The organism is Mycobacterium seoulense, assembly GCF_010731595.1.
In the GTDB taxonomy this organism is placed as follows: Bacteria; Actinomycetota; Actinomycetes; order Mycobacteriales; family Mycobacteriaceae; genus Mycobacterium; species Mycobacterium seoulense.
The window spans coordinates 5,085,172-5,310,970 of sequence record NZ_AP022582.1; the positions used below are offsets into that span (position 1 = coordinate 5,085,172).

At 68.9% G+C, this 225,799-nt stretch carries 226 protein-coding genes, 3 tRNA genes and 5 pseudogenes (2 of these 234 running past the window's edge); 162 read left to right on the forward strand and 72 right to left on the reverse strand.

The annotated features are described in order from the left end of the window. Positions 1-440, forward strand: partial view of an alpha/beta fold hydrolase gene (locus G6N37_RS23635; RefSeq protein ID WP_163683792.1) — the final stretch only. 445 nt of this gene lie to the left of the window's left edge; the window shows 440 of its 885 coding nt (coding positions 446-885); the start codon falls outside the window, past its left edge; the stop codon is at positions 438-440. A 34-nt stretch (positions 441-474) separates the two neighbouring features. Next, positions 475-1,842, forward strand: coding sequence for a cytochrome P450 (locus G6N37_RS23640; protein WP_163683793.1), 1,368 nt, complete (start codon positions 475-477; stop codon positions 1,840-1,842). On the opposite strand, the gene G6N37_RS23645 is transcribed toward G6N37_RS23640, so the two are convergent. Continuing rightward, positions 1,843-3,096, reverse strand: a complete 1,254-nt coding sequence (locus tag G6N37_RS23645) for a cytochrome P450 (RefSeq protein WP_163683794.1) — start codon at positions 3,094-3,096, stop codon at positions 1,843-1,845. 98 nt (positions 3,097-3,194) lie between these two features. On the opposite strand from G6N37_RS23645, the gene G6N37_RS23650 reads away from it, so the two are divergent. After that, complete coding sequence (locus G6N37_RS23650; protein WP_163683795.1) at positions 3,195-3,602, forward strand: hypothetical protein; 408 nt, start codon at positions 3,195-3,197, stop codon at positions 3,600-3,602. Here G6N37_RS23650 and G6N37_RS23655 read toward each other — a convergent pair. Next, complete coding sequence (locus G6N37_RS23655; protein ID WP_163683796.1) at positions 3,572-5,815, reverse strand: FUSC family protein; 2,244 nt, start codon at positions 5,813-5,815, stop codon at positions 3,572-3,574. The genes G6N37_RS23650 and G6N37_RS23655 overlap by 31 nt on opposite strands. Positions 5,816-5,928: 113 nt before the next feature. On the opposite strand from G6N37_RS23655, the gene galT reads away from it, so the two are divergent. The 4 genes from galT to G6N37_RS23675 all read left to right on the forward strand — a co-directional run bounded on the left by galT (position 5,929) and on the right by G6N37_RS23675 (position 9,708). Beyond that, positions 5,929-7,008: a galactose-1-phosphate uridylyltransferase gene (gene galT, locus G6N37_RS23660; protein ID WP_163683797.1), complete on the forward strand. Its 1,080-nt coding sequence runs from the start codon at positions 5,929-5,931 to the stop codon at positions 7,006-7,008. Further along, positions 7,005-8,093, forward strand: coding sequence for a galactokinase (locus G6N37_RS23665; protein ID WP_163683798.1), 1,089 nt, complete (start codon positions 7,005-7,007; stop codon positions 8,091-8,093). Before galT ends, G6N37_RS23665 begins: the two co-directional genes overlap by 4 nt. Further along, positions 8,094-8,852 (forward strand): Mut7-C RNAse domain-containing protein, encoded by a 759-nt coding sequence (locus G6N37_RS23670; protein WP_163683799.1) that lies wholly within the window; start codon positions 8,094-8,096, stop codon positions 8,850-8,852. A gap of 175 nt (positions 8,853-9,027) precedes the next feature. Next, on the forward strand, positions 9,028-9,708 hold the full coding sequence (locus tag G6N37_RS23675; protein WP_163685441.1) for a PAS and ANTAR domain-containing protein: 681 nt from the start codon (positions 9,028-9,030) through the stop codon (positions 9,706-9,708). A 6-nt stretch (positions 9,709-9,714) separates the two neighbouring features. Here G6N37_RS23675 and G6N37_RS23680 read toward each other — a convergent pair whose 3' ends face one another. Both G6N37_RS23680 and G6N37_RS23685 read right to left on the reverse strand, forming a co-directional pair. Then, positions 9,715-10,200: a hypothetical protein gene (locus G6N37_RS23680; protein ID WP_163683800.1), complete on the reverse strand. Its 486-nt coding sequence runs from the start codon at positions 10,198-10,200 to the stop codon at positions 9,715-9,717. Between the two features lie 49 nt (positions 10,201-10,249). Next, the gene (locus G6N37_RS23685) at positions 10,250-10,921 is read right to left on the reverse strand and encodes an LpqN/LpqT family lipoprotein (protein WP_163683801.1); all 672 of its coding nucleotides are present in this window, start codon (positions 10,919-10,921) and stop codon (positions 10,250-10,252) included. Between the two features lie 191 nt (positions 10,922-11,112). Between G6N37_RS23685 and G6N37_RS23690 the strand changes: the two genes are divergently transcribed. Continuing rightward, on the forward strand, positions 11,113-13,743 hold the full coding sequence (locus G6N37_RS23690; RefSeq protein WP_163683802.1) for a GH92 family glycosyl hydrolase: 2,631 nt from the start codon (positions 11,113-11,115) through the stop codon (positions 13,741-13,743). 14 nt (positions 13,744-13,757) lie between these two features. Here G6N37_RS23690 and G6N37_RS23695 read toward each other — a convergent pair whose 3' ends face one another. Further along, positions 13,758-16,133, reverse strand: coding sequence for a lysylphosphatidylglycerol synthase transmembrane domain-containing protein (locus tag G6N37_RS23695; protein WP_163683803.1), 2,376 nt, complete (start codon positions 16,131-16,133; stop codon positions 13,758-13,760). Between the two features lie 157 nt (positions 16,134-16,290). On the opposite strand from G6N37_RS23695, the gene G6N37_RS23700 reads away from it, so the two are divergent. Continuing rightward, the gene (locus tag G6N37_RS23700) at positions 16,291-17,238 is read left to right on the forward strand and encodes a class I SAM-dependent methyltransferase (RefSeq protein ID WP_163683804.1); all 948 of its coding nucleotides are present in this window, start codon (positions 16,291-16,293) and stop codon (positions 17,236-17,238) included. Here the strand turns inward: G6N37_RS23700 and G6N37_RS23705 are convergent. Continuing rightward, complete coding sequence (locus tag G6N37_RS23705; RefSeq protein WP_163683805.1) at positions 17,235-17,957, reverse strand: TVP38/TMEM64 family protein; 723 nt, start codon at positions 17,955-17,957, stop codon at positions 17,235-17,237. The two genes, G6N37_RS23700 and G6N37_RS23705, sit on opposite strands and share 4 nt — an antisense overlap. Before the next feature lie 110 nt (positions 17,958-18,067). On the opposite strand from G6N37_RS23705, the gene G6N37_RS23710 reads away from it, so the two are divergent. Both G6N37_RS23710 and G6N37_RS23715 read left to right on the forward strand, forming a co-directional pair. Next, positions 18,068-19,186 carry a DUF2235 domain-containing protein gene (locus tag G6N37_RS23710; RefSeq protein ID WP_163683806.1) on the forward strand — a complete coding sequence of 373 codons (1,119 nt, stop codon included), beginning with the start codon at positions 18,068-18,070 and terminating at the stop codon, positions 19,184-19,186. Between the two features lie 13 nt (positions 19,187-19,199). Continuing rightward, complete coding sequence (locus tag G6N37_RS23715) at positions 19,200-19,760, forward strand: phospholipase D-like domain-containing protein (RefSeq protein ID WP_163683807.1); 561 nt, start codon at positions 19,200-19,202, stop codon at positions 19,758-19,760. Positions 19,761-19,773: 13 nt separating this feature from the next. On the opposite strand, the gene recD is transcribed toward G6N37_RS23715, so the two are convergent. The 3 genes from recD to recC are packed head-to-tail and all read right to left on the reverse strand — an operon-like array spanning position 19,774 to position 28,093. Further along, complete coding sequence (recD, locus tag G6N37_RS23720; RefSeq protein WP_163683808.1) at positions 19,774-21,525, reverse strand: exodeoxyribonuclease V subunit alpha; 1,752 nt, start codon at positions 21,523-21,525, stop codon at positions 19,774-19,776. Beyond that, positions 21,522-24,803 (reverse strand): UvrD-helicase domain-containing protein, encoded by a 3,282-nt coding sequence (locus G6N37_RS23725; RefSeq protein WP_163683809.1) that lies wholly within the window; start codon positions 24,801-24,803, stop codon positions 21,522-21,524. Before G6N37_RS23725 ends, recD begins: the two co-directional genes overlap by 4 nt. Beyond that, positions 24,803-28,093, reverse strand: coding sequence for an exodeoxyribonuclease V subunit gamma (gene recC / locus G6N37_RS23730; RefSeq protein WP_163683810.1), 3,291 nt, complete (start codon positions 28,091-28,093; stop codon positions 24,803-24,805). Before recC ends, G6N37_RS23725 begins: the two co-directional genes overlap by 1 nt. Before the next feature lie 94 nt (positions 28,094-28,187). On the opposite strand from recC, the gene G6N37_RS23735 reads away from it, so the two are divergent. Then, positions 28,188-29,021 carry a lysophospholipid acyltransferase family protein gene (locus tag G6N37_RS23735; protein ID WP_163683811.1) on the forward strand — a complete coding sequence of 278 codons (834 nt, stop codon included), beginning with the start codon at positions 28,188-28,190 and terminating at the stop codon, positions 29,019-29,021. Next, a complete protein-coding gene (locus tag G6N37_RS23740; protein WP_163683812.1) occupies positions 29,021-29,455 on the forward strand; it encodes an SRPBCC family protein in 435 nt (144 codons plus the stop codon). Before G6N37_RS23735 ends, G6N37_RS23740 begins: the two co-directional genes overlap by 1 nt. A 23-nt stretch (positions 29,456-29,478) precedes the next feature. Here G6N37_RS23740 and G6N37_RS23745 read toward each other — a convergent pair whose 3' ends face one another. Beyond that, the gene (locus G6N37_RS23745) at positions 29,479-30,345 is read right to left on the reverse strand and encodes a cyclopropane mycolic acid synthase family methyltransferase (protein WP_163683813.1); all 867 of its coding nucleotides are present in this window, start codon (positions 30,343-30,345) and stop codon (positions 29,479-29,481) included. A 178-nt stretch (positions 30,346-30,523) separates the two neighbouring features. Between G6N37_RS23745 and G6N37_RS23750 the strand changes: the two genes are divergently transcribed. From G6N37_RS23750 to G6N37_RS23765, 4 genes are all read left to right on the forward strand, one after another. Further along, entirely contained in the window at positions 30,524-31,039 is a 516-nt protein-coding gene (locus G6N37_RS23750) for a nitroreductase family protein (RefSeq protein ID WP_163683814.1), read from the forward strand. A gap of 25 nt (positions 31,040-31,064) precedes the next feature. Then, positions 31,065-31,814 (forward strand): class I SAM-dependent methyltransferase, encoded by a 750-nt coding sequence (locus tag G6N37_RS23755; RefSeq protein ID WP_163683815.1) that lies wholly within the window; start codon positions 31,065-31,067, stop codon positions 31,812-31,814. Between the two features lie 121 nt (positions 31,815-31,935). Continuing rightward, positions 31,936-32,391, forward strand: coding sequence for a cyanase (cynS, locus tag G6N37_RS23760; RefSeq protein WP_163683816.1), 456 nt, complete (start codon positions 31,936-31,938; stop codon positions 32,389-32,391). A gap of 1 nt (position 32,392) precedes the next feature. Further along, positions 32,393-33,403 carry a patatin-like phospholipase family protein gene (locus G6N37_RS23765; RefSeq protein WP_163685443.1) on the forward strand — a complete coding sequence of 337 codons (1,011 nt, stop codon included), beginning with the start codon at positions 32,393-32,395 and terminating at the stop codon, positions 33,401-33,403. Positions 33,404-33,675: 272 nt separating this feature from the next. On the opposite strand, the gene G6N37_RS23770 is transcribed toward G6N37_RS23765, so the two are convergent. The 3 genes from G6N37_RS23770 to G6N37_RS23780 form a co-directional block, all read right to left on the reverse strand. Next, positions 33,676-34,371: a crotonase/enoyl-CoA hydratase family protein gene (locus tag G6N37_RS23770; RefSeq protein WP_163683817.1), complete on the reverse strand. Its 696-nt coding sequence runs from the start codon at positions 34,369-34,371 to the stop codon at positions 33,676-33,678. After that, positions 34,368-35,225: a hypothetical protein gene (locus tag G6N37_RS23775; protein ID WP_163683818.1), complete on the reverse strand. Its 858-nt coding sequence runs from the start codon at positions 35,223-35,225 to the stop codon at positions 34,368-34,370. The genes G6N37_RS23770 and G6N37_RS23775 overlap by 4 nt, the downstream gene beginning before the upstream one ends. 70 nt (positions 35,226-35,295) lie before the next feature. Then, positions 35,296-36,009 (reverse strand): MBL fold metallo-hydrolase, encoded by a 714-nt coding sequence (locus G6N37_RS23780; RefSeq protein ID WP_163683819.1) that lies wholly within the window; start codon positions 36,007-36,009, stop codon positions 35,296-35,298. 110 nt (positions 36,010-36,119) lie between these two features. On the opposite strand from G6N37_RS23780, the gene G6N37_RS23785 reads away from it, so the two are divergent. The 12 genes from G6N37_RS23785 (at position 36,120) to rplA (ending at position 41,074) form a co-directional block, all read left to right on the forward strand. Further along, entirely contained in the window at positions 36,120-36,329 is a 210-nt protein-coding gene (locus G6N37_RS23785) for a type II toxin-antitoxin system VapB family antitoxin (protein WP_163683820.1), read from the forward strand. 76 nt (positions 36,330-36,405) lie between these two features. Next, positions 36,406-36,478: transfer RNA gene (locus G6N37_RS23790), tRNA-Thr, on the forward strand. 52 nt (positions 36,479-36,530) lie between these two features. After that, positions 36,531-36,604, forward strand: a tRNA-Met gene (locus G6N37_RS23795). Positions 36,605-36,646: 42 nt separating this feature from the next. Continuing rightward, positions 36,647-36,814, forward strand: coding sequence for a 50S ribosomal protein L33 (rpmG, locus tag G6N37_RS23800; protein WP_007167776.1), 168 nt, complete (start codon positions 36,647-36,649; stop codon positions 36,812-36,814). Between the two features lie 75 nt (positions 36,815-36,889). Next, positions 36,890-37,342 (forward strand): (3R)-hydroxyacyl-ACP dehydratase subunit HadA, encoded by a 453-nt coding sequence (hadA, locus tag G6N37_RS23805; RefSeq protein ID WP_276066843.1) that lies wholly within the window; start codon positions 36,890-36,892, stop codon positions 37,340-37,342. Further along, positions 37,329-37,757 carry a (3R)-hydroxyacyl-ACP dehydratase subunit HadB gene (hadB, locus tag G6N37_RS23810; protein ID WP_163683822.1) on the forward strand — a complete coding sequence of 143 codons (429 nt, stop codon included), beginning with the start codon at positions 37,329-37,331 and terminating at the stop codon, positions 37,755-37,757. The genes hadA and hadB overlap by 14 nt, the downstream gene beginning before the upstream one ends. Positions 37,758-37,760: 3 nt before the next feature. Continuing rightward, positions 37,761-38,261 carry a (3R)-hydroxyacyl-ACP dehydratase subunit HadC gene (gene hadC, locus G6N37_RS23815; RefSeq protein WP_163683823.1) on the forward strand — a complete coding sequence of 167 codons (501 nt, stop codon included), beginning with the start codon at positions 37,761-37,763 and terminating at the stop codon, positions 38,259-38,261. A 149-nt stretch (positions 38,262-38,410) separates the two neighbouring features. Next, a tRNA-Trp gene (locus G6N37_RS23820) sits at positions 38,411-38,483 on the forward strand. Positions 38,484-38,576: 93 nt separating this feature from the next. Continuing rightward, positions 38,577-39,032, forward strand: a complete 456-nt coding sequence (gene secE / locus G6N37_RS23825) for a preprotein translocase subunit SecE (RefSeq protein ID WP_163683824.1) — start codon at positions 38,577-38,579, stop codon at positions 39,030-39,032. 26 nt (positions 39,033-39,058) lie between these two features. Then, complete coding sequence (nusG, locus tag G6N37_RS23830; RefSeq protein WP_163683825.1) at positions 39,059-39,820, forward strand: transcription termination/antitermination protein NusG; 762 nt, start codon at positions 39,059-39,061, stop codon at positions 39,818-39,820. Between the two features lie 42 nt (positions 39,821-39,862). Then, positions 39,863-40,291, forward strand: coding sequence for a 50S ribosomal protein L11 (rplK, locus tag G6N37_RS23835; RefSeq protein WP_068087268.1), 429 nt, complete (start codon positions 39,863-39,865; stop codon positions 40,289-40,291). Positions 40,292-40,366: 75 nt separating this feature from the next. Continuing rightward, on the forward strand, positions 40,367-41,074 hold the full coding sequence (rplA, locus tag G6N37_RS23840) for a 50S ribosomal protein L1 (RefSeq protein ID WP_083171616.1): 708 nt from the start codon (positions 40,367-40,369) through the stop codon (positions 41,072-41,074). 12 nt (positions 41,075-41,086) lie between these two features. Here rplA and G6N37_RS23845 read toward each other — a convergent pair whose 3' ends face one another. From G6N37_RS23845 to G6N37_RS23880, 8 genes are all read right to left on the reverse strand, one after another. After that, entirely contained in the window at positions 41,087-42,304 is a 1,218-nt protein-coding gene (locus G6N37_RS23845; RefSeq protein ID WP_163683826.1) for an RNA polymerase sigma factor, read from the reverse strand. 9 nt (positions 42,305-42,313) lie between these two features. Further along, positions 42,314-43,012: a YciI family protein gene (locus tag G6N37_RS23850; protein ID WP_163683827.1), complete on the reverse strand. Its 699-nt coding sequence runs from the start codon at positions 43,010-43,012 to the stop codon at positions 42,314-42,316. A 91-nt stretch (positions 43,013-43,103) separates the two neighbouring features. Further along, on the reverse strand, positions 43,104-44,000 hold the full coding sequence (mmaA4, locus tag G6N37_RS23855) for a hydroxymycolate synthase MmaA4 (RefSeq protein WP_163683828.1): 897 nt from the start codon (positions 43,998-44,000) through the stop codon (positions 43,104-43,106). Positions 44,001-44,084: 84 nt separating this feature from the next. After that, a complete protein-coding gene (locus G6N37_RS23860) occupies positions 44,085-44,966 on the reverse strand; it encodes a cyclopropane mycolic acid synthase family methyltransferase (RefSeq protein WP_163683829.1) in 882 nt (293 codons plus the stop codon). 146 nt (positions 44,967-45,112) lie between these two features. After that, on the reverse strand, positions 45,113-45,973 hold the full coding sequence (locus G6N37_RS23865) for a cyclopropane mycolic acid synthase family methyltransferase (RefSeq protein ID WP_163683830.1): 861 nt from the start codon (positions 45,971-45,973) through the stop codon (positions 45,113-45,115). A gap of 85 nt (positions 45,974-46,058) precedes the next feature. Then, a complete protein-coding gene (locus G6N37_RS23870; protein WP_163683831.1) occupies positions 46,059-46,976 on the reverse strand; it encodes an alpha/beta fold hydrolase in 918 nt (305 codons plus the stop codon). Between the two features lie 8 nt (positions 46,977-46,984). Next, entirely contained in the window at positions 46,985-48,331 is a 1,347-nt protein-coding gene (locus tag G6N37_RS23875; RefSeq protein ID WP_163683832.1) for an ABC1 kinase family protein, read from the reverse strand. Positions 48,332-48,385: 54 nt separating this feature from the next. Next, on the reverse strand, positions 48,386-48,970 hold the full coding sequence (locus G6N37_RS23880; RefSeq protein ID WP_163685444.1) for a DinB family protein: 585 nt from the start codon (positions 48,968-48,970) through the stop codon (positions 48,386-48,388). Between the two features lie 59 nt (positions 48,971-49,029). On the opposite strand from G6N37_RS23880, the gene G6N37_RS23885 reads away from it, so the two are divergent. The 5 genes and pseudogenes from G6N37_RS23885 to rplL all read left to right on the forward strand — a co-directional run bounded on the left by G6N37_RS23885 (position 49,030) and on the right by rplL (position 56,066). Continuing rightward, the gene (locus G6N37_RS23885) at positions 49,030-53,202 is read left to right on the forward strand and encodes a glycoside hydrolase family 38 N-terminal domain-containing protein (RefSeq protein WP_163683833.1); all 4,173 of its coding nucleotides are present in this window, start codon (positions 49,030-49,032) and stop codon (positions 53,200-53,202) included. After that, positions 53,199-53,810, forward strand: a complete 612-nt coding sequence (locus G6N37_RS23890; protein ID WP_163683834.1) for a DUF7158 domain-containing protein — start codon at positions 53,199-53,201, stop codon at positions 53,808-53,810. The genes G6N37_RS23885 and G6N37_RS23890 overlap by 4 nt, the downstream gene beginning before the upstream one ends. A 5-nt stretch (positions 53,811-53,815) precedes the next feature. Then, entirely contained in the window at positions 53,816-54,727 is a 912-nt protein-coding gene (locus tag G6N37_RS23895) for an ROK family protein (protein WP_163683835.1), read from the forward strand. A gap of 278 nt (positions 54,728-55,005) precedes the next feature. Then, positions 55,006-55,536: pseudogene (rplJ, locus tag G6N37_RS23900) on the forward strand (50S ribosomal protein L10); the annotation flags it as partial. 137 nt (positions 55,537-55,673) lie between these two features. Then, the gene (gene rplL, locus G6N37_RS23905; RefSeq protein WP_007167798.1) at positions 55,674-56,066 is read left to right on the forward strand and encodes a 50S ribosomal protein L7/L12; all 393 of its coding nucleotides are present in this window, start codon (positions 55,674-55,676) and stop codon (positions 56,064-56,066) included. A 55-nt stretch (positions 56,067-56,121) separates the two neighbouring features. Here the strand turns inward: rplL and G6N37_RS23910 are convergent, their stop codons facing one another. After that, positions 56,122-56,820, reverse strand: a complete 699-nt coding sequence (locus tag G6N37_RS23910; RefSeq protein ID WP_163683837.1) for a TetR/AcrR family transcriptional regulator — start codon at positions 56,818-56,820, stop codon at positions 56,122-56,124. A 71-nt stretch (positions 56,821-56,891) separates the two neighbouring features. Here G6N37_RS23910 and G6N37_RS23915 point away from each other — a divergent pair, with 71 nt between their 5' ends. From G6N37_RS23915 to G6N37_RS23960, 10 genes are all read left to right on the forward strand, one after another. Continuing rightward, on the forward strand, positions 56,892-58,373 hold the full coding sequence (locus G6N37_RS23915) for a carotenoid oxygenase family protein (protein WP_163683838.1): 1,482 nt from the start codon (positions 56,892-56,894) through the stop codon (positions 58,371-58,373). Positions 58,374-58,542: 169 nt separating this feature from the next. Continuing rightward, complete coding sequence (locus G6N37_RS23920; RefSeq protein WP_046186730.1) at positions 58,543-59,553, forward strand: ABC transporter ATP-binding protein; 1,011 nt, start codon at positions 58,543-58,545, stop codon at positions 59,551-59,553. A gap of 395 nt (positions 59,554-59,948) precedes the next feature. Next, a complete protein-coding gene (rpoB, locus tag G6N37_RS23925; protein ID WP_163683839.1) occupies positions 59,949-63,470 on the forward strand; it encodes a DNA-directed RNA polymerase subunit beta in 3,522 nt (1,173 codons plus the stop codon). A 41-nt stretch (positions 63,471-63,511) separates the two neighbouring features. Then, complete coding sequence (locus G6N37_RS23930; RefSeq protein WP_163683840.1) at positions 63,512-67,462, forward strand: DNA-directed RNA polymerase subunit beta'; 3,951 nt, start codon at positions 63,512-63,514, stop codon at positions 67,460-67,462. Positions 67,463-67,607: 145 nt separating this feature from the next. Beyond that, on the forward strand, positions 67,608-68,363 hold the full coding sequence (locus tag G6N37_RS23935; protein ID WP_163683841.1) for a deoxyribonuclease IV: 756 nt from the start codon (positions 67,608-67,610) through the stop codon (positions 68,361-68,363). A gap of 9 nt (positions 68,364-68,372) precedes the next feature. Then, complete coding sequence (locus G6N37_RS23940) at positions 68,373-69,206, forward strand: extracellular catalytic domain type 1 short-chain-length polyhydroxyalkanoate depolymerase (protein ID WP_163683842.1); 834 nt, start codon at positions 68,373-68,375, stop codon at positions 69,204-69,206. A gap of 54 nt (positions 69,207-69,260) precedes the next feature. After that, positions 69,261-70,889, forward strand: a complete 1,629-nt coding sequence (locus tag G6N37_RS23945; protein ID WP_163683843.1) for an acyl-CoA dehydrogenase family protein — start codon at positions 69,261-69,263, stop codon at positions 70,887-70,889. A gap of 4 nt (positions 70,890-70,893) precedes the next feature. Continuing rightward, on the forward strand, positions 70,894-71,832 hold the full coding sequence (locus G6N37_RS23950) for a crotonase/enoyl-CoA hydratase family protein (protein ID WP_163683844.1): 939 nt from the start codon (positions 70,894-70,896) through the stop codon (positions 71,830-71,832). Positions 71,833-71,834: 2 nt separating this feature from the next. After that, positions 71,835-72,554, forward strand: a complete 720-nt coding sequence (locus G6N37_RS23955) for a PaaX family transcriptional regulator C-terminal domain-containing protein (protein ID WP_163683845.1) — start codon at positions 71,835-71,837, stop codon at positions 72,552-72,554. Next, positions 72,551-73,318, forward strand: a complete 768-nt coding sequence (locus G6N37_RS23960) for a crotonase/enoyl-CoA hydratase family protein (protein WP_163683846.1) — start codon at positions 72,551-72,553, stop codon at positions 73,316-73,318. The genes G6N37_RS23955 and G6N37_RS23960 overlap by 4 nt, the downstream gene beginning before the upstream one ends. A 20-nt stretch (positions 73,319-73,338) precedes the next feature. Here G6N37_RS23960 and G6N37_RS23965 read toward each other — a convergent pair whose 3' ends face one another. The 3 genes from G6N37_RS23965 to G6N37_RS23975 all read right to left on the reverse strand — a co-directional run bounded on the left by G6N37_RS23965 (position 73,339) and on the right by G6N37_RS23975 (position 75,147). Further along, positions 73,339-74,094 carry a DUF732 domain-containing protein gene (locus G6N37_RS23965; protein ID WP_163683847.1) on the reverse strand — a complete coding sequence of 252 codons (756 nt, stop codon included), beginning with the start codon at positions 74,092-74,094 and terminating at the stop codon, positions 73,339-73,341. Between the two features lie 168 nt (positions 74,095-74,262). After that, positions 74,263-74,733, reverse strand: coding sequence for a DUF3060 domain-containing protein (locus G6N37_RS23970; RefSeq protein ID WP_174813884.1), 471 nt, complete (start codon positions 74,731-74,733; stop codon positions 74,263-74,265). A 45-nt stretch (positions 74,734-74,778) separates the two neighbouring features. Further along, entirely contained in the window at positions 74,779-75,147 is a 369-nt protein-coding gene (locus G6N37_RS23975; RefSeq protein WP_163683848.1) for a DUF3060 domain-containing protein, read from the reverse strand. Positions 75,148-75,284: 137 nt separating this feature from the next. Between G6N37_RS23975 and G6N37_RS23980 the strand changes: the two genes are divergently transcribed. The 9 genes from G6N37_RS23980 (at position 75,285) to G6N37_RS24020 (ending at position 84,612) form a co-directional block, all read left to right on the forward strand. Then, the gene (locus G6N37_RS23980; protein ID WP_163683849.1) at positions 75,285-75,929 is read left to right on the forward strand and encodes a TetR/AcrR family transcriptional regulator; all 645 of its coding nucleotides are present in this window, start codon (positions 75,285-75,287) and stop codon (positions 75,927-75,929) included. Between the two features lie 406 nt (positions 75,930-76,335). Then, positions 76,336-76,710: a 30S ribosomal protein S12 gene (gene rpsL / locus G6N37_RS23985; RefSeq protein WP_007167812.1), complete on the forward strand. Its 375-nt coding sequence runs from the start codon at positions 76,336-76,338 to the stop codon at positions 76,708-76,710. Beyond that, positions 76,710-77,180, forward strand: a complete 471-nt coding sequence (gene rpsG, locus G6N37_RS23990) for a 30S ribosomal protein S7 (protein WP_007167813.1) — start codon at positions 76,710-76,712, stop codon at positions 77,178-77,180. Before rpsL ends, rpsG begins: the two co-directional genes overlap by 1 nt. A gap of 81 nt (positions 77,181-77,261) precedes the next feature. After that, positions 77,262-79,367 (forward strand): elongation factor G, encoded by a 2,106-nt coding sequence (gene fusA / locus G6N37_RS23995; protein WP_163683850.1) that lies wholly within the window; start codon positions 77,262-77,264, stop codon positions 79,365-79,367. Positions 79,368-79,533: 166 nt separating this feature from the next. Continuing rightward, positions 79,534-80,724 (forward strand): elongation factor Tu, encoded by a 1,191-nt coding sequence (gene tuf / locus G6N37_RS24000; protein WP_163683851.1) that lies wholly within the window; start codon positions 79,534-79,536, stop codon positions 80,722-80,724. 134 nt (positions 80,725-80,858) lie between these two features. Then, positions 80,859-81,611, forward strand: a complete 753-nt coding sequence (locus G6N37_RS24005; protein ID WP_163683852.1) for a PE family protein — start codon at positions 80,859-80,861, stop codon at positions 81,609-81,611. 89 nt (positions 81,612-81,700) lie between these two features. After that, the gene (locus G6N37_RS24010; RefSeq protein ID WP_163683853.1) at positions 81,701-82,543 is read left to right on the forward strand and encodes an SHOCT domain-containing protein; all 843 of its coding nucleotides are present in this window, start codon (positions 81,701-81,703) and stop codon (positions 82,541-82,543) included. A gap of 49 nt (positions 82,544-82,592) precedes the next feature. Continuing rightward, a complete protein-coding gene (locus G6N37_RS24015) occupies positions 82,593-83,411 on the forward strand; it encodes a mycofactocin-coupled SDR family oxidoreductase (RefSeq protein WP_163683854.1) in 819 nt (272 codons plus the stop codon). Positions 83,412-83,436: 25 nt separating this feature from the next. Continuing rightward, a complete protein-coding gene (locus G6N37_RS24020; RefSeq protein WP_163683855.1) occupies positions 83,437-84,612 on the forward strand; it encodes an NAD(P)/FAD-dependent oxidoreductase in 1,176 nt (391 codons plus the stop codon). A gap of 3 nt (positions 84,613-84,615) precedes the next feature. On the opposite strand, the gene G6N37_RS24025 is transcribed toward G6N37_RS24020, so the two are convergent. Both G6N37_RS24025 and mftR read right to left on the reverse strand, forming a co-directional pair. Then, complete coding sequence (locus G6N37_RS24025; RefSeq protein WP_163683856.1) at positions 84,616-85,662, reverse strand: DUF2332 domain-containing protein; 1,047 nt, start codon at positions 85,660-85,662, stop codon at positions 84,616-84,618. Beyond that, positions 85,659-86,255, reverse strand: a complete 597-nt coding sequence (gene mftR / locus G6N37_RS24030; RefSeq protein WP_163683857.1) for a mycofactocin system transcriptional regulator — start codon at positions 86,253-86,255, stop codon at positions 85,659-85,661. The genes G6N37_RS24025 and mftR overlap by 4 nt, the downstream gene beginning before the upstream one ends. 99 nt (positions 86,256-86,354) lie before the next feature. On the opposite strand from mftR, the gene mftA reads away from it, so the two are divergent. The 7 genes from mftA (at position 86,355) to mftG (ending at position 92,903) form a co-directional block, all read left to right on the forward strand. Further along, complete coding sequence (gene mftA, locus G6N37_RS24035; RefSeq protein ID WP_040621348.1) at positions 86,355-86,444, forward strand: mycofactocin precursor MftA; 90 nt, start codon at positions 86,355-86,357, stop codon at positions 86,442-86,444. Next, the gene (gene mftB, locus G6N37_RS24040) at positions 86,429-86,722 is read left to right on the forward strand and encodes a mycofactocin biosynthesis chaperone MftB (protein WP_142274923.1); all 294 of its coding nucleotides are present in this window, start codon (positions 86,429-86,431) and stop codon (positions 86,720-86,722) included. Before mftA ends, mftB begins: the two co-directional genes overlap by 16 nt. After that, positions 86,719-87,915, forward strand: coding sequence for a mycofactocin radical SAM maturase (mftC, locus tag G6N37_RS24045; RefSeq protein ID WP_163683858.1), 1,197 nt, complete (start codon positions 86,719-86,721; stop codon positions 87,913-87,915). The genes mftB and mftC overlap by 4 nt, the downstream gene beginning before the upstream one ends. A 3-nt stretch (positions 87,916-87,918) precedes the next feature. Next, complete coding sequence (mftD, locus tag G6N37_RS24050) at positions 87,919-89,109, forward strand: pre-mycofactocin synthase MftD (protein WP_163683859.1); 1,191 nt, start codon at positions 87,919-87,921, stop codon at positions 89,107-89,109. A gap of 164 nt (positions 89,110-89,273) precedes the next feature. Beyond that, positions 89,274-90,005 (forward strand): mycofactocin biosynthesis peptidyl-dipeptidase MftE, encoded by a 732-nt coding sequence (mftE, locus tag G6N37_RS24055; RefSeq protein WP_163683860.1) that lies wholly within the window; start codon positions 89,274-89,276, stop codon positions 90,003-90,005. A 20-nt stretch (positions 90,006-90,025) separates the two neighbouring features. After that, positions 90,026-91,444 carry a mycofactocin biosynthesis glycosyltransferase MftF gene (mftF, locus tag G6N37_RS24060; protein ID WP_163685448.1) on the forward strand — a complete coding sequence of 473 codons (1,419 nt, stop codon included), beginning with the start codon at positions 90,026-90,028 and terminating at the stop codon, positions 91,442-91,444. A gap of 22 nt (positions 91,445-91,466) precedes the next feature. After that, positions 91,467-92,903: a mycofactocin dehydrogenase MftG gene (gene mftG / locus G6N37_RS24065; protein ID WP_163683861.1), complete on the forward strand. Its 1,437-nt coding sequence runs from the start codon at positions 91,467-91,469 to the stop codon at positions 92,901-92,903. A gap of 501 nt (positions 92,904-93,404) precedes the next feature. Here mftG and G6N37_RS24070 read toward each other — a convergent pair. Beyond that, a complete protein-coding gene (locus G6N37_RS24070; RefSeq protein ID WP_163683862.1) occupies positions 93,405-95,000 on the reverse strand; it encodes an MFS transporter in 1,596 nt (531 codons plus the stop codon). Positions 95,001-95,098: 98 nt separating this feature from the next. Between G6N37_RS24070 and G6N37_RS24075 the strand changes: the two genes are divergently transcribed. The 15 genes from G6N37_RS24075 (at position 95,099) to G6N37_RS24145 (ending at position 105,714) form a co-directional block, all read left to right on the forward strand. Beyond that, complete coding sequence (locus G6N37_RS24075) at positions 95,099-95,755, forward strand: TetR/AcrR family transcriptional regulator (RefSeq protein WP_163685451.1); 657 nt, start codon at positions 95,099-95,101, stop codon at positions 95,753-95,755. Positions 95,756-96,103: 348 nt separating this feature from the next. After that, positions 96,104-96,409, forward strand: a complete 306-nt coding sequence (rpsJ, locus tag G6N37_RS24080; protein ID WP_003873519.1) for a 30S ribosomal protein S10 — start codon at positions 96,104-96,106, stop codon at positions 96,407-96,409. A 15-nt stretch (positions 96,410-96,424) separates the two neighbouring features. Further along, a complete protein-coding gene (rplC, locus tag G6N37_RS24085) occupies positions 96,425-97,078 on the forward strand; it encodes a 50S ribosomal protein L3 (protein ID WP_163683863.1) in 654 nt (217 codons plus the stop codon). Continuing rightward, entirely contained in the window at positions 97,078-97,731 is a 654-nt protein-coding gene (gene rplD, locus G6N37_RS24090) for a 50S ribosomal protein L4 (RefSeq protein ID WP_163683864.1), read from the forward strand. Before rplC ends, rplD begins: the two co-directional genes overlap by 1 nt. Continuing rightward, positions 97,731-98,033, forward strand: coding sequence for a 50S ribosomal protein L23 (rplW, locus tag G6N37_RS24095; RefSeq protein ID WP_065441075.1), 303 nt, complete (start codon positions 97,731-97,733; stop codon positions 98,031-98,033). The genes rplD and rplW overlap by 1 nt, the downstream gene beginning before the upstream one ends. 29 nt (positions 98,034-98,062) lie before the next feature. Continuing rightward, positions 98,063-98,905: a 50S ribosomal protein L2 gene (rplB, locus tag G6N37_RS24100; protein WP_055401875.1), complete on the forward strand. Its 843-nt coding sequence runs from the start codon at positions 98,063-98,065 to the stop codon at positions 98,903-98,905. Positions 98,906-98,926: 21 nt separating this feature from the next. Beyond that, on the forward strand, positions 98,927-99,208 hold the full coding sequence (gene rpsS / locus G6N37_RS24105) for a 30S ribosomal protein S19 (RefSeq protein ID WP_010908582.1): 282 nt from the start codon (positions 98,927-98,929) through the stop codon (positions 99,206-99,208). Then, complete coding sequence (rplV, locus tag G6N37_RS24110) at positions 99,205-99,771, forward strand: 50S ribosomal protein L22 (protein ID WP_163683865.1); 567 nt, start codon at positions 99,205-99,207, stop codon at positions 99,769-99,771. Before rpsS ends, rplV begins: the two co-directional genes overlap by 4 nt. Further along, positions 99,771-100,610, forward strand: coding sequence for a 30S ribosomal protein S3 (gene rpsC, locus G6N37_RS24115; protein WP_083171572.1), 840 nt, complete (start codon positions 99,771-99,773; stop codon positions 100,608-100,610). The genes rplV and rpsC overlap by 1 nt, the downstream gene beginning before the upstream one ends. Before the next feature lie 3 nt (positions 100,611-100,613). Further along, entirely contained in the window at positions 100,614-101,030 is a 417-nt protein-coding gene (gene rplP / locus G6N37_RS24120; protein ID WP_007167840.1) for a 50S ribosomal protein L16, read from the forward strand. Further along, complete coding sequence (rpmC, locus tag G6N37_RS24125; RefSeq protein WP_066951916.1) at positions 101,030-101,263, forward strand: 50S ribosomal protein L29; 234 nt, start codon at positions 101,030-101,032, stop codon at positions 101,261-101,263. The genes rplP and rpmC overlap by 1 nt, the downstream gene beginning before the upstream one ends. Then, a complete protein-coding gene (gene rpsQ, locus G6N37_RS24130) occupies positions 101,263-101,610 on the forward strand; it encodes a 30S ribosomal protein S17 (RefSeq protein WP_163683866.1) in 348 nt (115 codons plus the stop codon). The genes rpmC and rpsQ overlap by 1 nt, the downstream gene beginning before the upstream one ends. A 115-nt stretch (positions 101,611-101,725) precedes the next feature. After that, the gene (locus tag G6N37_RS24135) at positions 101,726-104,086 is read left to right on the forward strand and encodes an arylsulfatase (protein WP_163683867.1); all 2,361 of its coding nucleotides are present in this window, start codon (positions 101,726-101,728) and stop codon (positions 104,084-104,086) included. Then, a complete protein-coding gene (locus G6N37_RS25970; protein WP_232075173.1) occupies positions 104,061-104,735 on the forward strand; it encodes a hypothetical protein in 675 nt (224 codons plus the stop codon). The genes G6N37_RS24135 and G6N37_RS25970 overlap by 26 nt, the downstream gene beginning before the upstream one ends. A gap of 43 nt (positions 104,736-104,778) precedes the next feature. Beyond that, complete coding sequence (locus G6N37_RS24145; RefSeq protein ID WP_163683868.1) at positions 104,779-105,714, forward strand: DUF4436 domain-containing protein; 936 nt, start codon at positions 104,779-104,781, stop codon at positions 105,712-105,714. Between the two features lie 3 nt (positions 105,715-105,717). Here the strand turns inward: G6N37_RS24145 and pstS are convergent, their stop codons facing one another. Further along, complete coding sequence (gene pstS / locus G6N37_RS24150; protein ID WP_163683869.1) at positions 105,718-106,866, reverse strand: phosphate ABC transporter substrate-binding protein PstS; 1,149 nt, start codon at positions 106,864-106,866, stop codon at positions 105,718-105,720. Positions 106,867-107,120: 254 nt separating this feature from the next. Here pstS and G6N37_RS24155 point away from each other — a divergent pair, with 254 nt between their 5' ends. The 18 genes and pseudogenes from G6N37_RS24155 to rplO all read left to right on the forward strand — a co-directional run bounded on the left by G6N37_RS24155 (position 107,121) and on the right by rplO (position 117,895). Further along, complete coding sequence (locus G6N37_RS24155) at positions 107,121-108,059, forward strand: DUF4436 domain-containing protein (RefSeq protein WP_163683870.1); 939 nt, start codon at positions 107,121-107,123, stop codon at positions 108,057-108,059. 34 nt (positions 108,060-108,093) lie between these two features. Then, entirely contained in the window at positions 108,094-109,008 is a 915-nt protein-coding gene (locus G6N37_RS24160; RefSeq protein ID WP_163683871.1) for a formylglycine-generating enzyme family protein, read from the forward strand. Between the two features lie 132 nt (positions 109,009-109,140). Next, positions 109,141-110,103 carry a DUF4436 domain-containing protein gene (locus tag G6N37_RS24165; protein ID WP_163685454.1) on the forward strand — a complete coding sequence of 321 codons (963 nt, stop codon included), beginning with the start codon at positions 109,141-109,143 and terminating at the stop codon, positions 110,101-110,103. 41 nt (positions 110,104-110,144) lie between these two features. After that, a pseudogene (locus G6N37_RS24170) lies at positions 110,145-111,348 on the forward strand (HNH endonuclease signature motif containing protein); the annotation flags it as partial. Between the two features lie 84 nt (positions 111,349-111,432). Next, positions 111,433-111,909, forward strand: a complete 477-nt coding sequence (locus G6N37_RS24175; RefSeq protein ID WP_163683872.1) for a hypothetical protein — start codon at positions 111,433-111,435, stop codon at positions 111,907-111,909. A 137-nt stretch (positions 111,910-112,046) separates the two neighbouring features. Then, positions 112,047-112,391: pseudogene (locus tag G6N37_RS24180) on the forward strand (hypothetical protein); the annotation flags it as partial. Between the two features lie 202 nt (positions 112,392-112,593). Beyond that, entirely contained in the window at positions 112,594-112,881 is a 288-nt protein-coding gene (locus G6N37_RS24185) for a hypothetical protein (protein WP_163683873.1), read from the forward strand. Between the two features lie 58 nt (positions 112,882-112,939). Continuing rightward, positions 112,940-113,476, forward strand: a complete 537-nt coding sequence (locus G6N37_RS24190; protein WP_163683874.1) for a DinB family protein — start codon at positions 112,940-112,942, stop codon at positions 113,474-113,476. 189 nt (positions 113,477-113,665) lie between these two features. Then, entirely contained in the window at positions 113,666-114,034 is a 369-nt protein-coding gene (rplN, locus tag G6N37_RS24195; protein WP_003403649.1) for a 50S ribosomal protein L14, read from the forward strand. Continuing rightward, the gene (gene rplX, locus G6N37_RS24200; RefSeq protein WP_067273078.1) at positions 114,035-114,352 is read left to right on the forward strand and encodes a 50S ribosomal protein L24; all 318 of its coding nucleotides are present in this window, start codon (positions 114,035-114,037) and stop codon (positions 114,350-114,352) included. It abuts the gene before it with no gap. Further along, on the forward strand, positions 114,352-114,915 hold the full coding sequence (gene rplE / locus G6N37_RS24205) for a 50S ribosomal protein L5 (protein WP_163683875.1): 564 nt from the start codon (positions 114,352-114,354) through the stop codon (positions 114,913-114,915). The genes rplX and rplE overlap by 1 nt, the downstream gene beginning before the upstream one ends. Positions 114,916-114,919: 4 nt before the next feature. Further along, a complete protein-coding gene (locus tag G6N37_RS24210) occupies positions 114,920-115,105 on the forward strand; it encodes a type Z 30S ribosomal protein S14 (RefSeq protein WP_007167851.1) in 186 nt (61 codons plus the stop codon). A 67-nt stretch (positions 115,106-115,172) separates the two neighbouring features. Beyond that, positions 115,173-115,571 carry a 30S ribosomal protein S8 gene (gene rpsH, locus G6N37_RS24215; RefSeq protein ID WP_055401845.1) on the forward strand — a complete coding sequence of 133 codons (399 nt, stop codon included), beginning with the start codon at positions 115,173-115,175 and terminating at the stop codon, positions 115,569-115,571. A gap of 21 nt (positions 115,572-115,592) precedes the next feature. After that, positions 115,593-116,132, forward strand: coding sequence for a 50S ribosomal protein L6 (gene rplF, locus G6N37_RS24220; protein ID WP_163683876.1), 540 nt, complete (start codon positions 115,593-115,595; stop codon positions 116,130-116,132). A 41-nt stretch (positions 116,133-116,173) separates the two neighbouring features. Continuing rightward, positions 116,174-116,542 (forward strand): 50S ribosomal protein L18, encoded by a 369-nt coding sequence (gene rplR / locus G6N37_RS24225; protein ID WP_083174752.1) that lies wholly within the window; start codon positions 116,174-116,176, stop codon positions 116,540-116,542. 38 nt (positions 116,543-116,580) lie between these two features. Next, positions 116,581-117,252 (forward strand): 30S ribosomal protein S5, encoded by a 672-nt coding sequence (gene rpsE, locus G6N37_RS24230; RefSeq protein ID WP_163683877.1) that lies wholly within the window; start codon positions 116,581-116,583, stop codon positions 117,250-117,252. Further along, on the forward strand, positions 117,249-117,458 hold the full coding sequence (gene rpmD / locus G6N37_RS24235; protein ID WP_163683878.1) for a 50S ribosomal protein L30: 210 nt from the start codon (positions 117,249-117,251) through the stop codon (positions 117,456-117,458). The genes rpsE and rpmD overlap by 4 nt, the downstream gene beginning before the upstream one ends. Further along, complete coding sequence (gene rplO / locus G6N37_RS24240) at positions 117,455-117,895, forward strand: 50S ribosomal protein L15 (RefSeq protein ID WP_046185989.1); 441 nt, start codon at positions 117,455-117,457, stop codon at positions 117,893-117,895. The genes rpmD and rplO overlap by 4 nt, the downstream gene beginning before the upstream one ends. Here the strand turns inward: rplO and G6N37_RS24245 are convergent, their stop codons facing one another. Next, a complete protein-coding gene (locus tag G6N37_RS24245; RefSeq protein WP_163683879.1) occupies positions 117,896-118,822 on the reverse strand; it encodes an LLM class flavin-dependent oxidoreductase in 927 nt (308 codons plus the stop codon). It abuts the gene before it with no gap. A 39-nt stretch (positions 118,823-118,861) separates the two neighbouring features. On the opposite strand from G6N37_RS24245, the gene sppA reads away from it, so the two are divergent. After that, positions 118,862-120,634, forward strand: a complete 1,773-nt coding sequence (sppA, locus tag G6N37_RS24250; protein ID WP_163683880.1) for a signal peptide peptidase SppA — start codon at positions 118,862-118,864, stop codon at positions 120,632-120,634. 4 nt (positions 120,635-120,638) lie between these two features. Here sppA and G6N37_RS24255 read toward each other — a convergent pair whose 3' ends face one another. The 4 genes from G6N37_RS24255 to G6N37_RS24270 form a co-directional block, all read right to left on the reverse strand. Continuing rightward, positions 120,639-121,553: a class I SAM-dependent methyltransferase gene (locus tag G6N37_RS24255; protein ID WP_163683882.1), complete on the reverse strand. Its 915-nt coding sequence runs from the start codon at positions 121,551-121,553 to the stop codon at positions 120,639-120,641. A 22-nt stretch (positions 121,554-121,575) separates the two neighbouring features. Further along, positions 121,576-122,490, reverse strand: coding sequence for a class I SAM-dependent methyltransferase (locus tag G6N37_RS24260; protein WP_276066483.1), 915 nt, complete (start codon positions 122,488-122,490; stop codon positions 121,576-121,578). Positions 122,491-122,500: 10 nt separating this feature from the next. Next, positions 122,501-123,451, reverse strand: a complete 951-nt coding sequence (locus G6N37_RS24265) for a class I SAM-dependent methyltransferase (RefSeq protein WP_163683884.1) — start codon at positions 123,449-123,451, stop codon at positions 122,501-122,503. 145 nt (positions 123,452-123,596) lie between these two features. Next, entirely contained in the window at positions 123,597-124,631 is a 1,035-nt protein-coding gene (locus tag G6N37_RS24270; protein WP_163683886.1) for an NAD(P)H-dependent amine dehydrogenase family protein, read from the reverse strand. A gap of 85 nt (positions 124,632-124,716) precedes the next feature. Between G6N37_RS24270 and G6N37_RS24275 the strand changes: the two genes are divergently transcribed. After that, entirely contained in the window at positions 124,717-125,325 is a 609-nt protein-coding gene (locus G6N37_RS24275; RefSeq protein ID WP_163683888.1) for a TetR/AcrR family transcriptional regulator, read from the forward strand. After that, positions 125,322-126,554, forward strand: coding sequence for a cytochrome P450 (locus G6N37_RS24280; RefSeq protein ID WP_163683890.1), 1,233 nt, complete (start codon positions 125,322-125,324; stop codon positions 126,552-126,554). Before G6N37_RS24275 ends, G6N37_RS24280 begins: the two co-directional genes overlap by 4 nt. Here the strand turns inward: G6N37_RS24280 and G6N37_RS24285 are convergent. Continuing rightward, positions 126,551-127,189 carry a class I SAM-dependent methyltransferase gene (locus G6N37_RS24285; protein ID WP_372514711.1) on the reverse strand — a complete coding sequence of 213 codons (639 nt, stop codon included), beginning with the start codon at positions 127,187-127,189 and terminating at the stop codon, positions 126,551-126,553. The genes G6N37_RS24280 and G6N37_RS24285 overlap by 4 nt on opposite strands. Before the next feature lie 75 nt (positions 127,190-127,264). Between G6N37_RS24285 and G6N37_RS24290 the strand changes: the two genes are divergently transcribed. Next, the gene (locus tag G6N37_RS24290; protein ID WP_163683894.1) at positions 127,265-128,140 is read left to right on the forward strand and encodes a helix-turn-helix transcriptional regulator; all 876 of its coding nucleotides are present in this window, start codon (positions 127,265-127,267) and stop codon (positions 128,138-128,140) included. On the opposite strand, the gene G6N37_RS24295 is transcribed toward G6N37_RS24290, so the two are convergent. Continuing rightward, positions 128,055-128,714, reverse strand: coding sequence for a TetR/AcrR family transcriptional regulator (locus tag G6N37_RS24295; protein ID WP_197745718.1), 660 nt, complete (start codon positions 128,712-128,714; stop codon positions 128,055-128,057). The genes G6N37_RS24290 and G6N37_RS24295 overlap by 86 nt on opposite strands. 98 nt (positions 128,715-128,812) lie before the next feature. On the opposite strand from G6N37_RS24295, the gene G6N37_RS24300 reads away from it, so the two are divergent. Beyond that, the gene (locus tag G6N37_RS24300) at positions 128,813-129,661 is read left to right on the forward strand and encodes an SDR family NAD(P)-dependent oxidoreductase (RefSeq protein WP_163683897.1); all 849 of its coding nucleotides are present in this window, start codon (positions 128,813-128,815) and stop codon (positions 129,659-129,661) included. Between the two features lie 3 nt (positions 129,662-129,664). On the opposite strand, the gene G6N37_RS24305 is transcribed toward G6N37_RS24300, so the two are convergent. Genes G6N37_RS24305 through G6N37_RS24315 form a run of 3 tightly spaced genes read right to left on the reverse strand, consistent with a single transcriptional unit; the run spans position 129,665 to position 132,179 of the window. Continuing rightward, positions 129,665-130,549, reverse strand: coding sequence for an MBL fold metallo-hydrolase (locus tag G6N37_RS24305; RefSeq protein ID WP_163683899.1), 885 nt, complete (start codon positions 130,547-130,549; stop codon positions 129,665-129,667). Beyond that, on the reverse strand, positions 130,549-131,202 hold the full coding sequence (locus G6N37_RS24310; RefSeq protein WP_163683901.1) for an L-fuculose-phosphate aldolase: 654 nt from the start codon (positions 131,200-131,202) through the stop codon (positions 130,549-130,551). Before G6N37_RS24310 ends, G6N37_RS24305 begins: the two co-directional genes overlap by 1 nt. Next, complete coding sequence (locus tag G6N37_RS24315; protein ID WP_163683903.1) at positions 131,202-132,179, reverse strand: NAD(P)-dependent oxidoreductase; 978 nt, start codon at positions 132,177-132,179, stop codon at positions 131,202-131,204. The genes G6N37_RS24310 and G6N37_RS24315 overlap by 1 nt, the downstream gene beginning before the upstream one ends. 30 nt (positions 132,180-132,209) lie before the next feature. Between G6N37_RS24315 and G6N37_RS24320 the strand changes: the two genes are divergently transcribed. Further along, positions 132,210-133,580 carry a xylulokinase gene (locus tag G6N37_RS24320; protein WP_163683905.1) on the forward strand — a complete coding sequence of 457 codons (1,371 nt, stop codon included), beginning with the start codon at positions 132,210-132,212 and terminating at the stop codon, positions 133,578-133,580. Next, positions 133,577-134,242, forward strand: a complete 666-nt coding sequence (locus G6N37_RS24325; protein WP_163683908.1) for a GNAT family N-acetyltransferase — start codon at positions 133,577-133,579, stop codon at positions 134,240-134,242. Before G6N37_RS24320 ends, G6N37_RS24325 begins: the two co-directional genes overlap by 4 nt. 41 nt (positions 134,243-134,283) lie before the next feature. Here the strand turns inward: G6N37_RS24325 and G6N37_RS24330 are convergent, their stop codons facing one another. Next, positions 134,284-135,189 carry a class I SAM-dependent methyltransferase gene (locus tag G6N37_RS24330; protein WP_163683910.1) on the reverse strand — a complete coding sequence of 302 codons (906 nt, stop codon included), beginning with the start codon at positions 135,187-135,189 and terminating at the stop codon, positions 134,284-134,286. A gap of 221 nt (positions 135,190-135,410) precedes the next feature. Between G6N37_RS24330 and secY the strand changes: the two genes are divergently transcribed. The 8 genes from secY (at position 135,411) to G6N37_RS24370 (ending at position 141,964) form a co-directional block, all read left to right on the forward strand. Beyond that, on the forward strand, positions 135,411-136,736 hold the full coding sequence (gene secY / locus G6N37_RS24335; protein ID WP_055405236.1) for a preprotein translocase subunit SecY: 1,326 nt from the start codon (positions 135,411-135,413) through the stop codon (positions 136,734-136,736). After that, positions 136,733-137,278: an adenylate kinase gene (locus G6N37_RS24340; RefSeq protein ID WP_163683911.1), complete on the forward strand. Its 546-nt coding sequence runs from the start codon at positions 136,733-136,735 to the stop codon at positions 137,276-137,278. Before secY ends, G6N37_RS24340 begins: the two co-directional genes overlap by 4 nt. Before the next feature lie 2 nt (positions 137,279-137,280). Beyond that, positions 137,281-138,081 carry a type I methionyl aminopeptidase gene (gene map / locus G6N37_RS24345; protein ID WP_163683913.1) on the forward strand — a complete coding sequence of 267 codons (801 nt, stop codon included), beginning with the start codon at positions 137,281-137,283 and terminating at the stop codon, positions 138,079-138,081. 152 nt (positions 138,082-138,233) lie between these two features. Beyond that, positions 138,234-138,779, forward strand: coding sequence for a sigma-70 family RNA polymerase sigma factor (locus G6N37_RS24350; RefSeq protein ID WP_163683915.1), 546 nt, complete (start codon positions 138,234-138,236; stop codon positions 138,777-138,779). Between the two features lie 40 nt (positions 138,780-138,819). After that, the gene (locus G6N37_RS24355; RefSeq protein ID WP_163683917.1) at positions 138,820-139,539 is read left to right on the forward strand and encodes an anti-sigma factor family protein; all 720 of its coding nucleotides are present in this window, start codon (positions 138,820-138,822) and stop codon (positions 139,537-139,539) included. 9 nt (positions 139,540-139,548) lie between these two features. Beyond that, positions 139,549-140,751 carry an FAD-dependent oxidoreductase gene (locus tag G6N37_RS24360; RefSeq protein ID WP_163683918.1) on the forward strand — a complete coding sequence of 401 codons (1,203 nt, stop codon included), beginning with the start codon at positions 139,549-139,551 and terminating at the stop codon, positions 140,749-140,751. After that, a complete protein-coding gene (locus G6N37_RS24365; RefSeq protein ID WP_163683920.1) occupies positions 140,748-141,341 on the forward strand; it encodes a DUF4389 domain-containing protein in 594 nt (197 codons plus the stop codon). Before G6N37_RS24360 ends, G6N37_RS24365 begins: the two co-directional genes overlap by 4 nt. After that, positions 141,338-141,964, forward strand: coding sequence for a class I SAM-dependent methyltransferase (locus G6N37_RS24370; protein ID WP_163683922.1), 627 nt, complete (start codon positions 141,338-141,340; stop codon positions 141,962-141,964). The genes G6N37_RS24365 and G6N37_RS24370 overlap by 4 nt, the downstream gene beginning before the upstream one ends. On the opposite strand, the gene G6N37_RS24375 is transcribed toward G6N37_RS24370, so the two are convergent. Continuing rightward, entirely contained in the window at positions 141,951-144,350 is a 2,400-nt protein-coding gene (locus tag G6N37_RS24375; RefSeq protein ID WP_232075606.1) for an ABC transporter permease, read from the reverse strand. The two genes, G6N37_RS24370 and G6N37_RS24375, sit on opposite strands and share 14 nt — an antisense overlap. A gap of 89 nt (positions 144,351-144,439) precedes the next feature. Next, positions 144,440-145,135 (reverse strand): ABC transporter ATP-binding protein, encoded by a 696-nt coding sequence (locus G6N37_RS24380; protein WP_163685460.1) that lies wholly within the window; start codon positions 145,133-145,135, stop codon positions 144,440-144,442. Between the two features lie 79 nt (positions 145,136-145,214). Between G6N37_RS24380 and G6N37_RS24385 the strand changes: the two genes are divergently transcribed. The 5 genes and pseudogenes from G6N37_RS24385 (at position 145,215) to G6N37_RS24405 (ending at position 150,192) form a co-directional block, all read left to right on the forward strand. Continuing rightward, positions 145,215-146,960 carry a thiamine pyrophosphate-binding protein gene (locus G6N37_RS24385; protein WP_163685461.1) on the forward strand — a complete coding sequence of 582 codons (1,746 nt, stop codon included), beginning with the start codon at positions 145,215-145,217 and terminating at the stop codon, positions 146,958-146,960. Then, positions 146,941-147,588, forward strand: coding sequence for an SRPBCC family protein (locus G6N37_RS24390; RefSeq protein WP_163683927.1), 648 nt, complete (start codon positions 146,941-146,943; stop codon positions 147,586-147,588). The genes G6N37_RS24385 and G6N37_RS24390 overlap by 20 nt, the downstream gene beginning before the upstream one ends. A gap of 4 nt (positions 147,589-147,592) precedes the next feature. Further along, positions 147,593-148,612, forward strand: coding sequence for a 3-oxoacyl-ACP synthase III family protein (locus G6N37_RS24395; protein WP_163683929.1), 1,020 nt, complete (start codon positions 147,593-147,595; stop codon positions 148,610-148,612). Next, positions 148,612-149,788: pseudogene (locus G6N37_RS24400) on the forward strand (pyridoxal phosphate-dependent aminotransferase). Before G6N37_RS24395 ends, G6N37_RS24400 begins: the two are co-directional and overlap by 1 nt. Further along, complete coding sequence (locus tag G6N37_RS24405; protein WP_163683933.1) at positions 149,686-150,192, forward strand: MarR family transcriptional regulator; 507 nt, start codon at positions 149,686-149,688, stop codon at positions 150,190-150,192. Before G6N37_RS24400 ends, G6N37_RS24405 begins: the two are co-directional and overlap by 103 nt. 99 nt (positions 150,193-150,291) lie before the next feature. Here G6N37_RS24405 and mmsB read toward each other — a convergent pair whose 3' ends face one another. From mmsB to G6N37_RS24425, 4 genes are all read right to left on the reverse strand, one after another. Further along, the gene (gene mmsB, locus G6N37_RS24410; protein ID WP_163683935.1) at positions 150,292-151,167 is read right to left on the reverse strand and encodes a 3-hydroxyisobutyrate dehydrogenase; all 876 of its coding nucleotides are present in this window, start codon (positions 151,165-151,167) and stop codon (positions 150,292-150,294) included. 10 nt (positions 151,168-151,177) lie between these two features. After that, entirely contained in the window at positions 151,178-152,338 is a 1,161-nt protein-coding gene (locus G6N37_RS24415; RefSeq protein WP_163683937.1) for an isobutyryl-CoA dehydrogenase, read from the reverse strand. A 6-nt stretch (positions 152,339-152,344) separates the two neighbouring features. Then, on the reverse strand, positions 152,345-153,865 hold the full coding sequence (locus G6N37_RS24420) for a CoA-acylating methylmalonate-semialdehyde dehydrogenase (RefSeq protein WP_163683939.1): 1,521 nt from the start codon (positions 153,863-153,865) through the stop codon (positions 152,345-152,347). Between the two features lie 84 nt (positions 153,866-153,949). Beyond that, positions 153,950-154,828 carry an SDR family oxidoreductase gene (locus G6N37_RS24425; protein WP_163683941.1) on the reverse strand — a complete coding sequence of 293 codons (879 nt, stop codon included), beginning with the start codon at positions 154,826-154,828 and terminating at the stop codon, positions 153,950-153,952. A gap of 85 nt (positions 154,829-154,913) precedes the next feature. Between G6N37_RS24425 and G6N37_RS24430 the strand changes: the two genes are divergently transcribed. Genes G6N37_RS24430 through G6N37_RS24460 form a run of 7 tightly spaced genes read left to right on the forward strand, consistent with a single transcriptional unit; the run spans position 154,914 to position 159,989 of the window. After that, a complete protein-coding gene (locus G6N37_RS24430; protein ID WP_163683943.1) occupies positions 154,914-155,486 on the forward strand; it encodes a TetR/AcrR family transcriptional regulator in 573 nt (190 codons plus the stop codon). A 21-nt stretch (positions 155,487-155,507) separates the two neighbouring features. Then, positions 155,508-156,923: an NAD(P)-binding protein gene (locus G6N37_RS24435; protein ID WP_163683945.1), complete on the forward strand. Its 1,416-nt coding sequence runs from the start codon at positions 155,508-155,510 to the stop codon at positions 156,921-156,923. A gap of 45 nt (positions 156,924-156,968) precedes the next feature. Beyond that, positions 156,969-157,517, forward strand: coding sequence for an RNA polymerase sigma factor (locus tag G6N37_RS24440; protein ID WP_163683947.1), 549 nt, complete (start codon positions 156,969-156,971; stop codon positions 157,515-157,517). Next, on the forward strand, positions 157,514-158,215 hold the full coding sequence (locus tag G6N37_RS24445; RefSeq protein ID WP_163683949.1) for a Rieske (2Fe-2S) protein: 702 nt from the start codon (positions 157,514-157,516) through the stop codon (positions 158,213-158,215). Before G6N37_RS24440 ends, G6N37_RS24445 begins: the two co-directional genes overlap by 4 nt. Before the next feature lie 30 nt (positions 158,216-158,245). Then, positions 158,246-158,638 carry a cupredoxin domain-containing protein gene (locus G6N37_RS24450; protein ID WP_163683951.1) on the forward strand — a complete coding sequence of 131 codons (393 nt, stop codon included), beginning with the start codon at positions 158,246-158,248 and terminating at the stop codon, positions 158,636-158,638. Beyond that, entirely contained in the window at positions 158,635-159,558 is a 924-nt protein-coding gene (locus G6N37_RS24455) for a metallophosphoesterase family protein (protein ID WP_163683953.1), read from the forward strand. The genes G6N37_RS24450 and G6N37_RS24455 overlap by 4 nt, the downstream gene beginning before the upstream one ends. Beyond that, on the forward strand, positions 159,555-159,989 hold the full coding sequence (locus tag G6N37_RS24460; protein WP_232075174.1) for a hypothetical protein: 435 nt from the start codon (positions 159,555-159,557) through the stop codon (positions 159,987-159,989). The genes G6N37_RS24455 and G6N37_RS24460 overlap by 4 nt, the downstream gene beginning before the upstream one ends. On the opposite strand, the gene G6N37_RS24465 is transcribed toward G6N37_RS24460, so the two are convergent. The 9 genes and pseudogenes from G6N37_RS24465 to G6N37_RS24500 form a co-directional block, all read right to left on the reverse strand. Beyond that, positions 159,928-161,010: an acyltransferase family protein gene (locus G6N37_RS24465; protein WP_163683955.1), complete on the reverse strand. Its 1,083-nt coding sequence runs from the start codon at positions 161,008-161,010 to the stop codon at positions 159,928-159,930. The two genes, G6N37_RS24460 and G6N37_RS24465, sit on opposite strands and share 62 nt — an antisense overlap. Before the next feature lie 54 nt (positions 161,011-161,064). Beyond that, positions 161,065-162,225, reverse strand: a complete 1,161-nt coding sequence (locus tag G6N37_RS24470) for an acyltransferase family protein (protein ID WP_163683957.1) — start codon at positions 162,223-162,225, stop codon at positions 161,065-161,067. A gap of 220 nt (positions 162,226-162,445) precedes the next feature. Beyond that, a complete protein-coding gene (rfbC, locus tag G6N37_RS24475) occupies positions 162,446-163,054 on the reverse strand; it encodes a dTDP-4-dehydrorhamnose 3,5-epimerase (protein ID WP_163685463.1) in 609 nt (202 codons plus the stop codon). 1 nt (position 163,055) lies between these two features. Next, positions 163,056-164,051, reverse strand: coding sequence for a dTDP-glucose 4,6-dehydratase (gene rfbB, locus G6N37_RS24480; protein WP_163683959.1), 996 nt, complete (start codon positions 164,049-164,051; stop codon positions 163,056-163,058). Between the two features lie 26 nt (positions 164,052-164,077). Continuing rightward, entirely contained in the window at positions 164,078-164,944 is an 867-nt protein-coding gene (locus G6N37_RS24485; RefSeq protein WP_163683961.1) for an LLM class F420-dependent oxidoreductase, read from the reverse strand. Between the two features lie 24 nt (positions 164,945-164,968). Beyond that, positions 164,969-165,811, reverse strand: a complete 843-nt coding sequence (locus G6N37_RS24490; RefSeq protein ID WP_163683962.1) for an LLM class F420-dependent oxidoreductase — start codon at positions 165,809-165,811, stop codon at positions 164,969-164,971. Between the two features lie 29 nt (positions 165,812-165,840). Then, complete coding sequence (locus tag G6N37_RS26720) at positions 165,841-166,437, reverse strand: sensor histidine kinase (protein ID WP_372514739.1); 597 nt, start codon at positions 166,435-166,437, stop codon at positions 165,841-165,843. 537 nt (positions 166,438-166,974) lie between these two features. Then, a pseudogene (locus G6N37_RS26725) lies at positions 166,975-167,334 on the reverse strand (cyclic nucleotide-binding domain-containing protein); the annotation flags it as partial. After that, on the reverse strand, positions 167,331-169,013 hold the full coding sequence (locus tag G6N37_RS24500; RefSeq protein WP_163683964.1) for an FAD-dependent oxidoreductase: 1,683 nt from the start codon (positions 169,011-169,013) through the stop codon (positions 167,331-167,333). The pseudogene G6N37_RS26725 and the gene G6N37_RS24500, both read right to left, overlap by 4 nt. Positions 169,014-169,287: 274 nt before the next feature. On the opposite strand from G6N37_RS24500, the gene infA reads away from it, so the two are divergent. The 8 genes from infA to truA all read left to right on the forward strand — a co-directional run bounded on the left by infA (position 169,288) and on the right by truA (position 173,986). Next, positions 169,288-169,509 carry a translation initiation factor IF-1 gene (gene infA / locus G6N37_RS24505; RefSeq protein WP_003418601.1) on the forward strand — a complete coding sequence of 74 codons (222 nt, stop codon included), beginning with the start codon at positions 169,288-169,290 and terminating at the stop codon, positions 169,507-169,509. Between the two features lie 42 nt (positions 169,510-169,551). Continuing rightward, on the forward strand, positions 169,552-169,665 hold the full coding sequence (rpmJ, locus tag G6N37_RS24510) for a 50S ribosomal protein L36 (RefSeq protein WP_003879483.1): 114 nt from the start codon (positions 169,552-169,554) through the stop codon (positions 169,663-169,665). 171 nt (positions 169,666-169,836) lie between these two features. After that, on the forward strand, positions 169,837-170,211 hold the full coding sequence (rpsM, locus tag G6N37_RS24515) for a 30S ribosomal protein S13 (protein WP_163683965.1): 375 nt from the start codon (positions 169,837-169,839) through the stop codon (positions 170,209-170,211). 6 nt (positions 170,212-170,217) lie between these two features. Further along, the gene (rpsK, locus tag G6N37_RS24520) at positions 170,218-170,634 is read left to right on the forward strand and encodes a 30S ribosomal protein S11 (RefSeq protein ID WP_067203479.1); all 417 of its coding nucleotides are present in this window, start codon (positions 170,218-170,220) and stop codon (positions 170,632-170,634) included. A gap of 11 nt (positions 170,635-170,645) precedes the next feature. Continuing rightward, entirely contained in the window at positions 170,646-171,251 is a 606-nt protein-coding gene (gene rpsD, locus G6N37_RS24525) for a 30S ribosomal protein S4 (protein WP_163683966.1), read from the forward strand. A gap of 73 nt (positions 171,252-171,324) precedes the next feature. Continuing rightward, a complete protein-coding gene (locus tag G6N37_RS24530) occupies positions 171,325-172,368 on the forward strand; it encodes a DNA-directed RNA polymerase subunit alpha (protein WP_083175653.1) in 1,044 nt (347 codons plus the stop codon). Between the two features lie 117 nt (positions 172,369-172,485). Further along, on the forward strand, positions 172,486-173,148 hold the full coding sequence (gene rplQ, locus G6N37_RS24535) for a 50S ribosomal protein L17 (protein ID WP_163683967.1): 663 nt from the start codon (positions 172,486-172,488) through the stop codon (positions 173,146-173,148). Continuing rightward, positions 173,126-173,986 (forward strand): tRNA pseudouridine(38-40) synthase TruA, encoded by an 861-nt coding sequence (truA, locus tag G6N37_RS24540; protein WP_163685466.1) that lies wholly within the window; start codon positions 173,126-173,128, stop codon positions 173,984-173,986. Before rplQ ends, truA begins: the two co-directional genes overlap by 23 nt. On the opposite strand, the gene G6N37_RS24545 is transcribed toward truA, so the two are convergent. Together G6N37_RS24545 and G6N37_RS24550 are read right to left on the reverse strand one after the other, a co-directional pair. Then, the gene (locus tag G6N37_RS24545; protein ID WP_163685468.1) at positions 173,983-174,603 is read right to left on the reverse strand and encodes a cutinase family protein; all 621 of its coding nucleotides are present in this window, start codon (positions 174,601-174,603) and stop codon (positions 173,983-173,985) included. The two genes, truA and G6N37_RS24545, sit on opposite strands and share 4 nt — an antisense overlap. 57 nt (positions 174,604-174,660) lie before the next feature. Next, on the reverse strand, positions 174,661-175,518 hold the full coding sequence (locus G6N37_RS24550; protein WP_174813886.1) for a cutinase family protein: 858 nt from the start codon (positions 175,516-175,518) through the stop codon (positions 174,661-174,663). Between the two features lie 120 nt (positions 175,519-175,638). Between G6N37_RS24550 and eccB the strand changes: the two genes are divergently transcribed. Beyond that, a complete protein-coding gene (gene eccB / locus G6N37_RS24555; protein WP_269475734.1) occupies positions 175,639-177,015 on the forward strand; it encodes a type VII secretion protein EccB in 1,377 nt (458 codons plus the stop codon). Here the strand turns inward: eccB and mycP are convergent. Together mycP and eccD are read right to left on the reverse strand one after the other, a co-directional pair. After that, positions 176,980-178,281 (reverse strand): type VII secretion-associated serine protease mycosin, encoded by a 1,302-nt coding sequence (gene mycP, locus G6N37_RS24560; protein ID WP_163683969.1) that lies wholly within the window; start codon positions 178,279-178,281, stop codon positions 176,980-176,982. The two genes, eccB and mycP, sit on opposite strands and share 36 nt — an antisense overlap. After that, positions 178,278-179,690, reverse strand: a complete 1,413-nt coding sequence (gene eccD / locus G6N37_RS24565) for a type VII secretion integral membrane protein EccD (protein ID WP_163683971.1) — start codon at positions 179,688-179,690, stop codon at positions 178,278-178,280. The genes mycP and eccD overlap by 4 nt, the downstream gene beginning before the upstream one ends. Before the next feature lie 94 nt (positions 179,691-179,784). Here eccD and eccCa point away from each other — a divergent pair, with 94 nt between their 5' ends. From eccCa to G6N37_RS24610, 9 genes are all read left to right on the forward strand, one after another. Continuing rightward, on the forward strand, positions 179,785-183,474 hold the full coding sequence (eccCa, locus tag G6N37_RS24570) for a type VII secretion protein EccCa (RefSeq protein WP_163683973.1): 3,690 nt from the start codon (positions 179,785-179,787) through the stop codon (positions 183,472-183,474). Then, entirely contained in the window at positions 183,471-184,703 is a 1,233-nt protein-coding gene (locus G6N37_RS24575) for a type VII secretion-associated protein (RefSeq protein ID WP_163683975.1), read from the forward strand. Before eccCa ends, G6N37_RS24575 begins: the two co-directional genes overlap by 4 nt. A 49-nt stretch (positions 184,704-184,752) precedes the next feature. Next, complete coding sequence (locus tag G6N37_RS24580; protein WP_163683977.1) at positions 184,753-185,070, forward strand: WXG100 family type VII secretion target; 318 nt, start codon at positions 184,753-184,755, stop codon at positions 185,068-185,070. A 16-nt stretch (positions 185,071-185,086) separates the two neighbouring features. After that, positions 185,087-185,383 carry a WXG100 family type VII secretion target gene (locus G6N37_RS24585; protein WP_232075179.1) on the forward strand — a complete coding sequence of 99 codons (297 nt, stop codon included), beginning with the start codon at positions 185,087-185,089 and terminating at the stop codon, positions 185,381-185,383. Between the two features lie 222 nt (positions 185,384-185,605). Beyond that, positions 185,606-186,049, forward strand: coding sequence for a 50S ribosomal protein L13 (gene rplM, locus G6N37_RS24590; protein WP_007172542.1), 444 nt, complete (start codon positions 185,606-185,608; stop codon positions 186,047-186,049). Beyond that, positions 186,046-186,543 (forward strand): 30S ribosomal protein S9, encoded by a 498-nt coding sequence (rpsI, locus tag G6N37_RS24595; RefSeq protein WP_163683981.1) that lies wholly within the window; start codon positions 186,046-186,048, stop codon positions 186,541-186,543. Before rplM ends, rpsI begins: the two co-directional genes overlap by 4 nt. A 148-nt stretch (positions 186,544-186,691) precedes the next feature. Further along, on the forward strand, positions 186,692-188,029 hold the full coding sequence (gene glmM / locus G6N37_RS24600) for a phosphoglucosamine mutase (RefSeq protein ID WP_163683983.1): 1,338 nt from the start codon (positions 186,692-186,694) through the stop codon (positions 188,027-188,029). Positions 188,030-188,072: 43 nt separating this feature from the next. Continuing rightward, entirely contained in the window at positions 188,073-188,402 is a 330-nt protein-coding gene (locus tag G6N37_RS24605; RefSeq protein ID WP_163683985.1) for a type VII secretion target, read from the forward strand. Positions 188,403-188,404: 2 nt separating this feature from the next. Then, on the forward strand, positions 188,405-189,775 hold the full coding sequence (locus tag G6N37_RS24610; protein WP_163683987.1) for a hypothetical protein: 1,371 nt from the start codon (positions 188,405-188,407) through the stop codon (positions 189,773-189,775). Positions 189,776-189,779: 4 nt separating this feature from the next. Here the strand turns inward: G6N37_RS24610 and G6N37_RS24615 are convergent, their stop codons facing one another. Genes G6N37_RS24615 through G6N37_RS24630 form a run of 4 tightly spaced genes read right to left on the reverse strand, consistent with a single transcriptional unit; the run spans position 189,780 to position 192,138 of the window. Then, positions 189,780-190,823 (reverse strand): LLM class F420-dependent oxidoreductase, encoded by a 1,044-nt coding sequence (locus G6N37_RS24615; protein WP_163683988.1) that lies wholly within the window; start codon positions 190,821-190,823, stop codon positions 189,780-189,782. A 49-nt stretch (positions 190,824-190,872) separates the two neighbouring features. After that, on the reverse strand, positions 190,873-191,007 hold the full coding sequence (locus G6N37_RS26510; RefSeq protein ID WP_264067033.1) for a hypothetical protein: 135 nt from the start codon (positions 191,005-191,007) through the stop codon (positions 190,873-190,875). A gap of 34 nt (positions 191,008-191,041) precedes the next feature. Then, positions 191,042-191,881, reverse strand: a complete 840-nt coding sequence (locus G6N37_RS24625; protein ID WP_163683990.1) for a dienelactone hydrolase family protein — start codon at positions 191,879-191,881, stop codon at positions 191,042-191,044. A 23-nt stretch (positions 191,882-191,904) separates the two neighbouring features. Next, positions 191,905-192,138 carry an Rv1535 family protein gene (locus G6N37_RS24630; protein WP_163683992.1) on the reverse strand — a complete coding sequence of 78 codons (234 nt, stop codon included), beginning with the start codon at positions 192,136-192,138 and terminating at the stop codon, positions 191,905-191,907. Positions 192,139-192,773: 635 nt separating this feature from the next. Here G6N37_RS24630 and glmS point away from each other — a divergent pair. The 17 genes from glmS (at position 192,774) to G6N37_RS24715 (ending at position 210,298) form a co-directional block, all read left to right on the forward strand. Then, positions 192,774-194,639 (forward strand): glutamine--fructose-6-phosphate transaminase (isomerizing), encoded by a 1,866-nt coding sequence (glmS, locus tag G6N37_RS24635; protein ID WP_163683994.1) that lies wholly within the window; start codon positions 192,774-192,776, stop codon positions 194,637-194,639. Positions 194,640-194,693: 54 nt separating this feature from the next. Beyond that, positions 194,694-195,584 carry a DUF4436 domain-containing protein gene (locus tag G6N37_RS24640; protein WP_163683997.1) on the forward strand — a complete coding sequence of 297 codons (891 nt, stop codon included), beginning with the start codon at positions 194,694-194,696 and terminating at the stop codon, positions 195,582-195,584. 126 nt (positions 195,585-195,710) lie between these two features. After that, a complete protein-coding gene (locus tag G6N37_RS24645) occupies positions 195,711-196,571 on the forward strand; it encodes a DUF4436 domain-containing protein (protein WP_163683999.1) in 861 nt (286 codons plus the stop codon). Positions 196,572-196,662: 91 nt separating this feature from the next. Further along, entirely contained in the window at positions 196,663-197,340 is a 678-nt protein-coding gene (locus G6N37_RS24650; RefSeq protein ID WP_163685475.1) for a rhomboid-like protein, read from the forward strand. Between the two features lie 45 nt (positions 197,341-197,385). Further along, positions 197,386-198,807, forward strand: a complete 1,422-nt coding sequence (locus G6N37_RS24655) for an NAD(P)H-hydrate dehydratase (protein ID WP_163684001.1) — start codon at positions 197,386-197,388, stop codon at positions 198,805-198,807. Positions 198,808-198,822: 15 nt separating this feature from the next. Beyond that, positions 198,823-200,205, forward strand: coding sequence for a glutamate decarboxylase (locus G6N37_RS24660; RefSeq protein WP_163684003.1), 1,383 nt, complete (start codon positions 198,823-198,825; stop codon positions 200,203-200,205). A gap of 279 nt (positions 200,206-200,484) precedes the next feature. Continuing rightward, positions 200,485-201,651: an alanine racemase gene (alr, locus tag G6N37_RS24665; protein ID WP_174813887.1), complete on the forward strand. Its 1,167-nt coding sequence runs from the start codon at positions 200,485-200,487 to the stop codon at positions 201,649-201,651. A 52-nt stretch (positions 201,652-201,703) separates the two neighbouring features. After that, positions 201,704-202,759: an alpha/beta fold hydrolase gene (locus G6N37_RS24670; RefSeq protein ID WP_174813979.1), complete on the forward strand. Its 1,056-nt coding sequence runs from the start codon at positions 201,704-201,706 to the stop codon at positions 202,757-202,759. After that, the gene (gene tsaE, locus G6N37_RS24675; protein ID WP_163684009.1) at positions 202,752-203,222 is read left to right on the forward strand and encodes a tRNA (adenosine(37)-N6)-threonylcarbamoyltransferase complex ATPase subunit type 1 TsaE; all 471 of its coding nucleotides are present in this window, start codon (positions 202,752-202,754) and stop codon (positions 203,220-203,222) included. The genes G6N37_RS24670 and tsaE overlap by 8 nt, the downstream gene beginning before the upstream one ends. Then, positions 203,219-203,842, forward strand: coding sequence for a tRNA (adenosine(37)-N6)-threonylcarbamoyltransferase complex dimerization subunit type 1 TsaB (tsaB, locus tag G6N37_RS24680; protein ID WP_163684012.1), 624 nt, complete (start codon positions 203,219-203,221; stop codon positions 203,840-203,842). The genes tsaE and tsaB overlap by 4 nt, the downstream gene beginning before the upstream one ends. Beyond that, positions 203,839-204,306: a ribosomal protein S18-alanine N-acetyltransferase gene (gene rimI / locus G6N37_RS24685; protein ID WP_163684014.1), complete on the forward strand. Its 468-nt coding sequence runs from the start codon at positions 203,839-203,841 to the stop codon at positions 204,304-204,306. The genes tsaB and rimI overlap by 4 nt, the downstream gene beginning before the upstream one ends. Continuing rightward, positions 204,303-205,325, forward strand: a complete 1,023-nt coding sequence (tsaD, locus tag G6N37_RS24690; RefSeq protein WP_163684016.1) for a tRNA (adenosine(37)-N6)-threonylcarbamoyltransferase complex transferase subunit TsaD — start codon at positions 204,303-204,305, stop codon at positions 205,323-205,325. The genes rimI and tsaD overlap by 4 nt, the downstream gene beginning before the upstream one ends. A gap of 199 nt (positions 205,326-205,524) precedes the next feature. Continuing rightward, a complete protein-coding gene (gene groES, locus G6N37_RS24695) occupies positions 205,525-205,827 on the forward strand; it encodes a co-chaperone GroES (RefSeq protein WP_007167930.1) in 303 nt (100 codons plus the stop codon). Between the two features lie 137 nt (positions 205,828-205,964). Continuing rightward, complete coding sequence (groL, locus tag G6N37_RS24700) at positions 205,965-207,581, forward strand: chaperonin GroEL (protein WP_163684018.1); 1,617 nt, start codon at positions 205,965-205,967, stop codon at positions 207,579-207,581. 163 nt (positions 207,582-207,744) lie between these two features. Then, a complete protein-coding gene (locus G6N37_RS24705; RefSeq protein ID WP_163684020.1) occupies positions 207,745-208,074 on the forward strand; it encodes a hypothetical protein in 330 nt (109 codons plus the stop codon). Between the two features lie 88 nt (positions 208,075-208,162). Further along, positions 208,163-209,095, forward strand: coding sequence for an LLM class F420-dependent oxidoreductase (locus G6N37_RS24710; protein WP_163684022.1), 933 nt, complete (start codon positions 208,163-208,165; stop codon positions 209,093-209,095). A gap of 102 nt (positions 209,096-209,197) precedes the next feature. Next, positions 209,198-210,298, forward strand: a complete 1,101-nt coding sequence (locus tag G6N37_RS24715; protein ID WP_163684024.1) for a ferritin-like domain-containing protein — start codon at positions 209,198-209,200, stop codon at positions 210,296-210,298. Positions 210,299-210,335: 37 nt separating this feature from the next. Here the strand turns inward: G6N37_RS24715 and G6N37_RS24720 are convergent, their stop codons facing one another. From G6N37_RS24720 to G6N37_RS24735, 4 genes are all read right to left on the reverse strand, one after another. Beyond that, positions 210,336-210,989, reverse strand: a complete 654-nt coding sequence (locus G6N37_RS24720; protein WP_163684026.1) for a DUF1345 domain-containing protein — start codon at positions 210,987-210,989, stop codon at positions 210,336-210,338. Positions 210,990-211,034: 45 nt separating this feature from the next. Continuing rightward, on the reverse strand, positions 211,035-211,439 hold the full coding sequence (locus G6N37_RS24725) for a hydrogenase (RefSeq protein ID WP_163684029.1): 405 nt from the start codon (positions 211,437-211,439) through the stop codon (positions 211,035-211,037). Between the two features lie 54 nt (positions 211,440-211,493). Next, entirely contained in the window at positions 211,494-212,258 is a 765-nt protein-coding gene (locus G6N37_RS24730; RefSeq protein ID WP_163684031.1) for a superoxide dismutase family protein, read from the reverse strand. A gap of 113 nt (positions 212,259-212,371) precedes the next feature. Beyond that, complete coding sequence (locus G6N37_RS24735; RefSeq protein WP_163684033.1) at positions 212,372-212,680, reverse strand: WhiB family transcriptional regulator; 309 nt, start codon at positions 212,678-212,680, stop codon at positions 212,372-212,374. 352 nt (positions 212,681-213,032) lie between these two features. Between G6N37_RS24735 and G6N37_RS24740 the strand changes: the two genes are divergently transcribed. From G6N37_RS24740 to G6N37_RS24750, 3 genes are all read left to right on the forward strand, one after another. Then, positions 213,033-213,851, forward strand: coding sequence for a hypothetical protein (locus tag G6N37_RS24740; protein WP_163685477.1), 819 nt, complete (start codon positions 213,033-213,035; stop codon positions 213,849-213,851). Positions 213,852-213,941: 90 nt separating this feature from the next. After that, positions 213,942-214,517, forward strand: coding sequence for a sigma-70 family RNA polymerase sigma factor (locus G6N37_RS24745; RefSeq protein ID WP_066945594.1), 576 nt, complete (start codon positions 213,942-213,944; stop codon positions 214,515-214,517). Continuing rightward, positions 214,504-215,268, forward strand: a complete 765-nt coding sequence (locus tag G6N37_RS24750; RefSeq protein WP_232075180.1) for an anti-sigma-D factor RsdA — start codon at positions 214,504-214,506, stop codon at positions 215,266-215,268. Before G6N37_RS24745 ends, G6N37_RS24750 begins: the two co-directional genes overlap by 14 nt. A gap of 16 nt (positions 215,269-215,284) precedes the next feature. Here the strand turns inward: G6N37_RS24750 and G6N37_RS24755 are convergent, their stop codons facing one another. Beyond that, positions 215,285-215,692 carry a DUF5319 domain-containing protein gene (locus tag G6N37_RS24755; RefSeq protein ID WP_046186907.1) on the reverse strand — a complete coding sequence of 136 codons (408 nt, stop codon included), beginning with the start codon at positions 215,690-215,692 and terminating at the stop codon, positions 215,285-215,287. Between the two features lie 161 nt (positions 215,693-215,853). On the opposite strand from G6N37_RS24755, the gene guaB reads away from it, so the two are divergent. Genes guaB through G6N37_RS24770 form a run of 3 tightly spaced genes read left to right on the forward strand, consistent with a single transcriptional unit; the run spans position 215,854 to position 220,373 of the window. Beyond that, the gene (gene guaB / locus G6N37_RS24760; RefSeq protein WP_163684035.1) at positions 215,854-217,452 is read left to right on the forward strand and encodes an IMP dehydrogenase; all 1,599 of its coding nucleotides are present in this window, start codon (positions 215,854-215,856) and stop codon (positions 217,450-217,452) included. A gap of 7 nt (positions 217,453-217,459) precedes the next feature. Then, positions 217,460-218,587 carry a GuaB3 family IMP dehydrogenase-related protein gene (locus G6N37_RS24765; protein ID WP_163684037.1) on the forward strand — a complete coding sequence of 376 codons (1,128 nt, stop codon included), beginning with the start codon at positions 217,460-217,462 and terminating at the stop codon, positions 218,585-218,587. Between the two features lie 49 nt (positions 218,588-218,636). Beyond that, on the forward strand, positions 218,637-220,373 hold the full coding sequence (locus G6N37_RS24770) for a GMC oxidoreductase (RefSeq protein WP_163684039.1): 1,737 nt from the start codon (positions 218,637-218,639) through the stop codon (positions 220,371-220,373). Here the strand turns inward: G6N37_RS24770 and G6N37_RS24775 are convergent. Further along, positions 220,370-221,272: a TauD/TfdA dioxygenase family protein gene (locus G6N37_RS24775; RefSeq protein WP_163684041.1), complete on the reverse strand. Its 903-nt coding sequence runs from the start codon at positions 221,270-221,272 to the stop codon at positions 220,370-220,372. The two genes, G6N37_RS24770 and G6N37_RS24775, sit on opposite strands and share 4 nt — an antisense overlap. 60 nt (positions 221,273-221,332) lie before the next feature. On the opposite strand from G6N37_RS24775, the gene G6N37_RS24780 reads away from it, so the two are divergent. Beyond that, positions 221,333-221,899 (forward strand): TetR/AcrR family transcriptional regulator, encoded by a 567-nt coding sequence (locus G6N37_RS24780; RefSeq protein ID WP_163684043.1) that lies wholly within the window; start codon positions 221,333-221,335, stop codon positions 221,897-221,899. Positions 221,900-221,902: 3 nt separating this feature from the next. On the opposite strand, the gene G6N37_RS24785 is transcribed toward G6N37_RS24780, so the two are convergent. From G6N37_RS24785 to G6N37_RS24795, 3 genes are all read right to left on the reverse strand, one after another. Continuing rightward, complete coding sequence (locus G6N37_RS24785) at positions 221,903-224,269, reverse strand: glycoside hydrolase family 65 protein (protein ID WP_163684046.1); 2,367 nt, start codon at positions 224,267-224,269, stop codon at positions 221,903-221,905. Next, the gene (locus G6N37_RS24790) at positions 224,266-225,006 is read right to left on the reverse strand and encodes a beta-phosphoglucomutase family hydrolase (protein ID WP_163684048.1); all 741 of its coding nucleotides are present in this window, start codon (positions 225,004-225,006) and stop codon (positions 224,266-224,268) included. Before G6N37_RS24790 ends, G6N37_RS24785 begins: the two co-directional genes overlap by 4 nt. 222 nt (positions 225,007-225,228) lie before the next feature. Continuing rightward, positions 225,229-225,799, reverse strand: the 3' portion of a protein-coding gene (locus G6N37_RS24795; RefSeq protein ID WP_163684051.1) for an alpha/beta fold hydrolase. It continues 323 nt past the right edge of the window; only the last 571 of its 894 coding nucleotides appear in the window; its start codon lies off the right edge, out of view; its stop codon occupies positions 225,229-225,231.

Here is a 225,799-nt window from a genome sequence, read left to right on the forward strand (position 1 = left end):
CCAAGCCCGTGCTGTCGGTCGGCAACAAGCTGAGGTCGTGGTTGAGGGGCGCGGGCATCCACTCGCCGCGCGGGGCCGAGATATGGAGCGCCTACTCGTCGCTGTCGGACGGCGAGACGCGCCAGTCGTTTCTTCGGACGCTGCGATCGGTGGTCGACTACCGCGGGCAGGCCGTCAGCGCGCTCACCAGGCTGCGGCTGCGCGAGGACCTCCCGGTGATGGCGATCTGGGGGGAGCGCGACGGCATCATTCCCGTCGATCACGCGTACGCCGCGCACGAGGCCCGCACCGACGCGAGGCTGGAAATCCTTCCCGACGTCGGCCACTTCGCACAGGTGGAGGCGCCGAACCAGGTGGTGGAGCTGATCGAGGATTTCATCGCGAACAGCGACCGCCACGAAACGGCGACCACCGAGCTGCGCCTGGAATCCGAGGCGTAGCTTCCTCGCGCAAGCCGGTCGTAAGATTGCGGCGATGCGCAAAGCCGCGCGTACGGCGCTTCCGCCGGGGCCCCGGCTGCCCCGGGCGATACAGGCCGCGGTCATGCTGCACCGGGGGTCGCACTTCGTCGCCGCCTGCCGGCGTCGTTACGGGAACGTGTTCACGCTGCGCGTCGCGGGCATGGGCACGCTGGTGTATCTGGCCGACCCGTCCGATATCAAGACGGTGTTCGCCGGCGACCCGCACGTCTTCCATGCCGGCGAAGCGAATTCGATGCTGAGCGGGTTGCTGGGCGACACCTCTCTTCTGGTGATCGACGAAGACGTCCACCGGGATCGACGCCGCCTGATGCTGCCGCCGTTCCATCGCGACGCCGTCGCGCGCCAAGCCGGGCTGATGGCCGAGATCGCCGCGGCGAACATCGCGGGGTGGCCGGTGGGCAGGAGCTTCGCGGCCGCGCCCAAGATGTCGGAGATCACCCTCGAGGTGATCCTGCGCACGGTCATCGGCGCCACCGACCCGGCGCGGCTCGCGGCCCTGCGGGCGATCATGCCGCGGCTGCTCAGCGTGGGCCCGTGGGCGACGCTGGCGCTGGCGAAGCCGGAGCTGCAGCGCTACCTCCCGTGGCGGGGGCTGCGCCGGCGCATGGCCGAAGCCGACCGTTTGCTCTACGCGGAGATCGCCGAGCGCCGCGCGGACCCCCACCTGGCCGAACGCACCGACGTGCTCGCCATGCTGGTCCGCGCCGACGACGGCGGCCGCGCGATGTCCGACCACGAGCTGCGCGATCAGCTGATGACGTTGCTGGTGGCCGGGCACGACACCACCGCGAACGGGTTGTCCTGGGCGCTCGAGCGGTTGACCCGCCACCCCGCCGTGCTGGCCAAGGCCGTCGCCGCAGCCGAGGCCGGCGCCGCGGGTGATCCGGCCGGGGACGAATATCTCGACGCGCTGGTGAAGGAGACGTTGCGGATCCGTCCGGTGGTGTTCGACGTGGGCCGGGTGCTCACCGAACCGGCCGACGTGGCCGGCTACCGGTTGCCCGCCGGGGTGATGGTGGCGCCGGGAATCGGGCTGGTGCACACCAGCGCCTCGGTGTACCCGGATCCGAACCGGTTCGATCCGGACCGCATGCTGGGCGCGACGCTGAGCCCGACGACCTGGTTCCCGTTCGGCGGCGGTAACCGTCGCTGTCTCGGCGCCGGCTTCGCGCTGGTCGAGATGCGGGTGGTGCTGCGCGAGATCCTGCGCCGGGCCGAACTCGAGACCACCGCCGCGGCCGGCGAACGGCAGAAGCTGAAATTCGTTGTGCTGGTGCCGCATCGCGGCGCCCGCATCCGGCTGAGGGCGATCAGGGACGTCCCCGCCGTGGCGGCGGCAACGCGGACGCCGGCCCGGTAGTCACCCGGCCACCGGGGATCGCGCGCCCCGGTAGTCGACCTGCCAGTGCTTGATGCCGTTGATGAACGACGACCGCAGCCGCTCGGGATTCGCCAGCGGAGTCAGGTCGGGCACGTGATCGGCGAGCGCGCTGAACATCAGGTCGATCGTCATGCGCGCCAGGTTCGCGCCGATGCAGTAGTGCGCCCCGGTGCCGCCGAAACCGACATGCGGGTTCGGGCTGCGCAAGACGTCGAAGGCGTACGGGTCGTCGAAGACCTCTTCGTCGAAATTGGCCGAGCGGTAGAACAGCACCACCCGCTGGCCCTCGGCGATCCGGACACCGCCGAGCTCGGTGTCCGTGAGCGCGGTGCGCTGAAACGCCGTGATCGGTGTCGCCCAACGGATTATCTCGTCGGCGGCGGTCTTGGGCCGCTGCGCCCTGAACAGCTCCCACTGCGCCGGGTGTTCGGTGAAGGCCATCATTCCCTGGGTGATGGAGTTGCGGGTCGTCTCGTTTCCGGCGACGGCCAGGGTGACCACGAACATTCCGAATTCATCCTCGGACAGGCGCTGGCCGTCGGCGTCGGCGTGGACCAGCGTCGTGACGATGTCGTCACCAGGGTTCTCGCGCTTGCAGGCCGCCAATTGCATGGCATACCACATCAATTCGCCCGCTGAGGTCAACGAGTCGTTGCCGGCGAACTCCGGGTCGTCGCTGCCGATCATGTTGTTCGTCCAGTCGAACAGCTTGCCGTAGTCCTCCTGCGGAACTCCGAGCAGCCCGCAGATGGCCTGCAGCGGCAACTCGCAGGCCACCTGGCGGACGAAGTCGCCCGAACCGGCGGCCGCGGCTTCGGTCACGATGCGACGCGCCCGCCCGGAAAGTTCGGCGCGCAGCCGCTCCACCGCGCGGGGCGTGAAGGCCCGCGAGACGATTTTGCGCAACCGGCTGTGTTCGGGGTCGTCCATCATGATCATCGACGCCCGGCCCGCCTCAATCTGGCCGGCCGCCAGGTCTTCCCGGTAACGCGGCACGATCGACTTGCTCGCCGAGGAGAAAACGTCGCTGCGCAGCGAGACCTCGCGGACGTCGCGGTGCTTGGTCACCACCCAGTAGCCACCGTCGCCGAAGCCGCCCGCGCCGGGCGGCTGCTCGTTCCACCAGATCGGTGCCGTCGCGCGCAGTTCGGCGAACTCACGCACCGGCAACCGGTGGGCGTAGATGTCGGGATCGGTGAAGTCAAAGCCCGGCGGGAGGTTCGGCGCGGCCATCGGAGTTCTCCTCACGCGTGCTTGTTGGGATCGGTAGCAAAACCCGCGTGTCTTACTGCCAGCACCATAAAGCCGAGCATTGAAGAAGAGAAGCCTCCATGAGAATCACCGCGATGGCCGCCGCCGGCCTGACGGCCGCCATGATCGTGACGGCTTGCCCCGCGCAGGCCGACGCGACGGCGCGGGCCGGGTCCGGCCACGGTTACCGGCTGGAGCCACCCCCCGCGCCCGACGCCGAAGCCGAGGTCGCAGAGCTGCAGCGGCAGGTGAACGAGCTGCACGACAACTGGGACAACCTCACCCCGGCGCAGCGGCAACAACGCCTGACGCAGCTTCAGCAGCAGGCCACCACGGTGTCCAACGACGCGCAAAACCTGCCTCCCGCGCAGCGGCCCGGGGTGGAACTGCGGCTGCTGCAAACCATGGCTGCGCTCTTCGACCTGGTGCGCAAGGCGCAGGGGCCCAATCAGCCGTGCTATTTCCCCGCGTGCCTGCCCGGCCTCTGAAACCCGTGAGACTCGGCGCCGGCGGTTTCGCGCCCGCCGAGGTTGGTGGCCGCGGTCACGACGGCCCGCTCGATCTGGCGGAGCGCGTGCACCGCGGTGAGGAATCGTCGGATGTCGGGCGGCGGTTGGCCCGGTGACCCCCCTTCGCCGTCGCGCTGACGGGCCAGGGTTTCGGCGTTGTCGAGGTCGTCGGCCGCCGAGATGATCGTCGGCCCGCGTCCGGTGCCGATGGCGGCGGCCAGCGCCTCGATGTTGCGCCGCGTCTGGACCGCGGCGGCCGAGAAGGCTTGGCCCGCTTCGACGGCGAGAGCGTGCGACCCCGGGTCCTGGTACTGCTCGCTGCTGCGTGCCAGGCTGCGGCCGTACCGGTCGCACGCGGCGAAGATGCGCAGCGCGCGGCGAATGCTGCGCCGGCCGGCCAGGCCGGCGACGCCCGCCAGCAGTGGCTTGGCGGTGACCCGGAATTGCTGCAGGTCCCGGTCGAGCCGGCGTGCCTGCTCGGACGGGCGCACACCCTCCTCCGGCCCGAACATCGTCGCGGTGGACACGTCGATCAGCGCCGACAGGCTGGCCAGGAATGTCCGGCTGTCCTCACGGATCGCGGTCGTGGTGTGCGTCGGCAGCACGACGACCGCCACGGTGGCCCCGATGACCGCGCCGATCGCGGTCTCTTCGATCCGCAACATCAGCACGCCGAAAGAGAATTGGCCGAGCAGGCCGTACAGCAACGCCAGCATGGTGGTGATCCAGAAGGTCATCAGGCTGTAGGTGACCGTCATGAAATAGAAGGCGCAGAACACGCACACGAAAATCCCGGCGAGCGCGGCGGTCTTGTCGCCGGCCAGCAGCGTGGCCACCAGCACGCCGCAGGGCACGCCCAGCAGGGTGCCGAGCAGGCGTTGCCATCCTTTGGTCAGGGTCTCGCCCCACGAGTTGGTGCCGGCGAAGATGACGAACGCGGCGATCACCGCCCAATACCAGCGGGCCGGAGACACCAGCTCGCCGACGACGATGGCCAGCGCCGCGGCGACGGTGACCTGAAGGGCCTGCCGGGTGGTCGGCAGAAGGCCCTCGTCCTGCGCATGCACGGCGGGCTCGTCGGGGGGCGCGCCGCCGGCGGCCGGCGGCCGCTCGCTGTCCTCGGCCTGCACGGTGTCGCCGTCGGTGACCGCACGGTCGACGATGGCCCGGACGTCCGAAGTCGCTGTGGCGGCGTTGATTATCGCCAGCGCGAGCCGGCGCACGGCGACGCTGCCGGGGTCGTCGCCGGCGGGACCGCACTGCTCGTCCAAGAGCCGCTGCGCTTGGCCGGCGGCCCGCCGGAGGCCGTCGGGCTCGGGAAGGCGGATAGCCCGCGCCAGCCGGGAGAGCGCGTCGACGAGCGCGGCCCGGGTGGGCCCGGGGATGGCGCCCGGCGTCTCGGCGGCCAGCGCGGCGGCCCGCCGGCCGGCCGTGGCCACCCATTCGATCGCCAGTTCGGCGTCCAGCAGCCAGGGGGCCAGTTGTTCGGCGGTGACGCCGGGCCACAGCATGGCGGGGTCGGCCTTGTCCTCGATCTGGCTCTGCACCATCAGGGCGGTCTCGTTGAGCCGAAGGGTGCGCGCCCGCATGCGGCGCCGGCGTCGTTCGTCGAGGCGGCCGGTGCGCACGGCTTCCGCCGTGGTGTCGACGACGATCGCCATTCGCGCCCGCAGCGCCCGGACGGTGGCGCGCAGCACCCGCTCGGGCCGATCGGGCATGACGTAGGCGGTCATCACGAAGGTGCACACGGTGCCCACCGCGACCGCCCCGATCATCCACGGCAGCTCCGAGATGCGCGCTCGCAGGTACAACGTGAAGAAGTAGGACATGAACGCGACCATGCCCAGCGCCCTGCCGCGCGCCCCGAACCGGCGGACGTACGCGGCGGTGAACACGACCACCACGAACACCGCGTCGCTGACCACCTGGTGGGACGCGAGCACCGCGGCGGCCGTGATGCACACCGCGGCGGGCACGGGCAGCAGCGCCATGGTGATCCGCTGCCGGCGCGGGTCGGGCTCGTTGACGGATCGCGCCGCGACCATGGTGATGACGACGCCCAGCAACGCGACGGTCAGCGGCTGGCCCGTCGCCCGGGTCAGGGCGTAGAGGGCCAGCAGCGAACAGCCGAGCGCGGCCGTCGTCCGCGTCGCCATCCGCAGCCGAAGCAAACCGGGATCGGAGCCGATCACCCAGTTGCCGGCTTGTTCGTAGAAAACGGTTATCGCCGCGCCCCCTCGTCGCCCGCCGGACCCATCATGGTTACCCGAACCGCGTCGCGACGGTCAGGCTAGTCTTCGACATCGTGACAGCGCCGACGCGGGCGAAGCTGGCCGACGGCCGTGACCTGCTGTTCTTCGCGCTGCCCGGCCATCGCCCGGCGCCGGTCGAGGATCGCAGGCCGCTGCCGGCGCCCGGCGCGCAACCGACCGAGCTCCGGTTCGACCAGACCACGGGGCAGTGGGTGATCGTCGCGGCGCTGCGCCAAGACCGCACCTACAAGCCGCCCGCCGACCAGTGCCCGCTGTGCCCGGGTCCGACGGGGCTGACCAGCGAGGTGCCCGCCCCCGACTACGACGTCGTCGTCTTCGAGAACCGATTCCCCAGCCTGGCCGGCTCCGGGCCGCCGCTAGCGCCCGCCGGTGACGGTTTCGTGTCCGCCCCGGGGCAGGGCCGCTGCGAGGTGATCTGCTTCTCCAGCGACCACACCGGCTCGTTCGCCGGGCTGGAACCGGCGCACGCCCGGCTGGTCATCGAGGCGTGGCGGCACCGCACCGGCGACCTGATGGCCACGCCGGGGATCGAGCAGGTCTTCTGTTTCGAGAACCGCGGCGAGGAGATCGGGGTGACGCTGACCCACCCGCACGGTCAGATCTACGGCTACCCGTACCTGACGCCGCGCACGGCCGCCATGCTGGACCGGGCGCGGCGGCACCGGACGCGCCACGGCACCAACCTCTTTGGCGACCTACTGGCCGGCGAAGTCGCCGACGGCAGCCGGATCGTCGCGCGCGACGACCTGTTCACCGCATTCGTGCCGTTCGCCGCGCGCTGGCCGGTCGAGGTGCACATCTACCCGAACAGGTTCGTGCGCAACATCACCGAACTCGACGGGGACGAACTGGACGGGTTCGCGCGGGCCTACCTCGACGTGTTGGGGCGGTTTGACCGGATGTATCCCTCACCGCTGCCCTACATTTCGGCGTTGCACCAGTACGCCGACACCGACGCCCAGGCCGACGGCTACTTCCACGTCGAGCTGATGTCGATCCGGCGCAGCGCCACCAAGCTCAAGTACCTGGCGGCCTCCGAGTCGGCGATGGACGCATTCATCAGCGATGTCACGCCCGAGAGCGTGGCGCGGCGCCTCAGGGATCTGGGATGACGGTCCGGTTCGCCGCGCCGGGGCGGATCAACCTGATCGGCGAGCACACCGACTACAACCTGGGCTTCGCGCTGCCCATCGCGCTGCCGCAGCGCACGGTGGTGACGTTCACACCCGACCGCGGCGAGGCGATCACCGTGGTCAGCGACCACGCGGACGGGCCGGTGCGCATCCCGCTGGACACCGCCCCCGGCGGGGTGGCCGGCTGGGCCGCCTACGTCGCCGGGGTGATGTGGGCGCTGCGCCAGGCCGGCCACCCGGTGCCCGGCGGCGCGATGCACGTCGCCAGCGACGTCCCGATGGGGTCGGGCCTGTCCTCGTCGGCCGCGCTGGAGTGCGCGGTCCTGGGCGCGATCGCGGCGGCCGCCGGGGTGCGCGTCGACCCCCGGGAACAGGCGCGGCTCGCCCAGCGCGCCGAGAACGACTATGTCGGCGCCCCAACGGGTTTGCTCGACCAATTGGCCGCACTATTCGGCCGGCCGGCGATTGCGTTGCTGATCGACTTTCGCGATCTCACGGTCGCGCCGGTGGCGTTCGACCCGGACGCCGCCGGTGTCGCGCTGCTGGTGATCGACTCCCGCGCCCGCCACACTCACGCCGGCGGCGAGTATGCCGCGCGCCGCGCGTCGTGCGAGCGGGCGGCCGCGGATCTCGGTGCGTCCTCGCTGCGCGAGGTTCAGGACCGCGGGCCGTCCGCCGTCGCCGCGGTGAGCGACCCGGTCGACGCCCGCAGGGCCCGCCATGTGCTGAGCGAGAACCAGAGAGTGATCGATTGTGTTGTGGCGCTGGAGCATTCGGACTTCGCCGGGGCCGGGCGGATCTTCACCGCCTCGCACGCGTCCATGCGCGACGATTTCGGGATCACGACGGGGCACATCGACCTGATCGCCGACACCGCGGTACGCGCGGGCGCGCTGGGTGCCCGCATGACCGGTGGGGGGTTCGGGGGCTGCGTGATCGCGCTGGTGCCGGCCGATCGCACCGACGCGGTCGGCGAGGCGGTGCGAAGCGCCGTGGCCGCCGCCGGTTTCGAGCCGCCGGTCATCACCCGCACCCGCGCCGCCGCCGGCGCGGGGCCCGGGTGAGTGAACGAGCCGACCGGTCATGTCGAAGTTCGGGTGTACGCCGAGCTCAACGACTTCCTGTCTGCCGAGACGCGCGGGGCGTCGGTGCGCCGCCCGTTCCGGCCCCACCAGACCGTCAAGGACGTCCTGGAGGCGATGGGCATCCCGCACACCGAGGTGGACCTCATCCTGGTCAACGGGTCCCCGCGGGACTTCGCCTACCGACCGGACTTCGGCGACCGCATCGCGGCCTATCCGGTGTTCGAGGCGCTCGACGTCGCGGCGACCGCCCGGCTGCGGCCGATGCCGTTGCGCGATCCGCGGTTCGTCGTCGACGTCAACCTGGGCCGGCTGGCGTGGCTGCTGCGCCTGCTCGGGTTCGACGTGTGGTGGTCGAACGACGCCGACGACAAGACGCTGGCCGATATCAGCGCCGAGGGTCGCCGGATCCTGTTGACCCGCGATCGCGGCCTGTTGAAGCGCCGCGCCGTCACCCGCGGCCTGTTCGTTCGGTCCGGCGATCCCGAGGAGCAGGCGCTCGACGTGCTGCGGCGGCTGGACCTGGGAGAGCGGCTGGCGCCGCTCACCCGCTGTGTGCGCTGCAACGGCACGTTGACCCGGGTCGCCAAGGAGGAGGTGATCGAACAGTTGGAGCCGCTGACGCGCCAGTACTACGACGAGTTCAGCCGGTGCGCGGAATGCGGGCGGGTTTACTGGCCCGGGTCGCATTACGCGAAATTGGTCCGGCTCGTCGGAAGGCTTCGTGACCAGCTCGGATGAATGCTCCGGGGGCCGCCAGGCTCTCGTCGATCCTGGCCGTGACCCGCGGCCGATCTTGTAACGTGACGAATGTGCGCGGAACGACCTGTGTAGTTTGCGGGCCGGGCTTCTCAGCCCGTTCCGCCTCGGTGTACTGCTCGCCGTCGGCGTCGCCGTCATACCCGGAGCGTGCGTGGTGGCGTGGGAACTAGACGGCCAAACGGCAGCGGTCGAGCAGGCCCTCGCCGGCGGTACCCCGCAGGGGGCCGGTTGGTTCCGCTTCTACTTCGAAGACCAACGCTGGGAATGGTCCGACCAGGTGCACCGCATGCACGGCTACGAACCGGGAACGGTGACGCCGACGACCGAGCTGGTCCTGTCCCACAAGCACCCCGCCGACCGCGCCAGGGTGGCCGAGGGCATCGACGACATGATCAAGCGTCGCCGGCCGTTCAGCACCAGGCACCGCATCGTCGACACCCGCGGCAACACCCATGAAGTGGTCGTGGTGGGCGACCAGTTCTGCGACAGCAGCGGCGACGTCATCGGCACCCACGGCTTCTATGTCGACGTCACGTCGGGATCCAGCCGCGAGCGCGAGGAGGAGATCAGCGCGCAGGTGGCCGAGATCGCCGAGCGCCGGGGGTCCATCGACCGAACCAAAGGGATGTTGATGTTGGTCTACGGCGTGGACGAGACGGCGGCGTTCAACCTGCTCAAGTCGCTGTCCCAGGTGCACAACATGAAGCTGGGGCTGCTCGCCGAACAAATCGCGAAAGACTTCGCCGAACTGGGCAAGGAGGCCATCGTGTCGCGGGCGCGGTTCGACCAGCGCCTGCTCACCGCCCACCTGCGGGCATCCGGCCCCGACGGGTAGCGGTCGCTACCCGGCCGGCGTCAGGAGCACCGCTCCCAGGTGCATCCGCTCGACCGCCTCGGCGAACTCCTCGCGCGTCGGTACGCGTTGATCGCGGAATTTCAGTCCGATCATGCGTTGCGCGCGCTGGACGCCGTAGGCCTGCGCGCAGCGCAGGAAGAGGTCGGACACGACGGCGTGATCTGCGATGAGTTCCCCGCGCATCGCGGTGGTCTTGCCGTCGTAAACCACCCGCGCGGGTGCGCCGTCGCGGAAGTTCTGCTTCCAGGGCGCCCCGGTCAGCGCGTAGAGCCGGCCGTCGATCACGTGCGCGCTGACCGGAAGCGTGAACGGCCGGCCCGTTTTTCGCCCGGTGAAGCTCAACACCATCAGCTGCTTGCGGGCGGGTCCGGCGAGCGGGGTGCGAAGCAGGAAACCCATTATCGGGTTGATGACGCGCAGCAGGGCCGACGGTGGGTGCCCGGCGTCGATCGCATATTCCTGCTCTGCCATGCGCTTACCGTAGAGCCAATCGGGCGTGCGGCCTAGCCGTCAGTTCCTCTCAGGGCGTGATGGTGGTCTGGTCGTCGATGATGTTGGTGGCGTCCATCAGCGGGCCCTGGTCGGCCTGCGGGCCCTCGGCGTTGAGCTGGAGCACGTAGACCGCGCCCTGGCTGGGGATCACCACCGTTTTCTGCGCGATGACGCGGGTGGTGCCGTCCTTCAGGTACGTGCCACCGAGCTGCCACGCCTGGAAGCCGCCGAGCGTGGACGCTTTGCCGTCACCGCCCTCGTATCCGGGCAGGTTCTGCACCTCGCCGGGGGCGTACTGGATGATCTTCGCCGGGTCGACGTCGCCGCTGAGCTTGGAGAACAGCGCCGAAATCGTGGGCGCGTCGGCGGGGTTGCTGGGCTGGGTCGACACGATGCCGCCGTACGACGTGCCGGCGTTCTGGTTGAGCTGCCAGCCTGCGGGGACCGGTAGGTCGACGTTGGGGCCGGGATCGCCGTGATGAACGGGTGTCTCGGTGATGTGGTTGTCCTTGACGTAGTCGGCGATGGTGTATTTCGCTTTCGCGGCCGGTGCCGCGCTGGTCGCCGACGACGTCGTGGACGTGGACGTGGACGTGGAGGTGGAGGTCGACGATTGATTGCCGGATTTGTGGTCCTGGCCGCAACCGACGAGCGCCAAAGTCAGCGCCACGGAAATGGTTGCTGCGGTCAAATGTTTCATGAATCCAATCTCCCGAAAATTGGGGCCGGTACCAGCGCCGGCCACGCCGAAATGACAGTAGCCGAATTGGCGCGCAACGTTGCCGATATTTTTTGACTTTTAGGCCGGATCGCGTCGGGTCCGCAAATCGTTATCCAATTCGTTCACCAAAAACAGCCACCCGGTACACCGTTGTCCAGTAAGAGACAGGTATGCGGTTACGCAGGGCCCTCGTCGCGCTCCTTGCGGCGTCGGTCGTCTTCATGGCGTTCGTCGCCGCGGCGCCGCCCATCGCTTACGACGGTGAGCCCGGATTCGTGGCCAACCCGGTCGATCACGTCGCGACGCTGATCGGCACCGGGACGGGCGGCCAGACGGTGGGGGAGATCAACAACTTCCCCGGCGCTGCCGTGCCGTTCGGCATGGTGCAGTACTCGCCGGACACCGTCGGTAACTACGCCGGCTACAACTACGACAACCCGCGCTCCACCGGGTTCAGCATGACCCACGCCTCGGTGGGTTGCGCCGCGTTCGGCGACATCTCAATGTTGCCGACCACCAACGGAATTGGCTCGCAGCCGTGGAAATCCTGGGAACGGATCGCCCATGACGGCACCGAGCGGGGCGTGCCGGGCTACTACGCGGTGCGGTTCCCGGGCACCGGGGTCAAGGCCGAACTCACCGCCACCACGCGCACCGGCGTCGGCCGATTCAGCTACCCGCGCAACGGCAGCCCCGCCCTGCTGCACGTGCGCTCCGGGGCGTCGCTGGCGGGCAACTCCCGCGCGGCCATCCAGATCGGCGAGGACCACACCACGATCACCGGCTGGGCCACCAGCGGCGGATTCTGCGGCAAGAACAACACGTACACGGTCTATTTCGCGATGAAGTTCAGCCAGCCCTTCATTTCCTACGGAGCGTGGGACGGCAATGCGGTGTATCCCGGTGCCCGCAGCGCAAATTCGCCGTACAGCGGCGGGTACGTGGAATTTCCGGCGGGAGCGGTGCTCGAGGTGCGGACCGCGATCTCCTACGTCGGTATCGACGGGGCGCGGGCGAACCTGGCCGCCGAGGGCTCGGCGAGCTTCGACGACGTGAGCCGCACCGCGTCCAGGATGTGGAACGCCGCGCTGTCGCGCATCTCGGTCGCCGGCCGCAACGCCAACGACCTGGAAACCTTCTACACCTCCCTGTATCGGTCGCTCCTGCACCCCAACACCTTCAACGACGCGGACGGGCGTTACACGGGGTTCGACGGTGCCGTGCACACCGTGGCCGCGGGGCACACCCAGTACGCCAACTTCTCCGACTGGGACACCTACCGGTGCCTGGCGGCTTTGCAGGCGCTCCTCTTTCCGGACCGGGCCAGCGACATGGCCCAATCGCTGGTGAACGATGCCGAGCAGAGTGGAGCGCTGCCACGCTGGGCGCTGGCCAACGCCGCGACCGCGGAGATGAGCGGGGACAACGTGGTGCCGCTCATCGTGAACTTCCACGCCTTCAGGGCCGGGGACTTCGACGCCCGAACGGCGCTGCGCTACATGGTGAACGCGGCGACGAAAGGCGGTGTCGGGCTGGGCGGTTACGTCGAGCGACCCGGGATCGACACGTACCAGCAATTCGGCTACGCGCCGTTCTCCTTCGAGTTCCGCACCGACGGCTGGATCGCCGCCGCGTCGATCACGCTCGAGTGGTCGGTCGACGACTTCGCCATTTCGCGGTTCGCCGATTCGCTCGGTGACACGGCGACCGCCACGGAATTCCAGCGCCGGTCGCAGTACTGGCAGAACCTGTTCAACCCGAGCACCCGGTACATCTCGCCCCGAAGCTGGACCAGCTTTTTCCGCGGCGGCCCCGCGTTCGTGGTGTCCCCCTCCGATTTCGGCCAGGTCGGATTCGACGAGGGCAACGCCACGCAATACGTCTGGTGGGTGCCGCACAACGTGGCCGGCCTGGTGACCGCGCTCGGCGGCCGGCAGGCGGTGGCCGCGCGGCTCGACGGCTTCACCAACAAGCTCAACGTCGGTCCCAACGAGCCCTACCTGTGGGCCGGCAACGAACCCGGATTCGGGGTGCCGTGGCTGTACAACTACATCGGTCAGCCGTGGAAGACGCAGCGCACGGTCGACCGGGTGCGCGGCTTGTTCGGCCCGACGGCCGACGGGGAGCCGGGCAACGACGATCTGGGCGCGATGGCCAGCTGGTACGTCTGGGCGGCCCTGGGCCTCTATCCGAGCACGCCGGGAACGTCGATCCTCACCGTGGGTGCACCGCTCTTCGACCGTGCCGTGATCACGCTTCCCGGCGGCAATGCCATCCGCATTTCCGCACCGGGCGCGTCCGGACCGCACCACCTCAAATACATCAGCGGCCTGCGCGTCGACGGCCGGGCCACCGACCACACGTGGTTGCCGGAGTCGTTCGTCCGCACCGGCGGGGAGCTGTCGTTCTCGCTCGCCGCCTACCCGGACCGGGATTGGGGCACAAGCGAATCGTCGGCGCCGCCGTCGTTCGGTGCGGGCAGTTCGGCCGTAACGGTCAACGTCCCCAGCCCGATCGTCACGATCGCTTCGGGTAGCACGGGCACGGTCCGGCTCGACGCCCAACGCATGATCGGCGATGCCGGCGGCTACACCGTCACCGGCACCGCCTCCGACGGCGGTATCAGCGTGGCCAACAAAAAAGGCGAGTTCTCCCCGGACGGGTCGGCGAACATCGACGTCCCCATCACGGTGGCGCGATCGGTGGTCCCGGAGTACTACTTGGCCGAGCTGACCTCTACCGTCGGCCAAAGCTCCCGCACCTCAACGATTCTCGTGGTGGTCCAACCCGCATCCGGGTGAATCCGAGGCGAACCTCAGATCATCTCGTTCTTGGTCAGCCACCGCATCACCGGCCAGCCGACGAACACGGGCAGCCAGCAGGTGAGCACCCGATACAGCAGCACCGCGGGCACGCCGACGGCCGCGGGCACGCCGAAGGCGGCCAGCCCACCGATCAGCGCCGCTTCGACGGCCCCGACGCCCCCGGGCGTCGGGGCGGCCGAGGCCAGCGTTCCGCCGACCATGGTGACGACGGTGACGGTGACGAACGTCGTGCCGCCACCGAAGGCTTCGACGCTGGCCCACAGGGCCAGGGCGGCTCCGAGGGTCGTTCCGGCGCAACCCAATAGGATCAGCGCCAGTCGCCGGGGCTCGCGCGCCAGCTTGACCAGGTCGTTGGTCACCTCGTTGAGCTTCGGGCGCACCTCGGTGGCCAGCCACCGCCGCGACTTGGGCACGAACAACAAGGTGCCGACGATGCCCAGCGCCACGCCCCCGATCAGGTACAGCATCGTGGCGCTCGGCACGAAGTGCGACAGGTGCATCGAGGCGCCCGCGACCACGCTGAAAAAGATCAGCAGCACCAGGTGCACGATCACCTGCACGGCCTGCTGCAGCGCGACCGCCGCGGTGGCACGCATTGCCGACAGGCCACTTTTCTGCAGATACCGGGTGGACAGCGCCAGCCCGCCGACGCCGGCGGGCGTGGTGGTCGCCGCAAAGGTGTTGGCCACCTGGACGAATGACAGCCGCCAATAGTCCACCGTCCCGTCGGTGCAGGCCCACAACGCCGCGGCGGCCCCCAGGTACGTCAGCGCCGACACCGTCAGGCCGACGAGCGCGAACCACCAGTTCGCCGTCCGCAACTGGAAGAAGAACGTGGGCGCGGTGCTGATGAACGGATACGCGACATAGACCAGCGCACCGAACAGCACCAGCTGGACGAGCTGGCCACGGGTGAACCGGGTGATCGTCTGGGTCTTGATCTGATCGGCCCCGGTCTGCCGCTTCACCTCCGCGCGGGCGGCCGAGATGACCGTGCCCGCGTCCGGGATCGACTTCCGAATGGGCCGTGGCACGGCAACTTTCGTCAGCCGGCGCGATGCGCTCAGGATGGTGTCCCTGTCGAAGGCGTCGATGGCGGCGGCCACCGCCGATTTGGGGTCGTACAGCGCCGAGGTGGTCACCAGCAGCTGGGCGATGTCGGACTGGAGTTGGGCTTCGGTGGCGCCGTATTCGGCGCTGTGGAAGCCGCCGAAGAGCACGGCGCCGTCGTCGACGGTGATTTCGTTGCCGCGCAGGTCGCCGTGCGCGATCTGCTGGTCGTTGAGCGTCCGCAGCGATCGCCACACCCGGTCCACCGGCGTCGACTCCGCGCAGCGGGGCAGCGGCAGGCCACGGGGAGGCTTGTGCGAGTAGAGAATCCAGCCGCGATCGAGGGTGGCGACCGCGAGCGTCGAGGTGTTGGCCAGACGCGCCTCCCCGACGGCGATCGTCATCAGCGCGCGATGCTCGACGGCGCGGCGCATGGACGTCACCAGGGGTCCGGTCTCGGTATCGCGCAGCCGCAGCTTGATCCAGAGTTGGCGCAGCGTGCCGCCGCTGCGTTGGTGCGGGCCGTACAGCTCGACCACCGCCGCGCCGTCGGGCTGCTCGCACCCGGCCGAAAGGACGAGCGGGCCGCGGCCCGCCGGCCGGACCACGGTGAGCCGCGAGACGACGAAGCCGCGCCTGGCCATCGCGCGCACGGCCGCCTCCAGCGGCACCTCGAGCGCGGGGGTGCCGACCACCAGGACCACCAGCGAGCCGACGAGCCAGCCGACCGCCAGGCCCAACAGGGCCCGGGCCGGCACGATGGCGCTGACCACCAGATGGATCGGCACGAAGGCCAGCAGCAGCGCCCACCACCAGTGCCGCCACCGCGCGGGCAGCCAGGGACCGGAGACGGTCAGCACCGCCGCCAACATGCCGATCCAGCGCGGGTCGTCGAGGAACTGGCCCAGCACGGTCTGCAGGCGTTCGGAGAGGTCGAAGTGCCAGCGGGGCGCCGAGAACCCGTTGCCGCCCACCGACAGCGGCAGCGCCGCCAGCAGCGCGGCGGCCGCGTACGCCCCCAGCAGTTTCCACTGCCGGCCGACGACCAGGCCGATCAAGATCATGAACGGCAGGGCGAGGATGGCCACGCCGTATGCGAGGTACACCAGGTCGGACTGCCGGGGGGAGAGCACCCCGACGATCTGCGAGATCGACTTCTCCAGTGCCTCCCACTGCGGCCTGGTGATCAGCGAACTGGTGATCACCACCGCCAGGAACGCCGCGCTGGCGGCCAGCCGCAGGATGTCGTTGGTGCGCCGGGTCAGCGGCTGCAGCAAGCTGCCGGAAACGCTGATCTCGCGCCCGTCGACTCGCATGTGGTAACGATCCTTCGGATCCGTTCGGCGCCGCTGCCCAATCTGCTCGCCGGCTCGCCGACAACTTAACGCGCATACCCGGCTGCGTAACAGCTCCCACCCAGCTCGCGCGCGTAGGGTCGGGTAGGTAGGCAAGCTAGCGAATCGGAGGGCGAGCGTGGCGAGAACCGACAACGACAGCTGGGAGATCACCGAGAGCGTGGGGGCGACGGCGCTGGGTGTGGCGTCGGCTCGGGCCGCGGAGACGCGCAGCGAGAACCCGTTGATCCGGGATCCGTTCGCCCAGGTCTTCCTCGACGCCGCCGGCGACGGGGTGTGGAACTGGCACTCCGCGCCGCAGCTGCCGGACGAACTCGTCGAGGCCGAGCCGGAGTTGCCGCTGCAGATGCGGGCGATGGTCGGCTACATGGCCTCGCGGACAGCGTTTTTCGACGAGTTCTTTCTCGCCGCGACGCGGGCGGGGATCCGGCAGGCGGTGATCCTGGCGGCGGGTCTGGACGCGCGGGCGTGGCGGTTGCCGTGGCCCGACGGCACGACGGTCTACGAGTTGGACCAGCCCCGGGTGCTGGACTTCAAATTGTCGACGCTGGCCGAGCACGGGGCGCAGCCCGCGTGTCACCGGATCGCCGTCCCCGTTGATTTGCGCCACGATTGGCCGATGGCGTTGCGGCAGAACGGTTTTGACCCGTCGGCGCCCAGCGCGTGGTCGGCCGAAGGGCTGATGCCGTATCTGCCGGCCACTGCCCAGGAGTTGCTCTTCGATCGCGTGCACCAGCTCGCCGCGCCGGGCAGCAGGGTCGCGGTGGAGGCGCTGGGACCGAAGTTCTGCGACCCCGAGTTCCGCGCGAAGCGCCGTGCGCGGATGGACCGGGTCCGCGCGCTGATGGCGCGGGTGGCCCCGGACCGGGAGGTGCCGAGGACCGACGAGCTGTGGTACTTCGAGGAGCGCGAGGACGTCGGCGACTGGTTCCGCCGCCACGGCTGGAGCGTGACGGTCACCCCGTCCGACGAGCTGATGGCCGGCTACGGCCGGGCGGCGCCCGAAGAGGTCGCCGACGCCGTGCCGGGAAATCTGTTCGTGGCCGCGCAGCGGACTGAGAGTTAGCCGCCCTCCGGTTCCGAAACCTCGCTGCGGCCGGCGCGCCACCTGCGGTACCCGCGCCGCGCGGCGACCGCGCCGACGATGGCGGTCAGGCACCACACCGCGATGGCCGAATAGGCCAACCACGCCGACCGATTCGCGATCGAGGCGCCCAGCGCGGTGTACGCGAACGCCCGCGGCACCGATCCGATGAACGAGCCGACGGCCATCTGCCACAACGGAACTCCGAATGCGCCGAACCCGTAGGAGGCCAGCGCGTCCGATATGCCGGGGACGAAGCGCTGGCCGACCACCGCCCACAGTCCGCGGCGTTCGATCAACGCGTCGATGCGGTCCGCGCGCGCCGGTCCCAGCAGCGCCCGGGCGCTGTTCCGGCCGGCCCGACGGCCGACGAGGCCGGCCACCATCGCGGTGCCCACCGTCGCGCCGAGCGTCACGACCAAACCCAGCAGCGGGCCGAACAACAACCCGCTGCCCGCGGCCAGTATCGAGCCCGGCACGAACACCGCGCCCAGCGCCGCCGACAAGACGACGTAGGTGATCGGCGCCGCGGAACCGGTCGCCGAGACCGTGCGCCGCACATCCTCGACGTCGATGACACGCGCGACGGCCACCAGGTAGAACACCGCGAGCAAGAACGCGGCGAACACCGCGAGCCGCAGGATGTGGCCGCGCCGGGAGGCGGGTTGCGATGTCGGCTCGGGGTCGTCGCTGATATCCATGCTGACCGCGATTCTTCCCCACCGGCCGACGAAACACGTCACGGCCCGTGCGCGGTCGTCGTAGAGTGCCACACATCAGGGCGTTGAATACCTGTGAGAGGCCGTCGTCGATGTCCGCACACCCTGAGCCACCGCCGGGCAAGCGGATCGTTGTCTGCCTAGACGGCACCGCCAACCAGATCGGTGCCGGCAACCTCACCAATGTCGCCAAGCTCTTCGAGATGTTGGAAAAGGACGATCCGACCAGCCAGCTCGCCTACTACGACCCCGGTGTCGGTACGCTGGCGCCGTCGTCGGCGCATTTCCGCTGGGTCCGCACGTTGACGCTGCTGTTCGAGCAGGCTTTCGGCGTGGGCCTGAAAGACAATGTGGCGCAGGCCTACCGCTATGTGATGCAGCATTGGCGCCCCGGCGACGCGCTCTACATCTTTGGTTTCAGCCGCGGCGCCTACACCGCGCGCGCCTTGGCCGGCATGTTGCTGCGGCCGGGATTGATGCGGCCCGGCTCGGAGAACCTGCTGCCTTACGCGGTCGAAAAGTACGCCATCAACCGGGATTTCACCCAGGACGAGTTTGACCGGTGGGCCGAGTTCGCCCGCGCGTTCTGCTGGCGCACCGACGGCGAGCCGCTTTTTTCGACCGTCCGACAGAACAGCCCGAATCAGGTGTGGCGCCACGCGGTGCCGGTGGCGTATCTGGGCCTGTGGGACACGGTGAAGGCGGCCGGCTTCCTCGGGGTAGGCGGCCTGCGGTGGCCCTTCACTCGCTCGCTGCCCAATGTGGCGCGCATCCGCCACGCCGTCTCGATCGACGAACGTCGCCGTCCCTACTGGGAATACCTCGTCGAGCGCCACCCGCAGGGGCTGGAGGAACGCTGGTTTGCCGGGGTCCATGCCGATGTGGGCGGTACGTTCATGCCCGACCACCGGCTCGCCACGATCGCGCTGAAGTGGGTCACCGACGGAATCGTCGGAGACTTGGCGATCGACGCGGCGGCCTACCGGCAGCAGTGCGCGGTGACCGAGGACTTCGCGGACGCGCCGATCCACGACAACGGCAAATTGTGGTACCTCGTCGGTCGCCGGCGCCGGCCGATGGGTCCCGATGCGCTGGTGCATCCGAGCGTGCTGGTGCGCCGTCGCGATAACACCGGGTACTTACCGAATCTGAGCGACGAAGCGCAACGGCTCAGCGCCGAACCCACCGACTGGACGTCTCCCGCGTTGTAAAGGAGTAAACGCCATGGCACTGAGTTCGCTGACCGAGTTGGACCAATTCAAAGCCGCGCCCTTTCCGCCCGGCTACCCCGACGACACGCGAACGTTCTACAGTCCGGTCGACCGGGTGCATGAGGCGCTCAAGGCCTTGTTGACCTCGGCCAACAAGAGCATCGTGGTGGCGATGTACGGCTACGATGACACCGAACTGAACTCGGTGCTGCAGTCGGCGCTGCACGACGAAAAAATGTATGTACAAATGAGTCTCGACTCGACTCAGGCTGCGGGGAAGTCCGAGCACGCCCTGCTGGCCCCGTGGCTCAACGGCAAGATCGGCAACAGTATCGCCATCGGTCACAGCGAGAAGTCGGCGATCATGCACCTGAAGATGGTGATCATCGACGGCGTCGACGTCATCACCGGTTCGACCAACTGGTCCACCGGCGGAGAATCCAAGCAGGACAACCAACTCACCGTGATCCGGGACCCCTATGTGTGCGCGGAGGCTCGTTCGCGGATCGACATCATCCACGACGTCATGCTCAAGCAGATGGCCGCGAAGGCGCAGTCCGGAAGCACACACTAGGGCCGGATCACCCTCACCTGAACGACTGTAACTGCTGGGCCAGTCCGCTTGCTCGGACCGCGCGACGCTCGATGGCCGCCCGCACCGAAGCCTCGGAACCGACCACGCGCACCTTGGTTTTGGCGCGCGTCACCGCCGTGTAGAACAGCTCACGGGTCAGCAGGTGAGAGTCTTGCGGGGGCAGCAGCACGGTGACCTCGTCGGCCTGGCTGCCTTGGCTTTTGTGGATGGTCATCGCATACATCGTCTCGACGTCGGAAAGCCGGCTGGTCGCGAACTCCAGCCGGCCGGCGGCGCCGGCGATCACGGCCCGCAATCCCTCCTGATGGGCGACGACCACACCGGTGTCGCCGTTGTACACCCGCAGCCCGTAGTCGTTGGCGGTGACCAGCAGCGGCCGGCCCGCGTACCACTGGGACCACGCCGGCAGGCCGCTCTCCTCGGTGAGCCATCGATGGACCTGCCGGTTCCACCGCTCGACCCCGAACGGGCCATGGCGGTGCGCGCACAGCAGTCGGTGCCCGTCGAGTTCCCGCAGCGCGACCGCGTCGGCACCCAACACGGCGGCCTCCCGCACGCGAAGCGCGTGGGGGACAAGGATTGCCCGCAGGCGATCGGTCGGCTCCTCGGCGTCCACCCAGTCGATGTGAGCGCCGCCGGACCGCAGCACCGCGATCACCCGGTCGGCGTCACCGATGCGGATCGCGTCGGCGAGCGCACCGATCGACTCGCCGAAACGGTGCGATGACAGCAGGGCGGCGACCCGCCGGTCGCCGCGGGCGGACAGGCCGTCGACCAGATCGGCCAGCACCGCTCCGGCCTCCACCGACGCCAGTTGATCGGGATCGCCGACCAGGATCAGCCGCGCGTCCGTGCGCACCGCCTCGAGCAGCCTCGCCATCATCGTCAACGACACCATCGACGTCTCGTCGACCACGATCACGTCGTGCGGCAACCGGTTGGCCCGGTGGTGCCGGAACCGCACCGAGGTGTCGGGGCGGCTACCCAGCAGCCGGTGCAGTGTCACGGCCTCCAACCCGGCCAGGCGTTCACGGTCGGGGGGGTCGAGCCTGGCGACCTCGGCTGCCACCGCTTCGGTCAGCCGCGCGGCCGCCTTGCCGGTCGGCGCGGCCATCGCGATCCGCAGACCCGCCCCGCCCGACCGGTCCGCCTGGTCGGTCAGCAGCGCGAGCAGGCGGGCGACGGTCGTCGTCTTACCCGTGCCCGGACCGCCGGTGAGCACCGTAACCGCTTGCGACAGCACGATTTGCGCCGCTGCCCGCTGTTCGTCATAACCGGCCGGAAAGAGCCGATCGAGGATGGGCGCCTCGACGGGCGCCCCGGACACCGACAGCGCCAGCAGGTCGGTGCAGACCTGGGTCTCTTCGCGCCAATACCGGTCGAGGTACAGCAGGCGATCCGCGTACAGCCGCAGGACCGGCGGGTCGGCGATCAGCCGGCTCGCACGCACCGACGTCAGCCACGACACCGGCTCCGGCCACGGCAACTCCGGCGCGTCGCAGTCGGCGGCGACGGTGGCCAGGTCGACGCACACCGCGCCGCCGCGCAGCGCACGAACCAGCAGCGCGAGCGCCAGCGCCACCGCTTCGTCGGAATCGCCCGCCAGCGCCGTGATGCGTTGCGCCGCATGCACGTCCGCGGCATCCAGCACACCCGCGATGTTGAATTCGCCGAGCAGGCCACCGGCGGCCAGTGCCAATCGGTGGTCGAATCGATCCGGGGAGGCTTCCTCGACGGTGCTCATGCGGCGCGCGGCCCTCCGTCGAGCAGATCGGACAGGGCGACCGCCAACTCGGCGGGCGGCCCCCAGCTGAACACTCCGCAGGGCTGGCCGCCGGGCGCTGGTGTGGCGGCGCCGCACATGCCGCGCACGAACAGGTACAGCACTCCGCCCAGGTGCCGCTCGGGGTCGTAGCCGGACTGGCGCCAGCGCAGGAAGCGGTGTAGCACAACCAGATACAGCAGCGCCTGCAGCGGATAGTCGGAGTGCAGCATCGCCTCGGTCAGTGTGGGGAAGCTGTAATCGGCCGCGGTGTCACCGAGCATGTTGGTCTTGTAATCGACCACGAGGTAGCGCGGCCCGGGCACCCGCAGCACGGCGTCGATCGAGCCGGACAGGTAGCCCCGCAGCGGCTGGCGGCCCAACCCGTCGGACCTCAGCCGGCCGGCGTAACCGGCCAGGGGATCATCGGGCGGAAGGTATCGGCTCAGCAACTCACCGACGTCGCACAGCCGGATGTCGGTCACTTCGCCACGAAAGTCGCCGCCCGCCAGCGGGATCTCGAAGGCCAACTCGCGCAGTCGATCCGGGAGCGCGATCTGGCGCAAGGTCATGCCGGGCGCCAGGGGACCCAGCGCGGTGTCATGCATGGGGACCAGGGCCGAAGCCAACCCGGCGGGATCGGCGTCCACCGGCCACCAGGCCGAATGCACTCGTACCTGCGCCTCCAATTCGGCCGTCAGGTCGGGGGCCAACGGGTCGGCGTTCTCCAGCACCGCGTGCACCAACGACCCGAACGTCGCGCCCGCCGGCAGATCGGCCATCGGGGAGGGCACGTCCGCACCGGCGGCCGGCGGGATCCCCGCCGGGGTCACCTCGACCTCGTCGTCGCGGGCGCCGGCCTCCGGCTCGCTACCGAGGCCGCGCTCGTCGGCGTCGCGGATCAGTGCCGAGTACGACGTGCGCCGCCAGGCGGTGTCGATGACACGGTGAAAGTGCCGCACGGCCAGGTTGGTTGGCGGTGCCGGCCCGGCAAGGGCGGGGACGCCGGCGACGACGGCCTCCTCGACAACCGGGCCGCCGGCCGCCTCCCAGGCGTCGAAGCGGGCCCGCGCCTCCTCGTCGGAGATCGTCTTCGGCTCGCAGCGGTCGGGCACTTCGGCCTCGCCGATGCGCCGGCCCCGCATCAGCCGCGACAAGCCGCCGTTGGGTTCGTCCCAGGACGGCGCCCACCACGCCACCACCTGCGACTGCGCCCGGGTCAGCGCGACGTAGGTGAGCCGAATGTCGTTGCGTGCCGACTCGGCCCGGCTGAATCTCTCGGTCTCGGCGAGGTCCGGGCTCTCGGGCCCGCCGATGTGCAGGCAGCGCACACCGGCGTCGTCGTGAAACATCGGGATGTCCTCGATGAAGACGTGCCGGTTGAACGCGAACGGCAGGTAGACGATCGGGAACTGCAAACCCTTGGCTCCCCACACCGTCATGACCTGTACCGCGGCCGAGTCGCTGTCGATGCGCCGATTGCGTTCGGGCGGACCGTCGCGCTCGTCGCATTGCCGGCGCAGCCAATCGCGCAGCGCCGGCAGGGTCAGCCGATCCCGGTGCGAAACCTCGTGCAGCAGTTGCGCGATGTGGGCCAGGTCGGTCATCGTGCGCTCGCCGCCCTGCTCCGCGAGCACGCGCCGGCCCATCCCGGCCAACTGCGCCGCCTCGAACACCGCGGCCGGTCCGCGCTCGCGCAACTGTCCGGACCAGTCCCGCAAGGTGGCGGCCACCTCGTCGGTGAGCTCGTCGCCCCCGGCGGCCAGCGCGTCGGCCGTCCTGCCGAAGAACACCGTCGCCGCGGCGGCACGGACCATGCCGCTGCGGTGCGTCTGGTCGAACGCGTTGAGCAGGCACAACCAATCCTCGGCGGCCTGGGAGAGGAACACATCGGCGTCGCCGGTGTAGACGGCGGGAATTCCGGCTTGTATCAGGGCGCTTTGGCACGCCCGGGCGTCCTCGCCGGTCTCCACGATCACCGCCACGTGACCGGGCTCGACCGGGTTACCGCCGAACGTGGCGCCGCCGGCCCGCAGGGCGCCGATGTCGGCGGCCAGGTCGGCGGTGATGTAGCGGCGAAGCTCGGACATCGGAATGGTTTTCGACTGGTCGACCCCGAACACGGAGCGGTTGACCAGGCGCAGCCGAAACGGGGCGTTGCGCGGCGCGCCCGAAAGCCGGTGCCCCGCCAGGCGCGTCTCGACCTTGCCCACCACGATGCCGGGATCGCCCAGCGCCGCGCCGCGCAGCACGGTCTGCAGACGCTCGACCAGTGCGGTGTCGCTGCGCCAATTGACGTCCAGCGTGCGCCGCTCGCCGGCGGTGCGGGCGGCCTCCAGGTAGGTGTAGATGTCGCCGCCGCGGAACCCGTAGATCGCCTGCTTGGGATCGCCGATCAGCACCACGGTGGAGTGGCCGCCGAACGCGCGCCCGATCACCTCCCACTGAATGGGATCGGTGTCCTGGAACTCGTCGACCATGACGATGGGCCAACGCGCCCGCATCCGGTTGGCCGCGTCGGAGTCCCGCGTGCGCAACGCGGCGGCGAGCCTGCGCAGCAGGTCGTCGTAGCCCAGGATGGCGAGCCGGTGCTTGCGGAGCTCCAGCTCGGCGAGCACATCGGTGGCGAACCGGAGCCGCACCGCGGCAACGGAATCCGCGTCAGGCCGCTGCGGCCGCAGCTCCGCGCACGGGTCGCGGACCACCGCACGGGCCAGCGCCAGCGCCGCCGGGTGGGTGAGCGCCGCGTCGTCACGCTCTGACGCGAACCGCGCGAGATAGAGGTCGTCGACGATCTGGGTGACGAGGTCGTCGAGGCTTTCGACCAGCGTCACGCCGGCGTCGGTGTCCCCGGCGACGCCGAGGGATTTCAGCACCATGCTGCAGAACTCGTGGGTGGTGGCGATGGTGGCGGCGTCGAATCCCGCCAGCGCGTCGGTGAGTCTGCCGCAGCGCTCCCCGCGGTCGGCGGCGGTGCCCCGCATCAGGTGGGCCACCAGCTCGTTGGGGGCGCCGGATGCCGGATCGCAGAGCGCGGCAACGGTTTGCGCGATCTGGGTGCGGACGCGCTCGCGCAGTTCCCGGCTGGCGGCGCGGCTGAAGGTGATCAGCAGCATCTCGTCGAGGGTGGCCAGGCCGTCGGCGAGGTAGCGGGTGACCAGGCCCGCGAGCGCGAACGTCTTTCCCGTGCCGGCGCTGGCCTCCAGGACCGTCGTGCGCCCGGGCCCGGGCAGGGGGCCGAGCAAATCGAAGCGTTCCATCAGCGCACCTCCGAGCGAAGCATCGGCAGCCACAGCCGCGCGGCCAGTGCGCCCAGGCGGGAATCTTCCCCGCCGACCTCCTCGCCGAGATGCGGCGCGCCGAGCAAGACGCTCAGCGGCGCCCGTTTGCCCCAGACCTTTTCGTGCGCGGGTTCCGCGTTCTCGCCGTGGAAGTTGTTCTGTGAGTGCCACCGCCAGCCGGCCGCCCGCACCGGGTCCCGGCCGCCGTGGCGGGCCTCGGCCCAGGCGAACGACGTTCGGACCGGCAGCGGCAGCGGCTCCCGGCGGCCCGCGTCGTAGAGGCGGACCAGGTCGCGCAAGGTCTCACCGGGGTCGGGCGGCGGTCCCAGCAGCCGCTGCTCGATGCGGTGGTCGGTTCTGGCGCGCCCGATGCACAGGGCCGCCCAGTCGCGGCCGGGCACGGCGATGCCCAAGGCGAGCAGCGGAATCCAGGACACCATCAGGTGCTTGCCACCCAGCTTGGAGAAGGTGACCGAAACCGTGCGCTCGCCGAAGACCGGCGTCACGGTGCCGGTGAGGCGGCGGCCGCCGCCGAGGTCCACGTCCACGTCGTACGCGTCGGAGTCAACGGCGCGGTGCCCCAACGCCGTTCGCGCCAGATCGGCGGCCTGGTCGCGGATCTCGACGGCCTTGCGCATCCCGAGGCGACCGGGCGGTAGGGTGCCCCGCCGCCATTCGGCGTTGGCGGCGGTGTCCGGGTGCATGCCGTGCAGCATGTCGCGCAGCATGCGATCGCCGACGGTCCATTCCGCCAAATTGTCGATCTGGACCGGCATCTCGTCCTCGAGGTCCTCGACTTCCCAGGGCAGCACGTAGTCCAGGGCGCGGAAGAAGCCCTTCACCGGATCCCGGAAGAAGGTGAGCAAGTCGGCCAGGGCGACGTCGTCGTGGGGTGGCTCGGGAAGCGGGCCGGCGAAGAAGGGGCGGCCGGCGTGCCGGTCGCCGGCCGCGGTCCGGGCGGCCACCAGCGTGGCGGGATCGAAGGTGAACGGCTGGCCCGGTACCAGTGCGCCGGGGGTGACGTTACGAATGTCGAAGGGCTGCAACGGATGACGAACTACCACGCGCTCGCGCACGCGCTCGGACACCGTCTGGTCCAGTGCGTCCAGCAGCTCGGACAGCGGCACGGCCGGCGGGCGCGTGTGGCCGGTGTGTTCGTCATTGCCGGTGTAGGTGATCACCAGCGTCTCGGTCGCCGCGCAGATCGCGTCCAGCAGCAACTGCCGGTCTTCCGAACGGATGTCGCGTTCGCCGGTCATCGGCACCCGGGCCAGCGCGTCGTCGCCGTCGGGGCGGCTGAAGCGGGGGAAGACACCGTCGTCGAGGCCGACCAGGCACACCACCCGGTGGGGAACGGAGCGCATCGGGACCATGGTGCACACGGTCAACGTGCCGGTGCGGAAGTTCGCGCGAGTCGGTCGTCCGGCCAGCCGCCCGGCCAGCAGCGCGCGCACGTCGGGCAGGCGCAGCATTGTCGAGTCGCGGGAACCGGCCTGCTCCAAGGCTTTTGCGAATTCACTACGCAGCTGCCCGGCCTGCCATGCGTCGTCGGCGCCCACCTGCGTGAGCGCGGTGACCCCGGTGGTGAGCGCGTCGATCCATTCGGTCAATGGCCGGGGCCCGGCCAGCGATTCCACCACGGATTGCAGCCGCGCGACGTATTCGGCCAGCCGCCCGGCCAGCTCGACCTTGTTGCTGCCGACGTCGTCGAGCGGTAGCGCGGTGTTCAACCAGGCCTGCGAGTCGTCGGACATCGCGACACCGGTGAGGATGCGGTCGAGCCCGAAACGCCATGTGTTGTGCAGGATGTGGCCCAGCCCGTAGGGCGCGCGCTGTTCCTTGTCGAAGCCCCACCGGATCCCCGATTCCCGCACCCACGCGGTCATCGAGTCGAGGTTGTCGTCGGTGAACGCGAAGCGGGCCCGCACCGGCACGGCCTGCGCGAGGTTCAGCACCTCGGTGGCGGTGGCCCGGCCGCCGGCGAGGTTCAGCAACTGCTCGGCCACGCCGAGGAGCGGGTTGGTCTGGCCGGGGGACCGGTCGGCCAGGCGCACCCGCAGCCGGTGCGCGGGGTGCCCTTCCCCGGCCAGGTCGCCCAAGCCGAAGCCGGCGACAATCAGGGGGGCGTAGGTCTCGATGTCGGGGCACATCACGACGATGTCGCGGGGCTCCAGCGTCGGGTCGTCTTCCAGCAATCCGAGCAGCACCTCGCGCAGCACGTCGATCTGGCGCCCCGCGCCGTGGCAGCTGTGCACCTGCACCGAGCGGTCCCCCGGGGACGGTTTGCGGCCCGTCGGCCTGACCGTATTGGCGGCGATGTCGGACTGCAGCCAGCCCAGCAGGGTATCGGATCGTGTTGCCCCGCCGATGAATTCATCGGTGGCACGGGCGGCCGGCAGCGCCCGCTGCAATTCGCGAAGGTCGCGGCCGAGGGTCTGTAGCAGCGGGTGGCGGGCCGCGCGCCGGCTGTCGTCGTCGCGGCGCCGCAGCACGCCGTGAACGCCGGTCAAGCCCCGCCACAGCTGATCGCTCGGGTGGGGCAGCCACAGGTGCAGGTCGTGGTGCGCTGCCACCGCCTCCAGGAGTTCCACATCGGTGCGCGACAGGCGGGTGTGGCCGAACAGCGACAGCCGCGCGGGCAGGTCACCCGGGCCCGCCCGCAGCCGGGCGATCGTGTCCCGGTGGCGGGCGTGCGGGGGATCGGCCGGGATGATCGCCGCCACCGCCCGCCACAGTTCGGGCTGCCAGGCCAGGTCCGCGTCGAGGTCATCGGGGTCGCCGGTCAGCCAGTCGGCCAGCAGCTGAGGACGCTGGCGTGCGTACGAGGCGAACAACCCGGCCAGCCGGCGCGCGACCGAATACCGCCTGCCGCGGCGCAATTCCGCCTCGGGACCCGTGTCGAAGTGGCCCAAATGCGTTGCCAGCGTTCGGCACCAGGGCTCGTCCAGCGAGCAGTCGATCACCTCCAGCAACGGCCACGTCATGGCGTCCGGCGACCAGGGATCGTTGTCGGCGGTGCCGGTGAGCTCGGCGATCAGGGAGCCGGGACTGCGAAACGCCACCCCCGCGCACACCCCGTCACCGCCTGGGCCGCCCCGGGAGCGGCCGAGCACATGCGACAGCCGCTGACTGAGCCAGCGCTCCACGCCGCGCGCGGGAACCAGCACCAGCTCCTCGGCGAACGGGTCGGTGGGCGGGTTGGCCAGCAGGGCCCCGAGAGCGTCGGCAAGGAGATCGGTGCGTTCGGCACGGTGGAGATGAAGCGCCATTGCGGTGCAACGATAGACCCCCGCACCGACATCGGGCCGCGGCAGGCGACGAAAGTCCCTCCACCCGTCGGCTCCGCTGTGCCAGGCTGAAACCATGGCCGGAGTCGCGGATGCCATCGGGTGGGCGAGTAGGCAGATCGCGGACCGGGTGCCCCAGGCGGACCTGGATCAGCGCGACCCGGACTTCATCCGGGATCAGCTGCCCGCCACCTGGTTGGTGGCGTCGCTGTATTTCCGCGCCGACGTCCGCGGACTCGACCGCATCCCCCCGCACGGACCGGTGCTGCTGGTCGGCAACCACAGCGGCGGCAACGTCCCGCCCGACACCTTCGTCTTCACCCTGGCGTTCTGCTCGTACTTCGGTGTGGAGCGTCCGTTCTATCAGCTCGCGCACAACCTGGTCACCCTCTATCCGCCGCTACGCTGGCTGCGCAAGTTCGGCACCGTGGCGGCCAGTCCCGAAAACGCCCGGCTCGCTTTGGAATCCGGTGCCGCCGTGCTGGTGTATCCGGGTGGCGATTACGAGGTCTTCCGCCCGTCCTGGCAGCGGCACGTCGTCGACTTCGGCGGCCGCAAGGGGTTCGTGCGGCTCGCGCGGGAGACCGGGGTGCCGATCGTGCCGGTGGCCGCCGTCGGCGGCCAGGAGACCGCGTTGTTCCTCGGCCGCGCGCAGTGGCTGGCCAAACTGCTGCTGGTCGACAAGGTGGTCCGGCTCAAGAGCGTGCCCATCTCGCTGGCGCTGCCGTGGGGCCTGAACATCAGCGACCTGCTGGGGCACATCCCGCTGCCCGCCAAGATCGTCGTCGAAGTGCAGGAGCCGGTCGCGGTGGGCGACGACGACCAGGCGGTGTACGACGAGGTGATCGCCAGCCTGCAGGCCGGTGTCGATCGGCTTGCCGCCCAGCGCCGCTTCCCGGTGCTCGGCTGATGCGCGTCGAACGACGGATCGTCGTCAACGCGGATCGCGGCACGGTGTGGACGGTGCTCAGCGACCCGGATCGCTACCCGTCGTTCCTCCCGCACCTGGAGCGCTGGGAGACGCTGACGGAGGGCCCGGCGCGGGTGGGCGCCCGCTACACCGTGTTGTGGAAGATCGGCTCGATCCCGGTGGGCGGCATCGCCGAAGTCGTGGAGTTCGACACGGCGCGGGATCTGGCCTGGATCAACATCACCGGTGTGACGCAGCGCGGCCGGTTCCGGTTGCGCGACGCCGGCCCCGGCCGGACCCGCGTGACGTTCCGGCTCGCCTACAGCTCCGAGGGCGGCCTGCTGGGCCTGATCGCCGACCACGTGGCGACCTTCTGGGTCGGCCGCTCACTCGAGGAGAGCCTGAAAAACCTTGCCCGCCTTGTGGAGTCGTGACCCACGCCGGGTATGCGGCCCGGCTACTTGGCCAGCGTGAACTGGTTGATGTCGATGTAGCCGTCGCGGAATGCGTTGGCGCACCCGGTCAGGTATCTCATGTATCGCTGGTAGACCTCTTCGGACTGGATCGCGACCGCCTCGCTGTGGTGCGCTTCGAGCGCCGCGGCCCAAAGGTCGAGCGTCCGGGCGTAGTGCAGCTGCAGCGACTGCCTGCGGGTCAGGTTGAAGCCCATCTTCGACGCGTGGAACTCCACCATCTCGATCGGCGGCAGCTGGCCGCCGGGGAAGATCTCGCGGGCGATGAAGTCGTTGAAGCTGGTCTGCTCTTCGGTCATCGGCAAGCCGCGTTCGACGATCTGCTCCGGGGTCAGCATGGTGATCGTGTGCAGCAACATCACCCCGTCGTCGGGCAGGACGCGGTAGGCCATCTGGAAGAAATCGTCGTAGCGGTCGTAGCCGAAGTGCTCGAACGCGCCGATGGAGACGATCCGGTCGACGGGCTCGTCGAATTGCTCCCAGCCCTGCAGCAACACCCGCCTGCTATGCGGGGTGGTCATCGCGTCGAACATCTTCTGCACGTGCGCGGCCTGGTGCTTGGACAACGTCAGCCCGATGACGTCCACGTCGTACTTCTCGAGCGCGCGGCGCATGGTGCCGCCCCAACCGCAGCCGACGTCCAGCAGCGTCATCCCGGGCCGCAGGCCGAGCTTTCCGAGCGCCAGGTCCATCTTGCGCAGCTGCGCCTCCTCGAGCGGGATGTCCCGCATGCGGTCGAAGTAGGCGCAGCTGTAGGTCATGGTGGGGTCGAGGAAGAGCCGGAAGAAGTCGTCGGACAGGTCATAGTGCGCCTGGACGTCCTCGAAATGCGGCGTCAGGTTCTCGGTCATACCGGCTACGCGCCTCTCTGATCCGGGGCCATTCAGCTGGTACACGAGGGGGCGGCTCAGCTGGTTCACCGTGGCTTCCCGTAACTGCCGGAATCAAACTTCAGCGCGCATTGCGGGGAATTCCGACGACGATACCCCCGTTTACCCGGGGTCGGCTGGAAAATTAGGAGGGGCACGCATGGAGGCTTGGGACGCGATCCGCGCCCGGCGCAACGTCCGGCAGTACACGCCGGACCCGGTTTCCGAAGACCACCTGAACCGCATCGCCGAGGCCGGGTGGCGCGCCCCGTCGGCGAAAAACCGGCAGCCGTGGGATTTCGTGATCGTCACCGACCGGGCGCAGCTGCAGGCGCTGTCGACCGTGTGGCAGGGCGCCGGCCACATCGCCGCCGCGGCCGCCGCGATCGCGATCGTCGTGCCCGTGCCGCCCGACGAGCGCAGGGTGGTCACCGACAACTACGACGTCGGGCAGGCCACGATGGCGATGATGATCGCGGCCACGGACCTGGGGATCGGGACCGGGCACTCGTCGGTGGGGGACCAGGAGAAGGCGCGGGCCATCCTCGGCGTTCCCGACGACCGGCTGGTGGCCTTCCTGCTGGGCGTCGGGTATCCCGCCGACCGTCCGCTCACCCCGATCCGCACACCGAACCGGCGGCCCTTCTCGGAGGTCGTCCATCACGGTCGTTGGTGACGAAAGCGGTCGTAAGCTCGGCACCGTGCATGACCACCGGGGCGACTACGGAATAGACGGCTCGTTTCACACCGTATCGGCGCGTGGGCAGGCGATCGGCCTCGCCGCGCAGACCGTCGCCCTTCTCGGGTGGGCGGTGTTCGGCTGGGTGCGCGGCAAGCGGCTCACGGCGGCACTCGCGGCAACGTCAGCAGTCGGGATCGCTTCGAGCGCAGCCCTTTACGTGTACGCGACGCGGGTCGGCAAGTTCGTGGTGTGGGACCGGGTGCTGGCCGATCTTGAGCTGCGGGGCGACGAAACGGTGCTCGACCTCGGCTGCGGCCGCGGCGCGGTGTTGCTCGCCGCGGCCACGAGATTGCCGCGGGGTCGCGCGGTCGGCGTCGACCTGTGGCAGGCAGACCAGACCGACAACTCCCCGGAGGCCACCCTGGCCAACGCGGCGCTGGAAGAGGTCAGCGATCGCGTCGAGGTGCACACCGCCGACATGACAGCCCTGCCCTTGGCCGACGACAGCGTCGACGTGATCGTCAGCAACCTGGCCATCCACAACATCCCGACGCGCGCCGGCCGGCGGAAAGCTCTCGACGAAGCGGTTCGGGTGCTGCGCCCGGGCGGGCGGCTGGCCGTCGCTGACCTCTGGGACACCCGTCGGCATGCGGCGCACCTGAGGGAATTGGGTTGGCGAAACGTGCGGCGCCGCAACCTCGGATGGCGCATGTACTACGGCGGTCCGTGGTTTTCCACGCGCCTGGTCACCGCGACGAAGCCGGGGTGAGGGGCGCCGGATTCTGCACGCGTGCGTCAGCGGCGAATTCGATATCGCGGGCGATATCAAGTCGGGGAGCGCCCTATGGTCCCGGCAGCGGCGCGGCGCCGTGCGTGCATGCTTGGGGGCTATGAACAGACACGAGATCACCGAGCAGATCGTCCTGGCTCGCCTGAGGCTGGGCCTGACCTGGCAACAGCTGGCCGACGCCATCGACAGGCCGGTGCTGTGGACCACCTCGGCGCTGCTCGGCCAGCACCCCATTCCCGCCGAGCTGGCGAGGATCCTCGTCGAGCGGCTGCACCTCGACGAGTCGGTGGTGCCCGTGCTGGCGGCGCCGCCCATGCGGGGCGGGCTGCCGACCGCCGTGCCGACCGACCCGACCATCTACCGCTTCTACGAGGCCCTGCAGGTCTACGGCGGCGCCATCAAGGAGTTGATCCACGAGCAGTTCGGCGACGGCATCATGAGCGCGATCAATTTCAGCGTCGACCTGCACAAGAAATCACACCCGTCGGGCGATCGCGTCGTGGTGACTCTGGACGGCAAATTCCTTCCCTATCAATGGGTTTCGGCGGATAGCTGAACTGACGGCCGACGCGAAACCGGTGGACCTGGTGCTTTCGGGCGGGGGCGTGAAGTTCATCGGCCTGGTCGGCGCGGTCACCGCCCTCATGGATGCCGGCTACTCGGCCAACCGCGTGTCGGGCGTCTCGGCGGGATCGGTGGTCGCGGCGATCTCGGCGGCCGCGTCCAGGGGCGAGCAACTGACCAGCGGTCAGCTCAGGGAGCTCGCGCTCTCGGTGCCGTTGCGCAAGTGGCGCGACGCGGGGCCGGTGCCCGTCGTCGGCTCCGCGTGGGGGCTGGTCCGGGACACGTCGATGTACCGCGGCGATTTCGCCCATGACTGGATCCGCAGCGAGCTGAGGAACCTGGGCGTGGTCACGTTCGGTGACCTGGCCCTCGCCGACGACGACCTGCCCCCGGAACGGCGCTACCAGGTCGCGGTCACCGTCGCCGACGTCACCGCGGCGCAGCTGGTGCGACTGCCATGGGATTACCGGCGGCTGTACGGCCTCGACCCCGACGAGCAGCCCGTCGCGGACGCGGTCCGCGCCTCGATGGCGATCCCGTTCTTCTACCCGCCGGTCACGCTGACCGACACCATGGGGCTCACGTCCAACCTGGTCGACGGTGGCGTGCTGTCGAATTTCCCGATCGACTCGCTGGACCGCACCGACGGCAAACCGCCGCGCTGGCCGACGTTCGGCGTCACGGTGATGCCCAAGTTGGCCGAGGGCGTGGATCAGGTGTTCCCCGCGCTGCGCCCGCTGCGCTTCCTCAAACAATCCGCCTTGCTGCAAAGCCTCTTCACCACCATGTTGGTCGGCCACGACCAGGCGCAGCTGAGCTTGCCCTGGGTCAAGTGCCGCACCATCGGGGTGGCGTCCACCGACGTGAGCGTTCTCGACTTCGGCATCCCCAGGGCACGGCTGGAGGAGCTCTGCGACCGGGGCTACGCCGCGGCGCACGACTTCTTGCAGACCTGGGATTGGCCGGCATACCTGAACCGGTTCCGACGATTCGCCACGGACTGAAGTGACGGCGATTCGCGTGCGTGTCACACTGGCGGCGAGGAGGCGAAGGAAACGCGGTGGCGGCCAGCGGCGGCCACCGCGTTCGCCGTTCAGCTCATCAACACCTGCGGTGACAGCTCCTTCAGCATCGCGTTGGCCCAGCGCATCTGGCGCAACGTCTCGGGGCGGCTGCGGGCTTTCCGCAACTGGGCGCGAGGCGTTTTCGTGCGGATGCGGACGTGGTACCGGGCGCCGTTGGCCAAACGTCCCGGCCAGACCGGGGACCGGGCCGTTTACAGGCCGAACTCGGCCTCGATGCCGTCGATCCCGGCCCGAATGGCCTTGAGGGCGTCGGCGCGGGCGCGCAACTTCGTTGCGGCGTGGGCGTGTTGGTGCAGACCGGCGAATTCGCGCGCGGCCTCCTCGGCGCGGCTCACCACCATGTCCGGCAGCACGATCTCATCGACGAAGCCGGCGGCCAGCGCGGTCTCGCCGAAGAACGTCTTGGCCAGCCCGGCGGCTTGCTGGTACGCCGATTGCGTGAGGCGCAGCTTCATGATCTCCAGGGCCGCGTACGGGATGACCATGCCGATCGCCACCTCGTTCGCCTGGATGTTGTAGGCGTGCGCGGCCACCCGGTGGTCACCGGACGACAGCAGGAACGCCCCCATCGCGATCGCGTGGCCGGTGCAGGCCATCACCACCGGCTTGGGATGGGACAACAGCCGGTAGGCCAGCTCGAAGCCGCCGCGCAGCATGTCGATCGCCGGCTGCGCCTCGCCGGAGGTGAGGATCTTCAGGTCGAATCCGCCGCTGAACACCCGCTCGTTCCCGGCGATCACCAGCGCCCCGGCGTTGTCGGCCTCGGCCCGGTCGATCGCCTCGCCCAGGGCCTGCTGCATGGTCGGGCCCAGGGCGTTGACTTTGCCATCGTCCATCCGGATGACGGCGATGGACTCCTTGAGGGTGTAGTGGACCGGGCCGCTCATTGGTTGCTAGCTCCTTGCCGCCCCGCGGGCTGGCTGTGGTGTTTGCCCAGGTCGTCCTCGGCCTCGCCCCAGCGCAGGCTGACATCGGTGGGCGCGTCCAGCTGGCGGGTGCGCCATCTGTCCTGCGTTTCCCGCACCGCGGCGTTGATTCGCTCGATCTCGCTGCGGAACACCTCGGGACGGGTCTCCTTGCTCGCGTAGTGGAAGTAGGTCAGCAGCCCGCGCAGCAGTTCCAGCTTCTGCTTCTCCCGCTTCGCCAGGTCGTGGGTGGTCATCAGCTCGATGCGCTGGACGGGCGGCAAGGAGTCCCAGTCCAGCACGACCTGGGTCTCCAGCGGCACACGCTCGCGCTCCCAGAACCGCCGCCCGTGCGGGTGCGCCGGCCGGTCGTAGTAGTTGATGGTGCCGGTGAAGCGGGACTCGATGCCGCTGCCGATCTCCGCGCGGTCGAGGGCCGAATCCCACACCATGCGCCATTCCTGGCCGGGAGCCAGCACCGGCAACTCGCGGGGGAGGCGCAGTTCGGCGACGTCGGCGTAGCCGTCCGTGGCGTTCTCGTATTCGGCCACCGTCGGCGGATTCATGAACGAGAACGTGATGTCGTAGGCCGCCGTCTTCCCGAAATTCCTGACCACCAGTTCGATCACGTGCCAGTCGGCGGGGTGCGGCTCCATGAACATCGCGACCTGCGGCCGCGTCTGCTCCGCGGCCAGCCGGCGGTTGCGGGCGATCTGCCGGTTGGTGAAGATCAGCGTCACGACGGCGAGCGCGATCGCCGCCCAGGCCGCCCACGCGATCCAGGTGCTGGACCCGACGTTCGTGATCCCGTGCCAGCCGTCCTGGACCCACCCCATGGAATCCACCTTCCGCTTATATCACAGGCCGGTTGCCGGTTAGCCGCGCTCGAGCGATCGCCCGCCCGCCTCAGCCGCCCATGAGCATTCGCCACTGGGCGAGGTCGGCGGCCCGATACACGTAGTTGGAGCGCTTGACTTCCGAGAGCGACGCGCTCGGCTCCGCCGAATACCAGTGGCCGGGAAAAACCGTCGGGTCGCCGGGCAGCGCGGCGAGTTGCCGCAGGCTGCGGTACATCTCGTCGGAGTCGCCGCCGGGAAAGTCGGTGCGGCCGCAGCCCTCCAGGAACAACGTGTCACCGGCCACCAGGCGGCCGTCGAGCAGGAAGCACTGGCTGCCCGGCGTGTGGCCGGGCGTGTGCAGCAACTCGACCTCGATATCGCCGATGCTGACCTTGTCGTGATTCTCATGGGCGGTGAGGTCGCCGAGGCTGATCCCGGTGACTCGCGAAACCCATTGCGCCTCATGGGTGTTGACGTGTACCGGGACGGCGGCCCGCTCCAGCAGTTCGGCCAGGCCCTGCAGCGAGAAGCCCATCATCGATCCGCCCACATGGTCGGGATGATGATGGGTGACCAGCACCCCGGACAGGTGCATGCCGTCGTCCTCGAGCGTGTCGAGCAGCTCGCCGGCGGCATAGGCGGGATCGACCACCACGCAGTCGCCCGTCTCACGGTCGCCGATCAGGTAGGCGAAGTTGCGCATTTGGGTCGCGAACATGTCGCCGGCGGCGAAGTCGCGGCCGGAGAGCAGTTGGCGAAAGTACAGCCGGTCCGTTGACACGTGACCAGACTAGGACCTGCCCGTCCGGGGCCCGCAGCGCCGCCGCGAAGTGCGCCCGGCACCGCGCGCGAGCAGCGATTGGCCGGCTGTCCGGTGGGTATTGTTGGCGCATGAGGAAGAAGGTCGAAATCGAGATCGACGTCGATCTGATCGGCGAGGCGATACGCCGCTTCCATCTGGCCGATGCCCGCGAGGCCGTCAATCTCGCGTTGCGCACCCTGCTGGCCGAAGCCGATGCCGCGGAAGCCGCCGAAGAGTACGACGAGTTCAGCGACCTCAGCGCGTGGCAGCCCCGCCGCGGCGGCGACAGCGTCCGGTAAAGCCCGTGGTTTGGTCCGGTTGCGGGCCAGGTTGTACCCTCTTTTAGGCCCACGGCACTGCCGATTCGGGTGAACGGCCCCCTTAGCTCAGTCGGTAGAGCGTTTCCATGGTAAGGAAAAGGTCAACGGTTCGATTCCGTTAGGGGGCTCGGCGGACGCCGAGCAGGCGTGGCGGCCCGACCCCGAACCGGGGCGGCCAGAGGCGATGTAGCTCAGTCGGTTAGAGCGAACGACTCATAATCGTTAGGTCGCCGGTTCGAGTCCGGCCATCGCTACAACACAACAATGCACTTTGAGAGATTTGAGAGAGAACCGTCATGGCTTCCAGTACCGACGTGCGGCCGAAGATCACCTTGGCATGCGAGGTGTGCAAACACCGCAACTACATCACCAAGAAGAACCGCCGGAACGACCCGGACCGCATGGAGCTGAAGAAGTTCTGCCCGAACTGCGGCAAGCACCAGGCCCATCGCGAGACGCGCTAGCCGCTCCCGGCGAACGTTACTCAGACCGACTAGGTAGATTTCAGAGCCGTGCCGATATCCGAAAGCATCGTCGGGATGCACTACCGCTATCCCGACTATTACGTCGTGGAGCGGGAGAAGATCCGCGAGCACGCCGTGGCCGTTCAGAACGACGATGCCGCATTTCTCGAGGAGAAGGCGGCGGCCGACCTCGGCTATCCCGGGCTGCTGGCCCCGTTGACGTTCATCTGCGTATTCGGCTACATGGCGCAGACGGCGTTTTTCAAGCACGCGAACATCGCCGTCCAGGACGCGCAGGTCGTTCAGGTCGACCAGGTGCTGAAGTTCAAAGCGCCGATCGTCGCCGGGGACAAGCTGTACTGCGACGTCTACGTGGACTCGATGCGGGTGTCGCACGGTACCCAGATCATCGTGACCAAGAACATCATCACCAACGAAGCCGGTGATGTCGTCCAGGAGACCTTCACGACCCTGGCGGGCCGTGCGGGTGAGGATGGAGAAGAGGGATTTTCTGATGCCACTGCGTGAGTTCAGCTCGGTGAAGGTCGGTGACCAGCTTCCCGAGCGGACCTACCCGCTCACCCGACAGGATCTGGTGAATTATGCGGGGGTTTCCGGCGACCTGAACCCCATTCACTGGGACGACGAGATCGCCAAGGTCGTCGGGCTGGACACCGCGATCGCGCACGGCATGCTGACCATGGGTATCGGCGGCGGCTACGTCACCGCGTGGATCGGTGACCCCGGTGCGGTCACCGAGTACAACGTGCGGTTCACCGCGGTGGTGCCGGTTCCCAACGACGGCAAGGGCGCCGAACTCGTCTTCAGCGGCCGGGTCAAGTCCGTCGATCCCGAGACCAAGTCGGTGACGATCGCCCTGACGGCCACCACGGGCGGCAAGAAGATCTTCGGCAGGGCGATCGCGTCCGCAACGCTCGCTTAGCCTATGGCTCTCAAAACAGACATCAGGGGCATGATCTGGCGCTACCCGGACTACTTCGTGGTGGGGCGAGAGCAACTCCGCCAGTTCGCGGCGGCCGTCAAGGACCGGCACCCGGCCCACTACGACGAAGACGCGGCCGCCGCACTCGGCCACAACGCGATCCTGGCGCCGCTGACCTTCGCGACCATCTTCGCCAAGCTGGTCCAGCTGGATTTCTTCCGGCATGTCGACATCGGCATGGAGACCATGGTCATCGTCCAGGTCGACCAGCGGTTCGTGTTCGCCCAGCCGATCAAGGCCGGCGACAAGCTGTGGGCCCGGATGGACATCCTGTCGGTGGACGAGCGCTTCGGTGCCGACATCGTGGTCACCAAGAACATCTGCACCAACGAAGAGGGTGAACTGGTGCTGGAGGCGTACACCACGCTGATGAGCCAGTACGCCGAGCAGGCGGAGAATCTCAAATGGGACCCCGAGTCCGGTCAGGTCGTCAGAACGGCGTAATCGGATTTCCTGCGTATAAGGGGAATCGAGTACACTCGGACGTCGGGGTTTTCCCAGCATCAGCGCGCTTTCCGTGAGTCGAAAGAACGGGGAGCGCGCGTGTCATGTAAGCCCCGGTAGGTAAGCGCAGGTTGGCCTGCCAACCGCGAAGGGGCGTAGCTCAACTGGCAGAGCAGCGGTCTCCAAAACCGCAGGTTGCAGGTTCAAGTCCTGTCGCCCCTGCTGAACACTTCAGGCGTGCCATGGTGGACACTGGAAGAATGGCCCACCACGACGGGACGGCCCACGGATACGAGCAAACTTAAGGAGCATGCGGTGAGCGACGAAGGCGACGCTGCCAACGACGCCGCAAGCGACGGCGCCGACAGGGAGGACGGCCGCGCGAGCGGCGGTCGGACCGCTGTGGTGACCCGGCCGCAGCGCCCCACCGGCAAACGATCCCGGCAGCGAGCGGCCGACGCCGCCGAGGACGCCGACGTAGCGTCGGCGGACGAGGCCGAGGTCGCCAAGAAGGACAAGGCCACCAAGGGCGCCAAAGCCAAGAAGGCCAAGAAACCGAAGAAGCCCGGGGACCGTTCGGCCAACCCGTTCGTGTTCGTCTACAACTACCTCAAGCAGGTGGTTGCGGAGATGCGGAAGGTTATCTGGCCCAACCGCAAGCAGATGCTCACCTACACATCGGTGGTGCTGGCGTTCCTGGCCTTCATGGTGGCGCTGGTCGGCCTCGCGGATTTCGGCCTCACCAAGCTTGTGCTGCTGGTGTTCGGCTGAGCGAGAGATAGAGAGGACTGAAAACCGTGACTACCTACGACGGTGACACGTCCGCGGGTGAAGCGGTCGACGTAGAGGAGCGCACCGAGGCCACCGAGGCCACCGAGGCCATCGAGGCCCCGGAAACCTCGGCGACCGAGGCTCCCGAGGAGTCGGCCGAGGAGGTCGATCCGGCGGCCGCGCTCAAAGCTGAGCTGCGCAGCAAGCCGGGCGACTGGTACGTCATCCACTCCTACGCGGGATACGAGAACAAGGTCAAAGCCAATCTCGAGACGCGCGTGCAAAACCTGGACGTCGGCGACTACATCTTCCAGGTCGAGGTGCCCACCGAAGAGGTCACCGAGATCAAGAACGGCCAGCGCAAGCAGGTCAATCGCAAGGTGCTGCCCGGCTACATCCTGGTGCGCATGGATTTGACCGACGACTCGTGGGCCGCGGTGCGCAACACGCCGGGCGTCACCGGGTTCGTCGGCGCGACGTCGCGACCGTCTGCGCTGACGCTCGACGACGTGGTGAAGTTCCTGCTGCCGCGGGGCGCCGCCAAGAAGGCCGCCAAGGGCGCGGCCACCACCGCCGCCGCCGCCGAGGCCGGCGGGCTGGAGCGCCCGGCCGTCGAGGTCGACTACGAGGTCGGCGAATCGGTGACGGTCATGGACGGGCCGTTCGCCACGCTGCCGGCGACCATCAGCGAGGTCAACGGCGAACAGCAGAAGCTCAAGGTGCTGGTGTCGATCTTCGGTCGCGAGACGCCCGTGGAATTGACGTTCAGCCAAGTCTCCAAGATCTAACCGGGCAATCAAGCCCAGTCCAGGAAGGAACACCAACAACTCATGGCCCCGAAGAAGAAAGTCGCCGGGCTGATCAAGCTGCAGATCGTGGCGGGGCAGGCCAACCCTGCGCCGCCGGTCGGACCCGCGCTCGGCCAGCACGGCGTCAACATCATGGAGTTCTGCAAGGCCTACAACGCCGCCACGGAGAACCAGCGCGGCCAGGTCATCCCGGTGGAGATCACGGTCTACGAGGACCGCAGCTTCACCTTCGCGCTCAAGACGCCGCCCGCCGCCAAGCTGCTGCTCAAGGCCGCCGGCGTGGGCAAGGGCTCGGCCGAGCCGCACAAGACCAAGGTCGCCAAGGTGACCTGGGACCAGGTTCGTGAGATCGCCGAGACGAAGAAGACCGATCTCAACGCCAACGACATCGACGCGGCCGCCAAGATCATCGCCGGCACCGCCCGGTCGATGGGGATCACCGTCGAATAGCTCGACCCCAACCCGTGGGAGGGCCAGCTTCGGCCCGCTGCTTAACCACGACCCAACACCAGATTGGATGAATCAATGAGCAAGAACAGCAAGGCATACCGCGCCGCCGCCGAGAAGGTGGACCGCAACAGCCTGTACAGCCCGCTGGAGGCGGCCAAGCTCGCCAAGGAGACCGCGTCGACCAAGCAGGACGCGACCGTCGAGGTGGCGATCCGCCTCGGCGTCGACCCCCGCAAGGCGGACCAGATGGTCCGCGGCACGGTCAACCTGCCGCACGGCACCGGTAAGACGGCCCGGGTCGCGGTGTTCGCCGTCGGCGACAAAGCCGAGCAGGCGCAGGCCGCGGGCGCCGACATCGTCGGCAGCGACGACCTGATCGAGAAGATCCAGGGCGGTTTCCTGGACTTCGACGCCGCGATCGCCACCCCCGACCAGATGGCGAAGGTGGGCCGCATCGCCCGCGTGCTGGGTCCGCGCGGCTTGATGCCGAACCCCAAGACGGGCACCGTCACCCCGGACGTCGCCAAGGCCGTGGCCGACATCAAGGGCGGCAAGATCAACTTCCGCATCGACAAGCAGGCCAACCTGCACTTCGTGATCGGTAAGGCGTCTTTCGACGAGAAGGCCCTCGCGGAGAACTACGGCGCCGCGCTCGACGAGGTGCTGCGGCTCAAGCCGTCCGCGTCGAAGGGCCGCTATCTGAAGAAGATCACCGTGTCGACGACCACGGGCCCCGGCATCCCGGTCGACCCGTCCGTCACCCGCAACTTCGCCGAGGCCTAGGGAGTCGGCGCGCTAGCCGCCGCACTCGGCGATGCGCCGCCGCAGGAACTCGCGACCCGGCTCGGGACCGTTGGCTTGCAACGCTTTCCGGTACCAGGTGACGGCATCGGCCGGCCTGCCCGCGCGCCGAAGCAGGTCGGCGCGCACCGTCGCGACCAGATTGGAGCGCTCCAGCCGGGGGTCGTGCGCCGCCTCGTCCAGCGCGGCGAGCCCGGCGTCGGGGCCGTCGCGGAAGCCGACCGCGAGGGCGCGGTTGGCGCGCACCACCGGTGAGTCGGTCAGCCGCAACAGCCGGTCGTAGGCCGCGCAGATGGTGACCCAGTCGGTCTGGTCCCAGGACGGCGCCGTCGCATGCACCGCGGCGATCACCGCCTGCGGCAGGTAGGGGCCCGTCGAGCCCTCGGCGCGGCGGAGCCGATCCAGGCCCCTGGCGATGCGGCCGCGGTCCCACCGGCGGCGGTCCTGCTCGTCGAGCGGCACCAACATCCCGGTGTCGTCGACCCGGGTGGTTCGCCGCGAATCGTGCAGCAGCATCAGGGCGGCCAGCGCGTGGGTCTCGGGTTCGTGCGGCATCAGCGCGCACAGCTCGCCGGCGAGCCGGATCCCTTCGTCGCACAGTTCGTCGCGGATCGCCGACGCGCCGGCGGTCGACCAGTACCCCTCGGTGAAGACCGAGTAGACGCAACCCAGCACGTGTGGGGTGCGCTCGGGCAGGAGCTCGGCGGGTGGCACCCGCAGCGGGATATTGGCGTGCCGAACCTTGTTCTTGGCGCGCGTGATTCGCTGGCCGATCGCCGCTTCGGTCTGCAGCAGCGCGCGGGCGATCTCGGCGACGGTCAACCCCGACACCAGCCGCAGGGTGAGCGCCAATTGCGATTGGCGGTCCAGTGCGGGGTGCGCGCAGGTGAACATCATCCGCAGTTCGTCGTCACGAACGGGGGACGGGTCGGTGTGATCGGTGCGCGCCCGGATTTCGTCGATCACGGCCGCCAATTCCTTTCCGGGACGGACGGATTCGCGGCGCAGACGATCGCGCGCGCGGTTGCGGGCGACGGTCACCAGCCATCCGCCGGGATTGTCCGGCACGCCGTCGCGGTCCCAGCTGCGAAGCGCCTCGGCGCAGGCCTCCTGGACGGCGTCCTCGGCGATGGCGAGGTCCCCGGACCACCGCGCGAGCGCGGCGACGGCGGGTCCCCATTCCCTCCGGAAGACGCCGTCCAGGTCGGACATCGCGGAGACCTAGAGTCCCGAGACTCCAGCCAGTTGGCGCACCTGCACGGTCGAGGCGGGAATCATCGACGCCAGCTTGACGGCCTCGTCGCGATCCCCCGCGGCGAGCAGGTAGACGCCCGTGGCGATTTCGGCGCCCTCCACGTATGGCCCGTCGGTGATGAGAACCTCGCCGTCGCGCACCCGCACGGTGGTGGCGGTGGACCTGTCGTGCAATGCGGCGCCGCCGATGATGTGGTCGCCCGCGGCCGCGTGCAGATCTGTGTGCCGCGCCGCCACGGCCTCCCACTCCGGGGTGCCCGGCGTGTGCGCCGAAGCGGGGGGCTCCAGCAGCAGGGCCAGCCAGTCGTTACCGGTCAGCTTGCGCGACGGTTCGATCGAGTGGACCACCGGCCACAGCTCCACGGCGCCGAACTGGGCGGCGGGTACGTCGCGCGCCAACGCCAGCGCCTCGTCCAGGTTTTCCGCCTCGAACACGTAGTAGCCGCAGGCCACCTCGGCGGCCTCGGCGAAGGGGCCGTCGGTCGTGATCGGCGCGTCGGGGCCGCCGCTGATGACCACCGCGGCCGCGGCGGGCGCCAGCGCGTCACCGGCCTTGATAGCCGCGCCGGCTTTGGCATGGAAGCTCTCCCATGCGGCCATGCCGGCCGCCCATTCTTCAGGCGTGCGGTCTTGCTCCTGAGCGATCAACAGGGCGAAATATTGCATGTTCGTCACCTCCGGTAGTGAGCGAAGCCTCCTGCTCCACTCTCTATCTATCCGACGAACGACGCAGCCCTAATCCGACAGCTGGGCGCAACTAGGCGGCGGCGCCCGGCTTGAGGTAGGTCACCAGGCTGACGTCGAGCATCTCGTCGGTGAAGTAGTGCTCGCAGCCGCGCAGATATTTGATGTAGCGGTTGTAGACCTCTTCGGAGGTGACCTCGATGGCCTTGTCCTTGTTGGCCTCCAGGTTGTCGCCCCAGATGTGCAGGGTCTTGATGTAGTGCGGGCGCAGCGAAAGCGGTTCGGGCACAATAAAACCCGCCTTTTCGCCATGGTCGACCATCATCTGTGTGGACGGCAGCCGACCGCCCGGGAAGATCTCGGTGACGATGAACTTGATGAACCGGGCCGTCTCGAAAGTCAGCTTCTTGCCGCGGGCCGCCATCTCGTAGGGGTGGTAGCTCACGCTGCTCTGGACGGTCATCCGGCCGTCCTCGGGCATGATGTCGTAGCACCTCTTGAAGAAGTCGTCGTAGTTCTCGTGCCCGAAGTGCTCGAAGGCTTCGATCGACACGATCCGGTCGACGGGCTCGCTGAAGTCCTCCCAGTTCTGCAGCCTCACCTCACGCGAGCGGTTGGTGTCAATGGCAGCCAACAGCTGCTCGCAGCGGGCGTGCTGGTTCTTGGACAGCGTCAGACCGATGACGTTGACGTCGAACCGCTCGACAGCGCGCTTCATCGTGGTGCCCCAGCCGCAGCCGATGTCGAGCAGGGTCATGCCCGGCTTGAGGTCCAGCTTGTCCAGGTTCAGGTCGATCTTGGCGTACTGCGCCTCTTCCAGCGTCATGTCGTCACGCTCGAAGTAGGCGCAGCTGTAGATCCGTGTCGGATCCTGGAACAGGGCGAAAAAGTCGTCGGAGACGTCGTAGTGCGCCTGAATGTCCTCGGGAGCCGTCCGCGTCTTCGTCGGGCTAGCCGGTTGATCAGCCATTTTCGTCTTGTTCTCCTGGATGAAGGTCACTGCTTATGATCCGCGGACTTGCTCGGCGGGTGTGACGTGCAACGATACCCAACTCTACTTTTCCAGCGTGAATTGGTTGCAGTCGACATAGCCCATGCGGAACACCTTGGCGCAGCCGGTCAGATACTTCATGTAGCGCTCGTAGACCGCTTCGGACTGGATCGCGATGGCCTCGTCCCGATGGGCCTCGAGCGCCCCGGACCAGAAGTCGAGGGTCTTGGCGAAGTCCGACTGCAGCGACTGGACGCGGGACACCGTGAACCCCACCTTCGTCGCGTGCTCCTCGACCGTCTCGATCGTCGGCAGCCGGCCGCCCGGGAAGATGTCGGTGACGATGAACCTCATGAATTTCGCCATCTCCATCGTCAACGGGATGCCGCGTTCCATCACCTGCTTGACGTGCAGGCCGGTGATGGAATGCAGCAGCATCACGCCGTCGCCCGGCAGGGCGTCATAGGTGAACTTGAAGAAATCGTCGTAGCGGTGAAAACCGAAGTGCTCCAACGCTTCGACGACGACGATCCGGTCCACCGGTTCGTCGAACTCGGCCCAGTCGCTCAGCAGCACCCGCCGGGAACGGTCGCTGTCGATCCCGTCGAGTACCTGCTGGCAGTACGCGTGCTGGTTCCTGGACAGCGTCAGGCCGACGACGTTGACGTCGTAGCGCTCAACGGCGCGCTTCAGGCCCGAACCCCAGCCGCAGCCGACGTCGAGCAAGGTCATCCCCGGCTGGAGCCCGAGCTTGTCCAGTGTCAGGTCGAGCTTGGCGAGCTGCGCTTCGTGCAACGTCATGCCCTCGCGGGGGAAATACGCGCAGCTGTAGGTGCGGGTCGGATCCACAAAGAGCGCGAAGAATTCGTTCGACAGGTCGTAATGCGCCCGTACGTCGTCCGAATTGGACCGCGTCCGAACAGCGCCGGCCGGGTTGTCAGGCATATACCCTCCCCACGTGACGTACACCATAGGAGTGCCCATCCGCGGGGGACGCTACTCGCCGGGCATCAAAAACGGTGCATTTGGATGCGCGTGCGGCGGAGATTCTGCCGTTCTACTTTTCCGGCGGCGTACGAGGCGCTGGGTCGCTATTTGGTGAGCGTGTACTGCGCCACGTTGGAGATGCCTTTGCGGAACAGGTCCGAGCAGCCGGTCAGATAGCGCATGAAGCGGTCGTACACCTCTTGGGACTGGATGGCGATTGCGCGTTCGCGATTGGCCTCCAAATTGGCCGCCCACATGTCCAGGGTCCGCGCGTAATGCGGCTGCAGGTATTCGATCTGCTCGACTGAGAAGCCGCTGGTTTTCGCATTGTCGACGATATCGGGTTCGCCGCACATCTGGCCGCCGGGAAAGATTTCCTTGCCCAGGAAGTGGAAGAACCGCAGATCTGACATCGTGATCTGGACGCCGCGCTGCTTCCACTCCGACTGCGGATACGTGAAGATGCTGTGCATCAGCATCCGGCTGTCGGCGGGCAAGGTCTCATAGGCCCAATCCCAGAACGCCGGCCAGCGTTCCTTTTTGAAGGCGTCGAAGGCCTCGAAGCTCATGATTCGATCGACTTGCTCGTCGAACTCTTCCCAGCCCTGCAGCCGGGCCTCGGCCCGGCGCGTCGTCGGGATCCCGGCCAGCCTTGCCTTGGTGCGCGCGTAGTGGTTGCGGCTGAGCGTGATGCCGATGACGTTGACGTCGTATTTCTCCAGCGCCCGGACCACGGCCCCGCCCCAGCCGCACCCGACATCCAGCACCGTCATTCCCGGCTCAAGGTTCAGCTTGTCCAGCGCCAGGTCCAGCTTGGCGAGCTGGGCCTGTTCCAGCGTCATGTCGTCGTTCTTGAAGTAGGCGCAGGTGTACACCATGTTGGGGTCAAGGAACAGCGCGAAGAAGTCGTCTGAAATGTCGTAGGTCGCCTGCGACTCTTCGTAATACGGCTTCAGCTTGGCCATTGGTACACCCACCTCCTTGGACAACCGTACAACCCCGCGAGATGGACTGAGATCGCAGGGGAAGCGTTTCTTCGAGTGGTTTTGCTCAGGCCGCTTTGGCGAAGTTGCTCGTCAGCACACCGATCACGTGGTCCCACAACTGCTGTGGCAGATCATGTCCCATCCCGTCGAATAACACCAGTCGAGCGCCGTCGATGGCCCTGGCCACCGCGCGGCCGCCGAAGGGGCGCATCAGCTTGTCCGCCCGGCCGTGGATCACGACGGTCGGCGCGGCGGTCCGCCGGTTGTAGGGCTTCAGGCTGCCGCTGCCCAGGACGGCGTCGAAGTGCCTGGCGACGCCCCACGGGTAATGGCTGCGCTCGTAGCTTTCGATGGCCTCGGCCCGAAGCTGCGCCTCGGGCGCCAGGTACCGCCTGCTGCCGATGATCTTGCTGACCCGGATCGAATGGTCGACGATCACGTCGCGCGGCGAGCTCGGCGACGGGCCCTTGATGAGCGCCAGCAACTGGCGGGGACCCGGCGGCGGCAGAAACGCCGAATTGTTGCTGGAGAAGATGATCGCCAACGTTCGCGTCCGGTCGCGGAATCGGCCGGCGAAAATCTGGGCGATCATGCCACCCATCGACGCGCCCACGATGTGCGCGTCGCCGATGCCCAGGTGATCCAGCACGGCCGCGGCGTCGTCGGCCATGTCCTCGAGCTTGTACGCCGCTTTGCTCGGCAGGCCCAGCCAGGAGCGCGCCAGCCGGGTCACCAGCGGCTGCCCCGAGCCGCGATGCCGGGTCTTGCTCGACAGGCCGACGTCCCGGTTGTCGTACCGGATCACGCGCAACCCGTGGGCGACCAGCCGCTCGCAGAACGCGGTGCGCCACAGCAGCAGCTGGGCGCCCAGCCCCATGATCAGCAGCACGGGCGGGTCGTCGATGTCGCCCATGTCCTCGTAGTACAGCTTCAGGTCCCCGTCCGGATGAAAGACGGTGGCCTGGCCGGTGCGGACCTCCATCAGAGCGTCTACACCTCCAGGTCGGACTCGTACTCCCGGCTGACCTCGACCATGAAGTTGGCGAAGTAGCCGGTCAGCTGCGGGTCGGACATCATCTGCCACTTGGGCGCCAACAGCTTCATGTACCGCTCGACGTAGAGGAACTGCTTGCCGATCAGCACCAGCTCGCGGGGCAGCTTGACGTCGTAGGCGTCGGCCAGGGCCGACAGCTGCCGCCCGATGTCGGCGTAGGACATGTCGCCCAGCGTCGACATGGTCAGCGGGGTGGCGAAGCGTTCCAGGTCCTTGGCGGCCTGGGCCTCTGGCTTCATGTTGCCGACCGCGCCCATCAGCACCACGATCTTGCCCGCCGCGGCGTGGTCCTTCTTGACCAGCAGCGCGTACACCAGCTCGCGCAGCAGCCAGCGGGTGCGCGGGTCGATGCGGCCCATGATCCCGAAGTCGAAGAACACGATGCGGCCCGCGTCGTCGACGTAGAGGTTGCCGGCGTGCAGGTCGCCGTGGAACAGCCCGTGCCGCAGCCCGCCCTCGAACAGCGAGAACAGCAGGGCCTTCACCAGCTCGGTGCCGTCGAACCCGGCCTTGCGGATGGCGGCCACGTCGTCGATGCGGATGCCCTGCACGCGCTCCATGGTCAGCACCCGATCGCTGGTGAAGTCCCAGAACACCTGCGGCACACGGATGTTGCGGCCCAGCGGGGAGGCGTGCAGGTGCGACACCCAAGCCTCCATCGACTGCGCCTCGAGCCGGAAGTTCAGCTCCTCGGCCAGGTTGTCGGAGAAGTCGGCGACCACGTCTTGCGCGGAGAGCCGGCGGCCGAGCTTGGCCAGTTCGACGGCCTGGGCGAAGCGCTTGAGGATCTGCAGGTCGGCCGCGACGCGGCGGCGGATGCCCGGGCGCTGGATCTTGACGACCACCTCTTCGCCGGTGTGCAGGGTCGCGTAGTGCACCTGCGCGATGGAGGCCGACGCGAACGGCTCCTCCTCCCACTTGGCGAACAGCTCGGTCGGGTCGCCGCCGAGCTCCTCGACGAGGAGCTTGTGCACCTCGTCGTTGTCCGCGGGCGGCACCCGGTCGAGCAGGCCGCGGAATTCGCGGGACAGGGATTCGCCGAACGCGCCGGGGCTGGACGCGACGATCTGGCCGAATTTCACATATGTGGGGCCCAGGTCGGCGAAGGTCTGGGGGAGCTGCTTGATCACCTTCTGCTGCCACGGGCCCCGGCCCGGCAGCTTGCTGACGACGCGAGCGGCGGTGCGGGTGACCTGCCAGCCGGTGACGGCTACCCGGGCCGCTTCGACCGGCAGCGGCACCTTGTCCAGCCTGGCGACCTCTCGGTGCTTGGTGGAACTCATCCCAGCAGTCTGCCAAATCGGCGGAATCAGTCCCAATTCTCTAGCTGGAGCGCTCTAGCTGGAGCGATCCCCGCCTTGCCATGGCTGCACCCAGCCCTGGATCTCCCAGCCCTCCAGCCCCGCGATCAATTCGTACATGGTGGCGCCGTCGATCGTTTCGCGGATGATGTCGGCGTGCCCGGCGTGCCGGGCCAGCTCGTTGATCACATGCAGGATCACCCAGCGCACCGACCAGGCCTGCTGATCCTTGGGAAACCAGGGGATGTCGTGGGGAACCGGCACCGCGGCGTCGAGGTCCGCGGTCTCGGCCAGGCGCAGCGTCGCCGCGTTCTGTTCCCTGAACGCCCGCAGCAGCCCGTCGAGCGTCTCGTCGGGCCGCATCACGTGCTGATCCGCGAATTCGCTCGCGATCTGCTCGAACGGGCGGGTGTCTTTCGGTGGGGCGTCCGGCGCGGCCGCGACCCGTGCCATCCAGCTGCGCTGCATCCCGGTGGCGTGCTTGATGAGCCCTCCGATGGACAGCGCACTGACCGAGGGGGTGGATCGGGCCTGTTCATCGGTGAGGCCGTAGCTGACGGCGAAGTACGCGCTCTGGTGAAACTCCAGGAATTCGCGCAGGGCGCTGCGTTCGTCGGCCACGGGCCGGGCAAGAGCGGGCATTCTCGGATATTAGGCCCTCCGGGCCGTAAAGTGCGGGGATGCAGCTGGTTTCGGCACACTCGACCGAGCTGTTCGTCGGGCCGCCGGACGCGCCGTTGCAGCTCGCCCGCGTCACCGTTTCCGCTGCGGCCGGGCCCACGCCGGTCCGCGTCGAAGGTGAGGGTTTGAGCGGGGCGGCGGTGGCGGGCGCCGGCGAGGAGGTCGTCGAGGTCCCGGTCAGGGTGGACCGCCCGGTCGTCGGACAGCGGCGCGCGGCGCGGGCGCTGGCCGCAGGCGCGGCCGAGCCGTTCGAGTTCGTCGTGGCCGAGCCCGGCTGGACCATGTTCATGGTCAGCCACTTCCACTACGACCCGGTCTGGTGGAACACGCAGGGCGCCTACACCAGCGAGTGGACCGAGGACCCGCCGGGGCGCGCCCGGCAGACGAACGGTTTCGAGCTGGTGCACGCGCACCTGGAAATGGCCCGTCGCGAGCCCGAGTACAAGTTCGTGCTGGCCGAGGTCGACTACCTCAAGCCGTATTGGGACACCCGCCCCGAAGACCGCGCCGACCTGCGCCGGTTCATCGCGCAGGGTCGCGTCGAGGTGATGGGTGGCACGTACAACGAACCCAACACCAACCTCACCAGCCCGGAAACGACCATTCGAAATCTGGTGCACGGCATGGGTTTTCAGCGGGATGTGCTGGGCGCCGACCCGGCAACGGCCTGGCAGCTGGACGTCTTCGGCCACGACCCGCAGTTCCCCGGGCTGGCCGCGGAGGCCGGGCTGACGTCGAGCTCGTGGGCCCGCGGCCCGCACCACCAGTGGGGGCCGGCGCTGGGTGGCGGCGACGTCGAGCGGATGCAGTTCAGCAGCGAGTTCGAATGGATCTCGCCGTCGGGCCGCGGCCTGCTCACCCATTACATGCCCGCGCATTACTCGGCGGGCTGGTGGATGGACTCGGCGACATCGGTGGCCGAAGCCGAGGACGCCACGCTTGAGCTGTTCGAGCAGCTCAAGAAGGTCGCGCTGACGCGCAACGTGCTGCTGCCCGTGGGCACCGACTACACGCCGCCGAACAAGTGGGTCACCGCCATCCACCGCGACTGGGCCGCGCGCTACACGTGGCCACGCTTCGTGTGCGCGCTGCCGCGGGAGTTCTTCGCCGCCGTGCGCGCCGAACTGGCCGAGCGCGGCCGGGCGCCGTCGCCGCAGACCCGCGACATGAACCCGATCTACACGGGCAAGGACGTGTCCTACATCGACACCAAACAGGCCAACCGCGCCGCGGAGAACGCCGTGCTCGAGGCCGAGCGGTTCGCCGTGTTCGCCGGGCTGCTGACCGGCGCCGAATACCCGCAGGCGGCGCTGGCCAAGGCGTGGGTCCAGCTGGCTTACGGGGCGCACCACGACGGGATCACGGGCTCGGAGTCCGACCAGGTCTACCTCGACCTGCTGACCGGCTGGCGCGACGCGTGGGAGCTGGGCCGCGCCACCCGCGACGCCGCCCTGGCGCTGTTGTCCAGCGCGGTCGGCGGTGACGTGATCGTGTGGAACCCGCTGGCGCAGCGGCGCACCGACATCGTCACCGCGCGGCTCGACCCGCCGCTGGGCGCCGGGGCGCGGGTGCTGGACGCGGACGGGTCCGAGCTGCCCGCACACGTCGAGCGCGACGGCCGTTCGGTCTCCTGGCTGGCGCGCGAGGTGCCGTCGCTGGGTTGGCGGGCCTACCGGCTGGTTCCCGACGCCCGGCCGACCGGCTGGGAGCCCGCGCCCGGCTCGGCGATCGCCAACGAGCACTATCGCCTCGAGGTCGACCCGGCGCGCGGCGGGGGAGTCGTATCCCTGGTCCAAGACGGTCGCGAGCTGATCGCCGACGGCCGGGTGGGCAACGAGCTGGCCGTCTACGAGGAATACGCGGCCCACCCGACGCAGGCCGAGGGCCCGTGGCACCTGCTGCCCAAGGGGCCGGTGGTGTGCTCGTCGGGGTCGCCGGCCCGGGCGCGCGCCTACCACGGACCGCTGGGGCAGCGGCTCGTCGTGACCGGGCGGATCGGTTCGGTGCTGCGCTACACCCAGACCCTGACGCTGTGGCGGGGCGTGCCGCGGGTGGACTGCCGCACCACCATCGACGACTTCACCGGGGCCGACCGCCTGGTGCGGCTGCGCTGGCCGTGCCCGGTGCCCGGCGCCATGCCGGTCAGCGAGGTCGGTGACGCCGTCGTCGGACGGGGATTCGCGCTGCTGCATGACGGGCCCGAATCGGTGGACACCGCTCAGCACCCGTGGACATTGGACAACCCCGCCTACGGCTGGTTCGGGCTGTCGTCGGCGGCGCGGGTCCGGGTGGGCCCGCCTCACGGCCAAGCCGTGCGGGCGGTCTCGGTGGCCGAGGTGGTGTCGCCGGACGAGGCGGTGTCGGCGCCGCTGGCGCGCGGGCTGATGGTGGCGCTGGTCCGCGCCGGGGTGACGGCCACCTGCAGCGGCGCGGACAGGCCGCGCTACGGCGACCTCGACGTCGACTCCAACCTGCCCGACGCCCGCATCGCGCTGGGCGGGCCGGCCCGCAACGCCTTCACCAGGGCCGTGCTGGCGCAGGCCGACCCCGTGTACACCGAAGAGCTCGACCGCCAGCTGGCGGCGGGGGGCTGGGCCAGGGTCTGGGTACCGGCCGCGACCCCGTTGACCGTGGCGTGGGTGCCCGGCGCCGACCTGCGTGCCGTGCGGGCCTTGCCGGTGCTGGTGATCGCCGGACGCGACGAGGACAGCCTGGCCGCCGCCATCGCGTCGGTGGCCGACGACCTCGGCGACGCCGAAGTCGTCGTGACCCAGCGGGCGCCGGCGGGAACCGGCGAATTCGAGGACCGCACCGTCGCCCTGCTCAACCGCGGGGTGCCCAGCTTCGCCGTCGACGCCGAGGGCACCCTGCACACCGCGCTCCTGCGCTCGTGCACCGGTTGGCCGTCGGGCACCTGGATCGACGAACCGCGGCGCACCGCCCCGGACGGCTCGAACTTCCAGCTCCAGCACTGGACCCACGTCTTCGACTACGCGCTGATCGGTGCCGCCGGCGACTGGCGACGCGCCGGCATCCCCGCCCGCAGCGCGCAATTCGCCCACCCGCTGATCGCGGTCGCCGCCGACCGGGCGGCGGGCGGGCTGCCCGCGTCCGGGTCGCTGTTGACCGTGGAGCCCGCCGACGGGGTGCAGCTGGCCGCGCTCAAGGCGGCGGGCAACCCACTCGCGGCGGGCCGCGCCCGGCCGGTCGACCCCCACGCGGTGGCGCTGCGCCTGGTGGAAACTACGGGGACGGGGGCCGGCGTGGTGCTCGGCTCCGACGTCGCCACCGTCGGCGACCCCGGCGGCGCCGACCTGCTCGAAAACCCGCGCGCCGCCGCGCACCCGCTTGAGCTGCATGGGTACCAGGTGGCCACCGTGCTGGCCCGCTTGGAGGCGCCCCGTGCGCCGGCGGCGTCGCGCGCGCTGGCCCCGCACGCCGAAACCGCCCAGCCCCTCTACGCGCGGTACTGGCTGCACAACCGGGGCCCCGCGCCGCTCGGCGGGCTGCCCGGCGTCGCCCATCTGCATCCCGCGCGCCTGACCGCCGAGCCGGGCGACGAGGTCGCGATGCGGCTCACCGCGGCCAGCGACTGCACCGACGCCACCCTGACCGGGACGGTCACCCTGGTCTGTCCGGAGGGATGGTCGGCCAAGCCCGACGAGCTGCCCCTCGCGCTGCGCCGCGGCGATTACCGGGAGGCCGATGTCGCCGTTTCGGTGCCCGCCCGCGCCGCGCCGGGCCTATATCCGGTCCGGGCCCAGCTCCGCATCACCGGGGAGGGGCTCCCGGCGGCGTGGCGACAGACGGTCGAGGACGTATGCCTGGTCGAGGTCGGCGCGTGCGAGGAGGCGGAGCCGATCTACCTCGTCGACGGGCCCGCCGACGTGGAGCTGGCCGCCGGCGATACTTCGGCGCTGACCGTCCGGGTCGGCGGCCGCGCCGGGGCGGAGCTGGCGCTCGAGGCGCATCTGATCAGCCCGTGGGGCACGTGGGAGTGGCTGGGCCCGGCCGCGGTGGGCGGGGTGCTGCCCGCCCGCGGCACGGCCGACCTCAGCTTCGAGGTGGCCCCTCCGGACGGGCTGGAGCCGGGCCGGTGGTGGGCCCTGATCCGGGTCGCCTGCGCCGGTCGCCTGCTCTACACCCCGGCGGTGCGGGTGAGCGTGACATGAGCGTCGTCGCGACGGTTGCCGGGATCCCGGTCCGGGTCGACGAGGTCGACGCGGCCGAGGCGCGCTTGCGCGCCGGACCGGGCGCGGCCGCCTTGCCGTCCCGCGGCACCGGGGAGGGACGCCAGCTGCGGCGCTGGCTGACCCAACTGATGGTGACCGAGCGGGTCGTCGCCGCGGAGGCCGACGCGCGCGGCCTGAGCGGGCGGGGTGCGCCGAGCGAGGCCGAGCTGCTGCCCGACGCGACGGCCCGCCTGGAGCTGGGCAGCGTCGCCGCGGCGGCGCTGGCCGACCCCCGCGCGCGGGCGCTGTTCGCCGACGTCACCGCCGGGGTGTGGGTCGCCGACGAGGAGGTGGCCGCCTACCACGCCCGCAATCCCCTGCGATTCGCCGAACCGGGCCGCGAGGAGCACGGCTGGCGGGCCCCGCCGCCGGTCGGACCGCGGCTGGACGACGTGCGGCCCGCGATCGCCGACCATCTGCGCGGCGCCGCGCGCCGACGCGCCTTCCGCGTCTGGCTGGACGCGCGGCGGGCCGAGCTGGTGCGGCTCGCTCCGGGCTACGAGCACCCCGGCGACCCGCGCCAACCCGACAACGTCCACCGGCACTGATCGCGATGCTCACCCTCTGCCTGGACATCGGCGGCACCAAGATCGCCGCCGGCCTCGCCGACCCCGACGGCGTGCTGGTGCACACCGCGATCCGCCCGACGCCGCGCGGCGGTACGGCCGAGGAGGTCTGGGCCGCGGTCGACGCGACGATCGCCGACGTGCTGCGTGCGGCCGGCGGCGGCGCGGTCGCCGCGGTGGGCATCGGCTCGGCCGGTCCGATCGACCTGCACCGCGGAACCGTCAGCCCCATCAACATCAGGGGCTGGCGAGGCTTCCCGCTGCGCGACCGGGTGGCGGCCGCGGTGCCGGGCGTGCCCGTACGGCTCGGCGGCGACGGCGTGTGCATGGCGCTGGGCGAGCACTGGCGCGGCGCGGGGCGCGGCGCGGACTTCCTGCTGGGCATGGTGGTGTCCACCGGCGTGGGCGGCGGACTGGTGCTCGGCGGCGTCCCCTACACCGGCCGCACCGGCAACGCCGGTCACGTCGGGCACGTGGTGGTGGAGGACGGCGGCCCGCCCTGTGTGTGCGGCGGCCGCGGGTGCGTCGAGGCCATCGCGTCGGGACCGTCGATGGTGCGCTGGGCGCGGGCCAACGGCTGGTCCGCGCCGCCCGCCGCCGGCGCCCGGGAGCTGGCCGCCGCGGCGGCGGGCGGGGACCGGGTGGCGACGCGGGCCTTCCGCCGGGGGACGACCGCGCTCGCGGCCATGATCGCCTCGGTCGGCGCCGTCTGCGACCTCGACCTCGTCGTCATCGGGGGAGGCGTGGCCAAATCCGGAAACCTGCTCTTCGACCCGTTGCGGGAGAAGCTGGCCGAGTACGCCAGGCTGGACTTTCTGGCCGGTTTGCGGGTGGTGCCCGCCGAACTGGGCGGCGACGCAGGGCTGGTCGGCGCCGCCAGGCTGGCGGGCCTCGGCTGACCACGCGGTCACCTCGGCCGCCGCTCGACGTCCGCCGTTTTGGCTGACCGGGGTGGGCCGGGCTATCCTGGTTGCCGATCCACCGAAGACCGTCGGTCACCGAGAAATCGGTTGAAGGTCCGGGAGCATCCCGGCGGCCCACGCAGGAGGACGAGGCAGCAGCGCCGGCACGCGCCGGCGTTTTTCACGCCCCGGCCGCTTCCTGCGCCGGGGCGTTCGTCGTTCCTCGGGTGAATCGCAGACGACACGTCGCATGGCTTTCACTTCAGGAGGTACGCATGGCCAGGGCTGACAAAGCCACCGCCGTTGCAGACATCGCCGAGCAGTTCAGGGAGGCGACCGCGACCCTGATCACCGAGTACCGCGGTCTGACCGTGGCCAACCTGGCCGAGCTGCGCCGGTCGCTCATCGGATCGGCCACCTACTCGGTGGCCAAGAACACGCTGATCAAGCGCGCCGCGTCTGAGGCGGGCGTGGAAGGCCTCGACGAATTGTTCGCCGGGCCCACCGCCATCGCGTTCGTCACCGGCGAGCCGGTCGACGCCGCCAAGGCCATCAAGACCTTCGCCAAGGACAACAAGGCGCTGGTCATCAAGGGCGGCTACATGGACGGCCGCGCCCTGACCGTCGCCGAAGTCGAGCGGATCGCCGACCTGGAATCGCGCGAGGTGCTGCTGGCCAAGCTGGCCGGCGCGATGAAGGGCAACCTCGCCAAGGCGGCCGGCCTGTTCAACGCCCCCGCCTCGCAGGTCGCGCGCCTCGCGGCCGCGCTGCAGGAGAAGAAGGCCGCGGAAGGCCCCGCCCCTGCCGCGGAACCCGCAGCCGCGGCGGAGCCCGCCGCGGAAACCGCCCCAGAGCCAGCTTCGGAAACACCCGCTGAGGCTCCGGAAGCCCCGGCCGAAGCCGAATAACCCCAACCCCGGAAATCAGGAAGGACCCACACACCATGGCGAAAATGTCTACCGACGACCTGCTCGACGCCTTCAAGGAAATGACCCTGTTGGAGCTCTCCGACTTCGTCAAGAAGTTCGAGGAGACCTTCGAGGTCACCGCGGCCGCCCCGGTCGCCGTCGCCGCGGCCGGCCCGGCCGCCGGTGGCGCCCCCGCCGAGGCCGCCGAGGAGCAGTCCGAGTTCGACGTCATCCTCGAGGCCGCCGGCGACAAGAAGATCGGCGTCATCAAGGTGGTCCGCGAGATCGTCTCCGGCCTGGGCCTCAAGGAGGCCAAGGACTTGGTCGACGGCGCGCCCAAGCCGCTGCTGGAGAAGGTCGCCAAGGAGGCCGCCGACGAGGCCAAGGCCAAGCTGGAGGCCGCCGGCGCCACCGTCACCGTCAAGTAGCTCCACGTCGAAAACCCCCGGGACCGCCCCTGCGGCTCCCGGGGGTTTCGCGTGCTCAGCCCCGCATCGCCGACTGCAGCGATTGCGCCACCCGCTCGGGTGAATCTCCTAGCGCGACAAGAAGTTTGGATCTCATCGAGTCCAGCACCAGCGCGACGGCCGAGCCGTCGTCACCGTAGAAGCCGCCCAGTTCGAGCATCACGAACCCGTGCAGCAACGCCCAGAACTGAGCGGCCGTGGCAATGACGGTCGCGTCGTCGGTCGCCGAGCCCGCGGTGATCCGGCCCGCGCGCATGGAGCGCTGCACCGCGCCCACCAGATGCGCGAAGCTGGGAATGTGCTGCTCGATCTCGGCGACTGACAGGGTCAGGACGTTGCCCGCCGGCGCGTTGATGCCGTGCGCGCTGGTGCTGCCGAACATCAGGCGATACAGATGTGGCCGCCCGATGGCGAAGCGCCGGTACGCGGCGCCGAGGGCGAACAGGTCGGCGACCGGGTCGGTGGTCTGCGGCACCGTCAGCGCGGCGTCGAACTGCCGCAGCCCCTCCGCGGCCACCTCGGCGATCAGGCCCCGCATCCCGCCGAAATGGGTGTACAGCGCCATGGTCGACGTACCGGCCGCGCCGGCGACCTTGCGGGTCTGCAGCGCGTCGGGCCCGTGTTCGTCGAGCAGGTCGACCGCGGCGGACAGCATCCCCTCGCGGACGCCGCGCTGCCCCGCGGGCGCGGGGGGCGAGCTCGCTTGTGAAGTCATCGTTGCCATCCTCTCATCCGCGGCGTACGGTACCTATAACAACGTCATAACGATGTTATAGGAGCTCAGAGATGACGTCACTGCAAACCGCCGAGACCACGAATCCGTATCTGGAGGGGTTGCTGGCGCCGGTGAGCGCCGAGGTGACCGCCACCGACCTGCCGGTCACCGGGCACATTCCGGAGCACCTCGACGGGCGCTATCTGCGCAACGGGCCCAACCCGGCCGAAGAGGTCGACCCGGCCACCTATCACTGGTTCAGCGGCGACGGGATGGTGCACGGCGTCGCGCTGCGCGACGGCAAGGCCCGGTGGTACCGCAACCGCTGGGTGCGCAGCCTGTCGGTGTGTGCCGCCCTCGGCGAGCCGGCGCCGGGACGGCTCGATCCCAGCGCGGGCATGCTCTCGCTGGGCGCCAACACCAACGTCCTGACCCACGCCGGGCGCACCCTGGCGCTGGTCGAGGGAGGGGTGGCCAACTACGAGCTGACCGACGAGCTGGACACCATCGGGACGTGCGACTTCGACGGCACCCTGGCCGGCGGCTACACCGCGCACCCGCACCGCGATCCCCGCACCGGCGAATTACACGCCGTCTCTTACTCATTCGCCCGCGGGCGGACCGTGCAGTACTCGGTGATCGACACCGAGGGCCGCGCCCGTCGCACGGTCGACATCGAGGTGTCCGGGTCGCCGATGATGCACGACTTCTCGCTGACCGACTCCTACGTCGTCGTCTACGACCTCCCGGTGACGTTCGACCCGATGCAGCTGCTGCCGGTCAGCATGCCCCGCTGGCTCGGCCTGCCGGCCCGGCTGGCGATGCAGTCGCTGATCGGGCGGGTGCGGGTACCGAGCCCGATCAGCGCGATGATGAACCGCAGCCCAAAGCATTCGGACCGGATGCCGTACGCCTGGGACGCCGACTACCCGGCGCGCATCGGGGTGATGCCCCGCGAGGGCGGCAACTCCGACGTTCGCTGGTTCCCCATCGAGCCCTGCTACGTCTACCACCCGCTGAACGCCTATTCCGAGATGCGGGACGGGGCCGAGGTTTTGGTGCTCGACGTGGTGCGCTACTCGCGGATGTTCGACCGCGACCGGCGCGGGCCCGGCGAGACCCCCCCGACGCTGGACCGCTGGACCGTCAACCTGTCGACGGGCGCGGTGAGCGCCGAGTGCCGCGACGATCAGCCGCAGGAATTCCCCCGGATCAACGAGGACCTGCTCGGCGGGCCGCACCGGTTCGGCTACACGGTCGGCGCGTACTTCGCCGGAGGCGCCTCCGCGCTGTACAAGCACGACTACGCGACGGGCGGCCGCGCGGTCGCACCGCTGGACCCCGACCTTTTGCTCGGCGAGATGTCCTTTGTGCCCAACCCCGGCGCCGGCGCCGAGGACGACGGCATTTTGATGGGCTACGGCTATCACCGCGGCCGCGACCAAGGCCAGCTGGTGTTGCTGGACGCCGCGACGCTCGAGTCGGTGGCAACCGTGCATCTGCCGCAGCGGGTGCCGATGGGCTTCCACGGCAACTGGGCGCCCACTGGCTAACGCGCGTTGAATAGGACGGCCGCCGACGGTGGCGGCCGGATCTCAGGTCAGCCAAATTTTGCCGGCTGTGCCGCGCAACCCTGATGCCGTGCAGCAAGCGTGCGCTACAGTGACTCATGCCACACAAAAGGGCAGGTGGCGGGCTTGGGCGTCGACGGAAGGATCTCCTATGGGTGTCGCTATTGAGGTGAACGGCCTCACGAAGTCCTTCGGATCCTCGAGAATTTGGGAAGACGTGACGCTGGAGATCCCTGCCGGGGAGGTCAGCGTCCTGCTGGGGCCGTCGGGTACCGGCAAATCGGTGTTCCTGAAGTCCCTGATCGGTCTGCTGCGCCCGGAGCGCGGCTCGGTCGTCATCGACGGCACCGACATCCTGCAGTGCTCGGCCAAGGAGCTCTACGAGATCCGCACGCTGTTCGGCGTGATGTTCCAGGACGGCGCCCTGTTCGGCTCGATGAACCTCTTCGACAACGCGGCGTTCCCGCTGCGCGAGCACACCAAGAAGAAGGAAGGCGAGATCCGTGACATCGTCATGGAGAAGCTGACCATGGTCGGTCTGGGGGGCGACGAGAAGAAGTTCCCCGGTGAGATCTCCGGCGGTATGCGCAAGCGCGCCAGCCTGGCCAGGGCGCTGGTGATGGACCCGCAGATCATCCTCTGCGACGAGCCGGACTCGGGCCTGGACCCCGTGCGCACCGCCTACCTGAGCCAGCTGATCCTCGACATCAACGCCCAGATCGACGCCACCGTCCTGATCGTCACGCACAACATCAACATCGCCCGCACCGTGCCGGACAACATGGGCATGCTCTTCCGCCGCAAGCTGGTCATGTTCGGCCCGCGCGAGGTGCTGCTGACCAGCGACGAGCCGGTCGTGCGGCAGTTCCTCAACGGCCGCCGCATCGGGCCGATCGGCATGTCCGAGGAAAAGGACGAGTCGACCATGGCCGAAGAGCAGGCCGCCCTCGAGGCCGGTCAGCACGCCGGCGGTGTGGAGGAGATCGAAGGGGTGCCGCCGCAGATCGTCGCGTCGCCGGGGATGCCGGAGCGCAAGGCCGTGGGCCGGCGCCAGGCGCGGGTGCGCGAGATTCTGCACACGCTGCCGCAGAAGGCGCAGGCCGCGATCATCGACGACATGGAGGGAACCCACAAGTACCGGGCGCACGAGGTCGGCGACTAGCCCGACCGGCCCGGGGTTTCGCGATAACTTCGCGTAACTCGGCGGCCCGTCCTCTTGACGACGGGGCGTAAACGGGTCAGTCTGTTGGGCAGCATGTATCCAGTGGAGAGTCGAAGTGCCAGCCAGCGCCGATGTCCCTGGACTGCCCATGCTGGACAGTTGAGGAATGCGCCGTCCTACGCTATTGTTGGACGTTGCGCTGGCTACCTCCTGCCCACCTCACCCGCCACTTGACACTGTGGTCTAAGCCTGAGCCCCCTCTAGCGGCTTAGTTCTTTAGTTGTGCGCGTGAGATTCGGACAGATCGTTCGCCGGCCGAACCGACACAATTCGCGGCGAACGCAACCGGTGGTTCCGGTCTTCGTGAGTCGCACGAGGTGCTGGAAGGATGCATCTTGGCTGATTCTCGCCAGAGCAAAACGGATCGCCCACAAAGTTCCTCTAATGGAAGTTCCTTAAACGGCTCCGTGCCCGGAGCGCCCAACCGAGTTTCCTTCGCCAAGCTCCGCGAACCGCTCGAGGTTCCCGGCCTGCTCGACGTGCAGATCGACTCCTTCGAGTGGTTGATCGGCTCCCCGCGTTGGCGTGCGGCCGCCACCGATCGTGGCGAGCCCAGCCCGGTCGGCGGCCTCGAAGAGGTGCTTTACGAGCTCTCGCCGATCGAGGACTTCTCCGGCTCGATGTCGCTGTCGTTCTCCGACCCCCGCTTCGACGAGGTCAAGGCGCCGGTCGACGAGTGCAAAGACAAGGACATGACGTACGCGGCCCCGTTGTTCGTCACGGCCGAGTTCATCAACAACAACACCGGCGAGATCAAGAGCCAGACGGTGTTCATGGGTGACTTCCCGATGATGACGGAGAAGGGCACCTTCATCATCAACGGCACCGAGCGCGTGGTCGTCAGCCAGCTGGTGCGCTCGCCCGGCGTGTACTTCGACGAGACCATCGACAAGTCCACCGAGAAGCTGCTGCACAGCGTCAAGGTGATCCCCAGCCGCGGTGCGTGGCTGGAATTCGACGTCGACAAGCGCGACACCGTCGGCGTGCGCATCGACCGCAAGCGCCGCCAGCCGGTCACCGTCCTGCTCAAGGCGCTCGGCTGGACCAACGAGCAGATCCACGAGCGGTTCGGCTTCTCCGAGATCATGATGGGGACGCTGGAAAAGGACAACACCGCCGGCACCGACGAGGCGCTGCTGGACATCTACCGCAAGCTGCGTCCGGGCGAACCGCCGACCAAGGAGTCCGCGCAGACGCTGCTGGAGAACCTGTTCTTCAAGGAGAAGCGCTACGACCTGGCTCGCGTCGGCCGCTACAAGGTCAACAAGAAGCTGGGCCTGCACGCCGGCGAGCCGATCACGTCGTCGACGCTGACCGAGGAAGACGTCGTCGCCACCATCGAATACCTGGTGCGCCTGCACCACGCCCGTACAGATGGCCAGGCCGCTGTGATGACCGTCCCCGGCGGCATCGAGGTGCCGGTGGAGACCGACGACATCGACCACTTCGGCAACCGCAGGCTGCGCACCGTCGGCGAGCTGATCCAGAACCAGATCCGGGTCGGTATGTCCCGGATGGAGCGGGTGGTCCGCGAGCGGATGACCACTCAGGACGTCGAGGCGATCACGCCGCAGACCCTGATCAACATCCGCCCGGTGGTCGCCGCGATCAAGGAGTTCTTCGGCACCAGCCAGCTCTCGCAGTTCATGGACCAGAACAACCCGCTGTCGGGCCTCACCCACAAGCGCCGGCTCTCGGCGCTGGGCCCGGGTGGTCTGTCCCGTGAGCGGGCCGGCCTGGAGGTCCGTGACGTGCACCCGTCGCACTACGGCCGGATGTGTCCGATCGAGACCCCCGAGGGCCCCAACATCGGTCTGATCGGCTCCCTGTCGGTGTACGCGCGGGTCAACCCGTTCGGCTTCATCGAGACGCCCTACCGCAAGGTCGTCGACGGTGTGGTCACCGACGAGATCCACTACCTGACCGCCGACGAGGAGGACCGCCACGTCGTGGCGCAGGCCAACTCGCCGATCGACTCCGGCGGCCGGTTCGTCGAGCCGCGCGTCCTGGTCCGCCGCAAGGCGGGCGAGGTCGAGTACGTGCCGTCGTCCGAGGTGGACTACATGGACGTTTCGCCGCGCCAGATGGTGTCGGTGGCCACGGCCATGATCCCGTTCCTCGAGCACGACGACGCCAACCGTGCCCTGATGGGCGCCAACATGCAGCGCCAGGCGGTTCCGCTGGTGCGCAGCGAGGCGCCGCTGGTGGGTACCGGGATGGAGCTGCGCGCCGCGATCGACGCCGGCGACGTGGTGGTGGCCGACAAGGCCGGGGTGATCGAGGAGGTGTCCGCCGACTACATCACCGTGATGGCCGACGACGGCACCCGGCACACCTACCGGATGCGCAAGTTCGAGCGCTCCAACCACGGCACGTGCGCCAACCAGTCGCCGATCGTGGACGCGGGCGACCGCGTCGAGGCGGGCCAGGTGATCGCCGACGGGCCGTGCACCGAGAACGGTGAGATGGCGCTCGGCAAGAACCTGCTCGTGGCGATCATGCCGTGGGAGGGCCACAACTACGAGGACGCGATCATCCTGTCCAACCGCCTGGTTGAGGAGGACGTGCTCACCTCGATCCACATCGAGGAGCACGAGATCGACGCTCGCGACACCAAGCTGGGCGCCGAGGAGATCACCCGGGACATCCCGAACGTCTCCGACGAGGTGCTCGCCGACCTCGACGAGCGCGGCATCGTCCGCATCGGCGCCGAGGTCCGCGACGGCGACATCCTGGTCGGCAAGGTCACCCCGAAGGGTGAGACCGAGCTGACCCCGGAGGAGCGGCTGCTGCGGGCCATCTTCGGCGAGAAGGCCCGCGAGGTGCGCGACACCTCGCTGAAGGTGCCGCACGGCGAGTCCGGCAAGGTCATCGGCATCCGGGTGTTCTCCCGCGAGGACGACGACGAGCTGCCCGCCGGTGTCAACGAGCTGGTCCGCGTGTACGTGGCCCAGAAGCGGAAGATCTCCGACGGCGACAAGCTCGCCGGCCGGCACGGGAACAAGGGCGTCATCGGCAAGATCCTGCCGGTCGAGGACATGCCGTTCCTGCCGGACGGGACCCCGGTGGACATCATCCTGAACACGCACGGTGTGCCGCGACGGATGAACATCGGCCAGATCCTGGAGACCCACCTCGGATGGGTGGCCAAGTCGGGCTGGAACATCGACGGTTCACCAGAGTGGGCGGCCAACCTGCCCGAGGATCTGCTGCACGCGCAGCCGAACCAGATCGTGTCGACACCGGTGTTCGACGGCGCCAAGGAGGAGGAGCTGCAGGGCATGCTGTCGTGCACGCTGCCCAACCGCGACGGCGAGGTCATGGTGGACGGTGACGGCAAGGCGGTGCTCTTCGACGGCCGCAGCGGTGAGCCGTTCCCGTACCCGGTGACGGTCGGCTACATGTACATCATGAAGCTGCACCACCTGGTGGACGACAAGATTCACGCCCGCTCCACCGGCCCGTACTCGATGATCACCCAGCAGCCGCTGGGCGGTAAGGCGCAGTTCGGTGGCCAGCGGTTCGGTGAGATGGAGTGCTGGGCCATGCAGGCCTACGGCGCCGCGTACACGCTGCAGGAGCTGTTGACCATCAAGTCCGACGACACGGTCGGCCGGGTCAAGGTGTACGAGGCGATCGTCAAGGGCGAGAACATCCCGGAGCCGGGCATCCCCGAGTCGTTCAAGGTGCTGCTCAAGGAGCTGCAGTCGCTGTGCCTGAACGTCGAGGTGCTCTCGTCGGACGGGGCGGCGATCGAATTGCGCGAAGGCGAGGACGAGGACCTCGAGCGGGCTGCGGCCAACTTGGGAATCAACTTGTCGCGCAACGAATCCGCCTCTGTTGAGGACCTGGCTTAATCAGTTTTAGTTACTAAACCCGCAAGGGGAAAGGGAGTTACGTGCTCGACGTCAACTTCTTCGATGAACTTCGCATTGGCCTGGCCACCGCGGAGGACATCAGGCAATGGTCTTACGGCGAGGTCAAGAAGCCGGAGACGATCAACTACCGCACGCTGAAGCCGGAGAAGGACGGCCTGTTCTGCGAGAAGATCTTCGGACCGACTCGCGACTGGGAGTGCTACTGCGGCAAGTACAAGCGCGTCCGCTTCAAGGGCATCATCTGTGAGCGCTGCGGCGTCGAGGTGACCCGCGCCAAGGTGCGCCGCGAGCGGATGGGCCACATCGAGCTGGCCGCGCCCGTCACGCACATCTGGTACTTCAAGGGTGTGCCGAGCCGGCTCGGTTACCTGCTCGACCTCGCCCCGAAGGATCTCGAGAAGATCATCTATTTCGCGGCGTACGTGATCACGGCGGTCGACGACGAGATGCGGCACAACGAGCTGTCCACGCTCGAGGCCGAAATGATGGTGGAGCGCAAGGCCGTTGAGGACCAGCGCGACGCCGACCTGGAGGCCCGCGCGCAGAAGCTCGAGGCCGACCTGGCCGAGCTGGAGGCCGAGGGCGCCAAGGCCGACGCCCGCCGCAAGGTCCGCGACGGCGGCGAGCGGGAGATGCGCCAGCTCCGCGACCGGGCCCAGCGTGAGCTGGACCGGCTGGAGGACATCTGGAACACGTTCACCAAGCTGGCCCCCAAGCAGCTGATCGTCGACGAGAACCTCTACCGCGAGCTCGTCGACCGCTACGGCGAGTACTTCACCGGTGCGATGGGCGCGGAGTCGATCCAGAAGCTGATCGAGAACTTCGACATCGACGCCGAGGCGGACTCGCTGCGCGACATCATCCGAAACGGCAAGGGGCAGAAGAAGCTTCGCGCCCTCAAGCGGCTGAAGGTGGTCGCCGCCTTCCAGCAGTCGGGCAACTCGCCGATGGGCATGGTGCTCGACGCCGTCCCGGTCATTCCGCCGGAACTGCGCCCGATGGTGCAGCTCGACGGTGGCCGGTTCGCCACCAGCGACCTGAACGACCTGTACCGCCGGGTCATCAACCGCAACAACCGGCTCAAGAGGCTGATCGACCTCGGCGCGCCCGAGATCATCGTCAACAACGAGAAGCGGATGCTGCAGGAGTCCGTCGACGCGCTGTTCGACAACGGCCGTCGCGGCCGCCCGGTCACCGGGCCGGGCAACCGCCCGCTGAAGTCGCTGTCCGATCTGCTCAAGGGCAAGCAGGGCCGGTTCCGCCAGAACCTGCTCGGCAAGCGCGTCGACTACTCGGGCCGTTCGGTCATCGTGGTCGGCCCGCAGCTCAAGCTGCACCAGTGCGGCCTGCCCAAGCTGATGGCCCTCGAGCTGTTCAAGCCGTTCGTGATGAAGCGGCTCGTCGACCTGAACCACGCGCAGAACATCAAGAGCGCCAAGCGCATGGTGGAGCGGCAGCGTCCCCAGGTGTGGGACGTTCTCGAAGAGGTCATCGCCGAGCACCCGGTGCTGCTGAACCGCGCCCCGACCCTGCACCGGCTGGGCATCCAGGCCTTCGAGCCGATGCTGGTGGAAGGCAAGGCAATTCAGCTGCACCCGTTGGTGTGTGAGGCCTTCAACGCCGACTTCGACGGTGACCAGATGGCGGTGCACCTGCCGCTCTCCGCCGAGGCGCAGGCCGAGGCGCGCATCCTGATGCTGTCGAGCAACAACATCCTGTCGCCGGCCTCCGGGCGTCCGCTGGCCATGCCGCGACTGGACATGGTGACCGGGCTGTACTTCCTGACGACCGAGGTCGACGGCGACAAGGGCGAATTCCAGCCGGCCGCCAAGGATCAGCCGGAGGTCGGCGTGTACTCCTCGCCGGCCGAGGCGATCATGGCCGCCGACCGCGGCGTGCTCTCGGTGCGGGCCAAGATCAAGGTGCGACTGACGCAGCTGCGTCCGCCCACCGAGATCGAGACGGAGTTGTTCGGCACCAACGGCTGGCAGCCGGGCGACGCCTGGATGGCCGAGACCACGCTGGGCCGCGTGTTGTTCAACGAGCTGCTGCCGGTGGGCTACCCGTTCGTGAACAAGCAGATGCACAAGAAGGTGCAGGCCGCCATCATCAACGACCTGGCCGAGCGCTACCCGATGATCGTGGTCGCGCAGACCGTCGACAAGCTCAAGGACGCCGGTTTCTACTGGGCGACCCGCAGCGGTGTCACCGTCTCGATGGCCGACGTGTTGGTGCCGCCCCGCAAGAAGGAGATCCTCGACCAGTACGAGGAGCGGGCCGAGAAGGTCGAAAAGCAGTTCCAGCGCGGCGCTTTGAACCATGACGAGCGCAACGAGGCGCTGGTGGAGATCTGGAAGGAAGCCACCGACGAGGTCGGTCAGGCGCTCCGCGAGCACTATCCCGCCGACAACCCGATCATCACGATCGTCGACTCGGGTGCCACGGGTAACTTCACCCAGACCCGGACGCTGGCCGGCATGAAGGGCCTGGTGACCAACCCCAAGGGCGAGTTCATCCCGCGCCCGGTCAAGTCGTCGTTCCGCGAGGGCCTGACCGTGCTGGAGTACTTCATCAACACGCACGGCGCCCGAAAGGGCTTGGCGGACACCGCGTTGCGTACCGCCGACTCGGGTTACCTGACCCGTCGTCTGGTGGACGTGAGCCAGGACGTCATCGTCCGCGAGCACGACTGCCAGACCGAGCGCGGCATCATCGTCGAGCTGGCCGAGCGTCAGCCCGACGGCACCCTGATCCGCGACCCGTACATCGAAACCTCGGCGTACGCACGGACTCTGGGTGCCGACGCGGTGGACGAGGCCGGCAACGTCGTCGTCGCGCGCGGCGAGGACCTGGGCGACCCGTCGATCGACGCCCTGCTGGCGGCCGGCATCACGCAGATCAAGGTGCGCTCGGTGCTGACGTGCACCACGGGCACCGGCGTGTGCGCGACCTGTTACGGCCGCTCCATGGCGACCGGAAAGCTGGTCGACATCGGCGAGGCCGTCGGCATCGTCGCGGCCCAGTCCATCGGTGAGCCCGGCACGCAGCTGACCATGCGCACCTTCCACCAGGGTGGTGTCGGTGAGGACATCACCGGCGGTCTGCCACGGGTGCAGGAGCTATTCGAGGCCCGCGTGCCGCGCGGTAAGGCGCCGATCGCCGACGTCACCGGGCGGGTGCAGCTGGAGGAGGGCGAGCGCTTCTACAAGATCACCATCGTTCCCGACGACGGGAGCGAGGAGGTCGTGTACGACAAGCTGTCCAAGCGCCAGCGGCTGCGCGTGTTCAAGCACGAGGACGGCTCCGAGCGGGTGCTGTCCGACGGCGACCACGTCGAGGTGGGCCAGCAGCTGATGGAGGGCTCGGCCGACCCGCACGAGGTGCTGCGCGTGCAGGGCCCGCGCGAGGTGCAGATCCACCTGGTCCGCGAGGTCCAGGAGGTCTACCGCGCCCAGGGTGTGTCGATCCACGACAAGCACATCGAGGTGATCGTCCGGCAGATGCTGCGCCGCGTCACGATCATCGACTCGGGCGCAACGGAATTCCTGCCCGGCTCGCTGATCGACCGTGCGGAGTTCGAGGCGGAGAACCGCCGGGTGGTGGCCGAGGGCGGCGAGCCCGCCGCCGGCCGCCCGGTGCTGATGGGCATCACGAAGGCGTCGCTGGCCACGGACTCGTGGCTGAGTGCGGCGTCGTTCCAGGAGACCACGCGAGTGCTGACCGATGCGGCGATCAACTGCCGCAGCGACAAGCTCAACGGTCTGAAGGAGAACGTGATCATCGGAAAGCTGATCCCGGCCGGTACCGGCATCAACCGGTACCGCAACATCCAGGTGCAGCCGACCGAGGAGGCCCGGGCCGCCGCGTACACGATCCCGTCCTACGAGGATCAGTACTACAGCCCGGACTTCGGCCAGGCCACCGGTGCCGCGGTTCCGCTGGACGACTACGGCTACTCCGACTACCGGTAGCTCGACGACGATGCGGCGCGTGACGCGCCGCTGAGGAGTCGGACAATCGGCAGTAGTCGACGAAAAAAGCCCCGGGCCGTTGGCTCGGGGCTTTTTCGTGCTTCGGTGGCCCCGCGCGTCGGCACCCCTCACTAGACTTGGCCGGGTGCTCATAGGTTCACACGTCCACTCAGAGGACCCCCTGGCCGCCGCCGAGGCGGACGGCGCCGACGTGGTGCAGTTCTTCCTCGGCAACCCGCAGAGCTGGAAGAAACCGAAGCCGCGCGAGGACGCCGCGGCGCTCAAGGCGTCCAGCGTGCCGCTGTACGTGCACGCGCCGTACCTCATCAACGTGGCGTCGGCGAACAACCGCATCCGGATCCCGTCGCGCAAGATCCTGCAGGACACCTGCGACGCCGCGTCGCAGATCGACGCGACGGCGGTGATCGTGCACGGCGGCCACGCCGACGACGACGACATGGAGGCCGGCTTCGAGCGGTGGGTCAAAGCGCTGGACTACCTCGAAACCGACGTGCAGGTGTATCTGGAGAACACCGCGGGCGGCGACCATGCGATGGCCCGCTACTTCGACACCATCGGCCGGCTGTGGGATCACATCGGGGACAAGGGGATTGGCTTCTGCCTGGACACCTGCCACGCCTGGGCCGCGGGCGAGCAGCTGATCGACGCGGTGGACCGGATCAAGGCGCTGACCGGGCGCATCGACCTGGTGCACTGCAACGACTCGAGGGACGCGGCCGGCTCGGGCGCCGACCGGCACGCGAATTTCGGCACCGGCCAGATCGATCCTGAACTGCTCGCCGCGGTCGTCAAGGCCGCCGGCGCGCCGGTCATCTGCGAAACCGCCGACGAAGGCCGCAAGGACGACATCGCGTTCCTGCGGGAAAAGACCGGCGACTGAGTCACGGCCGTGCTCGGTCGGCTCGCCACGCTCCTCGGGATCGTCCTCCTGGTCGCGGCGGGCTGCGCGCCGCAGCCACCGTCGGGCTTCGTCACCGGCACCAGCCTGCACCACCTCAGCGTCGGCGGTCACGATCGCACCTATCGGCTCTACAAGCCCGCGGGGACACCGGCTTCAGCGCCGCTCGTCGTGGCGCTGCACGGCTACTCCGGCAGCGGGCGGCAAGTCGAAAGGGATTACGGCTGGGACCAATTGGCCGATTCGGGCCGGTTCGTCGTCGCCTACCCCGACGGACTCGACCGGGCCTGGAACGTCGACGGGGAATCGTGCTGCGGCAGGCCCGGGCGGGAAGGTGTGGACGACGTCGCCTTCATCGCCGCGGCGGTGGCCGACATCGCCAAGAATGTCGGCACCGACCCGGCCAGGGTCTACGTCACCGGCATGAGCAACGGCGGCATCATGTCCTACACGCTGGCGTGCACCACCGACATCTTCGCGGCGATCGGCCCGGTGGCCGGCACCTTGCTGAACGAATGCCCGACCCCGCATCCCGTGTCGATCATGCACATTCACGGCACCGCGGACCGGCTCGTCCCCTACCGCGGCGGGCAGGGCTTCAGCGTCATCAACGGGCCGCCGGTGCCCAGCGTGAATGCTTTCTGGCGCAACGTCGATCAGTGTGCGAGCCCGGCCAGCACGATCAATGGTCCGGTCACCACGTCGACGGCGGAATGCGCCGGCAACCGCGGCGTCACGCTCATCACGGTCGACCAGGGCGGTCACGAGTGGCCGTCGTTCGCCACCCAGACGCTATGGGCATTCTTCAGCGCGCACTCCCGCTGACCGACCAGCATTACAGCTCTTGTGCGGCTGTCGGAAAAATGTAACATGAGGGGCATGTCGGATACGCATGTCGTCACCAACCAGGTTCCTCCGCTGGAGAACCACAACCCCGCGACGTCCGCGGTTCTCATCGAGGCCTTGATCCGTGAGGGCGGGGAATGGGGCCTGGAAGAGGTGAACGAGGTGGGCGCGATCGCGGGTGGCGCCGAAGCCCAGCGGTGGGGTGAACTCGCGGACCGCAACCGGCCGATCCTGCACACGCACGACAAGTACGGCCACCGGGTCGACGAGGTCGAGTACGACCCGGCCTACCACGAGCTGATGCGCACGGCGATCGCCACCGGCATCCACGCCGCGCCGTGGGCCGACGACCGCCCGGGCGCGCACGTGGTGCGGGCCGCGAAGATGTCGGTCTGGAACGTCGAGCCGGGCCACACCTGCCCGATCTCGATGACCTACGCCGTCGTCCCCGCGCTGCGCTACAACCCCGAACTCGCGGCGGTCTACGAACCCCTGCTCACCAGTCGCGAATACGACCCCGAGCTCAAGCTGGCCACCACCAAGCGCGGCATCACCGCCGGCATGTCGATGACCGAGAAGCAGGGCGGGTCCGACGTGCGCGCCGGAACCACGCAGGCCACCCCGAACGCCGACGGCACCTACAGCCTGACCGGCCACAAGTGGTTCACCTCGGCGCCGATGTGCGACATCTTCCTGGTCCTCGCGCAGGCGCCGGGCGGACTGTCCTGCTTCCTGCTGCCGCGGGTGCTGCCCGACGGCACTCGCAACCGGATGTTCCTGCAGCGGCTCAAGGACAAGCTCGGCAACCACGCGAACGCCTCCAGCGAGGTCGAATACGACGGCGCCACAGCATGGTTGGTCGGCGAGGAGGGCCGCGGCGTCCCCACCATCATCGAGATGGTCAACCTCACCCGGCTGGACTGCACGCTGGGCAGCGCCACCAGCATGCGCACCGGACTGACCCGGGCCATCCACCACGCCCAGCACCGAAAGGCGTTCGGCGCCTATCTGATCGACCAGCCGCTGATGCGCAACGTGCTGGCCGACCTGGCCGTCGAGGCCGAGGCCGCCACCATCGTCGCGATGCGGATGGCCGGCGCCACCGACAAGGCGTTGCGCGGCGACGACCGGGAGGCGCTGCTGCGCCGCATCGGTTTGGCCGCCAGCAAGTACTGGGTGTGCAAGCGCGCCACCCCGCACGCCGCCGAGGCGCTGGAATGCCTGGGCGGCAACGGCTACGTCGAGGACTCGGGCATGCCGCGGCTGTTCCGGGAGGCGCCGCTGATGGGCATCTGGGAGGGCTCGGGCAACGTCAGCGCGCTGGACACGTTGCGCGCCATGGCCACTCGTCCCGAATGCGTGGAGGTCCTGTTCGACGAGCTGGCCGAGAGCGCCGGCGCCGACCCGCGCCTGGGCGCACACGTCGAGCGGCTGCGGCGCGACCTGACCGACCTGGACACCATCGCGCACCGCGCGCGCAAGGTCGCCGAGGACATCTCTCTGGCGCTGCAGGGCTCGCTGTTGGTGCGCCACGGCCACCCCGCCGTCGCCGAGGCCTTTTTGACCACCCGGCTCGACCGGCAGTGGGGCGGGGCCTACGGGACCATGCCCACCGGCCTGGACCTGGCCCCGATCCTCGAGCGGGCGCTGGTAAAGGGCTGAGCGGGTGACGCACGCGATCAGGCCGGTCGACTTCGACAACCTCAAGACGATGACCTATGAGGTCACCGACCGGGTTGCCCGGATCACCTTCAACCGGCCGGAGAAGGGCAACGCGATCGTCGCCGACACGCCGCTGGAGCTCTCGGCACTGGTGGAGCGCGCCGACCTCGACCCGGCGGTGCACGTCATCCTGGTGTCGGGGCGCGGCGAGGGATTCTGCGCGGGGTTCGATTTGAGCGCCTACGCCGACGGCACCGGCTCCGCCGGCGGCACCGGCGCCTATCAGGGCACCGTGCTCAGCGGAAAGACCCAGGCGGTCAACCACTTACCCGACCGGCCGTGGGACCCGATGATCGACTACCAGATGATGAGCCGGTTCGTGCGCGGCTTCTCCAGCCTGATGCACGCCGACAAGCCGACGGTGGTCAAGATCCACGGCTACTGCGTGGCCGGGGGCACCGACATCGCGCTGCACGCCGACCAGGTGATCGCCGCGGCCGACGCCAAGATCGGCTACCCGCCCACGCGGGTGTGGGGCGTCCCGGCGGCGGGGCTGTGGGCGCACCGGCTCGGCGACCAGCGCGCCAAGCGCCTGCTGTTCACCGGTGATTGCATCACCGGCGCGCAGGCCGCCGAATGGGGGCTGGCGGTCGAGGCGCCGGACCCCGCCGACCTCGACGAGCGCACCGAGCGGCTCGTGCAACGCATCGCCGCGGTGCCCGTCAACCAGCTGATCATGGTCAAGCTCGCGCTGAATTCGGCTCTGCTGCAACAGGGTGTGGCCACCAGCAGGATGGTCAGCACCGTGTTCGACGGGGTCGCCCGGCACACCCCGGAGGGCCACGCGTTCGTCGCCGACGCCACCGAGCACGGCTTCCGGGACGCCGTGCGGCATCGCGACGAACCCTTCGGCGACTACGGCCGCCGCGCGTCACAGGTCTAGCCATGGCCACCATGACGGCCCGGTCGGTGGTCCTCAGCGTCCTGCTGGGGGCCCACCCGGCGCACGCCCGGGCCAGCGAATTAATCAGGCTCACTTCCGATTTCGGCATCAAGGAGACGGCCCTGCGGGTGGCGCTGACCCGCATGGTCGGCGCCGGCGACCTGATCCGCTCCGCCGACGGCTATCGGCTCTCGGATCGTCTGCTGGCCCGCCAGCGGCGGCAGGACGACGCCATCGACCCGCGGCTGCGGCCGTGGAGCGGGGAGTGGGTCACGCTCGTCGTGACCAGCGTGGGCAGCGACGCGCGTACCCGCGCCACGCTGCGGACCGCCCTGCACGGCAAGCGCTTCGGTGAGCTGCGCGAAGGCGTCTGGATGCGGCCCGACAACCTCGAGCTCGACCTGGGACCCGCGATCGCCGCCCGGGTGCGGGTCCTGCGGGCACGCGACGGCGACCCGGCCGGGCTGGCCGCCCAGTTGTGGGATCTGCCCGCCTGGGCGCGGGCCGGCCACGAGTTGCTCGACGAGATGGCCGCCGCGACGGGAATTCCGGGCCGTTTCGTGGTGGCGGCGGCCACCGTGCGACACCTGCTCACCGACCCGGTGCTGCCCGACGAACTGCTGCCGGCCGACTGGCCCGGTGCCCGACTGCGTGCGGCCTACCACGATTTCGCCACCGAGCTACTCGAGCGGCGTGAACCACTATTTGCGGAGGCACAATGAGCGACCCAGTGCGTATCGAGCGCAACGGCCCGGTGACGACGGTCATCCTGAACCGGCCGGGGGCGCGTAACGCGGTCAACGGCCCCACCGCCGCCGCGCTGTACGCGGCATTCGACGCATTCGACCGCGACGACACCGCGTCGGTCGCCGTGTTGTGGGGGGAGGGCGGAACCTTCTGCGCCGGAGCCGATTTGAAGGCCTTCGGCACGCCCGAAGCCAACGCCGTGCACCGGACGGGGCCGGGCCCGATGGGGCCGACCCGAATGGTGTTGTCGAAACCCGTGATTGCCGCGGTGAGCGGCTATGCCGTCGCCGGGGGTCTGGAGCTGGCCATCTGGTGCGACCTGCGGGTGGCCGAGGAGGACGCCGTGTTCGGGGTGTTCTGCCGCCGCTGGGGAGTGCCGCTGATCGACGGCGGCACCGTGCGGCTCCCGCGGCTGATCGGGCACAGCCGCGCCATGGACATGATCCTCACCGGCCGCGGGGTCAAGGCCGACGAAGCGCTCGCGATGGGGCTGGCCAACCGCGTCGTGCCGAACGGCCAGGCGCGGCAGGCGGCCGAGGAACTGGCGGAGCAGCTGGCCGCGCTGCCCCAGCAGTGCCTGCGATCCGACCGGCTTTCGGCGCTACATCAATGGGGCACAGCGGAATCCGAGGCGATCGACTTCGAGTTCGCCAGCATCTCCCGCGTCGCCGCCGAGGCCAGCGAGGGGGCCGGCCGGTTCGCGGCGGGCGCGGGCCGGCACGGCGCTAACGCCGGCTAGCCGACGCCTCGGTCCCCGCTTTACGGTGCGAGCTGCACCCTGCCCGGCGGCATGGCCGGTGGCGGCTCCGGACCGGCGCCCCCACCGCCGGGAGCGCTCCCCGGCCCCGGCGCGGCAGGCGGCTCCTGTTGCGGTCCCGGCGCCGGCTCCCGCTGCGGTTGCTGCGCGGGCGGCGGAGTCACGACCGGCCGGGGTGGTGTCATGATCTGGGCCGTCGGCGGCGGGGGTGGCGGAAGTTGCGGCGGGTCCGGCTGACCGGTTTCTCCCAGGGGGACCAGGCCGCAGCCCGCCAGGCAGACGCCGCCGGTCGACGCCAGCGCAACGCCGAGCAAGTGCACTGACGTGCTTTGCTGCGCCGGTTGGTTCGGGCCGGGCACGGCAATCGCCATGGCCTGGAGGGAAGCAATCTTCGGTTGATCGTTCGGGCAGTAGGCCTCGACCGCGGCAGAGATGAACCGGGCGATGGTGCGCGCGACGCGGTCGGCAGGGTATGGGCCACCGGCCGGGTTGGCTTTGAACGCCCGTTCCCTCATGTCGTCGACCACGGCGTCCACCGGCATTCCGCCGTCGAGTTGTCGACAGACTCTATGGGCGGTGGCGATGAGGCTCGGCACGTTGTCGAGCGCAGGGATCCCCTTCTGGTCGAGTAACGCCACAAACTGGTCGTCGGGATTGGGGTCGGCCGCGGCCGCGCCGTGCGGCAGCATCATGACGCCGGTGAGTACCACGATGGCCGTGACCAGTGCGCCGGCGCGGTTGGTGGTACTGCTGAACATGGCTCGATTTCCGTTCTGCCGGCATCATCATATGCCCCGGCGCCGCCCGCAGCACCTCGGCGGCACCGCGCCCCGGCCGCGACTCCGCCGGGGTATGAAAGCGATTGTGGTGCAACGGCAATGCTCCTATCGCCGGCGAAACACCGATGCCGGCGAAACGTCTGCCGGTCAGCCGCCCTTGGTGATGGTGTTGCCAGAGCCCAAGTTGTCGACCTTGGGCTCGCCGTCTTTGTAGGTGATGGTGTTGTTCAGCCCCACCACGCTGATGCGGGTGTCGACCTTGTCCAGGGTGATCTTGTTGTTGGTGCCACCGACGCTGACCGTCACGCAGGTGCCGGTGATGGTCAGGGTGTTGTCCGAGCCGCCGACGTTCAGCGACTTGCCGCTGGCGCAGTCAAGCGTCGCGGTGGTGCCCATCGAGCCGTAGTTGAGCGTATTGCCAATCTCGACCGACGCGGTCGTGCTCGCCCCGCCGGTCGTGGGCGTCGCCCCGGCGCTCGTCGTCGTCGTAGTAGTGCTCTTCGTTGTCGTCGTGGTCGCCCCCGGCGGGTTGGCCGTCGAACTGCAGCCGGCCACCAACACGGCGGCGATGGCGAGCGCGGTCAGCCCGGCGGGGCGATCAAAGATGTGGGCAGACAATGTTCCTCGATTCCCCTCGGGTCGGATGGCGGTGTGGTGCCGGACTCAGCCCGGCACCTGCTGGAGCCGGTTGGTCATGCCCAGCTCGCGGCCGCGGTCCCAGATGAACGGCGTGCCGTTGTGGTAGAAGACGGTCTGGTCGTAGCCGTAGACGGTGATGTCGTGCGACACCGAGTCGGCGACGACGGTGTTCGACGAGCCCATCACCGTCACCGCGTAGCAGTTGCCCAGCGCGGTGACGTTGTTGAAGGAACCGTTGACGAACAGGGTGGCGTCGTTGCAGTCCAGCGTCTGCTCGATGCCCTGCCCGACGACGTGGGTGTCGCCATTCTTCGCGTGCGCCGCGGGAAAGGGGCTTGCGGCGACGGCGATGACACAGGTTGCCAGCGACCCGGCGACGGTTGTCCACTTCACTGCGGGCCCCCTTTGTGACGGGTGGATCTGCTCGATGAGATTACGTCCATCCGGCCATGGCTGAAATAGTTTCGCGCCCGGCGTCAACTAGAGTCATTAGTTAAGCACCCCGATGAACGCAACCGAAGGGCCCCGCCATGGCAGCTCACCCGGATACGCCGTCGGCGGCCGGGCGTCCGCGCGCGGGGAGGACGGGCTCGCGCCCCGCCAAGCTGAGCCGCGAAGGCATCATCGACGGTGCGCTGACCTTCCTGGACCGGGAGGGCTGGGATGCCCTCACCATCAACGCGCTGGCGACGCAACTGGGCACCAAGGGGCCGTCGCTGTACAACCACGTGGACAGCCTCGAGGACCTGCGCCGCGCGGTGCGCATCCGCGTCATCGACGACATCATCACGATGCTGAACCGGGTCGGCGAGGGCCGCGCCCGCGACGATGCGGTGCTGGTCATGGCGGGCGCGTACCGCAGCTACGCCCATCACCACCCGGGGCGGTACTCGGCGTTCACCCGGATGCCGCTGGGCGGCGACGACCCCGAGTACACGGCGGCGACGCGGGGCGCGGCCGCGCCGGTGATCTCGGTGCTGTCCTCCTACGGTCTCGACGGCGACGAGGCCTTCTACGCGGCGCTGGAGTTCTGGTCCGCGCTGCACGGCTTCGTGCTGCTGGAGATGACCGGCGTCATGGACGACATCGACACCGACGCGTTGTTCTCGGACATGGTGCTGCGGTTGGCGGCGGGCATGGAGCGGCGCGTCGCGCACAACGGTGCCAGGTCCTAGCCCGATGGTGGCGACCCGCTTCGCCCGGCTGCGCCGCGCTCGCGATCGCCACTAGCCCGATGGTGGCGACCCGCTTCGCCCCGCTGCGCCGCGCTCGCGATCGCCACTAGCCCGATGGTCGCGACCCGCTTCGCCCGGCTGCGCCGCGCTCGCGATCGCCACTAGCCGCTTTGACCTGCGAGACCGGCGGCGGGTATTGTGGAGGCTCGTGCCTGGCGGCTTGCGGCGCCTAACCGTAAGGAAGTGGATGCCGGGCGAATTCGCATGTCCACGATGCATCGGACCTTCTCCGGTGCGCAGCGCGTGCGACACACCCGGCCGCGGGGTAACGCGGCCGGACATAACTGCAGTACGAAGACTTGAGAACCGCCGACAGACACCAAACACGAACACAGAAAGCCGGTAGATGCCAACGATTCAGCAGCTGGTCCGCAAGGGTCGCCGCGACAAGATCGCCAAGGTCAAGACCGCGGCCCTGAAGGGCAGCCCGCAGCGCCGTGGCGTATGCACCCGCGTGTACACCACCACCCCGAAGAAGCCGAACTCGGCGCTTCGGAAGGTCGCGCGCGTGAAGCTGACGAGCCAGGTCGAGGTCACCGCCTACATCCCGGGCGAGGGCCACAACCTGCAGGAGCACTCGATGGTGCTGGTGCGCGGTGGCCGAGTCAAGGACCTGCCCGGCGTGCGGTACAAGATCATTCGCGGTTCGCTCGACACCCAGGGGGTCAAGAACCGCAAGCAGGCTCGCAGCCGCTACGGCGCCAAGAAGGAGAAGAGCTGATGCCGCGCAAGGGGCCCGCGCCGAAGCGTCCGTTGGTCAACGACCCTGTCTACGGGTCGCAGCTGGTCACCCAGCTGGTGAACAAGGTTCTCCTGCAGGGGAAGAAATCGCTGGCCGAGCGCATTGTTTATGGTGCGCTCGAGAATGCCAGGGACAAGACCGGCACCGATCCCGTGATCACGCTCAAGCGCGCTCTCGACAACGTCAAGCCCGCGCTGGAGGTGCGCAGCCGCCGCGTCGGCGGTGCGACCTACCAGGTTCCGGTCGAGGTCCGTCCGGACCGGTCCACCACGCTGGCGCTGCGCTGGCTTGTCAGCTTCTCGCGGCAGCGCCGGGAAAAGACGATGGTCGAGCGGCTGGCGAACGAGATCCTGGACGCCAGCAACGGCCTGGGAGCCTCCGTCAAGCGGCGTGAGGACACCCACAAGATGGCCGAGGCCAACCGCGCCTTCGCGCACTATCGCTGGTAGGAGCCGCCCGGCTCCGACTGGCGGAGCTGCCGGAGGCCGGACAGACAGCAATCAAGCAATCGAAAGAGTGGGAAGACTTCTGTGGCACAGAAGGACGTGCTGACCGACCTGACCAAGGTCCGCAACATCGGCATCATGGCGCACATCGACGCCGGCAAGACGACGACGACGGAGCGCATCCTCTACTACACCGGTATCAGCTACAAGATCGGTGAGGTGCACGACGGCGCCGCCACCATGGACTGGATGGAGCAGGAGCAGGAGCGGGGGATCACCATCACCTCCGCCGCCACCACCTGCTTCTGGAACGACAACCAGATCAACATCATCGACACCCCCGGACACGTCGACTTCACCGTCGAGGTGGAGCGCAGCCTGCGCGTGCTCGACGGTGCCGTGGCCGTCTTCGACGGCAAGGAGGGTGTCGAGCCGCAGTCCGAGCAGGTGTGGCGGCAGGCCGACAAATATGACGTCCCGCGCATCTGCTTCGTCAACAAGATGGACAAGATCGGCGCCGACTTCTACTTCTCGGTGAAGACCATGGAAGAGCGGCTGGGCGCCAACGTCATCCCGATCCAGCTGCCCGTCGGCTCCGAAGGTGACTTCGAGGGCGTCGTCGACCTGGTCGAGATGAAGGCCAAGGTGTGGAGCGCCGAGGCCAAGCTCGGCGAGAAGTACGACGTCGTCGACATCCCGGCCGACCTGCAGGAGAAGGCCGACGAGTACCGCACCAAGCTGCTCGAGTCCGTCGCCGAGACCGACGAGGCGCTGCTGGAGAAGTACTTGGGCGGCGAGGAGCTCACCGTCGAGGAGATCAAGGGCGCGATCCGCAAGCTGACGATCAGCTCGGAGGCCTACCCGGTGCTGTGCGGCAGCGCCTTCAAGAACAAGGGCGTGCAGCCGATGCTGGACGCGGTCATCGACTACCTGCCGTCGCCGCTGGACGTGCCGCCGGCCATCGGCCACGCTCCGGGCAAGGAGGACATCGAGGTCGTCCGCAAGCCGTCGACCGACGAGCCGTTCTCGGCGCTGGCCTTCAAGGTCGCCACGCACCCGTTCTTCGGCAAGCTGACCTACGTCCGGGTGTACTCGGGCAAGGTCGACTCCGGCAGCCAGGTCATCAACGCCACCAAGGGCAAGAAGGAGCGGCTGGGCAAGCTGTTCCAGATGCACTCCAACAAGGAGAACCCGGTGGAGACCGCCTCGGCGGGGCACATCTACGCGGTGATCGGCCTGAAGGACACCACCACGGGCGACACGCTGTGCGACCCCAACGACCAGGTCGTGCTCGAGTCGATGACCTTCCCCGACCCGGTCATCGAGGTGGCCATCGAGCCCAAGACCAAGAGCGACCAGGAGAAGCTGTCGCTGTCGATCCAGAAACTCGCCGAAGAGGACCCGACGTTCAAGGTCCACCAGGACGCCGAGACCGGCCAGACCGTGATCGGCGGCATGGGCGAGCTGCACCTGGACATCCTGGTCGACCGCATGCGCCGCGAGTTCAAGGTCGAGGCCAACGTGGGCAAGCCGCAGGTCGCCTACAAGGAGACCATCAAGCGGCTGGTGGAAAAGGTCGAGTTCACCCACAAGAAGCAGACCGGTGGCTCGGGCCAGTTCGCCAAGGTGCTGATCAACCTCGAGCCGTTCCACGGCGAGGACGGCGCGACCTACGAATTTGAGAACAAGGTCACCGGTGGCCGCATCCCGCGGGAGTACATCCCTTCGGTGGACGCGGGCGCGCAGGACGCGATGCAGTACGGTGTGCTGGCCGGTTACCCGCTGGTGAACCTCAAGGTCACGCTGCTCGACGGCGCCTTCCACGAGGTGGACTCGTCGGAGATGGCGTTCAAGATCGCCGGTTCGCAGGTGCTGAAAAAGGCTGCCGCGCAAGCACAGCCGGTCATCCTGGAACCGATCATGGCCGTCGAGGTCACCACGCCCGAGGACTACATGGGCGACGTGATCGGCGACCTGAACTCTCGCCGTGGCCAAATCCAGGCCATGGAGGAGCGGAGCGGTGCACGCGTCGTCAGGGCGCATGTGCCGCTGTCGGAGATGTTCGGCTACGTCGGCGACCTGAGGTCCAAGACCCAAGGCCGGGCGAACTACTCGATGGTGTTCGACTCCTACGCCGAAGTGCCGGCGAACGTGTCGAAGGAGATCATCGCGAAGGCGACGGGTCAGTGACCGAAGACGACGGCGAGTAAGCGAAGCTTACGAGCAAGGAGTCGAGCGGTGAACGTAGACACCCTCGGAGTAATCTTGCCGGGTCATTGCAAAGCCTTGGGCGCGGCACAACTGAAAACACCAACACTGCTTTAACGAGCACCAACAAGTCCAGGAGGACAACGAAGTGGCGAAGGCGAAGTTCGAGCGGACGAAGCCGCACGTCAACATTGGGACCATCGGTCACGTTGACCACGGCAAGACGACGCTGACCGCGGCTATCACCAAGGTTCTGCACGACAAGTACCCGGACCTGAACGAGTCCCGCGCGTTCGACCAGATCGACAACGCGCCCGAGGAGCGTCAGCGCGGTATCACCATCAACATCTCCCACGTGGAGTATCAGACCGACAAGCGGCACTACGCCCACGTCGACGCCCCCGGCCACGCCGACTACATCAAGAACATGATCACCGGCGCCGCCCAGATGGACGGCGCGATCCTGGTGGTCGCCGCGACCGACGGCCCGATGCCGCAGACCCGCGAGCACGTGCTGCTGGCGCGTCAGGTCGGCGTGCCCTACATCCTGGTCGCGCTGAACAAGGCCGACATGGTCGACGACGAGGAGCTGCTGGAGCTCGTCGAGATGGAGGTCCGCGAGCTGCTGGCCGCCCAGGAGTTCGACGAGGACGCCCCGGTGGTCCGGGTCTCGGCGCTCAAGGCGCTCGAGGGCGACGCCAAGTGGGTCGAGTCCGTCGAGCAGCTGATGGCGGCCGTCGACGAGTCGATCCCGGACCCGGTCCGCGAGACCGAGAAGCCGTTCCTGATGCCGGTGGAGGACGTGTTCACCATCACCGGTCGTGGCACCGTGGTCACCGGTCGTGTCGAGCGCGGCGTGATCAACGTGAACGAGGAAGTCGAGATCGTCGGCATCAAGCCGACCAGCACCAAGACCACGGTCACCGGTGTGGAGATGTTCCGCAAGCTGCTCGACCAGGGCCAGGCGGGGGACAACGTCGGCCTGTTGCTGCGCGGTATCAAGCGTGAGGACGTCGAGCGGGGCCAGGTCGTCACCAAGCCCGGCACCACCACGCCGCACACGGAGTTCGAGGGCTCGGTCTACATCCTGTCCAAGGACGAGGGCGGCCGGCACACGCCGTTCTTCAACAACTACCGTCCGCAGTTCTACTTCCGCACCACCGACGTGACCGGTGTGGTGACGTTGCCGGAGGGCACCGAAATGGTGATGCCCGGTGACAACACCAACATCTCGGTCAAGCTGATCCAGCCCGTCGCCATGGACGAGGGCCTGCGGTTCGCGATCCGCGAGGGTGGCCGCACCGTCGGCGCCGGCCGGGTCGTGAAGATCATCAAGTAGGTTCGTCACCGCTAAAGCCCGGATTGCCGATTGCGGCAATCCGGGCTTTATGCGTTTTACCGGGCCGAACGCGGCCGGCTCCGCTACGATTCCTCGGTAAGGGAGTCGGGGGCGGTGATGGCCGGGAGGTTCGGATGTCCTTCGTATTCGCGACGCCTGAGTACGTCGAGGCTGCGGCGTCGGATCTAGCCAGGATCGGGTGGACGATCACGTCGGCGAACTCGATGGCGATGGGCCCGACGTCGAGCGTGCTGGCGCCGGGTGCCGACGAGGTGTCGACCAGCATCGCGGCGCTGTTCGGCGCGCACTCCCAGGTGTACCAGGCGCTCAGCGCCCAGGCCGCGGCGTTTCACAACCAGTTCGTGCAGCTGATGAACGGCGGCTCGATGCAGTATCTCGCCACCGAGGCCGCCAACACCACACCGTTGCAGAGCGCGGCGGCGCCCGCTTCGATGGCGGCGCAGCTGCCGGCGGCGACCGCGGCGGGTGGTTCGGCGCCGGGTGTACCGGCGGCCCCCCTGATGTCGGCCGTCGCACCGGCTTCGGCGCTCGCGGGCACCCCGGCACCGGCAAGTCCGACGGTGGCCGCGGCCGCCACGGGACCGGCCGCGGTCGCGCCGGCCGCCACACCGGCGACGCCCGTGCGGATGGTCACGCCCGCCTACGCCGCGGCCGCCCCGCAGCCCGCGACAGCGGCACCGGCTCCGGCCAGTTCGCTGGTGTCGGCGCCCGCCCAGGTCGAGACGCCCCCGGCGGCCGCGTCCCCCGCGATGCCGGTGTCGACCGGCACGCCGGTGAAGATGGTGTCGGCACATTCGCCCGCCGCGGGGGCCCAGGCGGAGTCTTCGACCCGCCCCGCGCCGACGCTGATTCCCAAGGTGGACTGACGGCGGCCCGGTTGCGCGTATGCGGCTCGCGGTCAGACCGCGACGGCTAATCTGACACGGAAAATCCCAGCCAGGGTAAGGAGACACTCGTGTTGGCGCGCTACCTGAAGGCACAGTTGGTGGTTTTGCTGTGCGGCGGCCTGGTCGGGCCGATTTTCCTGATCGTCTACTTCACCCTCGGGCTGGGCAGCCTGCTGCAGTGGATGTTCTACGTCGGCCTGCTCATCACCGTGGCCGACGTGCTGATCGCACTCGCGCTGGCCAACTACGGCGCGAAGTCGTCGGCCCAGACCGCGGAGCTCGAACAGCACGGGGTGCTGGCGCTCGCTCAGATCACCGGTGTCACCGAGACGGGGACGTGGATCAACAACCAGCAGGTGGTCAAGGTGCACCTGCACATCGCCGGGCCCGGGTTACTGCCGTTCGACAGCGAAGACCGGGTGATCGCCAGCGTGACCCGGCTCGGCAACCTCAGCGCCCGCAAGCTGGTGGTCTTGGTCAACCCCACCACCAACGAATACCGAATCGACTGGGAGCGAAGCGCTTTGGTTAACGGCCTGGTGCCCGCGCAGTTCACCGTCGCCGAAGACAACCAGACCTACGACCTGAGCGGGCAGTCCGGCCCGTTGATGGAGATCCTGCAGATCCTCAAGGCGAACAACGTTCCGCTGAACCGGATGGTCGACATCCGGTCGAACCCGGTGCTGCGCCAGCAGATCCAGGCGGTGGTGCGCCGGGCGGCCCAACAACAGGCGCCGGCCGCCGCGCCGACCCCCCAGCCGGCCACTGCCGGCGGACCGGCGCCGGTGGTCACGCCGCCGCAGGCGTCGATCGCTCAGCGGCTACAGGAGCTCGAAACGCTGCGGGCCAGCGGCGCACTGACCGACGAGGAGTACAACAGCCGGCGGGCCCAGATCATCTCCGAGATCTGAACGCGGGGCGAGTTAGAACAGGTTTCAGTTTCGCTGCTAGCCTGTCCCGGTGGCTGGATCACTGCAGGGGCGGGTCGCATTCATCACCGGCGCCGCCCGCGCCCAGGGCCGTTCACACGCGGTGCGGCTGGCCCGGGAGGGCGCCGACATCATCGCGCTCGACATCTGCGCGCCGGCGTCGAAATGCCTGACCTACACGCCGGCCACGCCTGAGGACCTCAGCGAGACCGTCCGCCTGGTGGAAGCCGAGGGCCGCAAGGTGCTGGCCCGCGAAGTGGACATCCGGGACGACGCCGCGCTGCGCCAGCTCGTGGCCGACGGCGTCGAACAGTTCGGGCGGCTCGACGTCGTGGTGGCCAACGCCGGGGTCTTGGGCTGGGGCCGGCTGTGGGAACTCACCGACGAACAGTGGGACACCGTGATCGGGGTCAACCTGACCGGCACCTGGCGCACGCTGCGCGCTACCGTGCCCGCGATGATCGACGCCGGCAACGGGGGCTCCATCGTGGTGGTCAGCTCCTCGGCGGGCCTGAAAGCCACCCCGGGCAACGGGCATTACTCGGCCAGCAAGCACGGGCTGACCGCGCTGACCAACACGCTGGCCATCGAGCTCGGCGAATACCACATCCGCGTCAACTCCATCCATCCCTACTCGGTCGACACCCCGATGATCGAGCCGGAGGCGATGATGGAGATATTTGCCCGCCACCCCAGCTTCGTGCACAGCTTCCCCCCGATGCCCTTGCAGCCCAACGGCTTCATGACACCCGACGAGGTGGCCGATGTGGTGGCGTGGCTAGCTGGCGACGGGTCGGGAACGATCACCGGGGCGCAGGTCCCCGTGGACAAGGGCGCCTTGAAGTACTGATCGCGGATCGTGGTATGAACTCCACGTGACCGCTAGCAAAGGAATCGTGATCGTCGGTGGCGGGCTGGCCGCCGCCCGGACCGCGGAACAACTTCGCCGATCGGAATACGCGGGCCGCGTCACGATCATCAGCGACGAGGTGCACGTGCCGTACGATCGCCCGCCGCTGTCGAAAGAGGTGCTGCGCAAAGAGGTCGACGACGTGGCCCTCAAGCCGCGCGAGTGGTACGACGAGAACAACATCACCCTGCGCCTGGGCGCGGCGGCCACCGGCCTGGACACCACCGCGCAGACGGTGACGCTGGCCGACGGGTCGGAGATCGGCTACGACGAGCTCGTCATCGCGACCGGCCTGGTGCCGCGGCGCATCCCGACGCTGCCGGATCTCGAGGGCATCCGGGTGCTGCGCACGTTCGACGAGAGCATGGCGCTGCGTGAGCACGCGTCCGCCGCCGAGCGCGCCGTCGTCATCGGCGCCGGGTTCATCGGCTGCGAGGTGGCGGCCAGCCTGCGCAGCCTCGGGGTAGACGTGGTGTTGGTCGAGCCGCAGCCCACGCCCCTGGCGTCGGTGCTCGGCGAGCGGATCGGTGAGCTGGTCGCGCGGTTGCACCGCGCGGAGGGGGTCGACGTCCGCCTCGGGGTCGGGGTGACCGAGGTGCGCGGCGACACGCGGGTGGACACCGTGGTGCTGACCGACGGCACGGAGCTGGCGGCCGACCTGGTGGTCATCGGGATCGGGTCGCACCCGGCGACGGGCTGGCTCGAGGGCAGCGGCATCGAGGTGGACAACGGCGTGCTCTGCGACGAGGCCGGCCGGACCAGCGCGCCACACGTGTGGGCGCTCGGTGACGTCGCATCCTGGCGCGACGCCACGGGACACCAAGCGCGCGTGGAACATTGGAGCAACGTCGCCGACCAGACCCGAGTCGTGGTGCCCGCGATGCTGGGGCAGGACGTGTCGTCGGCCGTGGTCGTCCCGTACTTCTGGAGCGACCAATACGACGTCAAGATCCAGTGCCTCGGAGAGCCGGAAGCCACCGACACCGTCCACCTCATCGAAGACGACGGGCGCAAGTTCCTGGCGTATTACGAGCGCGACGGGGTGCTCGTCGGGGTGGTCGGCGGCGGGATGCCCGGCAAGGTCATGAAGGTCCGCGCCAAGATCGCCGCCGGCGCACCCATCTCGGACGTGCTGGGCTGAACCTCAGCGCCACTGCACCGGCGGGCCGTGCGGGTGGCATTCGCCGAGAATCTCCAGCTCGCCGCCGGGCCACCGGCGGGCGCGCACCAAGAACCGGATCGGCGAGTCGGGGCCGCCGCGCGCCGGCTCCAGCGTGAGGTGCACGAACGGCGATCGCTCGTCCGCACGTCCGCCCAGCGCGCGAACCCGGGCGCGCACCGTCTCGCGCTCCTCGCCGGACAGGTACTGCCAGGTGATCGAGTGCCACAACACCGTCAGGGCACCGTCGGCGAGCGTCAGGCCGGCGACGGCGTCGGCCGCCGTCCGGCGCTCCAGCCGCGCGGGCACCCGCCGGGCGACGTCGATCGCGCCGCGCAGCCGCTCGAGCCGTGCCGCCTGATCGGGCCAGACATAGCTCAACACGGTGAGCTCCCCATCGGCCCCGGTGACGTCGATGGGCGCGATGTCATAGCCGTGCCGCTCGACGATGCGCACCCCGCCGCCGGGCGGCAGCGCGCCACGCCACGCGTCGGTGATGGTCACCGGCGAATCGCTGGGTCCCCAGTGCCCGTCGGCGAACCGGTACCGAAAGTGGTCCGCGCGCAGGTTCAGTCCCGCGCTGGTGCCGATCTCGAAAAGCCTTACGGGCAAGCCGACTTCACGGTTGACTCGCAATAGGGCACCGATCAGCGCGGCGGACCTCCCCACCTCGTTGGTCTGGGGCGGTTGCCGCAACGCCGCACGCAGCGCTTCGGAGTGGCCGGCCGCGACGTCCCGGATTTCGGGCCACGCCGATTCGGCGTCCCAGCGGCCCCCGGTGCTGGGATACCACCGGCGCAGGTGCGCTGCCCGCCCGTCGAGCACCAACCGGTGCAGGCCGCCGAGCAGCCGCAGCGGCACCGCGAGGCGCGAGGGGTCGTCCTCGTGCCCGGACAGGATGGCCGCGAACACCCCGCCGGCTTCGACGTCACGGGCCACCAACTCGAAAAGCTCGCCGTACATCGGCGAACCCGAGGCGGCGCAGAACCGCCCCTGGGCGCGCAGGGTGTGCAGCAGGTGATCGCCGCTCACCGGTCCAGCCCGTCCAGCCCGGTGCCCACGACGTCGAACGCATGGCCCAGCGCGGCCGGCAGCGGAACGGATTCGTCGCCGAGCCAGTGCTCGTAGGCCGAGAGCGCCACCCCCAGCATGGTCCAGGCGACGGTCTGGGGCAGCAGGTCGGTCGTCTTGCAGTCCGACCGGCGGGCCACGAAGCCGGCGATGACCTCCCGCCAGCCGGCGTACATCGTCATCGAATAGGCCTGCAGTTCGGCGGTTTGCAGGATGACGCGCATGCGCTGGCGGTGGCGCGCGGTCTCGGATTCGTCAAAGGTGTTGAACGCCAACAGTGCATCGCGCAGGGCCTGGCCCAGCGGCACCCGCGGATCGACGTGGTCGAGCAGGTCGCGCAGGTGCGCGAGGTGGGTGTCGAAGTCGCCCCACGGGATGGCGTTCTTGGACGCGTAGTAGCGGAACAGCGTCCGGCGCGAGATGCCGGCGGCCTGCGCGACGTCGTCGACGCTGACGTCGGCGAAGCCGCGGGCGCTGAACAGCTCGATGGCGACGGCGGTGATGTCGTGCGGCGTGGTCGAGCGGCGACGGCCCACTCGCGGCTGCGGCCCCATGCGACCCCGCCCTTCCATTTCGGCACTCGATGCCATATTCTGACGAAGCTTGTGACTCGATCCCCATCGTTGTCAAGAACCGACGAAAGGCAATGACCCGTGGACCACGAAACAGAGACCGAGACCCAGCTCGTCGCCGAGACCCTGGTCGAAGAGGTGTCCATCGACGGCATGTGCGGGGTCTACTGACCCGCGTGTTCGATCCCGACCGCGGCTGGCGGTTGCACCCACAGGTGGCGGTTCGACCTGAACCGTTCGGGGCGCTGCTGTATCACTTCGGCACCCGCAAGCTGTCCTTTCTGAAGAACCGCACCATCCTCACGGTGGTGCGGTCCCTCGCCGACCACCCCGATGTTCGTTCTGCCTGCCGCGCGGCCGGCGTGGACGACTCGGGTGAGGCGCCCTACTTGCACGCGCTGGGCGTGTTGGCCGATTCGAAGATGTTGGTTCCCCAGGAGGCCCCATGACCGCCGGACTGGCCAGAGTGCCGCGGCTCATCGAGCAGTTCGAGAGCGGGCTGGACGCGCCCATCTGCCTGACGTGGGAGCTCACGTACGCCTGCAACCTGGCGTGCGTGCACTGCCTTTCGTCGTCGGGCAAGCGCGACCCGCGGGAGCTGTCCACCCGGCAGTGCATGGACATCATCGATGAGCTGGAACGCATGCAGGTGTTCTACGTCAACATCGGCGGCGGCGAACCGACCGTGCGCCCGGACTTCTGGGAGCTCGTCGACTACGCCACCGAACACCACGTCGGGGTGAAGTTCTCGACCAACGGGGTCCGCATCACCGAAGAGGTCGCCGCCCGGCTGGCCGCCAGCGATTACGTCGACGTCCAGATCTCGCTCGACGGCGCCACCGCGGAGGTCAACGACGCGGTCCGCGGCCCCGGGTCCTTCGACATGGCGGTGCGGGCGCTGGAGAACCTGGCCAACGCGGGCTTTGCGGACGCGAAGATCTCGGTCGTGGTCACCCGGCACAACGTCGACCAGCTCGACGAATTCGCCGCTCTTGCAAGCCGTTACGGCGCCACGCTGCGGATCACCCGGCTGCGTCCGTCCGGGCGGGGCGCCGACGTCTGGGAGGACCTGCACCCCACCGCGGCCCAGCAGGTTCAGCTCTACGACTGGCTGGTGGCCAAGGGTGAGCGGGTGCTCACCGGCGACTCCTTCTTCCACCTGTCGCCGCTGGGCTCGTCGGGCGCACTAGCCGGCCTGAACATGTGCGGCGCAGGCCGGGTGGTGTGCCTGATCGACCCGGTGGGTGACGTTTACGCCTGCCCGTTCGCCATCCACGACCGCTTCCTGGCCGGAAACGTGTTGACGGACGGTGGATTCGACAACGTCTGGAAGAACGCCCCGCTGTTTCGGGAGCTGCGCGAACCGCAGTCCGCGGGCGCGTGCGGCAGCTGCGGGCACTATGACGCCTGCCGTGGCGGCTGCATGGCGGCCAAGTTCTTCACCGGCCTGCCGATGGACGGGCCGGATCCCGAATGCGTCCAGGGGCACAGCGCGTCGGCGCTGGCCCGGCGGCGTGAGACGCCGCGCCCCCGCGCCGACCATTCCCGCGGGCGACGCGTTCGTCAGCCGGTGCCCTTGACGCTGTCCGTGCGACCGCCGGACACACCGCCCGCGCGCCTGTGCAACGAGAGCCCGGTCTAGGCCATGGCCGACCAATGGTTTGAAACCGTCGCCATCGCGCAGCAACGCGCGAAACGACGGCTCCCAAAATCCGTTTACTCGGCGCTGGTTGCGGGAAGTGAAAAGGGCATCACCGTCTCCAACAACGTCGAGGCGTTCAGCGAACTCGGGTTCGCCCCCCACGTCGTCGGCGCGCAGCAAAAGCGCGAGCTGTCGACCACCGTTATGGGGCAAGACGTTTCATTACCGGTGATCATTTCGCCCACCGGTGTCCAGGCGGTCGATCCGGACGGGGAAGTGGCGGTCGCGCGGGCCGCGGCGGCCCGCGGAACGGCGATGGGGCTGTCCTCCTTCGCGAGCAAACCGATCGAAGAGGTCATCGCCGCCAACCCCAAGGTCTTCTTCCAGGTCTACTGGCTGGGCGGGCGCGACGCGATCGCCGAGCGGGTGGAACGCGCGCGTCAGGCCGGCGCGGTCGGTTTGATCGTCACCACCGACTGGTCGTTCTCGCACGGTCGCGACTGGGGCAGCCCCAAGATCCCCGAGGAGATGAACCTGCGGACCATCCTGCGGCAGTCGCCGGAGGCCGTCTTCAAGCCCCGCTGGTTGTGGAAGTACGGCAAGACCCTGCGCCCGCCGGACCTGCGCGTGCCCAACCAGGGGCGTCGCGGCGAACCGGGTCCGCCCTTCTTCGCGGCCTACGGGGAGTGGATGGGCACGCCGCCTCCCACGTGGGAGGACATCGCCTGGCTGCGGGAACTGTGGGGCGGGCCGTTCATGCTCAAGGGCGTGATGCGCGTCGATGACGCGAAAAGGGCTGTGGACGCCGGGGTTTCGGCGATCTCCGTGTCGAACCACGGCGGCAACAACCTGGACGGAACGCCGGCGTCGATCCGCGCCCTGCCCGCGGTGGCCGCCGCGGTCGGCGACCAGGTCGAGGTGCTGCTCGACGGGGGCATCCGCCGCGGCAGCGACGTCGTGAAGGCGGTGGCCCTCGGGGCGCGCGCGGTGATGATCGGCCGCGCGTACCTGTGGGGCCTGGCCGCGGCCGGGCAGCCGGGCGTGGAGAACGTGCTCGACATCCTGCGCGGGGGCATCGACTCGGCGCTGATGGGTCTGGGACTCAGCAGCGTGCACGACCTCGGCCCGGGTGACATCCTGGTGCCGCCCGGCTTCACCCGCACGCTGGGTGTGCCGTCCGCCGGCGACGCCTGAACGGCTTAATTGCCGGTATCCCGGGCAGATTTCTCGGGAATGATTCGCCGCCCCGCCCGGTGGTACACGCGTGGTAGCCGTGACGGACGAGCACATATTTCGAACGCCCGATGAACCGGCCAGAAAAAAATCATTTTCAACGGCCAACAATTGGTGCACGCCAGGTGAATTCGGCCTACCATCACCGAGTGCCCGTACTCGGCGAATTGGCAATGGCGACGTCAAGCCAGCTGTCGGGCACTTCACCGTCGATATTGGTCCCGCTGGGGTCGACCGAACAGCACGGTCCGCACCTGCCGTTGGATACCGACACCCGGATCGCAATCGCGGTCGCCAGCGGGGCGCGGCCCCGTCTCGACGGCGACTGGCTGGTGGCGCCGGCCATCGCGTACGGCGCCAGCGGCGAGCACCAGAGCTTCGCCGGAACGATCTCTATCGGTACCGAAGCCCTGACCATGCTGCTGGTGGAGTACGGCCGGTCGGCCGCCGGCTGGGCCCGGCGCCTGGTCTTCGTCAACGGCCACGGCGGCAATGTCGGCGCGCTGACCGCCGCGGTCGCCCGGCTGCGGGCCGAGGGGCGCGACGCCGGCTGGTGCCCGTGCCTGGCCCGCGGGGGGGACGCCCACGCCGGGCACACCGAAACGTCGCTGTTGCTGCACATCTCGCCCGGTGCCGTGCTGGCCGATCGGTGGCTTGCCGGCAACCGCGCGCCGCTGTCCGAATTGCTCCCGCCGATGCGCCGCGGGGGAGTCGCCGCCGTCAGCCCGGTGGGCGTCCTCGGGGACCCCACCACCGCGACCGCCGCCGAGGGCGAGCGCATCCTGGCCGAGATGGTCGACGGCTGTGTGCGCCGAGTGGACCGGTGGTCACCCGGGCGCGACGGGCTGCTGACATGACCGCTGACATGACCGCTGACATGACGGCGCCGGCGCCCCGGCTGCCGGATGGCTTCGCCGTCCAGGTCGACCGCCGCGTGCGGGTGCTCGGCGACGGGTCGGCGCTGCTCGGAGGTTCGCCGACCCGGCTGCTGAAGCTGGCGCCGGCCGCCCAGGACATGCTGTGCGACGGCCGGCTGAAGGTCCGCGACGACGTCAGCGCGCAGCTGGCCCGCACGCTGCTGGACGCCACGGTGGCGCATCCGCGCCCGGCCGGTGGTCCGTCGCACAACGACGTGACGGTGGTAATTCCGGTGCGGGACAACCTTTCTGGAGTGCGGCGCCTGGTGAGCTCGCTGCGCGGCCTGCGGGTCGTCGTGGTGGACGACGGGTCGTTCCCGCCGATCGAGCCGGCCGACTTCGTCGGCGCGCACTGCGACGTCGAAGTGCTGCGGCACTCGCGCAGCAGGGGCCCGGCCGCCGCCCGCAACACCGGGCTGGCCGCCTGCACCACCGACTACGTCGCGTTCCTGGATTCCGACGTCGCGCCCCGGCGTGGGTGGCTGGAGGCGCTGCTCGGCCATTTCTGCGATCCGACCGTCGCCCTGGCCGCGCCGCGCATCGTCGGGTTGTCGCACAGCGAGAACGTGGTGGCGCGTTACGAGGCGGTGCACTCCTCGCTCGACCTCGGCGAGCGCGAAGCCCCGGTGCTGCCGCACAGCACGGTGTCCTACGTGCCCAGCGCGGCGATCATCTGTCGTTGCTCGGCCCTTCGCGCCGTCGGCGGGTTCGACGAGACCCTGCAGTCCGGCGAGGACGTCGACCTGTGCTGGCGGCTCATCGAGGCCGGCGCCCGGTTGCGCTACGAGCCCATCGCGCTGGTCGCCCACGATCACCGCACTGAACTGCGGGACTGGCTCGCGCGCAAGGCCTTTTACGGTGGTTCGGCGGCACCGCTCTCGGTCCGCCACCCGGACAAGACGGCGCCGGTGGTGATCTCCGGCTGGGCGCTCATGACCTGGATCATGATGGCATTCGGTACCCGCCTCTCGCAGCTGGCGTCCGTCGTCTTCGCCGTCCTGACGGGTCGCCGGATCGCCAGGGCGATGCGCGGCTCCGATACGTCGATCACCGACGTGGTGGTGATCGCGGCCCGCGGCCTGTGGTCGGCGGCGCTGCAGCTGGCGTCGGCTCTGTGCCGCCACTACTGGCCGCTGGCACTGCTGGCCGCCATGGCGTCGCGACATTTCCGCCGGGTCGTGCTGGTCGCCGCGATCATGGACGGCGTGGTGGACTGGCTGCGCCGCCGGGACGCCATCGGTGACGACGCCGAGCCGATCGGCCTGCTGACCTATCTGTTGCTCAAGCGTGTCGACGACCTGGCGTACGGCCTCGGGTTGTGGTGGGGTGTGCTGCGGGAGCGCAACCTGCGCGCGCTGAAACCGCAGATTCGGAACTAGCCGCCCCCTTGACTCACCCTTGATGAAGTCCGCCGCGCACAGCGATGTGCTGATCGTCGGTGCCGGCAGTGCTGGATCGGTTGTTGCCGAGCGTCTTTCCGCCGATTCCGGCTGCGCGGTGACCGTCCTCGAGGCGGGGCCGGCCCTCGACGATCCGGTCTTGCTGGCCCAGACCGCCAACGGGTTGCAGCTGCCGATCGGGGTCGGCAGCCCACTGGTGCGCCGCTACCAGACCAGCCTGACCGCCCGCCCCACGCGTCGGCATCCGATCGTGCGCGGGACAACGGTCGGCGGGTCGGGTGCGGTCAACGGCGGTTACTTCTGCCGCGGGTTGCCGCGCGACTTCGATCGCCTGGCGCTGCCGGGCTGGGCATGGTCCGACGTGCTCGACAGCTTCCGGGCCATCGAGACCGACCTGGATTTCGATGGCCCGGCCCATGGCCGCAGCGGGCCCATCCGGGTGCGTCGCACCCACGAAATGACCGGAACCAGCGAACGTTTCATCGCTGCGGCGCGACGTGCCGGGTTCGGCTGGATCGATGATCTCAATGACGCTGGGCCAGAACCTGTTTCGGGGATGGGGGCGGTCCCGCTCAACATCGTCGACGGCGTGCGCACCGGATCGGGTGCGGGCTTTCTGCTGCCGGCACTGGGCCGGCCGAATCTGACGTTGCAAGCGGGGACGCGCGCGGTGCGGTTGCGGTTCGCCGGCACCACCACGGTCGGTGTCGACGCGATCGGCCCGCAGGGGCGCATGACCCTGACCGCCGACCGGATCGTGTTGTGCGCCGGTGCCATTCAAACGGCGCAGCTCCTCATGCTCTCCGGAATCGGGGCGGCGGACGGGCTGCGGGCTCTCGGTGTGCCCGTGGTGGCGCCCCTGCCGGTGGGGGAGGCGTTCAGCGATCACCCCGAATGGGTGTTGCCGACCGACTGGGCGGTGGCACCCGGCCGGCCGGTGCTCGAGGTCGTGCTCAGCACCGGCGATGGTCTCGAGATCAGGCCCTACACCGGCGGATTCGTCGCGATGACCGGGGACGGCACCGCCGGGCACGCCGACTGGCCGCATATCGGGGTCGCGCTCATGCAGCCGCGGGCGCGCGGGCGCATCACGCTGGTATCGGCGGATCCCGACGTGGCGCCCCGCATCGAGCACCGCTACGACAGCGAGCCCGACGATGTCGCCGCGCTACGCGACGGATCCGAACTGGCCCGCGAAATAGCCTGCACCGCAACCTCTGTCGGGGCCCCGGTATGGTCCACGTCGCAACATCTGTGCGGCACCGCGCCGATGGGTGCCGACACCGACCCGCGGGCCGTCGTCGATCCTCGTTGCCGGGTGCACGGCGTCGACAATCTGTGGGTGATCGACGGCTCGATCCTGCCCACGATCACCAGCCGGGGGCCGCATGCCACCATCGTGATGCTCGGGCACCGGGCGGCGGCGTTCGTCCGGTGATGGCGTTACGCGTGGGGGGCGGGCCCCGGAGTGCGCGTGGGACCCGCCCCCGACGAGCGGCGAATGTTCATGCGTTCCACGTAGATGGCCACGACGAGTGGCGGTGCGCGCGCAGGTCTGTGCGTCGCGCGGACAATGCGTCGCAATATTCGTGGACGGCACGAGCGCCGGCTCGCGGTTCACATGCTCTTGCTTTCCTCGGTCGGCACCTCCTTTCGCCCGAACCCGAAAACCGTAGGCAGGCACGCTCGGAACGGAGGTGAACGCTGCCGCGCCCGCACCAGGGAGACCGGCCATCGGGCTCTGCTCAGCGCGGCGCATGCCGGCTCGGCCACGCTCGTCGCGCCTATCAACACCACATCGCACCTCGCCTCGCAGAGATGACCTGTACCTGTCGATATATATTTCTGATACCAGAAGCCGCGGAGGTTTTCAAGCATCCGGGAGGCCGACATGCACGGTGAAGCCGCTGTCGGACAACAGCATTGGATATAGCGCAGGTCAGCTACGGCGCCGGGAAAGCATCCGACGTACCGGCCGTATTTGCCTGCCGTCGCGGCCGGGCGCCCAGACCCCGATCAGCACCGCGGCGGCCGCGACGATCACTGCCATCGTGAGGGTCGAGGCGTGCAGGGCCGCCAGGAAAGCGGTCTTGCTGATGTCCGCCAGCTCGCGGCCCTGGGGCCCCAGCCGGTTCGCCACCTCGACGGCTTTGGCCAGCGAATCGGTCGCCGGGCCGCGGACCGGCCCCGGGAAGTCCGCCAGCTTCGGGGCAAGCTCGTGCGAATAGCGGCCGGCCAGAATGGAACCCGCCACCGCGATCCCCAGCGCGCCGCCCATCTCCCGGGACGTATCGTTCACCGCGGAGGCGACGCCCTGCTTCTCGTCGGGAACCGCTCCCATGATCGCCGACGTCGTCGGCGTGGTGCAGATTCCGATGCCCGTGGCCAATATCAGTGTCGGCCAGGAAAATTCGACATAGGTCGAGTGCAGGTTCAGCCGGTACATGCAGGCGAACCCGGCCGCCATCAGCAGCGTGCCGATGAACAACACGAGCCGTAGGCCCAGCTTGGGCACGTACCAGAACGACAGCGCCGAGAAGATGCCCAGCGGCACCATGAACGGGCCGAAGGAGATTGCCGTCGCCAGGGCCGAGTAGCCCATGATCTGCTGCACGTATTGCATGCCGACATAGAAGAACCCGAACGTCGCGCCGAACAGGATGACGATCGCGGCGACCCCGGTGGCGAAATTCGCGTCGGCGAACAACCGGACGTCCAGCAGCGGCTGCCGGTTGCGCCGGGCGAGCCGGAGCTCGACGACACCGAACGCGGCGGCCAGCACCGCGCCCGCGACGAGCCCGCCCCAGACCTGCGGTTCACTCCATCCACGGGTCGGCGCCTCGAGGATCGCGGCCACCGCGATCGCGACGGCGGCCCCGATCAGGGCCGCGCCCAGCCAGTCGATCCGCGGCGCGCGGCCGTCCCGGGACGAGGCGATGGTGCACGCCAGCGCGAAGATCACCAGCCCGGCGGCGCCCAGGGACCAGAAGATCGCGTGCCAGTCCCAAAAGCGGAGCAGCAGGCCGGAACCGAGCATGCCCAGGACGCCGCCGGAGCCGGCCGTGCCGGCCCAGATCCCGACCGCCTTGGTCCGGTCGTCCTTGTGGTGGGCCACCGTCAGCAGCGACAGCGTCGCCGGCATCACGAAGGCGGCGCCGATCCCGGCGATCGCGCGGCCGGCGATGATCTGCGCCGGGTTGTGCAGCACCGCCGGCGCCATCGAGCCGACCGAGAAGACGACCAGCCCGACGAGCAGCGCGCCGCGCCTGCCGTAGCGGTCGCCGATCGCGCCGGCGGGCAGCAGCAGGCACGCCAGGGCCACGGTGTATCCGTCGACGATCCAGTTCAGCTGCGACTGGGTGGCCGAGGTGGCCACCGCGAGGTCCCCCAGCGTGGTGTTCAACGCCGTCATCGACGCGACGACCAGCGCGACGCCCATGCAGGCGACGGCCAGCGTCCAGTTTCGCGCTCGGGGGCTACCGCCGATGCTGACTGCATCAGTACGCTGGTCGGGCTGGACCAGGGTTTCGACCATGTGATGCGCCTCCTCACGGTGGCGTCGGGAAGTTTCGAGACCAATAGTCTTGTAGGTAGACCGATAGTCTTGTTCCCAAACGTGGGAGGTGGGTCACAATTACCGGCGGTACTACCGATCCGCGTCCAGCACGCTCGCGGGCGCGCTTACTCGAGGCCGCCGCGTCATTACTGCGCGCCGGGGGGCCCAGCGCGGTGACCGTCGACGCGGTCACCCGTACCGCCAACGTAGCCAGGGCCACGCTGTATCGCCACTTCCCCAGCGGAAACGATTTGCTCGCAGCGGCTTTCAACAGCCTCATCCCGCCGTCGCCCAGCCCGCCGGCTGAGGGGTCGCTGCGGGATCGGCTGGTGGCGGTGGTGTTGGCCCAGGCCGAGTCGGTGGCCCAGGCGCCCGCCCTCATGACCGCCATGTCGTGGCTGTCCCTGGGCCGCGATCTCGAGGAGATGCCGGAACCCCGCGACAGCCACTCCGCGGACAGCGCGGCGATCACCACGCTGCGCGAGCGCATCGCCCAGCAGTACGCGGCCCCGTTCGACGCCATCTTCGACAGCCCGGAGGCCGCCGAACTGGGCGAGGTGGACCGGTCCAGGGCCATCGCGCTGCTCATCGGTCCGCTGGTGCTGGGGCGCCTGTCCACGCTTCCGGACTTCGATTACCGCGAGTGCGCGCTCGCGGCGGTCGACGGTTTCCTCTATGTTCAGCGGGCACACAATCGGGCCGGCGGCGCGAGCGTCGAATCGGCGGGCGCCTGAGGGCCCAAAAAGGCAGGTCGGCGGCCCTCGGCCAAGATTTGGCCAAACACACGATCTAGGGCATACTGTTCAGGTTGCCTTGGGCCGGGTTTGCGCCTGGTCGGGCATACGACCAGCGCCCAAAACGGGCGCGTCCGGTCCCATCCTTGGAGCGCGACATATTTTCGCCGCGGTCCAGGCTGCGTGAGGGTGACACGCCCGACCGCGGGGGCCGGTGGACCACGACAGGTAAACAGCGGCGCAGTATCCGGCGCGACGCTCGATCGGCCCAGGTTCGGGCACGATCAGCGCGCTGGGAGCACCAGGTCCGGACACGGATTTTGTAAGTGGAGTGAGGGTAGGAGAAGCGTGGCGGGACAGAAGATCCGCATCAGGCTCAAGGCCTACGACCATGAGGCCATCGACGCATCGGCGCGCAAAATCGTCGAGACCGTCGTCCGCACGGGTGCCAGTGTCGTAGGTCCGGTGCCGCTGCCGACTGAGAAGAACGTGTACTGCGTCATCCGCTCTCCGCATAAGTACAAGGACTCGCGGGAGCACTTCGAGATGCGCACTCACAAGCGGTTGATCGACATCCTCGACCCGACGCCGAAGACCGTCGACGCGCTGATGCGCATCGACCTTCCGGCCAGTGTCGACGTCAACATCCAGTAGGGGCTTGGTGAACTCATGGCAAGAAAAGGCATTCTGGGTACCAAGCTGGGCATGACGCAGGTGTTCGACGAGAACAACCGGGTTGTCCCGGTGACGGTGGTCAAGGCGGGGCCCAATGTGGTCACCCGCATCCGCACACCCGAGCGCGACGGTTACAGCGCCGTCCAGCTGGCCTACGGCGAGATCAGCCCCCGCAAGGTGAACAAGCCGGTGACCGGTCAGTACAGCGCCGCGGGTGTGAACCCGCGCCGGCACCTCGCCGAGCTGCGGCTGGATGACGAGGCCGCGGCGAGCGAATACGAGGTCGGCCAGGAGCTGACGGCGGATATCTTCGCCGACGGCGCCTATGTCGACGTGACCGGAACCTCCAAGGGGAAGGGCTTCGCCGGCACCATGAAGCGCCACGGCTTCCGCGGCCAGGGCGCCAGTCACGGTGCGCAGGCGGTGCACCGGCGGCCGGGCTCCATCGGCGGCTGCGCCACTCCCGCCCGGGTCTTCAAGGGCACCCGGATGGCGGGCCGGATGGGCAACGACCGGGTGACGGTCCAGAACCTGGTGGTGCACAAGGTCGATACCGAGAACGGCGTGCTGCTGATCAAGGGTGCGGTCCCCGGCCGCACCGGTGGGCTCGTGGTGGTCCGCAGCGCGATCAAACGAGGTGAGAAGTAATGGCGCTCAAGATTGACGTGAAGACGCCGGACGGCAAGGTCGAGGGCTCCGTGGAGCTGCCGGCCGAATTGTTCGACGCCCCGGCCAATATCGCGCTGATGCACCAGGTGGTCACCGCGCAGCGGGCGGCGGCACGCCAGGGCACGCACTCGACGAAGACCCGCGGCGAGGTCAGCGGCGGTGGGCGGAAGCCGTACCGGCAGAAGGGAACCGGCCGTGCCCGTCAGGGTTCGACGCGGGCCCCGCAGTTCACCGGTGGTGGCGTCGTGCACGGCCCGAAGCCGCGCGACTATGCCCAGCGCACCCCGAAGAAGATGATCGTCGCGGCGTTGCGTGGCGCGTTGTCGGATCGGGCGCGCAACGGCCGCATCCACGCGGTCACCGAGCTGGTGTCGGGTCAGACGCCGTCGACCAAGAACGCCAGGGCTTTTCTGGGCACGCTGACCGACCGCAAGAAGGTGCTGGTCGTGATCGGCCGCAGCGACGAGGCCGGCGCCAAGAGCGTGCGCAACCTGCCCGGTGTGCACATCCTGACGCCCGACCAGCTCAACACCTATGACGTGTTGCGCTCCGACGACGTGGTGTTCAGCGTCGAGGCGCTCAACGCCTACATCGGGGGCAGCACGGCTAGCACCGAGGAGGTTTCGGCCTGATGGCGACCATCACCGATCCCCGCGACATCATCCTGGCCCCGGTCATCTCGGAGAAGTCCTACGGGCTGCTGGATGAGAACGTGTACACCTTTGTGGTGCACCCCGATTCGAACAAGACGCAGATCAAGATCGCCATCGAGAAGATCTTCTCCGTCAAGGTCGCGTCGGTGAACACCGCGAACCGGCAGGGCAAGCGCAAGCGCACCCGGACCGGATACGGAAAGCGCAAGAGCACCAAGAGGGCCATCGTCACGCTGGCACCGGGGAGCAAGCCGATCGACCTGTTCGGGGCCCCGGCCTAGCCGCGCGCGAGAGAGAGACCTGATTAGACATGGCAATTCGCAAGTACAAGCCGACGAGCCCGGGCCGCCGCGGCTCCAGCGTGTCCGACTTCGCCGAGGTCACCCGGTCGGAGCCGGAGAAGTCCTTGGTGCGCCCGCTGCACGGTCACGGCGGCCGTAACGCGCACGGCCGCATCACCACCCGCCACAAGGGCGGCGGCCACAAGCGCGCCTACCGGGTGATCGACTTCCGTCGTAACGACAAGGACGGGGTCAACGCCAAGGTCGCGCACATCGAGTACGACCCCAACCGCACCGCCAACATCGCGCTGCTGCACTACCTCGACGGCGAGAAGCGGTACATCATCGCGCCGCAAGGCCTCTCGCAGGGCGACGTGGTGGAGTCGGGCGCGAACGCCGACATCAAGCCGGGTAACAACCTGCCGCTGCGCAACATCCCGGCCGGTACCGTGATCCACGCCGTGGAGCTGCGGCCGGGCGGTGGTGCCAAGCTGGCGCGGTCCGCCGGCTCGAGCATCCAGTTGCTCGGCAAGGAGGGCACCTACGCGTCGCTGCGTATGCCCAGCGGTGAGATCCGCCGCGTCGACGTGCGCTGCCGCGCCACGGTCGGCGAGGTGGGCAACGCCGAGCAGGCAAACATCAACTGGGGCAAGGCCGGCCGGATGCGGTGGAAGGGCAAGCGCCCCTCGGTCCGTGGTGTGGTCATGAACCCGGTGGACCACCCGCACGGTGGTGGTGAGGGTAAGACCTCCGGTGGCCGGCACCCGGTGAGCCCGTGGGGCAAGCCGGAGGGCCGCACCCGCCACCCGAACAAGGCCAGCAACAAACTCATCGTCCGGCGCCGGCGCACCGGCAAGAAGCACGGTCGCTAGGAACTCGAGGAGTAGCCAACCATGCCACGCAGCCTGAAGAAGGGCCCGTTCGTCGACGACCACCTGCTCAAGAAGGTGGACGTGCAGAACGAGAAGAACACCAAGCAGGTCATCAAGACCTGGTCCCGGCGTTCGACGATCATCCCGGACTTCATCGGCCACACCTTCGCCGTCCACGACGGGCGTAAGCACGTCCCGGTGTTCGTCACCGAGGCGATGGTCGGTCACAAGCTTGGTGAATTCGCGCCGACGCGCACCTTCAAGGGACACATCAAGGACGACCGGAAGGCCAAACGGCGATGACCACAACTGAATTCCCGTCGGCGGTCGCCAAAGCGCGGTTCGTGCGGGTGTCGCCGACGAAAGCGCGCCGGGTGATCGACCTGGTGCGCGGCCGGTCGGTGGCCGACGCGCTGGACATTCTGCGCTGGGCGCCGCAGGCCGCCAGTGAGCCGGTGGCCAAGGTGATCGCCAGCGCCGCCGCGAACGCGCAGAACAACAACGGGCTGGACCCGTCCACGCTGGTGGTCGCCACGGTGTACGCCGACGAGGGCCCGACCGCCAAGCGCATCCGCCCCCGCGCCCAGGGGCGCGCGTTCCGGATCCGCAAGCGCACCAGCCACATCACGGTCGTGGTGGAGAGCAGGCCGGCCAAGGACGAGCGTTCGGCGAAGTCGACGAGGGCCCGCCGCGCGGAAGCCAGCAAGGCCGCCGCGAAGGCACCCGCGAAGAAGGCCGGTTCCAAGGCGCCCGCCAAGGCGCCGGCCAAGAAGGCACCTGCGAAGAAGGCTTCGGCGAAAACCGCTGAGGCGAAGACTTCTAAGGCAACTGCTGAGACCTCGGAGGCGAAGGGAGGCTCAGACTAGTGGGCCAGAAGATCAATCCGCACGGCTTCCGGCTGGGCATCACCACGGACTGGAAGTCCCGTTGGTACGCGGACAAGCAGTACGCGGACTACGTCAAGGAAGACGTTGCGATCCGGCGGCTGCTGTCCACCGGTCTCGAGCGCGCCGGCATCGCCGACGTGGAGATCGAGCGCACCCGCGACCGGGTCCGGGTCGACATCCACACGGCGCGCCCGGGCATCGTCATCGGCCGCCGCGGCACCGAGGCCGACCGCATCCGTGCGGACCTGGAAAAGCTGACCGGCAAGCAGGTTCAGCTCAACATCCTCGAAGTCAGGAACCCCGAGTCTCAGGCGCAACTGGTGGCCCAGGGCGTCGCCGAGCAGCTGAGCAACCGCGTGGCGTTCCGCCGCGCCATGCGCAAGGCCATCCAGTCGGCGATGCGTCAGCCCAACGTCAAGGGCATCCGGGTGCAGTGCTCGGGTCGTCTGGGCGGTGCGGAGATGAGCCGCTCGGAGTTCTACCGCGAGGGCCGGGTGCCGCTGCACACGCTGCGCGCCGACATCGACTACGGCCTGTACGAGGCCAAGACCACCTTCGGCCGGATCGGTGTGAAGGTGTGGATCTACAAGGGCGACATCGTCGGCGGCAAGCGTGAATTGGCCGCCGCCGCCCCGGCGGGTGCTGACCGTCCGCGCCGCGAGCGCCCGACGGGTACCCGTCCCCGGCGCAGCGGCGCGTCGGGCACCACGGCGACCAGCACCGAGGCCGGCCGCGCCGCCGCGGGCGCCGAAGAAAGCACTGCGGCCGCGCCGGCGGAGACGGCGCCCGCCGCAGAACCGCAAAGCACGGAGAGCTGAATCATGTTGATCCCCCGCAGGGTTAAACACCGCAAGCAACACCACCCCCGCCAGCGTGGCATCGCCAGCGGCGGCACGGCGGTGAACTTCGGGGACTACGGCATCCAGGCCCTGGAGCACGCCTACGTCACCAACCGGCAGATCGAGTCCGCGCGTATCGCGATCAACCGCCACATCAAGCGTGGCGGCAAGGTGTGGATCAACGTCTTCCCGGACCGGCCGCTGACCAAGAAGCCCGCCGAGACCCGGATGGGTTCGGGTAAGGGCTCGCCGGAATGGTGGGTGGTCAACGTCAAGCCGGGCCGGGTGCTCTTCGAACTGAGCTACCCCAACGAGCAGGTGGCCCGGGCGGCACTGACCCGCGCAATCCACAAGTTGCCGATCAAGGCACGCATCGTCACCCGAGAGGATCAGTTCTGATGGCAGTGGGAATTTCGCCTGGCGAACTGCGTGAGCTCACCGACGAGGAGCTGACCGAGCGTCTGCGCGAATCGAAGGAGGAGCTGTTCAACCTTCGGTTCCAGATGGCGACGGGGCAGCTGTCCAACAACCGCCGGCTGCGCGCGGTGCGGCAGGAGATCGCGCGCGTCTACACCGTGCTGCGCGAACGAGAACTGGGCCTGGCTTCCGGGCCGGATGGTAAGGAATCGTGATGGCAGAAGCGAAGAAGGCGACTCCGAAGGCGGCAGCCGCGAAGGACACCGGCTCGAAAGAGAAGGGTCCCAAGCACACACCGGCCAAACCCAAGGTGCGTGGTCGGCGCAAGACGCGCATCGGTTACGTGGTGAGTGACAAGATGCAGAAGACCATCGTGGTCGAGTTGGAAGACCGCGTGCGCCACCCGCTGTACGGCAAGATCATCCGTACCACCACGAAGGTGAAGGCGCACGACGAGAACAGCACCGCGGGCATCGGCGACCGCGTCTCCCTGATGGAGACGCGGCCCACGTCGGCGACCAAGCGGTGGCGGCTCGTCGAAATCCTGGAGAAGGCCAAGTAGCCGAAGCGAGATCGAAACGCCCGAGACCCGATGGTCTCGGGCGTTTTGCTTTGCCGCGCGTGGCGGGGCTTTGAAAACAGGATCGGAATGCTCACCGTGCGGCTACGCTCGGCGCATGCCGACTGACTCCCAAGCCTTTCAGGGCAAGATCGAGCTGGATATCCGGGACTCCGAGCCGGACTGGGGTCCGTACGCCGCGCCGACCGCGCCGGAGAACTCGCCGAACATCCTGTACCTGGTCTGGGACGACACCGGCATTGCGACGTGGGACTGCTTCGGCGGCCTGGTCGAGATGCCCGCGATGACCCGCATCGCCGAGCGCGGGGTTCGGCTGTCGCAATTCCACACCACCGCGCTCTGCTCGCCGACCCGGGCGTCGCTGCTGACCGGACGCAACGCCACCACGGTCGGCATGGCCACCATCGAGGAGTTCACCGACGCGTTCCCCAACGCCAACGGTCGCATCCCGTTCGACACCGCGCTGCTCTCCGAAGTGCTCGCCGAGCGCGGCTACAACACGTACTGCGTTGGCAAGTGGCACCTGACGCCGCTCGAAGAGTCCAATCTGGCGTCCACGAAACGACATTGGCCGACCTCGCGCGGCTTCGAGCGGTTCTACGGTTTCCTCGGCGGCGAGACCGACCAGTGGTATCCGGATCTGGTCTACGACAACCATCCGGTCAACCCACCGGGCACACCGGAAGACGGCTATCACCTCTCGAAGGACATCGCCGACAAGACGATCGAGTTCATCCGCGACGCCAAGGTGATCGCGCCGGACAAGCCGTGGTTCAGCTACGTGTGCCCGGGCGCCGGGCACGCGCCGCACCACGTCTTCAAGGAATGGGCCGACCGCTACGCCGGCAAGTTCGACATGGGCTACGAGGCCTACCGCGAGATCGTGCTGGAAAAGCAGAAGTCGATGGGCATCGTGCCGCCGGACACCGAGCTGTCGCCGGTCAACCCCTATGCCGACGTGAAGGGGCCGCAGGGCGAGCCCTGGCCGCTGCAGGACACGGTGCGGCCGTGGGATTCGCTGAGCGATGACGAGAAGAAGTTGTTCTCCCGGATGGCCGAGGTGTTCGCCGGCTTCTTGAGCTACACCGACGCCCAGATCGGCCGGATCCTGGATTATTTGGAGGATTCCGGTCAGCTGGACAACACCCTCATCGTCGTGATCTCCGACAACGGCGCCAGCGGGGAGGGCGGTCCGAACGGATCGGTGAACGAGGGCAAGTTCTTCAACGGCTACATCGACACCGTCGAAGAGAGCATGAAGCTGTTCGACCATCTCGGCGGCCCACAGACCTACAACCATTACCCCATCGGCTGGGCAATGGCCTTCAACACCCCGTACAAGCTGTACAAGCGGTACGCGTCGCACGAGGGCGGTATCGCCGATACGGCGATCATCTCGTGGCCCAACGGCGTTGCCGCACATGGGGAAATCCGCGACAACTACGTCAACGTCTGCGACATCACGCCCACGGTCTTCGACCTGCTCGGCATGACACCGCCCGAAACCGTCCGGGGCATCGCGCAGAAGCCACTGGACGGTGTGAGTTTCAAAGCGGCCCTTGCCGATCCGTCCGCCGACAGCGGGAAGCAGACCCAGTTCTACTCCATGCTCGGCACCCGGGGGATATGGCATCAGGGCTGGTTCGCCAACACCGTCCATGCGGCCACCCCGGCCGGGTGGTCGCATTTCGACGCCGACCGCTGGGAGCTGTTTCACATCGAGGCCGACCGCAGCCAGTGCCACGACCTGGCCGCCGAACACCCGGACAAACTCGAGGAACTCAAGGCGCTGTGGTTCTCCGAAGCCGGCAAGTACAACGGGCTGCCGCTCTCGGACCTGAACATCCTGGAGACGATGACGCGGTTCCGCCCGTACCTTGTCGGTGAAAGGTCAAGCTACGTCTACTATCCCGACTGTGCGGACGTGAGCATCGGTGCCGGCGCCGAAATCCGCGGCAGATCGTTCTCGGTGCTGGCCGAGGTGAGCGTGGATACCACCGGCGCGGAGGGCGTGCTCTTCAAGCAGGGTGGCGCCCACGGCGGGCACGTGCTGTTCATCCAGGACGGTCGCCTGCATTACGTCTACAACTTCCTCGGTGAGCGGCAGCAGGCCGTGTCCTCGTCGGGCGCGGTGCCGTTGGGCAAGCATCTGTTCGGCGTCAGCTATTCGCGGACCGGAACCGTGCCGGACAGCCACACGCCGCTCGGCGACGTCACGCTGTTCATCGACGACGAAGTGGTCGGCACGCTCGCCGACGTGCAGACGCATCCCGGAACGTTCGGGATCGCGGGTGCCGGCATCACCGTCGGGCGCAACGGCGGGTCGGGGGTATGCAGCCGCTACAAGGCGCCGTTCTCGTTCACCGGTGGCACCATCACCCAGGTCACCATCGACCTGTCCGGCCGGCCCTATGTAGACGTGGAAGCCGAAATTGCGCTTGCCTTTTCGCGCGATTGAATTCTTGGCGCTGTGCTCGTTGGCGATCGCGGCGGTGGGCTGCGAGAAGACCACCGCCGGCACCGCGACGGGTGGGGCCGCGTCGCCGACGACGTCCAGCACACGAGTGCCCGATCCGGCCGAGCCGGTACCCGGCGTCGAAACCACGCTGCCCGACCACATTCCGCCCAACGCACTGGTGTGCTTCCCGCCGCCCGCCAGCGGCTCCATGACGAAGGCCTCGGTGGCGGACCCGGTCGCGCCCGTGCTCACCGTTGCGCTGCCGGACGGCTGGAGTTCGGCCCCGGGCACCGGTGACGTGGCGTTGACGTCGGCCGGGCCCGACGGCATGTCGATGCGGGTGACCATCGCCCGCACCGACCTCGAACCCGGCGGGGCGTTTCTGCGCTACGCCACCGATTTGCGAACGGCGAGCCCCGGCGTGAAGGTCACCGTCACCGCCGCCCAGTTCTGTGGCTACAGCAGCCAGCTGCTCAGCGGCACCGGCGGCGGGTCAGGAGCAAACGAATTCGCCGACCGCATCACCCACGTCTGGACCAACACCCGTGCGTATCTCGTGGTCGTCCATCTTCAGGGGCCCGGCAAAGCGCCGGGTTTCGCTGCGGCTAAATCTACGGTAATGCAGGAATTCGCCGTCACGATCCCATGAAAATTGTCGTTGTCACTGCTAGCATCTGGCCCGTGATGGCTCAATGACCGCCGGGACTCCGGCGCCCCCCGCGCCGCCGGCGCCGGCCGCGCCCCGAGGCCGGCAAATCGCAATATCTTTCGGTATCGTCGTGGCCGTCATCGTCATCTACGTGCTGTCGCTGATCGCCGTGCACCTGCTGGCAAAGTCGGCGCCCGCGCTGCCTCCGGTGGATTTCAGCAAGCTCGAGGCCGATGACAGCGTCGTGCAGGTGCACCTCGAGAAGCTGGATACCGTGGCGAACCGTCTGACGGTGAACGTGCTTGTCTACCCGAAGGACTCGCTGTACGACAAGAACTTCGGTGTGCTGACCACCGACGCGGCTGTGCGCCTGTACCCGGAGAACGATCTGGGGGACTTGCAGTACCCGGTCGGAAAGGCGCCGGCGCAAGTCAGCACCGGCCTGGTGGCTCACGGCGATCCCGGTAACTGGCCGTTCGACTCCTACAAGACGGAAGTCATTGCCGCCGACGTGTTCACCGGTTCTGGCCAGAACCGCGAAAAAGCTCCCGCCCGCGTGGAGGTGACCGGAAAGCTCGACGGGTGGGACGCCACGGTGACCCGCGTCCACGACCCGGAAGACCCGAACCCGGACGTCCAGGACAACGTGATCATCACGCTGGAGCGGTCCAAGGGTCCGCTGATCTTCGACGTCGGCATTTGCCTGGTCCTCATCGCCTTGCCCGTGCTGGCATTGTGGGTGGCGATTCCAATGGCGTTGGGCCGGACCACGTTCCTGCCTCCGTTGGGAACGTGGTTCGCGGCGCTGCTGTTCGCGGTCGTCCCGCTGCGCAACTTCCTTCCCGGTTCACCACCGCCGGGTTCCTGGATCGACCAGGCGATCGTGCTGTGGGTATTGATAGGGCTGGTCTCCGCGATGTCCCTGTTCATCGTCGCCTGGTGGCGATCGCGCGAGAAGAAGACGCCGAAGAAGGCGTGACACCTACTCGGGATTCGGTGCCTCCACGGAGCTGATCGCGTCGACGGCGCTCGACACCCGGGCTTGGAAGTCGGGTGAGAGCGGGATGTAGCCCGTCTTCGCGAGCTCCACCTGCCCCGGTCCGATCGCCGCCTGCAGGAACGCCTTGACGGCCTTGGCCACGTCGAGCGTGGGGTACTTGGAACAGACGATTTCGTAGGTGGCCAAGACGATGGGGTAGACGTCGGGCTGGGCGGGGTTGTAGAACGACGAGATGTCGAGCACCAGGTCATTGCCGGTGCCGATGATCTTGGCGCCGCCGATGGTCTTGCCGACGGTGTCGGTGCCGATGCGCACCGGCCGCAGTGAGCGGCGGCTCGCCGGGGTTTTGATCTCGGCGGCGTAAAGCCCCTGCTGCAGCGCGAAAGACAGCTCGTTGTAACTGATCGCGCCCTCGGTGGCTTTCACCAGCGCCGCGGTGCCGTTGTTGCCGGCGGCGCCGGTGCCGACGCCGCCGTTGAACGCCTTGCCCGTGCCCTTGCTCCACGCGCCGCCCGACGCGGCCTGCAGGTAGGACTGGAAGTTGTCGGTGGTCCCGGACGCGTCGCTGCGGTAGATGACGCGAATCTCTTCGGCCGGCATGGACGCGTTGAGTGCGGTGAGGGCCGGGTCATCCCAGCGCCTGATGGTGCCGTCGAAGATCTTGGCTATCGTGGACGCGTCGAGGACCAGGGAGTCGACCGAGCCGAGGTTGTAGGTGATGGCCAGCGGGCCGAACACCACGGGCAGGTTCCAGGCGTCGGCGCCGCCGCAACGTTGTTTGGCCGCGGCGTATTGGTCTCCGGACAGTGGCGTGTCCGATCCGCCGAAATCTGTTTTGCCCGCGAGGAAGTCGCTGATGCCCGCGCCCGATCCGTTGGCGGTGTAGTTGAGGGCCTGGCCAGGACAGACCTTGCCGTAGGCCGCGACGAACTTCGTCATCGCATTGGATTGGGCGGTCGAGCCGCTGGCCGTCAACGTCTGCTTGCCGCCGCAGTCCACCTTGGCGCCGGCGGCGTATGCCAGGGTCGGGTGGGGGTCGGTGCTGCATGCCGAGACCGCGACGAGAGCCGCGACCAGCACGCTCATGGCGGCGGCCGATCGGCTCTGCTCCGCGACGCACCGGTTCGGCATCCGTCACATTTAGCGTCATCGGATAACGGCCGGACCAACAACGGATGAACGGGTCATCGATCCGACTGCGCGATCAGGGGTCGTCCAACAGCCCGCAGCTTTCGCTGGAGGGCCGACCCGCGTGCGACCGGTTGCGGAAATTGCGTCTTTATGGCTAATTTTCGATAACGCCACGCGGAGGGTACGTGTTTGCTAGCGTCTGGCTTCGTGTGCCCCCCGCGCAACCTCCCGCCGGTCCAACGAGGTGTTGACAGATGACCCACCAGGCTCCCACCGCACCGCCGCCTCCCACGCCGCCGATGCCGCAGGAACACCCGCCCGCGAACCCGTCCACCCGGCGCCGACGACGCGCTGCGATCGGCGTGGGCATCGTCGTGGCTTTTCTCATCGTCTACGGGCTCTCGCTCTTTGGCGTCCACATGCTGGCCAAGTCCGCGGGACCGCTCAAGCCGCCCGACCTGAATGCGACCAACGACACCGTCGTATTGGTGCGCCTCGAGAAGCTCGATACCGTCGCCAACCGCCTCACCGTGAAAGTGCTTGTGATTCCTGAGGATTCGATGTTCGACAAACGACTCGACGTGCTCAAGACGGACACCGCGGTGCGGATGGACCCGCCGAATGACCTGGGCGACCTGCAGTATCCGGCGGGAAAGTCGCCGGCGCAGGTTGCCACCACCATCGAGGCGCACGGTGATCCCAATAATTGGCCGTTCGATTCCTACCGGACCGACACCATGTCGGCCGAGGTGCTCGTCGGCCAGGGCGATGCCCGCCAATACGTGCCCGCCCGGTTGGAGGTGACCGGGGCGTTAGACGGCTGGGATGTCAGCGTCCAGCGCGTCGGCGAAGCCAGCCAGGAGTCGGAGCGTCCCGACAACGTGATCATCACGCTGCACAGGGCCAAGGGCCCGTTGATCTTCGACTTGGGTATCTGCTTGGTGCTTTTCGCCCTGCCCACTCTGGCGTTCGCTGTGGCCATCCAAATTGCCTTGGGCAGAAGGAAGTTCGTGCCGCCGTTCGTGACGTGGTTCGCCGCCATGCTGTTCGCCGTTATCCCGATCCGTAACTTCCTTCCCGGCTCGCCACCGCCGGGCGCATGGATCGACCAGGCCCTGGTGATCTGGGTCCTGATAGCGCTCGTCGGGGCGATGGGCCTCTACATGGTCACCTGGTATCGACAATCGGATTGACCCGCCCGGGAAACGGCGGGCATACCCTGGGGTGGTGCTCACCGAACTGGTCGACCTACCGGGCGGATCGTTCCGGATGGGATCGACCAGCTTTTATCCCGAAGAGGCGCCGATCCACACCGTGACGCTTCCCGCCTTCGCGGTGGAGCGGCACCCGGTGACCAACGCGCAGTTCGCCGAATTCGTTTCCGTCACAGGCTATGTGACGGTTGCCGAGCAGCCGGTCGACCCGGCGCTGTACCCGGGGGCGGATCCGGCGGACCTGTGTCCCGGGGCCATGGTCTTCCGCCCCACGCCCGGACCGGTCGACCTGCGCGACTGGCGGCAGTGGTGGCACTGGGTGCCGGGCGCCAGTTGGCGGCGCCCGTTCGGGCCCGGCAGTGACCTCGCCGACCGGGCCGATCACCCGGTCGTTCAAGTGGCCTATCCCGACGCCGCCGCATACGCGCGCTGGGCCGGCCGGCGGCTGCCGACCGAGGCCGAGTGGGAGTATGCGGCCCGGGGTGGAAGTGCCGCGACGTACCCATGGGGCGACGAGCCGAACCCCGGCGGGCGGTTGATGGCCAACACGTGGCAGGGCCGCTTCCCGTACCGCAACGACGGCGCGCTGGGCTGGGTGGGCACATCGCCGGTGGGGACGTTTCCCCCCAACGGGTTCGGCCTGCTGGACATGATCGGCAACGTCTGGGAGTGGACCGCCACGAGGTTCTCCGCGCACCACCGCCTCGATGAGCCGCCGAAAGCCTGTTGCGCCCCAACGGGGCCGGCGGATCCGGCGGTGAGCCAGACGCTCAAGGGCGGCTCGCACCTGTGCGCGCCGGAATACTGTCACCGGTACCGCGCGGCCGCGCGGTCACCCCAGTCGCAGGACACGGCTACCACCCACATCGGGTTCCGCTGTGTCGCGCAGCAAACGGCGTCCGATCGTCGGGGCACCACCCAAAGCTGACGGGGCCAACGGGTTACGGCGGTATGGACGGCGAATGACGGGGGATTCGTCGGCGCGCACGGTCCGCGCGAGTTCGCTAGCATCTGACCGCGTGTGGCCGTCGACGCGCCCCAAATCGCCACTGGGCTGGCAATGACCGCCGAGGCGCCCGCGGCGCTGGCCCCGCCGCCCCCATCGGACGTGCCGCCGTCGCCCGCACAGTCGTCCGGCAAACACAAGCGGAACCGGCCGCGGATGGTGATCGGGGTGGCCGTTCTGGCGGTCGTCATCACCGCCTACGTGCTGTCCCTCTTCGGCGTCCACTGGCTCGAAAGGTCCGAGGGACCACTCCCGCCGCTGGATCTCAGCCAGGGTGGGGGCGACGCGACCATCGTGCAGTTGCAGGTCGAGGAATTGAAGCCGGTTGCCAAGCACCTCGCGGTGAATGTGCTTGTCTATCCCGGGATTTCGGCGTACGACAACCGATTCGACGTGCTGGGTACCGACGTCGCCGTGCGCCTGTACCCGACGAGCGACCTGGGGGACCTGCACTACCCGAAGGGCAGGGCGCCGGCGCAACTCAGTACCACCGTCGAGGCGCACGGCGATCCGGGTAACTGGCCGTTCGACTCCTATCGGACCGAGCCGATTTCCGCCGACGCGTTCGTCGGGTCGGGCGACAACCTGAAGAAGGTGCCCGCGCGGGTCGAGGTGACGGGGGAATTGGACGGGTGGGACATCACGGTCAACCGCGTCCACGACCCCGCGGCGCTGCCGACGCAGCGCGGCACCGACAACGGGAACGTGGTCATCACCCTGAAGCGGGCCAAGGGACCGCTGATCTTCGACCTGGGCATCTGCCTGGTCCTGATCAGCCTGCCCACGTTGGCGCTGCTGGTAGCCATTCCGATGGCGCTGGGCAGAAGGAAGTTTCTCCCGCCGTTCGCGACGTGGTACGCCGCGAACCTGTTCGCCATCGTCCCGCTGCGCAACATCCTCCCCGGCGCTCCGCCGCCCGGATCGTGGATCGACCAAGCCATCGTGCAGTGGGTGTTGATCGCGCTCGTGACGGCGATGAGCTTGTACATCTTCGCCTGGATCCGGCAGGGGGACTAGCGCGTCGATCTTTGTCGGACCGTGGTGGCAGAATCGAACCTATGTTCGATTCGAGGGTGTCGTCGGCGGGGGTGATCGCGGCGTTCGATGAGCTCTTTGAGCGGCGGTATCCGTCGAAGACGGGGGAGTCGGCGGGGCTGCGGAGCGGATCGGCTGTTTTGCGCGGGTGGAGAATCGGGCGGTGGCCGCGCAGTTGGCGGCGATCGGGGAGTTGTTTGCCTATCGGCTCTCGCGGTGTGGCGAGTGTGAGGATTGGGCTATCGATACCGAGGCGGCGGTGGCCGCTGAGGTGGCCGCGAGTTGCGGATCGGTCAGGGCCTGGCGGCCAGCCGGGTGCGTTATGCCCGGGCGCTGCGTGAGCGGTTGCCGCGGGTGGCCGAGGTGTTCGCCGCCGGGGACATCGATTTTCGGATGGTGGCGACGCTGGTGTTTCGCACCGATTTGATCACCGACCCCGAGGTGGTGGCGGCCGTGGATGCGCGGTTGGCCGCGCAGGTGGGGCGTTGGCCGTCACTGACCCCGGCCCGGCTGGCTGCCCGGGTGGACAAGGTGGTGGCGGGCGCCGACGCCGATGCGGTGCGCCGGCGTCGGGACCGCGCGGCGGGGCGCGAGGTGTGGATCGGTGAGATGGGTGAGGGGTTGGCGCGCATCGAGGGCGTGGTGTGCAGCCCCGATGCGGCCGCCCTGGACAACCGGCTGGATGTGTTGGCGGGGACGGTGTGTGCCCACGATCCGCGTAGCCGCGTGTAGCGCCGCGCCGATGCCCTGGGCGCGCTGGCCGCCGGGGCCGACCGGCTGGCATGCCGGTGCGGACGGGCGGACTGCGCCGCCGGCGCCCGGCCCGCGGCCGCTCCGGTGGTGATCCATGTCATCGCCGAACAGGCCACGCTCGAGGGCGGCGGCGGCGCCCCGGGCTGCCAGCTGGGCGCTGAGGGGTTGATCCCCCCCGAGTTGCTCGCCGAGTTGGCCGGCGCGGCCACGCTGGTGCCGCTGATCCACCCCGGCGACGCCCCACCCGAGCCCGGGTATGTGCCCTCTGCGGCGTTGGCCGATTTCGTGCGGTGCCGCGATCTGACCTGCCGCTGGCCGGGCTGTGATCACCCGGCGCTGACCTGCGACCTCGACCACACCATCCCCTCTGCCCTGGGTGGGCCCACCCACGCGGGCAACCTCAAATGCTTGTGCCGCACCCACCACTTGCTGAAGAGATTTTGGGGCCGGCGGGACAAGCAACTGCAGGATGGCGGCACTCCAGTTACTCGTCTAGTGCAGGTCGAACTGTCGTAGCGTTCTTGGTGCGACCAAATACCCCCGGAAGGGACATTCGCTATGCCGAAAATTACTGCCCGCTCGATCGTGGCGCTCACCGCAGCAGCGGCCGCCCTCATTGCGCATGCTGCGGTCGCCAACGCCGATCCGGCGGACAACCCGCCGATGCAGACATCTCGCGGCGACTACGTCGGAGACTGGCAGAGACACCTAAGCACGATGACGATCGCGCCCGACGGCACCGGGACGATGCTGCTCGGGTCCAGCGCCCGCGACGGCGAGAGGTGGACGATGCGCTGGACGCAGGGCGACGGCGTGGGTCTTGCGATCAGGTTGGAGCAGCGCATCGGTGCCTGGGGCGACGGACTGGACGGCGACATCAACGAGCAGACCGCGTGGAAGGCCGAGCTCGTCGTGGCCCCAGACGGTGTCACCGTCCTCCACTTAGCCCACAACGATGCCGAACTCACCGATGCGCACGCAGGTGACATCTGGTGCTCACAGAAGTATGGCTACAGCCGCTTCTGTGGCGCCTGACGAGCGTCGCCGGCCAGCTCGGATGAGGACGCCACGTGCGTGGCGTCAGCCAACCTTCGTCCGAGGTCGAATAAATGCTTGATTTGCCCGGCAACACGAGCGGCAAAGGCGACCGGCTGAAACGTAATTTAGCCAGTCGCAGCCATCATCTGGTGAAAACCTTCTGGGGCTGGCAGGACAAACAGCTGCCCGACGGCACCCTGATCTGGACCTCCCCGGCCGGGCACACCTATGTCACCACCCCGGGCAGCGCGCTGCTGTTCCCCAGCCTGAGCCGGGCCGTGGGCGGCATGGCGGCCCCCGAAGCCGACCCCCCGCAGGACTTCTGCGCCGGGCGCACCGCGATGATGCCGCGCCGGCGCCGCACCCGCGCCCAGGACCGCGCCACCCGCACCGCCACCGAACGCCGACACAACCGCCAGGCCCGCCAAGCCGCCCCGGTCACCACCGCCGACCCCGACCACGACCCCCCGCCCTTCTGACGGCCGGTCATCGTCGGTCACCGCCCACGAAGCCCTGACCTGGGCCACGGTCGATAAATGCGCCCGATTATCAGCGCTTCGACCCGCTATGGAGGTACGATCCGTGTGTCCAATTCTGGAGAACATGATCGTGAGATGCGTCGCTAAAGCTGTTGCGTTACTCACCGTTTGCGTTCCGATCGCCGGGGCGCCGGGATTCGCGTTGGCCGACACGGTTGACCCCGGCCACCTGGCTTCGGTGGAGAGCTGGCCGGACAACGCGTGCGGCGGGTTCTTCTCCTGGCATGTGATCAACGGCTCCAAAGAAGCCCCGATCCGCGCGACCGTGGCGGTTCAACGCACAAAAGGTGCTGAGCAGTTCAACGATCAATACGTCTACAAGCTCGCACCTGGCGAGTCGAGCTTTGTCTCGTGCAGACGAATAAGCGCTACGGACGGGCCCCCTCCTTACGACATCACCGCCTGGCTGGTGGGTGCAGACAAAGCCTAGGAATCAATCGGGTCCTTCTCCCGAAGACCCACCGCCGTCCTAGGTGCAAGATTGCACAATGCCCGCTCCGCTGCCCCCGTTGGCGGCCGAAGACCACGTCTGCGCTGCCTGTGGTGTGAGTTACCCGGACACCCGGGTCGAGGACGCCATCGCCGTCATCGCCGGCCTGCCGGACGCGGTTCGGGACGTGGTCTCCGCGATCTCGCCTGACGCGCGGCGGGCACGGCCCAGCCCGGAAGTGTGGTCGGTCGCCGAATACCTCTGCCACCTGCGCGACGTCTACGTGAGCTTCACCATCCGGCTGCACCGCGTCCGCACCGAGCAGCAGCCCGCCTGGGAGCCGATGCTCAACGATCTGCGGGCCCGCCGCTTCCGCTACAACGACTGCGACATCGATGCGACCCTCGACGAGCTGGCGGCCGCCGCCGGCGGGTTCCGCGACGAGGTCGCGCGCATCCAAGACGAGGGCTGGGACCGCACCGGCAGCAGGTTGCCGGGCGAGCAGCGCACCGCCCGCTGGCTCGTGCGCCAGGCCATGCACGAAGGTGTGCACCATCTCGGCGATATCCGGACCATCGGGGAAACGGCTCCTTGAACCGGCCTGGGCCGCGAATTTGGCTCTGAGCTGGTCGTCCCCTAGACTCTAGGGGTTGCCTTGGGCAGACCTCGGCCGGTGCGAATCGGCCCCGCGTGCCCTTCGGCGACAAAGACCGCGCATGTCAGGTTTTTCGGTGGGCTGTGGCTTGCCTCCTGCCGTGCACACGCAACCAGGTCAGGAGATCGAGTGATTCAGCAGGAATCGCGGCTGAAGGTCGCCGACAACACCGGCGCCAAGGAGATCTTGTGCATCCGGGTGCTCGGCGGTTCGTCGCGACGCTACGCCGGCATCGGAGACGTCATCGTCGCCACCGTCAAGGACGCCATTCCCGGCGGCAACGTCAAGCGTGGGGATGTCGTCAAGGCCGTCGTGGTACGCACGGTCAAGGAGCGCCGCCGCCCGGACGGCAGCTACATCAAGTTCGACGAGAATGCCGCGGTGATCATCAAGCCCGACAACGACCCGCGTGGCACGCGCATTTTCGGGCCGGTCGGCCGCGAACTGCGTGAGAAGCGGTTCATGAAGATCATCTCGCTTGCCCCGGAGGTGTTGTAGATGAAGGTCCGCAAAGGCGACACCGTCTTGGTCATCGCGGGCAAGGACAAAGGCGCCAAAGGCAAGGTGCTGCAGGCCTACCCGGAGCGCAATCGGGTCCTGGTCGAGGGCGTCAACCGGATCAAGAAGCACACCGCGATCTCGAGCAACCAGCGCGGGGCCCAGTCGGGCGGAATCGTCACCCAGGAAGCCCCGATCCACGTCTCCAACGTGATGGTGGTCGACTCCGACGGCAAGCCCGCTCGCGTCGGTTACCGGGTCGACGAGGAGACCGGCAAGCGGGTCCGCATCTCCAAGCGCAATGGCAAGGACATCTGATGAGCACTGCAGAAAAGGTGCAGCCGCGCCTGAAAGAGCGCTACCGCAACGAGATTCGTGATTCGTTGCTGCAGCAGTTCGGCTACGGGAACGTCATGCAGATCCCGACCGTGACGAAGGTCGTCGTCAACATGGGCGTCGGCGACGCGGCGCGGGACGCGAAGCTGATCAACGGCGCGGTCAACGACCTGGCGCTGATCACCGGGCAGCGGCCCGAGATCCGCCGGGCGCGCAAGTCCATCGCCCAGTTCAAGCTGCGCGAGGGCATGCCGATCGGCGCCCGGGTCACCCTGCGTGGGGACCGGATGTGGGAGTTCCTGGACCGTCTCACCTCGATCGCGCTGCCGCGTATCCGCGACTTCCGCGGGCTGTCGCCCAAGCAGTTCGACGGTGTCGGCAACTACACGTTCGGGCTGGCCGAGCAGTCGGTGTTCCACGAGATCGACGTGGACAAGATCGACCGGGTCCGCGGCATGGACATCAACGTCGTCACCTCGGCGACGAACGACGACGAAGGACGAGCGCTGTTGCGGGCCCTCGGCTTTCCCTTCAAGGAGAACTGAGCAGATGGCGAAGAAGGCACTGGTCAACAAGGCCGCACGCAAGCCGAAGTTCGCGGTGCGCGGCTACACGCGCTGCAACAGGTGCGGCCGCCCGCGCGCGGTCTTCCGCAAATTCGGGCTGTGCAGGATCTGCCTGCGCGAGATGGCGCACGCGGGCGAACTGCCCGGCGTGCAAAAGAGCAGTTGGTAACAAGCCCCAAACAGTTGCGCGGTAGGCCCGGGACGGGAACCGCCGCGAGGAAGGTGACACGCCTGTCATGACTATGACGGACCCGATCGCAGACTTCTTGACACGTCTGCGCAACGCCAATTCGGCGTATCACGACGAGGTGACGTTGCCACACTCGAAGATCAAGGCCAACATCGCCCAGATCCTCAAGGCCGAGGGCTACATCACCGACTACCGGACGGAAGACGCCCGGGTCGGCAAGTCGCTCGTCGTCCAACTCAAGTACGGCCCCAGCCGGGAGCGCAGCATCGCCGGATTGCGGCGAGTGTCCAAGCCCGGTCTGCGGGTGTATGCGAAATCCACCAACCTGCCGCGCGTGCTCGGCGGCCTGGGCGTGGCGATCATCTCGACCTCCTCGGGCCTGCTGACCGATCGTCAGGCAGCCAGACAGGGCGTGGGCGGCGAAGTCCTCGCGTACGTGTGGTAGCGGGAGAGGCAGCAATAGATTATGTCGCGCATTGGTAAGCAGCCGGTTCCGGTTCCCTCCGGAGTCGACGTAATGATCGAGGGCCAGAACGTCTCGGTGAAGGGCCCCAAGGGCAGCCTGAATCTGACCGTCGCCGAACCGATTACGGTGGCGCGCAACGAAGATGGCGCGATCGTGGTCACCCGTCCCAACGACGAGCGGCGCAACCGGTCGCTGCACGGGCTGTCGCGCACCCTGGTGTCCAACCTGGTCACCGGTGTGACCGAGGGTTACACCACCAAGATGGAGATCTTCGGGGTCGGTTACCGCGTGCAGCTCAAGGGCGCCAACCTCGAGTTCGCGCTGGGCTACAGCCACCCGGTGGTCATCGAGGCGCCCGAGGGCATCACGTTCGCGGTGCAGTCACCGACGAAGTTCTCGATCTCCGGGATCGACAAGCAGAAGGTCGGCCAGATCTCGGCGAACATCCGCCGCCTGCGCCGTCCCGACCCGTACAAGGGCAAGGGCGTGCGCTACGAGGGTGAGCAGATCCGCCGCAAGGTCGGAAAGACAGGTAAGTAGCCATGGCGCAAAAACAAGCTGACACCGCCGCGCGGAAGCCGGTGGGGCAGAGCGTATCCGCGACTCGTCGGGTCTCCCGGCTGCGCCGGCATGCGCGGCTGCGCAAGAAGATCACGGGCACCCCGGAGCGTCCGCGGCTCGTCGTCAACCGGTCCGCACGGCACATCCACGTGCAGCTGGTCAACGACGAGAACGGCACCACGGTGGCCGCCGCGTCCTCCATCGAGGACGACGTGCGCGGCCTGCAGGGCGACAAGAAGGCCCGCAGCGTGCGGGTCGGCCAGTTGATCGCCGAGCGCGCCAAGGCCGCCGGTATCGACACCGCGGTGTTCGACCGCGGCGGGTACACCTACGGCGGACGGATCGCGGCGCTGGCCGATGCCGCACGCGAGAACGGATTGAGTTTCTAGATGATCGAGACCTCGAACAAGCCTGGAAGGACCGCATAATGGCGGAACAGTCGGCCGGCGGGCAAGGCCCAGACAGCCGTGACTCGCGCGGTGACCGCGACAGCCGCGGTCGGCGCGACGGTGACCGCGGCCGTGGCCGCGATCGCGACGGCGACAAGAGCAACTACCTCGAGCGGGTCGTCGCCATCAACCGCGTCTCCAAGGTGGTCAAGGGCGGTAGGCGCTTCAGCTTCACCGCGTTGGTCATCGTGGGCGACGGCAATGGAATGGTCGGCGTCGGCTACGGCAAGGCCAAGGAAGTTCCGGCCGCCATCGCCAAGGGCGTGGAGGAGGCGCGCAAGGGCTTCTTCCGGGTCCCGCTGATCGGCGGCACCATCACGCACCCGGTGCAGGGTGAAGCGGCCGCGGGCGTGGTGCTGCTGCGCCCGGCCAGCCCCGGTACCGGTGTGATCGCCGGCGGTGCGGCGCGTGCCGTGCTGGAATGCGCCGGTGTGCGCGACATCCTGGCCAAGTCATTGGGCAGCGACAACGCGATCAACGTGGTGCATGCCACGGTCACCGCGCTCAAGCTGCTGCAGCGTCCCGAGGAGGTGGCCGCCCGGCGCGGACTGCCCATCGAGGACGTCGCCCCGGCCGGAATGCTGAGGGCCCGGCGGGAAAGTGAAGCGCTGGCCGCAAGCGCCGCGCGAGAGGGAACGGCACCGCAATGAGCGAACTGAAGATCACCCAGGTGCGCAGCACCATCGGGGCCCGCTGGAAGCAGCGGGAGAGCCTGCGCACCCTGGGCCTGCGACGGATCCGCCACTCGGTGATCCGTGAGGACACCCCGCAGACCCGCGGCCTGATCGCGGTGGTCAACCACCTCGTCGTGGTGGAGCCGGCCGAGGCGACAGCCGCCGGAGGGAAGAAGAAATGACGATCAAGCTGCACGACCTGAAGCCCGCGCCCGGGTCGAAGACCGCGCGGACCCGAGTCGGTCGCGGTGAGGGCTCCAAGGGCAAGACCGCCGGCCGCGGCACCAAGGGCACCAAGGCCCGCAAGAACGTGCCGGCCACCTTCGAGGGTGGGCAGATGCCGATCCACATGCGGCTGCCCAAGCTCAAGGGCTTCCGCAACCGGTTCCGCACCGAGTACGAGATCGTCAACGTCGGCGACATCAACCGGCTGTTCCCGCAGGGCGGCTCCATCGGCGTGGACGAGTTGGTCGCCAAGGGCGCGGTCCGCAAGAACGCGTTGGTCAAGGTTCTCGGCGACGGCAAGCTGACCGTCAAGGTCGACCTGACGGCGCACAAGTTCAGCGGCAGCGCCCGCGAGAAGATCACCGCCGCGGGCGGCTCGGCCACCGAGCTCTGATCAGCCCAACCGCGGAATCACTTCCGCGGCAAGGCGTTCCATCTGCTCGCGGTTCTCTTCGACGTCGACGCCGACCGGGTTGAGCAACAGGTACTCCGCGCCGGCGTCGATCACCTGTTGCAGCCCGCGCGCGACGTCGTCGGGCGTGCCCGAGACCGGTACATCGTCGACGCCCGGCATCTTGCCGTAGATCCGCCGCAGCCCGGCGAGCACCCGCTCCCGGGCCCGCGCCGCATCGTCGTCCACCATGAGGTAGACGCGCTTGCCGATGGTGAAATGCGCCGGGTCCCTTTGCTGTTCGTCGAGTTCACGGCGCACCACGGCGACGGCTCCGGCGAAGGCCTCGGTGGTCGACGACCCCGCGCCCAGGAACGAGTCGCCGTGGCGCACCGCGCGGGCCAGGGCCTTGGGGGCCAGGCCGCCGAACCAGATGGGCGGATGCGGACGCTGCACCGGCTTGGGCGCGATCGGCAGGTCGTCGACGTCGCGGAACCGGCCGTGGAAGGTGATCCGGGGTTCGTCGGACCAGGCGGCCTTCATCAACTCAAGACCCTCGGTGAAATACGAGATGTACGTTTCCTTTTCGACGCCGAACGCCGCGAATTTGCGGAAGCCGCCGCCGGTCCCGACGCCGACGTCCAGCCGGCCGTGGCTGAGCCGGTCGACCGCCGTGACGGACGACGCCAGCTGCAGCGGATCGTGCAGTGAGGTCACCAGTACGGCGACCCCCAGGCGCAGGCGTTCGGTGCAGGCCGCGCAGTAGGCCAGCAGCTCCAGCGGCGCCAGCAGCGGCGCGTCGCCGATGATCTGCTCGAGCACCCAGCCGCCCTCGAAGCCGAGCTCCTCGGCGCGGATCAGGTAGCCGCGCAGGCCGTCGGCGTCGAACCCGTCGTAGTCGAATTGGGGGATGGCGATCGAAAACCTCACCCCACCACCGTACGGCGGCGGTGTCGGTACGCTGCAGACATGTTCGCCTTTCTGCCCTCGATTCCCGGGGTCGACGACGTCCGCGCGCTCGCCGACCGGGTCGACACCGCCCGCCACCACGGCGTCCCCAACGGCTGCGTGCTCGAGCTCGACCTGCGTACGGCACCGCCGGAGTCGGCGGGGTTCGACCCACTGGCGATTTTCACCGGCGGGAGGCCGATGGCGCTGCGCGACGCGGTCGCCGCCATCCACCGCGCGGCCGAGGACCCGCGGGTCGCCGGCCTGATCGCCCGGGTGCAACTAACCGCCTCACCGCCGGCGGCGGTGCAGGAACTGCGCGAGGCCATCGCCGCGTTCAGCGCCGCCAAGCCGACGCTGGCGTGGGCCGAGACCTACCCGGGCACGCTGTCCTACTACCTGGCCTCGGCGTTCGGCGAGGTGTGGATGCAGCCGTCGGGAAGCGTCGGACTGATCGGCTTCGCCAGCAACGCCACCTTCCTGCGCGACGCGTTCGACAAGGCGGGCATCGAACCGCAGTTCGTGGCGCGCGGCCAATACAAGTCCGCGGCAAATCGTTTCACCGAGCACGGTTTCACGACGGCCCATCGCGAGGCCGTCACCCGGATGCTGGAAAGCCTGCAGGAGCAGACCTGGCAGGCGATCGCCGAGTCGCGCAAGCTCGACGTCGGCGCGCTCGACGCGCTGGCCGACCGCGCACCGCTGTTGCGCGACGACGCTGTGGCCGCCGGCCTGCTCGACCGGATCGGGTTCCGCGACGAGGCCTACGCCCGCATAGCGGAACTTGTTGGCGTAAAGGATGTTTCGGATGAGGACGACCCGCCGCGGCTGTACTTGACCCGGTATGCCGGCGCGGCCCGCTCCCGATTGGCGCCGCCCAGACCGCCGGTGCCGGGCCGGCGGCCCAAGCCGACCCTGGCCGTCGTCACCCTCGACGGCATGATCGTCGACGGGCGCGGTGGTCCCGGTTTCCTGCCGTTCGGGGCCTCCACCGCCGGGGGCGACACCATCGGGGCGGCGCTGCGGGAGGCGGCCGCCGACGAGTCGGTGTCCGCGATCGTGCTGCGGGTCAACAGCCCCGGCGGCACGATCACCGCGTCGGAGAGCATCTGGCGCGAGGTGACCAGGGCGCGCACCCGCGGCAAGCCGGTGGTGGCGTCCATGGGTGCCGTCGCCGCCTCCGGCGGCTACTACGTCTCGATGGGGGCCGACGCGATCGTCGCCAACCCGGCCACCGTCACCGGGTCGATCGGTGTGCTCACCGGCAAGCTGGTGATCCGGGACCTGTTGGAGCGGTTGGGGGTCGGGTCGGATACCGTGCGCACCAACGCCAATGCCGACGCGTGGTCGATGGACGCGCCGTTCACTCCGGAGCAGCAGGCTCACCGGGAAGCCGAGGCGGACCTGTTCTACGCGGACTTCGTCCGGCGGGTCGCCGAGGCGCGCAACCTGACCGCCGAAGCCGTCGATCGTGTTGCGCAGGGGCGAATTTGGACCGGCGCCGACGCCCTCAAGCACGGGCTGGTCGACGAACTCGGCGGCTTGCGCACCGCGGTGCGGCGGGCCAAGGTGCTGGCCGGCCTGGACGAGGACAGCGAAGTGCGCGTGGTCAGCTACCCGGGCTCCTCGCTGCTGGACATGCTGCGGCCGCGGGCCTCGTCGCAACCGGCCGCCGCGTCACTGCCGGACGCGCTGGCGGCGCTGCTCGGCCGCACGGTCGGCGGCATCCTGGACAACGTCGAGCAGACGCTGAGCGGTGCCACCGTGTTGTGGCCCGGGCAGTCGCGGTTCTGACGAACTACCCGGCGAGCCCGCCGCTGATGAAGATGATCTCGCCGAGCGGGTCGTCGTTCTCCGGGGCGGGCGCCTCGATGCCCTGGCGCCGGAACAATTCCGTCCGGGTGGTCCCCTCGACGTCCCACCGCTTGGACCGTAGATAGTCCACGACGTGGTTGCGCTCGCCGGCGTAGACCAGCGACGCCATGTCGATGTCCACCCCGTGTTCACGGAAGGAACCCGACATCTCCCGCACCTTGTCGGCATCGAAATCGACGATGCCGGGCACGAATTCGGTGGCGATCGTGCTGCCGGGCACGCTGAGTGCGGTGATGTTGTCGAACAACCGGTCCTGGGCCTCGGGCGGCAGGTAGATCAGCAGACCCTCGGCCAGCCACGCGGTGGGCGCCGTCGTATCGAATCCGGCCGCTTTCAGTGCCGCCGGCCAGTCGGCGCGCAGGTCGATCGGCACGGTGCGCCGCGTCGCGGTCGGTTCGGCGGGGATCCCGGCCAACGTGGCGGTCTTGAACTCGATCACGCGTGGCTGGTCGATCTCGTAGACCACCGTGCCGACCGGCCATGGCAACCGGTACGCGCGCGAGTCCAGCCCCGATGCCAGTATCACCACCTGGCGGATTCCGCCCTCCGTCGCCTTGACGAAGTAGTCGTCGAAATACTTGGTGCGCACGGCCATTCCGTCGACCATCGCCTGCATGCGGACCAGGGAAACGTTCTCGATCGCGTCGAGGTCGAGTTCGCCGTCCATCATCTTGGTGAAGAAGTCCACGCCGACCGCGCGAACCAGCGGTTCGGCGAACGGGTCGTGGATGAGGCCGCGGGGATCCTTCGTCGCCATGGCGCGACCGGCGGCCACCATGGTCGCCGTCGCGCCCACACTGGACGCCAGGTCCCACTCGTCGTCGTGAGCGCGTGACATAGCCGAAACCCTAGCCAATCCGCTAGGCGAGCGTCGCGGCGACGTAGCTCAACTCGCCGAAGGTGGCCGACATCTCGTCCTCGGGGAATTCGAACCCGTTCTGCGCGTACAACTCCCGTGCCGGATGCGCCGTCACCCGCCAGCCGCGGGCACCGAGGTAGTCGGCGACGACGTTGCGTTCCCCGCGGTAGAACAGGTCGGCCGCGTTGAGGTTGAAGCCGAAGCGCTGCCACCGTTCGCTGATGCGCTGCAACCGCTCGTCGGAGAATGCGTTGGGATCGGGCACGTGCTCGGTGGCCAGCCGGCTGCCCGGGGCGCTGAGCGCGGTGATGTTGTCGAACAGCCGGTCCTGGGCCTCGGGCGGCAGGTAGGGGAGCAACCCTTCTGCGCTCCACGCGGTCGGCTGCGCCGTGTCAAATCCGCCGTCGCGCAGGGCCCTCGGCCAGTCATCGCGCAGATCGATGGCGATCGCGCGGCGCTCGGCGGTCGGCGCGGCGCCGAGCCCGGCGAGGGTGTCCGTCTTGAAGGCGATCACCTGTGGCTGGTCGATCTCGTAGACGACGGTCCCGGCGGGCCAGTCCAACCGGTAGGCCCTGGTGTCCAGGCCCGAAGCCAGGATCACCGCCTGTCGGACACCGTCTCTGGTCGCGCCGGTGAAGAAGTCGTCGAAGAACCGGGTGCGAACCGTGATCTGTTCGGCGCGGGCCTTGCGGTTGAACAGCGGGTCGTCCTCGAAATCGACCTGCCCGTCGACGATGCGGATGAAGGGCTCCAGGCCGACGGCGCGGACCAGCGGTTCGGCCAGCGGATCGTCGAGCAGCGGGTCGGGTCCCTGCGACGCCACCGCGCGAGACGCCGCCACCATGGTGGCCGTCGCCCCCACGCTGTGCCCGGGTCCCCAGCTGTCGCCTTGCGTGCGTCCCGATTCCACAGTCATGCAATGGCTCCTATTTCTTCTCCAAAGTGCCGCTGACGTAGAGCATTTCACCCATGCGCATGTCGTCGTCCTCGAGCGGCGGAAGCCCGTTGGCCGAGAACAACTCCCGGATGGTGACGCCGTTCAGCGCCCAGCCCCGGTCGCGCAGGTAGGGGGCAGCCTCGTTGCGTTCCCCGAAGTACACCAGCCCCGCCATGTCGAGGTCGAAGCCGTGCGCACGCCAGCGTTCGGAGATCTGCTGCATGCGCTCCCTCATCTTGTCCTCGTCGCCGGGCTCGCGATTGGGCGCGCTTTCGACGGCCAACCGGCTGCCCGGTGCGCTGAGTTCGGTAATGGTGTCCAGCAGTCGGTCCTGCGCCTCCGGGGGCAGGTAGCCGAGCAGGCCCTCGGCGCTCCAGGCGCTCGGCCGGGCCGGGTCGAAGCCGGCGGCCCGCAATGCGGTGGGCCAGTCGTCGCGCAGGTCGACGGCCACGACGCGCCGGTCGGCGGTGGGCGCGGCGCCCAGTTCGGTGAGGGTGCGCGACTTGAAGTCGATGACCTGCGGCTGATCGACCTCGTAGACGACGGTCCCGGCGGGCCAGGCCAGCCGGTAGGCGCGGGCGTCCAGCCCAGAGGCCAGGATCACCGCCTGCGTGATGCCCGCGCGGGTCGCGTCCAGGAAGAACTCGTCGAAGAACTTGGTGCGCACCGCCATGTTGTCGGCCATCCGGGACATCGCGCCGGCGGAACCGGTGGCGCCGTCGTGCGCGTCGTTGAGCTCGTCCGGGTTCACCTCGCCGGTCGCCAGCCGGGTGAGCAGGTCCACGCCGACGGTCCGCACCAGCGGCTCCGCGAACGGGTCGTTGATCAGCGGACGCTCCGCGCGGGTCGCCACGGCGCGGGCGGCGGCGACCATCGTCGCGGTCACCCCGACGCTGGATGCCAGGTCCCAGGTGTCGCCCTCGTACCTGGTGGAAGTCATGTTCGCCCCTGTTCAGAAGTAGTTGGGCTAATATTTAGCCAATTTAACAAGCTTCTCCCACTGTACGCCGCCTCCGATTCGCGGCAACCTGACCGATGGTTGGGGTGCTCGGGCGCTCGCCCGTGAAGGCCGCGTTCGACCGGCGCTAGAGCAGGGCGCCCCGGGATCCGGTCACAGGCAGATCAATCGGGCTGATGACGCCGGGTCGGGCCTCGCAGAGGAACGGTATGGCGTTGACCGCCGCGACGGCGGTGCTGTCCATCAACACGGTCATCACGTCCTCTCCCGGGTTGCCGAAGCGGATCGTCGCGTCGACGCGTGGCTCGCCGTCGATCACCACGCTGAATCCCTTGGGATCGCTCCATTGCGGGTCCAGCGCGTCGTCGCTCATGGTCCAGCAGATGGCCAGCTCGACCACCGGGCGGCCGCCGCGATAACCGCGATAGGTGCGGCGCTGGCCCCCGGCGGTGCCGGCGGCGTAGTTCACCCAGCCCAGATCCAGATCCCGGGTCAGCACCGCGGGCTCGACGAACGCCTCCTTGGAGTCGAGCTCGGCACCCAGCATGGCGGCGATCATGTCCAGCGTCTCGAAGTAGCCCAGGCCGTATCGTTGCGTCGCCGGGTCGAGGTGCGTCACCCGCTCGCGGGGGGTTTTGCCGAATCCGAGCACCTTCCACACGTCCTGTATGGGATACGTTGTGCAGTCCAACGTTTCGACGAGCTTGACGCTGCGCACCCGTCGGCATGCGCCGGTGAGGAAGCCGGCGACCACATTGATGAAGCCCGGCTCGAATCCCGTCCCCAGGAAGGTCGCGCCGCCCTCTTGCGCCGCCTCCTCGAGCGCCGGGAGTTCGACGGGGTGGTGGGTGCCGGTCAGGAAGTCTCCGGTGGTGACCACGTTGATGCCGCGGCGCAGCATCCTTTCCACCAGCTCGTAGTCGATGGCGCGCGGCATGTAGTTGACGCAGTCGGGCGCCAGGTCGAGCAGCGCGTCGACGTCGCTGGTCGCGGCGACGCCGATCGCGGGCCGATCGGCGAGTACCCCGGCATCGCGTCCCACTTTCTCCGCGCCCAGGGCGTGGACGCCCACCACGTCGAAGTCGTCGCGGTCGAGCAGGATGCCGAGCGCCCGCTTTCCGATGTTGCCGGTTGACCACTGAACCACGCGGTAGGGCGCCATGGGTGTTCCTCCGTCGCGCATCGGACGCTGGACCGTTGACATCGTAAGCGCACATTGTTCTAATCGGAATACTGTTCGAATTCGAATGCTGTTCGAAAGGGGGGCGCTCGTGGAGGCTGTGGCCAATGCGCCGGTGCTGCGCTACGGGGCGCTCGACCGCGCCCACCTGACGAAGCACCTGTTGCGGCTGGCGAAGCGCGTCGGCGTCGGCCGGGTGACGATGCGGGAGCTGGCGGCCGAGGCCGGCACGGCGGCGTCATCGGTCTACTACCACGTGCGCGACAAGCGGGAACTGCTTGATCTGCTGATCGAGTCGGTGCTGGCGCAGATCGAGGTGCCGGACGAGGGCGACTGGGAATCGCGGTTGGTCGTGCTCTACATGAACGCCTGGAAGGTGCTGGTGGAGGTACCCGGGATCGCGGCCTTGCTACAGGAGCATGCGCACACCGCGGCGGCCGCCGAGATGGACCGCGCATCGCGCGGAATTCTGCGCGAATCCGGTTTGAACGCGGAGCGTTTCGATGCGGCGCACGCCACGCTGTATGTCCACCTGCTGGGTTCGGTTCAGCTCGAGCACATCCGCCGCGCCGGTGCCACGGCTGACGGGCCAAGCGACGGGGCGTTCGCATACGGGTTGCGCCTGATACTGACCGGTCTGCGCAACGAGCTCGAGCACGGTTCAGGCGCATCGTGACAGGCACGACGATCGACCTCGCCGAGCCGTCGATTTGGGGGTCTCGGTTTCCCGACGATGTGTTCGCCGCGCTGCGCGCCCGTACGCCGGTATTTCACCAACGGCTCACCGATGACGTGAGATCTACCGTCGGTCGCGAGTTCTGGGTGTGCACCAGGCATGCCGACGTCGCGCGGGTGCATCGCGATCACGAGTCGTTCACCGCGACTGGTGGACCGCTGATTCAGGATGTGCCGTTGTTCGACGCCTATCCGGCGATCGTGAGCATGGATCCGCCGGATCACACGATTCGCCGCAAGGTCATCGCCCGTGCCTTCACGCCACGGGCCGTGGCCAAGTTGGAAGCCGGCATTCGCGATCGGGCCAAGGCGATGGCCGCTAGGTTGCGGGAATCCGGTGGCGGTGAGTTCGTCGATCTGGCCGCGGGGTTACCCATCTCGGTGATCGGCGATATCGTCGGGATTCCCGACGCCGACCGCCCGCATGTGTTCGGTTTGATCGAGCGGGTGCTGAAGACCGCCGGCGCGCAGATGTCCGTTCCCGACGGTGACGACCTGTTGCCCTTCATGGAGCTGTTCCTGTACGCCAGCGAGCTGACCGCTTACAAGCGCGAGCATCCCGTGGACGACATTTGGAGCGCGCTGTGCACCACCGAGATCACGGCAGAGTCGGGGCAGAGCTTCTTGCTGCCCGCCAACGAGCTGGAGATCTTCTTCTTCATCCTCGGGTTGGCCGGCGCGGACACGACCCGAAACGCCCTGTGCGACGGGCTTCGTGCCTTCGTCGCCAACCCGGATCAGATTGCGGTCTACCGATCCGATCCGGATGCGCGGCGTACGGCGGTCGAGGAGGTGATCCGCTACTCCACACCGATCATGTTCTGGGTGCGTGGAGCGGTCCGCGACGTCGTGCTCGGCGAGATGACGATCCCCGAGGGTGCGCGCGTGGTGACGATGTTGCGCTCGGCCAATCGCGACGAAGACGTCTTCGAGGATCCATACCGGTTCGACATTCGCCGTGATCCCAACCCCCACCAGTCCTTCGGAGGTGGTGGCGCCCACCACTGTCTGGGCGCGATGCTTGCCCGGGCGGAAGTCCGGGCCGCCCTGGACGAGATCTTGCTGAAATCCGGCGTCATCGAAGTCGGCGAGCCGAGGATGACGTTTCCCGACCTCTGCAACAACATGACCGTCTACGAATCACTGCCGGTTCGCCTCGGCCAGGGCTAGGCCGGACGGGCGGCGCGATAGTAGGTGAGCCGTCCGACCACGCGTTGCTTGTGCGTGGCGACCTGTGTGCACTCGAACCCGGCCGTCCTCAGCAGTCGGGGAATCGCGTCACCGAGGTTGCCGGCCGCGTGGTGGCTGCGCCTGATGAGCCGGGCCGCCACGCCGTGGTCGTCGGTCGCGTCACCGCCGATGTCGACCAGGTGCAGCCTGCCCCCGGGGCGAAGGACCCGGAAAATCTCGGCCGCCGCAGCGGCTTTCGCGTCGTCGTTGACATGGTGCAGCATCATCGACGACAGCACCCGGTCGAATTCGCCGTCGGCGTAGGGGAGCCGTTCGGCGTAGCCCTGTTCGAAGCGGACCTCGTCCGTCTTTCGCCGCGCCCGGTCAAGCGTCCTCGGGTCGGGATCGCATCCGATCACCTCGATGTGCGGATAGGCGCGCTTGGCCATGATTGCGAGATTGCCGGTGCCGCAGCCGATTTCCAGGATGCGACGGCAGTCGGCGAGTTGAGCCTGCGCGATGAGGGCCTCTTGCACCCTTTTCATGCCCAGCAGGCGAGACATCAGGTCGTACGCGGGCAGCAGCGCGTCATGGCCGGCGGCGGGCAGGTAATCATGTGGATGATGTTTCGTCACGTCATCCATGGTGAACCACTGACCAGTCCGAGAATTGGGTGATCATCGGTGAAACCTAGATTATTTTTGGTACCTATGACGCGACCGACTCGGATGGTCAGGCAGCGCGCGGGCGTGCCGATCTACGAATACCGAAGCGGCCCGGATACGCCCCCGGTGTCGGTGGTGCGCTCGGGCCCCGAGGATTTCGTCGAACGGGGCCGCCACATCCACGACTTTCCGGCGCTTTGGTACCTGCCGGAGGCCGGTCTCGTCCACGTGGCGGCCGCGGGCGAGGTGCTCGACCCGAGATGGCTGGAGCATCGCGACGCCGGCGTTGCGGTTTTCTTCGACCCCGCCGCGCTCGGTGAGGACGGGCGATCGCCGTGGCCTGCGTGGCGGGCCCACCCGCTGCTGTTCCCGTTCCTGCACGGGCACGCCGGCGGGATCCTGCGCCTACAGGTGCCCGACGAACGACGGCCGGCGTGGGACGCCGCGATCGCTTCGATCGAAGCGGAACTGCGCGAGCGGCAGGACGGCTACCGGCAGGCGGCCCTGTCGCATCTCACGCTGTTGCTGATCGATCTCGCGCGGCTGGCGGGCCCGGTGGCGGCCGAGCTACGCCGCAGTGGGGAACCGCTGCTGGCCGGGGTCTTCGAGGTGATCGACCGGCGTCACCGCGAACCGTTGTCGCTGCGTGACGTGGCCGCCGAGCTCGGCATCACGCCAGGGCACCTGACCACCGTGGTGCGGCGCCGCACCGGACGCACCGTCGGGGAGTGGATAACCGACCGCCGCATGGCCGCGGCTCGCGCCTTGCTGGCCGAAACGGACCTGCCGGTCGCGGAGGTCGCCAGGCGGATCGGGATGTCCGATCCGGGCTATTTCAGTCGGCTGTTCGGCCGCGCGCACGGGGCCTCGCCGCGCGAATGGCGGGGCGCGACCCGGTGGGCAGGTCACGCACGCCGTTGATCGCGATATCGATCGCGGATTCGACAGCGGCGCGTAACTGCTCGGCGGTGCCTTCGTCTTGCAGGCACGCGAGCGCGGCGGCGATCGCCGCCCCCATGACCGAGCCGATGACGGCGGCAGCGGCCGCCGGGTCGAGCGCGTCGGAATACGCGCGATGCAGCGCCCGGGCCAATTGGGTTTCGGCGAGGAAGTAGCGGTGCAGGGTGGCCGCCTGAACGGCGGGCACAGACACAATCATCGGCAGCCGCACCGCGGCCAGGCCGCCATGGACTTCCTCGGTGAGGGCATCGGCCAGCATGTGCTGCATCGCCGCCACGAGGACGTCGGCCATCCCATCATCCGGTGCGCGCTGCTCGATGAGAGCCACTGCGGCGCTGACCCGGCGGGATAGGTGAGGAAAGAGGACCTCATCCTTGCTCGCGAAGTAATTGAAGAATGTCTTCGTGGAAACACCTGCGGTGGAGGCAATCTCAGCGACAGTGGTCTCCTCGTAGCCCTTTTCCTCGAACAGGCTCATGGCCGCGCTGATGAGCTCCCTCCTAGTCTGCGTTCGCTTACGTTCGCGCAGGCTCATCTGGCTTGTCGTGATCGCCCCTTTCCCGCTTATTACATCCGATGTAATATTACATCAGATGTAATATATCGCGGTAGCTCGCCGGAGAGGAATCGGTCATGCGGCGGTTCGAGAACGCGGTGGCGATCGTTACCGGCGGCGGAATGGGTCTCGGCGAGGCGCTGTGTGAGGAGCTCGGGCGCCGGGGCGCGACGGTCGTCGTCGCCGATATCGATGGCGATGCCGCACGTCAGGTGGCCGGGCGACTGACGCAGGCCGGCAGAACGGCAGTTGCCGTAATGGTCGATGTGGCCGACCAAACGGGCGTGGCGCGGCTGATCGAGGACACCTTCGCCGAATACGGACACCTCGACTACATGATCAATAACGCCGGCATCGCGATCGGCGGGGATTCTCGCGACCTTTCGGTGCAGCAGTGGCGTCGCGTCCTCGACGTCGACCTGCTGGGCGTGGTGCACGGAACGGTGCGCGCCTATCAGCTGATGACGCGCCAGGGCCACGGACACATCGTCAATATCTCGTCACTCAGTGGGCTGGTGCCGCAGCCGGGCAATGCCGCGTACTGTGCGAGCAAGCATGGGATCGTTGGGCTTTCGCTTTCGCTGCGGGCTGAGGGAGCGGACCTCGGCGTGAAGGTAAGCGTGGCATGCCCGGGCGACATGAAGACGAAGATTTACGACAACATGGTCGTGGTGAACATGCCGCGCGAGCAGGTGGCGGCTCTGAGTCGGCGCACCCACTATCTGATGCCCCAGATGAGCGCCCGGGCCGCGGCCGCCGCGATCCTGCGCGGCGTGGAGCGGAATCGGCCGTTGATCGTGTTTCCGGCTGTGGTTCAAGTGATCTGGCACTTATACCGCCGTTTCCCCGGGATGTTCTATCGGATCAACATCCATCGCATGAAGCTGTTTCGTGGACTTAGGCCCGCTGAGCCTGAAATGCAATAGCTGTCATAAGGATTCGAAGTCCAGCCAGCGGTCGACCTCGAATTGATCGGCCACGGCGCGGATCGTGGCGCCGCCGCAGCCGGGGTAGTGCGCGGGCAGCACGGCGGCCTTAGCCTGGACGGACTCGGTGAAGATCCGGCGGCGGGTCGCCGCGGCCGCCGACGGGTCGACGTCGAACGCGCAGGCGTCGGCGGGGCGGCGCAGCTGCAGCGGGCTGTGGGTGAGATCGCCGACGAAGACCGCCGGCACGCCCGCATCCAGCCACAGCACCGAGGAGCCCGGGGTGTGGCCCGGGGCGGGCCGCAGCCGCAGCGAGGGGCTGATCTGGTAGTCGTCGGACCATTGGACCAGCTGCCCCGCCTGGTCGACCGGGGCAACGCTGTCGGCGAAGACCAGCCGGTCGCCGGGCTGCTCGCCCGCGGGCCCGTCGGGCGAGAAGTGGCGGTAGTCCGCCGCCGGCACCAGGTATCGGGCGTTGGGAAACGTCGGCACCCAGGAGTCGTTCTCCCGCATGGTGTTCCACCCGACGTGGTCGGAGTGGATGTGGGTGTTGACCACCACGTCCACCGCGTCGCGGTCGACGCCGGCCGCCCGCAGCGCCGCCAGGAACTCGGTGCTCAGGTGGTCCAGGGGTGGCATGTGCGGGCGCTCGCGATCGTTGCCGACGCCGGTGTCCACGACCACGGTCAGCCCGTCGACCTCGATGACCCAGCTCTGGATCGCGATGTGCCACTGGTCGGTGCCGGGGTCGAAGAAGTCCGGCACCAGCAGGTCGGCGTTGTCCCGCCACCCCGAGGGCGGGGTGTGCGGGAAGGAGCTTGTCGGCAGGTCGAATTGAAGTTCCAGCACCCGCGCCACGCTCGCGTGGCCTAACCGGACCCGGCGCATCAGGCGTTCGCGCGCAGGTAGCCGTAGACGCCGGCGAAGTTGCGGTTCACGTCCTCGGGTATGGGCACCGGGCCGCCGAGGGCCCTTGCACCCCAAACGATTTGGGCGGTCCGCTCGACCAGGGCGGTGATGTGCAGCGCCTTGTCCGGCCGCGGGCCCACGGCCACCAGGCCGTGGTTGGCGATCAGCGCGGCGCCCCGTCCGTCGAGCGCCTTGACGGCGTTGGCGCCGACGTCGGGCGTGCCGGACGCGGCGTACTCGGTGCATCGGACGTCCCCGCCGCAGTACACCGCGAACTCGTCGATGCAGGCCGGAATCGATTGGTGCGCAATGGCGAACATCGTCGCCCACACCGGGTGGCTGTGGATGACGCTGCCGATGTCGTCGAACGCGCGGTAGCAGGCCAGGTGCAGCTGCAACTCCGACGACGGTGAGCGGCCGTCGGCCGCGCGCAGCACGGCGCCGTCCGGGTCGATCAGGACGAGGTCTTCGAGCTGCATGTCGCGGTAATCGACCGACGACGGCGTGATGACGATGCTGCCGTCGGGGCGCCGCGCGGAGATGTTGCCGGCGGTTCCCTCGACCAGGCCCCGGCGCAGCATGTCCTTGGCCGCGTCCAGCACCGCGTTCTCGGGGTTGTCAACAAATTTCATCACGCCAGCACCTCCGGGTTGACGATGTGGGCGGGCGTTTTGCCGGACAGCAGCGCCTCCAGATCGTCGGCCACCATTTGCGCCTGCCGAGCCTCAGTGTTCCACGTGGCGCCGCCGATGTGGGGCGTCAGCACGACATCGGGCATGCCGACCAGCGGGTGGTCGGTGGGCAGCCATTCGCCGACGAAGTGGTCCAGGCCGGCGGCCGCCACTTTGCCGCCGCGCAGCGCGTCGACGAGCGCGTCGGTGTCGTGCAGCTGGGCGCGCGCGGTGTTGAGGAAGACCACGCCGTCGCGCATGGCGGCGAACTGCGGCGCCCCGATCATGCCGACCGTGTCGTCGGTGACGGGCGCGTGCAGCGAGACGACGTCCGCCTCGGCCAGCAGCTCGTCGAGTCCGTGCCGCGCCTCGTCGTTGTACGGGTCGTGAGCGATGACCCGCATGCCCAGCCCGGCCAGCCGCCACCGGGTGGCGCGCCCGACCGCGCCCAGGCCCACTAGGCCGACGGTGCGCCCGGCGATCTCCCAGGCGCGGAATCGCTGATATGGGATGCTGCCGTCGCGAAAGATGTTGCCGCTGCGGACATCCGCGTCCGCAGGCAGCAGCCGGCGGGTGGCGGCCAGCAGCAGCGCCACCGTCATCTCGGCGACCGCGTCGGCGTTGCGGCCCGGGGTGTTGAGCACCGGGACACCGGCGGCCGTGGCCGCGGCGATGTCGACGTTGTTGGGGTCACCCCGGGTGGACGCGATCGCGCGCAGCCCCTGCTCGAGCACCGGCCCGGCCACCGAGTCGCCTTCCACCACAAGGACATCGGCGGCCTCGGCCGCGATGCGGTCGGCCAGTTGCTCGGCGCTGTAGATCCGCAGCGGGGTCTGCTCTATCCAGGGGTCGTAGACCACATCGGCCAGTTCGGCGAGCTTGGCGAAGCCCGGCCCCCGCAGCGGGGCGGTCACCAAGGCGCGCGGTCTTGACGTCACGAAGGTCAATGCTGGCGTACGGTGACGCCCGTGTCACGCGAAGACGTCACAATCGGCATCGACGTCGGCAGCACCGCGGTCAAGGCGGTCGCCGCCGACGCCGACGGCCGGGTGACGGCGCGGACGCGGATCCCGCACCAGTTGCGGGTGCCGACGCCCGAGCGGCTCGAACACGACGCCGACGAGGCGTGGCGGCGGGGACCCGTGGCGGCGCTCGCGCGGCTGGACCGCCCCGACGCGAAGGCGGTGGCCGTCTCGGCGATGGTGCCCTCGCTCACGGCCGTCGACGCCGCGGGCGTGCCGGTGACGCCGGGGCTGCTGTACGGCGACGAACGGGGCCGCACCCCGGAACGGCAGGCGCCGCCGCTGCCGGCGCTGGGTGAGGCCGCCGAGTTCCTGCGCTGGACGGCGGCGGCGGCGCCCGGCGCTGCCGGGTACTGGCCGGCGCCCGCGGTGGCCAACCACGCGCTGGCGGGGGAGGCGGTGATCGACTTCGCCACCGCCGCGACCGCGTACCCGCTGTTCGACGGGACCGGCTGGAACCCCGAGGCGTGCGCCGAGCGGGGCGCGCGGCCCGACCAGATGCCGCGCGTGGAGAGCTTGGGGGCCGCGGTGGGGCAGGTGCGCGACAGCGGCGCCGCGCTGGCGATCGGCGCGATCGACGCGCTCTGCGAGCAGATCGTGGCCGGCGCCGACCGCGACGGCGACGTGCTGGTGCAGTGCGGCACCACGTTGATCGTGTGGACCACCATCGCCGAGGCGCGCCAGGTGCCGGGCCTGTGGACCATCCCGCACACGGCCGCGGGCAAGAGCCTGATCGGCGGGGCCAGCAATGCCGGCGGGCTGTTCCTCGGCTGGGTCGACCGCGTGGTGGCGCCCGGCGACCCGGCCGCCGCGCAGCCCGGACGGGTGCCGGTGTGGTCGCCCTATATCCGCGGGGAGCGCACCCCGTTCCACGACCCGGATCGCCGCGCGGTGCTCGACGCCCTGGACCTCACCCACGACGCGGCCGCCCTGCGCCGCGCCGCCTACGAGGCGTCGGGCTTCGTGGTCCGCCAGCTGATCGAGCTCAGCGGGGCGCCGGTGGCGCGCATCGTCGCCACGGGCGGCGGCACCCGCGTCGGGCCGTGGATGCAGGCCATCGCCGACGCCACCGGGCGGCCCGTCGAGGTGTCCGGTGTGCCCGAGGGCGCGGCGCTGGGTGCGGCCTTCCTCGCGCGCATGGCGGCCGGATTGGAGACCTCGATCACCGACGCCGCGCGCTGGGCCCGCACCGAGCGCGTCATCGAACCGGACCCCGGTTGGGCGGTCGCGGTCCAGGACCGGTACCGGCGATTCCTGGAACTGGGAAACCGCCGTTGTAGCGCGCTACCACCCCCGGCTTCTAGGCTGGTGCAATGACAGACCACGACCGCACAGCCGCCCGCCGCGAGATCGCCGATGCCTTGTTGAAAGCCCTTGAGCGGCGGCATGAAATCGCCGATGTCGTGGTGGACTCCGAGAACAAGGCGGCCGCGGTCGAGGCGATCGTCCGCCTGCTGGACACCTCGCACGTCGCCGCCGAGGCGGTCATGGGGATGTCGTTCGATCAGCTCACCATCGACTCGCGCCGCAAGATCCTGGCCGAACTCGAGGACCTCAACAAGCAGCTCAGCTTCACCCTCGGCGAGCGCCCGGCCAGCTCGGGGGAGACCCTCGAGCTGCGGCCCTTCTCCGCCGAGAAGGACCGCGACATCTTCGCCGCCCGCACCGAGGACATGGGCGCCGCCGGGGACGGCTCCGGCGGGCCGGCCGGCAATGTCGACGACGAGATCAGCGCGGCGCTCGGACGCCTCGACGACGAGGAGGCCGCCTGGTTCGTGGCCGTCGACTCGGGCGAGAAGGTGGGGATGGTGTTCGGCGAGCTGCTCGGCGGCGAGGTGAACGTGCGGATCTGGATTCACCCCGAGCACCGCAAGAAGGGTTACGGCACCGCCGCGCTGCGCAAGTCGCGCACCGAGATGGCGTGGTGCTTCCCGGCCGTGCCGATGGTGGTGCGTGCGCCGTCCGCCAGGCCCGCCTGAGCCACGGCAAAGCCGTTGGCGGCGTAGAGCTCTCGCGGCTCCTAGCTCAGTGTCGCGGTGACGGCGACGATGTTGCGCAGCTGCGAGGTCTCGTCGTCGGGGAAGACGAGCCCGTAGTCGGCGAAGTACTCCCGCCGCTCCCGGGTGGTCACGTGCCAGCCCCGAGCGGTCAGGTAGTCCACGACATTGCTGCGCTCGCCGTCGAAGAACAATCCCGAGAGGTCGATGTCGCAGCCCAGGTTGGCCCACCGCTCGTTGAACTGCTTCGCGCGTTCGGTCATCGTCCGGCCCGAGTCGCCGTGGAATTCGGTGGCCAGCTTGCTGCCCGGGGCGCTGAGCTCGGTGACGTTGTCGAACAGCTTGTCCTGGGCCTCGGGCGGCAGGTACATGAGCAGGCCCTCGGCGCTCCACGACGTCGGCCGTGTCGGGTCAAACCCGCTGCGCCGCAACGCTTCCGGCCAGTCGTCGCGCAGGTCGACGCTGACGGTGCGCCGGTCGGCGGTGGGGGTGGCGCCCAGCTGCGCCATGGCGGCGGTCTTGAATTCGACGACCTTGGGCTGGTCGACCTCGTAGACGACGCTTCCGGGCGGCCAGCTCAAGCGGTACGCGCGGGCGTCGAGGCCGGCGGCCAGGATCACCGACTGGCGGACGCCGTCGCGGGCGGCGTTCAAAAAGAAATCGTCGAAGAAGCGGGTGCGCACGGCGATCGAATCGGTTTCCAGCTGCAGGTCCCGCTCGCCGTCTTGGGCGTCCGTCGGCGCCATCTCACCGTCGACCAGGCCGCGGAAGAATTCCAGGCCGACCGCCCGCACCAGGGGTGCCGCGAACGGGTCGTCGATGATCGGGTCGGTGTTCGCGCTGGCCAGCGCGCGCGCCGCGGCGACCATCGTGGCCGTCGCACCGACGCTGGAGGCCAGGTCCCAGCTGTCTTGGTCAGTGCGTGTCATGGTCCTCCCATTTACTTAGCAAGTGCAACGAGTCAAGAGCACTCTACGCGCCACCGCTGACCGCTTCCTGTGCGTTTATCGGTCGCCGGATGACGGCCCTGGACCGGCTGACCCCGACTAGCTGTTAGTCTCGTACACGGTTTGACGCGCGACGCCGTACGTCCTGGCCTGCGGGGTGTTGGGCGCGTAATGCAGGAGACCCCCGGCTCGCAGGAGGAAGAGTGCTTTCGGCTTTCATCTCATCGCTGCGGACAGTCGACCTGAGACGGAAGATACTCTTCACGCTGGGCATCGTCGTTCTCTATCGGCTGGGCGCCGCTTTGCCGTCCCCCGGCGTCAACTTCCCGAACGTCCAGCAGTGCATCAAGGAGGCCAGCGGCGGCGCGGCCGGGCAGATCTATTCGCTGATCAACCTGTTCTCCGGTGGTGCGCTGCTGAAATTGACGGTGTTCGCGGTCGGGGTGATGCCCTACATCACCGCCAGCATCATCGTGCAGCTGCTCACGGTGGTCATCCCGCGGTTCGAGGAGCTGCGCAAGGAAGGCCAGTCCGGCCAGGCCAAGATGACGCAGTACACCCGGTACCTGGCCATCGCGCTGGCCATCCTGCAGGCGACCAGCATCGTGGCGCTGGCGGCCAACGGCGGCCTGCTCCAGGGCTGCTCGCTGGACATCATCGCCGACCAGAGCATCTTCACGCTGGTGGTCATCGTGATGGTGATGACGGCCGGCGCGGCGCTGGTGATGTGGATGGGTGAGCTGATCACCGAGCGCGGCATCGGCAACGGCATGTCGTTGCTGATCTTCGTCGGCATCGCGGCGCGCATTCCGTCCGAGGGCAAGACCATCCTGGACAGCCGCGGCGGGGCCATCTTCGCCGCCGTCTGCGTCGCCGCCCTGGTCATCATCGTCGGCGTGGTGTTCGTCGAGCAGGGGCAGCGCCGCATCCCCGTGCAGTACGCCAAGCGCATGGTGGGCCGCCGGATGTACGGCGGGACGTCGACCTACCTGCCGCTCAAGGTGAACCAGGCCGGCGTCATCCCGGTCATCTTCGCGTCGTCGCTCATCTACATTCCGCACCTGATCACCCAGCTGATCCGCAGCGGCAGCGGTGGGGTGGGCAACAGCTGGTGGGACAAGTTCGTCGGCAGTTACCTGTCCGACCCCAGCGACCCCATCTACATCAGCATCTACTTCGGCCTGATCATTTTCTTCACGTACTTCTACGTGTCGATCACGTTCAACCCCGACGAGCGTGCCGACGAAATGAAGAAGTTCGGCGGGTTCATCCCCGGCATCAGGCCGGGCAAGCCCACCGCCGACTACCTGCGTTATGTGCTGAGCCGGATTACCCTGCCGGGCTCGATCTACCTCGGCGCGATCTCGGTGCTGCCCAATTTGTTCCTGCAAATCGGCAACGGCGGAGCGGTTCAGAATTTGCCGTTCGGCGGTACCGCGGTTTTGATCATGATCGGGGTTGGCTTGGATACGGTCAAACAGATCGAGAGCCAGCTCATGCAGCGCAACTATGAAGGGTTCCTCAAGTGAGAGTCGTTTTGCTGGGACCGCCCGGGGCGGGTAAGGGGACGCAGGCCCAGAAGCTCTCCGAAAAGCTCGGGATCCCGCAGATCTCCACCGGTGAACTGTTCCGCAGCAATATCGAGAACGGGACCAAACTCGGCCTGGAAGCCAAGCGCTACCTGGACGCCGGCGACCTGGTGCCCTCGGAACTGACCAACCAGCTCGTCGACGACCGTCTGAGCGATCCCGACGCGGCCAACGGTTTCATCCTGGACGGGTATCCGCGGTCGACGGAGCAGGCCAAAGCGCTGCACCAGATGCTCGAGAACCGGGGCACCGACATCGACGCCGTCCTGGAGTTCCGCGTCTCGCAGGAGGAGTTGCTGGAGCGGCTCAAGTCGCGCGGCCGCGCCGACGACACCGACGATGTCATCCTGAACCGGATGAAGATCTACCGCGACGAGACGGCGCCGCTGCTGGAGTACTACCGGGACGAGCTGAAGACGGTTGACGCGGTCGGCACGATGGACGAAGTGTTCGCCCGTGCCCTGCGAGCGCTGGGCAGGTAACCGTGAATCCGCTGGCGCGGCTGCGGAGTCGCAAAGTCGTGGCACCGCGCACCGCCGATGAACTGGACGCGATGGCCGCGGCGGGCGCCGTGGTCGCGGCCGCGCTACAGGCCGTGCGGGCGGCCGCGGTTCCCGGGGTCTCGACGCTGGGCCTCGACCAGATCGCCGAGTCGGTGATTCGGGAGGCGGGCGCGATCCCGTCGTTCCTGGGCTATCACGGGTACCCCGCGTCGATCTGCGCGTCGGTCAACGAGCGGGTGGTGCACGGGATCCCCTCGGCCGCAGAGATCCTGGCGCCCGGGGACCTGGTGTCCATCGACTGCGGAGCGGTGCTGGACGGCTGGCACGGCGATGCCGCGATCACGTTCGGCGTCGGCACCCTCGACGCCGCCGACCAGGCGCTCTGCGACGCCACCAGGGAATCGCTGGAAGCCGGTATCGCGGCGATGGTCCCGGGCAACCGGCTGACCGACGTCTCGCACGCCATCGAAACCGGAACGCGCGCGGCCGCGGACCGGCACGGGCGCGCGTTCGGGATCGTGGAGGGCTACGGCGGCCACGGCATCGGCCGGCACATGCACATGGACCCGTTCCTGCCCAACGAAGGTTCGCCCGGGCGGGGCCCGCTGCTGGCCCCCGGGTCGGTGCTGGCCATCGAACCGATGCTGACCCTCGGGACGGGCAAGACCGTGGTGCTCGACGACGAGTGGACCGTCACCACCGCCGACGGGTCGCGTGCGGCACACTGGGAACATACGGTTGCGGTCACCGAGGCAGGACCGCGCATCCTGACCTTGCCTTAGGTGAACTGGCCGCGAGCGCGGCGAAGCCGGGCGTGGCGGGTCGTGGCCGTTGAACTGGCCGCGATCGCGAGCGCGGCGGAGCCGGGCGTGGCGGGTCGTGGCCGTTGAACCCAGCACCCATTCGACTCGTTTCAGTAGTCGGAGGTGATCGAGTGGCCCGTGTGGCAGGTGCTTCGAGGGCGTCCGGGGCTGCCGAAGCCGCCCTGATGAAGGCGCTCTACGACGAGCACGCGGCGGTCTTGTGGCGTTACGCGCTCCGGTTGACCGGGGACGCGAGCCAGTCCGAGGACGTCGTGCAGGAGACATTGCTGCGGGCCTGGCAGCATCCGGAGGTCGTCGGGGACACGGAGCGTTCGGCGCGGGCCTGGCTGTTCACCGTCGCCCGCAACCTGATCATCGACGACCGGCGCAGCGCGCGGTTCCGCAACGTCGTCGGTTCGACGGACGAGGCGGGCGCGCCGGAACGGTCCACGCCGGATGAGGTGAACGCGGCCCTGGACAGGCTGCTGATAGCCGACGCGATGGTGCAACTGTCCGACGAGCACCGGGCCGTGATCGACCGCTCCTACTACCGCGGATGGACCACCGCGCAGATTGCTGCTGACCTCGGGATCGCCGAGGGGACCGTGAAGTCGCGATTACACTACGCCGTGCGGGCGTTGCGGCTCACTCTGCAGGAACTTGGGGTCACCCGCTGAGGGCCTCAAATGCTTGAAGGGTGCGAAGGAAATGGATGACATGAAGACGCCGCTGAGGGGCCTCGGCCCGCCGGACGACCCCTACGTGATGTGGGATGCCGCATACGTGTTGGGCTCGTTGTCGGCCGTCGAGCGCCGCGAATTCGAAGCGCATCTGGCGCACTGCCCGGCCTGCCGGGAGGCCGTCGCCGACCTGAGTGGCGTGCCGGCCCTGCTGTCGCAGCTCGGCCGGCACGAGGTGGCCGCGATCGTCGAGTCCGGCCCCGGATCGGTGACGCAAGAGCTGTCGCCGCAGCTGTTGCCGTCGTTGCTGGCCAAGGTCAGCTGGCGTCGTCGCCGCACCCGGATAGTGACCTGGGTGGCCTCGTCGGCCGCCGCGGTGGTGCTCGCCGTCGGCGTGTTCGTCGGCGTGCAGGGGTACTTGTCGTCCCCGGCGCCGCAGGTGGCCGCGTCGTCGGCGCCGATGGCGCAGGTGGGCACCACGCTGCTGGCCTCGACGGTGCAGCTGTCCAGCGAGCACTGGGGGACGTCCATCAACCTGCGGTGCGTGTGCCTGGCCCCGCTCAACGCGCACCACGACACGCTGGCGATGGTGGTGGTGGGCCGCGACGGCAGCCAGACCCGGCTGGCCACCTGGGTGGCCATACCCGGTCACACCGCGACGCCCGCGGGCAGCATCTCGACGCCGGTCGAGCAGATCGCCGCCGTGCAGGTGGTGGCCGCCGACAGCGGCCAGGTTCTGCTGCAGCGTTCGCTATAGGCCACTGAGATGTCCAGCCACCAGCGTCCGCTCCGGGCCCTGGTGGTGGGCGCCGGGGTCGGCGGCATTTCGGTGGCCCGGGGGTTGTTGCGCGACGGACATGACGTCACCGTCTTCGAGCGGCGGCCGGACGTGCGGGCGCCCGGCGGCGCCGTGACGATCTGGTCAAACGGCGAAATGGTGCTTCGGCAACTCGGCGTGGAGATGGACGGGGCCGGTCAGCTGCTGTCCACCGTGCGGGCCCTGACGTCCACGGGACGCCCGCTCGCCACGCTGGACGTGTCCGCGATCGCGGATCGGCTCGGCGCGCCCGTCCGCATGGTGCCGCGCCGGATCCTGCTGGAACGGTTGCTGGACGGCTTTCCGGCCGACCGCATCCGGTGCGACTCCCACGCGATCGCGTTGGCCGCCACGCCCGACGGGGTGCGGGTGGAGTTCGGCGACGGCAGCTCGGCCGAGGGGGATCTGTTGATCGGAGCCGACGGCCTGCACTCGATGGTCCGGGAGGGCGTCGGCGGCCGGGCGGCGAAGCCCACCGGCTGGTGCAGCTGGCAGGGGCTCATCAGACTTGCGGAGATCCCGAACAAGGACACCGCGCTGATGGTCATCGGCGAGCGGGGAAACCTTGGCCTGTGGCCGGCCGGTAGCTCCGAGGTGCAGTGGTGGTTCGACCTGCCCTGGTCGTGTGACTTCGTGCGGCCGCAACGTCCGATCCAGACCCTCCGGTCTCATTTCACCGGGTGGTCCGACTCCGTCGATCGGGTGCTGGCGGCGTTGACCGACGACGATCTGGCGCCGTCGCCGTACCCGCATTTCCGGCATCCGATGCCCCCGGCGGGCCGGGGCCCGGTCACGTTGCTCGGGGATGCCGCCCATACGATGCCGCCCACCCTGGCGCAGGGCGCCAACCAGGCTCTGCTCGACACGATGGTGCTGTGCAAGGCGCTGTCGGATCTGCCAGGCAACGGCGACGTTGTCAGTGCGTTGCGCTGGTATGAGAAGACCCGCCGGCGCAAGGTGATGGCCGTGTCCCGGGTGGCATCGCTGCCCGTCTCGCACGGTGAGGTCGTCCTGCGACCGGCGGCGTTGATTCCCGACCGGCTGCAGGCTCGCGCGCTGACGATGTTTCTGCGTTGGACGAGTCACCGCCGGATGTCGGGGGAGATCAGCCGAGAAGTGGGGGCAGCGACGGCCGGTCGATCCAGTCCATGAACGCCTCGGGCGAATTCATCACGGTACGGGGTGATTTCGACGCGCCCTCGCGCTGGCGCTGGCTGTTGAAGTGGTGCGTGCTGGCGGTCCCGCACTACCCCATATTGATCGGGCTCTATCTGGTCTATCCCTTGTCCACCGTGGTCGCCGGCGTCGTCATCTTGTGCACCGGGCGATATCCGCGGCCCATCTTCGACTTCAACGTCGGCGTGCTGCGCTGGTCGTGGCGGGTGATGAATTTCAGGTTCCCGATGAACAGCACGGACGCCTATCCGCCTTTCACACTCGCGTCGCGGCCCGACTATCCCGCTGACCTGCAGGTCGAGTATCCGCAGCGGCTGAGGAACCGGGCCGTGTTGGTGAAGTGGCTGCTCGCCATCCCGCACGTCCTGCTGTGCTGGTCGATGGAGCCCCTGCTGCAGGTGCTGTGCGTGATCGCCGCGGTGTCGTTGTTGTGCACCGGGACCATCCCGGCGGGGATGTTCGATCTCCTGCTGGGCATCGTCCGTTGGCGCTACCGGGTGGCCGTGTACGTGTCCCTGATGCGCGACGAATACCCGCCGTTCCGAATGGATCTGGGGAGCCAGTGACCCGTCGGAATCCATTGTTCCCGTACGTGTACCGGTTCGGTCAGCCGGTCTTCGACCGGCTGTTCTATCACCGGTATCGGCGTGCGGCGCTGAGCAACGCAACCGGCCGGCTGCTGATGCTCGGCCTGGGGCCGGGCACCGACTTGCGGTTCCTGCCGCCCACGGTGACCTCGGTCGCCGCCGTCGAGCCCGAGGCGCCGTTTCGTCGGATGGCGTCCCGCCTTGCCGATCGGCGCGGCATCGCCGTCGACATCGTCGAGGGGACCGGTGAGTCGATTCCCTTCCCGGACAACAGCTTCGACTCGGTCCATATCGGCCTGGTGTTGTGTTCGGTCGACGACGTGGCCGCCACCCTCGGCGAGATCCGGCGCGTCCTGACACCCGGAGGCAGGCTGGTCGTCCTCGAGCACGTGCGTGGGGAGGGCGCGACGGGCCGGTTGCAGGATCTGGTCTCCAAGCCGTGGTCGTGGCTGGCCGCCGGTTGCGAGCCGAACCGGCGAACCCTGGATTCCATCGTCGCGGCCGGATTCGACACCACGGCGCTTCGTAGCATCCCGCGCACGCCGGTGCCCTTCCCGTGCAAGCCCCACCTGCAGGGGTTCGCCGTCCTCATTCCACGCTGACGGCCTCGATGATGTTCAGCCGCGCCGCCCGCCGCGCGGGTGGCAGCGAGCCGAGCAGGCAGACCGCGAGCGCCCCCGCGGTGAACGCCAGGGCCATCGGGCTCAGGCGGAAGCCGACCTGGAAATTCATCATGTCCCCGCTGATGAGACTGAACAGCCACTGGTCGGTCAGGCCGAACAACAGCCCCAAAAGGCCTCCGACGAAACCGATTCCGGCGGCCTCGGCCAGCACCATCCGCAGGATGAACAGGCGGCTGGACCCCATGGCGCGCAGCACACCGATCTCCCGGCGGCGCTCCAGCACCGAAAGGGTGAGCGTGTTGAGCAGCGCGACGGCCGCCACGGCCACGACGATGACCCACACCGCGTTGGCGATGAACATGCTCTGATGCAGCGGGGCTTCGAGCCCGGCCAGCGCCGCGCGACCGTCGTATACGTGGTTCGGCGCCGGCACCACCCGGCGGATCTCTGCCAGCAGGCGTTTCGGATCCGTCCCCGGGGCGGCGGTGATCTGCAGGGTTGTCGCCGCCGGGCGATCGAACCATGCCCTCAGGTGGTCGAGATCGATTCCGACCGTTCCGATGACGGTCGAGAAGAACGGCACCAGGGCCAACACGGCCGTCTGCCGGGGACCGTGTGGTGTCTGCAGCTGCAGCCGATCGCCGGCGCGGACGTGCAGAGCGGCGCCGAGGTTCTGCGTGAGCACCACGCCGCGGCCGGCCAGGACGTCGGCGCGCAGGTGCTCATCGAGCGCGCGGAACAGCGAGTCGTGGGTTCCGGCGGAGAAGCCGTCGAGCAGAACGCGGGTGCCGCCGATCACGGCGAACCCGAATGCGCCCTCGGTCACCCGCGCCACCCCGGGCACCGCCGCCACGCGTTCGGAAAGACCTTGCGGCAGAACGTCGGTGGGATAGCTGTCCGGCGGGTCGGCGCTCACCCATACGTCGGCGTCGGCGGCGGGGGAGAAGATGGCGCGGGCCGAGCGGATCATGTCGGCGTTGGTGCCGGTGATCACCACGGTGGTGACCACCCCGATCAGCACGGTCATCACGGTGGCCCAGACTCGTCGCGGCGCGCGTCGAATGGTGGCGGCCGCAAGCGCCCCGCAAGACCCGAACAGGCGAGCCGTCGCCGCCGTGGCCTCGACGATGGGTGCGGTGAGCGCGAAGCCCAGCGCGATCTCGGCGCTCAGGAGGGCGGCCATCGCGACGACGGCGAAGGTGCCGCGTTGGCCGATGACCACCCAGATCGACACCGCGAACACCGCGACGGCGCCCACCCCCGCGGCGACCCGCAGCCACCGCGGCACGGCGTCCGCCGCCGAGGCCCCGACCGGCGCCAGCGCCTCGATCGGCGCGACCTTGTACACCTGCCGCGCGGCCATCGCCGCGGCGGCCACGGTGGTGAGTGCCGTGGCCGCGAGGGCCACCGGGATGGCGTAGCCGGGCAGCCCGTACTCGATACGTGCCTCGAGGCCCTGGGTCATCGCCGGGGGCAGCCGGCCGATCGCCATGCGCCCTGCCAGTATTCCGATGCCCGACCCGATGGCCCCGCCGACCAGTCCGAGGATCGCCGCCTCCCCGAGCACGTCGCCGACAATGGTGACGCGCCGGCCGCCTATCGCGCGCAGCATGGAGATGACCGGCCGTCGCTGGGTGATCGCCATGGTCGTCGTCGTGTAGATCAGAAACGCGCCGACCACCATCGCGACCGCCGCGCCCAGCAGCGCCATGTAGTTCATCAGCTTGACGCCGTCGCCGGCCCGGGCCGCCCGCAGGCTCGGGGCGGCGACGATCGCGCGGCCGTTCACCGCGGCGGTGACGGCGGCCCGGACGGCGGCTTGGTCGGCGCCCGGCTTGGTGGTGATCAGTATCGAGTCGAGTTGACCGAGGCGCCCGGTGACGGTCTGCGCGAGCGCGAGCGGGGCAAGGACGTAATGCCCGCCGTTGAGGCCGGCGAACTGCTCGCCCGCCAGCACCTCGCCGACCGTGACCGAACCCGAGCCCAATTGCAGCGTCTGGCCTTTCGTATAGCCGACCCGCGGCCCGACCTGGACAGCGTCGGGAGTCGAGGACAGCGCCTGCACCGGCCGGGTGACCGCGTCCTTCAGGGCGCCGCCCAGCGCGGCGGTCCTGGCATCCGCGCCGAGCAGCAACACTGGCCCCGTCGGCGTGGACGCGGAGGTCCGGATCATCGGCGCCGCGGTGGCGACGCCGGGAACCGCGGCGACGTCCGCCAGTATCGTGTCGGGGAATCCGGCGTCGGTGATGCCCGACACCTCCAGCGCCGCCACGCCGGCGATCCCGTCGGCCAGCCGGTCGACCGATCCGGTGATCGAGCCGAAGATGCCGAATATTGCGACCAGATACGTTGCGGAGACGGCCATTACGGCGATCGACGCGAGCGTGCGGCGGCGATGCACGGCGAGCTCACGCAGGCTGAACACGCGCAGTCGGCTCGCGGCCGCCGATATCCTCACGCGGGGACCGCCGGTAGGTCGGAACCGACCCGCCCGTCCTGGAGCGTGATGATCCGATCGGTGGCCGCGGCGGCGTCCGAATTGTGCGTCACCATCACCACCAGCCGGTCGCGGCCCTCCTCGTGCGCCACCTCGGCGAGGAGCGCCAGGATCGAGGCGCCCGTCGCGGAGTCGAGGTTGCCCGTGGGCTCGTCGGCGAGGATGAGCGCCGGATCCATCATCAACGCACGCGCGACCGCGACCCGCTGCATCTGGCCGCCGGACAGTTCCGCCGGCCGGTGCTCGGTCCGGTTGCCCAGCCCGACGCGGTCCAGCAACCGGATCGCGTCCGGTTTGACCCGGCCCAGCCGGACGCCGTCGAGCAGCTTGGGGACCGCGACGTTCTCCCACGCCGACAGGGTCGGCAACAGGTTGAAGAACTGAAAGATGAAGCCCACGCGGTGATGGCGGAACGCCGACTGCTGCTCGTCGCCCAACCGGCCGATCTCCTCGCCGTCGAACGCGATCGAGCCGGAGTCCGGGGAGTCCAACGCGCCGAGCAGATGCAGCAGCGTGCTCTTACCCGCGCCGGAAGGCCCGACCACCGACACGAACTGACCGTCCCCGAGGTGCAGGCTGATCCCGTCGAGCGCCCGGACCGTTTGACCGCCGACCCGATACTCGCGCACCACGTCGCGTAGTTCGATGGTCATCTTGACACCACGAGGGTTGCCGGCGATCGGTTCACCCGCCGCGGTGAACCGATCAACCGCCGGGGTCGTGTCTGATGACATGTTCGGCAGCTATCGGGTGGTCGACCACATCGTCGGCCACCTCGGCGCGCTCGGGGTGGACCACGTCTTCGGTGTCGACGGCGCCAACATCGAGGATCTGTACGACGCCGCCCACTTCGAGCCCGAGGTCACCGCGGTCCTGGCCAAGCACGAGTTCTCGGCGGCCACCATGGCCGACGGGTACAGCCGGAGCGGTGCCGGGCTCGGCGTGGTGGTGGCGACGTCGGGAGGGGGAGCGCTGAACCTCGTCGCCGGCCTTGGCGAGGCGTTCGCGAGCCGGGTTCCGGTGCTGGCCCTGGTCGGTCAGCCCGCGACCACGATGGACGGCCGAGGCAGCTTCCAGGACACCAGCGGTTGCAACGGCTCGCTCGATGCCCGTGCGCTGTTTTCCGCGGTGTCGGTGTTCTGCGAGCGGGTGCTCGCGCCGGCCGACATCGTTTCGGCGTTGCCTCGGGCCGTCTCCGCCGCGCGCACCGGCGGCCCCGCGGTGTTGTTGCTGCCCAAGGACATTCAGCAGGCACGCATCACCGTCGACGACCCCATCGAGCCCCCGGACAGTTTCAGCGCGCCGATCGGAAACCCGCATCTCATCGCCGCCGAGCTGCGCCGCGCGACCGGTCACGTCACCATCATCGCCGGCGAGCAGGTGGCCCGCGACGACGCCCGGGCCGAGCTCGAGCACCTGCGCGCGCTACTGCGCGCGCGGGTGGCCACCGTCCCCGACGCCAAAGACGTCGCGGGCACACCGGGTTTCGGGTCGTCGTCGGCGCTCGGGGTGACCGGCGTCATGGGCCACCCGAGCGTGGCCGAAGCGGTGGCGGCCAGCGCGGTGTGCCTCATCGTCGGCACCCGGTTGACGGTCACCGCGCGCGGCGGCCTGGATGACGCGCTCGCGGCGGTGCGAACGGTGTCCATCGGGTCGGCGCGGCCCTACCCGCGTTGCACCCACGTGCACACCGACGACCTGCGTGGTTCGCTGCGCCTGCTGATCCAGGCGCTGCGCGGTCATGGACGCCCGAGCGGCCTGCGCGTGCCAGATCTGTTGCGCCGCACCGAGTTGACCCCGCCGGCCTGCCCCGGACCGGGAATCCGGTACCGCGACGCCCTCGCGGTGCTGGACCGCGTCCTGCCCGACGGGGCCGACATCGTGGTCGACGCCGGCAACACCGGCGCGGCCGCGATCCATCACCTGCCGGCGCGGCGCGGCGGCAGGTTCGTGGCGGCGCTCGGCATGGGCGGCATGGGCTACAGCTTCGGTGCCGCGATCGGGATGGCGTTCGGACGTGCGAACGGCGGCCGCGCCGCCGGCCGAACCGTGGTGATCGCCGGGGACGGCGCGTTCTTCATGCACGGCCTCGAGGTGCACACCGCCGTGCAATACGCGCTTCCCGTGACGTTCGTGTTGTTCAACAACAACGCCCATGCGATGTGTGTGACCCGTGAGCAGCTGTTCTATCAGAACCGCTACAGCTACAACCGTTTCCGGCCCAGCGCGCTGGGAACCGGTCTGGCGGCGATGTTTCCCGGGCTGACATCGGTCGATGTCAGCGAGCCCGCCCAATTGGCCGCGGCGCTTCGGGCGTCCCTGGACGTCGAGGGCCCGGCGGTGGTCAGCGTCGAGTGCGACGCCGACGAAATCCCGCCGTTCGCACCATTTCTCACCGCGCTCTCAGGAAACGCGGCTGTCACAGAACAGGTTTCGACCGCGAAGGAGAACCGGAACGATGTCGCTGCCAGCGCTTAAGGATATCCCCACCCCCATCGATGGGGTGGTCCGCATCGAAACCAGTCCACGGGAGAAGGCGACCCCGATCATCATGGAGATGATGCGGTCGGTCTACCCGCACGATCAGGTCTTCGGGCAGTACTGCACGGTCAACGATTACGTCGCGTGCCCGCCGGACGAGTTGTACGAGTACATGGCCGACACCCGCAGCCTCGAGGAGTGGACCTACAGCCTGCGCGGTTTCACGCCCACCGACGAACCGGGCCTGTGGCTGGCCTACGACCGGCTGGGCTCGGAGACCGAGATTTACACGCGCACCGTCGCCAACCCGGAGGCCCGGACCGTCGACTACCACTGCGCGTGGGATCAGGGCAAGCACCTGTGGATGGTCTATCTGATGCGGGTGATCGACGCGCAGGTGGTCCTCGACAAGCCGGGATCGGTTGTGCTGTGGACCAATTGTCACCACCCGTTCTACGACCACAACCCCTATCCGGAGACCGCGCCGGCGCAGCGCCCGGTGTGGGTGGGCGACTTCTGGGACATGTTCGGTGCCGGGCATGCGCTGGAGCTGCAGAACCTGAAGGCGATCGCCGAATACCGGCACCGCAACGGCCTGCCGGTGACGCCGGAATGGATGAGGTAGTCACATGAGTCAACCGAGCGTCAGCCTGATCGACGTTTCCAGCTATCTGCCCGGTGAGCCGATCGGCGCCGACTACTATGCGCAATTCGCCGAATCCGACGACCTGCGCGAGAACGTCATGTTCCGCGCCCCGAAGTTTCGTCACCACGTCGGGCCGGACGAGAGCTCCATCGACATGATCGAACGCGCGGCCAAGGGCCTGATCGAGCGGCATGGCCACGACGCGGTCGAGGGCGCCGACGTGCTGATCACCCATACCCAGGTGCCGGACATGGCCTTCTACGGCCAAGGCGGCGGTATCGCCCACCGGCTGGGCATGCGACCGTCCTGGGTGCTCGACCTCAACAACGGCGGCTGCGCGGCGTTCGTGCTGGCGCTCAACGTGGCTCGCAAACTGTTGACCTCCGGCGCCGGGCGCACCGCGCTGATCGCCATCGCGCAGAACGCCGCCGGGCAGTTCTTCGATCAGCCGACCATCCGGCGCAAGGCGCAGTCCGCGGTGCCCGGCGACGGCGCGGCGGTGGGACTGGTGGCGCTGAGCGACCGGTCACCCATCCTCGACGTCGAGTGCCGTACCTACGGCGAGTACGCCGGTGAGATGACGCTGTCCTACGACCCGCCCCGCAAGTGGTGGCAGGCCGGGTCCGGCGAGGGCAGCATCGGCTTCACCGAAAGCAAGATCACCAAGGTGCTGGCGCGCGGGAACCGTCAGGTTCCCGAGGTGGCGCTGGCGGTGTGTGACCGAATCGGGTTGCCCGCCAAGGAGCTCGATCTGCTGGTGACCAACCAGCCCAACCGCGTGTTCCTGCGCAACTGGCGTGACGCGCTCGAGTTGCCGCCCGAACGCCATCGGGACACCTTTGACGAGTGCGGCAACCTTTTCGGCGCCGGGATTCCGATCAACCTGGACCGCGCCGTCTCCGACGGGCAGGTCGGGGCCGGCGACGTCGTGATGATGGCGGCCTTCGCCCATGCCGGCGACTTCGCCGGTGCGGCGGCGGTGCGCTGGGGAGGGCGAGGCTGATGCAGCCCAACCCGACCCCGGCGGGTCCCGGCACCTGCGACGCATTACCCGACGCGGTGGATCCGTTTGCGTTGTCGCTCAACGAGAATCCCTTCCCGCCGCTGCCGTCGGTGCGGTCGGCGCTGATCCGGTCCATCCACGCCATGAACCGCTACCCGGAGTTCCTGCCCGAACGGCTGCGCGGTGTGATCGCCAATCACATCGGGGTGCCCGCCGACCGCGTGGCGCCGGGCGGCGGAGCGACGGGTGTCGTGCTGCAGGCCCTGCGGGCGGTGACCGCTCCGGGTGACACGATGGCGATGGCCACGCCGACCTTCGACGGTTACCCGATCCTCGCGCGGATGGCGCAGCTGAAGACGCGAACCGTTCCCCTGGACGAGCGCGGTCATCACGACCTCGACGGGCTGGCCCGCGCCGCCGCCGACGCCCGGGTGGTGGTGCTGTGCCGGCCGCACAACCCCACCGGAACACTCGAGTCCGCCGCCGCCGTTTCGGCGTTCCTGCGCCGCGTGCCGCGCGACACCGTCGTCCTGCTCGACGAGGCGTATATCGAGTTCACCGCGCCCGAGCACCGCATCGCGGTGTCGGCGCTGGTCGCCCGGTTTCCCAATGTGATCGTGGTGCGGACCTTTTCCAAGGCGTACGGCCTGGCGGGATTGCGGATCGGTTACGCAGTGGCGTCACCGGAGCTGGCGGGTGCGCTGTGGTCCCATCAGCTGCCGTTCGGCGCCGCGATCACCAGTTTGATCGCGGTCGTCGCATCATACAACGCGGAAAGCGAACTGCTGCACCGGGTCCGGTTGATCAACGCCGAACGCCGCTATCTCCGGATGCGGCTGAGCGCGATGGGGATCTACACGACGGACGCACACGCGAACTTCATGTACCTGCCGCCGAGAAGGGATGGGCGGGGTGGGCCGTGGCATGAGGTGTTCGCCGACAGCGGTCTACAGGTGCGGTGCTATCCGGACGGCGGTGCGCGGGTCACCGTGGGCCACCGCGCGTCGACGCTGGCGGTGCTGTCGGCCCTGGGGAAAGGCCACGCTCGCGCGCCAAGTGCGGTATGAAGGGGCGTGGCTGCCTCACGACCGCCCAAGCGTGACCCGATCGCCGCGGCGCGCGACAACTGGGAGCGCTCCGGTTGGGCCGACGTGGCGCAGGGCATGGTCGCGGTGACGTCGGTGATGCGCGCGCACCAGATCCTGCTGGCCCGGGTCGAGACGGCGTTGCGTCCCTACGACCTGAGTTTCTCCCGCTACGAGTTGCTGCGGTTGCTGGCCTTCAGCCGGACCGGCGCGCTGCCCATCACCAAGGCATCCGACCGGCTGCAGGTCCACGTCACCAGCGTGACCCACGCGATCCGCCGGCTGGAGGCCGACGGACTGGTGCAGCGGGCGCCGCACCCCACCGACGGGCGCACCACGCTGGTGCAGATCACCGACCTGGGCCGCTCGACGGTCGAGGACGCCACGGTCACGCTCAACGAGCAGGTGTTCGCCGATATCGGGATGTCCGAAACCGAAGCGCGGGCGCTGGTTTCGTCGATCGAGACGCTGCGTCGCGACGCGGGAGACTTCTAGGCTGCGTCGAGGGAACGACCGTCGTTCGCCGAACGTGTACCCACTGCGATTCTTCGCGCGATATTCCGCGTTCAGTACACGCTCGGCGCGCTGAGGCCGTCAGCTCTCCCGCAGCATCTCGATCACCGCGCTGAAGTCCTTGTCGGCGTGGGAGGCCGCGAACTTGGCGTAGATCTCGGCTGCGTGCCGGCCCAGCGGCGCGGCCGACCCGGTGGAGGTCACCGCGTCCATGGCCAGCCCCAGGTCCTTGTTCATCAGCGCGGTCGCGAAACCCGGCTTGAAGTCATTGTTGGCCGGCGACGTCGGCACCGGGCCCGGCACCGGGCAGTTGGTGTGCACGGCCCAGCAATTGCCGGTCGCGCCGGTGATGACGTCGAAGAGGGACTGCGCCGAAAGTCCGAGCTTCTCGGCCAGGACGAACGCCTCGCCGACGGCGATCTGCTGCACCGCCAGCACCATGTTGTTGCACACCTTGGCGGCCTGTCCGGCCCCGGCCCCGCCGCAATGAATCACCTTGCCCGCCATCGGTTCCAGCACCGGGCGGGCGCGGTCCAGGGCGGCCTCGTCGCCGCCCACCATGAACGCCAGCGTCCCGGCGACGGCGCCCTTCACGCCGCCGGAGACCGGCGCGTCGAGCTGCGAAACACCCTGCGATTCCGCGAGCGCGTGCACCTCGCGGGCGTCGTTGACCGAGATCGTGGAGCTGTCGATGAACAGCGCGCCCGGCTGGGCGGCAGGCAGCACGTCGGCGTAGCAGCGCTTGACCAGGTCCCCGTTGGGCAACATGGTGATCACCACGTCGGCCCCGGCCACCGCGTCGGCCGCGCTGTCGAACGTCGTCACCCCGTTGCCGGCCGCGGCGGCGGCCGCCGCGGGCACCGGGTCGAACCCGCGCACGGTGTGGCCCGCGGCCACCAGGTTCGCCGACATCGGCCCGCCCATGTTGCCCAGACCGAGGAAAGCGATGCTCGTCATGGTCGCCTTTCTACGCGCTCGAACGCACTCGCGCGGCCTCGGCCCGGCCGATCACCACCCGCATGATCTCGTTGGTCCCTTCCAGGATTCGGTGCACCCGCAGGTCGCGCACGATCTTCTCGAGACCGTACTCCCGCAGGTAGCCGTAGCCGCCGTGCAGCTGCAGGGCCTTGTCGGCCACCTCGAAGCAGGTGTCGGTGACGTAGCGCTTGGCCATCGCGCACAGCTCGACCTTGTCGGGGTCGTCGTTGTCCAAGGCGTCGGCGGCCCGCCACAACATCATTCGCGAGGTTTCCAGCCCCGTGGCCATGTCCGCCAGGGTGAACCGGATGGTGGGCTCGTCGAGCAGGGCCCTGCCGAACGCCTCCCGTTCCCGCACGTAGGCGCCCGCCTTGTCGAAGGCGGACTGGGCGCCGCCCAGCGAGCACGCGGCGATGTTGAGCCGGCCGCCGTTGAGGCCGTTCATCGCGATGCCGAAACCGGCGCCCTCGCCGTCCGCACCGCCCAGCATGGCCTCGGCCGGCACCCGCACGCCGTCGAAGATCACCTGCGCGGTGGGCTGGGCGTGCCAGCCCATCTTCTCTTCCAGCGCCCCGAAACTGAGCCCGGCAGAACCCTTTTCGACCACGAACGCGGAGATGCCGCGCGGGCCGTCGCCGCCGGTGCGGGCCATCACCACGTAGACGTCGGAGGCGCCGGCGCCGGAGATGAACTGCTTGACGCCGTCGAGCACGTAGTCGCCGCCCTCCCGGACGGCGCGGGTGCTCAACGCGCTGGCGTCGGACCCGGCGCCCGGCTCGGTGAGGCAGTAGCTGGCGATGACGTCCATCGAGGCCAGCCGCGGCACCCAGGCCTTGCGCTGTTCGGCGGTGCCGAACGTGTCGATCATCCACGCGCACATGTTGTGGATGGACAGGAACGCGGCGGTGGTCGGGTCGGCGATGGCCAACTGCTCGAAGATGCGGACCCCGTCGAGCCGGCGCAGCCCGCTACCGCCGACGTCCTCGCGGCAGTAGATCGCCGCCATCCCCAGCTCGGCGGATTCGCGCAACACGTCGGTCGCGAAGTGCTTGGTCGCGTCCCATTCCAGGGCGTGCGGGGCGATTCGCTTGGCGGCGAACGCGGCCGCCGTCTCGGTGATGACCCGCTCGTCGTCGTTCAGGGTGAACATCGTGCCTTAATCCATTGTCGGAATCACGAATTCGGCGCCGTCCTTGACGCCGGAGGGCCACCGCGACGTGACGGTCTTGGTCTTGGTGTAGAACAGGATCGAGTGCGGCCCGTGCTGGTTGAGGTCGCCGAAGCCGGAGCGCTTCCAGCCGCCGAAGGTGTGGTAGGACACCGGAACCGGGATGGGAACGTTGACGCCGACCATGCCGACCTGCACCCGGGAGATGAAGTCGCGGGCGGCGTCGCCGTCGCGGGTGAAGATCGCCACGCCGTTGCCGTACTCGTGTTCGGAGGGCAGCCGCAGCGCCTCTTCGTAGTCGTGCGCGCGCACGATGCACAGCACGGGTCCGAAGATCTCGTCGGTGTAGATCGACATGTCCGGGGTGACGTGGTCGAACAGCGTTGGGCCGATGAAGAATCCGCCCTCGAGGCTGGCGTCGTCAAAGGTCAGGTCGTCGCTGCCGCGTTCGCGCCCGTCGATCACAATTTCGGCACCCGCGGCCACACCCTGCTCGATGTAGTCGCGCACCCGCTTCAGCGCCGCCTCGGTGACCAGCGGACCGTAGTCGGCCTTGGGGTCCAGGCTGTGGCCCACCCGCAGGTTGTTGATCCGGTCGATGAGCCTGGCGCGCAAGCGATTCGCCGTCTGCTCGCCGACCGGCACCGCGACGCTGATCGCCATGCACCGTTCACCGGCGCTGCCGTATCCGGCGCCGATCAGCGCGTCGACGGCCTGATCGAGGTCGGCGTCGGGCATCACGATCATGTGGTTCTTGGCGCCGCCGAAGCATTGCGACCGCTTGCCGGTGGCCGCGGCCGTCGCGTAGATGTACTGCGCGATGTCGGAGCTGCCGACGAAGCCCACCGCCTGGATGTCGGGGTGGTGCAGGATGGCGTCGACGGCCTCCTTGTCGCCGTGCACGACCTGGAAGACGCCGGGCGGCAGGCCGGCCTCGAGAAACAGCTCGGCCAGCCGCACCGGCACCGACGGGTCGCGCTCGCTCGGCTTGAGGACGAACGCGTTGCCGCACGCCAGCGCGGGCCCGGCCTTCCACAGCGGGATCATGGCCGGGAAGTTGAACGGGGTGATGCCCGCGACCACACCCAGCGGCTGGCGCAGCGAGTACACGTCGATCCCCGGCCCGGCGCCTTCGGTGTATTCGCCCTTGAGCAGGTGCGGGATGCCGATCGCGAATTCGATCACCTCGATGCCGCGCTGAACGTCGCCGCGCGAGTCGGCGACGGTCTTGCCGTGCTCGAGGGACAGCAGCTCGGCCAGCTCGTCCATGTGGTCGTTGACCAGCTCGATGAACCGCATCATCACCCGGGCGCGGCGTTGCGGATTCCACGCCGCCCAACCCTTTTGGGCCTCGACGGCCGAGGCCACCGCGGCGTCGATCTCGGCCTTGCCGGCCATCGGCACCTGCGCCTGCACCTCGCCGGTGCTGGGGTTGAAGACGTCGGCGGTGCGGCCGGACCGTCCGGGGGTGCGCTGCCCGTCGATGAAGTGGGGGATCTGTGTGGTCATGGTGTCCTCGGGTTCGTACGCGCGTGAGAGGCGGATACTTGGATATCCTAGTAACCGCGGGCGGGCGTCGCAAGGACGCCGGTCTCACGCCGGGTAGTGGCCGGCCTTCAGGTCGGCCAGCAGGCTCGGATGGTTGGGCTGCCAGCCGAATCTCTCGCGGGTCAGCTCGCTCGAGGCCGGCTGGTCCGCCCCGAAGGCGGCGCCGAAGTATCCGAAACTGTCGGCGGGCACCTCCGCGGTGGGCACACCGAGTTCGCGCCCGATCGCTTCGGCGAGCGCGCGCATCGGGTCGCCCTCGTCGGCGACGGCGTGCGCCACCGTCCCGGGGGTGGCCTGTTCGAGGACCAGGCGGAACAGGCGCGCCGCGTCGAGGACGTGCACGGCCGGCCAGCGCTGGGTGCCGTCGCCGACGTAACCGGAGACCCCCGTGCGTCGCGCGGCCTCGATGAGCAGCGACGCGAACCCGCACGGGCCGGCTTCCCGGTGCACGGACCGGGGCAGGCGCACCACCGCCGACCGGACGTCCTTGGCGGCCAGTTCCAGGGCGGCACGCGCGTTGCGGCCGCGCCCGCCGATGGGTCCGTCGGTCGGCGCCGGGTCCCGCTCGGTGGCGGTGCGGCCGGGAATCACGGGCGTTCCCGAGGCCATGACGAACGGCTTTCCGCTGCCTTCGAGCGCCGCGCCGAAGGCCTCGACGGCGCCGGCCTCCTGGGCGACCGCCTTCTGGAAATCGTCGAAGTGGAGGAAGGCGAGGTGAACGACTCCGTCGGACGCCGCGGCGCCCCGGCGCAGGGTCTGCGGGTCATCGAGGTCACCGCGCAACACGTCGGCTCCCATGGACCGGGCGGCCCGTGCCGACGCGTCGGAGCGGGCCAACGCGAGAACGTCGTGGCCCGCGCCGATGAGCTCGGGCACGACGGCGGAGCCGATCCCTCCGGTGGCACCCGTGACGAAAACCCGCATGAGCAACTCCTCTGAGTGATGGGACTAATGTCCCATCACGTTACCAGAGTGATGGGACAAAGGTCCCATCGCCTACGATGGCGGGATGCCCCGATGGGAACCGGACGCGCGAGCACGGCTGGTCACCGCCGCGCTGCAGCTGTTCTCCGAGCAGGGCTACGACCGGACCACCGTCGCCGAGATCGCCGACCACGCCGGCCTGACCAAGAGCACCTTTTTTCGGTATTTCCCCGACAAGCGTGAGGTGCTGGCGGCCGGTCAGGAGACGCTGGCGCAGCTGCTGACCGAGGGGATCGCCTCCGCGCCCGCGGACGCGGGCCCGCTCGCGGCGGTCGCCGCCGGGCTCGCGCGGGCGGCCGGGCCGATGACACCGTTCAATCGCGAGCTCGGTCCCCAGGTGCAGGCCGTCATCGCCACCAGCACCGAGCTGCAGGCGCGCGACGCGCTCAAACAGGTGGGCCTCGCCGCGGCCATGGCGGACGCGTTGCGCGCCCGGGGGGTGGCGGACCGGGCGGCGACCCTGGCGGCCGAAATGGGAGTGCTCGCGTTCAAGGAGGCATTCGCCGCCTGGCTTGCCGCCGACGACGACCAAGACCTGGGCGAACTGGCCCGCAAGGCCCTGAATGATCTCCGCGCCGCGGCGGCCGACATCGACTGAGGGCACTAGCCTTTATCCCGTATGCACACCATCGAGGCGGACTACCTGGTGGTCGGCGCGGGCGCCATGGGAATGGCGTTCGTCGACACGCTGGTGTCGGAGACGGACGCGCGGGTGGTGTTGGTCGACCGTAACCACCAGCCGGGCGGGCATTGGACCATGGCCTACCCGTTCGTGCGGCTGCATCAGCCCTCGGCGTTCTACGGCGTCAATTCGCTGAGACTTGGCGGCGACTCGATCGACCAGATCGGTTGGAACCAGGGGCTTTACGAGTTGGCCACCGCCGCCGAGGTTTGCGCGTACTACGACCGCGTGCTCCGTCACCAGCTGTTGGAAAGCGGGCGGGTCACCTACTTCCCGATGAGCGAATACCGCGGTGACGGCCGGTTCACCACGCTCGCCGGGACCGACTACACCGTCGACGCGACGCGCCGCGTCGTCGACGCCACCTACATGCACGTCACGGTGCCGGCCATGCGCCCGCCGCCCTACCCGGTCGCGCCGGGTGTGACCTGCGTGCCGCCCAACGACCTGCCGAAATGCGGCGCGCACGAGCGGTACGTGATCGTCGGGGCCGGCAAGACCGGCATCGACACCTGCCTGTGGCTGCTCGGCCAGGGCATCGCGCCCGACCGGCTGACCTGGATCATGCCCCGCGACTCCTGGCTGCTGGACCGCGCGAAGATGCAGCCCGGATCGTTGTTCGCCGATCAGATCAAAGCCGGCTTCATCGCGCAGCTTCGCGCCATCAGCGACGCCACGTCGGTCGAGGACCTTTTCGCGCGGCTCGAGGAATCCGGCGGTCTGCTGCGGATAGATCCGGCGGTCCGACCGACCATGTATCGCTGCGCGACCGTCACCCGGCTGGAGCTCGAGGCGCTGCGACGCATCGGCGACGTGGTGCGGCTGGGCCACCTGCGGCGCATCGACGCGGACCGGATGGTCCTCGACGGCGGTGCGGTGGCCCGTGCCGGCCGCACCCTGTACCTCGACTGCACCGCTGATGGCGCCGAAAAGCGCCCGGCGACAGCGATTTTCGACGATGGACGGATCACGCTGCAAAGTGTGCGCGGATGCCAGCAGATCTTCAGCGCCGCGCTCATCGCCCACGTCGAAGCCGCGTACCACGACGACCGGGCGAAGAACGAACTGTGCGTGCCGTTGCCGCATCCCGACACCGACCTGGACTGGCTGCGGCTGGCGCTGGCCGACTACACCAACCAGCTGCGCTGGCTCGACGACCCGGACCTGACCGCCTGGATGTCCGCGGCCCGCCTGGACCTGTTCGGTCACCTGATCGGCCATCTGCTGCCGCCGGCATCGGCAAAGCCCCGGGTGCGGGAGCGGATACTGGGCATCGCCAAGTCGGTGTTCTCGGCCACCGCCGCCAAACTCGACGAGCTGCTCAGTGAACAAACCCCGCTCGCAGCGCCGTGATACCCGGTGTAACCCGGCTCGATATTCATCGGGTGGAGGAGGCACGTGGCGGCACGAAACGAACCGGTCAAGCGGCCACTGCGGGCGGTGCCCGACAGTGGCGTTGACGCTGGCTATCCCGACTGGGAGGCCGTGTACTCGGACAACGCGTCCTGGGTGTACCGGACGCTGTTCGCCCGGGTCGGCAACCGGGCCGACGCCGAGGACCTCACCGCCGAGGTCTTCCTCGCCGCGCTGCGGCCGCTGCGGCTGACCGCGAGCGTCGGGGAGGTGCGCGCCTATCTGCGGGTCACCGCCCGCACGGTGCTCGCCGCGCATTGGCGGGAGACCCTGGGCCGGGAGATAACCTCGATCGACGACATCGAACAACCACCGGAGAGCGAGGAAGCGATCAGCACCGCGCCGCAGCGTGTCGCCCGGGTTCTCGACAACCTGCCGGACCGGTACCGGCAGATACTGGAATTGCGCTTCCTGCAAGGGCATTCGATCAAGGATTCCGCGGCGGAACTCGGCGTCAGCGTCGCCAACGCCAAGGTGCTCCAGCATCGCGCGCTGCGGCTGGCGGCGCAGGTCAACGACGGGGGCCAACCATGAACGCGCGCGGGTTGCGCCGATACGTCGACGACCTGTTGCGGGGCCGGCGGCCCAGGCCGTTCGCCCCCGACGACTTCGAGGCGGCGCAGCTGCGCACCGCTATCGAACTGCGCGCGGCCGGGCGCAGGGGCGACGCGCCCCGCCCGGAATTCCTCGACGACCTGCATCGGCGCCTGGCCGAGCAGATGTCCGACGGGCGAGGGCAACCGGTGCCGAAGCACAACAGCACCCGCCGCCAGGTCATCGTCGGCACGTCGGCCGCCGCGGCCGCCGCGGTCACCGCGGTGTCCATCGACCGAGCGGTGATCACCGGTCAAACCGGCGGTGTCCCCGCCGCCGACAACACGCCGCTGACGCCCAACGCCGGAACCTGGCAGCGGGTGGCGGCCAGCTCGCAGGTGCCCGACGGTGTCATGCACCCCTTCGACCTCGGTTCGGTCAGCGGATTCGTGCGCCGCGTCGACGGCAAGCCCCAGGCCATCTCCGGGGTGTGCACACACCAGGGGTGCCGGTTGTGGTTCGACGCGCCCGACGACACGCTGCGCTGCCCCTGCCACTCGACATCCTTCTCACCGACCGGGCAGGTGCTCACCCATCAACTGCCGATCGCCCCGAAGCCGTTGCCGCCGTTGCTGGTTCGTGAGGTCGACGGCGTCATCGAGGTGTTCGCGCCCCCGCGCCCCGACCAGCCCGCCTGACCGGTGTAACTCCCCGCCCTATTCCTGGGCATGACGCTTCGAACACACTCGGCGGCCGCGCTGGCCGTCGCCGTGCTGCTGGCCGGTTGCTCGGCTTCGCGGCCCGCCGCAGGCTCCGGCACCGGCGTGCCCACCGGCTCGACGTCGGTGACCGCACCGGCTGCTCCGGTAGGCGGCGACCAGGTCACCATCGACGGCTTCGCGTTCGCACCCGCCACGTTGACCGTCGCGGCCGGCACCACGGTCACGTGGACCAACCGCGACGAAGAACCGCACACCGTGGCCGCGAGCGACGGTTCGTTCCACTCGCCCGGCATGGGGACCGGGGCCACCTTCACCCACACCTTCACCGACCCCGGCACTTTCGACTACGTGTGCTCGATACACCCGATGATGCGCGGGACCGTGGTGGTGACCCGATGAACCCGAACATGAGTCGCCGCCAGCTGATGCGGCACACGGCGTGGTTCGGCGCGGCGGTCGGGTTCGCCGTCGTCGGCGGCGAGGTGATTTCGCATGTCGCCGGTGCGGGGGCGGCCGAGCAGCACACGCATGCCCGGCCCGCCCTGCGGTTCGCGCAGATCAGCGACAGCCACATCGGCTTCGCCGGGGCGCCGAACCCCGACGTCGCCGGCACGTTCGGCCACGCGATCGACCAGGTCAACAACCTCGGCTACACACCGGATTTCGTCGTGCACACCGGCGACCTCACGCACCTGTCCAGCCCCGAGCAGTTCGACCAGGTGAAGCAGATGATGAGCGCCTTGAAGACGCCGCACGTGTTCACCGTCCCCGGGGAGCACGACTCGGTCGACGACGCGGGGCAGAAGTACCGCAGCGCCTTCGGCGCCGGATCCGTCGGTGACGGCTGGTACAGCTTCGACATCGCGGGCGTCCACGTCATCGCACTGGTCAACACGCTGAATCTGCACAAGCTCGGCCATTTGGGAACCGACCAGCTGGAGTTCATCGAGAAGGACGTCGCGCGGCTCTCGAGCGACACCCCCATCATCGTGTTCAGCCACATCCCGCTGTTCGCGATGTACCCGAACTGGGGCTGGGGCACCGACGACGCGACCCAGGCGCTGTCCTACCTGCGCCGGTTCTCCTCGGTCACGTGCCTCAACGGGCATGTGCACCAATTGTTTTCCAAGACAGAAGGCAACGTCACGTTCTACAGCGGGACGACGACCGCGTACCCGCTGCCGCGCCCCGGCGACGGACCGGCGCCCAAGCCGGTCACCCTGCCCGCCGGCAAGCTCCGCGACGCGCTCGGCATCCGCGAGGTGAGCTACACCAAGGGCGAGACCGCCCTGGCGTTGAAAGAGCGGGCGCTGCAATGACTGTGGCGGGCCTGGCGATCCGCATCGGGTTCGCCGTTTCCTTGGTGGTCAGCGCGGCCAGCCACGCCTACCTCTATATGCACGGCTATCGGCACATCCCGGATATCGGCACCGCATTCCTGGTGCAGGCCAGCGTTTCGTTCGCCATCGCCCTGCTGATCCTGCTCGGCGGTCCCGGGTGGCTCCGCTGGGCCGCGGCCGCCGTGGCGGGTGGTTCACTGGTCGCGTTCGTGTTATCGAGAACCGTTGGGGTCCTTGGCTTTATGGAACAGGGCTGGGATCCCGCGCCGCACGCCGTTATCAGCGTGGCCGCGGAAGCGCTGACGGTGCTGCTGTGGGCGGGGGGCCTGATCGGCTGGGTGCTGACCTCTAGGCGTTACCCGGTGCATTCGGAACTTCAGCGAGGTCGCGGGCAGACCACTTCCGCTTGAGACGGGATCTCAGCGATTGCGCGGGCTTTTCGATCAAGAACCAGCTCAGCGCGGCCATGGGCAGGGTAGCCAGCGCCGCAACCAGAAAAAAGACAAGCGGGTGCAGCCAGATAAGCCCACAGATCGCCAGCAACTGTTGCGTCGGGTAGGCGTAAATGTAGACGCCGTAGGACAGATCCGTACGTAATCTCAGGCGCTTGTTGTGGATCAACACACCCGACACGACGACGGCATAAGCCAGCGGAATGGCGGCCACCACGCGGTAATCGGGCAATAGGCCGGCCACCAGCACGATCACCACGCTCACGGCGACCAGGGACCATCGGGCGGGGATCACGTCACGCCACTGATACAGGAACGCGCCCGCCGCAAACATGATCGCGGAACGCACTGCGAGCTGCGGGATCGTCCATACCCCGGGAAACGTCAAAGGCGGCAGTGCCATCGCCCCCAACACCGCCAGCGCCAATATCGCAGGCGAAACCCACCGGCGATTCGCGAGTCCGATGACACCGATCACGGCGACTACCAGATAGCACATCAGTTCCCAGATCAGGGACCACAGGGAAGCGTTCCATTTTCCCGCATCCGGGATCCCGCGCGGTGTGGCACCGACATTCTGATGCAGGTAGGCCACCGCAGCGTTTTTCCAGACGTATTCGATCGGGTCACTGGACAGGAGCAGCTTGACGGCCGAGCCACCTTGAATCGCCACGCTTATCGGGGCGATGACGAACGCCGTCACGATCAAGCAGACGTAGAACCCGGGAAGGATGCGAAGGGCCCGAGCCGCCAGATAGTCACGGACCCGCGGGTCGTTGAGCCAGCTGGCGGTGATGAGGAATCCCGAGATCGCAAAGAAGCCGTCAACCCCGACCGAGAAGAAGAGCTGGAGAATCGCCGCGGGCGGCATGCGGCCCGTGATGGGCCAGGAGTGGAAGAGCATCACCTCGGCCGCCAGGGCCAGCCGAAATACGTTCAGCGCGTTCCTTCGCGGGTCGAATACCAGCCCTAGCTTCATCCGCCTCCGCCCGTCGTACACCCAGTGCTGTCGGCGTCATCGTATCGGCCGTGACTAGGCGGTACCCCGAAACTCGGGGGGAAGTGCGCTACCGGGAACCTCCGCCGGCAGCATGATCACCGTTTGCGTCGTTTGCTTTCGGTGCGCAGGGGCCTTCCGCTTTAGACGACGTTTGAGCGACCGCGCGGGCTTTTCGACCAAAAACCAGCTTGCCGCGGCCAGCGGAAGGGTCGCTACCGTCGCAACGACGAAGAATGCAATCGGATGTAGCCAGCGGAGGCCACCGATGACCAGCAATTGCTGGACCGGGAATGCGTAGATGTACAGGCCATAGGACAGGTCGGTGCGCAGTCTCAGGCGGTTGTGGTGGATCAGGGCGCCCGAAACGATGATGGCATAAGCCAGCGGTACGGCAGCCACCAGACGGTAGTCGGGCAGCAGGCTGGCCGCCGCGACAATGACCAAGCTCACCGCGACGAGGGACCACCGAGCCGGGATCTTGTCTCGCCACTGATAGAGGAGCGCGCCGGACGCAAACATAATGGCGGTTCGGCAGGCCAAAAACACGAGGGGGACCAGCGTATTGCCCTGCTGGTGAGTCAATTCCTCGGGAGAGGTAAGGGGCGGCAATAACGACGCCCCGATCAGCGCCCCAACCAATATCACGGGAGAAACCCATCGGCGGCTAGCGAGCCCGACCACGCCGATTGCCGCAACAATCAGGTAGCACAGCACTTCCCAGATGAGGGACCACAGTGACCCGTTCCAAACACCCGCAACGGGGACCCCGTGGGGTGTCCCGCCGATATCAAACTTGACCACTGCCACCGCGCTGTTCTCCAACACGAATTCCAATGGCGCGCCGGACGCTAAAAGCTTGGTGACCGAGCCGCCTTGCATCGCTACCCCGACGGGGGCGATGACAAATGCGGTTACGACCAAACAGGCGTAGAAGCCAGGGAGAATGCGAAGCGCTCGGGCCGCGAAATATTCACGGACCCGCGGATTGCTGAGCCAACTGGCGGTGATGAGAAATCCCGAGATCGCGAAGAATCCGTCGACGCCCACACAAAGAAGAAGTTGGTAAACGGGCTTGACCGACAGGACACGACCCGTGACCCCCCACGAGTGAATGAGAATCACCTCGGCGGCCAGCAGCAGGCGCCACGCGTTCAACGCGTTGCTCCGCGGATCGAAGATGTGCCCTAGCTTCATTGGCCCCCTTCGCCGGAGCGCCCACGCTACCGGCGCCATCCTATCGCTACGTAACGCCCGAAAAGGCGGATACGCGTCCCCCCGAATCACCGATTCCACCACTTATCGGGGGTGAGTGAGGCCGACTTAGGCAAATTGAGGTCCACGCATTTCTTGCGGGCGGTGACCAACCGAACGCTTGGTTGTTTCCGGACCGGACGGCAACGGTCCGGCCGCGCGCTTATTGGTGACGCATCCCGCCGATGAAGCGCTGGGTCTCCGCCCAGCTGGGCAGAAGCCCCGCGGCGCGCACTTCTTCGAAGCCGGGGGCCGCGGCGTCGCGGTCCGACAGGCTGGGGGCGGCGCCGTTAACCAGCGGCCACTCGATCCCGATCGCCGGATCGGTCGCACAAATGGTGTGCTCGCGCCGTGGGTCGTATTCGGCCGAGCACAGATACATCACCGTCGAATCGTCCTGCAAGGCAAGGAAGCCGTGCCCCAGGCCCTCGGAAAGGTAAATCGTCCTGCGGTCCTTGTCGTCGAGCAGCACGGAATCCCACTGCCCGAATGTGGGCGAACCCTCGCGGATGTCCACCACGACGTCGAACACCGAGCCGCGCACGCACGTCACGTATTTGGCCTGGCTCGGCGGCAGCTCGGCGAAGTGCAGCCCGCGCAGCACCCCGGCGGACGAAACCGAGCAGTTCGCTTGCCGGACATCGAAGCGGTGACCGGCGAACTCGGTGAACCCGCGGTCGGTAAGCCATTCGAAGAACAGGCCACGGGAATCGCCGTGAATGGCGGGGGTGATCTCCCAGGCTCCGGGAATGGCGAGCTCGCGCACCTTCATCTCACTGACCACGCTCTTCGTAACGGGCTTCCGCGGCGTCTTTCAGAGGGCGCCACCAGGATTCGTTGGCACGATACCAGTCAATGGTGGCGCTCAGGCCCTCCTCGAAATCGGTATGCTTTGGCGCCCAACACAGTTCGTCGTACAGCATCGACGGGTCGATGGCGTAGCGCAGGTCGTGGCCTACCCGGTCGGTCACGTGGTCGAAGTCGTCGGGTTCGCGGCCCATCATCTTCAACAGCGTGCGCAGCACGCTGAGGTTGTCGCGCTCGCCCTCGGAGCTGATCAGGTAGGTGCGGCCGATCTCGCCCTTTTCCAGGATGCGCCGCACGGCGCTGTTGTGATCGTCGACGTGGATCCAGTCGCGCACGTTGGCGCCGCTGCCGTACAGCTTGCACCGCCGGCCGGTGAGCACGTTGGTGATCTGGCGCGGAATGAACTTCTCCACGTGCTGATATGGCCCGTAGTTGTTGGAGCAGTTCGAGATCGTCGCGCGCACGCCATACGACCGCACCCAGGCCCGGACCAGCATGTCGGCGCCGGCCTTGGTCGCCGAGTACGGGCTCGAGGGGTTGTAGGGCGTCGACTCGGTGAACCGGTGGGGATCGTCGAGCTCCAGGTCGCCGTAGACCTCATCGGTCGAAATGTGGTGCAGCCGCACGCCGTGGCGCCGCACCGCTTCCAGGATGGTGAACGTCCCGACCACGTTGGTGTGCAGGAACGGGCCCGGATCGTCCAGCGCGTTGTCCACGTGGCTCTCGGCGGCGAAGTGCACCACGGCGTCGGACTCGGCCACCAGCCGGGAGACCAGCCCGGCGTCGCAGATGTCGCCCACCACCAGCCGGATGGCGTCTGCGACGTCGGCCAGGGACTCCCGCCGGCCGGCGTAGGTGAGGGCGTCGAGCACCGTGACGGAGTCTTCGGGGTGCTCGCGGACGGTGCTGTGCACGAAGTTCGCGCCGATGAACCCAGCGCCGCCGGTGACCAGTAGCCGCATGGTCAAACCCTAACCGAGCGCGCCGGTCAGCTTGCGCGAGTCAACCCCAGCGGCCCGGCCAATTCGCCCAGCCCCGACACCAGCGCGTCGTCGTCCTGGCTGTCCAGCACCTGGACGGCGACGTGATCGGCCCCCGCGTCCAGGTGTTCGCGGAGTCGTTGCGCGATCGCCTCGGGCGTGCCGTAGGCCACCACCGCGTCGATCAGCCGGTCGCTGCCCGGCTTGCGGACGTCGGCTTCGGTGAAGCCCAGCCGCAGCCAGTTGTTCACGTAGTTGCTCAGGTCCAGGTAGAAGTTCGCGTACCGGCGGCCGACCGCGCGGGCTTTCTCGGCGTCGGTGGTGAGCACGACCTTGTGTTCGGGCGCCAGGAACACGGAATTCCCGATCAGTTGGCGCGCCTTGGCCGTGTGTTCCGGGGTGGTCAGATACGGGTGCGCACCGGCGCTGCGCTGCGCCGCCAGCCGCAACACGCGGGGCCCGAGCGCCGCGAGCACCCGGCGGCTGGTTGGCACCATCCCCGAGTCGAGCTCGTCGAGGTAGGCGACCAGCGCGTCGTACGGCTTGACGTACTCCTGGGTGTGCTCGGGATGCCCGACCCCGATGCCCAGCAAGAACCTTCCCGGATAGGCGTTTTCGATGCGCTGGAAGGATTCGGCCACCCGCTTGGCGGGCGCGGTCCAGATGTTGACGATCCCGGTGGCCAGCTGCAGCGACGCCGTCTGCTCCAGGGCCGGCTCCACCCACGACAGCTCGGCGTCGGGTGAACCGCCGATCCACGCGGCGCCGTAGCCCAGCGACTCGATCCGTGCCGCCAGTCCGGGGGTGATGGAGCGGCTGGGCAGCCAGACGCCGACGCGGCCCAGGTTGGGTTTGAGCGCTACCGGCTCGGTCATCTACGTCCCCTCGTACGTCGTCTGCTAGCTCAGTCCGAGCGGCCCCGCCAATTCGGCCAGCGCCGGGACCAGGTTTTCATCCTTCGTCAAGACCTGCACGGGCACGTGGTCGGCGCCGGCGTCGAGGTGCTGTTTGAGGCGGGCGGCGATCGCGTCGGGCGTGCCGTAGGCCACCACCGCGTCGACCAGGCGGTCGCTGCCCGGCTTGGTGACTTCCTCGTCGGTGAATCCGAGCCGTTTCCAGTTGTTGCGGTAGTTGGCGAGCTGGAAATAGATGTCGAGCGCCCTGCGGCCCACCGTGCGGGCCTTCTCGGCGTCGGTGGTCAGCACGGCCTTGTGCTCGGGCGCCAGGAACGCCGACGGGCCGATCAGCTCGCGCGCCCGCGCGGTGTGCTCGGGTGTGGTGAGGTACGGGTGTGCCCCCGCGGAGCGCTCCGCGGACAGCTTGAGCACGCGGGGGCCGAGCGCGGCCACCACGCGGCGGTTGGCGGGTACGCCGTAGTCGTCGAGCTGCTGCAGGTATTCCGTCAGCGCGTCGTACGGCTTGCGGTACTCGGCGTGCGCCTCGGGATGGCCGACGCCGATACCCAACAGGAAGCGGCCCGGGTAGGCCTTGTCGATGCGCTGGAACGACTCGGCCACCGGCTTGGCCGCGGCCGTCCAGATGTTGACGATGCCGGTGGCCACCTGCAGGGTGGTCGTCGCTTCGAGGATGGGCTCCACCCAGGCCAGCTCGGCCGGCGGCGAGCCGCCCACCCAGACGGCCCCGTAGCCCAGGGCTTCGATGTCTTTGGCTTGTTGAGGCGTGACGCCGCGTCCGAACGATCCGAACCGGCCGAGGTTGGGCTTGCTCGCTGCATCGGTCATGGTTGTTCCCAACCGGCCGGATGGTGCCGCTATTCCGGGAGGTCCACATCCGCCGCCGGCGGCGCCTCGAGCGGCAGCAGCACGATGAACCGGGTATCGCCGGGCACCGATTCCACGCGCAGATCCCCGCGGTGCTTCTTGACGACGATGTTGAACGCCAGGTCCAGCCCCAGCCCGGTGCCTTCGCCGAACGGTTTCGTGGTGAAGAACGGCTCAAAGATGTGCTCGCGCACGTCCTCGGGCACGCCGGGGCCGGTGTCGCAGATCTCGACGCGGGCCATGTTCTCGCCATCCCGGCAGGTGCGCACGGTCAGCGTGCCGCCGGTGTCGCGCATCGCGGCGATGGCGTTGTCGATGATGTTGGTCCACACCTGGTTGAGATCGCCTGGATAGCAAGGGATTTGGGGAAGCGACTGGTCGAAATCCTTGACCAGGGTGATCGCGGGGTGGTTACCGGCGTCCTTGCTCCCGTCCTTGGTCAACCGGTCGGCGAACATCACCAGCGTGCTGCGCAGCAGTTCGTGGATATTGGCCACCTGGAACGGGGCCCGATCCAGCTGCGAATACTGTTTGGCGTCGGCGACCAATGCCGAAATCCGTTTGCTCGCTTCCAGAATCTGGTTCATCAGCAGCTCGCTCTCGATGGTGTAGTTGATCCACCGGATCGCCTCCTCCAACGATGTCGACGCGAGTTCCTCGCTGACCGTGGAAATTCGCTCCAGCCAGTCGGTGTCGATGCCGCCCTCGACGAAGGTCGGCGCGATGTCCCAGCCGCCCTCGACGCCGTGCTCTTCCAGCCAGTCGCCGACGGCGTCCTCGCGATCGGCGGTTTCCATCGCGCTGAGGTGTTCCGTCGCCGACTTTGCCACCTGCTCGGCCACCCCTTGCTGGAGGTGGACGAGTGCGCTGAGCGCCTCGGGGCTGACGGTGCCGTCGGCGAGCATGGCCAGCTTGCCCCGCATCCCGGCGACCCGGCCGCGCAGGTCGGCCGCCGCGCGGGCGATGGCCGCCGCGGGGTTGTTCAGCTGATGGGTCAGCCCGGCCGACAGCCGGCCCAGCGCCAGCAGCTTCTCCCGGTTGTCGATGATGCGGCGGGTCCGGTCGGTGCCGACGGCGATGCCGTCGAGCAGGTGGACGGCCATCGGGAACTGGTCCTTCATGAACTGGGCGAACACCGGCGCGTCCATCACGAAGAACCGCGACGGCTTGGTCACGTGCACCGAGGCGTCGTAGCTCTTCTGCTTCCCGCCGGTGAACGCCCGCCATGCCCCGCAGTAGACACCGCGCTGCGACGTGCGGTTCGTTTCGATGTCCTGTCCGCCCGAAAGCTTGGACATCGTCAGCTCGCCGTCGATCAGGACGTAGAAGCAGGTCGCCGGCTCACCCTCGACGCAGATCGGGCCCGGTTGGTAGTTCTCGATGTGCCCGTTGGCGCACAACACCGCCAGCTGCTCGTCGGTCAGCGCCTCGAACAGGAACAGGCTGCGCAGCTCGTCGGGCTGGCACGGCGTCCTGGCGCTCATGACTCAGCCAGGTAGCGGTGCACCAACATCACGGCCATCGATCCCTCGCCGACCGCGGCAGCCACGCGCTTGGCGGACTCGGCGCGCACATCGCCGGTGGCGAACACGCCCGGCACGCTGGTCTCGAGGTGGTGGGGCGGGCGGTCCAGCGTCCAGCCGCACACGTTGCGCAGGTCCGGTCCGGTGAGGACGAAGCCGTGGGGGTCGCGGGCGAGCACCCCGTCCAGCCACTCGGTGCGCGGCGCGGCGCCGATGAAGATGAACATGCGGGCGCAGGTCACGTCCTGGGTTTCCCCGGTCCGGTTGTCGACCAGGGTGAGCCGCTCCAGGTGGTCGGCCCCGACGGCGCGGCGCACCTCGGTGCAGGTGCGCACGGTGATGTTCGGACGCTCGCGGATCTGCTGGATCAGGTAGTAGGACATCGAGGCGTCCAAGGACGGTGCCCGTACCACGATGGTCACCGATTTGGCCTCCCGGGACAGGTACATCGCGGCCTGGCCGGCGGAGTTGGCCCCGCCGACGACGTAGACCTCCTCGCCCGCGCATTCCGGCGCGATGGAGACGGCCGCCCCGTAGTAGACCCCGCGGCCGGTCAGCTCGCCGCAGCCCTCCGCGGGCAGCTGGCGGTAGGCGACGCCGGTCGCCAGGATGACGGCGTGCGCGTCGATCGAGCCGCCGTCGGCGAACCGCACGGTGCGCTTGGGGCCGTTGACCTCCAGCGCCGTCGCGGTGCGGGCGGTGATGAGCTCGGCCCCGAACTTCTCGGCCTGCCGCCGCGCGCGGTCGGCCAACTGGCCGCCCGACACCCCGTCGGGGAAGCCCAGATAGTTCTCGATCCGCGAGCTCTGGCCCGCCTGGCCGCCCGTCGCGGTGCGTTCGATGAGCACCGTGCGCAGCCCCTCCGAGGCGCCGTACACGGCGGCCGCCAGGCCCGCCGGCCCGCCGCCGACGACGATCAGGTCGTAGAACTCCTGCGACGGCGTGGTGGTCAGGCCCAGGGTGTCGGCCAGCTGCGCGTCGGTGGGTTCGACGAGGGTGTCGCCGCGCTCGGTGACGACGACGGGCAGCCGCAGGCCGTCCTCGCCGGCGGCCTTCAGCAACCGCTCGCCGTCGGGGTCGTCGGCCATGAACCACGAGTAGTGCAACCCGTTGCGGGCCAGGAAGTCGCGGACCTGCCAGGACCGCTCCGACCAGCGGTGCCCGATCACCTTGGTGTGCGGGACCGGGTGTTCCGGCGCCGCCCGCCACGCGTCCAGCAGCGCGTCGATGACGGGATAGAACTTCTCCTGCGGCGGATCCCACGGCTTGAGCAGGTAATGGTCCAGGTCGACGACGTTGATCGCGTCGATGGCGGCGTGGGTGTCGGCGTAGGCGGTCAGCAGCACTCGCCGCGCGGCCGGGTACAGGTCCATCGCCTGCTCGAGGAATTCGATGCCGCTCATCTGCGGCATCCGGTAGTCGGCGATCATCACCGCGACCGTCTCGCCGCGCAGCTTGAGCTCCTTGAGCGTCTCCAGGGCGTCGGGGCCCGACTCGGCCCGCACGATCCGGTGCCGGTCGCCGTAGTGGCGACGCAGATCGCGCGCCACCGCACGCGAGACAGAAGGATCGTCGTCGACGGTCAGCAGGACCGGCTTGCGAGGCTGAAGGGAGGCGGCGGGGCTCGCGGGGCTCGTCATCGGGTTCAAGTATGCCCTCGTCAGGGCCCTCGCGGCAGGTCGAGGAGGCGCCTCGGCGGGGGGCGGGATTTCGCCGTCCGCGATTTTGGGTCAGGGGCCTGACCGGGTATCGTGGGACAACGGTGCGTCATCCGCGCCGACTTTTTGCGTGCCCTGTCTTAGGAATTCCTGGAATTTCCTGCCCTTGGCTCACGTTTCAAGTCGGGCGAATGCTGCGCCGGTAATGGGCGCACATCAGGGATACGAAACCAAAGACGAGGATTGCTGAACAGTTATGGCCAAGAAGGACGGTGCCATAGAGGTCGAGGGCCGCGTGGTCGAGCCCCTGCCCAATGCGATGTTCCGCATTGAGCTGGAGAACGGTCACAAGGTGCTCGCCCACATCAGCGGCAAGATGCGGCAGCACTACATCCGCATCCTGCCCGAGGACCGGGTGGTGGTGGAGCTGTCTCCCTACGACCTGTCCCGGGGCCGCATCGTGTACCGGTACAAGTAGAAGCCCGATTCGGACAACGAGAAAGAACAGGATCGAACAGCCGTGAAGGTGAACCCCAGTGTCAAGCCGATCTGTGACAAGTGCAGGGTGATCCGTCGGCATGGGCGGGTCATGGTGATCTGCTCCGATCCGCGTCACAAGCAGCGCCAAGGCTGACCAGCCCGAAGCGCCTGCCGCACAACTGAATGCAGACCTCCCAGTACCACTGAGCGGATACGCCGCTCAGCCACGCCCGGACGGAGGCCGGGCCCCGACGCCGGAATCGTTTTTCCGGCAGGGAACGGACTGGGATAAGACCTCCGCCTAGAAAAAGAGGAAACGCCACCTATGGCTCGATTAGTAGGCGTCGATCTTCCGCGCGACAAGCGGATGGAGATCGCGCTGACCTACATCTTCGGCGTCGGCCGTACCCGGTCGAACGAGATCCTGGCAGCTACCGGGATCGACAAGAACCTGCGCACCAGGGACCTGACCGACGACCAGCTGACCCACTTGCGCGACTACATCGAAGCGAATCTCAAGGTGGAGGGTGACCTGCGCCGCGAGGTGCAGGCCGACATTCGCCGCAAGATCGAGATCGGCTGCTACCAGGGCCTGCGGCACCGCCGCGGCCTGCCGGTGCGCGGCCAGCGGACCAAGACCAATGCGCGCACCCGCAAGGGCCCCAAGCGCACCATCGCCGGCAAGAAGAAGGCCAGGTAATCGCCCATGCCACCAGCCAAGAAGGCATCGTCTGCCCCCAAGAAGGGGCAGAAGACCCGCAAGCGGGAAAAGAAGAACATTCCGCACGGTGCCGCGCACATCAAGAGCACGTTCAACAACACGATCGTGAGCATCACCGACCCGCAGGGCAACGTCATCGCCTGGGCGTCGTCGGGCCACGTCGGCTTCAAGGGCTCGCGGAAGTCGACGCCGTTCGCGGCGCAGCTCGCCGCCGAGAACGCCGCGCGCAAGGCGCAGGAGCACGGCGTGAAGAAGGTCGACGTGTTCGTCAAGGGCCCGGGCTCGGGCCGGGAGACGGCGATCCGCTCGCTGCAGGCGGCGGGCCTCGAGGTCGGCGCCATCTCCGATGTCACCCCCCAGCCGCACAACGGCTGCCGTCCGCCCAAGCGGAGAAGGGTCTAGGGAATAGATCAATGGCTCGTTACACCGGACCCATCACCCGCAAGTCGCGCCGGCTGCGTACCGACCTGATCGGGGGCGACCAGGCCTTCGAGAAGCGCCCCTACCCGCCCGGCCAGCACGGCCGCGCGCGGATCAAGGAAAGCGAATACCTGCAACAGCTGCAGGAGAAGCAGAAGGCCCGCTTCACCTACGGCGTCATGGAGAAGCAATTCCGCCGCTACTACGAAGAAGCGAGCCGGCAGCCCGGCAAGACGGGTGAGGAGCTGCTCAAGATTCTGGAAAGCCGACTGGACAACGTCGTCTACCGGGCCGGGCTGGCCCGGACGCGCCGGATGGCCCGCCAGCTGGTCAGCCACGGCCACTTCAGCGTCAACGGCGTGCACGTCAACGTCCCCAGCTACCGGGTGTCGCAGTACGACATCATCGACGTGCGGGACGGCTCGCTGAACACGGTGCCGTTCCAGATCGCACGGGAGACGGCGGGCGACCGCCCGATTCCCAGCTGGCTGCAGGTGGTCGGGGAGCGCCAGCGCATCCTGATCCACCAGCTGCCCGAGCGGGCGCAGATCGACGTGCCCCTCGCCGAGCAGCTGATCGTCGAGTTCTACTCGAAGTAGCAAGACTTCCGCACACTGGTGCGGAACCAACGGCATCAAATAGCGGGTGCCGAGAAGGAGAAGAAGAAACACCATGCTGATCTCTCAGCGACCCACCCTGTCGGAGGAAGTCCTCACCGACAACCGCTCGCAGTTCGTCATCGAGCCCCTCGAGCCCGGATTCGGTTACACCCTGGGCAATTCGCTGCGCCGGACGCTGCTGTCGTCGATTCCCGGCGCGGCCGTGACCAGCATTCGCATCGACGGCGTGCTGCACGAGTTCACCACCGTCGCCGGGGTGAAGGAAGACGTCACCGCGATCATCCTGAACCTCAAGAGCCTGGTCGTGTCCTCGGAGGAGGACGAGCCGGTCACCATGTACCTGCGCAAGCAGGGCCCGGGCGCGGTCACCGCGGGTGATATCGTGCCGCCCGCCGGTGTCACGGTGCACAACCCCGAGATGCACATCGCGACCCTGAACGACAAGGGCAAGCTGGAGGTCGAGCTCGTCGTCGAGCGTGGCCGCGGCTACGTGCCGGCGGTGCAGAACCGGGCCTCCGGTGCCGAAATCGGCCGCATTCCTGTCGATTCCATCTACTCGCCGGTGCTCAAGGTGACCTACAAGGTCGACGCGACCCGTGTCGAGCAGCGCACCGACTTCGACAAGCTGATCCTCGACGTCGAGACCAAAAGCTCGATCACCCCGCGCGACGCGCTGGCGTCGGCCGGTAAGACGCTGGTCGAATTGTTCGGCCTGGCGCGCGAACTCAACGTCGAGGCCGAGGGCATCGAGATCGGGCCGTCGCCGGCCGAGGCCGACCACATCGCCTCGTTCGCGCTGCCGATCGACGACCTGGACCTGACGGTGCGGTCGTACAACTGCCTCAAGCGCGAGGGTGTGCACACCGTCGGCGAGCTGGTGAGCCGCACCGAGTCCGACCTGCTCGACATCCGCAACTTCGGTCAGAAGTCGATCGACGAGGTGAAGGTCAAGCTGCACCAGCTGGGCCTGTCGCTCAAGGACAGCCCGGCGAGCTTCGACCCGTCGCAGGTCGCGGGCTACGACGTGGCCACGGGCACGTGGTCCACCGAGGGCGCCTACGACGACCAGGACTACGCGGAAACCGAACAGCTGTAAAGGCCGTCCGGTGACGATGCGGCCGTGCAGCGGCCGCTGAGGAACCGGACACAACTGGTGAAAGTCCGTCCCGGCCCTACCTGATACGGGGGCCGGCCCCAATGAGGAGATAGCGCAATGCCCAAGCCCACCAAGGGCCCCCGCCTCGGCGGGTCGTCTTCCCACCAGAAGGCCCTGCTGGCCAACCTGGCCACGTCGCTGTTCGAGCACGGCCGGATCAAGACGACCGAGCCCAAGGCGCGTGCCCTGCGGCCGTATGCGGAGAAGCTGATCACGCATGCGAAAAAGGGCACGCTGCACAACCGTCGAGAGGTGCTCAAGAAGATCCGCGACAAGGACGTGGTGCACGCCCTGTTCGCGGAGATCGGGCCGTTCTTCGCCGACCGCAACGGCGGTTACACCCGCATCATCAAGGTCGAGCCGCGCAAGGGTGACAACGCCCCGATGGCGGTCATCGAGCTGGTGCGGGAGAAGACGGTGACGTCGGAGGCCGACCGGGCGCGTCGCGTCAAGTCTTCCAAGAAGTCCGACGCGCCCGTCGCCGCGGCGGCGGCCCCCCAGGCGGCGGTCGAGCCCGAGGAGGCCGTCGGCCCGACGGCCGAAGAGGTGACCGAGCCGGCCGAGGCCGAGGCAACCGAGGCCACCGAGGCCACCGAGGCCGCGGAACCGTCGGAGGCCTCGGAAGCCGAAGCCAAGGCCGCGGAGAAGGCCGACAAGGCCGTCGCCGCGAGGGCCGAGGCCGAGAAGGCCGCCGAGGCTGACGAGGCTGACGAGAGTTAGCGAGGCCGTCCGTCTGCGGCTCGACATCGCCTATGACGGAACGGATTTCGCGGGCTGGGCTCCTCAGTCCGGCCAGCGCACCGTCGCCGGAGTGCTCGACGAGGCGCTGACGACCGTCTTCCGCGCGCCGATGCGGCTGCGGGCGGCCGGGCGCACCGACACCGGGGTCCACGCCACCGGTCAGGTGGCCCACGTCGACGTGCCGCCGGCCGCGCTGCCGAACGCCTACCCGCGCTCGGCGCGCGCCGGCGAGTCGGAGTTCGAGCCGCTGGTGCGCCGGCTCGGCCGGTTCCTGCCCACCGATGTGCGGGTGCTCGACATCGTCCGCGCCCCTGCGGGTTTCGACGCCCGGTTCTCGGCGCTGCGGCGCCATTACACCTATCGGCTGTCGACGGCGCCGTACGGCGTGCGGCCGCAGCAGGCCCGCTACGTCACCGCCTGGCCGCGTCCGCTGGATGTCGACGCGATGGCCGCCGCGTCGCGAGACCTGCTGGGATTGCACGATTTTGCGGGGTTCTGCCGGCACCGGCCGAACGCCACCACCATCCGCGACCTGCAGCGCCTTGAGTGGTCGCGCGACGGTGACCTGATCACCGCGCACGTCACCGCCGACGCGTTCTGCTGGTCGATGGTGCGCTCGCTGGTCGGCGCGCTGCTGGCGGTGGGTGAGCACCGCCGTCCGGTGTCGTGGTGTGCCGAATTGCTCAGCGCCACAAGCCGTTCCAGCGACTTCGCGGCCGCGCCGCCGCACGGGCTGACGCTGGAACGCGTCGACTATCCGCCCGACGACCAACTCGAGGCGCGCAACCTGGTCACCCGGGACCTGCGCACCCGCTAAACCTTGCTCGCGACGAAAGCCGCGGCCTGGTTGGTCAATCCGGGCACGTAGCTCAGGTGGGCCGCCCACCGGTTGCCGGGCGAGCAGATCGGGTCGCCCGGGTTGCACAGGTCGATGGTCTTGCCCCCGAATTCCGGGGTCAGGGCGCTCATCAGCTGGCCCGCCCGGCCCGACGGGTTGCCGAACAGCGCCACGGCGGCGACGTGATCGGCGGCGCCGGCCGGCAACGGCTGGCGGAAGCCGAGGCCGGGCAGCGGTGCGGCCGTGACGATGTCGATGACGGCCGCACCCTGGGAGTAGCCGCCGAGCACCAGCTTGGTGTTGGGGCAGTTACCGGCCATCTGCTGGATGTGGTTGCTGGCGTCGTTGGCGCCGTCGGCGGCCGCGAGGAAGTCCTTGTTCGCCGGGTAGTTCACCCCGTACGCCCCAACGCTTTTGCCGGTCTGCTGACGCAGCGCGTTGACGAAGGCCCCGCCGACTTTTCCGACACCGGGCGGCTCGTCGGTTCCGCGGGCGAAGACCACCTCGACGCCGGGGCAGGAGGCGAAGGCCTGCGGAAGCAGTTGGGGAGCAACCACTATCGCCGCCCCCGCGAGCAGCCCGGCGCCCAGCGTCAACGGAATGAGCCTCACCCCACGATGTTAGGGGCGCGTTGATCGCGGACCGGTAACGATTTAGACGAGAGGAGCTTGCGGAGTCACCGTGGTCGGGGCGGCCGGCGCGTTCGGCGCGGTGCCGGTTCCGTCATGGATCGAGGGCGGCGACCCCGGCGGGCTCTGCTGCCCGTACACCGGTGACGGCTGGCCGGGCTGTGTCGGGACGGGGCCCAGCGGCGGCCCGAACCCGGGAACCGACTGACCCGAGCCGGCCAGCAGCTTCTGGGCGACGAACGCCGCGGCCTGGGTGGTGTACACGGGTACGTAGCCCTCGGTGTGCCCGCTCCACTCGTTACCGGGGCCCGCGTGGCAGATCGGGTCGTTGGGGTTGCACAGGTCGATCGCCTTGGAGCCCAGCAGCGCGCTCTGGGTGGGCAGCGTGCCACCGGCACGGTCGGCCACGTCGCCGAAGGTGGCGACGGCCGCAATGTTGTTGGCGTATTGCGGCGGCAGCGAGTTACCCCAGTTGATGCCGCCGATGGGCACGCCGGCCACGATGTCCATCACCGACGCGCCCTGGGAGTAGCCGCCCAGCACGATCTTGGTGTTCGGGCAGGTTTCCACGCTCTTCTTGACGCGGTCGATGGTGTCGTTGGCGCCGTCGCCGCCGTGCAGCTGCAGCTTGCTGGCGGCGTAGTTCACCCCGTAGGGCAGGATGTTCAGGCTGGTCTGCTGGCGCAGCGAGTCCACGAACGCGTCGCCGACCCGGCCCAGGCCGGGGGGCTCGTTGGTGCCGCGGGCGAAGATGACCTCGACGTCCGGGCAGTCGAATGCGGAGGCGATTGGCGCCGCGGCGGGGGATAGGAGCAGGCCGGAAGCAGTGACCAGTGCAGAGGCCCCGAGCCCGACGCAGCGACCCATGCGGTGAAATTTCACGCCGTAACTTTACCCAACCTAACCAGGGTTCGAAACTTCGCTGACCTGTGGATCAATTAAGCGGTCCCGCGCTCGGCCGCTCTACCGTGTGCCCAACAACTACGCAGGGTGGGGGGACCAGTGCCGCGTCAGCCGGCCATGTGGCTGCACGTCAGCGGGTACCGATTCCTGCTACGTCGCCTCGAGTGCGCGTTGCTGGGCGGCAACGTCCACACCCTCAGCGTCGGCTCGCGTGCGCAAACGGCGGCGCTGACGGTCGGGTGCCTACTGACGGCGGTCGCCGTGGCGGGAGCCGCGCTGGTTGCGCTGCTACGACCCCGGGTCGCGTTGGATGGCACCCAGCTGGTGATGGGGCGGGAATCCGGGGCGCTCTACGTGCGCGTGGGGGATACCTGGCACCCGGTGCTGAACCTGGCGTCGGCGCGATTGATCGCGGCGACGGCGGCCAACCCCCGCCCGGTGCCCGAAGCCGATCTGGCCCGCGCCAAACGGGGTCCGCTGCTGGGCATCCCGGGCGCGCCGCAGCTCATTGGCGAGCCGTTGAGGGCGGACGAATCGGCGTGGACGATCTGCGATACGGACGGCGCCGGCGCAACGACGGTCGTCGTCGGCCGGACCGAAACCGAAGAGGCGACGGCCCGTCGCCTCGGTCCGGGTCAGGCCGCGCTGGTCGCGCCCACCTCGGGTTCGCCGGCCTACCTGCTCTACGACGGCCAGCGTGCCCTTGTCGATGTCGCCGACCCTGCGGTGGTGCGCGCGCTCCGCCTCGAAGGGCGCGCACCGCGACCCGTCTCGCCGTCGTTGCTGAACGCCATACCCGAGGCGCCGCCGATCAGGTCGCCGCGAATTCGCGGCGCCGGCGAGAGGTCGGCCGCGGTGCCCGGGTTCGGGGTGGGCAGTGTGATGCGCATCGCACGCGCCGGTGGTGACGAGTATTACGCCGTGCTGGCCGCCGGGGTCCAGCGCATCGGAGAGGTGGCGGCCGATCTCCTGCGCTTCAGCAACTCCCAGGGCGCCGTCCGTGCCGTCACGGTGACACCCGACGCCATCCGCGCCGCCCCGATCGTCCAATCGCTGCCGGTGGCAGGTTTCCCCGGCCGGGCGCCGACACTGCCGGACGACGGCAGCACCTTCTGCGTCTCGTGGCCGGCCGCGTCACCCGGCCAATCCGGCCCCGCCCTTCTCGCCGGCAGCCGGCTGCCGTTGCCGGCTGGTCAGGCGCCGTTGACCCTGTCACAGGCGGACGGCCACGGCCCCGCGCTGGACGCCGTGTACGTGCCCCCCGGGCGGAGCGTCTACGTGCGAGTCGGCTCGCGCTACCTGGTCACCGACGCCGGGGTGCGGTTCGCGATCCACGACGAAGACGCCGCGCACGACCTCGGGCTGCCCGCGCCGAACCCGGCGCCGTGGTCGGTCCTGGGGGTGCTGCCGGCGGGACCCGAGCTGAGCCGCGCGAAGGCGTCAATCCCCCGGGATTCCGTCCCGGGGACCCCGTAGTCGGCTCACGGCGACACCCGCGGCCAGCGCCATCACCAGGCCGGCGAGGCAGATGGCCGCGCCGCGCAACGCGGTGGTCCGCGCGTGGGCGTTCGGTGCTGGGGCAGGCGGCCGCGCCGCGATCGGCGCGGGCACCGGTGGCGACGCGGACGCCGGCGGAGTGGCATCGCTGCTGACCGCCGTCAGCGGGTCGACGGTGCCGTTGCCGACGAGCGGATCCCAACCCTCGGGCGGGTGATGGGACGTCGACTCGATGCGCTGCATCACCTGCCGCGCGGTCATCGCCGGGAACCGGGATCGGATCAGCGCGGCCAGCCCACTGACCACCGGCGCGGCATAACTGGTGCCGGACACCGGTGCCGAGCCGAGTGGCGTCACCGCCTCGCCGGGGGCGGCGACGTCCACCCAGGGGCCGGCCAGGGTGAATGCCGACGGGGACCCCTCGGCGTTCACCGAACCGACGGTCAGCACGTAGTCGTCGTACCACGCCGGGCTCACCGCGACGGTGACGTTCTCCCAGCCGGCGTCCGGGCGCTGTGGTGGGCATTGCCCGGCCCCGCCGGTGTTCCCAGCTGCGGCCACGACGACGGCATTCTTGACGTCCACGGCGTAGGCCAGTGCGGCGCCCAGAGCACGGTCATCGAGCGCCGACGCGACCGGAACGCACGCGACCGCGGAGATGTTGATCACCGACGCGCCGAGGTCGGCGGCAGTGCGGACGGCTTTCGCCATGGTGTCGACGTCGCCCACGCCGCCGCGCGACCGATCGTTGGTGGGGGAGAACTTCCCGCTGGACTGCCGGATGCTGATCAGGGTGGCTTCGGGCGCCATTCCGCTGAAGCCGGCTGCCGCCGAATCCTTTGACGCACCGATGATCGCGGCCACCAGGGTGCCGTGGGCGTCGCAGTCCTGGGTGCCGTCGCCGCTGGACACGTAATCCCCGCCGGGCACCACCTCGGGTAGCAGTCGATGCGGCGAAACACCGGTGTCGATGACCGCGACCCGCTGCCCGGCGCCGCGGGAGAGCTGCCAGACCCGCGCCATGTCGGGGAGTTCGGTCGGTCGACCGGGCGCCGTTGCCGTGGCCATCGTCGCGCACACCTCGCGTTGCACGGTGGGCGACGGCGGCGCGGGCCGTGCGGGCTTCGGCAACCACTTGTCGTCGACCCGCGGCGGTGAAACCGCCTGCGCCGGAGCCGTTCCGGCCAGTGAGGCGGCCACCAGCGCCGGCACCGACAGCAGGCGGGCGGCGCGCGAGGCCCTCACGTGAGATTCATTCCCCGCGCCGCACCATACAGTCCACAGATCCAGAAGGTCAGTGGGACGACCGTGACCAGCGCCAGCCACTCCAGCGCCTCGACGCTACGGCGTGCAAACGGTGAAAGCGACAACGTCGGAGCGGCGAAGCCGAGGTAGATCGCCGCCGCCGCCAGCGTTGCCGTCGCCGCGGCCACCCATGGCCCGTGCCCGGCGGCCCGGAAGGCGGCAACGCCGAAAGTTGTTCCCACCACTGCGATTCCGGTGATCGAAAAGGCCATCATCCGTCGGCCGTCGGTGGACCGTGCACGCAGCAGTAACAGGGTGCCGGTGACGCCGCCGAACGCCATGCACGACAAGCGCGGTGCGCCGGCCAAGACGGTGACGATCGCGCCGACGGCCGCCGCCGACGAAAACCCGGCAAGCAGGCTCGACAGCCAGGCATCGGCGCGGAGGGTTTGCCCGGCCACGGCGGCTTCGGTCTCGTCCGTGTCCGAGCCGGCCGCCAGCCGGGGTGACAACCCCGCCAGGACGATCGATGCCCGCGCCGCCGTCCCGAGCAAGCCCAGCGACACCAGCGCCGCCGCCGCACCGATGGCCCGCGGCGGGGCGGCAGTGATCGCGCCCGCCAGTGCGGCGCCGGCGACGACCGCCGCGACGCATGACACGGCTGTCAATGTGACCGCGCCGCAGCCGGACCACCGCGCCGCCAAAACGCAGGTGGCGGCCGCCGCCGTTGCGGCCAGCAATACGTGGCAGACTCCCGGGGCGCCGGGGACCGCCAGGAAACCGGCGACCCCGGCGAACGCGGTCGCGATGACGCTGAGCGCCACCCCGGCGCCCACATCCCGGTAGGCCCGGTGCGCAACCGCGGCGGACAGCAGGGCGACCAGGCCCGCAACCATGACCGCGCCCAACGTGGCGCGTTCCTCATGGGTTGCATTGGTGCTGACCGCGTTCCGGGCTATCGCCAGCCCGCCGATGGCGGTCACGCAGATAGCGGCGATCGCGCCGGCGAGCCGGGCCACCGGTCGGCGCCCGGGGCCCGGAGCCGAAGCCGCCGCCAGCGTCTCCGCCGCCGCCTCCGCGACGTCGTGGTGACGCGCGGCGGGTGGCGGGGCCGAGGCACGACTCAGAAGCAGTACGGTGCCGTCCGGGATTCCGCTTTGCGCCAGCGTCTTCGACGGGTCCAGCGCGGCGGAGCCGGGCAGTGACAGGCGGTAGTGCTCGGCGGTCAGACCGTCACCGGCGTCGCCCGGCTGCAGGATGTCCACGATGGACGGGGTCAGCACGGTGACGGGAATCCCGGCCGGCAGGGACAGATCCGCGACGGCGGTGCCGGAGTGGATTGACACCCGGCGCAGCCCCGGATCGGTTGCAGGCAAGAGTGATCCCTTCGGTCGGATTGCCGCGAACATAGCCAGCTTTCGGTCGGCGGGTGTGCGGGTGTCCACAGGTGACTTGTCCTCGGCTTCGGTGCTGCCTACCGTTCGCCGAACGGAAGGGGACGAGATGACCCAGGCTTTCGTGCCGGTGCCGCGGCGGCCACCACCGACGGTGCCAACCGAGGACGTCGTCATCGATGCACCGCCCGACCCGCCGGCGCCGGCAGCGCCCGGACTGCTGCCCCGGCTGCTGCCGTTCGCGCTGGCGATAGCCGGGATCGGCGTCATGGCGGCGGCATTGCGCTCGGGGCAGGGCGGCGCACGCGCCCCCGCCTTGGTGGCCTTTCCGATCATGATGTTGGCCTCGTCTCTGGTGACCGTGCTGTCCGGGCGTGTCCGCCGCGGGCACGGTGACATCGAGGCCGATCGCCTTCGTTACCTCGAATACCTCAGCCGGCTGCGCGACACCGTCGTCGAAACGGCCGCCGCGCAGCGGTTCTCGCTGATGTGGAGTCACCCCGAGCCCGGCACACTGTGGACGTTGATCGGCGGCCCCCGAATGTGGGAGCGACGAGCCGCCGACCCCGACTTCTGCCTCGTCCGAGTCGGCACCGGGGCCCAGCCGCTCGCCACGCCGTTAGTTGCCCCGCCGACGAGCGAGCCTGCCGATCCGGTCACCGTCGCCGCCGTGCACCGCTTCATGCGAATCCATTCGACGGTCGCCGCGCCCATCGCCATCGGCTTGCGCCAAAGTCCGCGGGTCCGCGTCGACGGTGATGCGACCGCCGCACGCGGAACGCTGCGCGCGATGATCTGCCAACTCGCCCTCTTTCACCCTCCCGATCAGCTGCTGATCGTCGCCGCGACCAGCGACCGGAACCGTCGGCACTGGGAATGGTTGAAATGGTTGCCGCACAACCACCATCCGACCGACGCCGATGCGGCGGGGCCGTTGCGCATGGTGTACCGCACTGCGGGGGAGGCGCGAGACGCGCTCGCCGGTGCGCGGCCGGCGCACGCGGTGGTGGTCGCCGACCTGGACGAGGACGTCGACGGGTTCGCGGGCGCGACCATCGTCGAAGTCGGCCGCGGCCGCGACGGCGCACCAGTGACGGTCAGCGCGTTGGGCGAAACTCGTCGGCTTTCGCGCCCCGACCGGATGGAGCCCCTGGACGCGCTGGTATGCGCCCGGCGGCTGGCGGCGTACCGGGGCGGCGCGGGTCTCCACGGCGGCGACGGTGGAGGCTGGCCGGGCCTGGTGGGAATCGACGGCGTGGATCGCTTCGATCCGGTTGTGTTGTGGCGCAACCAAGACCACCGTGACCGGTTGTGCGTCCCGATCGGAACCAGCGCTGACGGCGCGCGGCTGACGCTGGATATCAAGGAGGCCGCCGAACACGGCATGGGTCCGCACGGGCTCTGCGTCGGCGCCACCGGATCGGGCAAATCGGAGCTACTGCGAACGATCGCGCTGGGCATGATGCTGCGCAACTCTCCCGAGGCGCTCAACCTGTTGCTCATCGACTTCAAAGGCGGCGCAACGTTTCTCGATTACGCGCGGGCTCCGCACGTGGCGGCGGTCATCACGAACCTCGCGGACGACGCGCCGCTGGTGGCCCGGATGCGCGACGCCCTGGCCGGTGAAATGAATCGCCGGCAGCAGCTGCTGCGCGCCTCGGGCTGTGTCAGCGCCGCGGCGTACGAAATCAAGCGGCGCGCGGGCGCGGCATCGGTGGCGCTGCCCACGTTGTTCATCATCGTTGACGAATTCTCCGAGCTGCTCAGCCACCACCCGGATTTCGCCGACATGTTCGTGGCTCTCGGGCGGCTCGGCCGGTCGCTGGGCATGCATCTGTTACTGGCCAGCCAGCGGCTCGACGAGGGCCGGCTGCGCGGACTGGACGCCCACCTGTCCTACCGGATCTGCCTGAAAACACTGTCGGCCGCCGAATCACGCGCCGTGCTGGGAACACTCGACGCGTACGAACTGCCGAACGAGCCCGGCGGGGGCTACCTGCGTACGAGCGCCGGTGAACTCATTCGCTTCTCCGCCGCGTACGTTTCGGGACCGGCGCAGTCCTGCGCGCCCGCCTCCCGGACCATGACGGCGCCGTGCGTACAGAGGTTCGGCACCGAGAAAGTCGGCGAGACCATTCGCGCCGTCGAGGCCGGCGCGTCGTCGGAGCGTTCGGTCTTGCAGGCGATCCTGGACCGGCTGGCCGGGTACGGACCACCCGCGCACCGGGTCTGGCTGCCACCGCTGGGCCCGGCGCCCGCCCTGCACGCGCTGCTTCGCGACGAGGTGCCCGCGCCGGCCGCGCTGACGGTTCCCCTCGGCATCGTCGACCGGCCGTTCGAGCAACGCCGGACGCCGCTGATAGCCGACTTGCGCGGAGCCGCGGGGAATGTGGCGCTCGTCGGGGCGCCCCAAACGGGTAAGTCGACGGCGCTGCGCACGCTGGTGACCGCGTTGGCGGCCACTCACGACGCGCGGCAGGTGCAGTTCTACTGCCTGGACTTCGGCGGCGGAACGTTGGCTTCGACACGGACGATTCCGCACGTCGGTGCGGTCGCCTGCCGGGCCGAACCGCGGCTCGTCACGCGCATCGTTGCCGAATGCGAGTCGGTCATCCGGTCACGGGAAACCATTTTCGGCGACCACGGGATCGGCTCCATCGCGGAATACCGTCAGCTACGGGCGCAGCACAAGGCGTGGGACGCCGACCGGTTCGGCGACGTGTTCCTCATCATCGACGGCTGGGCGAGCTTGCGTGAGGAATTCGGCGATCTGGAGGCATCGGTCACCGCCATTGCGACTCAAGGACTTTCGTTCGGCGTGCACGTCGTCCTGTCGGCTTCGCGGTGGGCCGACATCAGGCCGGCGCTGCGGGACCAGATCGGCACGCGCATCGAGCTGAGGTTGGGCGATCCCGCGGATTCCGAACTGAACCGGAAGGCGGCCCGACACGTTCCCCAGGACAGGCCCGGGCGTGGTCTTTGCGGCGACGGTTCACACATGATGATCGCCTTACCCCTGGCTGAGATCGGTCCGAGTGACCTTGTTGCACCGCCCATCCCGTTGTTGCCGCAGCTGGTGGAGCTTGACACCGTGGTGGGGCGGGCGGGTGACTCTATCGTGCTGGGCATCGACGAGCGCCGACTGCAGCCGGTGACGCTCGAGTTCGACCGACAGCCTCATCTGTTGGTGCTGGGAGACCAGGAGTGCGGGAAGACCGCGACGTTGCGGGCCCTGTGCCGCGAGATCGTGCGTACCAAGACCCCCGAGGAAGCCCACCTCGTGATCGTCGACTTTCGGCGCTCGCTGCTCGGTGTCGTCGAGTCGGGGCACCTCGGTGGCTATGCCGTGTCGCCGGGCGCGCTCGCTGGACTGCTGCCAGATCTGCTCGACCTCTTACGGCGGCGAATGCCCGCGGCCGACGCGACCCAGGAGCAGCTGCGAGCCGGGTCATGGTGGTTCGGGCCGGACCTCTACCTCGTCGTCGACGATTACGACCTGGTCGCCGGCCCGGGCGGCAACCCGCTGACGCCCATCGTCGAATACCTGCCTTACGCAGCGGATCTCGGGTTGCATCTGGTCGTCGCCCGGCGCAGCGGCGGCGCGGAGCGCGCGTTGTTCGAGCCGCTGCTGGCCGGATTGCGTGACGTCGGCTGCATGACGCTGACGATGAACGGATTCCCTTGTACGGAGGCGCCATTCGGCGCCCGTCGCCCCGCGCGGCTCCCGCCCGGCCGCGGTGTCCTGCTCACCCGCGGGGGTGACGAACTGCTCGTCCAGGTGGCCTGGAGCGCGCCGTGAACGCGCATCGCGCCGTGATCGAAGCCGGGCCCGGCACGATTCGCCGATTATGTTGCGGGACAAGCGCCGCCGCCGATGACGGGCCCTCGCAGCTCATCGCGGCGGCGCTCGGCGCGGTCGACGATCGGGTGACGCTGGTGGGCGAGCAGCCGGTTGCCGTCGTTTCGCTGTGGAGTGATGCGCTGCGGTCGGCGGTCTGTACGCGTGCCGATGGCATGGTCGTCGTGCATCCGTCCTGGTGGTCGTCGTCGCGCATCGGAACGCTGAGTTCGGCTGCGGCCGCCGTGTCCGACGACGTGCTCGTACGGCCGCGGTCGTGGTTGCTCAGGCAGGCTGCCCAGGCCGACGGCGAACCGACGATCGTGGTGGAGATCACCGACGGGATGGTGGTGGTCGGCGGTGCCGAACTCATCGCGATACCGCGTCGGCCCCCACCGCGTTCCGTGGCCGGCGAGGTGGTGTCCGCCGTCGCGGGCATGCCCGCGGCCGTCGTGCTCATCGACGCACCGGGGTCGGTCCGCGAAGCGCCGGCCCTTGCCGCGTCGATCGCCGGCGCCGTGCGGTCCAACGGGCAGACGGCGCTGCACATCGACGACAACCGGCTGGTCCGGCTGGCCCGATCGGTGGCGTCCGATCGCCACGAGCCGACCGTGGCACCCGGATGGGGTGATCGTGTCCGGTCCCGTGCACAGATGCTCCGCGGCCTCGGCGCGGCCGCCGTTGTGCTCGCCGTGTCGGCCCCGGCCGCGACCACGGTCGGCCGGCACCGCGCGTCAACCCCGCCGCCGGCGGAGGCCGCGCCCACCACATTCCTGGTGGAAGGCCGGGTGGCGGTGACGGTGCCCGCGGATTGGCCCGCGCAACGGGTGATCGTCGGGCCGGGGTCGGCGCGAGTACAGGTCACATCGCCTTCGGATCCCGAAGTGGCGCTGCACGTCACGCAGTCGCCGGTCACCGGCGAGACCTTGAGTGGCACCGCCGAGCGGTTGAAACGCGCGATTGAGGCGGAGCCCGACGGATCGTTCGTCGACTTCAATGCCTCCGGCACCAGCGTCGGCAGGCCGGCGGTGACGTACCGCGAAGTCCGCGCCGGCCATGACGTGCGGTGGACGGTGTTGCTGGACGGGCCGGTGCGGATCGGGCTCGGATGCCAGAGCCGGCCCGGGAAGGAAGAGGCGGTCCGTGCGGTGTGTGAGCAGGCGGTGCGGTCGGCCCACGCGATCGGATGAAGCCCGAAAACGGTGGAACCAAACGCACGCCGACACGGTCGAATTCAGTATGGCGACACCGAACACACTGAGCACCGACTTCGACCTGATGCGGTCGGTCGCGGGTACCACGGATGCCCGCAACGAGGAGATCCGGGCCATGCTGCAGGCGTTCATCGGCCGCATGAGCGAAGTGCCGCCGTCGGTGTGGGGCGGGGTCGCCGCCGCACGGTTCAGGGACGTGGTGGATCGCTGGAACGCCGAGTCGTTGCGGCTCTACCACGTCCTGCACGCGATCGGCGAGACGATCCGGCACAACGCGGCCACCCTGCAGGAGGCCGGCCACGACCATGCGACCCACATCGCCGCCGCCGGCGGAAACCTGTGATCGAGAGGACTCATCGGTGGAATCGGCACTTTCCTATAACTTCGGCGAAATCGAGTATTCGGTGCGCCAGGAGATCCACACCACGTCGGTCCGTTTCAATGCGGCGCTGGACGAACTGAGGTCGCAGATCGTCCCGTTGCAGCAGCTCTGGACCCGCGAGGCGGCGGCCGCCTACCAGGTCGAGCAACAGAAGTGGCACCAGGCGGCGACCGCCCTCAACGAGATCCTGGTCGATCTCGGAAATGCGGTGCGCGACGGCGCGCAAGAGGTGGAGAACGCCGATCGGCGGGCGGCCGGCGTCTGGGGACGGTAGCCGCAGCACCATGGTCGTCTGTGTGGTCCCGGCGGGGGAGAGCCGTCGGGACCACACAGTCGTTTTGACCTGCGGGGACGTCCGTCGGTAAGCTGCTCGGTTGGCGTGCGGTACGCCGGGGCCTCGGGTCAATGTCGGTCGCCGAGATGAACCCCACCGCGAACGCCTGACCGGCACCCGGCTCGACCCGGGATCCACCTCGAGAAAGAAAAGGTAAGCGCTGTGCCCACCTACGCGCCAAAGGCGGGTGACACCACGCGGTCGTGGTACGTCATCGACGCCACGGACGTGGTGCTTGGCCGCCTTGCCGTCGCGGCAGCCACCCTGCTGCGCGGCAAGCACAAGCCGACGTTCGCCCCCAATGTCGACGGCGGTGACTTCGTCATCGTCATCAACGCCGACAAGGTCGCCCTGTCCGGCGACAAACTGCAGAGCAAGCTGGCTTACCGCCACTCGGGGTATCCCGGCGGCCTGCACTCGCGCACGACCGGCGAGCTGATGGAAAAGCACCCCGACCGCGTCGTCGAGAAGGCGATCGTCGGCATGCTGCCCAAGAACAAGCTCAGCCGTCAGATCCAGCGCAAACTCCACGTCTACGCCGGCCCGGAGCACCCGCACGCCGCTCAAAAGCCGGTTCCGTACGAGATCAAGCAGGTGGCCCAGTGACCGAAACGACCGAGGCCCTGGAAACCACGGCCACCCCGGAAGCCCCGGAAACCCCGGACGTCCCCGCCGAGGCGCCCGCCCCCGCGGCCGCCGAGGCCTTCGTCTTCGACCGGCCCATCCAGACCGTCGGCCGCCGCAAGGAGGCCGTGGTGCGGGTGCGCCTGGTGCCCGGCACCGGCAAGTTCGACCTCAACGGCCGCAGCCTCGAGGACTACTTCCCCAACAAGGTGCACCAGCAGCTCATCAAGGCCCCGCTGGTGACGGTCGACCGGGTGGACAACTTCGACATCTTCGCCCTGCTGCACGGCGGCGGGCCGTCGGGACAGGCCGGCGCCCTGCGCCTGGGCATCGCCCGGGCGCTGATCGTGGCGCAGCCCGAGGACCGGCCGGCGCTGAAGAAGGCGGGCTTCCTCACCCGTGACCCGCGCGCCACCGAGCGCAAGAAGTACGGGCTGAAGAAGGCCCGCAAGGCGCCTCAGTACAGCAAGCGCTGATCAACCATCACTTTCTGGCCGCAACGGGGCCTCAAACTGGGGCGTGCCGCGCATCCATCGGCGTGTCTGCGCCCAAACGTGCCCCGTTTCGGTCAGAAAAGAACGGGCACGTTAGTGCTGAACCGTCAATTGTGAGAGGTTTGTCCGCATGGGTCGACTATTCGGCACCGACGGTGTCCGTGGGGTCGCCAACCGGGAGTTGACCGCCGAGTTGGCGCTCGAGCTGGGCGCCGCCGCCGCGCGGCACCTGGCCAGCGCGGGCGGCCCGGGCCGGCGCGTCGCCGTGATCGGGCGCGACCCCCGCGCCAGCGGCGAGATGCTGGAGGCCGCGGTGATCGCCGGGTTGACCAGCCAGGGCGTCGACGCGCTGCGGGTCGGGGTGCTCCCCACGCCCGCGGTGGCCTACCTGACCGGCGCGTACGACGCCGACTTCGGGGTGATGATCTCGGCGTCGCACAACCCGATGCCCGACAACGGCATCAAGATCTTCGGCCCCGGCGGCCGCAAGCTGGACGACGACACCGAGGACCGGATCGAGGCGCTCGTCACCGCCGAATCCGCGCTGCGCCCGGTCGGCGCCGGAATCGGCCGCGTCATCGACGCCGAGGACTCCGCCGACCGCTACCTGCGCCACCTGAGCAAGGCCAGCACGCTGCGGCTCGACGGCCTGACCGTGGTGGTCGACTGCGCGCACGGCGCGGCCTCGTCGGTGGCGCCGCGTGCCTACCGCGCGGCCGGTGCGCGGGTCATCGCGATCAACGCCGAGCCCAACGGCCTGAACATCAACGACAACTGCGGCTCCACCCATCTTGATTCGCTGCGCACGGCGGTCATCGCGCACCGGGCCGACCTCGGCCTGGCCCACGACGGCGACGCCGACCGCTGCCTGGCCATCGACGCCAACGGCGAACTCGTCGACGGCGACGCCATCATGGTCGTGCTCGCCCTGGCGATGCGCGAGACCGGCGAGCTGGCCTCCGACACCCTGGTGGCCACCGTGATGAGCAACCTCGGGCTGCACCTGGCCATGCGCGCCGAAGGGATCACCGTGCGCACCACCGGCGTGGGCGACCGCTACGTCCTCGAGGAACTGCGGGCCGGCGACTACAGCCTGGGCGGCGAGCAGTCCGGCCACATCGTGATGCCCGCGCTGGGTTCCACCGGCGACGGCATCGTCACCGGTCTGCGGCTGATGAACCGCATGGCGCAAACCGGCTCGTCGCTGACCGAGCTCGCCGCGCCGATGCAGACGCTGCCGCAGGTGCTGATCAACGTCCGGGTCGCCGACAAGGACACCGCCGCCGCCGCGCCCGCCGTGCGCACCGCCGTCGGCGACGCCGAGGCCGAACTCGGCGACACCGGCCGAATCCTGTTGCGCCCCTCCGGAACCGAGCCCCTCATCCGGGTCATGGTGGAGGCGCCCGACGCGGACGTCGCCCAGCGCGTGGCGAATCGGGTCGCCGAGGCGGTCAGCTCCGCGCGCTGAATCTCCGCGGAACCCGGGCGCCTCCCCGGGCGTCGGATTAGGCATGAGATTCGACAGGGGAATACGCCCGGTCACCGTGGCCCGCACCGAGATCGACGTCGCGGCGACGCATCAAATCGCCGACCAGTTCCGTGCGGCCGCCGACCTCATCGACCGCGCCCTCAGTGATCAGCTCGGCAGGCTCGCCTTCGGTGGGGCCGCCGCCGGTCGGGCGCACACCGCGCGCGGCGACGCGCTGCGCGTCGAGTTGGGGCGCCTGACCGCCGAAGTGGTGCAGTGGTCGCGCGCGTCCACCGAGATCGCCGCCACCCTGCGGGCCAGCGCCGACCGCTACGCCGACGCCGAAATGTATGCCGCGGAACGGATCGCCTGACGGTGGCCGAGCGGTGGGATGTCGCCGGTCGCCTCGCCGAGGGTCTGCCCGCGGTCGAGCACACCCAGAGCTACGTGCAGGCCTGCCATGCCGTGGGCTACCAACATCCCGACCTGACGGCGCACCCCGCGCAGGCCCGCGATTGGTACGACACCGAAGACGGCCTCGACCTGCGTGCCCTCGACCGTGACTGCGCGGAGCTGCGGGCGGCCGGCGAGGCGATCACCGAAGCGCTGCGGATGCAGCGCGCTCAGGCGGCCGAGCTGGCCGCCGCATGGACCGGGCCGGCCGCGGAAGCCGCGGCGCGGTTTCTGGAACGCCACTGCGACGCCGCAGGTGCAGTGGCAACCGAACTGCGCGCGGCGGCGCAACGGTGCGAATCCCTGCGCGACAACCTGTGGTATCTGGTCGACTCGAAGGTCGCGACTGCCATCGCCGTCGACGACCGCACCCAGGCGCAGCGGCCGGCGTGGCTGGCCGCCGCAGCAACGGTCACGACGGGTGTGGGGGACCGGCACGCCGCCGAGGAGGTGATACGCGAGCAGGTACTGCCCTACGTGGACAACGAGATCCGCAACGACTGGCTCACGACCATGCGGTCGACCCGCGACGGCGTGAGGACCTCCTACGACATGGTCACCGACCGGATGGCCGCCGCGCCGACCGCACGCTTCGAAGCCCCCGGTGAGCTCGGGCCCGGCTACCAACCGCTGCGGGCGGCCTCGCCCAGCACCCCGCCGGTAGCGGTCAACCCCGCGGCCATGACCCAGAGCCCGCCGCAGGATCCCGCGCCGATCGCGACCACACTCGCGCCGGCTCCCGTTCCCGCCGCATCGCAACCGAATTGGGGAACCGCGCTCGGTGACGCCGCCGGCATGTCGGCGGGCGATCTGGGCGGTGGGCTCGGCGGCGGCGGACTCGGCGGCGGCGGGCTCGGCGGCGGTGGTGCGGGCCTGCTCGGGTTGGCCAGCAGGATCGTCGACGCCGTCGGTGGGCTGCTCGGCTCGGGCGACGAGTCGGGGGCCGCCGATCCCTTCGACGAGGACGACGCCTTCGACGAGGACCCCTTCACGCCCGCCGACACGGACGACGACGAGCCGGCGGACACCGAACACACCGAAGACGTCGAGGACACCGAAGGCGGCACGACCGGCGCGGCGGCTCAGCCGCTCGACGCACCCGTGTCGGTCGGCGCTCCGGTGCCCGTCGACGCACCGAGGCCCGCTGACGCACCGCCACCAACCGGCGACGCACCGGTCGGCGCACCGTCGCCACCAATCGGCGCACCCACGGCCGGCGAGCCGGAGCCGCCCACCGATGGGAAGACGCCCTGCGAGATCGCCGCGGACCAGCTGCCGCAAGCCGGGCAGTGACGGCTCACGTCGGGCGCAGCCGCAGGACTTCCTCGACGAAGCGCACGGATTCGGCGCGGTCGGTGGCCAACGGGCTGAGCAACAGCGTCGTCACTCCTGCCTCGGCGAAGGCCGCCAGTCGTTCGGCGACATAGCCGCGCGGGCCGACCAGCGACATGCCGCGCACCAGTTCGTCGGGCACCGCGTCGATCGCCTCGCGCTTGCGGCCGGACAAGTAGAGCTCCTGAATCCGGTCGGCGACCTCGCCGAACCCGTAGCGCGTCGCCAGGGCGTGATAGAAGTTGCGGCCCTTGGCGCCCATCCCGCCCAGGTACAACCCCAGCTGCGGCTTGACCCACGCCAGCCGCTCGTCGACGTCGTCGCCGATGGCCACCGACGCGTGCACCATGACGTCCAGCGGCCCCAGCGCGGGATCCCGCTTGGCCGCACCGGCCGCCAGCGCCTCACCCCACACCGACGCGGCCTGGTCCGGGAGGTAGAAGACCGGCTGCCAGCCTTCGGCGATCTCGGCGGTCAGTTCGACGTTCTTCGGGCCAAGCGCCGCGATCGTAATCGGAATGCGTTCGCGCACAGGATGATTGATGAGCTGCAGGCTCTTGCCCAGACCCGTTCCGCGGTCGGGGGGCAACGGGATCTGGTAGTGCTTGCCGTTGTGCTGCAGGCGTTCCCGGCGCCACACCTTGCGGCAGATCTCCACGATCTCGCGGGTACGGCCCAGCGGGGCGTCGAACTCGACGCCGTGGAAGCCCTCGATCACCTGCGGCCCGGACGTGCCGATGCCCAGCCGGAAGCGCCCGTCGGACACGAAGTCCAGTCCCGCGGCCGTCATCGCCAGCAGCGAGGGGGTGCGGATGTAGATGGGGAACACCCCCGAGGCCAACTCGACGGTGCTCGTCTTGGCCGCCAAATACCCGAGCTGACTCACGGCGTCGAAGGCGTACGCCTCGGCCACCACGGCGATGTCGATGCCGGCCTTCTCGAGCTCCACCACGCGGTCGACGGCCTGGTGAAAGCCGCCCGAATAATCCAGAGCGATCCCGATTCGCATGAAGGACAGATACCACGACCGCGCCCGCGCACCGCGGGGGCTCGGAAAGTCAACCCGCCGAGGTGCCCGTCCAGTACTCCGCGAACCGTCGACCGTCGGCGGACAGGCGCAGGATGTCGTTGCCGGCGAAGGAGACGGGCCGCCCGGCCCACGGCCCGGTGATCCAGCGTGCGTACGCTCGCACGGTCGACACGGTGGGCAATTACCCCGTCACCGCGTCACTTCAACAGCGCGACGATCTTCTCTTCCAAGGCAACCGGCTCGGCCTCGGGATCCAGCGGTTCCGTCTTGGGCAGTGCGACGTCGGGATCGGCGAAGTCGCGGTAGGTCTTGTCGCCGCCCAGCGCGAAGAGCAGGTAACCGGTCAGCAGCGCGCGCACCGTGTTCTGCGTGCGCCGGTGCGGGCTGGCCAGGCCGAACACCTTCGTCAACCGCCGGCCCTCCACCAGGCCGCCGGGCTGGGCCTTGCTGACGATGCGCAGCGTGGCCGTGTCCCACGCCCGCGACAGCGACAGCGCGTTGGAGTTCAGCGACTTCGGATCCCCCGGCGCGGTCAGGATCAGCCCCGGGAGCTTCAGCGTCGTCGCCGGGGCCTCGGCCGGGGGGCTGGTGACGGCGGGGAACAACGCCGCCGCCGCGGCCAGCTTGTTCGGCATGCCGGCCGCGGCGAAGACCGCTGCCGAGCCGCCGAAACCGTGCCCGACCACGCCGAGCTTGGCCGGATTCACGCTGATCTTGCCCGGCCCGAGCCGCACACCCGACACGATGTCCAGCGCCGTGCCGAGGTCGAAGGCGAAGTTCAGGACGGACGGGGCCAGGCCGCGTTCGGTGTCGGGAGCGCCGGCCACGATGCCCCAGGACGCCAGGTGTTCCAGCAGTCCCGAATAGCGGCCGGCCTTGGTGAGCCAGTCGTGACCGAACGCGACGCCGGGCAGACCCAGCCCCGCCTCCGGGGTGTACACCACCCCGGGTAAACCGGCGAAGGCGAGGTCACCACGCAAAACCCGATGCGGACCACGGCGGCTGAGGGCTGCGAACAGCTTGCGGGTGCGGGCCACGCGTCGACGTTAGCGCATGCCGGTCAGGCCATGACCTCGATCACGCCCACCCGCCAGAGCGCCGCATACATGTGGCGCAGCGGGATGCTCAGCAACCGGGCCGCCGTGTCCACCATCGGGTCGCCACTGGCGATCGGCTCGCGGTGACGCCGCCGGGGCGCGGGCTTGAGCGCGGGCTTGGGGGCGGGCGCCGGCGCGAGCGTCAGGCTGGGCGCGGGCAGCGTGGTTACCACATCGTCGAACAGAACAGCGGTCATGATCTCTCCTTGAAGAAGGGGTGCGGAATTTCGGATTAACAGTTACTAACGGTTATCTATCCGGGGGCTTACACGTTGCTTGACCGGTTATGTCGCAGCCAAATTATTTGCACTGCATCAAACGCGATTTCCGGATAGCTGAGTCATCGCCATTGATGTCTGTATAAAGGGGGTATTCTTGCGAGAATATGGTTGCGCTCGGCGCATTCGTACTGGTGAAACCGATGTATCGCCAGGCGGTGATGATCAGGCGGGCGTCAACAAGCTGTCCTTTCTGGTGGCTTCGGCGGTTGCCGGTGGTAGCCGATTCCAGAATTCTAAGTGGGCAAATTGCTAGGGCGATGACGCAAACGAAAACGCCACAAATACATCAGGTGAAAAGCGTTTCTACCGTTTATGAAGCCGATGTAAAGGGAATGGTCATCGGGCCTGCGGCGGGAAGCCGGGTGGATTGGTCCACGACGTCCACCTCACCCCGTCCCGGTACCGGCGCCCCGACGGGTCGCCGTACCAGCCCGGTGGCGGACCGACGGCTGCGGGCGGGTCGGTCAAAACAGGCCTTCGGTGCAGGTGGGCGGCCTGACCATGACCGCGGAGTGCGGGGTTGGGGGCCCACCTGCACTACCCTGGTTCGAATGTGCGGAATCGTCGGCTACGTCGGGCAGCAGCCTGCCTGCAGGGTCGTCATGGATGCGCTGCGCCGGATGGAGTACCGCGGCTACGACTCGTCGGGCATCGCACTGGTCAACGGCGCCGGGACGCTCACCGTGTGCCGCCGCGCCGGCCGGCTGGCCAACCTCGAGGAAGCGGTCGCGCAGATGCCGCCGGAGTCGCTGGGCGGCACCACCGGCCTGGGCCACACCCGCTGGGCCACCCACGGGCGCCCCACCGACCGCAACGCGCACCCGCACCGCGACGCCGCCGGCAAGATCGCCGTCGTGCACAACGGCATCATCGAGAACTACCCGAGCCTGCGCCACGAGCTGGAGGCCCACGGCGTGGAATTCACCAGCGATACCGACACCGAGGTGGCGGTGCACCTGGTGGCCCAGGCCTACCGGCACGGGCCGACCGCCGGCGACTTCGGCGCCTCGGTGCTGGCCGTGCTGCGCCGGCTGGAGGGCCACTTCACCCTGGTGTTCACCAACGCCGACGAGCCCGGCACCATCGTGGCCGCCCGCCGCTCCACCCCGCTGGTGCTGGGGATCGGCGACGGCGAGATGTTCGTCGGCTCCGACGTTGCCGCGTTCATCCCGCACACCCGCAACGCCGTCGAACTCGGCCAGGACCAGGCCGTGGTGCTCACCGCGGACGGCTACCGCATCACCGACTTCGACGGGAACGCGGACGTCGAGTACCGCGAGTTTCACATCGACTGGGACCTGGCCGCCGCGGAAAAGGGCGGCTACGAGTACTTCATGCTCAAGGAGATCGCCGAGCAGCCCGCCGCGGTGGCCGACACCCTGCTCGGGCATTTCGTCGACGGCCGGATCGTGCTCGACGAGCAGCGGCTCTCCGACCAGGAGCTGCGCGAGATCGACAAGGTGTTCGTGGTGGCGTGCGGCACCGCGTATCACTCGGGGCTGCTCGCCAAATACGCCATCGAACACTGGACCCGGTTGCCGGTGGAGGTGGAACTGGCCAGCGAATTCCGCTACCGCGACCCGGTGCTGGACCGCAGCACGCTGGTGGTCGCCATCTCGCAGTCCGGGGAGACCGCCGACACGCTCGAAGCGGTCCGGCACGCCAAGGAGCAGAAGGCCAAGGTGCTGGCCATCTGCAACACCAACGGCTCGCAGATCCCCCGCGAATGCGATGCCGTGCTCTACACCCGCGCCGGCCCCGAGATCGGCGTCGCCTCGACGAAGACGTTCCTCGCCCAGATCACCGCCAACTACCTGGTGGGCCTGGCGCTGGCCCAGGCCCGCGGCACGAAGTACCCCGACGAGGTCGAGCGGGAGTATCGGGAGCTGGAGTCGATGCCGGACCTGGTCGCGCGGGTGCTCGCGATGATCGAGCCGGTGACCGCGCTGGCATACCGATTCGCCCAGTCCTCGACCGTGCTGTTCCTGGGCCGCCACGTCGGCTACCCCGTGGCGCTGGAAGGCGCGCTGAAGCTCAAGGAACTGGCCTACATGCACGCCGAGGGGTTCGCCGCCGGCGAGCTCAAGCACGGCCCGATCGCGCTGATCGAGGACGACCTGCCGGTCATCGTCGTCATGCCCTCGCCCAAGGGGCAGGCCACGCTGCACGCCAAGCTGCTGTCCAACATCCGCGAGATCCAGGCCCGCGGCGCGATCACGATCGTGATCGCCGAGGAAGGCGACGACACCGTACGGCCCTACGCGGACCACCTGATCGAAATCCCTTCGGTATCAACCCTTTTGCAGCCGTTGCTGTCGACCATCCCACTTCAGGTGTTCGCCGCGTCGGTCGCCCAGGCCCGCGGCTACGACGTCGACAAGCCGCGAAACCTCGCCAAGTCCGTCACCGTCGAGTAGGCGTTCCACTAGATTGCCGTGGGGAACAAGCCACCCCACAGCGGTAGGAGCAGCATGCGCTCGGCGGTCAGAAGGTTCGCCCTAGCCGGTCTCGTCGTGCTCATCGTCGGGACGTACGTCGCGCTGATCGAGCTCTATGAGGACACCGTTGAAGGCGTCGCTCCCGGCACCCTGAGCGACAGCGCGGAGGGCGCCCCTCAGAGTATGGCGACGCTGACCGTGGAAGAGATGCAGTCGAACTACAGCGCGGTCGTCGCCAACCTGGCCGTGTCGCCGGGACCCGCGCTGTTGGATCCGGTCACCCACCGGCTCAAGGAAGACCTCGTGCTGCGCGTCAGGTCATCGGCCCAGCCCAGTCGGCGCGAATACACACCGGGCATGCTGCCCGGCGTTTTCCCGATCCCGCTGACCATCGCCGGTCACGTCGAACGGTGGCCCTTCGACAACTACACGTCGGGCCCCATCGAGGTGCAGCTCTTCCCCGGCGGCGACACCACGAAGCCGCCCGTACTCATCCCGGTGAGGTTGATCGATCACCTGTCCGGCTTCAAGGTCTCTTCGACCAAGATCCCCGACCACGAGGGGTACAGGCTGAGCGTGCGGCGCGCGCTGAGCACCGCGGTGTTCGGCATCGTTATCTGCGGCGTGCTCATCGCCATCGCCGGTCTTGGCCTGTTCGTGGCAGTACAGACGGTGCGTAACCGGCGAAAGTTTCAGCCCCCGATGACGACGTGGTACGCGGCCATGCTCTTCGCGGTGGTACCGCTGCGAAACGCGATGCCCGGCTTGCCCCCGTTCGGGGCGTGGATCGACGTGACCATCGTGCTCTGGGTCATCGTCGCGTTGGTGGTCGCGATGCTGCTCTACATCGCCTGCTGGTGGCGGCATCTGCGGCCCGAGGTTTCCGCGCCGCAGGCGGAGCCGGTCTCGGCGCCATCGGGCTGACGCCGATGATCGGATCGAATTCCTTCCGTTTCAAGACGTTTCCGGCGGCCCTTCAACTACATTGCCCCCTGGGCAAGCATTCGTTGGGTGGGACGGCCACGGTGGCCGAGTGGGTAGGGGGCGGTCGTGAGGTATGGCGTCATCGCACTGATCGTGGGCGTCGTCGGGGCGTACATCGCCTCGGTGGCCCTCTACGCCGGCAGCGGGGGGCACCACCACCCGGAGACCCCGGCCGGCGGTGAGCGCAGCACGGCCACGCTGGTCATCGAAGACATCCAGTCGAACTACAGCGTGCTGACGGCCAACCTGTCCATCTCGCCGGGCTCGGCCCTGCTGGATCCGCAAACCCAGCACCTCAACGAAGACCTCAGTCTGCGAGTGCGCTCCGTGGCAACGCCGACCCGGCGCACGTGGACCAAGGGCATGCTGCCCGGCGTCTTCCCCGTTCCGCTGACCATCGCGGGGGAGATCGAGAACTGGCCTTTCGACCGCTACGGGTCCGGGCCCGTCGAGATCGAGCTCATGCACGGCCCCGCGAACGTGCCCGAACACGTGCCGGTGACGTTCGTCAACCACCTCTCCGGCTGGCAGGTGTCCGTCGACGGGTCGGGCCCCTACCGGGTGAGCGTGCACCGCGCGCTCAGCGCCGCGGCGTTCGGCATCGTAATCTGCGGGGTGCTCATCGCCATCGCCTGCCTGGGCCTGTTCGTCGCCGTACAGACGGTGCGTAACCGGCGGAAGTTCCAGCCGCCGATGACGACGTGGTATGCGGCGATGCTTTTCGCGGTGGTACCGCTGCGGAACGCGCTCCCGGGCTCGCCGCCCTTCGGGGGCTGGATCGACATCACGCTCGTGCTGTGGGTGCTCGTCGTCTTGGTCATCTCCATGCTGCTCTACATCTTGTGCTGGTGGCGGCATCTCAGACCGGAGGTTGCCGGGCCCGCCCGCGCGGCGGCGGATCCGGTGCCGGCGCCGTCGACCACATGAAGGCCGCGGCGGCGTAATTCGCGCGACGCGGCGACCGGCGTGCAAAGGTGAGGGCGTGACGAATGCACCGGTGCGGTCCCGACTGCGCAGCATGGGGCTCGCGGTCTGGCATTACGTCAGCAGCGCCCCGCTGACCTACGGGTGGCTCATCGTCCTGGTGGTCACCACGCTCATCCAGCACTGGCTTCCCCAACGGCAACTGCACAAGATGCTGATGCACCACTCCACCAACATCCATGGACTGGCGCGCGATCCGCTCGACGTGTTGTTCTCCAGCCTGTTGTGGATCGACGGGTACAACCTGACGCCGTACCTGCTGCTGTTCACGTTGTTCCTCGCGCCGGCCGAACACTGGCTGGGCCAGTTACGTTGGCTGACAGTGGGATTGAGCGCACACATCCTGTCCACCTATTTCAGCGAAGGCCTGCTGTATTTCGCGATCGAGGAGCGCGACGCGTCGGAGCGGCTGGTGCACGCCCGCGACATCGGCGTCAGCTACTTCCTGGTCGGGGTGATGGCGGTGCTGGCCTATCACATCGCGCGGCCGTGGCGGTGGGGCTATCTCGGCGTGCTGTTCATCATCTTCGGTTTCCCGTTGATCGCGATGGACCGGATCGAGCTGAACTTCACCGCGATCGGACACTTCACCTCGATCCTCGTCGGGCTCTGCTTCTACCCGATGACGCGGCATAAAGAGGGCCGGCAGCTGAGCCCGGCACGCCTGCGCGCCATGGCGCGCAGGGACCGCTCGCCCGAGGTATCCGCCTGAGCGGGGCCGTCAAACCGCGCCGCCCCTACCCGTAGTGTGGCAATGGTGCGGCACTACTACTGCGTAGACGCGATCCGCCAGGCCGAGGCGCCGCTGCTGGCCAGCCTTCCCGACGGGGCCTTGATGCGGCGCGCGGCCTTCGGCCTCGCCGCCGAGATCGTCGCCGAATTGCGGGCCCGCACCGGCGGGGTGGCCGGCCGCCGGGTGTGCGCGGTCGTCGGCTCGGGCGACAACGGCGGCGACGCGCTGTGGGCCGCCACCTTTGTGCGCCGCCGCGGCGCGGCCGCCGACGCGGTGCTGCTCAACCCGGAGCGCACCCACCGCAAGGGCCTGGCGGCCTTCACCAAGGCCGGCGGCCGGATCGTGGAAACCGTCTCGCCGACAACCGATCTCGTCATCGACGGGGTGGTCGGCATCTCCGGCTCCGGGCCACTGCGCCCGGCCGCGGCCGAGGTGTTCGCCGCCGTCGACGACGCGGCGATCCCGGTGGTCGCCGTCGACATCCCCAGCGGCATCGACGTGGCGACGGGGGCGATCTCCGGCCCGGCGGTCCATGCCGCCCTGACCGTCACCTTCGGCGGGCTCAAGCCCGTGCACGCGCTCGCCGACTGCGGGCGGGTCAAGCTGATCGACATCGGGCTCGATCTGCCGAAGACCGACCTGCTGGGTTTCGAGGCCGCCGACGCGGCCGCGCGCTGGCCGGTGCCCGGGCCCCACGACGACAAGTACACCCAGGGCGTGACGGGCGTGATGGCCGGATCGTCGACGTATCCGGGTGCGGCCGTGCTGTGCACCGGGGCCGCCGTCGCGGCGACCTCCGGCATGGTCCGCTACGCCGGCAGCGCGCACCGCGAGGTGCTCGCGCACTGGCCGGAGGTGATCGCGTCCCCCACCGCGGCGTCGGCCGGGCGGGTCCAATCCTGGGTCGTCGGGCCGGGATTGGGCACCGACGACACCGGGGCCGCCGCGCTGTGGTTCGCGCTGGAGACCGATCTGCCGGTGATCGTGGATGCCGACGGGCTGACCATCCTGGCGGCGCACCCCGAGCTGGTCGCCAACCGCACCGCCCCCACCGTGTTGACCCCGCACGCCGGTGAATTCGCGCGCCTGGCCGGCAAACCGCCCGGGGACGACCGGGTGGGGGCGTGCCGCAAACTGGCGGACACCTTCGGCGCCACGGTGCTGCTCAAGGGGAACGTCACCGTGATCGCCGATGCGGGCGGCCCGGTGTACCTCAACCCCGCCGGGCAATCCTGGGCGGCCACCGCCGGCTCCGGCGACGTGCTGTCCGGGATGATCGGCGCGCTGCTCGCGGCGGGCCTGCCCGCGGCCGAGGCGGCCGCCGCGGCGGCGTTCGTCCACGCGCGGGCGGCGGCCCTGTCGGCCGCGGACCCGGGCCCCGGTGAGGCGCCGACGTCGGCGTCGCGCATCGTGCCGCACATCAGGGCCGCCCTGGCCGCCCTATAGGAAAGGAATTCCGCAGTGCCCCAACATCCGTCCCTGCCCGCGCACTCGATCGCCCCCGCCTACACCGGCCGCCTGTTCACCGCGCCGGTGCCGGCGCTGCGGATGCCCGACGAGTCGATGGACCCCGAGGCCGCCTACCGCTTCATCCACGACGAGCTGATGCTCGACGGCAGTTCCCGGCTGAACCTGGCGACGTTCGTCACCACCTGGATGGATCCCGAGGCCGGGCGGCTGATGGCCGAGACGTTCGACAAGAACATGATCGACAAGGACGAGTACCCGGCGACCGCGGCGATCGAGCAGCGCTGCGTGTGCATGGTCGCCGACCTGTTCCACGCCGACGGCCTGGACGACGCCGACCCCTACAGCGCCTGCGGGGTGTCGACGATCGGCTCCAGCGAGGCGGTGATGCTGGGCGGGCTGGCGATGAAATGGCGCTGGCGGGCCAAGGTCGGGAAGGGCTGGGAGGGCCGCAAGCCCAACCTGGTGATGGGCTCCAACGTCCAGGTGGTGTGGGAGAAGTTCTGCCGCTACTTCGACGTCGAGCCGCGCTACCTGCCGATGGAGGAGGGGCGCTACGTCATCACCCCCGAACAGGTCCTGGACGCCGTCGACGAGGACACCATCGGCGTGGTGGCGATCCTGGGCACCACCTACACCGGCGAACTGGAACCGGTCGCCGACATCTGCGCCGCGCTGGACAAGCTGGCCGCCGGCGGCGGGGTGGACGTGCCGGTGCACGTCGACGCCGCCAGCGGCGGGTTCGTGGTGCCCTTCCTGCACCCCGAACTGAAGTGGGACTTCCGGCTGCCCCGGGTCGTGTCGATCAACGTCAGCGGCCACAAGTACGGGCTCACCTATCCCGGCGTCGGGTTCGTGGTGTGGCGCAGCAAGGAATACCTGCCCGAGGAGCTGGTCTTCCGCGTCAACTACCTCGGCGGCGACATGCCCACCTTCACGCTGAACTTCTCCCGCGCCGGCAACCAGGTGGTCGGGCAGTACTACAACTTCCTGCGGCTGGGACGCGACGGCTACACCAAGGTGATGCAGGCGCTGTCCGGGACGGCCCGCTGGCTGGGGGAGCAGCTGCGCGTCAGCGACCACTGCGAGCTGATCTCGGACGGTTCGGCGATCCCCGTGATCGCCTTCCGGCTGGCCAAGAACCGCGGGTACACCGAGTTCGATGTCTCCCACGAGCTGCGGGGTTACGGCTGGCAGGTGCCCGCGTACACCATGCCCGACAACGCCACCAACGTCTCGGTGCTGCGCATCGTGGTGCGGGAAGGCCTGTCCGCGGACCTGGCCCGCGCGCTGCACGACGACGCCGTCTCGGCGCTGACCTCGCTGGACAAGCTCAGGCCCGGCGGTCATTACGAAGCCCAGCACTTCGCGCACTGAGCGGGCGCACTTCCGCCGGCGCCCAGTCACACATGCCACTTCCGTCCCGGCTCGCGAGGCGATGCCCGTGTTGCCCGCCTCACAGCGAGAACGCGCCCGCGCCGCCGCTGAAACGGCGGGTGGCCGCGCCGATTCCGCGCCTCGGTGCGCTGACGTCGTCGGTTGTCGCTCGGAGGTGGGCACACCGCGTCCCCTCGGGTGCGGCGGCGGGTGTGGCGACTGGGGCCATTGCGACAAGGGCGGGCGGCGCGCTCGCCCGGTTCTGGGACAATGGCGGCCGTGGCCGTTACGCCGATATCGCTGACGCCGGGGCTGGTCGCCGAGGCCCTGGTGGACCTGGGCGCCATTGAGCACAACGTGCGGTTGCTGTGCGAACACGCCGGCCGCGCGCAGGTGATGGCCGTCGTCAAGGCCGACGGCTACGGCCACGGGGCCACCCCGGCCGCCCGCGCGGCGCTGGCCGGCGGCGCGACCGAGCTCGGCGTCGCCACCGTCGCCGAGGCGCTGGCGCTGCGCGCCGACGGCATCGCCGCACCCGTGCTGGCCTGGTTGCACCCGCCCGGCATCGACTTCGGGCCCGCGCTGCTGGCCGACGTGGAGATCGCCGTGTCGTCGGAGCGCCAGCTCGACGACCTGCTGGACGCGGCGCACCGGACGGGCCGGACCGCGACGGTCACCGTCAAGGTCGACACCGGGCTCAACCGCAACGGCGTCCACCCCGCCCGATACCCGTCGATGCTGACCGCGCTGCGCCGGGCCGTCGCCGACGAGGCGGTTCGGCTGCGCGGCCTGATGTCGCACATGGTGTTCGCCGATCAACCGGCCAACCCCGTCAACGATCTTCAGGCCCAACGCTTCAGCGACATGCTGGCCCAGGCGGGCGAGCGGGGGCTGCGGTTCGAGGTCGCGCACCTGGCGAACTCGTCGGCCACCATGTCGCGTCCCGAGCTGGCCTTCGACCTGGTGCGGCCCGGCGTCGCGGTGTACGGCCTGAGCCCGGTGCCCGAGCTCGGGGACATGGGGTTGGTGCCGGCCATGACGGTGAAATGCCCTGTGGCCCTGGTGAAGTCGATTTCCGCGGGCGAGAGCGTCTCGTATGGGCACACGTGGACCGCGGAACGCGACACGACTTTGGCCCTGCTGCCGGTCGGCTACGCCGACGGCGTCTTCCGCTCGCTGGGGGGACGCTTGGACGTCTTGATCAACGGCAAGCGGCGGCCCGGGGTCGGGCGGATCTGCATGGACCAGTTCGTCGTCGACCTCGGCCCCGGCCGGACCGACGTGACCGAGGGCGACGAGGCGATCCTGTTCGGCCCCGGCAGCAGCGGGGAACCCACCGCGCAGGACTGGGCCGACCTGCTCGGCACGATCCACTACGAAGTGGTGACCAGCCCCCGCGGGCGCATCACCAGGACCTACCGTGAGGCACGAACCATTGAGCCCTGAGAACGCTCGCAGGCATCACAACGGGAGGGCGTGGCTTGCGGGAGGTGCCGGGCTGACCGCCCTGGCCACCATCGTCGGAGCCTCGGCCCGGCGTTCGATGATCCGGCGCGCCCGCGGCCTCGAAGACCCTTACGCCGACGAGGATTTCGACCGGATCGACGACGACCGCCGTTCGGTGGTCACCACCCCCGACGGGGTGTCGTTGTCCATCCGCGAGGCCGGCCCCGCGGACGCCCCGCTGACGATGGTCTTCGTCCACGGATTCTGTCTGCGGATGGGCGCCTTCCATTTTCAGCGCACACGCCTGCCCCACCACGTGGGCCCGGGCGTCCGGATGGTCTTCTACGACCAGCGCGGGCACGGTCAGTCCGATGAGGCCCCGCCCGAGACCTACACGCTGACCCAACTCGGCAGAGACCTGCAAAGCGTGCTCCAGGTGGTCGCGCCGCGCGGGCTGGTGGTGCTGGTGGGCCACTCGATGGGCGGCATGACCGTGTTGTCGCACGCCCGTCAATTCCCCGACCAGTACGGGCGCCGGATCGTCGGGGCCGCGCTGATTTCGTCCGCGGCGGAGGGCGTTGCCCGCTCCCCGCTGGGCGAGATCCTGAAAAACCCTGCGCTGGAAGCATTCCGGTTCACCGCTCGGTCCGCGCCGAAGCTGATGCACCGCGGCCGCAACGTCTCGCGCTCGCTGATCGGCCCCGTACTGCGGGCCGCCTCCTACAGCGACCTGCACGTCAGCCGGAGCCTGGACGCCTTCTCCCAGCGGATGATGAACGGCACCCCCATCGCGACGATGGTGGAGTTCCTGGACGCCTTGGAGGCGCATGACGAAACCGCCGGGCTGTGGACCTTGCTGCGCATCCCCACCCTGATCGCGTGCGGGGACCACGACCTGCTGACCCCGGACGAGTACTCGCGCAAGATGGCGGCCTCGCTGCCGCAATCCGAGCTGGTCATCGTTCGCGGGGCCGGCCACCTGGCGCTGCTGGACAAGCCCGAGGCGATCAACGACGGGCTGGTCCGGCTGATCAAGCGCGCCACCCCGGGCCGGGTTGCGCTGGCGGCGCGGTGGATGCGGGAAAGGCTGCGGCGCCGTGGTGGCTAGGCCCGCACTTTCGGGCACGGCCACCCTGGAACGCGTGGAGGACACCGTCGCGCTGGGGTCGCGCCTCGGTGAGCGGCTGCGCGCGGGCGACGTGGTGGTGCTCACCGGTCCGCTCGGCGCGGGAAAGACGGTGCTGGCCAAGGGTATTGCCGCGGCGATGGACGTCGACGGCCCGGTCACCTCACCGTCGTACGTGCTGGCGCGGGTGCACCCGGCGCGGCGGCCCGGCGCGCCGGCGATGATTCACGTCGACATGTACCGGCTCTTGGACACCGACGGCGCCGACCTGCTCGGCGAGCTCGACTCACTGGACCTCGACACCGATCTCGACGACGCGGTCGTCGTCGTGGAGTGGGGCGAGGGACTCGTCGAGCGCCTCGCCGAGCGGCACCTCGACATCCGTCTGGAACGGCTCAGCGGGTCCGACGTGCGCATCGCTTCCTGGCAGTGGGTCTGCTCATGAGTGTCGTTCTCGCCCTTGACACTTCGACCCCCGCCGTGACGGCGGGGATTGTGCGCCGGGCAGACGTCAGCGTGCTGGCCGAGCGGGTCACCCTCGACGCCCGGGCGCACGCCGAACGGCTCACGCCGAATGTGGTGGCCGCCCTGGCCGACGCCGGGCTGGCGATGAGCGACCTGGACGCCGTCGTGGTCGGTTGCGGCCCCGGCCCGTTCACCGGCCTGCGGGCCGGGATGGCGACCGCCGCCGCGTACGGGCATGCGCTGGGCATCCCGGTGCACGGCGTGTGCAGCCTGGACGCCATCGGGGTGTGCACCACCGGCGAGGTGCTGGTGGTCACCGACGCCCGCCGGCGCGAGGTCTACTGGGCGCGGTACCGGGACGGGTTTCGCATCGACGGGCCGGGTGTCAGCGTGCCCGCCGACGTCGATCCCGGCGCCGCGGGCGCGGTGGCCGGCTCGACGGAGCACGCGGCGCTGTTCGGCCTGCCGCACCGCGGGCCGATCCATCCGACACCGGCGGGGCTGGTCGCCGCCGTGCCCGACTGGTCGCTGCGCCCACCGCCGTTGGTGGCGCTGTATCTGCGCCGCCCCGACGCCAAACCGATGGCGGCGCGCGAGTGACCGCCACCAGCGAACCCGTGACGCTGGGCGCGTTGACGCCGTCCGACGCGGCGCGCTGCGCCGAGCTGGAAAGCCAGCTGTTCGACGGTGACGACCCGTGGCCCGCGGCGGCCTTCACCCGGGAGTTGGCCAGCCCGCACAACCATTACGTGGGCGCGCGCGTGGGCGGCACGCTGGTCGGCTATGCCGGGATTTCGCGGCTGGGCCGCACCCCGCCGTTCGAGTACGAGGTCCACACCATCGGGGTGGACGGCGCCTACCAGGGGCGGGGCATCGGCCGCCGGTTGCTCGACCAGCTGCTCGTCTTCGCCGACGGCGGCGTCGTCTTCCTGGAGGTGCGCACCGACAACGAGGCGGCCATCGCGTTGTACCGCAGCGTGGGATTCGAGCAGATCGGCCTGCGCCGGCGCTACTACCGGGCGAGCGGCGCCGACGCCTACACCATGCGCAGGGAACCCCAATGATCATCGTGGCCATCGAAACCTCTTGCGACGAAACGGGAGTCGGCATCGCGCGGCTCGAACACGACGGCGCCGTGACACTGTTGGCCGACGAGGTGGCGTCCAGCGTCGACGAACACGTCCGCTTCGGCGGCGTGGTTCCCGAGATCGCGTCGCGGGCGCATCTGGAGGCGCTCGGCCCCACCATGCGTCGCGCGCTGGCGACGGCCGGCGTGCACAAGCCCGACGTCGTCGCCGCCACGATCGGTCCCGGGTTGGCCGGCGCGCTGCTGGTCGGAGTTGCCGCGGCCAAGGCGTATGCGGCCGCGTGGGGGGTGCCGTTCTACGCCGTCAATCACCTGGGCGGGCACCTGGCCGCCGACGTCTACGAACACGGCCCGCTGCCCGAGTGCGTGGCGCTGCTGGTGTCCGGCGGCCACACCCACCTGCTGCACGTGCGTTCCCTCGGTCAACCGATCGTCGAATTGGGCAGCACCGTCGACGACGCGGCGGGCGAGGCCTACGACAAGGTGGCCCGCCTGCTGGGGCTGGGCTACCCGGGCGGCAAGGTCCTCGACGACCTGGCCCGCACCGGCGATCGAAAGGCCATCGCCTTCCCGCGCGGCATGACCGGCCGGGCCGACGACCCGTACGCCTTCAGCTTCTCGGGGCTGAAGACGGCCGTGGCGCGGTACCTCGAGAGCCATCCGGACGCGGTGAACGCCGACGTCGCCGCGGGGTTTCAGGAGGCCGTCGCCGACGTGCTGACCATGAAGGCGGTGCGCGCGGCCACCGGGCTGGGCGTCTCGACCCTGCTGATCGCCGGGGGAGTGGCCGCCAATTCGCGGCTGCGGGAGTTGGCGGAGCAGCGATGCGCGGCGGCCGGGCTGACACTGCGGATCCCCAGGCCACGGCTCTGCACCGACAACGGGGCGATGATCGCCTCGTTCGCCGCGCACCTGGTGGCCGCCGGGGCGCCGGAGTCGCCACTGGATGCGCCCACCGATCCGGGGCTGCCGGTGGTAAAAGCCCAGGTGAGCTGATCGCTCGTAGCGAATACCCGATACGCAGCGGGCCGCCCTTGAGTGCTAGCACTCTCGTGTATAGAGTGCTAGGTGGCAATCGGCCAAACCCTGTGTCGGCACCCGCGACGACGGCGCTCGGGCCCGGACGGCTGCCGAATCCCTTGATAATTCCGGGGCACCCGCCCCGGACCCGATCTAACTAGTGGAGGCTCCAATCGTGGCGAAGGTGAACATCAAGCCACTCGAGGACAAGATTCTCGTGCAGGCCAACGAGGCCGAGACCACGACCGCGTCCGGTCTGGTCATTCCTGACACCGCCAAGGAGAAGCCGCAGGAAGGCACCGTCGTCGCAGTCGGTCCCGGCCGCTGGGACGAGGACGGCGAAAAGCGCATCCCGCTGGACGTCTCGGAAGGCGACACCGTCATCTACAGCAAGTACGGCGGCACCGAGATCAAGTACAACGGCGAGGAGTACCTGATCCTGTCGGCGCGCGACGTGCTGGCCGTCGTATCGAAGTAAGCACCGTGTTCCGCCCCGGCGATCCCCGCGTATGGCCGCGGGTGATTTCCGGGGCGGCATGCGTTCGCGGGTAGTGGCGATCGCAAGCGCGGCGAAGCCGGGCGAAGCGGGTCGCCACCATTCAAACAAGGAGCCTGATGAGCAAGCTGATTGAGTACGACGAGACTGCCCGCCGGGCCATCGAGGCCGGCGTCAACGCGCTCGCCGACGCGGTCCGGGTGACGCTGGGGCCACGGGGTCGGCATGTGGTGCTGGCCAAGGCGTTTGGCGGCCCCACGGTCACCAACGACGGCGTCACCGTAGCGCGTGAGATCGACCTGGAAGACCCGTTCGAGAACCTGGGCGCGCAGCTGGTGAAGTCGGTGGCCACCAAGACCAACGACGTGGCGGGCGACGGCACCACCACCGCGACCGTGCTGGCGCAGGCGCTGGTGAAGGGCGGCCTGCGGCTGGTTGCGGCCGGCGCCAACCCGATCGAGCTCGGCGTGGGGATTTCCAAGGCGGCCGACGCGACGTCCGAGGCGCTGCTGAGCTCGGCCACCCCGGTGTCCGGCAAGGACGCGATCGCGCAGGTGGCGACGGTGTCGTCGCGCGACCAGCAGCTGGGCGAGCTGGTCGGCGAGGCGATGACCAAGGTGGGCACCGACGGCGTGGTCAGCGTCGAAGAATCCTCGACGCTGAACACCGAGCTGGAGTTCACCGAGGGCGTCGGCTTCGACAAGGGTTTCCTGTCGGCGTATTTCGTCACCGACTTCGACTCGCAGGAAGCCGTGCTGGACGACCCTCTGATCCTGTTGCACCAGGACAAGATCGGCTCGCTGCCCGACCTGCTGCCGATGCTGGAAAAGATTGCCGAGGCGGGGAAGCCGCTGCTGATCATCGCCGAGGACGTCGAGGGCGAGGCCTTGGCGACCCTGGTGGTCAACTCGATCCGTAAGACGCTCAAGGCGGTCGCCGTCAAGGCGCCGTTCTTCGGCGACCGGCGCAAGGCCTTCCTCGAGGACCTGGCGGTGGTCACCGGCGGCCAGGTGATCAACCCCGACGCCGGCCTGCTGCTGCGCGAGGTCGGCACCGAGGTGCTGGGCTCGGCCCGCCGCGTGGTGGTCAGCAAGGACGACACCATCATTGTCGACGGGGGCGGCTCCAAGGATGCGGTCGCCGACCGGATCAAGCAGCTGCGCGCCGAGATCGAGAAGAGCGATTCCGACTGGGACCGCGAGAAGCTGCAGGAGCGGCTGGCCAAGCTGGCCGGCGGCGTGGCCGTGATCAAGGTCGGTGCCGCCACCGAGACGGCGCTCAAGGAACGCAAGGAAAGCGTCGAGGACGCCGTCGCGGCGGCCAAGGCCGCCGTCGAGGAGGGCATCGTCGCGGGCGGCGGGTCGGCGCTCATCGGAGCGCGCAAGGCGCTCGAAGAGCTGCGCGGGTCGCTGACCGGCGACCAGGCGTCGGGCGTCGCGGTGTTCGCCGAGGCGCTCGCGGCGCCGCTGTACTGGATCGCCACCAATGCCGGCCTGGACGGCGCGGTCGCGGTGAGCAAGGTCAGCGAGTTGCCGGCCGGGCATGGGCTCAACGCCGACAAGCTCACCTACGGCGACTTGATCGCCGACGGGGTGATCGACCCCGTCAAGGTGACCCGGTCCGCGGTGCTCAACGCGGCGTCGGTGGCGCGCATGGTGCTGACCACCGAGACGGCGATCGTCGACAAGCCCGCCGACGACCACGACGACCACGGCCACGGGCATCACCACCATTAGAAGATCCGCTACGAAGCACCCCCGGCCCGGTGGCCGGGGGTGTTTTCGTGAGGGCGGGCGAGAGTACGGTTTCATCCGCGACGCGCTACGTGGCTTGTTGGGATCGGTAGCGACGTAGGGCTTGTGCACTGGTTGCCAGGAACGCACCAGGGAGGACAGGACCATGCTGCTTGCCCACATGACGAAGAGGCTCATCGCCGCGGCACTGCTGGCAGGGAGTACCGCGCTAACCGGGTGGGGTGTGGGGATCGCCCACGCCGACACGATGGCACCGCACCGATGGTGCCCGGGCAACCCGAAGCAGATGCCCTACGTCGTGAACCAGTACATCGACTGGGACTGGAGTGTCTGCCACACCTGGTATCCGACCCAATACGGGATGGGTAACGTCACCATGCAGGGCCGGCCGACCTCGATCTGGGACGGCGACAACCCGCCGATCGAGGCGATCACCATCAGGCATTGCCCGCCGATCGCCTTCATGTGCCCCTAGCCCGGTCGCACACGTCCCCGTTCTTCAGCATCGAGGCAGCCGGTCCGAACCGGAATGTAAACGACGCGCGGCCACGTTGCAGTCGGGCGTGACCATTCGCCTCGGACTACAGATCCCCAACTTCTCCTACGGCACACCAGTCGCCGAACTGTTTCCCGCCGTTCAGGCTCAGGCCCGCGAGGCCGAGGGCGCCGGATTCGACACTGTGCTGCTGATGGACCACTTCTACCAGTTGCCGGGACTCGGTGAACCCGACGAGCCCATGCTGGAGGCCTACACCGCGCTGGGCGCCTTGGCCGCCTCCGTCGAGCGGGTGCAGCTGTCGACGTTGGTGACCGGCAACACCTACCGCAACCCGACCCTGCTCGCCAAGGCGATCACCACGCTGGACGTCGTCAGTGCCGGGAGGGCGATCCTTGGCATCGGTGCGGGCTGGTTCGAACTGGAGCACCGGCAGCTGGGCTTCGAGTTCGGCACCTTCACCGAACGTTTCGAAAAGCTCGAGGAGGCGCTGCAGATCATCGTCGGAATGCTGCACGGTGAGCGCCCCACCTTTTCCGGCAAGTGGTACCGCACCGAAAACGCGGTCAACGAACCGCGCTACCGCGACCACATCCCGATCATGCTCGGTGGCAGCGGCGAGAAGAAGACGTTCCGGCTGGCCGCCCGGTACGCCGACCACCTCAACATCATCGCCGACATCGATCAGCTGCCCGCCAAGCTGGACGTGCTGCGCCAGCGCTGCGCTGAAATCGGCCGTGACCCGGAAAGTTTGGAGACCAGCTCGTTGCTGACGGTCGTGGTCGACGGGTACGGCGCGCCGACCGACATCGGCGAGGCCCGCGGTGGCCGGGCGGTCACCGGCACCGTCGATCAGATCGCCGACGAGATCAAACGCCGGATCATCGACGTGGGCATCGACGGCGTGATCATCAACCTGCCCACCCACCGCTACACACCCGGTGTCATCACTGCGGTGGGCGAGGCGCTGAAGCCACTGGTCGACACTCCCCGGCCGTAACGGCGCCCCCGCGGGCAAGGCTTGACGCGGTGCCGCACCCGGGTGCACTGTGATACTCGTCATATGACCACTGGTCACACCCCGGGAGAGAGGCGGCCACTCATGAGCACGAGGGACAAGTACACGGAGGTGCCCACGCCGTACTCGTGGGAGGTCCCCAGCGCCGGCGACGCGCGCTTCACCTGGGAGTACGACGAGGGGCGCGCCCGCCTCCTGTCCCTCTACCAGAAGGGAAAGGACAAGCAGTGGGACGCCCAGTCGCGCATCGACTGGACGCAAGACGTCGACCCGATGAACCCGGTCGCGCTGCCCGACGACTTCCATCCGCTGTTCGGCAGCCCGATGTGGGAGGCCGCAGACAACGCGCGTCGCGCCGAGATGCGCCAGCACTTCCAGGCCTGGCAGTTGTCGCAGTTCCTGCACGGCGAGCAGGGTGCGATGGTGTGCGCGGCCAAGATCGTCGAGGTCGTCCCCGACCTGGACGCGAAGTTCTACGCGGCCACCCAGACCATGGACGAGGCGCGGCACGTCGAGGCTTTCTCACGGTTCCTGCAGGACAAGGTGGACCTGGTCTACCCGATCAACAAGAACCTGACCGCACTCCTGGACGACACCCTGCGCGACTCGCGCTGGGACATGCCCTACCTCGGCATGCAGGTGCTCATCGAAGGGCTCGCGCTCGCCGCCTTCGGCGTGCTGCGTGACATGGCGGCGCCGGACTCGCTGGCCAAGCAGGTGCTGGCCTACGTCATGCAGGACGAGGCCAGGCACGTCGCGTTCGGCCGAATTTCGCTGAAGGACTACTACTCCGCGCTGACCGAGGCCGAGCGGTCCGAGCGGGAAGAGTTTGTCGTGGACGCCTGCTACCTGATGCGCGACCGGTTCCGCGGCGAGGAGGTTTTCGAGACGCTCGGCATGGACGTCGAAAAATGCGCCGAGTGGGTCGACAAGTCGCCGCTGATGATCCAGTTCCGCTCTCACCTGTTCAGCCGCATCGTGCCCATCGTGAAGGACATCGGGTTGTGGGGCGACAAGGTGCAGACCGCCTTCCGCGACATGGGTGTGCTCGACATGGCCGGCTCCGACATCGAGGCGTTGATGAAGGCCGACGAGGATCAGGCCGCCGCGCTGGACCAGGCACACTCCGAGATGGCCGCCCGGGCCGTCGAGGTGGACGAGATGATAGCGGCGGGCGCGAGCTGACGAGGTTTTCGTTCGCGGGGCCCGCGGAGGCATGAGGTCAGGACAACTTGGAGCTCAATCCCGCGACCAGGTTGATGGTGACCGCCAGGACGACCGCGCCGAGGAGGTAGGACAGCAACGCGTGGCGCAAGACCGTCGCCCTGATGGACGTCAAGCCGATCTCGGTGTCTGACACCTGATAGGTCATGCCCACGGTGAAGGCCACATACGCGAAATCCCGGAACCGGGGTCGCTCCGGGTCGTGGAAGTTGATTCCCCCCGGTTCGTCCGAGTAATAGAGCCGCGCGTAGTGCACGGTGAACAACGTGTGCACGGCAAACCAGGATGCGGCGACCGTCAAAATGCCCAGGACGGCGGCTTCTACGGCTCCGGGCCCGGTGCGCGACGAGGCGGCCACCACGTAGCCGACCCCGCCCAGGCTCGCGACGCTTGCCGACACGATGACCGCGTCGGCCACCCACCGGGTGGGGTCCTCCTTCGTCACATATCTGCAGGTTTGCTCGGCATCCATTCCGCCCAGCAGGATCCGCGTCCACACCACGTAGACGCCGGCGGTGACGACCCAACCGGCAAGCGCGAATCGCCAACCGACCGTGTTACCCACCGCGAGAGCGACGGCGCCGCCGAGCACGACCGCAACCGCTATCCGAGCCGCGACCGTGTCGCGAAAAAACTTAACGAGGGATTTCACAGTCCCGACCTAAGCACGAGCGCAGCTGTCGACGTACGCGACCGCCTACCACAGCCCGACGATGACGATGCCCACGCCGACCACGACCGCCGGCGCGAGGGACACCAACAGGAAGCTGACGAGCCGCTCCTTGGCCACCGGTGCTTCGTGCTCGGCCGCCGCAATCGGCGCGAGTTTGCGGCCGGCACCCCATGCCGCCGCGAGCAGCGTCGCCAGCCAGTTCGTGTAGGCGGAGTAGACGATCAGTACGACCGCGGCAACGCCCCAGGCTTTGGGCAGGTGGAGGTGCGGCCAGAGCAGGCCGAGGAGCACGAGGAACATGCCGTTGAGAACGGCCTCGAGGTGGCTCGACAGCGCCATGCGGGGGTTCTTCAGCGCCGGGATGCCGAACCCGGTGAGCAGACCCAGCAGGAACAGGACCAACCCGAGCGTGAACAGCATCGTCTGCATGTCAGAACAGTAGAGGCGTCGGGCCGGGCGCGGGTGCGGTGACGACGATCGCTGTCAGCGGCCGGGCGGAAGGCTGGGGGGAGTCGTCACCGTGGTGGTCGGCGCGGACGTGTACGTCGGGCTGCTGGTGACCGTGACGGTGCTCGTGCTGGTGCTCGTGGACGGCGGTGGTACCTCGGTCGTGGTGGTGATCGTCGTGACGCTGGTCGTCGTCGAGGTCGACGAGGTCGTCGTTGCGGAGGACGCGGCGAGCACGCCGCAGGCCACCCGCTTGCCCGACTCACCGGTGGAACCGTTGCTCAGGTTGTCCGCGGTCTGGTGGACGACCAGCGCGGTGCCCGAACTGTTCCGCAGGTCCGCGGCGGTGAACAGGTTGGTGGTGGTGACGAGTTTCGCCGAGCCGTCGGTGCGCACCTGCAATGCGGTGAGGTCGCCGCTGGCCGGAAAGCCCGTATGGTCGGGCGCCTGGTAGACGCTCCCGGCGGAGTTGAAGTCGCCGGTCGAGCCGCCCGCCGGCGCGGCAGAATTGGCCTCGCATTTGCCCACCGAGTGGATTTGCAGGCCGTGGAAGCCGGGGCTCAGGACCTGGTTGGGGCCGGCGTCCACGGTCACCGTCGCGTAGCCGTTCGCGAAATCGATGGTGGCGGTGCCGACCTGATTCCCGTCGGCGCTCTTCAACTGGGTGGTCATCCGCTCCGCGCCCGGCGGAGCGCTGGAGGATGAACTGGTGGCCTGGCCGCCCTGCTGATTCGCGCATGCGGCCAACGGTGCAATGCTCGCGGCAAGCACCGCCGTCGCGAGGGATACGCCCTTGTTCATGGGGCGGGCCTACCCGAATTGGCCGCCGTCGAAACGGCTGGGCTCAGACGTCTCGATGCGCCCGGCGACCGCCGACCGTTCAAAAGACGGGGCGGGAAAGTGGCGCCGGGAGGTCAGGCCGAACGGCGGATGCCGCGGTTGCGGCCGATGTCGCCCTTCAGCAACAGGTCGCGCTCCGATTCGGACAAGCCGCCCCAAACCCCGTAGGGCTCACCGACTTCGAGGGCGTGCGAACGGCATTCCTGAATTACCGGGCACTGCCGGCACATCTCCTTGGCGCGCTGCTCGCGCTGCATGCGGGCGCGACCGCGCTCACCGTCGGGGTGGAAGAACATCGACGAGTCAACGCCACGGCACAAGCCCTGCAGTTGCCAGTTCCAGATGTCGGCGTTGGGTCCGGGTAGCTGCTCCGGCTGTGGCATTGGTGTCTCCCTCTCTGCACGGCACGCCCAGTAAGGTCAGGTTCGCGAAGCGATAGTGCAACTGAATTGAAGCGGCGTCACCGATGACTACCCGTCATGCGTACGTTAGGGCGGACCGTGAATTTGCGTCAATAGCCACTTAGCCCGGCAAAGTATGTAATGGTTATAAAAGAATTAACGTCGCGTTCATCTGCCGCGCAATGGTGAAACAAGCGCCGTGCTACCAGGCGCTTGACCGAAACGAGATTCCGCAGCTCACGGCCCGGGAGAAGGGCGACCACGATTAGTACAGGACCTATTGTGATTAACAGTTCGGTAACGCGAACAGCACAAACTGTTTACTACCATCGTGGTGATTGAAACTCGTCACACTTCTGTGATTGGCGGAAAGGTCGCGGCCGCCGCCTTCGGTGACCAGCCCGGTACCTGGCCGTTGCCGACCGCGGTCACGCCCGAGGAGTTGTGGCTGCGCGCCGTGGCCGCGGGCGGGCAGGGCCGCTACGGCAGCGCCTCTCGCGACCTCTCGGCGCTACGGCGCGGTGCCCCCTCCGGACGGCTGGCCTCCCTGGCCCACAGCACGCAGGGGTCGTTCCTGCGCCAACTCGGTTGGCACACCTTGGCGCGCGGCTGGGACGGGCGTGCCCTGGCGCTGGCCGGCGCGGATGCCGAGGCGCGGACCGACGCCCTGATCGGTTTGGCGGCCGACGCTTTGGGCATCGGCCGGTTCGCGGCCGCGGCGGCCCTGTTGGCCCGGGCCGACGCGGAGCTGGACGCCGGGCCGCTGCCCGACCGGCAGCCGGTGCGACGAGCGTGGGTGGCCGCCGAATTGGCGATGGCCCGTGGCGACGGCGAAGTCGCCGTCCGGCATGCGGGAGAAGCGGTGCGGCTGGCGGGTGCCATGGCCATCCCGTCGGCGCGGCACGCGGTCAAGAGCGAGGTTGTGCTGGCGGCCGCCCTGTGCAGCGCCGGCGCCGCAGAGCGCGCCGGCGCGACGGCGGAGGCGGCCCTGGACGCGGCGAGCGCGCTGGGGCTGGTCCCGCTGAGGTGGGCGGTGGCGTGCTTGCTGATTGATCTCGGCAGCGTCACGTATTCGACACAACAGCTACGCGAAATTCGCGATGTCTGCGCAGGCCAAGTGCGGCGCGCCGGTGCGACGTGGCGTTCCGCTTGAAATGGCCTCCGGCCCGTTATTGTCAGTTCGTTAGTTAGGCCGGTTAGCCCGCGATGTGTCCGGTTCGTAACGTTGGAGATACCGCCGTCGATGACAATTCAAGGGGATCGTCTCGACGCCGTGGTGGCCAAGGCCGTGGCGGGGGACAGTAACGCACTGCGGGAGGTGCTGGAGACCATCCGTCCGATCGTCGTGCGATATTGCCGCGCGCGAGTCGGCACAGTCGAGCGGGGTGGCCTGTCAGCGGATGACGTGGCACAGGAGGTGTGCTTGGCGACTATCACGGCGCTGCCGCGCTACCGGGACCGCGGGCGTCCCTTTCTCGCGTTTCTGTACGGCATCGCGGCGCACAAGGTCGCCGACGCCCATCGCGCCGCCGGCCGTGACCTGTCCTACCCGACCGAGGTGATCCCCGAGCGTTGGTCCTCCGACGCCGGCCCGGAACAGCGGGCCATCGAGGCCGATTCGGTCAGCCGGATGAGCGAACTGCTCGAAATCCTGCCCGCCAAGCAGCGGGAAATCCTGATCCTGCGTGTCGTCGTCGGCCTGTCGGCCGAGGAGACCGCGTCCGCCGTCGGCAGCACCACCGGAGCGGTCCGGGTGGCCCAGCACCGTGCGCTGTCCCGGCTGAAGTCCGAGATGATCGCGGCGGGTGACTGTGCCTGAATCCCTGGACGAATTCGCCGGCACCGATCTGCTCCTCGACGCCCTCGCCGAGCGCCGGCCGGTGCACGTCGGCGACCCCGACATGGACGCGGTGGCCACCCTGCTGGAGGACTGGCGCGACAACTTGCGGTGGCCCCCGGCCAGCGCGCTGGTGTCGGCCGAGGAGGCGGTCAACGCCCTGCGCACCGGCCTGGTCGACCGGCGCCGCGGCCGCCGTGGTGTGGCGACGATCGGATCCGTGGCCGCGGCGCTGCTGGTGATGAGCGGCTTCGGCGCCATGGTGGTCGAGGCCCGGCCCGGCACCACGCTGTACGGCCTGCACGCGATGTTCTTCGATCAGCCCCGGGTCAACGAGAAGCATCAGGCCCTGCTGTCCGCCAGGGCCGACCTGGCCAAGGTGCAGGAATCGATCGACCGGGGTGAGTGGGACCAGGCCCGGAATCAGCTGACCGAGGTGAGCAGCTTGGTCCAGTCGATCGACGACCCGGCCAGCAAACAAGAGCTGACCAATCAGCTGAAACTGCTGAATGCCAGGGTCCAGTCCCGCAACCCGAACGCGACGTTGCCGCCCCCGGCGAACACGCCGTCGGCGTGGTCGACTCCGACCACCCCGGTCCCGACCGCGGCCGCTACGCCTTCCGAGGCTTCCCCGGGCCCGTCAGTGACGCCCTCACCGAGTCAGTCGTGGAGCAAGCACCGGCATCACGGCCAGAGTTCCACCCCGTCGGCGGTGACGCCGAACGATCCCTAGCGAGGGAGCCGACCGCTCAGCGGCGGTATCCGTCGGCGTCCGAGGTGGCCTCGTTGAGCGAGGCGTCGGCGTAGCCGCGGCAGTAGTCCCACGTGACGTAGGCGTCCGGTTCGGGGTCGTAGGCCGGCTCGTGCGGGCGGACGGTGCCGTCGATCAGCAGCTGCAACAGGTTCGCGCGCAGCATGTCCCAGTCGTGATAGTGATCCTGCTGGCATTCGTCACAGCACACCACCAGTCCGCGAATGCCCTTGTGCGCCAACAGGGCCTCGTAGACCGCCAGGTCGGCGAGGTCGGCCTCGACCGCCATGCGCTCCTGGGCGTCCAGCGGTTGCCCCGGCTCTACGGCTTCCAGCGCAGCCGACGGATCGCAGGGGTCGTCGGCGAAGGGGTCGGGCGGCAAACCCGGCGGGAGGTGATCGCGCACGCACACTAGCCTACGCAGCCGGGCCGGGATAACGCCAGCAGGGAAGCCGCCCGCGGGTTCCGCGCCGTTTGGCGCCCGCCGCGCGCCCCGGCAAGCGGTTCCAGAGGCGGGCGAGCCGATAGGATGGAGTCTCACGCCGCATCGTATGGAGGGCCCCACCGATGACCCGTGGCTTGTCCCACCTGGAAGACAGCTCCGACCTCGTCGGCAGCCCCTACGTGCGCGACCCCCGGATCGGGGGTCTGGTCGACGACCCGGTGCCCACCGGGGGTGACAACCCGAACAAGGTCGCGATGCTGGGCCTCACCTTCGACGACGTCCTCCTGCTGCCCGCGGCGTCCGATGTGGTTCCCGCCACCGCGGACACGTCCAGCCAGCTGACCAAGAAGATCAGGCTCAAAGTGCCGCTGGTCAGCTCGGCGATGGATACGGTCACCGAATCGCGGATGGCCATCGCGATGGCCCGGGCGGGCGGCATGGGCGTGCTGCACCGCAACCTGCCCGTCGCCGAACAGGCCGGCCAGGTCGAGATGGTGAAGCGCTCGGAGGCCGGCATGGTCACCGATCCCGTCACCTGCCGGCCGGACAACACCCTGGCGCAGGTCGACGCGCTGTGCGCCCGGTTCCGGATCTCGGGTCTGCCGGTGGTCGACGACGTCGGGGCGCTGGTCGGCATCATCACCAACCGCGACATGCGGTTCGAGGTGGACCAGACCCGCAAGGTCGCCGAGGTGATGACCAAGGCCCCGCTGATCACCGCCCAGGAGGGCGTCAGCGCCGACGCGGCGCTGGGGCTGTTGCGCCGCAACAAGATCGAGAAGCTGCCCGTCGTCGACGGCCACGGCCGGCTCACCGGGCTGATCACCGTCAAGGACTTCGTCAAGACCGAACAGCACCCGCTGGCCACCAAGGACAGCGACGGCCGGCTACTGGTGGGCGCGGCCGTCGGCGTCGGCGGCGACGCCTGGGTCCGCGCGATGATGCTGGTCGACGCCGGGGCCGACGTCCTGATCGTCGACACCGCCCACGCGCACAACCGGCTGGTGCTCGACATGGTCGGCAAGCTCAAGGCCGAGGTGGGCGAGAAGGTCGAGGTGATCGGCGGGAACGTCGCCACCCGGTCCGCGGCCCGGGCGCTGGTCGACGCCGGCGCCGACGCGGTCAAGGTCGGGGTTGGTCCGGGCTCGATCTGCACCACCCGGGTGGTGGCCGGGGTCGGCGCACCACAAATCACGGCGATCCTGGAGGCCGTCGCGGCGTGCGGGCCGGCGGGCGTGCCGGTGATCGCCGACGGTGGGCTGCAGTATTCCGGCGACATCGCCAAGGCCCTGGCCGCCGGCGCCTCGACGGCCATGCTGGGCTCGCTGCTGGCCGGCACCGCCGAGGCCCCCGGCGAGCTGATCTTCGTCAACGGCAAGCAGTTCAAGAGCTACCGGGGCATGGGGTCGCTGGGCGCGATGCAGGGCCGGGGCGGGGCCAAGTCGTACTCCAAGGACCGCTACTTCCAAGACGACGCCTTGAGCGAGGACAAGCTGGTCCCCGAGGGAATCGAGGGCCGGGTGCCGTTCCGCGGCCCGCTGTCCTCGGTGATCCACCAGCTCACCGGCGGTCTGCGCGCCGCGATGGGCTACACCGGCTCACCCACCATCGAGTCGCTGCAACAGGCGCAGTTCGTCCGGATCACCTCGGCCGGGCTGCGCGAAAGCCATCCGCACGACGTCGCCATGACCGTCGAAGCGCCGAACTACTTTGCGCGCTGAGGCCGGCGTGGTCGAAATCGGGATGGGCCGCAACGCCCGTCGTACCTATGAGCTGAGCGAAGTCAGCATCGTGCCGTCGAGGCGCACCCGGTCCTCGCAGGACGTCTCCACCACCTGGCAGCTGGACGCCTACCGGTTCGAGATCCCGGTGGTGGCCCACCCGACCGACGCCCTGGTGTCGCCCGAATTCGCCATCGAGCTCGGCCGGCTGGGCGGGCTGGGCGTGCTCAACGGCGAGGGGCTGATCGGCCGGCACGCCGACGTCGAGGCCAAGATCGCCCAGCTCGTCGAGGCCGCCACCAAGGAGCCCGAACCGTCGGCGTCGATCCGGCTGCTGCAGGAATTGCACGCCGCGCCGCTGAACCCCGACCTGCTGGGATCCGCGGTCGCGCGCATCCGGGAGGCCGGCGTCACCACGGCGGTGCGGGTCAGCCCGCAGAACGCCCAGGCGCTCACCCCCGTGTTGCTGCAGGCCGGCATCGACCTGCTGGTCATCCAGGGCACCATCGTCTCCGCGGAGCGGGTGGCCAGCGACGGCGAGCCGTTGAACCTGAAAACGTTCATCTCCGAGCTCGACGTCCCGGTGGTGGCCGGCGGGGTGCTCGACCACCGCACCGCGTTGCACCTGATGCGCACCGGCGCGGCCGGCGTCATCGTCGGCTACGGCTCCACCCGGGGCGTGACCACCAGCGACGAGGTGCTGGGCATCAGCGTGCCGATGGCCACCGCCATCGCCGACGCCGCCGCCGCGCGGCGCGAATACCTCGACGAGACCGGCGGCCGTTACGTGCACGTGCTGGCCGACGGCGACATCCACACCTCCGGCGAGCTGGCCAAGGCGATCGCCTGCGGCGCCGACGCGGTGGTGCTCGGCACGCCGCTCGCCGAATCCGCCGAAGCGCTCGGCGAGGGCTGGTTCTGGCCGGCCGCGGCGGCGCACCCGTCGTTGCCGCGCGGGGCGCTGCTACAGATCGCCCTCGGCGAACGGCCGCCGCTGGAGCGGGTGCTCAACGGGCCCTCCGACGACCCGTTCGGTTCCCTCAACCTGGTCGGCGGATTGCGCCGGTCGATGGCCAAGGCCGGCTATTGCGACCTCAAGGAGTTCCAGAAGGTCGGCCTGACGGTCGGCGGCTGAGGCCCGGACCCCCTGGCTTGTTACCTGTGGGTAAGGCCATACTGGTGCGATGAGGCCGGATTACGACGTTCTGATCATCGGTTCGGGTTTCGGCGGCAGCGTCAGCGCGCTGCGGCTCACCGAAAAGGGCTACCGCGTAGGCGTATTGGAGGCCGGGCGGCGCTTCGCCGACGAGGACTTCGCCGAGACCTCCTGGGACCTGCGCAAGTTCCTGTGGGCGCCGCGGTTGGGTTGCTACGGCATCCAGCGGATCCACCCGCTGCGCAACGTGATGATCCTGGCCGGCGCCGGGGTGGGCGGCGGCTCGCTGAACTATGCCAACACGCTCTACGTGCCGCCGGAGCCGTTCTTCAAAGACCGGCAGTGGTCGCATATCACCGACTGGCGCGACGAGTTGATGCCGCACTACGAGCAGGCCAAACGGATGCTCGGTGTGGTCACCAACCCGACGTTCACCGACGCCGACCGCATCCTGAAGGAAGTCGCCGACGAGATGGGCTGCGGTGACACCTTCGTGTCCACCCCGGTGGGGGTGTTCTTCGGCCCCGACGGCACCAAGACCCCGGGCAAGACCGTGCCGGACCCCTATTTCGGTGGCGCGGGACCCGAGCGCACCGGTTGCCTGGAGTGCGGTTGCTGCATGACGGGCTGTCGCTACGGCGCCAAGAACACGCTGCTGAAGAACTACCTCGGCCTCGCCGAATCGGCTGGGGCGCAAGTCATCCCGATGACAACGGTCAAGGGTTTCCAGCAGCGGCCCGACGGGGTGTGGGAGGTCCGCACCGTGCGCACCGGAAGCTGGCTGCGCAGGGACCGGCGCACCTACACCGCGACACACCTGATCCTGGCGGCGGGCACGTGGGGGACACAGCATCTGCTGTTCAAGATGCGCGACGGGGGCAAGTTGCCGCGTCTTTCCGAGCGGCTGGGCGTGCTGACCCGCACCAACTCCGAGTCCATCGTCGGCGCCGGGAAGCTCGAGGTCGACCCGAACCTGGACCTGACGCACGGGGTGGCGATCACGTCGTCGATCCACCCCACCGCCGACACGCACGTCGAGCCCTGCCGCTACGGCAAGGGCTCCAACGCGATGGGATTGCTGCAGACCCTGATGACCGACGGCACCGGGCCGGAGGGCACCGACGTGCCGCGCTGGAAGCAGCTGTTGGACCAGGCCCGCGAGGACCCGCGCCGCATGATGCGGATGCTCAACGTCAGCCAGTGGAGCGAGCGCACCCTGATCGCCCTGGTGATGCAGCACCTGGACAACTCGATCACCACCTACACCAAGCGCGGGAAGCTGGGCATCCGGTGGTACACGAGCAAGCAGGGCCACGGGGACCCCAACCCGGCCTGGAATCCGGTCGGGAACCGGGTCACGCGGCGCATCGCCGAAAAGATCGACGGCGTGGCCGGCGGCACCTGGGGCGAACTGTTCAACATCCCGCTGACCGCGCACTTCCTCGGCGGCGCGGCGATCGGCGACGGCCCCGAGCACGGGGTCATCGACCCCTACCACCGGGTTTACGGCTACCCCACGATGTTCGTCGTGGACGGCGCCGCGATCTCGGCGAACCTGGGCGTCAACCCGTCGCTGTCCATCACCGCCCAGGCCGAGCGGGCCGCGGCGCTGTGGCCGAACAAGGGTGAGAACGATCAACGCCCGCCGCAGGGCCAGCCTTACCGCCGGCTGGACCCGATCGCGCCGGGGCACCCGGTGGTGCCCGTCGACGCACCGGGTGCCCTGCGCTGGTTGCCGATCACGCCGGTGAGCTCGACCGGCTAGCTCGCGATCGCCTCGAGCGGTGCGCCGCTGACCACCCGGCTGCGCTGCCCGTGCACGTCGACGGGCACGTCGCCCATCAGGGTGACGCGGTGCATCAGCCGAGGCTGGTCGTCGTAGTCGTCGATGGCGCGGTGCTGGGTGGCCCGGTTGTCCCAGATGGCGACGTCGCCCGGGGCCCAGCTCCATCGAATCGTGTTCTCCGGCATCGTGATTCGCCGTTGCAGCAGCTCCAGTAGCGCGCTTGATTCGTGGCTGTCGAGGCCGACGAAGCCCCGCACGAAGTCGCCCGCCAGCAGGGTGCGCTCGCCGGTCTCGGGGTGGACGCGCACCACCGGGTGTTCGGTCCGGAAGTCCGGCTTCTCGAAGACCTGGCGGAACGCGCGCTGCGCGTCGCTCATGGCCGGCGGCGAGTCGCTGGTCACGTAGTCGTAGCGGTTGGTGTGCAGCGCCCAGAGGTTCTCGACCAGGCCCTTGAGCGCCTCGGGCAGCCGCTCGTAGGCGGCGGCGGTGTTGGTCCACAGCGTCGACCCGCCATACCGCGGCAGGGTGACCGCCCGCAGGATCGAGGCCGCCGGGTAGTTCGCGACGAACGTTACGTCGGTGTGCCAGCGGTTGGCCTTGCCGTACTCGGAGTTGATCGGCGTGATGACCGGCGCGTTCTTGGCGGCGAGCAGCGCGGCGGCCGGGTGGCCGACGGGCGTGCCCAGCAGGCCGGCGAACGCCAGCTGTGCCTGGTCGTCGAGGTGGTGCTGGTGGCGGAAGAAGATCACCTTGTGGGTCAACAGCGCCCGGTGGATCTTCTCGACCGCCTCCTGGCCGAGGTCGCCTCCGAGGCGCACGCCGTCGACCCGGGCGCCGATGCGGCTGCCCAGCTTGGTGACCGTGATCTGACCTGTCATTTTCTTCGATCCTAGTGTGAAGGGGTGTAGTCAATTGACTACATCGAGTACTGTAGTCGTATGACTACGGGTTCCGCAAGTGGCCGCGCCAACATGCCCACCGGACGGGCGGAGGTGGCCGCGGCCGTCCTGGAGGCCGCCACCGAGCTGTTCGCCGAGCGCGGCCCGGCCGCGACGTCGATCCGGGACATCGCCGCCCGGTCCAACGTCAACCACGGGCTGGTGTTTCGGCACTTCGGCACCAAGGAGAATCTGGTCGGCGCCGTGCTCGATCACCTGGGTGCCAACCTGACGGCGCTGCTGCGCGACGAGGCCCCCGCCGAGGAACTGGACCGGGCCCTCGACCGGCAGATGCGCGTGATGGCCCGAACCGTGCTCGACGGGTATCCGGCGGGGCAACTGCAGAAGCGTTTTCCGAACATCGCGACGTTACTCGACTGGGTGCTGCCGCTCTATGAGAACGAGACCGAAGGGCGACTCGCGGTCGCCAACGCCCTTGCGCTGCAATTCGGTTGGCGCCTCTTCGCGCCGATCCTGCGGTCGGCGACCGGGATCGACGAGCTGACCGACGACGAAATCCGGCAGGCGGCCCGCGCCGAGGTGGGGCGGATCCTCAATCCCGACTGATGCTCACTTTTTGCGGGTCAGCGCCCGGCGATGTAGTGGCTCGCGGCCCGGTGGCTGCTGCGGGGGCGGCAGCAGTGGCTTGCGGTGTTGCACCGCAATAGTTTTCGGCGTGTCGGTGCTCAGGGTGACCTCTTCGCCCGCGTGCCGGATGGTGAGCTGGCCCCCCGGCCCGTCGCGCACCGTGTAGGTGACTTGCGCGTGATTCACGTCGACGGTCACCCGGAAATCGCGCCACCTAAGCCGGAATCGCAGGCGCGAAATGCCTTCGGGCAGCGCGGGATCCAGCGACAGGATGCCCTCGTCGTCGCGCAGGCCGCCGAAGCCGCCGACCAGCGCCGTCCAGGCACCGGCGAGCGAGGCCATGTGCAGGCCGTCGCGGGTGTTGTGGTGCAGGTCGCGCAGGTCGATCAGCCCCGCCTCGTAGGCGTAGTCATGCGCCAGCTCCAGGTGCCCGACCTCGGCGCACATCACCGCCTGGGTGCAGGCGGACAGCGACGAGTCGCGCACCATGCGCCGCTCGTAATAGTCGACGTTGCGGGCCTTCTGTTCCGGGGTGAACGCGTGGCTCTGCCACTGCATCGCCAGCACCAGGTCCGCCTGCTTGATCACCTGGGCGGGGTAGAGCCGCACGTAGGGGTCGTGCAGCAGCAACGGGTAGGCGTGGTTCTCCTGGAAGTCCCATTCGGCGAGGGTGGTGAACCCTTCGCACTGCTGATGCACCCCCAGGCCGGCGTCGTAGGGAATGTTGGCGGAATCGGCCGCGTCGCGCCAGGACGCCGTCTCCTCGGTGGTGACACCCATCGCCTCCGCCGCCTCGGGATGGCGGTTGCAGGCCTCGGCGGCGGTGCGCAGGTTGTGCGCGGCCATCAGGTTGGTGAAGACGTTGTCGCGCACGATCGCGGTGTACTCGTCGGGACCGGTGACGCCGTCCAGGTGCCAGACGCCGTGCCGGTCGTGGTGGCCCAGGGAGAGCCAGAGCCGGGCGGTCTCGACCAGTACCGCTAAGCCGCAATGCTTTTCCAGCTCCTCGTCGCCGGTGACGATGCGGTATCGCTCGAAGGCCATGGCGATGTCGGCGTTGATGTGCCAGGCCGCGGTGCCGGCCGGCCAGTAGGCTGAGCACTCCTGCCCGCGGATGGTCCGCCACGGGAAGCTGGCGCCTTCGAGGCCGAGCTCGGCCGCCCGCTCCTTGGCCAGGTCCAGGGTGGACGCCCGCCACCGTAGCGCGTCGGCCACCGCGTGCGGTGCGGTGTAGGTGAGCACCGGCAGCACGTAGCTCTCGGTGTCCCAGAAGGCGTGGCCGTCGTAGCCGGTTCCGGTGAGCCCCTTGGCGGGGATGGCGCGACGCTCGGCGCGCACGCTGGCCTGCAACAGGTGAAAAAGCCCGAACCGCACCGCTTGCTGGGATTCGGGGTCGCCCTCGACCTCGACGTCCGCGCTGTCCCAGAAGTCGTCCAGGTATCCGCGCTGCGCGTCCAGCAGCCCCTGCCACCCGCTGTAGCGGGCGCTGTGGATGGCGGCGGCGGCCTGGTCGCGCAGCGCCGGGCGCGAACGCATGCTCGACCAGCCATACGCCAAGTACTTGACGATGCGCAGCTTCTGCCCGGCGCGCAGCCCGCAGATCACCGTGGTCCGCGCCAGATCGTCGCGGGCGTCGGTGCTGAATTCGACGCGGCCGGGCACGTCGATCTCGTGGTCCATGGCCGCCGACATCATCAGGGCGCTGCTGCGGGTGCGGTGCATGAGAAGCGCTCCGGTGTCGGTGTTTTCGTGGTCGACGGCCACCAGTGGGTTCTCCAGGATGGCCGACACCCGCGGGTCGCCCGAGGTCTGGGGCTGGTCCTCGTTGGTGACCAACTCCGACTGCACGGTGACCCGGACGAAGTCGCCGACCGCTTCGATGACGTATTCGATGGCGGCCACACCGCGCTGGGCCAGCGACACCAGCCGGGTGGACACCAGCTTGATCTCCTTGCCCGCGGGGGAGCGCCAGTGCGCGCAGCGGGACATCGTCCCGGCGCGCATGTCGAGAACCCGCTCGTGCGAGACCAATTCGCCGTAGCGGACGTCGAACGGCTCGTCCTCGACCAGCAGGCGGATGATTTTGCCGTTCGTGACGTCGACGATCGTCTGGCCGGCCTCCGGGTAGCCGTACCCGGCCTCGGCATAGGGCAGCGGCCGGATCTCGTAGAAGGAGTTCAGGTAAGTGCCGGGCAGGCCGTAGGGCTCACCCTCGTCGAGGTTGCCGCGCAGCCCGATGTGCCCGTTGGACAGGGTGAACAGGGATTCGGTCTGGGCCAGCAGGTTGAGATCGAGCTCGGTCTCACGGAAGTGCCATGGCTCGACCGGGAAGGATGCTTCATCGATCATGACGGCAGCAGCTCGGCGAGGTCGGTGACCACCACGTCGGCGCCGTTGCGGCGCAGATCGTCGGCCTGGCCCACCCGGTCGACGCCCACCACGTAGCCGAAGTTACCGGCGTGGCCGGCCTGCACGCCCGAGATCGCGTCCTCGAACACGGCGGCGGCGTCGGCGGGCACGCCGAGCAGCTCGGCCCCCCGCAGGTAGGAGTCCGGGGCGGGCTTGCCGGCGATGTGCTCGTCGCGCAGCGTGACGCCGTCCACCCGTTGCTGGATGAACCGGTCCAGGCCGGTGATCTCGAGGACGTCGCGCGTGTTGGCGCTCGAGGACACCACCGCGATGCCCAGGCCGGCGGCCGAGACCGCCTCCAGGTATCTGCGTGAACCTTCGAAGACTTCGACGCCGTCCTTGCGCAGGACCTGCTGGAACATGTCGTTCTTGCGGTTGCCCAGGCCGTACACCGTCTCGGCGTCTCCCGGGTCGTCGGGGCTGCCGTCGGGCAGGTCGATCCCGCGGCTCTGCAGGAACGACCGGACCCCGTCCTCGCGCTTCTTGCCGTCCACGTACTGGCGGTAGTCGGCGGCCGCGTCGAAGGGGACGAATTTCTCGCCCGTGCGCTCGGCCCGCTCGGACAGGTAGTCGTCGAACATGGCCTTCCAGGCCTTGGTGTGCACGCTGGCGGTGTCGGTCAGCACACCGTCGAGGTCGAACAGGCAGGCGTGCACCTTCTCCGGCAGACCCAGCACGGGGGACCTCGCTTCCTATCCTTCGGGGACAAGTTAAGCGATACCCACTCCACCATGCGGACATGTCAGTCGCCAAACGTTCACCGGATCGTGCGACGCCGGACGGGATCGTGGTTGGCGAGCGATGCGCGCGCGGATGCGAACAGCAAGAGTGCCCAGACGATGTAGACGGTGGAGAACATGACGGCTAACAGGTCGCCGCTGGCCCCGGTTGGGGCGGCGTCACGTGTCGGCCGCCCGTCTTCCGCTTTGCCGGATGACGCGGACCATCTCCGCTGGGCGCTCGAGCGCCGAGAAGTGGCCGGCACCGGGCACCGTGACGGGCTGGACATTCAGTTGGCGAGCGACGTGCTCGCGCTCGGCCGTGCGGGACCAATCGTGCTCGCTGTACACCAGCGTGACGGGCGCCGTCACCTGCGGGTAGCGGCTTCGTGCGTCGACGAACCCGTCGAGGCTGCGCATGATGGCGCGGTTCACCACGGGGTAACCGGGTCGCCGGCCGCTTCGGCGGAGCTCTGTGAGCAGGTCATCCGGGAGCGCGCGGCGGTCCGCGAAGCCGCCCCGCAACACGCCCCGCAGGATCAGGCGATTCTCCAGCCGCGCGAAGACCGGTCCGCAGCCGGGCAGTCGGACGCCCGTTCCGATGACGCGCGCGAACCAGTTACCGCGCTCCAGGCCGCTCGGGTAGTCGTAGGGGTTGAAGGCCACCACGTTGCTTACCCGGTCGCTCAGCTCGATCGAGGCCAACAGCGCGATCGCGGCACCCATCGATTCGCCGGCCAAAGTCACGTCG

What these genes read in the sequence shown, in the direction of transcription:
- G6N37_RS23640 (WP_163683793.1), top strand. Translation starts at nt 475, where the DNA reads ATGCGCAAAGCCGCGCGTACGGCGCTTCCGCCGGGGCCCCGGCTGCCC.
- G6N37_RS23645 (WP_163683794.1), bottom strand. Translation starts at nt 3,096, where the DNA reads ATGGCCGCGCCGAACCTCCCGCCGGGCTTTGACTTCACCGATCCCGAC.
- G6N37_RS23650 (WP_163683795.1), top strand. Translation starts at nt 3,195, where the DNA reads ATGAGAATCACCGCGATGGCCGCCGCCGGCCTGACGGCCGCCATGATC.
- G6N37_RS23665 (WP_163683798.1), top strand. Translation starts at nt 7,005, where the DNA reads ATGACGGTCCGGTTCGCCGCGCCGGGGCGGATCAACCTGATCGGCGAG.
- G6N37_RS23680 (WP_163683800.1), bottom strand. Translation starts at nt 10,200, where the DNA reads ATGGCAGAGCAGGAATATGCGATCGACGCCGGGCACCCACCGTCGGCC.
- G6N37_RS23685 (WP_163683801.1), bottom strand. Translation starts at nt 10,921, where the DNA reads ATGAAACATTTGACCGCAGCAACCATTTCCGTGGCGCTGACTTTGGCG.
- G6N37_RS23690 (WP_163683802.1), top strand. Translation starts at nt 11,113, where the DNA reads ATGCGGTTACGCAGGGCCCTCGTCGCGCTCCTTGCGGCGTCGGTCGTC.
- G6N37_RS23695 (WP_163683803.1), bottom strand. Translation starts at nt 16,133, where the DNA reads ATGCGAGTCGACGGGCGCGAGATCAGCGTTTCCGGCAGCTTGCTGCAG.
- G6N37_RS23705 (WP_163683805.1), bottom strand. Translation starts at nt 17,957, where the DNA reads ATGGATATCAGCGACGACCCCGAGCCGACATCGCAACCCGCCTCCCGG.
- G6N37_RS23710 (WP_163683806.1), top strand. Translation starts at nt 18,068, where the DNA reads ATGTCCGCACACCCTGAGCCACCGCCGGGCAAGCGGATCGTTGTCTGC.
- G6N37_RS23715 (WP_163683807.1), top strand. Translation starts at nt 19,200, where the DNA reads ATGGCACTGAGTTCGCTGACCGAGTTGGACCAATTCAAAGCCGCGCCC.
- recD (WP_163683808.1), bottom strand. Translation starts at nt 21,525, where the DNA reads ATGAGCACCGTCGAGGAAGCCTCCCCGGATCGATTCGACCACCGATTG.
- G6N37_RS23725 (WP_163683809.1), bottom strand. Translation starts at nt 24,803, where the DNA reads ATGGAACGCTTCGATTTGCTCGGCCCCCTGCCCGGGCCCGGGCGCACG.
- recC (WP_163683810.1), bottom strand. Translation starts at nt 28,093, where the DNA reads ATGGCGCTTCATCTCCACCGTGCCGAACGCACCGATCTCCTTGCCGAC.
- G6N37_RS23735 (WP_163683811.1), top strand. Translation starts at nt 28,188, where the DNA reads ATGGCCGGAGTCGCGGATGCCATCGGGTGGGCGAGTAGGCAGATCGCG.
- G6N37_RS23740 (WP_163683812.1), top strand. Translation starts at nt 29,021, where the DNA reads ATGCGCGTCGAACGACGGATCGTCGTCAACGCGGATCGCGGCACGGTG.
- G6N37_RS23745 (WP_163683813.1), bottom strand. Translation starts at nt 30,345, where the DNA reads ATGACCGAGAACCTGACGCCGCATTTCGAGGACGTCCAGGCGCACTAT.
- G6N37_RS23750 (WP_163683814.1), top strand. Translation starts at nt 30,524, where the DNA reads ATGGAGGCTTGGGACGCGATCCGCGCCCGGCGCAACGTCCGGCAGTAC.
- cynS (WP_163683816.1), top strand. Translation starts at nt 31,936, where the DNA reads ATGAACAGACACGAGATCACCGAGCAGATCGTCCTGGCTCGCCTGAGG.
- G6N37_RS23770 (WP_163683817.1), bottom strand. Translation starts at nt 34,371, where the DNA reads ATGAGCGGCCCGGTCCACTACACCCTCAAGGAGTCCATCGCCGTCATC.
- G6N37_RS23775 (WP_163683818.1), bottom strand. Translation starts at nt 35,225, where the DNA reads ATGGGGTGGGTCCAGGACGGCTGGCACGGGATCACGAACGTCGGGTCC.
- G6N37_RS23785 (WP_163683820.1), top strand. Translation starts at nt 36,120, where the DNA reads ATGAGGAAGAAGGTCGAAATCGAGATCGACGTCGATCTGATCGGCGAG.
- rpmG (WP_007167776.1), top strand. Translation starts at nt 36,647, where the DNA reads ATGGCTTCCAGTACCGACGTGCGGCCGAAGATCACCTTGGCATGCGAG.
- hadA (WP_276066843.1), top strand. Translation starts at nt 36,890, where the DNA reads ATGCACTACCGCTATCCCGACTATTACGTCGTGGAGCGGGAGAAGATC.
- hadB (WP_163683822.1), top strand. Translation starts at nt 37,329, where the DNA reads ATGCCACTGCGTGAGTTCAGCTCGGTGAAGGTCGGTGACCAGCTTCCC.
- hadC (WP_163683823.1), top strand. Translation starts at nt 37,761, where the DNA reads ATGGCTCTCAAAACAGACATCAGGGGCATGATCTGGCGCTACCCGGAC.
- rplK (WP_068087268.1), top strand. Translation starts at nt 39,863, where the DNA reads ATGGCCCCGAAGAAGAAAGTCGCCGGGCTGATCAAGCTGCAGATCGTG.
- rplA (WP_083171616.1), top strand. Translation starts at nt 40,367, where the DNA reads ATGAGCAAGAACAGCAAGGCATACCGCGCCGCCGCCGAGAAGGTGGAC.
- G6N37_RS23845 (WP_163683826.1), bottom strand. Translation starts at nt 42,304, where the DNA reads ATGTCCGACCTGGACGGCGTCTTCCGGAGGGAATGGGGACCCGCCGTC.
- G6N37_RS23850 (WP_163683827.1), bottom strand. Translation starts at nt 43,012, where the DNA reads ATGCAATATTTCGCCCTGTTGATCGCTCAGGAGCAAGACCGCACGCCT.
- mmaA4 (WP_163683828.1), bottom strand. Translation starts at nt 44,000, where the DNA reads ATGGCTGATCAACCGGCTAGCCCGACGAAGACGCGGACGGCTCCCGAG.
- G6N37_RS23860 (WP_163683829.1), bottom strand. Translation starts at nt 44,966, where the DNA reads ATGCCTGACAACCCGGCCGGCGCTGTTCGGACGCGGTCCAATTCGGAC.
- G6N37_RS23865 (WP_163683830.1), bottom strand. Translation starts at nt 45,973, where the DNA reads ATGGCCAAGCTGAAGCCGTATTACGAAGAGTCGCAGGCGACCTACGAC.
- G6N37_RS23870 (WP_163683831.1), bottom strand. Translation starts at nt 46,976, where the DNA reads ATGGAGGTCCGCACCGGCCAGGCCACCGTCTTTCATCCGGACGGGGAC.
- G6N37_RS23875 (WP_163683832.1), bottom strand. Translation starts at nt 48,331, where the DNA reads ATGAGTTCCACCAAGCACCGAGAGGTCGCCAGGCTGGACAAGGTGCCG.
- G6N37_RS23885 (WP_163683833.1), top strand. Translation starts at nt 49,030, where the DNA reads ATGCAGCTGGTTTCGGCACACTCGACCGAGCTGTTCGTCGGGCCGCCG.
- G6N37_RS23890 (WP_163683834.1), top strand. Translation starts at nt 53,199, where the DNA reads ATGAGCGTCGTCGCGACGGTTGCCGGGATCCCGGTCCGGGTCGACGAG.
- G6N37_RS23895 (WP_163683835.1), top strand. Translation starts at nt 53,816, where the DNA reads ATGCTCACCCTCTGCCTGGACATCGGCGGCACCAAGATCGCCGCCGGC.
- rplL (WP_007167798.1), top strand. Translation starts at nt 55,674, where the DNA reads ATGGCGAAAATGTCTACCGACGACCTGCTCGACGCCTTCAAGGAAATG.
- G6N37_RS23910 (WP_163683837.1), bottom strand. Translation starts at nt 56,820, where the DNA reads ATGACTTCACAAGCGAGCTCGCCCCCCGCGCCCGCGGGGCAGCGCGGC.
- G6N37_RS23915 (WP_163683838.1), top strand. Translation starts at nt 56,892, where the DNA reads ATGACGTCACTGCAAACCGCCGAGACCACGAATCCGTATCTGGAGGGG.
- G6N37_RS23920 (WP_046186730.1), top strand. Translation starts at nt 58,543, where the DNA reads ATGGGTGTCGCTATTGAGGTGAACGGCCTCACGAAGTCCTTCGGATCC.
- G6N37_RS23945 (WP_163683843.1), top strand. Translation starts at nt 69,261, where the DNA reads ATGTCGGATACGCATGTCGTCACCAACCAGGTTCCTCCGCTGGAGAAC.
- G6N37_RS23955 (WP_163683845.1), top strand. Translation starts at nt 71,835, where the DNA reads ATGGCCACCATGACGGCCCGGTCGGTGGTCCTCAGCGTCCTGCTGGGG.
- G6N37_RS23960 (WP_163683846.1), top strand. Translation starts at nt 72,551, where the DNA reads ATGAGCGACCCAGTGCGTATCGAGCGCAACGGCCCGGTGACGACGGTC.
- G6N37_RS23965 (WP_163683847.1), bottom strand. Translation starts at nt 74,094, where the DNA reads ATGTTCAGCAGTACCACCAACCGCGCCGGCGCACTGGTCACGGCCATC.
- G6N37_RS23980 (WP_163683849.1), top strand. Translation starts at nt 75,285, where the DNA reads ATGGCAGCTCACCCGGATACGCCGTCGGCGGCCGGGCGTCCGCGCGCG.
- rpsL (WP_007167812.1), top strand. Translation starts at nt 76,336, where the DNA reads ATGCCAACGATTCAGCAGCTGGTCCGCAAGGGTCGCCGCGACAAGATC.
- rpsG (WP_007167813.1), top strand. Translation starts at nt 76,710, where the DNA reads ATGCCGCGCAAGGGGCCCGCGCCGAAGCGTCCGTTGGTCAACGACCCT.
- G6N37_RS24005 (WP_163683852.1), top strand. Translation starts at nt 80,859, where the DNA reads ATGTCCTTCGTATTCGCGACGCCTGAGTACGTCGAGGCTGCGGCGTCG.
- mftR (WP_163683857.1), bottom strand. Translation starts at nt 86,255, where the DNA reads ATGGGGCCGCAGCCGCGAGTGGGCCGTCGCCGCTCGACCACGCCGCAC.
- mftC (WP_163683858.1), top strand. Translation starts at nt 86,719, where the DNA reads ATGACCGCCGGACTGGCCAGAGTGCCGCGGCTCATCGAGCAGTTCGAG.
- mftD (WP_163683859.1), top strand. Translation starts at nt 87,919, where the DNA reads ATGGCCGACCAATGGTTTGAAACCGTCGCCATCGCGCAGCAACGCGCG.
- mftF (WP_163685448.1), top strand. Translation starts at nt 90,026, where the DNA reads ATGACGGCGCCGGCGCCCCGGCTGCCGGATGGCTTCGCCGTCCAGGTC.
- mftG (WP_163683861.1), top strand. Translation starts at nt 91,467, where the DNA reads ATGAAGTCCGCCGCGCACAGCGATGTGCTGATCGTCGGTGCCGGCAGT.
- G6N37_RS24070 (WP_163683862.1), bottom strand. Translation starts at nt 95,000, where the DNA reads ATGGTCGAAACCCTGGTCCAGCCCGACCAGCGTACTGATGCAGTCAGC.
- rplC (WP_163683863.1), top strand. Translation starts at nt 96,425, where the DNA reads ATGGCAAGAAAAGGCATTCTGGGTACCAAGCTGGGCATGACGCAGGTG.
- rplD (WP_163683864.1), top strand. Translation starts at nt 97,078, where the DNA reads ATGGCGCTCAAGATTGACGTGAAGACGCCGGACGGCAAGGTCGAGGGC.
- rplW (WP_065441075.1), top strand. Translation starts at nt 97,731, where the DNA reads ATGGCGACCATCACCGATCCCCGCGACATCATCCTGGCCCCGGTCATC.
- rplB (WP_055401875.1), top strand. Translation starts at nt 98,063, where the DNA reads ATGGCAATTCGCAAGTACAAGCCGACGAGCCCGGGCCGCCGCGGCTCC.
- rpsS (WP_010908582.1), top strand. Translation starts at nt 98,927, where the DNA reads ATGCCACGCAGCCTGAAGAAGGGCCCGTTCGTCGACGACCACCTGCTC.
- rplV (WP_163683865.1), top strand. Translation starts at nt 99,205, where the DNA reads ATGACCACAACTGAATTCCCGTCGGCGGTCGCCAAAGCGCGGTTCGTG.
- rplP (WP_007167840.1), top strand. Translation starts at nt 100,614, where the DNA reads ATGTTGATCCCCCGCAGGGTTAAACACCGCAAGCAACACCACCCCCGC.
- rpmC (WP_066951916.1), top strand. Translation starts at nt 101,030, where the DNA reads ATGGCAGTGGGAATTTCGCCTGGCGAACTGCGTGAGCTCACCGACGAG.
- rpsQ (WP_163683866.1), top strand. Translation starts at nt 101,263, where the DNA reads ATGGCAGAAGCGAAGAAGGCGACTCCGAAGGCGGCAGCCGCGAAGGAC.
- G6N37_RS24135 (WP_163683867.1), top strand. Translation starts at nt 101,726, where the DNA reads ATGCCGACTGACTCCCAAGCCTTTCAGGGCAAGATCGAGCTGGATATC.
- G6N37_RS24145 (WP_163683868.1), top strand. Translation starts at nt 104,779, where the DNA reads ATGACCGCCGGGACTCCGGCGCCCCCCGCGCCGCCGGCGCCGGCCGCG.
- pstS (WP_163683869.1), bottom strand. Translation starts at nt 106,866, where the DNA reads ATGCCGAACCGGTGCGTCGCGGAGCAGAGCCGATCGGCCGCCGCCATG.
- G6N37_RS24155 (WP_163683870.1), top strand. Translation starts at nt 107,121, where the DNA reads ATGACCCACCAGGCTCCCACCGCACCGCCGCCTCCCACGCCGCCGATG.
- G6N37_RS24165 (WP_163685454.1), top strand. Translation starts at nt 109,141, where the DNA reads ATGACCGCCGAGGCGCCCGCGGCGCTGGCCCCGCCGCCCCCATCGGAC.
- G6N37_RS24175 (WP_163683872.1), top strand. Translation starts at nt 111,433, where the DNA reads ATGCCGAAAATTACTGCCCGCTCGATCGTGGCGCTCACCGCAGCAGCG.
- G6N37_RS24190 (WP_163683874.1), top strand. Translation starts at nt 112,940, where the DNA reads ATGCCCGCTCCGCTGCCCCCGTTGGCGGCCGAAGACCACGTCTGCGCT.
- rplX (WP_067273078.1), top strand. Translation starts at nt 114,035, where the DNA reads ATGAAGGTCCGCAAAGGCGACACCGTCTTGGTCATCGCGGGCAAGGAC.
- rplE (WP_163683875.1), top strand. Translation starts at nt 114,352, where the DNA reads ATGAGCACTGCAGAAAAGGTGCAGCCGCGCCTGAAAGAGCGCTACCGC.
- G6N37_RS24210 (WP_007167851.1), top strand. Translation starts at nt 114,920, where the DNA reads ATGGCGAAGAAGGCACTGGTCAACAAGGCCGCACGCAAGCCGAAGTTC.
- rpsH (WP_055401845.1), top strand. Translation starts at nt 115,173, where the DNA reads ATGACTATGACGGACCCGATCGCAGACTTCTTGACACGTCTGCGCAAC.
- rplF (WP_163683876.1), top strand. Translation starts at nt 115,593, where the DNA reads ATGTCGCGCATTGGTAAGCAGCCGGTTCCGGTTCCCTCCGGAGTCGAC.
- rpsE (WP_163683877.1), top strand. Translation starts at nt 116,581, where the DNA reads ATGGCGGAACAGTCGGCCGGCGGGCAAGGCCCAGACAGCCGTGACTCG.
- rpmD (WP_163683878.1), top strand. Translation starts at nt 117,249, where the DNA reads ATGAGCGAACTGAAGATCACCCAGGTGCGCAGCACCATCGGGGCCCGC.
- rplO (WP_046185989.1), top strand. Translation starts at nt 117,455, where the DNA reads ATGACGATCAAGCTGCACGACCTGAAGCCCGCGCCCGGGTCGAAGACC.
- sppA (WP_163683880.1), top strand. Translation starts at nt 118,862, where the DNA reads ATGTTCGCCTTTCTGCCCTCGATTCCCGGGGTCGACGACGTCCGCGCG.
- G6N37_RS24255 (WP_163683882.1), bottom strand. Translation starts at nt 121,553, where the DNA reads ATGTCACGCGCTCACGACGACGAGTGGGACCTGGCGTCCAGTGTGGGC.
- G6N37_RS24260 (WP_276066483.1), bottom strand. Translation starts at nt 122,490, where the DNA reads ATGACTGTGGAATCGGGACGCACGCAAGGCGACAGCTGGGGACCCGGG.
- G6N37_RS24265 (WP_163683884.1), bottom strand. Translation starts at nt 123,451, where the DNA reads ATGACTTCCACCAGGTACGAGGGCGACACCTGGGACCTGGCATCCAGC.
- G6N37_RS24270 (WP_163683886.1), bottom strand. Translation starts at nt 124,631, where the DNA reads ATGGCGCCCTACCGCGTGGTTCAGTGGTCAACCGGCAACATCGGAAAG.
- G6N37_RS24275 (WP_163683888.1), top strand. Translation starts at nt 124,717, where the DNA reads ATGCTGTTCGAAAGGGGGGCGCTCGTGGAGGCTGTGGCCAATGCGCCG.
- G6N37_RS24290 (WP_163683894.1), top strand. Translation starts at nt 127,265, where the DNA reads ATGACGCGACCGACTCGGATGGTCAGGCAGCGCGCGGGCGTGCCGATC.
- G6N37_RS24295 (WP_197745718.1), bottom strand. Translation starts at nt 128,714, where the DNA reads ATGAGCCTGCGCGAACGTAAGCGAACGCAGACTAGGAGGGAGCTCATC.
- G6N37_RS24300 (WP_163683897.1), top strand. Translation starts at nt 128,813, where the DNA reads ATGCGGCGGTTCGAGAACGCGGTGGCGATCGTTACCGGCGGCGGAATG.
- G6N37_RS24305 (WP_163683899.1), bottom strand. Translation starts at nt 130,549, where the DNA reads ATGCGCCGGGTCCGGTTAGGCCACGCGAGCGTGGCGCGGGTGCTGGAA.
- G6N37_RS24310 (WP_163683901.1), bottom strand. Translation starts at nt 131,202, where the DNA reads ATGAAATTTGTTGACAACCCCGAGAACGCGGTGCTGGACGCGGCCAAG.
- G6N37_RS24325 (WP_163683908.1), top strand. Translation starts at nt 133,577, where the DNA reads ATGACAGACCACGACCGCACAGCCGCCCGCCGCGAGATCGCCGATGCC.
- G6N37_RS24330 (WP_163683910.1), bottom strand. Translation starts at nt 135,189, where the DNA reads ATGACACGCACTGACCAAGACAGCTGGGACCTGGCCTCCAGCGTCGGT.
- G6N37_RS24355 (WP_163683917.1), top strand. Translation starts at nt 138,820, where the DNA reads ATGAAGACGCCGCTGAGGGGCCTCGGCCCGCCGGACGACCCCTACGTG.
- G6N37_RS24360 (WP_163683918.1), top strand. Translation starts at nt 139,549, where the DNA reads ATGTCCAGCCACCAGCGTCCGCTCCGGGCCCTGGTGGTGGGCGCCGGG.
- G6N37_RS24365 (WP_163683920.1), top strand. Translation starts at nt 140,748, where the DNA reads ATGAACGCCTCGGGCGAATTCATCACGGTACGGGGTGATTTCGACGCG.
- G6N37_RS24375 (WP_232075606.1), bottom strand. Translation starts at nt 144,350, where the DNA reads ATGGCCGTCTCCGCAACGTATCTGGTCGCAATATTCGGCATCTTCGGC.
- G6N37_RS24380 (WP_163685460.1), bottom strand. Translation starts at nt 145,135, where the DNA reads ATGACCATCGAACTACGCGACGTGGTGCGCGAGTATCGGGTCGGCGGT.
- G6N37_RS24385 (WP_163685461.1), top strand. Translation starts at nt 145,215, where the DNA reads ATGTTCGGCAGCTATCGGGTGGTCGACCACATCGTCGGCCACCTCGGC.
- G6N37_RS24390 (WP_163683927.1), top strand. Translation starts at nt 146,941, where the DNA reads ATGTCGCTGCCAGCGCTTAAGGATATCCCCACCCCCATCGATGGGGTG.
- G6N37_RS24395 (WP_163683929.1), top strand. Translation starts at nt 147,593, where the DNA reads ATGAGTCAACCGAGCGTCAGCCTGATCGACGTTTCCAGCTATCTGCCC.
- mmsB (WP_163683935.1), bottom strand. Translation starts at nt 151,167, where the DNA reads ATGACGAGCATCGCTTTCCTCGGTCTGGGCAACATGGGCGGGCCGATG.
- G6N37_RS24415 (WP_163683937.1), bottom strand. Translation starts at nt 152,338, where the DNA reads ATGTTCACCCTGAACGACGACGAGCGGGTCATCACCGAGACGGCGGCC.
- G6N37_RS24420 (WP_163683939.1), bottom strand. Translation starts at nt 153,865, where the DNA reads ATGACCACACAGATCCCCCACTTCATCGACGGGCAGCGCACCCCCGGA.
- G6N37_RS24425 (WP_163683941.1), bottom strand. Translation starts at nt 154,828, where the DNA reads ATGCGGGTTTTCGTCACGGGTGCCACCGGAGGGATCGGCTCCGCCGTC.
- G6N37_RS24430 (WP_163683943.1), top strand. Translation starts at nt 154,914, where the DNA reads ATGCCCCGATGGGAACCGGACGCGCGAGCACGGCTGGTCACCGCCGCG.
- G6N37_RS24435 (WP_163683945.1), top strand. Translation starts at nt 155,508, where the DNA reads ATGCACACCATCGAGGCGGACTACCTGGTGGTCGGCGCGGGCGCCATG.
- G6N37_RS24445 (WP_163683949.1), top strand. Translation starts at nt 157,514, where the DNA reads ATGAACGCGCGCGGGTTGCGCCGATACGTCGACGACCTGTTGCGGGGC.
- G6N37_RS24450 (WP_163683951.1), top strand. Translation starts at nt 158,246, where the DNA reads ATGACGCTTCGAACACACTCGGCGGCCGCGCTGGCCGTCGCCGTGCTG.
- G6N37_RS24455 (WP_163683953.1), top strand. Translation starts at nt 158,635, where the DNA reads ATGAACCCGAACATGAGTCGCCGCCAGCTGATGCGGCACACGGCGTGG.
- G6N37_RS24460 (WP_232075174.1), top strand. Translation starts at nt 159,555, where the DNA reads ATGACTGTGGCGGGCCTGGCGATCCGCATCGGGTTCGCCGTTTCCTTG.
- G6N37_RS24465 (WP_163683955.1), bottom strand. Translation starts at nt 161,010, where the DNA reads ATGAAGCTAGGGCTGGTATTCGACCCGCGAAGGAACGCGCTGAACGTA.
- G6N37_RS24470 (WP_163683957.1), bottom strand. Translation starts at nt 162,225, where the DNA reads ATGAAGCTAGGGCACATCTTCGATCCGCGGAGCAACGCGTTGAACGCG.
- rfbC (WP_163685463.1), bottom strand. Translation starts at nt 163,054, where the DNA reads ATGAAGGTGCGCGAGCTCGCCATTCCCGGAGCCTGGGAGATCACCCCC.
- rfbB (WP_163683959.1), bottom strand. Translation starts at nt 164,051, where the DNA reads ATGCGGCTACTGGTCACCGGCGGCGCTGGGTTCATCGGCGCGAACTTC.
- G6N37_RS24485 (WP_163683961.1), bottom strand. Translation starts at nt 164,944, where the DNA reads ATGACCGAGCCGGTAGCGCTCAAACCCAACCTGGGCCGCGTCGGCGTC.
- G6N37_RS24490 (WP_163683962.1), bottom strand. Translation starts at nt 165,811, where the DNA reads ATGACCGATGCAGCGAGCAAGCCCAACCTCGGCCGGTTCGGATCGTTC.
- G6N37_RS26720 (WP_372514739.1), bottom strand. Translation starts at nt 166,437, where the DNA reads ATGAACCAGATTCTGGAAGCGAGCAAACGGATTTCGGCATTGGTCGCC.
- G6N37_RS24500 (WP_163683964.1), bottom strand. Translation starts at nt 169,013, where the DNA reads ATGACGAGCCCCGCGAGCCCCGCCGCCTCCCTTCAGCCTCGCAAGCCG.
- infA (WP_003418601.1), top strand. Translation starts at nt 169,288, where the DNA reads ATGGCCAAGAAGGACGGTGCCATAGAGGTCGAGGGCCGCGTGGTCGAG.
- rpsM (WP_163683965.1), top strand. Translation starts at nt 169,837, where the DNA reads ATGGCTCGATTAGTAGGCGTCGATCTTCCGCGCGACAAGCGGATGGAG.
- rpsK (WP_067203479.1), top strand. Translation starts at nt 170,218, where the DNA reads ATGCCACCAGCCAAGAAGGCATCGTCTGCCCCCAAGAAGGGGCAGAAG.
- rpsD (WP_163683966.1), top strand. Translation starts at nt 170,646, where the DNA reads ATGGCTCGTTACACCGGACCCATCACCCGCAAGTCGCGCCGGCTGCGT.
- G6N37_RS24530 (WP_083175653.1), top strand. Translation starts at nt 171,325, where the DNA reads ATGCTGATCTCTCAGCGACCCACCCTGTCGGAGGAAGTCCTCACCGAC.
- rplQ (WP_163683967.1), top strand. Translation starts at nt 172,486, where the DNA reads ATGCCCAAGCCCACCAAGGGCCCCCGCCTCGGCGGGTCGTCTTCCCAC.
- eccD (WP_163683971.1), bottom strand. Translation starts at nt 179,690, where the DNA reads ATGTTCGCGGCAATCCGACCGAAGGGATCACTCTTGCCTGCAACCGAT.
- eccCa (WP_163683973.1), top strand. Translation starts at nt 179,785, where the DNA reads ATGACCCAGGCTTTCGTGCCGGTGCCGCGGCGGCCACCACCGACGGTG.
- G6N37_RS24580 (WP_163683977.1), top strand. Translation starts at nt 184,753, where the DNA reads ATGGCGACACCGAACACACTGAGCACCGACTTCGACCTGATGCGGTCG.
- glmM (WP_163683983.1), top strand. Translation starts at nt 186,692, where the DNA reads ATGGGTCGACTATTCGGCACCGACGGTGTCCGTGGGGTCGCCAACCGG.
- G6N37_RS24605 (WP_163683985.1), top strand. Translation starts at nt 188,073, where the DNA reads ATGAGATTCGACAGGGGAATACGCCCGGTCACCGTGGCCCGCACCGAG.
- G6N37_RS24615 (WP_163683988.1), bottom strand. Translation starts at nt 190,823, where the DNA reads ATGCGAATCGGGATCGCTCTGGATTATTCGGGCGGCTTTCACCAGGCC.
- G6N37_RS24630 (WP_163683992.1), bottom strand. Translation starts at nt 192,138, where the DNA reads ATGACCGCTGTTCTGTTCGACGATGTGGTAACCACGCTGCCCGCGCCC.
- glmS (WP_163683994.1), top strand. Translation starts at nt 192,774, where the DNA reads ATGTGCGGAATCGTCGGCTACGTCGGGCAGCAGCCTGCCTGCAGGGTC.
- G6N37_RS24640 (WP_163683997.1), top strand. Translation starts at nt 194,694, where the DNA reads ATGCGCTCGGCGGTCAGAAGGTTCGCCCTAGCCGGTCTCGTCGTGCTC.
- G6N37_RS24650 (WP_163685475.1), top strand. Translation starts at nt 196,663, where the DNA reads ATGGGGCTCGCGGTCTGGCATTACGTCAGCAGCGCCCCGCTGACCTAC.
- tsaB (WP_163684012.1), top strand. Translation starts at nt 203,219, where the DNA reads ATGAGTGTCGTTCTCGCCCTTGACACTTCGACCCCCGCCGTGACGGCG.
- tsaD (WP_163684016.1), top strand. Translation starts at nt 204,303, where the DNA reads ATGATCATCGTGGCCATCGAAACCTCTTGCGACGAAACGGGAGTCGGC.
- groL (WP_163684018.1), top strand. Translation starts at nt 205,965, where the DNA reads ATGAGCAAGCTGATTGAGTACGACGAGACTGCCCGCCGGGCCATCGAG.
- G6N37_RS24705 (WP_163684020.1), top strand. Translation starts at nt 207,745, where the DNA reads ATGCTGCTTGCCCACATGACGAAGAGGCTCATCGCCGCGGCACTGCTG.
- G6N37_RS24715 (WP_163684024.1), top strand. Translation starts at nt 209,198, where the DNA reads ATGAGCACGAGGGACAAGTACACGGAGGTGCCCACGCCGTACTCGTGG.
- G6N37_RS24725 (WP_163684029.1), bottom strand. Translation starts at nt 211,439, where the DNA reads ATGCAGACGATGCTGTTCACGCTCGGGTTGGTCCTGTTCCTGCTGGGT.
- G6N37_RS24730 (WP_163684031.1), bottom strand. Translation starts at nt 212,258, where the DNA reads ATGAACAAGGGCGTATCCCTCGCGACGGCGGTGCTTGCCGCGAGCATT.
- G6N37_RS24735 (WP_163684033.1), bottom strand. Translation starts at nt 212,680, where the DNA reads ATGCCACAGCCGGAGCAGCTACCCGGACCCAACGCCGACATCTGGAAC.
- G6N37_RS24745 (WP_066945594.1), top strand. Translation starts at nt 213,942, where the DNA reads ATGACAATTCAAGGGGATCGTCTCGACGCCGTGGTGGCCAAGGCCGTG.
- guaB (WP_163684035.1), top strand. Translation starts at nt 215,854, where the DNA reads ATGACCCGTGGCTTGTCCCACCTGGAAGACAGCTCCGACCTCGTCGGC.
- G6N37_RS24770 (WP_163684039.1), top strand. Translation starts at nt 218,637, where the DNA reads ATGAGGCCGGATTACGACGTTCTGATCATCGGTTCGGGTTTCGGCGGC.
- G6N37_RS24775 (WP_163684041.1), bottom strand. Translation starts at nt 221,272, where the DNA reads ATGACAGGTCAGATCACGGTCACCAAGCTGGGCAGCCGCATCGGCGCC.
- G6N37_RS24780 (WP_163684043.1), top strand. Translation starts at nt 221,333, where the DNA reads ATGACTACGGGTTCCGCAAGTGGCCGCGCCAACATGCCCACCGGACGG.
- G6N37_RS24785 (WP_163684046.1), bottom strand. Translation starts at nt 224,269, where the DNA reads ATGATCGATGAAGCATCCTTCCCGGTCGAGCCATGGCACTTCCGTGAG.